Below are 230,686 nucleotides of genomic sequence, written 5' to 3'. Positions count from 1 at the left end.
ACCCACAAATTTCAGATGATAGTACAGTTGGAATGATCATTAGCTCATTTGATGCTGAACATGTTTATTATTCTGGGATTGCTTTTGCACTTTTATTTTTTAGTACAAAGATCATCCTGCATTTAATTGGTTCAATGTTAGATTTCTTAGCACATCTTCCGATTCTAAGATCTGTTAATCAATTTCTTGGCGGAGTATTTTGCTTTGTTGAAGCTTATTTAATTTTGTTTATCATCTTATTGGTTGCCGCACTTGTGCCGGTTGAACTTGTGCAAGCAGAGATACAACGCTCAATTGCAGCACAGTTTATTTTAAACCATACACCATTTTTGTCAGAATGGCTTAAGGATTTATGGGAAGGGAATACTATATAGATGGATCTGATCTTTCTAAAACATTTTGTTTTGGAGTTCAGGTCTTTTTTTGTTAATCCTCTTCGTTGATTTTCACTATGAACTATCGGTATGATAGAGAAGATGAAAGGATCGGGTGACAATGAATAAAAAAGAAGTTATTAAAATCCTCGAAATGATTTCGATTTATCTTGAAATAAAAGGTGAGAATTCCTTTAAAATATCTGCCTATCGCAAGGCAGCACAGGCACTTGAAGCCGATCAGAGAACATTAGATGAAATTGAAGAACCGGCAACATTGAATGGCATTGGAAAAGCGACTGCGGAAGTGATTATGGAGTTAAAAGGAACAGGAAAATCAAGTATGTATGAAGAATTAACTGAAGAGCTTCCTTCTGGTTTATTGGAGCTTTTGAACATCCAAGGACTAGGCGGGAAGAAAATTGGTAAGCTTTACCAAGAGCTTGAAGTCGTTGATGTCGAATCACTAAGACAAGCTTGTCTTGACAAAAAGGTTCAGCAATTAGCTGGCTTTGGTAAAAAGACGGAGGAGAAAATCCTTATTGCCCTTGAGGAAGCGACGGTTCGACCAGAACGATTAGCTCTGCCCCTCGTTTTGCCAGTCGCCGAACAAGTACAAGAAAGCTTGGCTTCAATGAAAGGGGTTATTCGCTATTCTTTAGCAGGTAGCCTTAGACGGTTAAGGGAAAGTGTGAAGGACCTAGATTTTATCATAGCGACTGATGATGTTAGCGAAGTGCGTGAACAGTTATTAGCACTTCCGATTGTAACAAAAGTCATAGCAAGTGGTGACACGAAGGTATCTGTTGAAGTGATGGCCGGTTTTCCGATCTCAATTGATTTCCGTTTAGTTACAGAAGAAGAATTTGCAACGACATTACATCATTTTACTGGCTCAAAGGATCATAATGTCAAAATGAGACAGCTTGCTAAAAAAAGAGGAGAAAAAATTAGTGAGTACGGTGTCGAAAATGTCGAAACAGGAGAAGTTAAGACGTTTACAACAGAAGACGAATTCTTTAATCATTTTGGTCTATCCTATATCCCACCAGAAGCAAGAGAGGATCAAGGAGAAGTCGAACTTGCGATGGAGGATGAAACCAATTATTATATTACAACGAATGATATCAAAGGTGATCTACATATGCATACGACTTGGAGCGATGGTGCCCATTCAATCAAGGAGATGGTTGAGGCTTCTAGAAGTATGGGATATGAGTATATAGCGATCACAGATCACTCAAAGTTTCTAAAAGTAGCAAATGGGTTATCTGTTGACCAACTTAAAGAACAACATCAATTAATTCGCGATTTAAACGAACAATACGACGATATTACGATTTTGACAGGGATTGAAATGGACATTTTACCGGATGGTACATTAGATTATGATGATGAACTTTTAGCTGAGGTTGATTTTGTCATTGCTTCAATTCATTCATCGTTTCAGCAGGATCAAGCGACGATTATGAGTCGTTTGAAAACAGCATTATTAAATCCACATGTTGATTTGATTGCTCATCCGACAGGAAGAATTCTAGGTCGACGAGAAGGGTACGATGTAGATGTCGAGCAATTAATTAATTTAGCGAAGGAGACGAATACCGCTCTAGAGCTGAATGCGAGTCCGTATCGCTTTGATTTAGCGGCACATTGGTTAAAGAAAGCTGAAGAGGCAGGGGTCATCCTTGCGATTAATACAGATGCTCATCGAAGAGAAACATTGACTGATATGCATTACGGAGCTGGTGTTGCTAGAAGTGCAATGCTAAAAGGGAGTTCTGTCATGAATACATGGCCGCTTGAGAAGATTGAAGCTTTTTTAAAGCGTCATAATTAGTATAGAACGCATAAAAAGGAGTACAGCATATGGAACGAGTACTACGTGTATTAGAATATGCGAAGGTGAAGGCACAAATTCGGGAGCACGTTTCATCTTCGCTTGGTAAACAGAGGCTTGAGGAATTGCACCCTTCAGTTGAATTAGAAGAGGTGCACCGTTGGCAAAAGGAAACCGCTGAAGGGGCGACGGTCTTACGATTAAAAGGACAGGTACCTTTAGGTGGAATTTTTGATGTAACCGCACATGCTAAGCGAGCGAAAATTGGTGGGGCCCTTTCGGCTTCTGAGCTTAATGAAGTAGCGAGTACCATCTATGGCGGACGTCGATTAAAGAAGTTCCTTGTTACGATGTTTGCAGAAGAAGAAATAGGTATTCCATTGCTTTTTGGGTATGCAGAACAAGTAGTGCCGTTAACTGATGTTGAACATGCGATTAAGCAATGTATTGATGATAATGGCCATGTGTTAGATTCGGCAAGTCCTGCACTTAGAACGATCAGGCAGCAAATTCGTAGTTATGAATCAGGTGTACGCTCTAAACTTGAAAGTATGACTAGGTCTACGAGTACGCAAAAGATGCTCTCAGATGCAATCATTACGATTAGAAACGATCGATTTGTTATTCCAGTTAAGCAGGAATACCGTGGCTCATTCGGTGGGATTGTGCACGATCAGTCTGCATCAGGTGCAACACTGTTTATTGAACCACAGGCAGTTGTTACACTTAATAATCAATTGCGTGAAGCGAAGGGCAAGGAAGAAAGGGAAGTCGAACGAATTTTAGCTGAGCTTTCTGAAGAAGTTGCACTCGTGGCAGATGAGATCTTACTAAATCTTTCAGTCTTGGCTAGCTTAGACTTTATCTTTGCAAAAGCTAGGTACGCAAAACAAATTAAGGCTACTGAACCGAAGTTAAATGAAAAAGGATATATGTATATCAAAAAAGCAAGACATCCGTTACTAGAAGATGATGAGGTTGTTCCGATTGATATTGAACTTGGTGGAAGCTACCGATCACTGATTATCACTGGTCCTAACACTGGTGGTAAAACAGTAACCTTAAAAACGGTAGGCTTGCTGACGCTTATGGCTCAATCTGGGCTCCATATTCCTGGTGAAGATGACTCTGAGCTCGCTGTATTTAAGCAGGTGTTTGCTGATATCGGTGATGAACAATCGATTGAGCAAAGCTTAAGTACATTTTCATCACATATGACTAACATTGTAGATATTCTAAGCAAAGTTGATTTTCAAAGTCTTGTTTTATTTGATGAATTAGGTGCTGGAACTGATCCGACAGAAGGGGCTGCACTAGCGATTTCTATTCTTGATGACGTCTATAATCGCGGAGCTTGTGTTGTGGCAACGACTCATTATAGCGAACTAAAAGGGTACGCATACAACAGAGAAGGAGCAATGAATGCAAGTGTCGAATTTAATGTTGAGACATTACGTCCAACTTACCGATTACTAATTGGTGTTCCTGGGAGAAGTAATGCCTTTGCGATTTCAAGAAGACTTGGATTAGATGAACGTATCATCGATAAGGCCAAGGAACAAATCGATAGTGAAACAAATCAAATTGAATCAATGATTGCTTCATTAGAAACAAGCCAAAAGTCTGCAGAAAGCGAGTGGAGCGAGGCTCAAGCGATTCGGAATGAAGCAGATCGCTTGCGAAGAGAACTAACAGAAGAACTCGAACGCTTTGAGGAGCGAAAAGAACAGTTATTGAAAGAGGCAGAAGAGAAAGCTGAGAAAGCCGTCCAGCAAGCGAAAGAGGAAGCTGAGATGATTATTGAGGAGTTAAGAGATCTTCAAAAAGAGGGTATCTCAGTAAAAGAACATCAAATTATTGATGCGAAAAAGCATCTTGATCTTGCCACACCTAGCTTAACGCCAAAGCAGAAAAAAGTTAAGAAAGTCGCTGCAAAAGCAATGCAAAATATTGAAGCTGGTGATGAGGTAAAGGTTCTAAGCTTTGGACAAAAAGGATTTGTCGTTGAGAAAATGAGTGATGAAGAATTCCAAGTTCAAATCGGTATTATGAAGATGAAGGTAAAAAAAGACGATCTCCAACTAATCGATAAACCAAAGCAAGTTGAAACGAAACCAATGGCAATGATTCGAGGAAATGACCATCATGTAAAGGCAGAGCTCGATTTGCGAGGAGAGCGTTATGAGGATGCGATGCGACTAGTGGAGAAGTATATTGATGATGCCTTGCTTGCTGGTTACCATCAAGTGTCGATTATCCACGGTAAAGGGAGCGGTGCACTTCGTAAAGGAGTCAAACAATTGCTGAAAAAGCACCCACAAGTGAAAAATGAACGCGATGGTGGCATGAATGAAGGTGGTTTAGGAAATACCGTCGTTGAATTAAAATAAGAAAGGAGAGGAATATGGACGCATTATTTGAATATGAGTGGATTCGGACGACTGCCTACTATAGTGTTTCACTTCTTGCACTCATTTTATTTCTCGCGATTTTCGAATTAGTAACGACCTACAATAACTGGCAAGAAATAAAGAATGGCAATATTGCCGTTTCCTTAGCAACGGGTGGGAAAATATTTGGAGTTGCTAATATATTTAGACATTCCATCGAACATTCTGATACACTACTTACAATGCTTGGATGGGGTGTTTTAGGATTCGTTTTACTTTTGTTTAGTTATTTTATCTTTGAATTTCTCACCCCAACTTTTAAAATTGATCAGGAAATCGCTAATGATAACCGGGCTGTAGGATTTATTGCGATGATCATTTCAGTTGGTTTATCATATGTTATCGGTGCTAGCATTATTGCTCGCTAGCAATAAGGAGAGCAAAAATAGTGGAGACATTAATGAAAATCCTATATGTCTGCTGTGGAGCATTCATATTAGCAGGTATTGTTTATATGTTCCTTTTGGTGTAATAGTAATATCACTAAAATAGGGGATAGTAAATATTGAGCAAGTTGTTCGCCAATATTTGTATGTGATGGTATACTTACGGTGTAATAACGTATTAGGAAAGAGGAGGTTTTTAATTATGGCAATTGTTAATGTGACTGATGCAACGTTTGCTTCTGAGACGAGTGAAGGTGTAGTTCTAGCGGATTTTTGGGCACCTTGGTGCGGACCTTGTAAAATGATTGCACCCGTTTTAGAAGAACTTGATTCAGAAATGGGCGATAAAGTAAAAATCACGAAATTAGATGTGGATGAAAACCAAGAAACTGCTAGCAAATACAGTGTAATGAGTATTCCGACACTTCTAGTTCTAAAAGATGGCGAAGTTGTGGATCAAGTAGTTGGTTTCCAACCAAAAGACGCTTTAGCTGAGCTTCTTAACAAGCATCTTTAATTCCTAAGAATCTGCCTTTTATGGGCAGATTTTTTTGTTGTGTTGCCATCTATTACTAAAGTTAATTTACTTGCATTCTTTTCACTTCTAGCGAACAATAGAAGGTGAGGTGAATCCGATGAATCAGTTAAAGGAAAAACTAGCGATTCTCCCTGATCAACCAGGTTGCTATTTAATGAAGGATCGTCAGGATACAGTTATTTATGTCGGAAAAGCAAAAGTGTTAAAAAATCGAGTTCGCTCTTATTTTACAGGATCTCATGATGCGAAAACGCAAAGACTTGTTGGCGAAATTGTTGACTTTGAATATATCGTAACATCTTCTAATATTGAGGCACTTATTCTCGAATTAAATTTAATTAAAAAATATGATCCGAAATATAATGTCATGCTAAAAGACGATAAATCATATCCTTACTTGAAAATTACGAACGAGGAACATCCTCGACTAATTATTACTAGACAGGTTAAAAAAGATGGTGGAAAGTATTTCGGGCCATATCCTAATGCAGGAGCAGCTTCAGAAACGAAGAAGCTATTAGATCGACTCTATCCACTAAGAAAATGTCGCACCCTTCCTGATAAGGTTTGTTTGTATTATCATATCGGACAATGTTTGGCCCCTTGTGTGAAAGATGTATCCAAGGAAGAAAATCAAATGCTTGTCAAAGAAATCGCTAAATTTCTACGCTCAGGACACTCTGAAGTGAAATCACAGCTGACAGATAAAATGATGAAAGCATCGGAGGATCTCGATTTTGAACGGGCGAAGGAAATAAGAGACACACTGGTTCATATGGAAGCAGTCATGGAAAAACAAAAAATGGCGATTAACGATCATATTGACCGTGATGTGTTTGGCTTTGCCTATGACAAAGGCTGGATGTGTGTTCAAGTCTTCTTTATCCGTCAAGGGAAGCTGATTGAACGAGATGTGTCAATCTTTCCATTTTATAAAGAGGCTCAGGAAGACTTAATGACATTCATTGGTCAGTTCTATATGAAGAAAGAACATATTAAGCCTGCTGAGTTGCTCATTCCCCCAGAGGTTGAGACTGAATTAGTTGAACAGCTTCTATCGGTTAAAGCTCATCATCCGATTCGGGGAAAGAAAAAAGAGCTTCTTGATCTTGCCAATCAAAATGCAGCTGTTGCATTAAAAGAAAAGTTCTCACTTATTGAACGGAATGAGGAAAGAACAATCAAAGCAATTGAGAGCCTTGGAGAAAAATTAGGTATTGCTACACCTTATCGAATTGAAGCCTTTGATAATTCAAACATTCAAGGGACAGATCCGGTTTCGGCAATGGTCACTTTTTTAGATGGCAAGCCGAGTCGAAAAGATTACCGTAAGTACAAAATCAAGACAGTTGTCGGTTCGGATGACTATGAATCGATGCGTGAGGTTGTTCGCAGACGCTATGTTCGTCTTTTAAAAGAATCGCTACCGCTGCCCGATTTGATTGTCATTGATGGGGGAAAGGGACAAATTAGTGCGGCACAGGAAATTGTCTCCGACGAATTAGGTTTATCCATTCCAGTTTGTGGTTTAGTAAAAGATGATAAACACCGTACGTCACAATTAATGATGGGTGATCCACCGGCATTAGTCCATTTAAAAAGAGATAGTCATGAATTCTATTTACTTCAACGAATCCAAGATGAGGTCCACCGTTTTGCGATTACGTTTCACCGTCAAACAAGAAGTAAGACCTTCTTCCAATCATCACTTGATGACATACCTGGTGTTGGGGAAAAGCGAAAACGGCAATTACTTAAACATTTCGGTTCAATAAAAAAAATGAGGGAAGCGTCAGTAGAAGATTTCAGAGAGCTTTCTATTCCCAAAAATGTAGCGGAAGAAATCGTAAAATCACTAAAACAGGAATAACGTCTATTGCCGTTAGTAGAACTCTTTGTTAAGATAAGAATTAATTGAATATGCCGCACTTCATCATGAAGTGATGGTAGAGGCGCGAAAACCAACAGTATACTCTTTGAGGTAGATGAGAAACCGACGACAAGAGTGGAAAGGGGAATTCGCCGAAGTGTTAAGACGTCTCATACGTCCTGATGCTGGACCTATGTTTAAGAAGCATAGGGCTGTCACATCCGTTACCCAAATGGATGTGGAGAACTATCTCACGAGAGAACAGGGAGCAGTGTGGTACCGGATTGGTATGACTAGCATCAGTGAGGGGTTTTCCTTGCTGATGCTTTTTTTGTTCTTTAGAGAGGTGAGAAAGAAAGGATGAAAATAGATGGGAAGATTAGTTCATAAGTATGGAGGGACATCGGTTGGCTCCGTTGAACGAATTAAGAATGTCGCAAATCGAATCGAGAAGGCTGCAGCTGAGGGGCACGAGCTAGTTATTGTTGTCTCAGCAATGGGAAAAGCAACAGATCACCTAGTAGATCTAGCTGGGCAAATTTCTGCTGAACCTAGCAAGAGAGAAATGGATATGCTGTTATCGACTGGTGAGCAGGTTACAATCGCCTTACTCACGATGGCACTCATGGAAAAGGGCATTGATGCGATCTCTTTAACTGGTTGGCAAGCGGGTATTCAAACCGAAGCTCACCATGGAAATGCAAAAATTACTTCAATTGTAAATGAGCGTATAGTAGAAGAGCTCTCTCTTGGAAAGATTGTGATCGTTGCTGGATTTCAAGGGATCAGTGAATCTGAAATTACCACATTAGGACGTGGAGGTTCAGATACAACAGCTGTTGCGTTAGCTGTTGCAATCGAAGCAGAGTGCTGTGAAATTTATACAGACGTAACGGGTGTATTCACTACTGACCCACGTTATGTTGCTAAGGCGAGAAAGTTAGACTCTATTTCTTATGATGAGATGTTAGAAATGGCTAATTTGGGTGCTGGTGTACTACATCCAAGATCGGTTGAATTTGCCAAGAATTATTCGATGCCACTCCTTGTTGCATCAAGTATGAGTGATGAAGCGGGAACAATGATTGGGGAGGAAGAGACAGTGGAAGAGAACTTGCTAGTAAGAGGAATTGCATTTGAGAATGATGTAACGAAGGTGACAGTAGAGGGTTTACCAAACAAATTAAACACGCTTGCAAAGTTATTTACAACACTGTCGAATAAGAAGGTTAATGTTGATATTATTATTCAACATCAATATACAGAAGACTTCATGAATGTATCTTTCTCAATCACCCAAAGCACACTAAAAGACACGTTAGCTGCTTTAACAGAAGTACAACAGGAGTTAGGCTTCAAGGATATTCACTTTGAGGAAGAACTAGCAAAGGTTTCAATTGTCGGTTCAGGTATGGTCTCAAATCCTGGTGTTGCTGCTCAAATGTTTGAAATATTAGCTGAATATGAGATTGCTGTTAAGATGGTTAGTACATCTGAAATCAAAGTATCAGCGGTTGTTGATGAAAGAAACATGGTTCTAGCGGTTGAAATGCTTCATAAAGCTTTTCAATTAGAATAGTATGTCATTTGTTAATGGAGAAAAGGCCACTGAATTAAGGTAAGGTAAAACCTACCTTGTTCAGTGGCCTCTTTCTTATCCTCGGTCAATCTCGACTTCGATAATAATGTTTCCTTTATGTGTAGAGTATGAAGCACCTGTACTTTTATCTTTCCATGTATCAAGCTGTTGAGCAAGAAAACCAGCTTCAAGCTGATAACAGCGTGAGTCAAGCTTGCCCATCCAAGGGCCTGATAACTTAAATGTATACTCATGTCTTTTTTCTTGAATAAGCTCTAGCATTCCCCAATTTGCTTTTTCAAAAAAAGTAATAAGTTCTTCAGTTGATTGTAATGGATACTTGCGAGCAAGGGACTTTCCAACCCAATAAAGCATGGGGTCATGCTCTTTTCCTAATACATCCCGTAATATATCATTCCTTATTAAATCATAGCCAAACCAATTATCTTCCATGTATGTATGCACCTCTCTCCTTGTTTATTATAAATAGAAACTGAAGAATTCTCTACCACTTCTAGCCTTGTAATTTTGAAAATGATATACTAAGTCTCGGACGCATTACGGAGGTTTACAAACGATGAAGTCAGGTTTAAATCAGTTTCTTTCACCATTTCGAGTCATAATAATTGCATATGTTATAGCGATGATTCTGTTCAGTATTTTACTTTATTTGCCGATTTCACATCTTCCAGGGACTGATGTCACGTATTCTAAGGCTCTTTTTACCTCGGTAAGTGCTGTTAGTGTAACCGGCTTAACAGTAGTAAATATACCAGACACTTTTAGTGATATTGGCATCTTTTTTCTTGCTTTAGCGATGCAGCTAGGCGGAATTGGTATTATGACAATGGGTACTTTTGTCTGGATGCTCTTTGGAAGAAAGATCAATCTTTCACAACGTATGCTTATTATGGTTGACCAAAATCAAAATAATTTCGCTGGACTAGTCAATTTAATGCGAGGTATTTTGTTTGTTGCTTTAATTATTGAGTTTATTGGAGCACTTATTTTAGGAACGTATTTTATGCGTTATTTTGATACCCCTCTAGAAGCGTATTATCAGGGGGCCTTCGCTTCGCTTAGTGCCTTTACGAACGCTGGTTTTGATGTGACAGGGCAATCATTAATACCATTTGCCAATGATTATTATGTACAACTAGTCGTGATTTTACTGATTTTTGCGGGAGCCATTGGCTTTCCAGTGCTTTTGGAATTAAGAGAATATATTTCTAGAAAAAATCCGAATTTCAAGTTCAGCTTATTTACGAAAATCACAACAACAACATACTTTGCTGTTTTTATCATTGGTGTGATTGGGATTTGGGCTTTAGAAACAGGGCATTATTATGTAGGGTTAGAATGGCATCAGCAGTTGTTTCACTCTCTCTTCAATTCCGCAACCGCAAGAAGTGGCGGTTTAGCTATAATGGATGTTTCTGAATTAAGTAAAGCCACCCTCTTATTTATGTCGGCATTAATGATAATTGGTGCAAGTCCCTCTAGTGTGGGTGGAGGGATTCGAACAACAACCATTGCGGTCATGTTTTTAACGATACGTAGTTTTGCACTAGGTAAGGAAGATGTTAAGGTATTTGGAAGGGAAATCCACCCAGAAGATCGACAAAAGGCATTTATTGTTCTATCTGTCTTCCTCGTACTGTTGTTCGTTGCTGTAACATTAATTTCTGCTTTCGAAGCTAAAAATGACCTTAGTTTAATTGCGATTATCTTTGAAACAGCATCAGCGTTTGGTACATGTGGTCTTTCGATGGGAATAACCCCGAGTCTATCATTCCCTAGTCAATGTGTCTTAATGATCCTAATGTTTATTGGTAGAGTCGGCCTGATTGCCTTCTTATTTTCAATTAGAAGAAGGGAAACAAAGAGTCATTTTAAGTATCCAACAGAACGAATTATCATTGGTTAAAAGGTTTTGCGTTTCCTTTTACTTCTCTTCATTTAGTAGAAGGAAACATGCAAATCCTTTTTTGTCTTTTACTACCTTTATTTACTTGCTTGTTTTGTGCGTATAAGCGTTAAAACTTGTATACGTTTTCTTGACCATTGTTCATGATGAGAGTACAATTAATCTGTCGGTTTTCTCACTAATTGTTTCATAAAGATGAAGATTTGGTGACAAATAGGATCGTTTAAAACCAAATTGAAATCATTTAGGAAGAGAAAGCAGCAGCTTGAAATTATGTATGTTGATAGGATAAAAATTGGGGGGAAAAGGTATGGCAAGTAATCGTGAGTATTTTAACCGTAAGTTACATTCATTACTCGGAGTCATTCCAATTGGAGTGTTTCTAATCCAGCATTTTGTTATTAATCATTTTGCAACAAGGGGAGCAAGTGCGTTTAATCAAGCAGCCCATTTTATGGAGAATTTGCCTTTCCGTTATGTTCTTGAAATTTTTGTTATTTTTATTCCAATCCTCTATCATGCTATTTATGGGTTGTACATTGCTTTCCAGGCAAGAAATAACACAGCTAGATATGGATTTTTCCGGAATTGGATGTTTCGAATCCAACGCTGGTCGGGTGTGTTTCTATTAATTTGGATTACTTGGCATGTTTGGGAAACTAGAATTGCAGCTGCATTTGGGGCAGAAGTGAACTTTGATATGATGGCGGACATTTTCAGTAATCCATTCATGATTGCTTTCTATATTGTTGGTGTTGTTGCAGCAACATTCCACTTTGCAAATGGACTTTGGTCGTTTGCGGTATCTTGGGGAATCACAGTAACTCCACGCTCTCAACAAATTGCAACATATGTGACAATCGGTATATTCTTCGCATTAACGTTTGTAGGAATTCGTGCGATTCTTGCATTTATCAATCCAGACTTAGCAAACATTTAATAGATAAGGAGAGGGTCAAGCATGGCTAAAGGTAGAGTTATTGTTGTCGGTGGTGGTTTAGCAGGTTTAATGGCCGCGATTAAGGCAGCTGAAAAAGGTGTATCTGTTGATCTTTTCTCATTAGTTCCAGTAAAACGTTCACACTCGGTCTGTGCACAAGGAGGAATTAATGGAGCCGTTAATACAAAAGGGGAAGGAGATTCTCCGTGGGAGCATTTTGATGACACTGTATATGGTGGCGATTTCCTAGCAAACCAACCACCTGTTAAAGCAATGACGGAAGCAGCTCCTGGTATTATTCATTTAATGGATCGAATGGGTGTTATGTTTAACCGTACACCTGAAGGTTTACTAGATTTTCGTCGCTTCGGTGGAACGCAGCATCATCGTACTGCATTTGCTGGTGCAACAACAGGTCAGCAGTTATTATATGCACTAGATGAGCAAGTACGTCGCCATGAAGTGAGTGGATTAGTTACGAAGTATGAAGGATGGGAATTTCTTTCAGCTGTTGTTGATGACGAAGGATCCTGTCGTGGAATTACTGCACAAGATTTAAGATCTTCTGAGATTCGTAGTTTTCCGGCTGATGCAGTCATTATGGCAACAGGTGGACCTGGTATCATATTTGGTAAGTCAACCAACTCAGTAATCAATACAGGTTATGCAGCGGCAAAGCTATACCAACAAGGTGTACATTATGCGAATGGTGAATTTATTCAAATCCATCCAACCGCAATCCCAGGGGATGATAAGCTTCGTCTAATGAGTGAGTCAGCTCGTGGAGAAGGTGGACGTGTATGGACTTACAAGGACGGAAAACCATGGTACTTCCTTGAAGAAAAGTATCCGGCCTATGGAAATCTCGTACCTCGTGATATTGCGACACGTGAAATCTTTGACGTCTGTGTTGAACAAAAGCTCGGAATTAATGGTGAGAACATGGTCTATCTTGATCTATCTCATAAGGATCCAAAAGAGCTTGATATTAAATTAGGTGGAATCATTGAAATCTATGAAAAGTTCATGGGTGATGATCCACGTAAAGTACCGATGAAGATCTTCCCTGCTGTTCACTATTCAATGGGTGGAATGTGGATTGATTATGATCAAATGACAAATATCCCTGGATTATTCGCTGCTGGTGAATGTGACTACTCTCAGCACGGTGGAAATCGCTTAGGAGCAAACTCTCTACTCTCAGCAATTTACGGAGGGATGGTTGCAGGACCTAAGGCGGTTGAGTATATGAATGGCTTAGAAAAATCAGCCGAGTCTATGTCTTCATCATTATTTGAAAATGAAGTTAAGAAAGAGCAACAAGCATTTGATGATATCATGAAGATGGATGGAAAAGAAAATGCATATGTTCTTCACAAAGAGCTTGGAGAATGGATGACAGATAACGTTACTGTTGTTCGATACAATGACAAGCTTCTGAAGACAGATGAGAAGATCCAAGAATTAATGGAACGTTACAAAAATATCAATATCAATGATACAGCTAAATGGAGTAACCAAGGGGCATCATTTACACGTCAGCTTGATGGAATGTTAAGCCTAGCTCGTGTTATTACGCTTGGAGCTTATAACCGTAATGAAAGTCGTGGGGCTCATTATAAGCCGGACTTCCCTGAGCGTAACGATGAAGACTTCCTAAAAACAACGAAGGCAACCTATAATGCAGCGACTAATAGCCCTGAATTTACGTATGAAGAGGTTGATACATCGTTAATTAAACCTCGTAAGCGAGATTATTCTCAAAAAAAGCAAGGAGCTGTTAAATCATGAGTGGAAAAACAATAAAGTTTAAAGTAACGAGACAGGACGACCAAAACAGTGCTCCATATATTGAAGAGTTCGAGGTTCCTTATCGTCAAAATATGAATGTTATTTCGGCATTAATGGAGTTTCGTCGTAACCCAGTTAATACAAAAGGGGAGCAAACAACACCGGTTGCTTGGGATATGAACTGTCTTGAGGAAGTATGTGGTGCTTGTTCAATGGTAATTAACGGGAAGCCTCGTCAATCCTGTACTGCATTAGTTGATCAACTGACTCAACCAATTCACTTAGAACCGATGAAGACATTCCCTGTTGTACGTGACTTAATGGTTGATCGTAGTAGAATGTTTGATTCATTGAAAAAAGTAAAAGCATGGATCCCTATCGATGGAACGTACGATTTAGGACCAGGACCACGTATGGCGGAAACGAAGCGTCAGTGGGCATATGAATTGTCTAAATGTATGACATGTGGAGTTTGTCTTGAGGCATGTCCAAATGTAAACAGTAAATCTGATTTTATTGGTCCTGCACCTCTTTCTCAAGTCCGACTATTTAATGCACATCCAACGGGTGAAATGAATAAAGAAGAGCGTTTGGAGACAATTATGGGCGATGGTGGCCTAGCCAACTGTGGAAACTCACAAAACTGTGTTCAGTCTTGTCCAAAAGGTATTCCATTGACTACTTCTATCGCAGCATTAAATCGTTCAACGACGTTACAATCATTCAAAAACTTCTTTGGTGCATAAGAGAAAGAGCCTTCCTTTTACAGGAAGGCTCTTTTGTCTGAAGAAGAAAGAAGCGGTTCTTGAGAAGACCGCTTCTTCCCATGACTAAAACACACTGAGCAAAGTAATTTGCGTGTTTATATTTCAAGTTCTCCTAGTCGAATTAGTTCGATTACTGCTTGAGACCGCCCCTTGACCCCAAGCTTTTGCATCGTATTCGAGATGTGATTTCTGACTGTTTTCTCACTTATAAAAAGTTCTTGTGCGATATCTCTTGTTGTCTTGTCTTGAACAAGTAATTCGAAGACTTCGCGTTCTCTTTTTGTAAGTAAGGGTTTAGGTCCGAATTCTGCTCCTTTCAATGAGTTCACTCCTTCTTGCTCGGGCTGAGAGCGATGTGGGGACTCAGTCCCACGTATTGAAGGGTTTTAGTCTCGATAGTATATGTCTGTATCTGATTTGATGTGTTATTTCTTTTTAACTTTGCAGTAGAACATTTTTCAGTGTTGCGAATTAGTTGAAAATCTAAAAGGATGTGCTATACTAATTAGTAAAGATGGTATTGCCCACAAACTTATGTGTTGTGGCAATCCAAAAGTCCTAACATTAAATCAAACTAACAACGGTTCTGATAACATACATAATGGTTACACTTATTTTACGTGTTACTGACATGATCAGGCATGAGTAAGGCAGTGTATATGAGAAATAAAGGGTAAGTGTATCCTTTTATGCATCATGTGCGATACCTACTTATGGTTGGTTTTTTTTATCTTATTAAAATAAAGTTAATCGTTTTCATAATGTTTGGAAGAGAACCTGGAAAAGTGCATATACTGTTAGGGACAAAAGGATATCATATTATAATTAGAAAGAGGTCGATTTATCATGGCAGAAAAAACATTTAAAATTACAGCAGAAACAGGAATTCACGCAAGACCAGCAACACAGTTAGTTAACAAGGCAGGACAATTTTCTTCTGATATTACATTAGAATATAAAGGTAAATCAGTTAACCTAAAATCAATTATGGGCGTTATGTCTCTTGGCGTTGGTCAAGGAGCAGAAGTGACAATTAAAGCAGAAGGTTCTGATGCTGATGAAGCATTACAAGCATTAGAAGGTGTAATCAAGGAAGGGTTAGGAGAATAAGAATGCATGACAAATTAACTGGTATCGCAGCATCAGCTGGTGTTGCGATTGCCAAAGCTTTTTTACATGAGGAACCAGATTTAACGATTGAACGAAAAGAAATTAGCAATATTGAAGCTGAGGTAAATCGTTTTGAAGCTGCTTTAACTCAAGCGAAGCAAGAGCTTAGTGAGATTAAAGACAAGACAGAAAAGGACCTAGGTCCAGACAAAGCAGAGATCTTCGCTGCCCATATTCTTGTTTTGAGTGATCCAGAGCTAATAGATTCTGTTAAAGAGAAAATTCAAAACGATAATCAAAATGCTGAATTTGCAATGCAAGAAGTTTCAACGATGTTCGTTACGATGTTTGAAAACATGGATAATGAGTATATGAAAGAACGTGCAGCTGATATTCGAGATGTCTCAAAGCGCGTACTAGGTATCCTGCTAGGAGTTAAGGTACAATCCTTAGCAACAATTTCTGAAGAAACGATTATTATTGCTGAAGATTTAACGCCTTCTGATACGGCTCAATTAAACCCTGAATTTATTAAGGGATTTGCAACCAATATTGGTGGACGTACGTCACATTCCGCAATCATGTCTAGATCATTAGAAATTCCAGCAGTTGTTGGTGCCAAAACAGTAACGACTAAAATATCAACAGGAACAACTGTGATTGTTGATGGTTTAGACGGAAATATTATTGTTGATCCAACAGAAGAAGAAATTCAATTCTACACTGATAAGCGTAAAAGATATCAGGAGCAAAAGGAACAGTGGGCTAAATTAGTCAATGATTCAACTGTGACTAAGGATGGAGTGCATGTAGAGCTTGCTGCGAATATTGGTACTCCAAAAGATGTAGAGGGTGTGCTGAATAACGGGGGAGAAGCTGTTGGCTTATACCGTACCGAGTTCCTTTATATGGACCGTACTGAGCTTCCAACCGAAGAAGAGCAATTCACTGCATACAAGGAAGTTGTTGAACGAATGGAAGGAAAGCCTGTCGTTATCAGAACGTTAGATATCGGTGGTGACAAAGAACTTTCTTACTTAGATCTTCCTAAAGAGATGAACCCATTCTTAGGATTCCGTGCAATTCGCTTATGTCTAGAGGAAAAAGAAATCTTTAAAACACAGCTGCGTGCTTTGTTGCGTGCAAGTGCTTTTGGGAACTTAAAAATTATGTTTCCAATGATTGCGACGTTAGAAGAGTTACGTGCGGCGAAATCGATGCTCAATGAAGAAAAGGACAAGTTAGTTGCTGATGGAGTAGATGTATCTGATCAGATTGAAGTTGGTATGATGGTAGAAATTCCTTCAACAGCAGTAGCTGCAGATCTATTTGCTAAAGAAGTTGATTTCTTCAGTATTGGAACAAATGATTTAATCCAATATACGATGGCTGCTGACCGTATGAATGAACGCGTGTCATATCTGTACCAGCCTTATCATCCAGCAATCCTTCGCCTTGTTAAAATGGTGATTGATGCAGCTCATAAGGAAGGGAAATGGGCTGGAATGTGCGGTGAAATGGCCGGAGACGAAATCGCCATTCCATTGCTTCTAGGCTTAGGATTAGATGAATTCAGCATGAGTGCAACATCAATCCTACCTGCAAGAAGTCAGTTACTTACTCTTTCTAAGGAAGAACTAAGTGCGTTCTCCAATGAAATGCTTACATTAGATACAGCTGATGAAGTAGAGAAAAAGGTAAGAGCGTATTTAGATATGTAACAAGAAAATTGTTAGACGAAACACCTTTGAGATGGTCATCTCAAAGGTGTTTTTATTTAAACTAGTGCCTGTTTGTTAACTTTTTTATACCTAGCAGTAAAACTAAAATGAACAGGATTAAATTATAGAACTAATTCTTAAATCTGACTATTACCAATATGATGGATTGACCTCATATTATTTGTGGAGTATTATCAATCACCGAAGTCCTGGGACTCAAGCATCTTTAGTTAAAATCTTTGAGGTGTTTTATACTTGTACTCAAAAAAGAGGGCTTAGAAAGTAAGTCAATTCTCATTTATCCTCTAATTGAGCGGACGGGATGGGTGGGCCGACTCCTGCAGGAAAAAAGGGCAAAATGGAAATCCACCGGCGAAGCCGGTTAGTTCCATGCCCTCCGGCGGGTGCTGCCCCCCATCCCGGTAGCGGAGTCGAAGCAACTTGTCACGTGTATTCTCACTCTTACAAATAAGCTTATTGACTAATCTTAGTTATATAGACATTGTGCTAGGCTGAAACACTCATTTGATAAAGGGTGTTTTTTCACGTTTTCAATTATACTTGCATTTTTATAAGAAAAAAGCGACAATAATAGGAACAGCTTCTATGGAGCTGCAATAGGAGGTGTGCAACGTGGACCGTCGCCAAATAGAGCAGATCGAGCGTTCATTACGTAGAGTGTCGGAAATGGTCAAGCAGAAGGGTCGCGAAATCCTCACGCAATTTCCAATCACTCCACCACAATTTATGGCATTACAATGGTTAAATGAATATGGTGATATGACAATTGGTGAATTATCCCAAAAAATGTATCTCGCTTGTAGTACAACAACGGATCTAGTAGACCGGATGGAAAAAAATGAACTTGTTGAACGAGTTAAAGATAAAAATGATAGACGAGTTGTTCGTATCCATCTTTTAACTAAGGGACGAACAATTATCGAAGAAGTAATTAACAAGCGACAAGATTATTTAGAGAATGTGTTAACCAATTTTTCGCAAGATGAAGTCACTTTCTTAGAGAAGAGCTTACACGTCTTGCATGAGGAAATGAAAACATCACGAGTGAATCAGTAAGTTCATAGTTAAATAGAAATTGAGGGAATGTTGTTGGATAGACCTATTGGAGTTATTGATTCGGGTGTTGGCGGTCTAACTGTAGCCAAAGAAATCATGAGGCAATTACCTAAAGAGGAAATTGTCTATATTGGTGATTCAGCACGCTGTCCATACGGCCCAAGAACGGTAGAAGAGGTTCGGACGTATACCTGGGAGATGATTTTTCGTCTCCTAGAAGAAGATATGAAAATGTTGGTGATTGCTTGTAACACAGCAGCGGCTGTTGTGTTGGAAGAGGTAAAGAGGGAGTTAACCATTCCTGTTGTAGGCGTCGTACACCCTGGTGCAATTAGTGCGTTGAAGGTGACAAAGCGAGATCACGTAGCAGTCATTGGGACAACTGGCACCATTCGAAGTCAGGCCTATGAGAAGGCACTGAAATCAATCAATAGTGAAATTAAAGTAGATAGCTTAGCTTGTCCCCCGTTTGTTCCGTTAGTCGAACAAGGGATCTTTTTTGGTGAAGAAGCCGAGAAAATTGTAAATGAGACATTAAAGCCCTTAGATCATCGAAACTTCGATACATTGATATTAGGGTGTACGCATTACCCATTACTACGTGAGGTAATTAGTAAGAGTGTCGGAGAAGATATCAATCTCATTTCTTCTGGTGACGAAACTGCTAGAGAGGTTAGTAGTCTTCTTTATCATAAGAATCTCCTTTTTACTGAAGACCGCAATCCAAGACACAGCTTTTTTACAACAGGTAGTGCTGAAAGATTTAAAAGGCTTGCAGATCAGTGGTTAGAGGTCAATGTTGAAAGAGTGGAATCAATCACATTGGGCCAAGGTATAAAATAGTGAAAACCATTAGAGTGATATGCTCTAGTGGTTTTTTTATTTGAAAACGGACTTTCTTGATTGAATCATTAACGTCGGGTGAAAGAGATTGGAGTTAGGGGAGGTAAGAAAAACTAAGGCCTCCCCCGTACACCGGAGCTTGGCAATAATAGAGGAAGGCTAAGATGAGATTTCTTACATTGTGTAGCCGGGGGAGGCCAAGTTTTTCTAAAAAACTTGGTCTATTCTTTTTGGGGGGCTCGTATATATAGAGTACAAACTATCTTAGGAGGGAAAACAATGCGAAAAGTAATACGAAGAGGGGTTCCCATTCTTGCATTAACTGTGATGACAATGACGGCTTGTTCGTTTGGTTCGAATGAAGCGACGAATGAGATGGATACACCACCTACAAGCTATGTAGAAGATGGTGAGGAGCTAGTATTTGATGAGGAACCGTCTGAAGAAGAGCCGGCGGATGGAAACGAAGAAGGTGAAGAAGGTAGTGAGGATGGAGAAGCAGCAGTGGAGAATGTGGCGAGAGAATTATATTTGATTGATGCAAACGGTATGGTTGTCCCGCAAACGATAGAACTTCCGAAAACAGAGAGTGTGCTTCGTCAATCTTTAGAGTATTTAGTAGATGGTGGGCCTATTTCTGAGATGCTACCGAATGGATTTAAAGCAGTCATTCCTGCTGGGACGATTGTTGATGTTAATTTAAAGGATGGCGTAGCAATTGCTGATTTCTCTAGTGAGTTTAAGGACTATGATCCAAATATGGAAATGCAAATCCTGCAATCAATTACATGGACATTGACACAGTTTGAAAACGTCGAAAAAGTCCAAATTAAAGTAAATGGTTATGATCAAGCAATGATGCCGGTGAATGGAACGCCTATTGGGGAAGGTGTTAGTCGTGAGGATGGCATCAATATTGAGTCAGGAAATGTAACAGATGTGGTTAATAGTAAAGGGGTCACCCTTTACTTCCTTGCCCAAAATGGGGACAACACTTACTATGTCCCAGTGACAAGACGAGTTAGTCTTAAGGAGGAATCACTTGCTGCAGCTGTTAATGAGCTGATCAAGGGACCTTCACTACAAACTGAGTTATTAACTGATTTCCGTCAAGGGGTCGCACTGCTTGACGAACCGAAGTATGATAATGGGGTTGTGACAGTAAACTTTAATGAATCGGTGTTAAGTCAGTTGCAATCAACAGCGGTATCCTCTGAAGTGCTAAACATGCTAGCGCTAACATTAACTGAACAAGAAGGTGTCGAGCAAGTGGCGATACAAGTTAATGGTGAGGCAAATGTTTTAACAGAAACGGGACAACCCGCAGAGCCTGTTTCAAGACCTGAGCTGGTGAACACAGGAAGCTACTAATTGGCAGCTATTGGACGTAGACTATAAATTTATTTATAATAAAAAATATCAAAAAAAGGAGAAGCTATTTGCTTCTCCTTTTTAATCATTACCTGATTAGGTAGCAGGAGGTGTCAGTATGAGGCAAGATGGTCGTCTCCAAACAGATCTCCGTGATGTAACGATTGTGCCAAATTTCGTTAAGCATCCCGAGGGTTCTGTTCTCATTTCAATGGGTGAAACAAAAGTCATCTGTACAGCTAGTATTGAAGATAGAGTACCACCATTTCTTCGTGGGCAAGGAAAAGGATGGATCACAGCTGAATATGCGATGCTGCCGCGTGCAACAGAGAAGCGGACGATTAGAGAATCTTCTAAAGGAAAGGTCGCAGGTCGGACGATGGAAATCCAACGCTTAATTGGACGCTCCTTACGTTCAATACTTGACCTTTCAAAATTAGGAGAGCGAACGGTTTGGATTGATTGTGATGTGATTCAAGCTGACGGCGGAACAAGAACAGCCTCAATTACAGGTGCATTTGTCGCTCTTGCTTTGGCGATGGACAAGGCTGTCTCAGAAAAGAAAATCAAAGCATGGCCAATTAAGGATTATTTGGCTGCGATTTCAGTAGGGATTGATCAACAGCATGGGCCGATTCTTGATTTAAGTTATGTAGAGGATGCTGCGGCTGAGGTTGATATGAATGTTGTCATGACTGGTTCAAGGCAATTTGTTGAGCTTCAAGGGACTGGTGAGGAAGCAACCTATACTAGGGAACAGTTACATTCGTTACTCGATTTAGCCGAAAAAGGAATTGAATCGTTAATTTCGACACAAAAAGAAATACTAGGTGAGATTAATGGACGAATGAAAGCACAAAAATAAGGAGGGTACTATGGAACAGGAAGTGATTATTGCAACCTTAAATGAAGGGAAAGTCAAAGAGTTTAAGCAGCTATTTGGCAGTAAGAATTGGTCAGTTAAGTCTTTAAGAGATTTCCCCGAGGTTGAAGAGGTAGTTGAAGATGGACAAACTTTTGCTGAAAATGCTAAAAAGAAGGCAGAGGCTCTTTCAAATAGATTAGGTAAAATGGTTATTGCTGATGATTCTGGTTTAATTGTTGATGCACTAGATGGTCGTCCAGGTATTTATTCTGCTAGATACGCTGGGGAAGAAAAAGATGACAAGGCTAATATTGATAAAGTTCTCAACGAATTAGCAGACCTACCTAGTGAAGATCGAACAGCTCGTTTCTTTTGTGCAATGGCTGTAGCACGGCCAAACGAGGAAACCTTGATTTATGAAGGTACGTGTGAAGGAAGAATTACAATGGAAGTCATTGGTGAAAACGGATTCGGTTATGACCCGATCTTTTTTATTCCAGAGCTTCAAAAAACGATGGCAGAGCTTTCTCCAGTGCAAAAAAATGAACGTAGTCATCGAGCGAAAGCAATTCAGTTGGTGTTTACTCATGAGCATGAGTGGAGCTAACGCGGAAGGAGGAAACCTTAGTGAAGGCATTGATTATTAGTGATAGTCACGGCTGGCAACGAGAATTAAAGGAAATTGTCGATCGATATAGGACGGAAGTTGATATTATTATTCATTGTGGTGACTCTGAGTTAGATCGAGATAATGAGGCTTTGACCGGGGTAAAAGTTGTGAAGGGTAATTGCGATTTTGGTGATGACTTTGAAGAGGAAATCATTGAGACAGTTGAAGCAACTTCGATTTATGTGACTCACGGCCACTTGTACAATGTAAAAATGACAACTGTTCCTTTAACCTACCGAGCAGAGGAGAAACAAGCTGACATCGCCTGCTTTGGTCATTCTCATATTGCAACGACCTTTGAGCAAAACGGGATTATCTATATTAACCCTGGTAGCATTAAACTACCAATGGGTAAACGTATCCGTACATATTGTATATGCGAAAGAACAGATGATAAGACAACTGTTACCTTCTTTGAAAAAGATGGTGTACGAGTTGAGGATATGATTTATGAGTTTACGGTATAGATAAAGAAGATAGAGTAGCATGCTGAAAAAGGTACAGTAACCACCTTTTTCAGTTGTCTCCTCTTAATACGGTGATTAATTATAATAACTTAATAAAAAAATCATTTATTGAGTTGACATTTGTACTTAATTTAGTTATATTAATAAATGTCGTCACAAGATGTTAGTGAATGAACACAGTCAGAAATAGTTAATTATGCGGGTGTAGTTTAGTGGTAAAACCTCAGCCTTCCAAGCTGATGTCGTGAGTTCGATTCTCATCACCCGCTCCATGTCCCAGTAGCTCAGCAGGATAGAGCAACGGCCTTCTAAGCCGTCGGTCGGGAGTTCGAATCTCTCCTGGGACGCCATACTAAATTACATACTTAAATCTGTAAATAACGTTTCTCGTTGACTTAAGTCACGAGGGGCGTTTTTTTGTTGAGTAAATAGTGCACTTCAACTGCTAATGAGCAATCATAGCAGTTGAAGTGCACTAAGAGTGGCTGGTGAAGAAATTGATTCAAGAAGGTGTAGAGATATGTCCTTGAATCGAGGCATGTTCAAGAACACGATCGACATATTCGAATTCATTTTTCATTAGGTCATCTGCTTGATAGAATAATACACTCCAGCCCTGTTTCTTTAATGCTTTGCTGATTCTTTTCTCGTCTATTCCTTTTTTCTTTTCGATTAACGCTAATTTAAAAGGAACAAGTGCGATGTTTGCCTTAATGTTACTAATCCAATAGTGAGGGGTTGGATAGTACATTTTGGCCCGTAGCTCTGTGTAGAGATATTTTTCAGCATCTGAATAACAGGCCTGCCACAATTCTTCAACTAAAACCAATGATGCTTTTTTCGTTTTTCGTACGCGAATAAATGGAAACCTTTTTGAGAGTTTAACCCAGTTTTTGGATTTCTTTAACATGTATAATCACCCGTTTCTAGGATGCCCTATAAAATAGCCACATATGCCTAAAATAGACAGAAGTGGATTTTAAGTTTTCCAGACTAGTTCTATCAATAGTGTAAGCGTATACAAAATAAACAACTATCAAAATAGTCAAATTATTTTCGCAAAAGTGGTTGACCATCACTCTGAATGAGCGTATGATAAACCTCAAACAACTACTATATAAAAAACAAATGTCCTCTCTGAGTAGAGCTTTTTTTCAAAGGACAATACAAGTAAATAGAGAAGCATTGAAATAGGGGAGCGGGTATGATGAGAAGTGATATGATTAAAAAGGGGATCGATCGAGCCCCCCATCGTAGCTTGTTACGGGCTGCTGGCGTCAAAGAAGATGAGATGGATAAACCATTTATCGGTGTCTGTAATTCATATATAGACATTATTCCGGGACATATGCATCTTAATAAATTTGCCGAAGTAGCAAAACAAGCAATACGAGAAGCGGGAGGCATTCCATTCGAGTTCAATACAATTGGTGTTGATGATGGAATTGCGATGGGGCATATTGGAATGAGATATTCACTTCCAAGTCGAGAGATCATTTGCGATGCAGCAGAAACTGTCATAAATGCCCACTGGTTTGATGGTGTCTTTTTTATTCCAAACTGTGATAAAATTACACCAGGAATGTTGATGGCAGCTGTAAGGACAAATGTTCCTTCAGTATTCGTATCAGGTGGACCGATGGAGGCTGGACGAACGAAAGATGGAAAGAGTCTATCGCTTGTATCAGTTTTTGAAGGAGTAGGCGCATTTACGTCAGGTAATATGACAAGAGAAGAGTTACTTGAGATTGAACAAAGTGCTTGTCCGACCTGCGGATCCTGTTCTGGAATGTTCACAGCTAACTCAATGAATTCCCTTATGGAGATGCTTGGATTGGCACTACCTGGAAACGGGACATTAGTAGCCACATCTGAAAAACGTCATCAACTCATTAAAGATGCAGCTAAGCATTTAATGAATCTAATAGAAAAAGATATTAAACCAAGAGATATTGTTACAAAGGAAACGATTGATGATGCCTTTGCACTTGATATGGCTATGGGTGGATCGACAAATACCGTTCTTCACACACTGGCAATCGCAAATGAGGCAGAAATTGAGTATGATTTGAATCGTATTAATGAAGTAGCAGAACGAGTTCCTTATTTAAGTAAGATTAGTCCTGCTTCGGATTACTCAATGGATGATGTCCACCAAGCAGGTGGAGTAAGTGCGATAATCAAGGAGCTTTGCTCTATTGAAGGAGCTATTCATCCTGAAAGAATCACAATCACAGGTAAGAGCCTCTACGAAAACGTAAAACATGCTGAAATTACGAATGATGATGTTATTCGTAGAAAAGATAATCCATATAGTCCTGTAGGAGGTCTTTCAATTCTATTTGGTAATCTTGCCCCAGATGGAGCAGTTATTAAAGTAGGGGGAGTTGATCCTTCAATTACAGTGTTTGAAGGTGAGGCAATTGTCTTCGAATCACAGGATGAAGCTCAAAAGGAAATCAATGCAGGAACAGTAAAAGCAGGTCATGTTGTGGTCATTCGCTATGAAGGCCCTAAAGGTGGACCTGGGATGCCAGAAATGCTAGCACCTACTTCAGCTATTGCTGGAAGAGGACTTGGGAAAGAGGTTGCACTTATTACAGACGGGCGCTTCTCAGGTGCATCTCGTGGGATTTCAATTGGTCATATCTCTCCAGAAGCTGCCGAGGGTGGTCCAATTGCATTCGTTGAGAATGGTGATAAGATTCGTATTGATTTACCAAATCGTACAATTAAATTACTTGTTTCAGATGAAGAGTTGGCTGAGAGAAAGATTGGTTGGGTAGAACCTGAGCCTAAAGTGAAAAAAGGATATTTAGCTAGATATTCTAAGCTTGTTACTTCCGCTAATACAGGCGGAATCATGAAAATCTAATAGATAAGAGCGTAGAAGAGGATAAGTAGTTAATAGAGGACTTCCACAGAGAGCCGTTTTTGCTGAGATGCGGTGTTGTCCCTATTAATGAAACTCACCTCTGAGCATTAGCCTGAACGGATTCCCAACTAAGGCTGATCGAGTGTTTCACAGCACTCGTTACCAAAACGTGATAAGTGAAAACTTATCCATAAGATTGAGCATGTCTGCTCAATGAATAAGGGTGGTACCGTGGAAAGAATCTTTTCACCCCTTCAGCCGCAAAATAACATGTTGGCTTTATGTGGGGTGGAAAGGTTTTTTTATGATTAAATTCAGAATGTTACGAACTAGTATTAAATAAGTTAGGGAGGCTGAGGAGATGAGTACAAGAATGAAAGATACTGAACAAAAGCAAGAAGTAACTAAGCAAAATCAAGAAATGTCTGGTTCGAGTATGTTAATTGAAGCTCTTAGACAAGAGGGTGTTGATGTAATATTCGGTTACCCTGGTGGTGCAATCCTTCCAACTTATGATGAGATATATAAAACAGGAATTCATCATGTCCTTGCAAGACACGAACAGGGTGCGATTCATGCAGCAGAGGGATATGCCAGAGTTTCTGGTAAACCGGGTGTCTGTATTGTGACATCAGGTCCGGGGGCAACCAATGTAGTAACAGGGATTGCAGATGCTATGATCGACTCTCTCCCGCTAGTTGTTATCACAGGTCAGGTCGCTTCGAACTTAATTGGAACTGATGCTTTCCAAGAGGCTGATATGATTGGAATTACGATGCCAATTACTAAACACAACTATCAAGTTCGATCTGTAGATGAGTTTCCGAGAATTATTAAAGAAGCATTTCATATTGCAACAACAGGTCGACCAGGACCGGTCCTGATTGATTTACCGAAGGATATTTCACTTATGACAGGAACCTTTGATTATGAAAAAGAAATTAATCTTCCTGGTTACCAACCAACTGTTGTTCCTAACAGATTACAAATTCGTAAAGTGTTAGATGCGGTTAAGGATGCGAAACAACCTGTTATTCTTGCAGGGGCTGGGGTGTTACATGGGAAAGCTTCTAGTGAGCTGTTAACCTTTGTAGAGAAAAATAAGATTCCAGTTGTTAACACATTACTAGGTCTTGGTGGTTTTCCTGGTGATCATGAGCTGTTCTTAGGAATGGGCGGGATGCATGGCACATATACAGCCAATATTGCTATTCATGAGTCAGATCTTTTAATTAGTATTGGTGCTAGATTTGATGACCGTTTAACAGGGAATCTAGCTCACTTTGCACCTAATGCTCGTGTCGCCCATATCGATATTGACCCAGCTGAGATCGGTAAGAATATCGAAACGGAGATTCCGGTTGTTGGTGATTCAAAGCAAGCCTTAGAGATGTTAATCGAAGAAGGCGGCGAACGAGGTGATACTGCTGAGTGGCGTGAAAAGCTTGCAGCATTGAAGCAGGAGTACCCTCTTTGGTACGTAGAAGATGGTGAAACAATTAAGCCACAGCAATTAATTGAGCTTGTTCATGAAGTGACAAATGGTGAAGCAATTGTCACAACTGATGTAGGACAGCATCAAATGTGGTCTGCCCAATTTTACCGCTTTAATAAACCGAATCGTTGGGTTACTTCTGGAGGATTGGGCACGATGGGCTTTGGTTTCCCAGCGGCGATTGGAGCACAGTTTGCAGAACCGAAAACTCCTGTTGTTGCTGTAATTGGTGATGCAGGGTTCCAAATGACTGCACAGGAATTATCAATCCTACAGGAACTAAACCTTCCAGTGAAAATTGTTATTGTCAACAATGCGTCATTAGGTATGGTAAGACAATGGCAGCAATTGTTCCATGGTGAGCGTTATTCTAACTCACTTTTCCCGATCCAGCCAAACTTTGTTAAATTGGCGGAAGCTTATGATATTAAAGGGATGAGAGTTGATCAGCTTTCAGACTTAAAATCAGCTTTAGAAGAAATGATTGCATACCCAGGACCTGTACTCATGGATGTTAGAGTAGCAAAAGAAGAAAATGTGTATCCGATGATTTCTCCAGGAAAAGGCCAGCATCAAATGGAGGGGATTAAGCCATGAAACGTACGATAACAGCACTTGTTAATAATTCTTCTGGTGTCTTAAATCGAATTACAGGTTTGTTTGCAAGACGCCATTATAATATTGAAAGTATTACAGTTGGTATGACGGAAAACCCCGCGATTTCAAGAATGACTTTTGTTGTTGCGGTTGATAGTATGCAAAATGTTGAGCAGGTGATTAAGCAATTAAACAAACAAGTCGATGTGCTAAAGGTTAAAGACATTACCGATGAATCGATTGTTGCTCGCGAGCTTGCTTTAATAAAAATTCTTGTTACACCACAACAACGTGGGGAAGTAGTAGCACTTGTAAACACATTCCGTGCATCAACAATTGATGTTGGTCGCGAGAGTTTAACGATTCAAATTACTGGAGATCACCAAAAGGTTGAGGCGTTAATTGATCTTCTTCGTCCTTACGGCATAAAGGAACTCGCCCGTACAGGAATTACAGCCTTTAATCGTAGCACAAAAAAATCAGCGATCGATCCACATCGACTTACCCTGATTAACTAATAATTGTTGAATAATGATATTCAAATATAAAAACTAACAAAACACAGAGGAGAGATTGATTATGGCAAAGGTTTATTACAATTCAGACGTAAATGAAGGAATTTTGAAGGATAAAAAGGTTGCCGTTATTGGTTATGGTTCACAAGGGCATGCTCATTCACTTAATATGCGTGAGAGTGGTCAAGATGTAATTATTGGTCTTCGTCCAGGTAAGTCTTGGGATAAAGCCGTAAATGACGGATTTGATGTCTATTCAGTTCGTGAAGCAGCAGCGAAAGCAGATCTAATCATGATCCTTCTTCCAGATGAGCTTCAACCGACTGTTTACAAAAATGAAATTGAGCCTGAGTTAACTGAAGGAAAAATCTTAGCATTTGCTCACGGTTTCAACATCCATTTTAATCAAATTGTTCCACCTGCAAATGTTGATGTATTCTTAGCAGCACCAAAAGGGCCAGGTCACTTAGTTCGTCGTGTATTCCAAGAAGGTGGCGGTGTACCAGGACTAATTGCTGTATACCAAGACGCTACAGGGAATGCAAAAGATATTGCTCTAGCTTATGCTAAGCAAATTGGATCTGCACGTGCAGGAGTATTAGAAACAACATTCCAAGAAGAGACAGAAACAGATTTGTTCGGTGAGCAAGCAGTTCTGTGTGGTGGTGCATCTGCACTAGTTAAAGCAGGATTTGAAACACTAGTTGAAGCAGGTTACCAACCAGAGGTCGCTTACTTTGAATGTTTACATGAATTAAAATTAATCGTTGATTTAATGTACGAAGGTGGACTTGAAACAATGCGTTATTCAATCTCTGATACAGCACAGTGGGGAGATTATGTAGCTGGTCCACAAATTGTTACAGAGGATACGAAGAAAGCAATGAAAAAGGTTCTTACAGATATTCAAACAGGTAAATTTGCAAAAGGTTGGATTTTAGAAAACCAAGCAAATCGTCCAGAATTCACTGCTATCACAAGAGCTGAAAGCCAACACCCAATCGAAGTAGTTGGTCGCCAATTACGCGAAATGATGCCATTTGTAAAAGCAAAGTCTAACATCTAAGGAGTGGGCGGTAGTGCGAAAAATTAATGTTTTCGATACGACGCTTCGTGACGGAGAACAATCTGCCGGGGTTAACTTAAACTTTCAAGAAAAAGTAGAAATTGCTAAACAACTTGAAAGACTTGGAGTAGATATTATAGAGGCTGGCTTTCCAGCCTCCTCACAAGGTGATTTTGCTTCTGTTCAAGCGATTGCACGTACTGTAAAGGGGAGCTCTGTTACAGGACTTGCGAGATCAATTGAACGTGATATTGATACAGCTTGGGAAGCTCTTAAAGATAGTGCTGAGCCAAGGATTCATACGTTTATTGCAACCTCACCGATTCATATGCAGTATAAGTTGCGTATGACTCCTGAGCAGGTCATCGAGCATGCTGTAGCCTCGGTGAAATTTGCAGCAGCTAAATTTCCACATGTTCAGTGGTCTGCAGAGGATGCGAGTCGAACAGAATTGCCATTTCTAGCTAAAATTATTCGTGCTGTAATTGATGCTGGAGCAACGGTCATTAATTTACCTGACACTGTTGGTTATACAACACCTTATGAAATTGGCGAAATGTTTCAATACGTTACGAAAAATGTTCAGAATATTGACAAAGCAATCCTTTCTACTCATAACCATGATGATCTTGGGATGGCAGTAGCTAACTCTCTTGCGGCAATCCAAAACGGTGCTGGTCAAGTTGAGTGTACCCTTAATGGAATTGGAGAACGAGCTGGAAATGCTTCATTAGAAGAAATTGCAGTAGCTCTTCAAATACGTCAAGACCATTACCAAGCAAAAACGGGATTAACCTTGAATGAGATTAAGAGAACGAGTGCTCTTGTAAGTAAGTTAACAGGCATGGTCGTTCCTAATAATAAAGCAGTTGTTGGAGCAAATGCATTTGCCCACGAATCTGGCATACATCAGGATGGGGTTCTGAAAAACAAAGAAACCTATGAAATTATTACACCAGAACTTGTTGGTGTTTCGTCTAACCGGATGGTACTAGGGAAGCATTCTGGTCGCCATATGTTTAAAGAAAAGCTGACAGAACTCGGGTTTACAGGTACAGATGAACAATTACAAACGATCTTCGTTGCATTTAAGGAGCTTGCAGATAAGAAAAAAGATATTACTGAGGATGATTTATTTTCTCTTATGACAGAGGCTTCTGTTGGTGTCGCTGTACCTCACTATGAGTTAGAAACGCTTCAGGTAAATTACGGCACAACCAATATTCCAACAGCCACAATTACGATGAAGAATCCTAATGGTGAAACGATTCAAGAGGCGGCAACTGGCTCTGGTAGTGTTGAAGCAATTTACAATACGTTAGAGAGAGTCATCGATGCACCAATTATCTTAACTGATTATCGAATTCAATCTGTATCAGGTGGCCGAGATGCGCTTGCAGAGGTGTATGTCACCGTTAAATATGAGGAGCTTGAAACATCGGGTCGTGGAACAGCGAACGATGTGCTCGAGGCATCTGCAAAAGCTTATATAAATGCAGTGAATCGAACGATTGATCGAAAAAATTATCAAGAGCAACAATTAAATGTAATAAATAACGTGTAAGGGAGGAATAACGATGAAAAAGCGTATTGCCATTCTTCCTGGTGACGGAATTGGTCCTGAAGTCTGTGAGGCTGCAACTCGTGTGTTAAAGGAAATTGAGGCTTTATATCAGCATGAATTCGAATTAATTTATGGCGATATCGGCGGAATATCCATTGATAAAAACGGCACCCCTCTTCCTCAGGAAACTCTATCAGCCTGTCGTCAGAGTGATGCAGTTCTTCTTGGAGCTGTTGGCGGACCGAAATGGGATCAACTTCCTGGGGATCAACGACCTGAAAAAGGATTACTTGGGTTAAGAAAAGAACTACAGTTATTTGCCAATCTACGTCCAGTCACAATTTATGATGCTTTAGCAGATTCTTCCCCACTAAAGGATGAAATCATTCAAGGTGTTGAATTGTTAATTGTACGTGAATTAACAGGTGGTCTTTATTTTGGTGAACCTCGTGAACGAAAGATAGTTGATGGCGAAGAGATTGCTATCGATACATTACAATATTCTCGTTTTGAAATCGAGCGTATTGTCAGAAAGGCGTTTCAATTAGCAGGTGAACGTCGTGGCCATTTGACATCAGTCGATAAGGCAAATGTACTTGAATCAAGCCGCTTGTGGCGTGAGGTTGTTGAAGAAGTTGCAAAGGATTTTCCTAATGTAGACTATTCACATATGTTAGTTGATAATGCAGCGATGCAACTAGTTCGAAATCCTAGACAATTTGACGTCATCGTTACGGAGAATATGTTTGGAGATATCCTTAGTGATGAAGCCTCAATGATTACAGGTTCTTTAGGAATGCTTCCTTCGTCTAGTTTAAGTGAGGATGGCCCTGGTCTATTTGAACCGATCCACGGATCTGCACCAGATATTGCAGGAAAAGGCTTAGCCAATCCGTTAGCTACTCTTTCATCTGTTGCAATGATGCTGGCGTATTCATTTGACCTGTATGATGAAGCAACCTCTCTCCAAGATGCGATTAACGAGGTCTTGAATAAAGGCTACCGTACGGCTGATTTAACGAATGACTCTAATACTCTATCAACGATACAAATGACTGATAAAGTAATCGAAGCATTACAAAATAATAAACAAAATGCTAGTTAAAAAGTAGAAAGGTGTCTCGAAAAGGTTATCCTTTTTCGAGCACCTTTCCTTCTAACTTAAACTAAAAAAAGAAAAAGGGGGAATCATAAGTGGCTAAAACGATCATTGAAAAGATCTGGGAAAAGCACGAGGTTATGGCGGAAGAGGGGAAGCCAAGTCTACTCTATATTGATCTTCATTTAGTACACGAAGTAACATCCCCACAAGCCTTTGATGGACTTCGTCTAGCAAATCGGAAAGTCCGTAGACCTGATTTGACATTTGCAACAATGGATCATAATGTTCCGACAGTGGATCGCTACAATATTACCGATCAAATTTCACGTGTTCAAATTGAAACGCTAGCAAAGAACTGTAAGGAGTTTGGTGTTGAATTAGCAGACTTAGAGCATCCTGAGAATGGTATTGTTCATGTTATCGGTCCTGAGCTTGGTTTAACACAGCCTGGAAAAACAATTGTTTGTGGAGACAGTCACACGTCAACTCACGGGGCGTTTGGTGCATTAGCTTTTGGTATAGGGACTAGTGAGGTAGAGCATGTACTAGCAACGCAAACATTATGGCAATCAAAACCACAAACACTTGAGATCCGAGTAACTGGGGAATTGAACCCTTTACTTTCTGCCAAAGATATTATCTTAGCGATCATAGGTAAATTCGGTGTGAACGTTGGAAACGGATCTGTTGTTGAATTCACAGGTGAGGCGATTCGTGGATTGACGATGGAAGAAAGAATGACCATTTGTAATATGTCAATTGAAGCAGGTGCAAAAGCAGGACTAATCAGCCCTGATCAAGTGACGTTTGATTACTTGGAAGGTCGTGCTAATGTTCCAAAAGGGGAAGCATATGCATCCATTGTAGAGGAATGGAAGGCACTTGCTAGTGACCAAGGTGCAAGCTATGACCGTGTTGTAACAATTGACGCATCTGAAATTGAGCCGATGGTTACTTGGGGAACTAATCCATCGCAAGGGATTGGTGTTTCTCAAACTGTACCATATCCTGAAGATGGAGAAAACGAAACAGATAAACGTGCGATTAAGCAAGCTCTTGAATATATGAATCTAGAATCTGGCACACCAATCAAAGACATCGAGATTCAACATGTGTTTATTGGATCCTGTACAAATTCTAGACTTAGCGATCTGAGAGCAGCCGCGAAAATTATAGAAGGAAAACAAGTGGCAAGCCATGTAAGTGCAATCGTTGTACCTGGTTCCCAAAAGGTAAAGAAAATGGCTGAAGCAGAAGGTTTAGATAAAATTTTCGAGGAAGCTGGTTTCGAATGGCGTCATTCTGGTTGCAGTGCCTGCTTAGGAATGAATCCTGATATTGTGCCTGAAGGTGATCGATGTGCATCGACGTCCAATCGGAATTTTGAGGGACGTCAAGGTAAGGGAGCAAGAACACATCTTGTTAGTCCTGAAATGGCGGCTGCTGCAGCGATAGCTGGACATTTTGTTGACATACGTGAGTGGAAGAAAGAGAAAGTAGTTAACTAAGGAGGGAAAAGGATGGAACCAATTGTTAATCATACAGGAATTGTCGCAACAATGGACCGCGTGAATGTGGATACAGATCAAATCATTCCAAAACAATTTTTGAAAAGGGTTGAACGAACAGGTTTTGGTCAGTTTTTATTTTTCGACTGGCGTTTCCTTGCAAATGGGGAGCCTGATCCTAACTTTGAACTAAATCAACCTCATACAAAAGGAGCAAGTATTCTAGTAGCGGGTCATAACTTCGGTTGTGGTTCATCACGTGAGCATGCACCTTGGGCTCTATCTGATTTCGGTTTTCGTGTTATCATTGCACCGAGCTTTGCCGATATTTTTTATAATAACTGTGTGAAAAACGGTATGCTTCCAATTAGTTTAGAAGAAGAAAAGGTTTCTCTACTTCTTCAAAAGGGTGCCAACTCACAATTAGAATTATCAGTTAACCTAAAAGAGCAAAAAGTTTCAGGAGAGGGATTCGAAGCTAGTTTCGCTATTGACCCTTATTGGAAAGAAATGCTTCTAAATGGCTGGGATGAAATTGGACTTACCCTTAATTACGATGCGGAAATAACTGCATATGAAGCAAAAAGATAAGAATGTAGCAAATAGGTGTCCATAGGTGTTTCACCTTTATGGACCCTTTTTAACATAAATAATGTAAACGTTTTAACAAAAATGCATGTAAATATCCCTGATGGATTTGTTATCTTAAGTTGAAACTGATAAACTTAATGGAATATGATGAGGTGATCCATCAAAACTCATAAAGAGTGGAGCGGTTCCATCGTGGATAAGCGAATACATAAGAAGGATAAAAATATTATACTATACCCAGGCCTTGTGAAGCGACTAATTGAAAAAGGCATGGATGCACTAAAAGTCAAGGACGGGGAGGCTGCTTATCAATTTTTCTTACATGCCGAGGAGCATGAACCAGAGCATCCACAAGTGCTCTTTGGTAAAATGTTAAGCCTAGTTGAGCTTGGTAGACTTGAAGAAGCTGTTGGTTATACAAATGATCTACTTCGTGAGGGAATTGGCGACTACTATGATAACTTGCAAGTACATATTTCTTTACTCGTCCAGTTAGGTAAATACCAAGAAGTTGTTGATATTTTAGATGCGGTACTGTCGGAAAATCGTTTTCCGGCCCAATACGCAGAGTCGTTCTATCAACTTCTTCATTTCAGTAGACAAATGGTAGGCGATCAAGAATGGCCGGGACAAATCGAGCCAGAGACGATCCCGTTACAGGAAGATATAGTACATATGTTAGAATCAACATCCGTAGAATTGCAGTCGACTGCGTTAACCCTATTGAAGGATTCTTCCCATCCTGAAGCCATTACATTACTTATTCAATATGTTGAAGGGAAAAACCGTGATTATGCGTTGCAGAGTTTAGCTCTTCAAGCGCTACACGACAAGGACTGTAGTCAGGAAATACATATTAAAAAGGGTAGTTATGAAGGAATGGTTCGCCCTTCTGAGATTGATAATGAACGACACGAGTCATTTGGAAGACGAATTGAAGAAGCATTAGAAGCGAGATTGGAACAGGAAGATCCTCTTCTATTTGAAATGGCGAAGCATCTTTCCTGGTCACATATGCTCTCAATCTATCCATTTCTACCTGAACCGGCTGATGAAGAATTTTGGTCATCTGTTTTCTATTGCTGTGCTGCGGAAAGAATGGGGATTGACAATCCTATTGAGACTGAGACAAACCTCGTTCAGCAGAATCATATTTATGAAAAATGTAATGAGGTTAAGGAAATCGAAGCGATTGTCTATCAACGTCAAGGTAGAAATTCAACTGATAAATAGTATTATTTGAATTGGTCGCACGTTATGGTATACTAGAGTGGTTGTCAATGATCATAGAAGAAATCTATTGTTCGGAAACGAAGAAGATGTATATAGTTGGAGGGAACGAAATGACTGCAAAATGGGAAAAATTAGAAGGAAATGAAGGAGTCCTAACAGTTGAAGTAGAAGCTGAAAAGGTTAACGAGGCTCTTGACCAAGCATTTAAAAAGGTTGTTAAGAAAGTAAACGTACCAGGATTCCGTAAAGGAAAGGTACCACGTTCAATGTTCGAAAAGCAATTTGGTGTAGAATCGCTATATCAAGACGCACTTGATATTTTGCTACCTGAAGCTTATGCTGCTGCTATTAATGAGACAGAGATTGAGCCAGTTGATCGCCCTGACATTGATATTGAAACAATGGAAAAGGGAAGCAATCTTATCTTCACTGCGAAAGTAGTTGTAAAGCCTGAAGTACAATTAGGTGAATACAAAGGTCTAGAAGTTGAAGAAACAGATACAACTGTAACAGACGAAGATGTAGATGCTGAACTTAAAACACTTCAAGAACGTCAAGCAGAGCTTGTTGTACTTGAAGAAGGCTCAATTGAAATTGGCGATACAGCTGTGTTTGATTTTGAAGGATTCGTTGATGGGGAAGCATTTGAAGGTGGACAAGCTGATAACTATTCACTAGAAATCGGTTCTGGTCAATTCATCCCTGGTTTTGAAGAGCAATTAGTTGGTCTTAAAGCAGGAGAAGAAAAAGACGTAGAAGTTACTTTCCCTGAAGAGTATCATGCAGAGAATTTAGCAGGAAAAGCTGCTACATTCAAAGTGAAAGTACACGATATTAAGCGTAAAGAGCTACCTGTACTAGATGATGAGTTTGCTAAGGACGTTAATGAAGAAGTTGAAACTCTTGATGAGTTAAAAGCTTCATTAAAAGAAAAGCTTCAAAAGGATAAGGAACACCAAGCTGAACATCAAGTTCGCGATACACTTGTTGAAAAAGCTAGTGAAAATGCAACGATCGATCTTCCAGAAGCAATGGTAAATACAGAAGTGGATCGTATGCTTCAAGAATTTGAGCAACGTCTTCAAGCTCAAGGTATGAATCTTGATATGTATTTCCAATTCTCTGGTCAAGATGAAGAAGCAATGAGAGAGCAGTTCAAAACAGACGGCGAGAAGCGTGTTCGTGTAAACCTAACACTAGAAGCTATTGCTAACGCTGAGAACTTAGAAGCATCTGATGAAGATGTTGATAAGGAAATTGAAAAGATGGCTGAAATGTATCAACGTCCTGTTGATGAAATCAAGAATATCTTTGCAGCACAAGGTGGACTTGATGGAATTAAAGGTGACTTGAAAATTCAAAAAGCTGTTGAATTCCTTGTAGAAAACAGCAAAAAAGCGTAATAAAACAAGTTTGATTTGAATAATCTATTTAAACAAGGCGCGAACGTGTTCGTGCCTTGTTTTTCAATCATTTCACTTATGAACGTATCGGTCGTGATGTATGAGGTGCGTCATATTTGTGAAAGCTATAAGAAAGAAATGGACACAACCTAACTGATCATCTCGTTTAAAGACGTAATTTTCAAAAGAAAAAGGGTTTTTCTATACGAATATTGAATGTATAATCAATCCATACATAATATGAAATAAATAAATGGTTCCTCCGTGTACATATGAAAGAGGAATAATAATGATTAGGATATAATAAGGAGGCTTAGTGAATTTGTTGGGCTTCTTGTTTTGCAATAAGTGTTTTGTTTAGTGCAGAGCAGGGGTATTGTGTTACAATGTGCAAACATAAGGTGATTACTTAGGGCGTCGTGTCCATTTTTTAGATAAGCCTTCATTAAGACAAAGAATGCTTGAGGATGGTACAATATTTACTGAGGGGTGATTACATGTTTAAGTTTAATGAGGAAAAGGGACAGTTGAAATGTTCTTTCTGTGGAAAAACACAAGACCAAGTCCGGAAGCTTGTTGCTGGTCCTGGTGTTTATATATGTGATGAGTGTATCGAGTTATGTACGGAGATTGTAGAAGAGGAATTAGGAACGGAAGAAGAAGTTGAGTTTCAAGAGGTTCCTAAGCCTAACGAGATTCGTCAAATTCTAAACGATTACGTAATTGGACAGGATCGTGCGAAGAAATCACTTTCTGTTGCCGTTTATAATCATTATAAGCGTATCAATTCAATGAATCGTTCAGATGAGGTTGAGCTTGCAAAGAGTAATATTTGTATGATTGGACCAACTGGTAGCGGGAAGACATTACTAGCTCAAACCTTAGCTAGAATTCTTAATGTACCATTTGCGATTGCTGATGCAACATCGTTAACAGAAGCTGGGTATGTTGGGGAAGATGTTGAGAACATCTTGTTAAAATTAATCCAAGCAGCAGATTATGATGTTGAGAAGGCTGAAAAAGGAATTATCTATATTGATGAGATTGATAAGGTTGCACGTAAATCAGAGAATCCATCAATTACACGTGACGTTTCAGGTGAAGGCGTGCAGCAAGCCTTGCTTAAGATTCTGGAAGGTACAACAGCAAGTGTCCCTCCTCAAGGTGGTCGTAAGCACCCACATCAAGAGTTCATTCAAATTGATACAACAAATGTCCTATTCATTTGTGGTGGTGCTTTTGATGGAGTAGAGCAAATCATTAAACGTCGTCTAGGTAAAAAAGTCATTGGTTTCGGATCAGATGTGAAGCAAGATGATTTAAAGCCAGGTGAATACTTAGCAAAAGTTCTACCTGAAGATTTATTACGTTTTGGTTTAATTCCTGAATTTATCGGACGTTTACCGGTAATTTCAAGTTTAGAACCATTAGATGTTGATACTCTTGTGGAAATTCTAACAAAGCCAAAAAATGCTCTAGTTAAGCAATATAAGAAATTATTAGAGCTTGACGATGTCGAACTTGAATTTACTGAACAAGCTCTCCGCGAAATTGCAAAAGAAGCGATCGAGCGAAAAACAGGTGCACGTGGGTTGCGTTCAATCATCGAGACACTTATGCTTGATGTGATGTTCGATTTACCTTCACGTGAGGATATTGTAAAATGCATTATTCACGATAAGTGCGTAACTGAAAATGCAGATCCTACCTTATTAACAGACGATGGAAAAGAAATTACTCTGTCTAAATCTGAACCAAAAGAGAGTGCATAATATGAGAAGATGTCCAGGGGTAATGACCTTTAGGACATCTTCTTTTCTTATATCCAATCATTCACAGAAGTTTCTTTGATTAGTGTTGTTTTTCCCGGTCATACTAAAATAAACAACGATACTTCTGGGAGGTTTCTTATGAATTGGACAGGAATTGCTTTGGTGATTCAATTGTTTTTTGGTATCATCATTGGCGTGTATTTTTGGAATTTATTAAAAAGCCAACGTAATCAAAAGGTTTCTATTGACCGGGAATCACGGAAAGAGATGGAGCAACTACGTAAAATGCGCTCAGTGTCTTTAAGTGAACCATTGGCAGAGAAAGTACGTCCTGTGACATTTGACGACATCGTTGGCCAAGAAGAAGGAATTCGCTCTTTAAGAGCTGCACTATGTGGTCCAAATCCTCAACATGTGATCATTTATGGACCACCTGGTGTTGGTAAGACAGCGGCTGCTCGTCTTGTTTTAGAAGAAGCGAAGAAAAATGCTCAGTCTCCGTTTTCACAAGAGGCAGTGTTTGTTGAATTAGATGGGACTACTGCACGCTTTGATGAGCGCGGAATTGCAGACCCACTCATTGGTTCTGTCCATGACCCAATCTACCAAGGGGCAGGAGCGATGGGACAAGCGGGTATACCTCAACCAAAGCATGGTGCAGTAACGAAAGCACACGGTGGGGTATTATTTATTGATGAAATTGGTGAGTTGCATTCAATTCAGTTGAATAAATTACTTAAGGTATTAGAAGATCGCAAAGTATTTTTGGAAAGTGCTTATTATAGTGAAGAGAATCAACAAATACCAAGACATATTCATGAGATCTTTCAAAAGGGTTTACCTGCAGATTTTAGAATGATTGGTGCAACAACAAGAAATCCTGATGAATTACCACCGGCGATTCGCTCACGTTGTCTCGAAGTATATTTTCGTGCATTAAAACCAGCAGAAATCATTTCAATTGCGAAAAAAGCCGCAGAAAAAATTAACTTTTCAACAGAAGAGGGAGCCTTAGAAAGAATTTCTCGTTATGCAACAAATGGTCGTGAGGCGGTTAATATTATTCAGATCTCTGCGGGGATTGCGAATGCTGATGGAAGAAACGAACTGACTATTGCGGATATTGAATGGGTCCTGCATGCAAGTCAATTAGCTCCTAGACCAGAAAGAGCGATTCATGATGATTCAACGATTGGTCTTGTTAATGGACTAGCTGTGTATGGTCCCAATTTAGGTGCCCTACTTGAAATTGAAGTAAATGTTCTAGAAAACGAAGGAAAGGGTACAGTAAATGTAACTGGGATTGCAGAGGAGGAGAGTACCGGAAACCAGGCACGTTCAATTAGAAGAAAAAGTATGGCGAAAGGTTCAGTTGAGAATGTCGTTACTGTTCTTCGGCGTATGGGAATTCCAACTCAAGACTTTGATATTCATGTCAACTTTCCTGGTGGAGGACCAGTTGATGGTCCATCTGCAGGTATAGCGATCGCAACAGGGATCTATTCGGCAATCCGGAAAGAAAAAGTAAAGAATACGGTTGCGATGACAGGTGAGCTAGGGATTCATGGTAAGGTAAAACCGATTGGTGGAGTTGTTGCGAAAGTTGAAGCGGCTAAGCTTGCTGGAGCAAAAGTTGTCATTATTCCAAAAGAGAATGAGCAAGCAATATTACAAAAGGTGACAGGAGTTGAAGTCATTTCTGTCGAACATTTAGATGAGGTTCTTGAGCTTGCGATTGAGCAAGAGCAGGAAGAGGAAGAGACGATTCCTGCTAGCAGTGAATTTAATCCAACGATTGCACCTGTGTAAGATTAGACAAAGGATTAGTGATAAGATAGAATTGAACAAGATCAAATCCAATAATAATCACCAACTCAACTGCCACTTGGTCTCAAACGATTAAAGGTGATTTAGTATGGGTTTGGAAATAGGATAGATGGAGGTGTTTGCGGATGGTCGAAAATAAACGACAAATTCCGCTTCTACCGTTACGCGGTTTACTCGTTTTCCCGTCAATGGTGTTGCATTTGGATGTAGGAAGACAAAAGTCCGTTCAAGCGATAGAAAAGGTCATGGAAGAGGACCAACAAATTTTATTAGCAACTCAGAAGGAAATTTCAATCGATGATCCGACAGAGGAAGAAATATATCGTGTAGGAACACTTGCAAAAGTGAAAAATCTTCTTAAATTACCGAATGGAACTGTTCGAATCCATGTAGAAGGTCTGAAGCGGGCACGCATTGAGAAATACTTAGAAATGGATGAGTATTTATATGTAGAAGCGGTTATTGAAGATGAAGAAGATGTATCGCCAACAACTGAGTTACAAGCTTTAATGAGAAATCTATTAACGATGTTTGAGCAGTATACGAAGGTTTCAAAAAAGGTTTCTGCTGAAACAGTAACGATCGTTAAGGATATTCAAGACCCAAGTAGATTTGCAGATGTTATTTCAGCAAATTTACCTCTAAAGTTAGCTCAAAAGCAAACATTACTTGAACTTACTTCGGTGGAAGACCGTTTGCTTCAGTTAATTGAGATCCTCAATAATGAACAAGAGGTCCTCGGTCTTGAGAAGAAGATTGGGCAGCGTGTTAAGAAATCAATGGAAAAAACACAGAAGGAATACTACCTGCGTGAACAATTAAAAGCAATCCAAAAAGAGCTTGGTGACAAAGAAGGGCGTTCTGGAGAGGTCTCAACACTTCGTGAAAAAATTGAAGAGTTGGACATGCCTGAAAATATTAAAGAAAAAGCCTTAAAGGAATTAGACCGTTTTGAGAAAATGCCAGCGAACTCCGCTGAAAGTTCGGTGTTAAGAACATACTTAGATTGGCTCATCCAATTACCATGGACGTTTGAAACTGAGGACCAATTAGATGTTATTCGTGCCGAAGAAATCTTAAATGAAGATCATCACGGACTAGAGAAGGTCAAAGAACGGGTATTAGAGTACTTAGCTGTTCAACAATTAACTCGTGAATTAAAAGGACCCATTCTCTGCTTAGCGGGCCCTCCGGGTGTTGGGAAAACATCGCTTGCGAAATCAATTGCTCGTTCATTGAATCGTAAATTCGTCCGCATTTCATTAGGTGGAGTTCGTGATGAAGCAGAAATTCGCGGACATCGCCGTACGTATGTAGGGGCAATGCCAGGAAGAGTCATCCAAGGAATGAAAAAGGCAGGTTCAATTAACCCTGTATTCCTTCTTGATGAAATCGACAAAATGGCTAATGATTTCAGAGGTGATCCATCTGCTGCTCTTCTCGAAGTGTTGGATCCTGAACAAAATAATACGTTTAGTGATCACTATATTGAAGAAGCGTACGATTTATCAAAGGTCATGTTTGTCACGACAGCGAATAATATTGGGACAATTCCAGGACCACTGCTAGATCGTATGGAAATTATCTCTATAGCCGGGTACACAGAAGTAGAGAAGATAGAAATTGCGAAGGATTACTTACTTCCTAAGCAGATGAAAGACCATGGTTTAACTAAAGGAATGCTTCAAGTTAAGGATGAAGCGATTCAAAAGGTCGTTCGCTATTATACGAGAGAAGCCGGGGTACGTAGTTTAGAAAGACAAATGGCGACGTTATGCCGGAAAACAGCTAAACGCATTGTCTCTCAAGAAAAGAAGCGTGTCGTTTTAACTGCAAAGACAGTAGAAGACCTTCTAGGAAAGCCAAGATTCCGCTACGGGATGGCAGAGGAAGAGGATCAGGTAGGGGCAGTAACAGGACTTGCTTATACTTCGGCTGGTGGAGATACTCTCTCTATTGAAGTTTCTGTTGCACCTGGTAAAGGGAAGCTGACACTTACAGGGCAACTCGGTGATGTCATGAAAGAATCAGCTCAGGCTGCATTCAGTTATATTCGCTCTCGTTCTGGGGATCTCAATATTGATCCAAACTTTAACGAGAAGAATGACATTCATATTCATGTTCCTGAAGGAGCCACGCCAAAGGATGGACCGTCTGCGGGCATTACAATGGCAACTGCCCTTGTTTCGGCGTTAACTGGTCGAAAAGTTAAGAAAGAAGTAGGAATGACAGGCGAGATGACTTTGAGAGGGCGCGTACTTCCTATCGGAGGTTTAAAAGAAAAATCAATGAGTGCTCATAGAGCTGGACTTCGAACAATCATTATTCCAAAAGACAATGAAAAGGATTTAGAGGATGTACCAGACTCTGTTAGAAGTGACTTGACCTACATTCTTGTTTCCCATTTAGATGAAGTTCTTGAGCATGCGTTAGGAGAAATGGAATGAAAGTAACAAAGGTTGACTTGGCCCATGTGGCTGTAAAGAGGGAACAATACCCTAAAACAAGATATCCAGAGATCGCCTTATCGGGTCGTTCAAATGTAGGGAAATCATCGTTTATTAATAAGATGATTAACCGCAAAGGATTAGCACGTACATCACAACGTCCCGGCAAAACGCAAACATTAAACTTCTACGAAATAAATGAGCAACTTTATTTCGTAGATGTTCCTGGTTATGGGTTCGCTCGTGCTCCTAAACCAGAAAGAGAAGCATGGGGAAGAATGATCGAAAATTATCTAGAGGATCGAGAAGTATTAAAGGCTGTCGTTCAGCTAGTCGATCTTAGACATGCCCCTTCTGCGGACGATAAGATGATGTATAAGTGGCTCAAGCACTTTGAGATCCCAGTTATTTTAGTCGCTACGAAGTGTGATAAAATCCCAAAAGGGAAGTGGCAAAAGCATCTTAAAATCATTGAAAAAGACTTAGAAAAGGTAGAGTCAGATCCGCTTCTATTATTCTCTTCCGAAACGGCTCAAGGAAAAGAGCAAGTATGGAAGACGATTCAATATTATATTCAAAATAAAAAAGAGACTGTGACAACTGAGTTTGAAACGACTGAAAATCCAGAATAAAGATTGATTGATAGTGGGTTTCGGACACGGCTCAAGTCTATAGTAAAAACGTCTTTGAGAATTGATTCTCAAAGACGTTTTTAATTTAGGCATTCGTTTCTAAGCGATTGTCTTCTTATTTAATACAGAAAATTATTTTTTCTTCACCAATAGATAGAAACCAATAACAATTAAAATAACAGGCCAAAGCGAGCTTGCAAATGAAAAGATATCTTGTAATGACAAAAAGGCAACTAATGAAAGACATATAAAAATGAGTCCAGGGACCAGTCCGTCCTTTTTTGTTTTTAAATAAGATAATAAAAAGGAAACGCCGATAATAAGACAGTAAGCTCCCCAATGAGAGGGCCACCAGTGAAACTGATCTACACTATGGAAATGAATGGCTAAACCAGTTAGTAATGCTCCAGGGAATAGAAAGGAATATTCCTTTCCACGATATGCCTGTATTAGAAAAGCGATTCCGAACACTAGTAATAATGTTGGCCATGTTAAGTAGCGATTAAGCATTGGGAAAGAAAATTGCTGAAGAAGATAGTAGCAGCCCACCCCGAGTAAAAGGCTCCCTAAAAACAATCTTTGTTGCATCCTATCACTCCTATGTATATCAAGTTATTCTCATACATTGCCAACCATTGGTTAGAATATAGATAGCAGGAAGCAAACCATTTGCTATCCAATATTAGAAACATTATCATCATAGCATAGGCTTCATCATCTGTTCACAAATTTTTTTTGAGCTTTAGATTAGACATGTTATAATGTAGACGTGTTATTATAATATAGTCTGTTACTTACAAACGTGAAATGACAAATATAGATAAAAAATGATGTTATTTGTATGGAAAAGATTTAGGGGGTGAACGTCAGGATGCATATTCTTGTTGTTGGGTTCAATTATAAAACGGCTCCTGTCGAAATGAGAGAGAAGTTCGCATTTCAAGAATCAGAGCTTCCAGAGGCGTTGTCTCAATTACGGAAAATGAAAAGCATTTTAGAATGTACGATTGTTTCGACATGTAACCGTACGGAAGTCTATGTTGTGGCAGACCAATTGCATACAGGTCGCCATTACACAAAGACATTTTTAGCAGATTGGTTTGATTTATCGAAGGAAGCATTTCTTCCTTATTTAGATATCCGTGAAAATGAACATGCTATTGAGCATCTATTTCGTGTGTCCTGTGGACTCGACTCAATGATCTTGGGTGAAACTCAAATCTTGGGTCAAGTGAAAACAAGTTTCCTATTAGCACAGGAACAACAAGCGACTGGTACAATTTTTAACCAGTTATTTAAGCAAGCAATCACATTAGGAAAGAGAGCACATACTGAGACGGAGATCGGCGAGCATGCCGTTTCAGTTAGTTATGCAGCTGTAGAGCTTGGAAAGAATATTTTTGGCAATTTCGCTGGGAAGCATGTCGTTATTTTAGGTGCAGGGAAAATGAGTGAGCTTACTGCGAAACATTTGCATGCAAATGGTGCGAATAAGATTACAGTCATTAATCGTACGGAAGCGAAAGCGGCAGAGCTTGCTCAACAATTTCTAGGTCAAGCTAGACCATTCGAACAATTACAACAGACATTAGCAGAAGCGGATATTTTGATTAGCTCGACTGGTGCAAGACAATTTGTTGTAACGAAAGAAATGCTTGCAGGTTCTTTAAAGAAACGTAAAGGCAATCCATTGTTTATGGTTGATATTGCGGTTCCACGTGATTTAGATCCGGCTCTTGCAGACTTTGACGATGTCTATCTCTATGATATTGATGATTTACAAAATATCGTTGAAGCCAACTTGGCTGAGCGCCGACAAGAAGCAGAGAAGATTGAATTAATGGTTGAAGTGGAAATTGAAGAGTTCAAACAATGGTTAAATACACTTGGTGTTGTCCCTTTAATTACAGCATTAAGAACAAAAGCATTGGGTGTTCAGGCTGAAACGATGGAAAGTATAGAACGTAAGATGCCTAACTTAACTGAACGGGAAAAGAAGGTATTAAACAAGCATACAAAAAGTATCGTGAACCAGCTTTTACGTGACCCAATTACAAGAGTCAAGGAATTAGCCGGAGAAGAGGATGCTGAGCAAGCATTAGCATTGTTCACTAAAATCTTTGCTTTGGAAAATGAACTTGCCTTACACGAAGAAGATGAAAGAATAGTAGAAGCGGAGAAGCAATGGGAGTCAAACAAGCAAGAATATGTATCTGTAGCAAGACAACGTAAAGCTGTTGTCCGTTCTTAAGAAAGAAGGACTTAACATGAATTGGATTTATCCTATTACGATTGTGCTATATAGCTTTAGTGTATTTGGGTACTTTATTGATTTCTTACAAAACAACCGGAAGGTCAATCGGATTGCCTTCTGGTTGCTTTCTATTGTCTGGGTCCTTCAAACGGTTTTCTTTATTTTTCGTGCACTCGAACTAAATCGGGTTCCGTTACTGACGCCCTTTGAAGGTTTATTTTTTTACGCTTGGATTATTGTAACGATATCTTTGGCGATCAACTGGTATTTCAGAGTAGATTTTCTTGTTTTCTTTACGAATGTCATTGGCTTTAGTATGATGACATTTAGTCTATTCACACCGGATGGTGATGTACCAAAATCGTTATCCAATTTATTAGCTTCAGAACTCCTCGTTATTCATATTTCGATGATCTTATTATCCTATGCAGCTTTTACTGTTGCCTTTGCTTGTCAGCTCTTATATGTTCTACAGCATCAAATGCTTAAAAAGAAGATATGGGGCAAGCGTTTAGGACGCTTCGGGGCATTATCGAAATTAGATGGCATTTCATTCATAGCTGTCATCATCGCATGGCCACTATTATTAATTGGACTTATTCTAGGTTTTGTCTGGGCCTATAGTCAACTAGGAGAAATTATTCTTCTTGATACAAAAGTAATTAGTTCTTTGTTAGTACTTGCCGTATATGGTGTTTATTTATATCAACGTGTGGTCAAATTGATAAGAGGATATAATATGGCATTATTAGCGATTGCTGGATTTTTAATTTTATTAATTAATTACTTTTTATCGGGACAATATTCAACGTTTCATATATGGTACTAACATAAAGGAAATTGGAGGAACAGCATGCGAAAAATAGTCATTGGTTCTAGAAAAAGCAACCTAGCATTAACTCAGACCGACTGGGTGATTGATCAATTATCAAAATTGAATCTCCCTTATGAATTTGAAGTAAAGAAAATTGTTACTAAAGGTGACAGAATTCTCGATGTGACCTTGTCCAAAGTTGGTGGAAAAGGATTATTCGTTAAAGAGATTGAACAGGCACTTGAGGATAAGGAAATTGATTTAGCCGTACATAGCATGAAAGATGTTCCGTCAGTATTACAAGATAAATTTACTTTAGCTGCAATTACTGAACGTGAAGATCCACGTGATGCTTTTATTTCTAATAATGACATCCCACTTGCTGATCTTCCTGCTGGATCGATTGTAGGAACAAGTAGTTTACGACGTTCCGCTCAAATTCTAGCTGCACGCCCAGATCTTGAGGTCAAGTGGATTCGAGGGAATGTTGAAACAAGACTTCGTAAGCTGAAGGAAGAAAATTTCGATGCGATTATTTTGGCTGTTGCAGGTATAAAGCGTTTAGGCTTCCCAGACGATCTTATTACAGAATATTTAGACCCAGAATTATGTGTCCCAGCTGTAGGACAGGGGGCTCTTGGGCTTGAATGTCGTGCGGATGATCAGGATTTAATTAATCTACTTAAGCATATTCAAGATGACCATACTGCACGTACGGTTACTGCTGAACGTACCTTCTTGCATAAGATGGAAGGCGGATGCCAAGTTCCTATTGCAGGCTATGCGGTAACAGAAGGCGATCAAATCTCTTTGACAGCGTTAGTTGGATCACCAGATGGCAAGGTACTAATAAAGGAAACAATCGTAGGAGTAGATCCAGTCGAGGTCGGGTTGGCAGCGGCACAGAAATTATTAGAGCAAGGGGCTAAGGAAATTCTTGATAAAGTAAAGAAAGAACTTGATCAAGGATGAGCAAAGGCCCTTTAGCTGGTCAAACGATTCTCGTGACACGAGCAAAGGAGCAAGCACAAAGTTTATCAACTCTGATAAGGAAGTATGGCGGAACACCACTAGAGGTTCCGCTTATTGCCTTTAAACGCCCTTCTAATTTAGAGCATATTGAACAAGTGAAATCAGAACTATCGAAATATCAATGGCTGATTTTTACAAGTGCTAACGGAGTTCGCTTCTTTTTCGAGAATAACCGACCATTTAATAATCGTAGTAGATCAGGAGTGAAAATTGCTGTTGTAGGCAAAAAGACAGAGCAGATGCTTCAACAATTTGAAATCACTGCAGATTTAATACCTGCTGATTATGTAGCTGAAGGGCTAGTTGCTGCCCTTTCAGGGAAAGTTAAAAAAGGTGATCATATCGTTGTTGCAAGAGGTAATCTTGGCAGACCCCTCCTCATTGATGAGCTACGTCAATTAGGTACCTATGTTGAGGATCTAACCGTTTATGAGACGTATTGGCCCAAAGTGAATAGTACATTTAGCGATATCATTAGGCAGAAGCCATCCTATATTACGTTTACAAGCTCATCTACGATTAAGCATTTTGTCAAAGCTCTTGAACAAGTAAATGTTGATATTGCTACGATTGAAAGTAAGATTGTTTGTATTGGTCCTGTTGCAAGAAAAACAGCGATTGAAGCCGGTTTGAAGGTTGAAATAATGCCATCGACATACACAATTGAAGAAATGATTCATGCTATAATCGCTCATTCTAAGGAGGATATATTCTAATGAATACCACATTTACTCGTCACCGTCGTTTAAGAAGAAATGCAGGCATTCGAAATATGGTAAAAGAAACTCGCTTACATAAAACAGATTTGATTTATCCACTTTTTGCTGTTGAAGGATCAAATATAAAAAATGAAATACCATCAATGCCAAATGTTTTTCAGTGGTCGTTAGATTTAATTGACAAGGAAGTGCAGGAGGCGGTTGACTTAGGAATTACTGCAATTATTGTTTTTGGTGTTCCTCATCCGAGTACAAAGGATGACCAAGGATCAACGGCTTATCATAATCATGGAATTGTACAGCAAGCCATTCGACAAATCAAAAGAAACCACCCTGAGTTAATTGTTATTGCCGATACATGTTTGTGCCAGTTCACTGATCATGGGCACTGTGGTGTGATTGAGGATGGACAAATTCTCAATGATCCATCTCTGAAGCTGCTAGCAAAAACTGCCGTTTCACAAGCAGAGGCAGGTGCAGATATTATCGCTCCTTCAAATATGATGGATGGGTTTGTTTCTGCGATTCGAGCAGGCCTTGATGAGGCTGGCTATGAGGATATACCAATCATGTCCTATGCCGTTAAATACTCTTCTGCTTTCTATGGTCCATTCCGTGATGCAGCAAACAGCTCACCAAAATTCGGTGACCGAAAAACATACCAAATGGATCCTGCTAATCGTTTAGAAGCGTTAAGAGAAGCTCAATCGGATATTGAAGAAGGGGCAGATATGTTGATGGTGAAACCAGCCCTATCTTATTTAGATATTATTAGAGAAGTGAAGGACTTTTCTGGTGCCCCAGTTGTTGCTTACAATGTGAGTGGGGAATACTCGATGGTGAAGGCCGCAAGTCAGCAAGGCTGGATCAACGAGGAAGAGATTGTTCTTGAGCAACTGACGAGTATGAAGAGAGCTGGAGCTGACTTAATTTTAACGTATCATGCAAAAGACGTAGCGAAATGGCTACAGTCATAGGAGGGAGCAAATCGTGACAAATTTCGAACGTTCGAAAGAAGCATTCCAAGAAGCGAAGCCGTTGATGCCAGGTGGAGTTAATAGTCCTGTACGTGCCTTTAAATCGGTGAAGATGGATCCTATATTTATGGACCGTGGAGAAGGTGTCCATATTTTCGATATTGATGGAAATGAATATATTGATTATGTCTTGTCATGGGGACCTCTCATTTTAGGACATGCAGATCCACAGGTTGTTAACGCGTTAAAAGAAACCGCTGAAAAAGGGACCAGCTTTGGTGCTCCTAATCTGCTTGAAACGAAACTAGCAAAATTAGTCATTGACAGGGTCCCATCGATCGAAGTTGTTCGAATGGTTAACTCAGGAACTGAAGCAACGATGAGTGCTCTCCGACTAGCTAGAGGCTATACAGGAAGAAGTAAGATTTTGAAGTTTGAAGGTTGCTATCATGGTCATGGTGATTCTTTACTAATCAAAGCAGGTTCAGGTGTAGCGACATTAGGCCTGCCAGATAGTCCTGGAGTTCCAGAATCAATCGCTCAGAACACACTGACGGTTCCTTATAATGATATCGAGAGTGTTCGTCTTGCTTTCGAAAAATTCGGTGATGACCTTGCAGGGGTAATTGTTGAGCCAGTTGCTGGAAATATGGGAGTCGTTCCTCCTGAACCAGGTTTTCTAGAGGAATTAAGAAAAATTACTGAGGATTATGGAACATTACTTATCTTTGATGAAGTCATGACAGGATTCCGTGTAGGCTATCATTGTGCTCAAGGAACCTTTGGAGTGACACCAGACTTAACCTGTTTAGGAAAAGTCATCGGTGGTGGCTTACCAGTTGGTGCGTATGGTGGGAAACGCGAAATTATGGAGCAAATTGCACCAAGTGGACCAATCTATCAAGCAGGAACTCTTTCTGGTAATCCTCTTGCAATGTCTGCTGGGTATGAAACGTTGTCTCAGCTAACACCAGCCGACTATGATCGTTTTGAGCTACTAGCAGAACGTCTAGCTTCTGGTCTATCTGAGGCTGCTAAGAAGTATGGAATTCCTCACCATATCAATCGTGCTGGATCAATGGTCGGGTTTTTCTTTACAGGTGAGAAAGTAACCAATTTCGAAAAAGCATCAACATCCAATTTAGAGTATTTCACAGAGTACTTCCATGAGATGATTAAACAAGGTATTTCTCTACCGCCTTCTCAATATGAAGGAATGTTTTTATCGACTAAACATACAGAGGCCGATATTGATCGAACAATTGAGGCTGCTACTCATGCTTTTTCTACACTTAAATAAGAGAAATGAGGTTCTAATCGGTCATAAGCCGGTTAGGACTTTTTTGATTTGAGTTATTTTTGCTAGATAAACGCAATAATTATCCTAATCGTAAACAAATTGTCTCACTAAATTTCCCTTACCAAGCATAATCACTAGGAACTTGTCATAGAGTGGTATTGTACTGACTAGGAACGTTACAGAAGAGTAGATATGACTATGATGAGGAGGAATGAAAGTGTCACAAGAACATCCATCAAAGCTATCATTTTCAATTGAGGAATCGGTTTGGTTAAATAAAGGTCAAGAAGTAGAAGAAATCGTAGGGATGTCCCTTGAACCTGAAATTGTCATTGAGGAAAAAGACCTCCATGTCTATATTAGAGGTGGATTGCGATTATTAGGAGAGTATCGTTCAGCTAAGGTTGACGATTCTGTTGATGTCGGGCATTCCCTTGAACAGCAAGTATCTTTCAGGTCTGCGGGAGATGTGACTGTTTCGCCAAATGGCATTGGTGAAATTAAACATTTTTTTCCAATTGATGTTACCATTCCAAGTAGTCGAATTCAAAATCTAGATGATGTCTACGTTCAGGTTGAATCGTTTGATTATGATTTACCTGAGAAAAGTTGCATTCAATTAACTGCTGATATTGGTATTAGCGGAATGACATACCAACAGGAAGAAGAAGTGAAACCACGTGTGGATTTGGAAGAAGCTGTCCCGACAGCATTTACCTATGAAGCAAAAAGAGAAGCTGAAAGCGAAACGACTAGCCCAATTAATCCAAATAATGAACCAGTGAATGAAGCGGAGGGAGAACCTATTCCAAAAGATACGACACCATCGTTTGCTCCATCGCCTGTTTCTCGTTTTGAACGCAAGGAACAACCAAAAGAGGAACTTTATACACCATCAGCAGCACTAGCGGAAGAGCCTGCTGAGGAATCACCTTCTGCATCATTAGCACCAGAAGTAGAAGAAGTAAAGGAAGTTGAAGAACTAGAAGAGCTAGAGCCTGTAAACTATGAAGAAGACCTAGAAGAATTAGACGAGATAGACGAAATAGAAGAGCAAGAACCATTTGCTGCTGTTCGTCAAACAGAAACAAAAATTAACCTTGCTCCATTGAAGGAATTAGCTACTGTTTCTAATGAGCAAACAGAAGAGACTAAAGCTGGCAATGAGTCAGAACCCGTTACTCCTAGAGAAGAAAATGCCCTTTATTTAACGAAGATGCTATCAAAAGGTGAAGAGCGTTTCTCAAAGTGGAGAATGTGCATTATTCAAGAGAACGAAACGTTAGATATAATTGCAGAGCGATATGAAATTAGCACAAGTCAATTAATGCGTACAAATCGTCTTCAAGGCGAACAGGTTGAAGAAGGTCAAATTCTATACATTCCTGTTTCAGTCGAATCCTTATAAAGGAGTTATCGTATGGAATTGTTGGATTGTCTTAAGGAGCACTATCAGTGGGAAAATGTGAAGTTTGTTAATGAAACACTCATTGAAACAGAGAGTGGACACAAACGGCTGCACTATTGGTCTGATAAAATCCTTCTTGATTGGCATATTAAATGGCGTGATCACTGCAGTGACACGCCCTATGTCCTTATTGATCGAATGATCAGAAGCGGGGAGCAAAAGGCTGCGATTGAGTGGAAGGATGGTTGGATTACTGTTCATGATGACATTGAACAACCCTACCCAATTAGAGGACAAGAGGCAAATGTTGTGAAGGTCATTACGTCAATGATTGACTATGGACTCGAGGAACATAAGGATATTGAACCTATCCAATTGAAGGGACCAATATATCAAGAGCTGTATAAGTCTATGCCCTATTTCTTACCAGAGCAGAAAGCCTTTCTATCTTCGGTCCTAAGAGAAGCAGATGTTCGTATGAAAAAGGCCGTTTCCTTGAGTAATTTGACTGAAGGGACGTTACCACTTCTCGATCCGATTACGTCTGTTACCCACTTTAAAAAGGTATTTAATGTTATATTTTTATATGGAACGGTTCGCGAACCTGAAAGAGGATATTATTCTTTCTCGCTCTTTTTAAAAGAATGGCTTGATACATCTGGAAAAGAATCAGTTGAAACCTTCCTTCAGCAATTGTTTGAAGATCCAAGAATGACAAAAGATCAGATTCTTTTGTTGCTATCAGAATGTCTGAAACCTTTTGAGCTTGACTCGTTAGTAAATCTGATGAAGCAGAAGCCAACAGATGTTGAGATCCAGCGTGGAATTGACCTTGTTAAAGAGGATTGGGAAAAATCAAAACAACTTGTGCAAATCATAAGTGTAACCATTGATAAAAAGAAGGTGTTAGCTTCATGATCCAAGTGCAACCTGCATCAAGTTATGAGTCGATTTTATTTTATTATGACCTATATCCAACCGAGGTTGAAGATTTAGGGAAAATTAAGAAGGTAACAACAAATAGGGGTGTCTTTGCATTAAAGGAATCCACTGTCCCTCCCCAGCAAGCTGATGAATTTGTACATTCTATTCGCAAATTAACAAAGCTTGGTTATAAACAGATGGTTCCTGTTCTGCCGACAAAGTACGGAGAATATACGGTTACGACAGGAACTCATACGTATTATGTGATGCCGTGGATTGAAGAAATTGAATACACAGCAAGGGAACCGAAGGAAGATAAGCTGGCTTCTCAGTTAGGTGTTATTCATCGGCTCTCTGTTAAGACACAACCATTTATTAAGGATAATATCGATGATTCCTATCAACAGCTGTTGCGTCGCTGGGAAATGAGAAGGCTTGAATTAAATCGCTTTGCTGATCAAGCTGAACAAAAAGTATATATGTCACCCTTTGAATTAACATTTATTACACATGCTCACATGCTTGATCAAATGGCTCAGTCAGCCAAAGTTCATTTAGAGAAATGGTATGAGCTTTGTTTAGAGAAAGAGAAATATCGCACGGTACTTTGCCATGGCAGAATACAACGTACACATGCTATGTTTACACCAGAAAATGAACCTTTACTCTTGAACTTTGAAAGAGCAGCGATTGATACACCGGCCCGAGATCTTGCTAGCTTCTGTCGGTATAGCTTTCCTAAAGTGTATTGGTCCGAGGATGATGTACTAAGATGGTTTATGAGATATGAAAGTCATCTCCCATTGTTAGAGGAAGAAAAGCATTTGACCTGTGCATACTTAAATTTCCCAGAACCGATTGCTTATGCAGTTGAAGCATATGCGAATGGTCAAGGAGAGATGAGAGAGCTTGAGCATGTTCAGCGATTGGAAAAACGCTTAACTTCGATGAGGAGAGTTCAACGTCTAACACAGAAGCTAATGGCTAGTACCGTTGAAGCAGAACAACAATAACGTCCTCTTTAGTTATAAGAGACGTTATTTTCTTTATAGGTGGCCACTGGAAAGGGATGTTTCACCCTTTTTACAGTGGCTTTTTTCGAATCTGTTAAAATGGAATATAGAGTGTCCTCACTTTGACACATTTTTATATAAGACGTAATTTTAATGAACCATAAAAGACAATCATTAAAGTCAATAGAATGACATCAAATGTCGTTGGAAGCAACAATGTACGTATTAATTGAAAGCAAATTAATGGTAGAAGGATCTGGCTGAACAACAATTTTATTTTCATCCATAAACTTGGTTTATAGTAAGGGTGATAGTGTTGGAATCGACGTTTCATATTGTACCTCACTTTCACTTTCTTAGCTCTTACTACTACTGTATGTTTATGAATGGAAGAGAGTGCAAGTGTGTAAGCGATGTTTCTGTTTGGAAAATTAAAATTTGGGCGAAGCTAATATTGACGAATACAAACGATTCAACTAAAATAAAAGTCACATATACACGAACGCACTGATTAGGAAGAGTAAATTCGGAACCTTCAAGAGAGAGAAATCAATAGCTGAGAGATTTCTTAAGATGTACGAATTGAATGTCGCCTATGAGCAGCCTTGCTGAACATCAGTAAGCTTGGCCGGACACTGACCGTTATCAGTTTGAGGTGTGCAGTATGAGTCTATACTGCAAACAAAGGTGGTACCGCGAAAAGCAACTCTCTTCGTCCTTTGGATGGAGGGGTTTTTTTTATGTCTAGATTTAGGAGGATGAAAATGGAAAAGAAAGAAATGCCAACGAAGTACAATCCGCAAGAAACAGAAGCTAAATGGTATTCCTACTGGCTAGAAGGTAAATTTTTCGAGGCGGGAGATGAAACGAAACAACCTTATTCAATCGTCATCCCCCCACCAAATGTCACAGGGAAACTACATTTAGGACATGCATGGGATACAACATTGCAGGATATCCTTGCCCGCGTTAAAAGAATGCAAGGGTACGACACATTATGGTTACCGGGAATGGATCATGCTGGCATTGCAACACAGGCCAAGGTAGAGGCAAAGCTTAAGGAACAAGGTCAAAGCCGTTATGACTTAGGAAGAGAAGCGTTTATTGAAAAGTCTTGGGAATGGAAAGAAGAATATGCTTCGTTCATCCGCAATCAGTGGTCTAAAATGGGGTTATCCCTAGATTATTCTCGTGAGCGTTTTACATTAGATGAAGGTCTATCGAAGGCAGTACGCGAAGTGTTTGTGAATCTTTATGAAAAAGGATTAATCTACCGCGGTGAGTATATCATTAACTGGGATCCGCAAACGAAAACAGCCCTTTCTGATATTGAGGTTATCTACCAAGATGTACAAGGTGCCTTTTATCATATGAATTATCCACTTACTGATGGTAGTGGTCAAATAGAAGTTGCAACAACTAGACCTGAAACAATGCTTGGTGATACGGCTGTTGCTGTCCACCCAGAAGACGAACGCTATAAACATTTGATTGGAAAAACAGTAACATTGCCGATTACTGGCCGTGAGATTCCAATTGTTGCAGATGATTATGTAGATATGGAATTTGGTTCTGGTGCAGTGAAAATCACTCCGGCCCATGACCCGAATGATTTTGAAATCGGAAATCGCCATAATCTTGAGCGGGTTTTAGTAATGAATGAAGACGGAACAATGAACAGTAATGCTAGTAAATACCAGGGATTAGACCGTTTTACATGTCGTAAAGAAATCGTTAAAGATCTTCAAGAAGAAGGCATTTTGTTTAAAATTGAAGATCATATGCACTCTGTTGGTCATTCTGAACGAAGTGGGGCAGTTGTAGAGCCATATTTGTCAACACAATGGTTTGTGAAAATGCAGCCATTAGCAGATCAAGCGATTGAATTACAAAAATCCGATGACAAGGTCAACTTCGTACCGGATCGATTTGAAAAGACCTATTTAAGATGGATGGAAAATATTCGTGACTGGTGTATATCTCGTCAGCTATGGTGGGGGCATAGAATTCCTGCTTGGTACCATAATGAAACAGGCGAAGTCTACGTTGGTCATGAAGCTCCAAATGATATTGAAAATTGGAAACAGGATGAAGATGTATTAGATACGTGGTTTAGTTCAGCCCTTTGGCCATTTTCAACAATGGGTTGGCCTGAGACAGATTCTAAGGATTTTGAACGTTTTTATTCAACTAATGTCTTGGTTACTGGCTATGATATCATTTTCTTCTGGGTTTCAAGAATGATCTTCCAAGGACTTGAATTTACTGGTGAGAAACCGTTTGATGATGTTTTAATTCATGGCTTGGTTCGTGATTCCGAAGGCAGAAAGATGAGTAAATCATTGGGTAATGGTGTTGATCCAATGGATGTTATCGACAAATACGGGGCAGATTCACTACGATTCTTCTTATCAACAGGCAGTTCCCCGGGAAATGACCTGCGTTTTTATTGGGAAAAGGTCGAATCTACGTGGAACTTCGGTAATAAGATTTGGAATGCCTCACGATTCGCTTTAATGAATATGGATGGTCTGAAGTACGAAGAAATTGATTTTAGTGGGGAAAAGTCGATTGCTGATAAATGGATTCTAACAAGACTTCAGCAGACAATTGCTGATGTAACACGCCTTATTGATGCATATGAATTTGGTGAAGTTGGTAGAGTTCTTTATAACTTTATTTGGGACGATTTCTGTGACTGGTATATTGAAATGGCAAAATTACCGCTAAATGGTGAAGACGAAAACGCTAAGAAAACGACACGTTCCGTCTTAGCACATGTGTTGGATCAGACAATGCGACTTTTACATCCAATGATGCCGTTTATTACCGAGGAAATATGGCAGCATTTGCCACATGAGGGCGAATCAATTACGATTGCAGCATGGCCGGTAAGAGATACAGGTCTAATTTTTGATGAAGCTGTCGAAGATATGGAAATGATCAAAGAGATTATCCGATCTGTCCGCAACACAAGAGCAGAGTTAAATGTTCCAATGAGTAGAAAGATCGAATTATTGATCAGTGCTAATAATGAAACAACACTTAATCAATTAAGACGCGGACAAAGTTATATTGAAAAGTTCTGTAACCCTGAAACATTAGTAATTGAAACAGGCATAACAGCTCCTGAGAAATCAATGTCCCAAGTCTTAACAGGGGTAGAATTATTCCTGCCGCTCGCTGGACTGCTTGATCTAGATGCCGAAATTGCTCGTTTAAATAAAGAATTAGAAAAACTCAATAAAGAAGTTGAACGAGTTGAGAAAAAGTTAGGCAATGAAGGTTTTGTTGCGAAGGCACCAGAGAAAGTGATTGAGGAAGAAAAGGCAAAGCAAGCTGATTATAAGGCTAAGCGTGATACTGTACAGGCGAGAATTGCTGAATTAAAAGCCTAAATGACAAAATAAAGACGACACCAAGATATCACTTAGGCTGTCATAAAAGGTAAGGTATAGCCTTTTTATGACAGCCTTTTAATATAGAAAAAGCAGGGGAGGAATAGAATTAATGAAAACAAGTTCAGAAACAATTGATTGGATTCATAGTTTATTACCATTTGGAATAAAGCCAGGCTTAAAAAGAATGGAATGGATGCTTGATAAACTTGATCATCCTGAAAAAAGGTTGAAAACGATACATGTCGGTGGAACAAATGGCAAAGGATCAACCGTTAGCTTTTTAAGACATGCTCTTGAAGAAGCTGGATATTGTATTGGGACATTTACCTCTCCTTATATTGAAACATTTGAAGAACGTATTTCTGTCAATGGAGTACCAATTGAAGAAGAGGCTCTTGTCAATTGTGCAAATAGGATTCGCCCACTCGTGGAGGAATTAGCTGAAAGTGATTTAGGAAGTCCAACTGAGTTCGAAGTAATCACGACAATTGGCTTTCTTTACTTTGCGACAATCGCCAAAGTAGATCTTGTTATTGTTGAGGTCGGTCTTGGTGGTAGACTTGACTCTACAAATGTGATTACACCACTTATATCTGTTATTACATCGATTGGCTTTGACCATATGCATATTCTAGGCAATTCCTTGGAAGAGATCACCTCTGAAAAAGCTGGCATTATTAAAGAAAACTGTCCGATTGTTTCTGGCGTTTCACAAGCAGAAGGACGTGCAATTATTCGTGAAAAGGCGAAGCAAACCTCAAGTCCATACTATCAGTTAGGAGAGGACTTCACTCAATTACTAATGGAGAGTTCTGAGGAAAAGCAGGTGTTTGAATATCAATCAAAAGAAAACAGAGTCATTACACTTACTATGCAAGGTCCTCATCAGCGCGAAAACGCGTCTGTCGCTATAGCTGTTCTTGATCTTCTAAAGAACATGGGATTCACCATTGGGGAAAGAGAGCTCATTCGCGGTTTGCAAAAAACAACATGGCTAGGTCGGTTTGAGAAAATATCGAATCATCCATTAATCGTATTAGATGGTGCTCATAACAAAGAAGGACTTGCTTCACTAGCGAATACATTAAAGCAACATTACCCGAATAGAAAATACCGATTTTTATTAGCTGCAACTAAAGAAAAAGATATGGAAATTTTGTTAGAGCCCTTTTCTGAAATGGACGCTCATTTTACATTTACTAGCTTTGACTTTTTTAGAGCAGCCGAAGCAACCACATTATATAACCAGTCACCGGTTGCTTTGAATCAGAAGGGGTATCATCAAAACTGGGAGACTGCCTTTGATGAAGAGATGAAGATGTTAGATAATCGGACAATGTTAATTGTTTGTGGATCTCTCTATTTTGTTTCCACAGTTAGAAAAAAATGGTATAGTAAAAAAGACATGAATCAAATGTAACTATATAAAAAAGAGGTGGACAGATTGTCAGCACAAAAGAATAAATGGATATGGTCAGGCTGGTTAGTTGTGTTCACTCTTTTTTTGTTTGCACTTGGACAAGTGGAGGTTTTTTCTGCATTTATATCTTTAGAAGTGCTATCATTCCTACTTTTAGTTATAGTAACTGCAATGTTTCCAATCTATTATCGCAATCATAATCTAACATTATTTCAATGGTTAGCCATTGCTATATTCATCGTATTTGGTTTTGGAGTTGAGGTTGTAACGACTCAAATTGGTGTAGTAGCTGCATTAATTGCATCAGGATTAAATCGCTCAACCCTTTATCGTATTCCAATCAACTCTTTAATTTTTTTTATAACATCTAGTACTTCAGCACTAGCCTTCTATATTGTCGGAGGTCAAACGGGTGAGTCGTTTTCTTTCTTACTACATGGGCATGCAATTTTGCTGTATGCACTAACGTTTCATTTCGTGAATCATCTTCTTATTTTTACTGTGAAAAGATATGTGTTCATCATTCAAAATCAAAATGTAGTCAAAGGATTGAAGCGTGAGCTGATTATTGGCTGTGTCCTTCTACCAACGGCGTTGATCCTTGTCGTTTTATTTTGGGAGATTGGAATCCTAGCCGTTGTCTTTACAGGAATTGTGTTTTTTGTATCATCTTTTTTTCTTAGAGCTTACACACGTACGGAACGAATGAACGATCTGTTGAAGGAAGTGACAAACGTTGGTTATGAACTCAATTCTAGTATGACAGAGCAAGAGTTGATGAATAGGGTTTGTAAACGACTGGAGCTATTTTTGGAATGGGATCAACTATATTTATATCGAGTAGGCGAGGAGAAGTTATCGCTAAGCTATATGCACCAAAAAGGTGAGGAAGCTGTGCCTTTGACATTAAAATATGGTGATGCCTTTAGTAAGCTGGTCATCAAAAGCGAAAAAATAGAAATGGCAGATATGCGTCAACAATGGTTATCACTAGGTGCGAATCTACCGAATCATCTTGAAACAATAATATCTGTTCCATTAAAGTCTCAGCAAACGGTGAAAGGGGTTTTAACCATTGCTTCATCAAAGCAAAAAGCCTTTCTCCAACAGCAAGTGATGGTGGTGGAAATTATCGCCAATATGCTGTCGATCGCCCTTTCAAATGTAAAGCAATTAGAGAAAAGTCGTAAGCAAAGCTATCATTGTCCACTTACAGGTTTATATAATTATAGATATTTTGAAAAAGTCCTTCATGAAACACTTGAGAAAAAAGATCAGATTGCTTCACTTATTTTGTTAGATCTGGATCATTTCAAGAGAATTAACGATACATATGGTCATCAAAGCGGCAATGAAGTGCTGATTGAAGTCGCGAACCGGTTAGTCGGAACGGTTAGACAAGGGGTGACTGTTGCCAGGTATGGCGGGGAGGAATTTGTCTTACTGCTTCCTAATACAACAGTCGATGAGGCTTATCAAGTAGGGCTAAGAATTCAAGCTGTTCTAAAGGAATCCCCCTTTTTTGTTAGACAAGATCTATCGTCGCATGTCACTGCTAGAATTAATGTGACAGCGAGTATTGGAGTGGCAAGCTCTGAAACTGCGGAAGAGGATGAGAAGAGTGATGCGGTAACTCTAATTCGTAAAGCGGATCGTGCGATGTATAACGGAGCGAAACAGAAGGGCCGTGACCGGGTGGCGACTTATTATTCTGTTAAGGAAGCTGAATCTATAATTGAAGAGCTAATTTAAATATAAATATAATAAAAAGCCTCGGATTATTGAGGCTTTTTATATTTATTCGACCACTTCACGATTTAACAGTTTTGGTTTATCGATTGAAGTAATGATTGGTTCATTTGCTTGTAAGTCTGAGTAAATCTTGTCGATTTTTTCATTATATATGACTTGAAGACGTGAATTTTGTTTTGTCTGGGCTGTCCTGTTATGGTAATAATACCAATCATTTCTATTGCCATATCGAACAGAATTAGGAAAAGAGCTAGTGTCTGACATTCCTCTTACTCCATTTAGCACAATTCTTCGTGCTGATATTCCTCCAATAATTTTAATGTTAGATCCTACCCCGAACATTTCAAATGCATCATCAGAATAGAAATAACCTTTAATTTCACTTGGATCATCTTGATATACACTATTATTACGGATTGTTATTGTTCCTTTTGAGAAAACAATTAACGAACCAATTTCTTTTTCCCCTTTAGGAAGCCCTGCTAACCTTGAATGTTCTACGAGGGTATTACTCCATCTTTCAACCTTTGTACTTTCATCAATGACTTTACCTCCTACATTAATAATGGCGTCCACTTCGGCGTCTGCTCCTTTGATGATTAAATCACCTGTTACATAGATATTTCCGAATAATTGTATTTTTGCGTAATTACTTGGGTCATAACTTGATGAGTTGTTTCCAATCGTCAAGTCTCCATCAACAAATAATCCGTTTAGGAAGGTTGCCTTGCTTGTTTCCCTCGAATTTGAACTTGTCAGCTTTAAATCACCATTTACAAAAAGGTTCCCAAATGTATTGGTTCCAGTCAAAGTTAAGCCACGAATTTCTGTACCGTACCATCCATATCCATAACCGATAAACACTCGTCTGTTAGGATAATGTAACCCAGAGGTAGTAACATTATGACTTCCCGATAAATATGTTACTCCGGGATCATTATAAGCATATTCATTATTTTTCTTTTGCTCTAAAATGTTATGGGTTTTTCGTGTTGGTTGTCGTGCAACGATCTGTGGAGCTATGGTAAAGGCATCTTGTAATGAGTTAGTTTTTTTTGTATAAGTAGATGAGAATGAGTTACGTCTTATATGATTCGCATATGTTGGAGTTGAATTAAATGAGTAAACATTTCCACCCAAAACGACATTACCTATTTGAGAAGGCTTAGTTCCACGGATACTTGGATAAAGTGAATCGATCCATTGCTCACTGCCGCTAAAAAAAGCGTAACCCCGATCCGTTGTTATTAAATCTCCATCTACTTTTACATCTCCATAAATATCCACACCACCGTGCAAAAACATGTTTCCTTCACCTGGTATTTGGGAGCAAGAAGAATCATTACTTTTACATAGGATATGTGCCCCTAACGCATAATTTAACGCATCCGGCACAGATTGAGATCCAACCTCCATAGTTGTCTTAAGTTCTCTTTCTCGCCCATCAACTATACCTCTACTCAATAAAGTGATTTTCTTTCGTAATTCATTCTCAGTTCCGTCTGCGTTTGTGACTGGTTCAATCGCTGAGAGGCACGCGGAATAGTCTCCTGTTTCGCCACTGTTTTCAAGCTTACTACTCGTACATGTATAGTTGTTTAGTGTTTCATTTAATTTTGTAATAAATTGCTCTCTTGGTATTCCGGAGGTACCAATCATTTCCTCTAGCTTCGTTTGTATTTCTTGGCTTAAATGGTCTAACCCTTTTTCCGTAACTTCCTCAACTTGGACAACATCTTCTCTAATTTCTGTTCGTAGGAAGCCGCCCATTGTCATTGAGAGTAATAATGTCGCAAGTAATCCAAAAATGAGTGTAATAACGAGTGTTAAAAGGAGTGAATAACCTCGCTCATTAAGATATTTCATTATTCACCCTCCTTATCAGTAATGATCTGAACTTCCGTCGTTAATTCGAGTTCCCTATTATTTACTGTTGATTTTAATACTAATGTGATTTGATAATGCCCCTGTTTTATTTCTTTAATTTGTGATTCGGGTTCAAGTAGGATGTCATCACTACTTGGCTCGAGGGTTGCTGATTCAAGTAGAACCTTTCCATCTGCCAAGCCGAGTTGGTGATTTGTGCTGCTTCCCGTCTTCCGTACTACTAAATAGGAGTGTGAGGGATTTGCAGGGTCTTGAAGTTGTTTGGATTGGATTTCACTTGTCTTAAGTAAATACAATTCATTGAGTAGCTGAACCATCAAGTAATCAGCTTCATCCCTAATTTCGGCTTCAACCTTAACTCTCTCAGCCGTTTTTAGTCCATTAGTTAACATGCTCGCTGCTAGAATTGTTATGAGGGTGATTAATACTAACGTTACTAATATCTCAATAAGTGTAATCCCTCTTTGTGATTGTAGGTTTTTAATCATAGATGACATAGCCCTCTACTTTACTAGATATTGGTGTCTCTGGAAGAGTGACTGTTACATGAACATTAATTAAATGATTTGTTTTCTCGGAAGTTGATTGACTTGCTGTAATTGAAACTGCGTAAACACGATCATTAACAAGTGGTTGATAGAAAGACTCACATGTTTCATTTGTACAAGAGCTATGATTATATGCTTTTGTTCCTAGGACGTATGAAGGTGAAGGAGAGAGATTAGGTGACTCAATATATGAAAATGGATCAGATTTAAGTCTTGCTAGAGTGAGTTTTGCGAGATTTACGGCGACTAATGTGTCGTTATTACGGACGGCGACTTGATTTGTATAGGTGAATATCGTTAAAAAACTTAGTAGTACAATGGATAATAATACTAATGAGACCAGAATTTCCACTAATGTAAAACCTTTTTGATCTTTATGAAATTTCGCTCTACGCAAAGAAATTCTCTCCTAACATTTCCCTAAATAAGGAACTAGTTCTAATGGGTTACAAATTAGTCTTTTCTTTTAATCTATTGTCATTTATTATACACTATATAAGGAAAAAGACGCATCGTTTATCGTGCAATTGAGAATATAAAAATGAGGTAGTTAAAATGATCTATATTTTTCCATTTGTAGGAGCTTTAGTTTTGTACTTTATATTGCCTCTCTTACCTGTTGCGTTAACGAAGAAGGCCAGGTATATCGTTATCCTGAACACACTACTATTGACTTTACTGTATTTAGCTTTAGTCAACCTAGGTTCAACATGGGTAGCGATTTTTGCTGTTTGTACTCTCTTACCTTTAACAGCTTATTTGTTTTTTACTAGAGTCATCCTAGTGCAGGAAAATCAAACTGATGATGTAGGATTTTCACAGATCGAAAGGCATGAGACTGTAAAAGATGAGAAGATCGAAAATGAAGTTGAAGTGAATTACATTGATGAAGTGGAAGTGGAGGCTGAACACCACGACATAGAATTGGAGGAGTTGGAAGAAGAAACATTTCTTCAAGAAGAAGTGAATCTCGATCTTACTAGTGAAATTCCTGTTCTGGATCATTTAGCTGAGATTCCTAAAGAAGATATAACTGAAGAATTAGTTGAAGATGAGATCAATGAAGTATCCAACTCCTTCGAGGAAGACTCCGAATCTGAAGATGAATTTGACTTTCTGCTAAGAAAGAGAGAAGTACCTAAGAAGAGAGAGGTTGTTGATTTAACTGATGGTGGTGATTCTGAAGATGAACAACTGTTTGAAAATCGCGAACAATTATTTGCTGAGGTCGAAGATGAAGGGATCTTATTAAAGGAAGAACAAGAAGGTATTCCACTCTCGATTGATGTTCCAACAATTGCGAAAAATGTTGTCGAAACAGAAGAAAAAAGTGAAGAAAATGTCATTAATCCAAATCAAGTTACATTTGAAGAAATCGATGATTTAGTAAATGATGAGACAGTTGATGCAACTGAAGAAGAGACAGAAGTGCTTGAAGAATTAAAGAATGAAGAAACTGATTCTGATGTACGTGTTGAAACAAGACCAAATGAAGCACCCGAGAAGCTAGAGGATACAGCAACAGCAGATGAGACAGATATTGATAAGAGCTCTTTATCTAATGGAACGGAAGCTGAAGGAAAGCGAATGGATTCGGGCATATTGTCACTTGTGCTAAAGGAATTAACTTGGATTAAAAAGCAGAACGGTGAAGAATTGTATGAGCAAACTCTTCTAGGGAATCTTCAAAATAAATTACATCCGCGTGATTACTACCTATTTGCATCATTGCTTCGTGATTTATACATTAGTCAGCAGGATTATGTAAAACTGAAGAATCTTATGCTCGATTTGAGAGAACGCTATGTACATCAACCTGTGTTGCTTGAAGAGATCAATTATTATTTAAACCAAATTCAATAACGTTTTGAGTGAAACGTTGAAGGAGTAGAGAAGATGAAGAAAAGTGTGGAGATTATCGGACTACCATTAATTAGTATTCAGGACGGGCAAACAGTTGGTACGGTTAAGACGTTAATTATCAATCCAGAAAATAAGACTGTTGACTTTTTAACAGTTCAAAATGAGAATTGGCAAGTGACGATGAAGGCTGTTCCGTTCAAAAAAATTATTGGTGTAGGTGACTATGCTGTAACAATCGAACATGAGAACAATATTATTGATTTAACTGAAATTCCTATTGCTAATACACTAGTAAATCGAAATATCAAAATGATTGGTAATAAAGTGATGACTCGAAAAGGTGAGTTATTAGAAGAGGTCGTCGAATTTTATGTGGATGACGAAAATGGCAGGTTAGCAGCTATTGAATTGAATAATCGCGAAGATGCGATATTGTCGTTTGAAAATGTGGTGACGATTGGTAAAGAGATGTTAATTGTTCATGAAGATAGTTTGAATCAATTTACGAAGAGTCTGGGACAAACAACAGATCTTTCGAGTAGAGAAGTAGCTGTACCGGAGATGGAAGATAGCGTTGAACATGATGAAGTAATCCAAAAACAAATTGAGCTATTAAAAGGGAAAATAGTAACTGACAATATCCATGGTGTAGATGGTGAATTATTAGTAAGTGAAGGAGACGTCTTAACTGAAGAAGTTATTAAGGCGGTTCAATCTAACAGTCAAGCAGCATTCATCCAACTATCAATGAGCGTTGAGTAATAATAAGGGGCTGTTCAAATGAGTGTTCAACAACAAACTAAATTAAATTATGGTAAGACACTCATCTTGTTAGGGAGCAGTCTGTTCGGTGTTCTACTTTTCACAATGGTGGCATCCTTCATTCTTCAGCTTATAGTAGGTGAGGAAACGTTCCAAGAGAACACCATTATTGCATCAACAAGTATAGCTGGACTTACTACAGAGTCGGCACGAGCTGTTCTTGAAGAAGAGGTTGAGCTATGGCGGCAAGGTACAACCGTGACGTTGGAATATGCGGAACATGAGGTTATCTTGTCACATCAAGCCATTGACTTTAACATCGTGGAAAGTGTTTCACTAGCAGAAGATGCAGCAACAAAGGGGTTAATTGCAAAGATCAATGAGTCTTATTTCTTAGAAGCGGTAGAAGCACTACCTGTTCAATTAGAGACGATTGATACTAGGCAATTAATAGCTGATATCACCGAGCAAGTGGCCCATTTACAACTTAAGAATCTATCATTTAATTTAAAAGAATACAAAATTCATTCAGCCCTAGCCCCAGAAACAGTGGCAACGGCGACAATTGAAACAGATATATTTGAGGGAATACATCAAATTGTTACAGTGCTTGATGGTTATTCGATAGAAGGTGAGCAATCATTTTCAATGAATCGTGTTCTTACAGAAATGGGAATGACAGAACAAAATGATACTGCACGTTCCATTGTCGCATCCGTATTATATGAAGCGGTTCTTCAAACCGATTTTGATGTTATTGAACGATCGATTGGAAATGAAAAGCCTGAGTATACCAAAGTCGGTTTCGACGTTCTTGTAGATGAAGACGATGATTTTGTTTTTGTTAATACTACTCTTAATACCTATACATTGAACTTCGAGCTAGAAGCTAATCGCTTAGTCATAATGATTAAAGGACCTCCTTTAGAACATACTTACGAAACCGAACTAGAAAATGAGAAAACAATCCATCCGAGGACAATACTGCAATACTCAGCCAAAGTACAAAAGGGATCAAGTAGAACAGTAGTTGAAGGAAGCGATGGCTACTTCGTTAGTGTCTATCGAAAGAAAATAGACAGAAATGGATCATTGATTGAACGCGAATTAGTGACAGAAGATTTCTATCGTCCCATTCATCGCGTTGTTGAAAGAAGCTTACTCGATCAAGAGGTCAGCGGATCCTCTCCAGGGCTGACTAATACAAACGAGCAAAGTGATGATCAAAGCGAAGAAAGTTTAGAGAGTGAAGAGAGCCAAGACATTGATCAAGATTCAGACTTAGAAACGATTGTCGAAAATGATGAAACAGAACCTGTCAAGGGAGAAGAAGAGGTGAATGAAGATGGCCAAGACTAGGAAGCGATTAGGTGATTTGTTAGTCGAATCTGGATTAATCTCGGAAAAGCAACTGAAGCAAACATTGGCTGAGAAGTCAGCTAATCAAAAGCTTGGTGATGCCATTCTTCAACAAGGCTTTATCACAGATCAGCAATTGATTGAAGTTCTTGAGTTTCAGCTTGGAATTCCGCATGTCAGTTTATACAGATATCCGATTGATCCGCAAGTGACTAAGATGATACCAAAGGAAATGGCAACGAGAAACCTCATTATGCCGCTGAAAAAGGAAGGCGATAAGCTCCTTGTTGCGATGGCAGATCCAATGGATTACTATGCAATTGATGAGTTGCGCCTATCAACAGGTTTCCAAATTGATGTAGCCATTGCCACAAAGGACGATATCATTCGAACAACCCATAAATATTATGATACAGATGATGATGCAGTCGATGAGCTGTTGGATGATTTAGGTGTTATTAATGAAAAGGAACAAGATGAAGTAACAAATGAAGAGGCACCCATTGTCAAGCTTGTTAATCAGCTATTGTTACGTGCTGTTCAGCAACGAGCAAGTGATATTCATATCGATACTCAAGAAACGAGAGTACTCATTCGCTACCGCGTTGATGGGCTTTTGAAAACAGAACGAATATTGCCAAAGCATATGCAAAATATTCTCATTGCGAGAATTAAAATTATGGCTAATTTAGATATTACTGAAAGTCGTGTTCCCCAGGATGGCAGGATTAAAGTAAGCCTTGAATTCCATCCCGTTGATCTACGTGTCTCAACTCTTCCAACGGTCTATGGTGAAAAGGTTGTTATGCGTATATTAGACCTTGGAGCTTCTATTAACGATATTGATAAATTAGGATTTAATAAGATTCATATAAAGCGGTTTAACGAAATGATTGAGAAACCAACAGGCATCGTTTTAATTACAGGTCCAACTGGATCTGGGAAATCCTCGACGCTATATGCGAGTTTAAACCGACTTAACGCTGAGGAAGTAAATATTATTACTGTTGAGGACCCGGTCGAGTACCAGCTTGAAGGAATTAATCAAATTCAAGTGAATGCCAAGGTAGGAATGACTTTTGCAGCAGGACTTCGTGCCATTCTTAGACAAGACCCGGACATTGTAATGGTCGGAGAGATTCGTGATGCTGAGACTGCAGAAATTGCCGTTCGAGCTTCATTAACAGGTCATTTAGTCTTAAGTACGGTTCATACGAACGACTCAATTAGTACTGTAACAAGACTTATTGATATGGGGCTTGAGCCGTTTCTAGTGGCTTCATCATTAAGTGGAGTAGTCGCACAACGTTTAGTTCGTCGCATCTGTCGGGATTGCAAAGCAGAAGTCGAAGCAACAGAACGTGAGAAAATGATCTTTGCCAAACGTGGGATGAAGGTAACGACCGTGTTTCGAGGGAAAGGTTGTCCGATTTGCAATATGACTGGCTATAAGGGAAGACTCGCAATCCATGAAATTCTCGTTATTGATGAAACAATTAAGAAAATGATCATGAATAACCGGAGTTCAAGTGAGATTAAGGAGTATGCAATTAAAGCGGGCACGATTTTTTTAATTGATGATGGATTATTAAAAGTGAAACAAGGATTGTCAACAACTGAAGAAATATTACGTGTCGTGACCAGTGATTAAAGGACGGAGGTATGTCATAGATGAAGGAACGAATTGATCATTTACTTCGTGCTGCATTTCAGCTTAATGCCTCTGATATTCATCTTACAGTTGGTGTCCCCCCCATTTTTCGGATAAATGGTGATTTGAAACGATACGGTAAAGATAAGTTACTCCCCGAGGATACTGAAGGAATGGCGATGGCATTGTTAAATGATAGTCAAAAAGCAAAGCTTGAGTCAAATGGTGAGGTTGACTTTTCTTATGGGATTGCTCAAGTGTCTCGATTTCGAATAAATGCCTTCTACCAGCGATCATGTTTGAGTCTTGCAATTCGTGTCATTCCAACGGTGATTCCAACATTAGAATCTCTGCAGATGCCTGCGATTTTAGAGAAGATTGCAGGGCTGCCACAAGGACTCGTACTAGTTACAGGACCAACTGGTAGCGGGAAGTCAACGACATTAGCAGCTCTTATTCATTATATGAATGAACATATGAGTCGCCATATTATTACGCTTGAAGATCCGATTGAATATTTGCATAAGCATCAAAAATGTATTATTGATCAACGTGAAATTGGATTTGATACGAATAATTTTGTTAATGGTCTTAGAGCGTCATTAAGGCAAGATCCAGACGTCATTTTGGTTGGAGAAATGCGAGACCTTGAAACAATTTCAACGGCGATTACGGCAGCGGAGACAGGCCATCTTGTTTTAGGGACATTGCACACAACAAGTGGTCCTTCAACAATTGATCGAATCATTGATGTATTTCCACCCATTCAACAGGCCCAGATCCGTATCCAGCTGGCAAGTGTCTTAAAGGCAGTTGTTTCGCAGCGTTTGTTTGTAACGACAGATCGTAAAGGTCGATGTGCTGCGACAGAAGTATTGATTAATAATTCGGCTGTTGCGAATTTAATTCGTAATGAAAAGATCTATCAGATTCAAAATGTCATGCAAACGAGTAAGTCGGTCGGGATGCATACATTAGATATGTCAATCAAGACATTGGTCGAGCAGCAGAAGATCTCCGCAGAAATCGCTGAACCTTATTTACAAAAGGAGAGTAACTAATGCCACAATTCAAATATGCTGGTCGAGACCTCTCCGGAAAAGTAAAAAAAGGAACGGTTGTTAGTCAATCCAAGCGAGAAGCAGCTATTAAACTCAAAGAACGCCATATTGCTGTCCAAGAGCTAGAAGAGGTAAAGGCAACAGGATTAAATAAAGAGATTTCATTTGGAAATCCTGTCAGACTACAAGACTTTGCGATTTATTTACGCCAGTTTTCTACACTATTAAAAGCTGGTGTGTCGATCGTTGAATCAACCAATATCCTTTCAAAACAAACGAGTAGTAAAGCACTACGTAAAGCGTTAGAAGTGATTGAAGAAGAGCTTCGATCAGGACTTCCTTTTTCTGAAGCTGCTATTAAACATAAAAGAATCTTTCCTCCGATTGTGATTAATATGATCAAAGCAGGGGAATTGAGCGGGACAATGGATGAAGCATTAGACCGTTTAGCGATTCATTTTGAGAAGCAGCATAAAACGAAACAAAAAGTCATTTCCGCACTCGCCTATCCAGTCGTTGTAGGAATTATTGCAATCGGTGTTGTAATTTTTTTGCTAACAACGGTTGTTCCTACATTCGCGAACATGCTTTCAAGTTTAGGTGGAGAGTTACCAGCGATTACTCTATTTGTCTTAAACTCTAGTGACTTTTTACAATCTTATTGGTGGGTTTTACTGGTTATTGTACTTATATTTATCATTGCTCTACAGATGATTAAGCAGAATAAAAAGAGTCGCTACTATTTAGATCTTGTACTTCTTAAGATGCCGATATTTGGAAAATTGCTACAGCTTGCAGCATTGGCAAGAATGACGCGAACACTTAGTTCCCTTTTTTCAAGCTCTGTCCCTATTTTACAAGCGATAAAAATAGTTGAGAAAGTTGTTGGTAATGAAGTAATTGCCGCAATTATGAAACAATCGCGTCATGCTCTTGAAAATGGTGAAAGGTTAACCGAGCCAATGCGAAAGTCGTGGGTATTTCCACCCCTTGTCGTTCAAATGATTTCAATTGGGGAAGAAACCGGTTCACTTGATCTAATGCTTGAAAAGGTCGCCGATTTTTATGAACAAGAAGTCGAGAACATTACTGACCGCCTAAAATCGTTAATTGAGCCATTAATGATCGTTTTATTAGCCGGAGTTGTCGGCGTTATTGTCATTGCGATTATGGTGCCAATGTTTCAAATTTATGGGGAAATTTAACTGTAAAACTAGTATGTTTTTTTGTCGGATAGTAGTATAATAGGTAAAAGGTTAGGTATGAAAGCAGTATTCATTTAGTTATTTATGAGTAAGTGACTACGTCTTTGATCATGAGGTTAACATCGCTATTTAACCAAAAAAAACGAAAAGTGAGGAATGTATGGATGTTTAAAAAATTGAAAGTAATGAAGAACGAACGTGGTTTAACACTTATTGAACTTTTAGTCGTTATTGTTATTATTGGGATTATTGCGGCGATTGCGGTTGTTTCTATTGGGAATATTATGGAGAATTCAAGACGAGATGCTCACGTGGCTAATGCTCAGCAGATTGCTAATGCAGCGAAATTATATTTTGCTACAGAAAATGACCCTGATAACGCAGTTACTTTAACTGTCTTACAAGAGAATGATTACTTAGGAGTAATTAGTGATCCTTCAACTGATAATGCATATACAGGTGATGCTGTGACTGTTAATTTGGTCGATGGAGAATACCGAGTTACATTGATGAACTATATTACTGGTTCTACTGAAGATGCTTCACAATTAGTTAGAGGGGATGTAACTCTACCTGGAGAAGTAGCTGAAGAAGGAGAAGAAAACACAGACTGATCCTGAAACTAGTAGTAGAGCTAATAAAATTATTTACAAACATAGAGGATGATACTCTCACCAGTATCATCCTCTTTCAAAAAGGATGGGTAACATGGACATGATTTACATTGTTATAGTATTTATCTTCGGCCTCATCTTCGGCTCTTTCTTTAATGTTGTCGGTCTTCGTATTCCTAAAGGTGAATCGATTGTGGCACCACCGTCTCATTGCACGTCTTGTGGTCATCAGTTAAAGGCTTTTGAACTCATTCCTGTTTTTTCTTATTTGTTTTTACGTGGTCGTTGTCGAAAGTGTAAGACATCGGTTTCTTTGATATACCCTGCAATTGAACTTGCAACGGCATCTCTTTTTACGATCTCATTTTTAGCAGTGGGCTGGTCAAAGGAATTGCCATTACTTTTGTTATTTTGTTCCTTGCTTATGATTATTCTTGTTTCTGATTTGGCTTATATGATTATTTCCGATAAGGTATTGCTCTTTTTTGGAGGATGCTTCCTTATCTACCGATTAGTATTTCCAGCTGTTCCATGGTGGGAGTCTTACGTTGGAGCATTGGTAGGGTTCGGGGTGTTGTTCCTTATCGCTGTTGTCAGTAAAGGGGGCATGGGTGGAGGCGATATTAAGTTGTTTGCTGTTCTTGGCTTTGTCCTTGGCTGGCAGCTTACCTTGTTAACGCTCTTTTTTGCTTCGTTTGTTGGAGCGGTTTTTGGGATTATTGCCATTGCCTTAAAAAAGGCAAAGCGTGGACAACCGATTCCATTCGGACCTTTTATCGTGGTCGGGGCCTTAGTTAGCCTGTTCGTTGGTGAAGATTTAATTACTTGGTATTGGCATCAGTTGTAGAAGGAGGAGAACACATGTTTAAATTTAAAAAATCAAAGTCAGTCAGCCTGATCATCAAAGATCATGTGATTCGCTATGCGATGATGAATCATAATGATATTACTGATCCACTCTCCTCTGGTGAGAAGTATTTGCCAACTGGAGTGATTCGAGATGGAAAAATTATTGATCGTGACCGTCTAGTTATGATTTTAGAGGAATGTGTCGACGAATGGGGCTTGCGGAGGAAGGACGTTCATTTTATTGTTCCGGATGCTCATGTATTCTTTCGGGAGCTTTCAATACCAACCTCTATAAAAAAGGAGGAAATAAAAGGGTATTTGTTCATGGAGCTTGGTAATAGCATTCCACTACCGTTTGCAAATCCTTTCTTTGATTATGTGACGTTAGATAATGTTGATAATGGTAAGAAAATATTGCTCTTTGCTGCCCCAGAACCAATCATTCAAGAATACGTAAGTGTACTGGAGGAAGCGAAAATCAATCCTGTTTCAATTGAAATTAATGCTCTTGCAATGTACCGGCTGTTATTTACACTTGACCGGGTTGATCCGAAAGAACATCTCATGTTTATCGAATTTGATGTCGATGCAGTTGGTGTTAGTATTTTTCACCAGCATAAACCTAAATACGTGCATCATCTTGTTAATGCAGGACACGTCGAGCAATTTGAAATTGAAGAAAGTCAGGAAATGGTTCAGCTCCACTTTACTGGGGATGAAATGATTTTATATAGTGATTTACAAGATACCATTGGAGAAATTGAACGGATACTGAATTTCTATAAATATTCGCTTCATAAAGGTGAGGCCGAAGTTTCTCATCTAGTTTTAACAGGTGATCACCCTTACATCAAGCATATCTACAATCAGATGAATGAGAGCTTACCAATTAAACTCGAGAGTGCTACTGATCTGTTTAATGAAGCGGGTTTCTCAATTGCTCCTCGTTATTTAACGACAATGGGATTAGCTTTAAAAGAGGTGCCGAAATGATTGTTGAAATAAATTTACTACCTAAGAGAAAAGAGAGAAGTCTCACATCACTTATTGTCATTCTTGTGATTCTTGCTATTATAATTATTTCTTCAATTATCTTTTTCTTTCATTACAATTCATTAAAAACTGAACTTCAGACAACACAGGAAACAATACAAGTGACCGAGCAGTTACGCGGAATTCAAGAACAGAAGCTACAGGAAACCCCAGAGGCATCGACAATAGATGTTATCGAGAGCCAAATTAACTGGATTCAGAAACAGAAAATGTCAAGTGCTGATCTTCTCTCTCGATTTGTAGAAAAGCTGCCAGAGCGTGGTTATTTCATGAATTATACTTTTGTTGATGAAGGAACTGTTCAAATTTCAATTCAATTTGATACTCCTGCTGAAGTGTCAGCCTATTTGTTTGAGCTAACAGATAGCACGTTCATTGAAGAAGCGAATCTGCTTTCGATCACAGCTGAAGAGATGGAAGAGGTAGAAGATTCAGAGGAAGAGATCCTTCCTCGCTATCTAGCGGATTTCACTGTGAAACTGAATGTAGCAGAATTGCTGAAAGAGGAGGGAGATGAGTAATGGTTGAATTACAGCCAGGGGTCAAGCGATTATTAATCGCTTTTATAACATTATTACTCATTGCGATACCGTTTTTCCTCTATTATACGTACGTGAAGCCGTTAAAGCTTGAGTTGGATAGGTCAACACAACAGCTTGAAACAGAGGAACAGCTCTTAGCATCCGTTGAGTCTGAACTAGCTAAACGAGAAACTCAAATTACAACGTTAAATTCAACTGGTCTTCAAAAACAGGTACCTGTTGCACCTCTTCTGGATCAGTTCTTATTAGATTTAGAAAGGTCGGAAATTCTTTCTGAAAGTCTTATTTTAAATTATCAATTTTCAATGAGTTCATTTGAAGGTCTCGAATCAGATGAAGCCGCTACATTGGAAGAAGAAATGGATACTAGAATGGAAGAACAACAAACAGATGTAACTGATTCTGATGCGGTTAATGAGGGAGAGGTGCCAACTCCAGAAGGTATCGAAAAGATTACTTCCCAAATGACTGTTGTTTCGCCTAGCTATGATGAGATGATGGTGTTTCTAAAGGAGATTGAGAAGCTTCAACGAATTACTACTGTTAATCAATTGACATTTTCAGGGAACCAGGAAGTACGTTTGCTTGATCAGACAGTTGATGACCTTCAATATACAATCGAAGTTTCTACTTATTATTTGCCTGGACTTTCTGAATTGCAGGAGGATTTACCGACACATGATCATGAAGATCCTAGTAATAAATCTAATCCATTGTACTATGGAGTAAAAGAAGACCAATAAGTGTGCAATCCATGAGAGTTGTTATATGGTATCGATTCGATTCCTTTATAACAACTTTTTTTATTTTTTTGTTCTATCAATCGGATTGGTTTAATAGAATGAACTATATCATTCGTTAATTGGTAGAAAGGGGTGCATAAACAAATGGAACAAAAGAAGCAGTCAATCTCTGTCAAGTTAAATGGAAAAGAGCAATCGATCCGTGAAAGTACAGAAGTCGCAGCAACCACCGAACCACAGGATGAAAAACAAGTTCATCATCTGCCCCCGCAAAATGTGATTGATTTTACTGAAGAGCATGACATTCGAAGACGTAATGGACAACCTTATTGGGATGATGGAAATCGGGAAAACAGTCCAAAGCTTCCGTTTAAACGAAAAAAGAAACCACAGTCGAGTCCCAAGGGGCCCTTTCCATTTATGCTTGTCGCAGCATTAGTATCAGCAGTCATTGTTGGAATTAGTCTCGGTCTAGTCATGCTTAATGTTTTCACTAACAATGAACAAGTTGAAGGCAATGAAACAACGACAGGTGCTGTGCCAAGCTTTTCTGAAAATACTTCAGGCCTACCAACACTAACACTTGAGGTTGTTCAAGGTGCTGCATTTACTGAGCGTGAACAAGGAATAGATACTGTCGCTAAGCTTCATGAGAAAAATCTAGCCGCTGTCTTAACCGAGGAAACCGACCCTATCTACATGTTTATTGGAGTCGCAGGGGACAGGGCACAAGCAACAAAATTAAGTGGTTTATACGAAGGCTACGGTCAAGAAACGTATCTTAAATCATACCGAGTTGATGGTCAAGCAGTTCAGGGCCAAAGTGAAGAAATGAAGCAATGGTTTACTGAAGCAATCTCGATCTATCAAGAAACAATCCAACTTTCCATTGACGGCTTAAATGGTGGGGGCATGATTACGGAAGATCGTATGAAGCAACTGGATGAAAAATTAAATTCTTTGCAGGAGAGCCGTAATCAAGCCTTTTCACAACTCTCTAAAGAAGCTCAAACTCACGCACTCGCGATCGGGGATAAGCTCGTCCTCGCAAAAGATGGTCTGAAGAAAGCTCTTTCATCTTCGGAGGAGAAAGACCTTTGGAATGCGCAACAGTCTTTACTTGAAGTTCTAGTAAAGTATGAGCTGTTAATTAAATCATTGTAAGTGTCAAGTTACTAAAGAGGCTAGGAAGGGAAAAAGTGATTTAACACTAGAAAGTCCGAACAAATAGTTGGCGGACGTAAACCGCTACTGAAATACTTCGCTTTCCGAGGGAAACCGGTGAGCTTCCTCGTCTATGACTGTGGGGGCTCACCTTTGGCTTTTTGATGAGGCCATTGAAAAAGGGCTCTTTTTAGCAGAAGATATGACGAAGTAGTGGAATTTCCACCAGTTGAAGGGTACCTCCTTAGACTGAGTACGGTTTGAGAACTCTTTACGGACATATGATCTCTTAAACCTCAATAATTCCCCTTCCTTTCCATGTTTACGGACATTTAATCCTTTATTTCATATAAATCTTAAAGAAATGCCCCTTATAATAGTGAATAACGGATCATATGTCCGTTACATCACGAATTCTCGTTTTTCTCATTGTTTAGCGGAACCAATGTCCGTAAGCAAGTTCTAGGATCTAAACCACGTCCTTTTCCTGTCTGTTAGGTATGTAAAAGTAGGCAGCATCACTTATATTCCGGCCTTCTTTAACAGGAATTATTTGATGTATAGTAATTATACTAATTTCAAAAATAAGGAAAAATTAAATTGTGGATAAAAGAAAAATTTGGTATTCTTAACTTATCCTTGTACAATAGAATAAAACTATTGACGAGGTGTCCCTTCATGAAATCTTTCATTTTAGCTTCAAGTTCCCCGAGGCGAAAAGAACTCCTAGAACAAGCAAAGTACACTTTTACAATTGAATCAAGTCAAAAGGAAGAACGTGTCGACGAAGGCTTGAAACCGGAGGAAGTTGTTCAGCGTTTAGCTGTTCAGAAGGCTGAAGATATTTGGAGTCGTTCACAGGACGCGGTCGTTTTAGGTGCAGATACGATTGTTTACCATCGTGGCATGATTTTAGGAAAGCCTAATACGGTTGATGAAGCCAGATCGATGCTAGAACAACTCTCTGGTCAAACACATACTGTTTACACAGGTGTCTCGATCTGTTCATTAGAGCAGAGCTTGCATTTTTATGCAGAAACGGAGGTTAGCTTTTATTCCCTTAGCGAAGAGGACATTTCTATGTATATCAGAAGTGGTGAGCCCTTTGACAAAGCTGGAGCATATGGAATCCAGGGATTAGGGGCTTATCTCGTTCATTCGATACATGGTGATTATTATACCGTAATGGGTTTGCCTTTAGCGAAAACGATAAGAGCACTTAAGCAATTGAATATTTCCCCTAACATTTAAAGCTAGTTCACACATGAAATCCCCATTATCCGTGCATAGTAGAAAGGAGAATTTCCTTTGCCCCAACAATCACTCCTCTTTAGTGATGTCCCTGTTCATGAAAGGCCTCGTGAACGAATGCTGAAATCAGGTGCACGTGCCCTTTCTAATCAAGAGCTTTTAGCCATATTATTGCGAAGTGGAACGAAGAATGAATCGGTTCTCCAGTTATCTCAGCGAGTCTTATCGACCTTCGACGGACTTGTCCTGTTAAAGGATGCTGTAATTGAAGAATTATGCTCGATTAATGGAATCGGTGAAGTCAAAGCGATTGAGCTCTCGGCAGCAATTGAGCTTGGGCGAAGAATTCATTGTATGAAGACAGAGGAACGCTATGTAATCAGATCACCCGAGGACGTATCTAATTATGTAATGGAGGACATGCGCTTTCTAACTCAGGAACATTTTGATTGCTTATATTTAAATACCAAGAACCAGGTGATTCATCGTCAAACGATTTTCATAGGTAGCTTAAATGCGAGTATTGTTCATCCGAGGGAAGTATTTAAGGAAGCATTTAGGCGGTCTGCTGCTTCTTTAATTTGCTTGCATAATCACCCTTCAGGTGACCCGACACCGAGCAGGGAGGATATTGAAGTAACCAAACGACTTCATGAATCAGGCAAGGTGCTAGGAATTGATGTACTCGATCATATTATTATTGGCGACCAGAAGTTCGTTAGTTTAAAGGAGCAAGGATACGTCTAACCTAGGATGGACATTATCCTTGATTTTTAATGATATTGATAGCATAGGAGCACTAAGAGTGGTAACATAGTATTGTTGCCCAATTATCTTTATGTAATATTACTGAACTTGGGGAACTTAGGCTATTTTTTTAATGGATAATTCGATATAATGATGCTTATGACTTTCGAATTGTAGTGAAGGGAGATACATAGATGTTTGGTGGGTTTTCAAAAGATATAGGAATTGATTTAGGTACGGCAAATACACTTGTGTACGTTAAGAATAAGGGGATTGTCGTACGGGAACCATCTGTTGTTGCTCTTCGGACTGATACAGGTTCTATTGAAGCGGTCGGAAATGATGCAAAGAATATGATTGGTCGTACACCTGGTAATATCGTTGCAGTAAGACCAATGAAAGACGGTGTTATTGCAGATTTTGATACAACAGCTACAATGTTAAAGTATTTTATACGACAGGCGTTAAGAAATCGTTCTGTTTTTGCACGTAAACCATCTGTGATGGTCTGTGTACCGTCTGGGATTACAGCTGTTGAAAAACGAGCGGTTGAAGATGCAACGAAACAAGCTGGAGCAAAAGAGGCTTACACGCTAGAGGAGCCATTTGCGGCTGCTATTGGTGCAGACCTTCCCGTTTGGGAGCCAACTGGTAGCATGGTTGTCGATATTGGTGGTGGTACAACTGAGGTTGCGATTATTTCTCTTGGTGGTATTGTTACAAGCCAATCGATACGTGTCGCTGGTGATGAGATGGATGAAGCCATTATCCAATATGTGAAAAAGACGTATAATTTAATGATTGGTGAACGGACGTCTGAATCATTAAAGGTTGAGATCGGTTCAGCAGGTGCTCCTGATGGTGTTGCCGACATGGACATTCGTGGTCGTGACTTACTTACAGGTCTACCAAAGACGATCACTGTATCGGCAGAGGAGATCGCTGGGGCTCTATCTGATACTGTTCAGACGATCATTGAAGCAGTTAAGAATACCCTTGAGCAATCGCCGCCAGAACTCGCAGCAGATATCATGGATAGAGGAATTGTCTTAACCGGTGGTGGAGCATTACTACGAAATTTAGATCGCGTATTAAGTGATGAGACGAATATGCCAGTTGTTGTGGCTGAAAACCCTCTCGATTGTGTAGCGATTGGTACTGGTCGTGCATTAGAAAATTTACATTTATTTAGATCGAAAAATGGTATTACATCACGTTCTGATAGAAAATGGTAAGTAGGTGTCAGCTATGCCCTCCTTCTTTTCAAATAAAAAATTAATTCTTCTTTTGGTTAGCATCATTATTTTAGTCGGCTTAATCGGCTATTCAATGTCTGACCGTGAAAGAGTCTCGGGTCCCGAGCAAATGATCCGAGATTCTGTTGCTTGGGTGCAAACCATTTTCATGAAACCCGCATACGCTGTAGCGGGTTTCTTTGAAAATGTTAAAGATATGAGCCAAGTCTATGAAGAAAACAAGCTATTAAAAGCTAGACTTGAGGAGTATGCACAAATTTCAATTGAAAGAAATAATCTTCGAACAGAAAACGATAAACTAAGAGGTATGCTCGATTTAAATGAAAGTCTTGATGATTATGTAATCCGTTCAGCAGTAGTTATTCATCGAAGTCCAGATCGTTGGACAGAATATATTGGTCTGAATAAAGGCTCAGAGCATGGTGTTAAGCCAAATATGGCTGTAGTAGATTCAAAGGGTGGTTTTATCGGGAAAGTGAGTCAAGTAAGTGAATTCTCTTCAAGGGTTCAACTACTTTCTGATAATGATCGGACAAATCGTGTATCGGTCGAAGTCTCAATTGATCAACCGGTTTCTGGTATAATTGAAGGATACGAAGAAGATACTGGTCTAATTAAAATGAGAATCTTTGACATTGATGCTGATGTGAAAGAAACACAAATGGTAACAACGTCAGGGAAAAGTACTTTTTATCCAAGTGGGTTGTTAATTGGTGAAATTGTCAGAGTGGAACCGGATGAATACGGCTTAACTCAAAATGCTTTTATCGAGCCAACAGCTGATTTTCACGGGTTAGACTATGTCTATATTGTTGAAAGAACGAGTACAACGCTTGATCCTGATCTAATTGAGGAGGACGAGTGACGTGAGTCGAATTTATATTCCGGGACTGGTGTTCTTCTTTTTTGTGATGGAAGGGACGCTTTTTCAATTGCTTGTCCCAAATGACAAAGGTGATATAGTTGAATTTGTCCCACGGTTTTTAATTGTACTCGTTATTTTAGTAGGCATTCATTTTGGCAGAGCGTCTAGTCTTCTATATGGACTTATCTTTGGATTGATGTATGACATTGTTTATACTCAACTTCTAGGTGTGTATTTATTTGGTCTTGGGTTAATCGGTTATTTTCTCGTATTTCCATATAAACGTGTTCAAGATTCACTGTTGGCACAACTAGGTTTAATTGTTGTTGCGATTGTCTTTTTTGAATATTACCAATACGGTCTTTTTCTGTTAATTGGGGGAACTGATTTAGCTCCTGCTTTGTTTGCACAGAGCCGTTTGCTCCCAAGTGTTGTTTTGAATAGTGTGTTTGCTATTCTTCTATTCTATCCTTTTTACAAAATAACAGAACATGTTAAGAAGCAGGCTAGCCTTCGTGAAAGATAAGATTTTATTTGTAAATCCTTAGAAAAAAGAGGGTTTTACCTGCTTTTTGTTGAATAAATGTACTAGCCCATCTTTCCGTTAGAACGATTGAGCGAGAGTGAAATGGGAGCAACGAAGGTGAGTGAGGCAGAGGTGAACACACTAATGGTTCAAAAAAAGCAAAACGTTACAATAAAAGGAACAAAAGAGGGACTTATTTTCTTATTAGATGATACTTGTTCCTATCAGAGTTTAATTGATGAATTAATAGAAAAGCTATCTTCTAAACATTATCAGCAAGCAGATGGACCTGATGTATTAGTTAAAGTGGAAAGTGGTTTTCGTTATTTGCAGCCTGAACACAAACAGGAAATCGAGCAAATTATTACAGAAGACCGTAATTTAGCGATTGATCATTTTAATTGCAAGGTCATAACAAAGCTAGAATCAGAGCAGTTACGAAGGAAATCTCAAACCGTTACATTAACTCGGATGGTCCGCTCTGGACAAGTCCTCGAAGTAACGGGAGACCTGCTGCTGATTGGCGATGTTAATCCTGGTGGGACAGTGGTTGCTACTGGTAATATCTATATTATGGGTGCCCTTCGCGGGATTGCACATGCAGGAGCTAATGGAGATGAAAAGGCAATCATTTCAGCTGCTTTAATGGCCCCATCACAGCTGAAGATTGCAGAAGCTATGAAGCAATTTGAAAGAGACGGGGAAGAGGAACCTATTATGGCAAGTGCATTTTTAGATGAGCGTATCTCGTTACAAATTGGCCGAGTTCAACAACTTGTACATACACATCAACATTTAAATAAAAATGAAGAACAAATAAACTAAGGCAATAGAAAGGGGTCTTGAACGTGGGAGAAGCAATCGTCATTACAAGTGGAAAAGGTGGCGTTGGTAAAACAACGACATCTGCCAATATTGGTACTTCACTTGCACTTTCTGGAAAAAAAGTCTGTTTAGTAGATACTGACATCGGTCTGCGTAATCTTGATGTTGTCATGGGTTTAGAGAATCGCATCATTTACGATCTTGTAGATGTTATTGATGGTCGTTGCAAACTGAAACAAGCATTAATTAAGGATAAGCGTTTTGATTGTTTATTTTTATTACCGGCTGCACAAACAAAGGACAAGACTTCGGTTGAACCAGCTCAGATGAAGGTGATCATTGATGAATTAAAACAGGAGTATGACTATGTCATTATTGATTGTCCAGCAGGTATTGAGCAAGGATTTAAAAATGCGATAGCTGGAGCAGATCGTGCTATTGTTGTGACGACACCAGAACTTTCAGCTGTCCGTGACGCTGATCGGATTATTGGATTACTAGAGCAAGAAAAGCAAATTGAACCTCCTAGATTAATAGTTAATCGCATTCGTGGTCATATGATGAAAAACGGTGAAATGTTAGATGTTGATGAAATTGCTAATGTATTATCAATTGATTTGATTGGAATTGTCATTGATGATGAAGAGGTCATTAAGCATTCGAATAAAGGTGAGCCGATTGCATTGTATACGACAAGCAAAGCTTCGATTGCTTACCGTAACATTGCACGCCGTATTCTTGGTGAAACGGTTCCACTTATGTCGCTTGATGAAGACAAAGGAATGTTTGCAAAGATTAAGCAATTTTTCAGCGTTAGATAAAATAAGAAGGGCTCCATTTGGGGCCCTTCTTATTTTATGAGGAAACAATTAACGTAGGTTCTTGCAAAATGCCTTGAATTGCCTGACGAAAATCATGGATAGCGAACGGTTTATGTAAATAATGAACCTCGCATGTATCTGAACGAACTTGTTCCTGGCGTCCTGTTGTCATAACTAGCACAGGTACTGTCGTTAGTTTACTTTGCTCTAATTCCTGGACAAAAGGAAGAATTGGAGTGTCATATAATTGGTCGCTAATTATTATCAGTGAGAATTCTTGCTGTACTAAAGACATTCCTTGAAGAAATAATTGTCCGCTTGTAAAGCTAGTAACATTGATTCCAAGTTCATTAAGGTGATAGTCCATTAAAGTCACGTGACTTGGCTCATCTTCAATTAAAGCAACGGATCGTGAATACATAGGAACCCCCATTTAGTTTGTAATCTACTTATTTATATATGGATTTATTAATTTCATATTAAATTTGTATGAAGAATTATGCAAGTCTTTTCTCTGATTTTGGAATTTCTATTCCATTAAAAAGTCATTTTCAGTCATAATTTCAGATAATACTTGGTTATTTGGATTACATGAAGGTGAGGGGCTTTTGCCTTAGCATTCTTAACTATTTGACCATTAGATGACCTATCTCGATGAAAGCATTCAACGATGTTAGTGGCTATGTTATGATTTTAGAAAAGAATGCTTGATTGAGAGGGAGGAACACTAGAATGACATTGGAAGAACAACTAAATGAAGCGACACAAACGATTCGTTGCATGATCTTAACGGTGTCTGATTGTGAGTCGTATGGTCAGGACAAAAGTGGTGCATTAATTCGAACAATGCTCGAGGAAAAGGGACATTGTGTAACAGAGTATCAAACAATTGATTACGATTATACGCAGATTCAACATTGGATTAAAATTGCGGCCATTCGAGCAGATATCGACGCTATCCTAATTGCTGGTGGTACGGGTATTGGATTGAATGATACAACACATGAAGCGGTAAGAGATAGCTTAGATAAAGAGATGCCGGGTTTTGGTGAGATCTTTCGTCATTTAAGCTTTACAGAAGATGTTGGAACGGCCGCAATTTTAAGTAGAGCAACCGCAGGAGTTCGGGATGGAAAGGTCATCTTCTCAATGCCAGGAGCACCAGGTGCGGTTAAGCTTGCTATGGATCGTATTATTATTCCTGAGATTAGCCAAGTCGTTCGAGAAATTCTAAAAGATAAAGTAAGAGTTACAAGCTGATAAGAAGAGATCAAAAAAAGGGTGATTCAATGGTCGTAATTAACCATTGAATCACCCTTTTTAGTTAGCGATGATCCTGATATAAGTCTTGTTTGGTGATGTCTTGAAGCTGCCTTCTCTCTGCTTCGCTCAAATGTTCTGTTAGGATCGCTTGAACATTATCTCTTACTTGTCCAGCTTTACTAGCACCGGCTAGGACAGAGGCAACGACTTCAGAAGAAAGGCAGTAGTGAAGGGCAATGGAGTTGTTTGAACGAGTGTGGTTATCTAGTGAATGCCTAACGGCTGCAAGTTCTTCAGCTGAGTATGTTAGATAGCTACTTGTTGGTGCTAGAGGCTTATCCGTTAATAGACCTTTTGCCAGTGCACCACGAACAACAACACTTATTTGTTTTTGCTCAAACAAGGGAAATAGTTCTTCAGGTCTTCTGTCCAATAGACTGTATTGCATCATGACACTTACAATGGATGATCGCTCGATGTACTCTCGGATGACATTTGGACGAATCGATGACAGTCCGTAGTAACGAATGAGACCTTCTTGTTTTAACTCTTCAAACGCCTCGATGGTTTCATCAATTGGATCATCAATCGTTCCCCCATGAAGTTGATAAAGGTCTATATAGTCGGTTTGTAATCGCTGTAAGCTATCTTTTACTGCCTGTTTAATATGGGATTTAGACGGATCCCATGACCATCCTTCTTTTCCTTTTTCAAATCGATTTCCGGCTTTCGTTGCAAGGATAATATCTTTTCTCTTATTTTTTATCACTTCACCAATAATCTCTTCATTTAAACCTTGATCGTATAAATCAGCAGTATCCAAATAATTTACGCCAAGCTCAAGAGCAGTTTCAATTGTTTGTCTAGCCGTTGAGCGGTCTTGACCGATATTCATACAACCTAGCCCAAGTTCACTGACATAGAGATCAGAATGACCTAGTTTACGTTTATTCATATATAATGCCTCCGATCTTTTACTAGAGTTCTATTCTATTATGGCATAACAAGAGGGGACAAGTCATATAGTTAAGTAATAATCGGGTAAAAGGATGGGGTGCGAATGTCTAAAAGATTAAGCAAGGTTAGGAAGGAACTAGACTCAAGAAGAAGGACAATTGAATACAACGTTAAGCAGCGGGAGAAAACTGTACCTATGCTTATGAATCGGCAGGAGGACTCAAGAGAGGAACCAGACTTTTATATTCCGCAAGATACTAATAGAAAAACACCGACTCCAACAAAAGGAAAAGATTTATTTGTTTTTCGTTTAATGATGGCAATCTGTCTCTTTTTAATGCTTGCGATTTTATTTCAATCAACAACACCTCAAGCAGAAAAGGCGAAACAGTTTGTTCAACAATCTTTCGAATATGAATTTGAGTTTGCAGCCATCTCAAATTGGTACGAAAAACAATTTGGACGTCCACTAGCCCTTGTCCCAATTGAACAGGATCTGGCTCAAGGCGATCCAAATGAAGATATCGAAATGATCTATGCCCTCCCAGCAATAGGAACGATAAGTGAGCCGTTCACTGAAAACGGGCAAGGGATTATGATTGAAACAGGGATGCATGCAGAAATTGAATCTGTTAAGAGTGGCTCGGTTAAGTCGGTTGGACAAGAATCAGAGCAAGGACTAGGCAAAACGGTCGTTGTCGAACATTACGATGGTACTGAGGCGATCTATGGCATGCTTGACCAAATTGAAGTGAATATTTACGACAACATTAGAGCTGGAACAATCATTGGCACCGTTCAAACCAACGAAGAAGCTCAAAAAGGAATTTTCTATTTCGCACTGAAAAATGGTGAACAATACATTGATCCAAGCGAAGTTATCTCATTTAATTAACATGAATAATCTTTTTTCAAAGATTAAAATTAATCCTTTATTTTGGCTAGTTGTTGGTATAGGTGTCATGACTGGTTATTTTAAAGAGGTGTTAATGGTATTTACGATCGTATTCATTCATGAAATGGGTCATGCGTTTGCCGCAAATTTTTTTAATTGGAGAATTAACAAAATAGAGCTGTTGCCGTTCGGTGGGGTTGCTGAAGTAGATGATACAGGGAATCGACCATTTCATGAAGAGGTAATCGTGATTTTGGCTGGTCCATTTCAACATCTATGGATGATGTTGCTTTCCTATCTAATGATGAATTTTTCGTTTTGGTCATTGTATGATCACCAATTGTTTATTTGGCATAACTTAATGATTTTAGGATTTAATCTTATTCCCGTTCTCCCCTTAGATGGGGGAAGGCTTTTGCAGATGTGGTTTACGTATCGCTATCCTTATGTTCAAGCATTGACGATTGGTCGCTATGCTTCTTGTATCGGATTAATCAGTTTGGTCGTTCTAAGTTTCATTTATCTCCCATTTCATCTGAATTTATGGATTGTTCTTTCTTTTTTAATCATTTCAAATTATTTGGAATGGAAACAAAGACATTATAAGTTTATGAGATTTTTGATGGCACGAAGATCAATGGAGATGAATGTACCTTATTTGAAAGAATCACTGTTGCCTGTGAGAGATTCGCTTACTTTAAAAGAAGTTATGAAAAAGTGTCGGAGAGGGTACAGGCACTCGTTTAAAATCTTTCATACAAAGCAGGCAACGACATCAATGGTTGAAGAAAAAGAATTGCTTGAACTATTGTTCACAAAAAATGATCTAAAGGCCCCGCTTTCACGTTTTGGATTTACTGATTCTCGGAACCACAGATAGAGGTTTTTGATCCACTAAAACGTTCCTTTTAGCAAGGAGACTGCGATGGCTTCACTCGTTGCAGGCTTCAATGATAAATCCTCTGATAGCAGGTTTCAGACTTTGCAACGGTAGCACTTATTACTTAAAGGCTACTCAAGATAGGTGAAAATCAGAGACTGCTGATAAAGTCCTTTTTAGCAGTTTCAAGGAAGTAGCAATGGCTCCACACGTTGCACGCCTGCTATGAGAAACCCACTCATAGCAGGGCTTAAGACACCGCAACGGTTACGCTCATTGCTTAAAGGCCGCTGAAAAAAGTGAAAATCATACCTTTTTCAGCGGCCTTGAAAACGAGACCTTTTTCAGTAGCCTCAGGCATTTTACCCCTGGATCATGGTACAATATGAGTAAGAAAAGGGTGTAAAGGGGCTATCCGAGTGAAGCAGATTATATTTAATTTAGCCACAAGAGAAAGAAGAGCAGCAATTATTGAAGATGGAAGAGTTGCTGAGCTTATGATTGAGAGAACGCTAGATCAGCGGATTGTAAGCAATGTCTATCGTGGCCGCGTAGTCACGGTATTACCCGGGATGCAAGCCGCTTTTGTTGATATAGGAAGAGAGAAAAATGGATTTTTGTACCGAGATGATTTGCTCTCATTTCATCTTTCTTTAGAAGACGAAGAGAAGAAAAAGAAACGTAGCATATCAGAATTTGTCCAACAAGGAGAAGAAGTTCTTGTCCAGGTGACAAAGGAAGGGTTTGGTACGAAAGGTCCGAGGTTAAGTGGGGTCATATCATTTCCTGGACAGTTTTTAGTATATATGCCTGAAGGTGGATATGTAGGAGTGTCTAGAAGATTCTCCTCCCCTGATGCACGAGAGCACTGGCGCTCGATTGGAGAGACTTTAAGAGAAGGACAGGAAGGACTGATTATTCGGACATCCTGTGAGGGTCATCAAGAAGAGGAAGTTGAAAAGGAATTAACTTTTTTACGATCCTACTGGAAGAAACTCTACAAAGAAGAACATGAAAAGGTCGCACCAGCTCTCGTATACCAGAGCACCGGGCTCGTTGAACGGGTTGTGCGAGATGTGGTTAATGAGGGTGTAAGTGAGATCGTTGTTGACCATTTTCAAGAGTACCAATTATTGAAGGACCTTTTGAATCCTTATCCTAATGTTCAAGAGAAGCTTTCCTTTTATCGAGAAAAGGAAAATATCTTTTCGAGCTACCAAATTGATAAGGAGCTAGAACGTGCACTTAGGCAGCAGGTATGGCTGAAGAATGGTGCTTATTTGATGATTGATCAGACAGAAGCGTTAACCGTGATCGATGTGAATACAGGTAAATTCACAGGCAAGAACGATTTACATGATACGATTCGTCATACAAATAGTGAGGCAGCAAAAGAAATCGCTAGACAGCTAAGGCTCAGAGATATTTCTGGTATTATCGTGATCGATTTCATTGATATGAAAAGAGAAGAGGACCGTGAATATATTCTAACCTTGTTTGAACGTGAATTAAAAAAAGATCGTACAAAAACAAATCTAGTTGGGTTAACGGGGCTAGGTCTAGTTGAAATGACTAGAAAGAAAATCAGACAGAATCTTCAAGATAGCTTATCCAAACCATGCCCGACCTGTCACGGGAAAGGTGTCGTTCTCTCAGACGAAGCACAGGCCTTTCAATTAGAAAGACAGCTATGGGAGTATAAAGGAACGATTGAAGAAGCCGTTGTTGTCGAAATCCCTTCGGTTGTTTCAACTGTTTTTGCCGGGCAGAAAGGTGAGCACTTAAAAAGACTTGAACAAGCATTGGGATTTCGCATTCTGATCTATCCGAATAAACGCTTACTAGAAGGACCAGTAATCCGTTATATTGGTGATATGGAAGAAGCGTCAAGACAGCTTGAACGATTAAAATCTAATTGACATCATTCGTGCTCATATGGTACAATTTCGTTTGTTAGTTATTTGGTCGCACCCAAACAACTACAACCGCACAGAATAGGTTCTAAAACGGCTTAGGCCTACCTAGGATGGCGAGTCTGAGTATATGAGGAGGTGCAAGTATGTACGCAATTATTGAAACTGGTGGTAAACAAATCAAGGTTCAAGAAGGCCAAGAAATCTACATCGAAAAATTAGACGCAGAAGCTGGTGAAACAGTTAGCTTCGATAACGTTTTATTCGTAGGTGGCGATGATGTTAAAGTTGGTGCTCCATTTGTAGAGGGCGCTACGGTTTCGGCTAAAGTTGAAAAACACGGTCGTCAAAAGAAAATCATCGTTTGGAAGATGAAGGCTAAGAAGAACTACCGTCGTAAGCAAGGTCATCGTCAGCCTTACACAAAAGTGGTAATCGAAAAGATTAACGCGTAAGTAACCGATGATTACGGTAAAGATTCTCCGAAATAATAACAATGATATTGACTCTTTTACGATGAGTGGACATGCAGACTCTGGTCCGTATGGTCATGACCTCGTTTGTGCTGGTGCTTCGGCAGTATCCATTGGAACTGTGAATGCGATTGCCACATTATGTGGTACAGAGCTTAACGTCGAGATGGAAGAGGATGGTGGTTTTCTCCGCTGTTGTGTACCAACAGGTTTAAACAGCACAACATTTGAGAAAGTCCAGCTTCTTCTTGAAGGGATGCTAGTGTCTCTTTTATCGATAGCTGAGGAATACAGTCAATTTATCGAAATTAATGATAAACACGGGAGGTGAATTCCATGTTAAAAATGAATCTTCAATTTTTCGCATCGAAAAAAGGGGTAGGTAGTACAAAGAACGGACGTGACTCACAGTCTAAGCGTTTAGGCGCTAAGCGTGCTGACGGTCAAGCTGTTTCTGGTGGTTCAATCCTTGTACGCCAACGCGGTACACGCGTATATCCTGGTGTGAACGTAGGTAAAGGTGGCGACGATACTCTATTTGCAAAAGTAGATGGCGTTGTTAAATACGAGCGCGTTGGTCGTGATCGTAAGCAAGTGAGCGTCTATCCAGTCGCTCAATAATGCAAATGAAAACTCTCTATCAGGTATTCTGATGGAGAGTTTTTTTGTGTTATACTCTAACTAATATAGTTCGTGTAGCTGAATAAAGAAGAGGTGAAGAGAATGAAAGCATTTGTAAATGGGACTGTGTTAATAGGCACAGGTGAAATAATTGAAAATGGAACTGTGCTTATCAATGAAGGAAAGATTGTTCAGGTTGGTACAAACCTTGCTATTCCTGAACAAGCAGAGATTATCGATGTCGCAGGGAAATATGTGACGCCCGGTTTGATTGATGTACATACTCACTTAGGTGTATTTTCTGAAGGGTTAGGTGAAGCTGGACATGATTTTAATGAAACGACCAGTGCTACCACACCATATGTTCGTGCGATAGATGGAATCAATCCATTTGATCGAGGGTTCGAGGATGCTAGAATGGCTGGTGTCACAACGGTTCAGATTATGCCTGGGAGTGCGAATGTAATCGGTGGTGAAATGTCGATTGTGAAAACGCAAGGAACCATTGTTGACGAGATGATTGTTAGGTCACCATCAGGGATGAAAGCGGCATTTGGGGAAAACCCAAAACGTGTTCATGGTGGGAAAGGAAAGTTACCGATTACAAGAATGGGTGTTGCTGCTTTATTTCGTCAGCAATTTATGAAAGCACAGGATTATATGAAGAAAGTAGATGCTGGTGAGATTAAGGACCGTGACCTAGGTATGGAACAGCTTGTGAAAGTCCTCCGTAAAGAGATTCCACTACGTGCCCATGCCCATCGTGCTGATGATATTGTCACGCTCCTTCGGTTAATCAAAGAATTTGATCTTGATGCGACAATTGAACATTGTACGGAAGGTCATTTGATCACTTCCTATATAGCAAGTCATAATATTCGGGTGTCAGTTGGACCGACAATGACATCAAGAACGAAGCAAGAGCTTAATAACAAAGGCTTCCATACGTTAATTGAATTAGAGAAAGCAGGTGTTCCCTTCTCGATCACAACCGATCATCCTGTTGTGACAATTGATCATTTAATTACGTCTGCTGTAACAGCTGTCAAATACGGACTATCTGAAGAAACTGCGTTGAAATCAATAACAATACGAGCAGCTGAGCATTTAGGCATTGAGAATCAAGTAGGTTCACTAGAAGAAAACAAGGATGCTGATCTTGTCATTTGGAATGCTCATCCCCTATCTGGCCAAGCGATTGTTGAAAAGACGTTTATTAACGGGGAATGTGTGCATAATTAGAATGAAGCTTACTTGCCATTGGCAGGTAAGCTTTTTTGAAGCGTGGATTCGGACAGAAGGAGAGTATCAAAAGTGAATGAGCAATATGTAAATAAGCTCGAGAAGATGAAAGAGAATATTTGCCTGGCCACAGGTCGTGAGCAGAGACGGCTAATAACAGAACTCGTCTTGTTCATTGAACGAGAAAGGCATGATTCAAAAAGACGTAATTGAAAATAGTAGTTGCATATATAAGTATATGCTTATACAATAAAAAGCAGGAGGGAGGAAAGCAAATGAGCGAGGTTATCTCTACATTAGAACTAGACATTGCATCAAAAATACTAAAACTTCTCGGTGATAAGACAAGACTGTCGATGATGTCGATGATGTCAGAGGATGAATGTTGTGTCTGCGAATTTGTCGAACTGTTTCAAATGAGTCAGCCTTCTGTTAGTCAGCACTTACGTAAGCTTAGAGATGTTGGCTTAGTTGTTGAGGAAAGAAAAGGCCAGTGGATTTTCTATAGGGTCAACAAGCAACACGAGGCCTATACGATGGTTGATGAACTACTAAAGCATGTACCAAGTCAAAAAAATAAATTAATAGAATTAGAAAAACGTGGATTACGTGTTTGTTGTGAGTAATCGTCGAGGGGGAAGGTAGAATGACTATTTTAGCCATTCTAATATTCCTGTTTACACTTGTTTTAGTCATCTGGCAGCCTAGAAATCTATCAATAGGCTGGTCTGCATCTATTGGTGCAGTCTTAGCTCTTTTAGTTGGTGTCGTTGATTTTAATGATGTTGTGACAGTAACAGGAATTGTTTGGAATGCAACATTAACATTTGTTGCTATTATTATCATTTCTTTAATATTAGATGAAATTGGTTTCTTTGAATGGTCCGCACTACATATGGCCAGATTTGCAAAAGGCAATGGCTTGAAAATGTTTTTATATGTCTCTGTTCTTGGAGCAATTGTTGCCGCATTATTTGCAAATGACGGGGCAGCCCTCATTTTAACACCAATCGTTCTTGCGATGGTTCGAGCGTTACGCTTTAAAGAAGCAATGGTTTTGCCGTTTATTATGGCAAGTGGATTTATCGCTGATACGACATCATTACCATTACTCGTTAGTAACCTAGTTAATATTGTCTCAGCAGATTTTTTCGGAATCGGATTTGTTGAATATGCAACAAGAATGATCGTTCCTAATTTCTTTGCATTAGGGGCAAGTATTTTAGTGCTTTATCTCTATTTCCGTAAAGACATCCCAAAAGACTATGATGTCACTCAATTAAAGAAACCAGTTGAGGTCATTAAAGACCAACGACTTTTTAAACTTTCATGGTTGATTTTAGCTGTTTTATTAATTGGCTATTTTATTAGTGAATTTGTAGAAGTACCTGTATCCTTTATTGCTATGCCTATCGCTCTTATTTTCTATTTGGTCTTTCGTTCAATTAGTGCCAAGCACCCCAAACTTAGCTCAGCCGGCATTATCAAGGGTGCACCATGGGCGATTGTTGTTTTTTCAATTGGGATGTATGTCGTTGTCTATGGCCTACGTAATGTTGGATTAACAGATGTATTGGCTTCTCTGATTCAATTAACAACCGAGCAAGGATTATTTGTTGGGACAATGTCAATGGGATTTATCGCAGCAATTCTCTCTTCAATCATGAATAATATGCCAACAGTCATGATCAATGCTCTTGCTATAGCTGAGACCAATACGACTGGAGTGATGAGAGAGGCTCTTATTTATGCCAATATTATCGGCTCAGATTTAGGTCCAAAAATTACACCAATTGGTTCATTAGCAACACTGCTATGGCTCCATGTTCTTTCTCAAAAAGGAATGAAGATTTCTTGGGGTTATTACTTTAAAGTAGGGATCATCCTAACTGTTCCGACACTGTTCATTACACTAGTTGGTTTATATCTCTGGTTTATCGTTATCTTATAAAATTCAAACTCAATTAAAAGGAGCCATACTCAATGTCAAAACCTATTATTTATTTTTTATGTACAGGAAATTCTTGCAGAAGCCAAATGGCTGAAGGTTGGGGAAAAACATATTTAAGTGACAAATATGACGTTTATTCTGCAGGGATTGAAGCACATGGAGTTAATCCAAACGCTGTTCGAGCAATGGCTGAAGTAGATGTAGATATTTCTAACCAAACATCAGATACAATTGACCAAGAGATTTTGAAGAAAGCGGATTTCGTTGTGACGCTTTGTGGTCATGCTAATGATGTATGTCCAGCAACTCCACCAAACAAAGAACGTGATCACTGGGGCTTTGATGACCCAGCAAAGGCAGAAGGTACGGAAGAGGAAAAATGGGCATTCTTCCAACGAGTTCGTGATGAAATTGGTGAACGAATCAAAACGTTTGCTGAAACAGGTAAATAAAAAATGAAAAGTCGAGGAAACTCGGCTTTTTATAATAGGAAGTGAGTGAATAGGATGGCTAAATTACGAATCTATGATCCAGCAATGTGTTGCACGACAGGTGTATGCGGTCCATCAGTTGATCCAGAGCTAACAAGAGTTGCCAGTGCAATCTTTTTATTAGAAAAAAACGGCGTCGATATTAAACGCTTTAATTTAACATCTGAGCCAGAAGCATTTGTTGAAAATAGTCTGATCCAAGGGCTTTTAAATGAAAAAGGAATGGACGGATTACCGGCAGTTCTTGTTGATGATGAAATCAGGCTTGTCGGGAGATACCCATCAGTAGAGGAATTTGCAACATGGACAGATATGTCGATAGAACAACTTTCCAAAGATAAAAGTACAAAAAAGGGGATTGAATTGCTGTGAGTTATCCTCGTTTCCAACCAATAACAGATAGTCAGACACCTTATCTCTTTTTTACTGGAAAAGGAGGCGTTGGAAAAACGTCCACAGCCTGTGCAACTGCTGTTGCCCTTGCGGATCAAGGTAAAAAAGTATTAATTGTTAGTACGGATCCTGCTTCAAATCTTCAGGATGTCTTTGAAGAAGATATCGAATTTCAAACAACCAAACTGTCAACAGTGGATAATGTGTATGCTATTAATCTTGATCCAGAAGAAGCTGCACGTGCCTACCGTGAAAAAGTTATTGGGCCATATCGTGATAAGCTTCCAGCCACAGTCGTTGCACAGATGGAAGAACAATTGTCTGGAGCATGTACAGTTGAGCTTGCAGCATTTGATGAATTTGCTTCAATCTTAACAGACAAAACTCGAACGAGTGAATATGATCATATTATTTTTGATACAGCACCAACTGGTCACACGTTAAGACTACTACAGCTGCCATCTGCTTGGTCAAGCTTCCTAGAAGATAGTACACACGGAGCTTCTTGTTTAGGACCATTATCTGGACTGGCAGAGAAAAAATCTTTATACACAGAAGCGGTCAAAGCACTGGCAAATTCAGAGTTAACAACACTTATTTTAGTAGCTAGACCAGAGGAATCCGCACTTAAAGAGGCAAATCGAGCGGCGAAAGAGTTAATGGATGTCGGTCTAACAAATCAGAAATTGCTGATAAACGGCAAACTGCAACAATTTGTAAAAGAAGATACGGTATCAACTACTTTTTTTCAACGTCAGGAAAAAGCTTTGAAGGAGATTCAAGTAGATTCGAAGAGACCTACGTATGAATTGCCATTTGTCTCATATCCACTTACTGGTGTCAACTCATTACGAGCATTATTCAAAGACGACCTAATTACTGAAACGATTACTTCTAATACAGAAGTAAATGCTGAGAATCTCTCGGAGCTCATTGAGCAAGTAAGTAAGAAAAAAAGTGGCGTTGTATTAACAATGGGCAAAGGTGGGGTCGGCAAGACAACCGTTGCAGCAGCCATTGCTGTCGGCTTAGTTGAAAAAGGCTATCAAGTCCACTTAACTACGACAGACCCAGCGGCACATGTTGTTGTTGAATCGGAACAGTCGCTAACGATAAGCCGGATTGATCCAAAGGTTGAAGTTGAACGTTATAAGCAAGAAGTTCTTCAACAAGCAAAAGATACAGTTGATGAAGATGGGCTTGCATTTCTCGAAGAAGATTTAAATTCTCCTTGCACAGAGGAAATTGCTGTCTTTCGAGCATTCGCAGCTGTTGTTGATCAAGCAGAGGATTCCTTTGTGATTATCGATACAGCTCCAACAGGACATACGCTGCTGCTCTTAGATGCCGCTGAATCTTATCACAAGGAATTAGAACGTTCAACGGGAGAAATTCCAGAGTCCGTTAACAAGTTATTGCCGCGTTTACGAAATGGAAACGAAACAGATGTCATCATCGTAACCCTGCCTGAGGCAACACCTGTTTATGAAGCGATACGTTTGGAAGAGGATTTAAAAAGGGCAAGTATTTATCCGAGCTGGTGGGTGATTAACCAAAGCTTTGCAAAAACAAATACAATTGATCCGATATTAAAAGCTCGTGCAGCAACAGAAATGAGATGGATGAACATCGTGTCTGAACGTGCCGCCAGAATGTCTGTTATTCCATGGAAGTCTGATTTAATCATTGGGTATGAAAAAGTAAAAGCAATGATTGATTAGACATGCAGACTGACTCAACAATAACGCTTGTTGACTGGGTTAGTTTATTTTATATCAGATTAACAAGTTCAAGATAGTTTCAGAAGAGAAATCCTATACTTTGTATCCATAATAAGAAGGTGAGGGATATACATGAGTCATTTACCCGTTGCTATTATTGGAGGAGGTCCAGTCGGTCTTGCGGCTGCTGCTCACTTAATTGAAAGAAACATTCCATTTGTCTTACTTGAAGCCGGAAATGAAGTTGGAGCGTCTATTCGACAATGGGGTCATATTCATTTGTTTTCTCCATGGAAATTTAATGTTAATAAGGCAGCAAAGCAATTGCTTGAAATGGATGGTTGGCTTCATCCAAATGATGAAGACTTTCATACCGGAGATGAGCTAGTAGACATTTACCTCAAGCCTCTTGCGAATCATCGACAACTAAAGCCGTTCATTCATTACAATAGTAGAGTGAAGGCTGTCGGACGAAAAGGAATCGATAAGTTAAAAACAAAAGGCCGCGATCAAGTTCCCTTTACAATTCGATATGAACAAGAGCAAAGAATTAAGACAATTGAAGCGAAAGCAGTGATTGATGCAACAGGCACATGGCAAAATCCTAATCCGGTTGGGTCTGGGGGAATCATGGCTGAAGGTGAAGAACGATTTAGTAATAAGATCACTTATGGTATTCCTGCTGTCCTATCAAAGCAACGTTCGACATACGCTGGTAAATCAGTTCTCGTTGTAGGAAGTGGACATTCAGCAATTAATTCAATTATTGAGTTATCGGAATTGCAAAAACAAGAACCAACGACAAAAATCACGTGGGCGTTGCGCAAGCAAACAGTAGAGGAAGCATTCGGTGGAGGTGAGGCTGATGCTCTCCCAGCTCGAGGTGCATTAGGTTTAAAAATAAAGGAACTTGTAAGTGCTAGAATGATTGAAGTCGTTACTCCATTTTATATAGAAGAAATAAGCGGGAAAGACACACTAGTCGTAAAAGGGCAGCTAGGAGAAGAGTACAAAGAGTTAACAGGAATCGATCAAATCATAACAAATACAGGAGCAAGACCAGACTTTGATTTCCTAAAGGAAGTTAGAATCAGTTATGATTCAGCTGTTGAGAGTGTTCCGGCACTTGCTCCATTAATTGATCCAAACCTCCATAGTTGTGGTACTGTCCGACCACATGGTGAGAAGGAACTACGTCAGCCAGAGGAGAATCTTTATATTGTTGGTATGAAGAGCTATGGCAGGGCCCCTACATTTTTACTGGCAACTGGGTATGAGCAAGTTAGATCTGTTGTAGCTAAACTGGTAGGCGATCTTGATGCAGCCGAGCGAGTTGAACTTGATCTCCCAAAGACAGGTGTATGTACAACTAATAGACCTCAAACAAAAAAAGCAATTCCGTTAACAGTGACAGCTAAACCAACTTCGTGCTGTTAAATATGAAAGGGCCTACTATAGATCATTATAGTAGGCCTTATCTACTTTGGTCAGACATGCTTTAAATCATTACTTCATATTAGGAATGTCTATCTAATACATTAATTACCTCTATGTAAAAGAGTAATTGTGTAAGAGTGTGGAAAATAGAGTTATATAGAGAAAATGAAAGACAAATTAAGATGATACACGCTTACATAACGTTTTAAAAAAAGAGCAGATGATGGTAAGATACACTTTGTGAATAACGGACCCCGACTTTTGTGAGAGTCAAAAGTCGAACAAAAAAAATCTAGGAAAGAGGTGCACGATTGAACATTCAATCAATTAAACAGGAATGGTTTGGCAACGTCAAAGGTGACGTACTTGCTGGCCTAGTTGTCGCACTCGCATTAATTCCAGAAGCAATTGCCTTCTCGATTATTGCTGGTGTTGATCCAATGGTTGGGCTATATGCCTCCTTTTGTATCGCTGTAGTTATTGCCTTTGTTGGTGGACGACCAGGGATGATTTCTGCTGCCACTGGAGCGATGGCATTAGTCATGGTTACATTAGTTGCCGATCATGGATTGCAGTACTTACTTGCTGCAACTATTTTAACAGGAGTTTTACAGATAATATTTGGAGTTTTTAAGCTGGCAAGACTGATGAAGTTTGTTCCAAGGTCAGTTATGGTAGGTTTCGTTAACGCATTGGCGATTCTTATTTTTATGGCTCAATTGGAGCAATTTGAGGGTGCAACGTGGTTAATGTATGCACTTGTTGCCGCTACTCTAGTTATTATCTATGGCTTACCACGTATTACAAAGGCTGTACCATCGGCTTTAGCTGCGATCGTATTAATTACAGCTGTTGCTATTTTTGCAGGCTTTAATGTCTCGACAGTTGGTGATATGGGTGCTCTAACTCAGGAATTACCGCTGTTTTTGATTCCGAATATTCCTTTTACATTTGAAACGTTAATGATTATTCTTCCGTATTCACTTGCTTTAGCTATTGTTGGTTTACTAGAGTCATTATTAACGGCAAATATCGTTGATGATATGACAGATACAGAAAGTGATAAGAATAAAGAAAGTCGTGGTCAAGGTATCGCGAACATTGTTGCAGGCTTTTTCGGTGGAATGGCTGGCTGTGCAATGATTGGGCAATCAGTTATTAATGTTAAATCAGGAGGAAGCGGACGTCTTTCAGCTTTAGTTGCAGGTGTCTTTTTGATGTTCTTAATCCTGGTGCTTGGAGGAATTGTCGTTCAAATACCAATGGCAGCATTAGTTGGTGTGATGTTCATGGTCGCATTTAGTACGTTTGATTGGAGTTCACTAAGAAATATTCACAAACTACCACGTACAGATGCACTTGTTATGGTTGTTACCGTTGCTACGGTTGTCATTACCCATAACCTTGCTATTGGTGTCTTCGCTGGTGTCTTATTAAGTATGATTTTCTTTGCAGCAAAGATATCGAAGGTTGATGTCCAAAAGACAACACAATCGAAAAAGACAACCTACAAAGTTACTGGACAAATCTTCTTTGCTTCTGTTACTGATTTTGTTAACCAGTTTGATTTTAAACAGGAGAGCGGATCAGTAGAAATTGATTTAACAAATGCCCATTTATGGGATGACTCTGCAATTGGTGCACTAGATAAAATTGAAGGTAAATTTGAACAGAATCATGTTCATGTTCAATTTGTCGGGCTAAATTCAGAGAGTGAAAAATTAAAATCAAAAATAGGTGGTCTTTCTAAGGCTTCAGGACATTAATACAAATGAATTAGAAGGTGCTGCTAAACAATCTATGTTTAGCAGCACCTTTTTTCTTATTATAAATAAAATGTAAAAAGAGGATTCACTTTTCTAATGTAAGCGATTACAATAAACAAAAGGGGGTACTATTATGTTTAAACATATTTTGTTAGCGGCTGACGGTTCTGACCACTCCTTGCGATCTGCAGAAAAAGCCATTGAATTAGCAAAATCGAATGAAAGCACACTAGACGTTGTTTATGTTGTTAGTGGTTCTACCTCAAAAGCTGATGTTCTTGCTTATAATAGTAAATTTGAGGTTGAACAAAAAAGAAAGGAAAAATTAGCTCCGATCGTTAAACGTCTGAAGCAGGAAAATATCAACTTTACCATTCATATTATCCACGGCGAACCCGGCCCTGCCATTGTTAAGTTCGCAAATGATAGAGAGTATGACTGCGTTGTTGTAGGAAGTCGTGGATTAAATAAACTTCAAACGTTCGTACTAGGAAGTGTAAGTCATAAAATTGCAAAAAGGGTAGAGAAGCCTGTACTGATTGTAAAATAGTAATTGTTGATGATCATTTTAATATAAACCCTAGGGAGATTGGATACTTAATTGCCAATCTCTTTTTAATGTATTGATTATTAAGGTTGTGTTTTGAAAGTTAAACAAATAAAGAAAAAAACCTAGATACTATATATTTCCTATTTAATTTTGATGAAGCCCGTCACTAAAAGGAAATCATGACAAATAAGGAACAAAATTTGCCAAAAAGTGAGCAGTTTCTACTTACATTTACAAAACCTTTACAAACTAGTCATACGCACTTAATATTGTCCCACTATACTAGCAATTGTGAGAGGGAAACACCTTCTACATATACTTGGTTAAAGAGAAAAGGGAGGACAATGGAGTGAAAAAACTTTTATTGTTATTAGTAATGGCAACTCTTATGGCATTCGTAGCTGCATGTGGTACTGATGAAGAAGCACCTGAGGAAAATACAGGGGCTGAAACAGAAGAGACTGAGACAGAAGAAGCTGAAACAGAAGAAACAGCTTTAGAAGGTGAAGTTAATATTGATGGTTCAGGTACTGTGTATCCTTTAATGTCAGCTTTAGCTGAAGAATATCAAACAAGTGTGCAAGAAGGAGTAGTTGTTCCTGTGAGTCGTGCAGGTACGAGTGCTGGTTTCCAAAAGTTCTTAGTTGATGGTGGAACAGATTTCAATAATGCTTCACGCCAAATTAAAGAAGAAGAACAAGCAATCGCTGATGACCTTGGAATCGAAGTAAAAGAGTTCAAAGTAGCATTAGATGGATTAACATTTGTTATTCACCCTGAAAATGATTGGGCTACAGAATTAACAGATGAGCAATTAATTAGTATTTTCAAGCATGATGGTGGAGTAACTAAGTGGTCTGATTTAGATCCGAGTTTCCCAGATGAAGAGATTAAGCCAATGGGTCCTAACGAAAACCATGGTACGTACGAATTTTTCTATGAGAAAATTCTAGAAAAAGAAGATCTAGTTGATTCAGTTAATCTTCAACAAGAATATTCGAATCTTGTTAATTTAGTAGCAGAAGATGTGAATGGAATTGCATTCTTTGGTTTTGGTTACTACGTAAACAACCAAGATAAGCTTAAGGCTGTTAACGTTGATTTTGGTGAAGGCCCAGTTGAGCCATCATTAGAGACAATCGGTGAAGATGCTGCATATGCACCATTTACGCGTCCTGTATTCACATATTTAAATGTTAATAGTGCTAAAGAAAGACCTGAAGTATTAGACTATGCTCTTTATGTAGTAAACAATGTAAATGAGTTTGCTGGTGAAACTGGATTTGCTCCACTTCCAGAAGAAGAGCTTCAATCGTATGTTGAATTCCTTGAAGGATTAAAATAAGTTAATAGTTACTGTAGGAGATGGGAGTAGCTCGCTACTTCTCATCTCCTCCTATGCTTTATTATTTCATTTGCTTTGCTTTAAATAGGTTTATAGGGATGAAAGGGGAAATCCTAAAAATGGATGCAAAGATAAGTAAGACCGTTGATGTACAAGGGATGATACAGAACAAAAAGAATTCTAGGAACATTAGATCCATTATAGAAAAGCTAATACCGAAATTATTATTACTAATTGCATCAATTTCAATTCTAACAACACTAGGTATACTATTTACACTTTTAAGTGAAACGATTGAATTCTTTAGACGAGTACCATTTTTAGACTTCTTTACTGGAACAGAATTAAAGCCATTAAGTCAAGAGCCGTTATTTGGGGTACTACCACTCTTAACAGGTACGATTCTTTCATCATTTATTGCGATGATTGTAGCCGTTCCAATTGGTTTAATGACAGCGGTATTTCTGAGTGAGTATGCTTCTGACAAGGCAAGAAGAGTGTTGAAGCCCCTACTTGAAGTACTTGCTGGAATACCGACAATTGTTTATGGTTTTTTCGCTTTTACATTTGTTACTCCAATTCTAAGGTCTTTCATTCCTGGTTTGGAAGCAACAAATATTCTTAGTCCTGGTATTGTTATGGGTATCATGATTATACCAATGGTAGCATCTTTATCTGAAGATGCGATGAGTTCAGTTCCTAACTCAATGAGAGAAGGAGCCTTAGCACTTGGAGCAACGAAATTAGAAGTCACAGGTCGTGTAATTATTCCTGCAGCATTATCTGGAATTATTGCATCATTTGTACTCGGTATTTCTCGTGCAATTGGTGAAACAATGATCGTAACCATTGCAAGTGGAAGCTCTAAGAACTTTACATTCGACATTACTCAATCTATGCAGACAATGACTGCCTATATTGTTGAAGTCACTGGTGGAGACGCTCCAGCCGGTTCGACTATATATTATAGTTTGTACGCCGTCGCTATGACACTTTTTGTTTTTACATTTCTAATGAACTTATTTGCACGATATATCTCTCGTAAATTCAGGGAGGAGTATTAAAAATGAAGTATATTAATCCACTTGAAGTTCAAAAAAAGATGAACTCACGAATTTTGACGAATAACTTAGCTAAGATTTTGTTCTTTCTCGCAACTACTTTCGGCTTAGTTGTTCTAGTTGTATTAATTGCCAGAGTCGTTTCACAAAGTATGGGCTGGATTGATTTAAATTTCATTACAGGTAAACTCTCAACGAATGCAGACAAAGCTGGAATTATGGGAGCGATACTTGGAACGTTATGGCTGATGTTAATTGTTGCACCTGTTACGATGTTTCTTGGTGTTGGTACAGCAATTTACTTAGAGTCTTATGCAAAAAAAGGCAAGATACATTCCTTTATCCAAACGAATATTGCCAATCTAGCGGGTGTACCTTCGATTGTTTTTGGTATTTTAGGGTTAACCGTTTTTGTAAGAGCGATGGATTTAGGTGGGGTTATTTTAGCTGGTGGATTAACGATGTCACTATTAGTCCTTCCAATTGTTGTTGTGGCCAGTCAAGAAGCGATACGATCGGTGCCTAGTTTCTTGAGTGAAGCATCATACGGTATGGGGGCAACAAAATGGCAAACAATTAAAAACATCGTATTACCTGCTGCATTACCGGGAATCTTAACAGGAGTTATTTTATCACTTTCAAGAGCAATTGGAGAAACTGCTCCGCTTGTCGTAATCGGAATTCCAGCATTGTTAATTCCGTTCCCTGGCGGTATTTTAGATCGATTTACTATATTACCAATGCAGATTTATTACTGGACAATTGACTCAGCTTTAGTAGCTGAATATGCTAATTTAGCTGCTGCAACAATTGTTGTCTTGCTTCTAGTATTATTCATTATGAATTCGATCGCTATTATTATTAGAAATAAATTTCAAAGAAGATACTAATTTTTGGGGGTTAGTAATTATGGGACTCGTTTCAACAACTGAAAAGCAATTAGATAATCGTATTAAGAGTAAGTCACCTGAAAATGAAATGAAAGACCAACGAATTGTGTATGATACTAAGTCATTAAACCTTTGGTATGGCGGTGATCAAGCACTTAAAAATATTAATCTTTCTATTTATGAGAAGGAAGTAACTGCGATTATAGGACCCTCTGGATGTGGGAAGTCCACATATATTAAAACCTTAAACCGAATGGTTGAACTAATTCCGACTGTTCGTATTTCTGGAGATATCGTTTATCGTGGTAAGAGCATTCTTGATAAATCATTTAAAGTAGAAGATCTTCGTACAAGAGTAGGTATGGTGTTTCAAAAGCCAAATCCATTTCCAAAATCAATCTATGACAATATTGCTTACGGACCTAGAATTCATGGGATTAAAAATAAAAAAATCCTAGATGAGATTGTAGAAATGAGCTTACGTGGTGCCTATATCTGGGAAGAAGTTAAGGACCGTCTTAGTGAAAATGCGTATGGCTTATCTGGTGGTCAGCAACAACGCCTTTGCATTGCACGCTGTTTAGCAATTGAACCTGATGTTATTTTAATGGATGAACCTACATCAGCTCTTGATCCGAAATCAACATTAAAAGTTGAGGAGCTTATTCAAGAGCTAAGAAAAGAGTACTCAATTACGATTGTTACTCATAATATGCAACAAGCAGCACGTATTTCTAATAAAACAGCCTTCTTCTTAAATGGAGAAGTTGTTGAATATGATGAAACGGATACTATTTTTTCTAATCCATCTGACAAACGGACAGAGGATTACATCACTGGACGTTTTGGTTAATAAGGAGTTTGATTTGATATGACAGTTCGGCTTAGTTTTGACTCACAACTTAATACAGTGAAGCAGCGGATACTAGAAATGGGTAGACAAGTAGAAGGTGTGCTTCTTACTGTAATAGATTCTTGGAATTCAACCAATACCGCGATGATGGAAAAAGTCATTACTGAAGATTACAAAATCAACCAGTTAGAACTGCATATGCACGATCAAGTAACGTTAATTATTTCTAAACAACAACCAGTTGCAACGGATCTAAGAAAATTGATTGTTGCCTTAAAAATTTCAAGTGATTTAGAGCGAGTTGCCGATTTAGCAGTTGATATGGCAAAGCAGGCGAAAAGGATGAATTCGAATGCACATTTAACCTATCAAGATCATATTGTTACAATGTTTGGAATGGCCCAAGTGATGGTCAATCAAGCCTTGGAAGCATATGAAAAAACGGATCTTCTAATGGCCCAAAAGATTGCAACAATGGATGATAAAGTCGATCATTTATATGGTGAATTTATCCGTGAACTGTTTTCAAATAAGGACTTAAATATGGAAGTTGATCAAGTGACTCAGCTCGCCTTTATTGGTCGCTACATTGAGCGTATTGCTGATTACGCAACGAATATTGCTGAATGGGTTGTTTATGAAGTGAACGGCAAGCATTTTGATTTGAACTAAGATACCGAGCCGCAAACCAATTGCCCTAAAGCCTACTATGAGATTCCTACATAGTAGGCTTTAAACATTTATTTATACTTAAGACAACGAGTCCAAGGTTTTCAGTATGATCCTTATCTTTTATAGTAATTTTTATTTATGCTTGGTTAAATCTTGTTTTCTAGATTATACTTAACAATGAAAAACGTTTAAGGAGGTTGTTTTTTTGTCACAAACATTATTGAATATTTTTTATCAGTCTCACACTGGTTCGTGGGCGATTACGATTTTGCTTTTTGTCATTAGTTATTTTTTACTTAAGGCTGGCAAGAACAAGGCGTCGAAAATTGTACATATGATCCTACGCTTATTTTATGTCATTATGATTGTTTCTGGTATTGGTACGTTGATTGGGTATAGTTTTACGCCTGTGTATGTAGTCAAAGGTATCATTGCCCTAGTTCTTATCTATGCTATGGAAATGATCCTCGTTCGTACGAAAAAAGGAACACTTGGGCAGCAAGCCATGACTTATTGGATTTTATTTGCAATCACGTTAATTGTCGTTGTCCTTATTGGTTTTGGTGTTATAACCTTCTAAAAATGGGAGCTATCGGGTTAACCGTATAGCTCTCTTTTTCTTGTTTATCATGGTAAACTAGACCCAAAAGGTAAGAGAGAGGGATACGATGGATTGGCTAATAAAAACATTTGATGACTTATCTACGAATGAATTATATGAGGTGTTGAAGCTTAGGGTTGATGTCTTCGTCGTTGAACAGGACTGTCCCTATCATGAGTTGGACGGGAAGGATCAGGCTGCGTACCATTTGCTCGGATATGAGGGGGACAAGCTCGTTGCTTACAGCCGTGTCTTCCCAGCGGGAGTAGTAGGGGATCATGCTTCGATTGGACGTGTCATTGTGCATCAAGGAGCTCGGAAAAAGGGGTATGGTCAACTCCTAATGAAAGAAGCCATTAGTTTTGCTGAGAAACGATTAAACATTGATACGATATTGATCCACGCACAGTGCTATTTAGAACAGTTCTATGAATCATTTGGATTCAATAAGGTTTCAGATCCTTATGATTTAGACGGTATTTTGCATATTGATATGATCCGTTTAAAAGGGGAGGAAGATGTCAATTGAGCAAGCAAGTGGTTTACGCAACTCATTTGCGTGATGTGGCAAACTCAAGCAGACTTCAAAGGGCTTATGAGATTCAAAAAGAAGAGAATAAACCAGCTTTTTATTTATTGCCCTCTTTCTCTTGGCTAAAACAAGCCCGCCAAAAACAACCGGGTCTGCTCATTAGTACCTTCGATGATCTGGCAACTTATATTTTAGATAAAGCAGAATTGAATTATCTTTCTATTTCGGAACAAGAGCGTTCTCTGTTCTTTCAACAGTTTATTAGAGAGGCACACAAGGCTCTTGCTAATGACGAGATTGATATAGCTAAGGCGAATGGCTATGCTGACACTTATGGACAAATTAAACGACTTGGCTTATCGATTGAGGACCTACCGGTATCTTTACATTCTCTATCTTCTTTATTTAGTCAATATGAAGAAAAGGTAGTAGACGAAAGGCGATTGTTAGATCCTGAGAACAGAATTTTAGCAGCAATTAATCATTTAACTAATCACTCAAATGATAGTAATCTTTCTATCATTATGGTAGATGGTTTTTTTGATTTCAGTCCCTTGCAAGCTCTTCTCATTGAGGCTTTGAAGAAGGCGAATGTCAAGATAGAAATCTTTCTACCGCATCATGAACGATTCGATATTACTGCTCGCACCGTTAGTGAACTAAAGGAGATTGGCTTTGTTGAGCAACTAGGTACCCCTCATACCCATTTGCAGGCTTCTGAGCTGAAATTAATCTCAGCAACGACAATGGAGGAACAGTGGAAAGGGATTATGGAAGAGATTCATTTAAGTCAGGAAGCTTACGAGGAGATTGGGATTTTATTAGTAGATGAACGCACCGCATTAGCTGAGCTTGAACGTTATACGACGATGTATCACATTCCAGTAAATATAGCTCAAAAACGACCGGTGGCTTCGACTGCGATATACTCGTTTTTACTCTCAATCATTAAAGGTAATGATCGGTCAAAAACAAAATGGGAACAGTTGCCCTTAGTTGAGCAAATTCTCAAGCTATATCATATTAGTGGACTAACATTTGCGAAACAAAAGCAATTATTCCTACAAAGTCGAGAGTGGCTTGATCAAGAGCATGAGTCGCTATTTAGAATGATTACTGAGCTGCGTTTACCGAAGCAGGCTTCCTTTGTCGAGTATTTATCAAGATTAGCGAAAATAATGAATGAGTTACCTTTACTTGCTTATTGGGAAAAACAATTCAGTAACGATCAACCGGCTTCGACTCTTAAAGGAATGGTAGATGAATACAAAGCTTTTGAACTGATTAGAGAGCGGATCGAGTCCTATCAAGCGTTGCTTGTTGAAAAAAGACTTGAACATCTGCTTATTACTCCAGATTTGTTTATTGAATGGCTACGAGAGCAAGGTGATTCATTAACGCTTTTCAGTAAAAGAGCAGTGAAGAAAGGTGTCTCGATTCATAGCTTTCGTGATATCAGCTTATTTAAAGGAAAGAAACTTTTTGTCGTTGGAATGAATGAGGGTGCCTTTCCTGCCCCTCATCATTTGAGTGGGTACGTTCAAGAGAGAGATTTAGTCCAGCTACCAGTTCGTTTTAGTGCACCGACTCAACTACATTTTCAAGAGAAACAGCTCGCACATTTTGAGCAATTGTTCTATGTGTCGGAAGTTATTCTCTTTACCTATGTTAAGGGTGTTGACACGAACCATCCGTATTTACCTTCGCCCATTTTAACCGAGTTGGATCTAGTTGAAGAGGAGTGGTCTTGGAAAAAGCGTCTCTCAAACGGATTTAGCTTTAGTGAACAAAATCATTTGGAGAAGCTAGCGTATTTCCTTGGAGAGGGTTTTCAATCAGAAGGCATACCTCAATCGCTACAGGTCATAAAAGACCGTCAACGGCGAATAGAGGGAGCGGAGGAGCATTTGTCGGTAGCCCATCAAGAAAAGCAACGGAAGCAGGTTGTTTCAGTAACCGAGCTAGAAAGCTATGCACGTTGTCCGTTTCGTTACGCAATGGAACGAGCATTAGAAGTTAATGAACCGAATCAAGAGCAGGAGTCAGTGTCTCCGCTTGAAATTGGTCAAGTAATCCACTCACTTATTGAAGAACTCTATCATGAATTTAACTTAATTGGCCGACCGTTTGGATCAGTAGAGAAGTCGGTGCTTGAACAGGTTCCTTCTAGGCTATTAGCAATGTTTGAACAAAAGTGGGACTATGTCGAAAGTCAGAGCCCGGAAATTTCTAAATTTGATTTGCTGTTAATGAAACAACAATGGCAAAGGAGACTTGAGCAGTGGTGGCAAGCAGAGAAGAAGCATTTTTGGGACAATGAAGAACTCGCAACTATGGAGATTATGGCCTTTGAAAAACCTGTACGATTAGAACTGGAAATCTCGGACGAAGAATCGTTAATTTTAGTTGGGAAGGTTGATCGTGTTGATCGACAAGGGAATCGTTTTGTTATTTACGATTATAAAACGGGATTTGCTCAAATCAAGATGGAAGAGGTTAAGTCTGGATTAAAGCTACAATTGCCTCTATATGCTTATGCTATTCGTGAGGAGTTAGAGCGATTGGAGAATCAAACAATGATTGCAGATGGTGCTTCATATATCTCATTAAAAAAAGAGCCAGCGAAAAGAGCGGGTAATGGAATATGGCGTTCGGAGCATGTAGGGAAAGACTCTAAGTACCAAGTATCATCTCGGTGCCGCAATCAAGAAGATGAGCTAGGAACAAATGAGTTTCTTGAAAAATATGAGCTTGTTGAACGAATCAAAGAGCTTTGGCAAGGGTTGCAATCTGCTTATCATGTTGCTCCTGAAGAATGCTCTAATTTCTGTCAGTATCACTCAATCTGTCGAGCAACCGCTGAGCAAAGAAATTTATAAAGGGAAGGGGGGAATGAACGTGGATTTTAATCAGCCACAGCAACAAGCCATTACAAGTGACAAGAAGCTTATCCTAGTTTCTGCAGGTGCTGGTTCCGGAAAAACAAGAGTTTTAACTGAACGTTTTATTCATTTATGTGAGCTACATTTTGTAGATAAGGAACATCCAGCTGGTGCAACAGTTGAGGAAATGGTTGCCATAACGTTTACTGAAAAGGCAGCTCGTGAGATGAAGGATCGGATCCGTAAGCGAATTATTGAGAAGGTGGAAGAAGCGGGTAGTGAACAAGAACGTTTCTATTGGATCCAGCAAAAAGAATCAATGGAACGGGCACTCATTTCAACCTTTCATAGCTTCTGTCAACGATTGCTATCACAACACGCTCTGAAAGCCGACTTGCCTCCAAGAACAAGAATTATTGATCAAGTAGAAGCCAAATCAAAGAAGAAAGAATTGATCAATGCCATTCTTGAGGAGAGAGCATTTAATTTACATGCAGTTTCCTTTCTACAGATGATGAGTAAAAATCAGTTAATTGAAACAATTGAACAAGTTCATGATGATGTAAGAGAGTTTGTTGTAGGAGAGGATGCCATCACATCACTTGAGGCAAAGAGGATGCTTGAGAAGCAATGTGAAGGTAAAAGAGAGGAACAACGTAAAGCAACAGCCAACTTCCACAAAGAGGCTTTGCGATGTATACACAATTTCCCACCTTTAAGTGAAGTAACTGCTGCTCAAAAAAAACATCTTGAACGAATTTCTGCGGCATTTCAAAACCTGGAGCTACAAGATGATACTGCAACGTACATGGAGCTACTACATGATGTAATGCCCTCAAAGACGAGCAAGGCATGGCAGGAAAAAGCCCCTGCATTATTTGAATTATTTGAGGAGTACTGGAAGCCGTTAAAAGAAAAATGGAAACAGATCGGTGGGACCCCTGTTATTGATAGTGAAGTGCAGACGTATACTGAAAGCTTTATTATCTTGTTAAAAGAATTCTATAGCCGGTATTCATTAGAGAAGAAGAAAGCTGGTTTGCTAGACTTTACAGATCTGCAGCAAAAAGCAGTTACACTTCTTGCAGATCCAGTCATTAAAAATGCCTGTCAACAACAGTTTCGTCATATCATGGTTGATGAATTTCAAGACACAAACCGCTTACAATTAGAAATGCTAGAGAGAATGGAACCTGCTTATCAATTTATTGTTGGTGATCAAAAACAATCCATCTATCGCTTCAGAGGGGCGAATGTCCGTTTAATGAACGAGCGTGAGGAACTAGCCACACGTCTTTCTGATGCAGAGGTTATTCATATGAATACAAACTATAGAACAACAGCTCCAGTGATTCATGCAGTTAATGATTTGTTTGAGAAGATTATGGCCAGCGAGCGAAAGGAATCCTATGAAACGGTCTATGCACCGTTAGATCCCGCTCGTAGTGGTCAAACGGATAACGAACAAAGAGTGGAATTACTCGTTTTGCCAAAAGATGAAGAGCGAGAAGAAACCCAATACGATATTCTGACAAACCGGATGCTCGAAATGATGACAGAGAAATCACCCTCCGTTTTCAATGGAGATTGGAGATCACCTAAATGGGGAGATATGGTGGTGCTAATCCCAACGCGAACCAATCTATTGTTACTGGAGCGTTCCCTCCTAAAAAAGAATATTCCATACGTGATTAGTGGAGGGATAGGTTTTTATGGTCGTCAAGAAATCATTGATTTTATCACGTTGCTCCGTTGGTTAAACCGGCCATTCGAAGAACTTTATTTATTAGCTGTGCTCAGAAGTCCCTTGTGTGGGTTAACACTTGATGATTTTTATACACTGAAGGAATCTATTCAGGAAAATCAGTCGCTATTTGAACTGGTTTATGAGCATGAGAACAGTATAGAGTTACCTAATCAAATCAAGGAAGCCTGCGTGCTTATTCAGTCATGGCTAAATCGCTGGACACCTTTTGTCCTTCACCAATCAATTGAGCATAAATTATATGAATTGTTTATCGAAACAGGACTGAGAGCTTCTTTACTGTTGCAATCAAATGGCTTACAAAAAGTAAAGAATGTCGAAAAATTAATCGAGTTGATTACAGCTAGTCACGAAACAGACTTGGAAACAATTGTTGCTGAATTAGAGGAACGAATTGTTCTAAGTGAAAAAGAAGGTGACTCAGAGGTTGAAAGAGTGAATGGTGATGTTGTTCAAATTATGACTGTGCATGCATCAAAAGGTTTAGAATTTCCTATTGTGTTCTTGCCTCAGATTGAGCGTCAAACACGTGCTGATCAGGGGAGTGTTCGTTTTCATCCTACATATGGACTAGTTCTCCAGTTAAAACAGGACGAGTTGGAGTTAGATCAAAAGGAAACGGTTTACGAGTCTCCTGGCTTTGCTCTAGTGAAGGATGTTTCAGATGCAGAAGCCCGCGAAGAATCAAAACGTTTATTCTATGTAGCAATGACAAGAGCGCGTGATTATTTATATATGATAGGTGAGGAATCTACTTCTGCGAATACGTGGCTTCAGATGACAGAGCAGGCACTAGAAGAAGGTGATCTCTCAAAGCGGATGCTTATTTCAGAAATAACCGAACAGAAAGAACCATTGATTCAAGAAGCACCAAAATTAAAGGAAATAGAGCAATTGAAACCAGAGCCAGTCACGATTCCTTTTACTGTTTCAGAAATCGTTTCTTTTATTCACGACCCAGTCGATTATTATTATCGATTTGTCATTGGGGTTCCCTATTCAATTAAAGAAAAAAGCAAGACCATAATTAACGTAGCGAACGAAGGAAATAAGATAGACCCATCGATTCTTGGGACTCTCGTTCACCGAGCTTGTGAGCTAAGAGATTTGGGTCTGTCGATCGAAAATGCGATTGAAGAAACATTAGAAGAAGCAGACATTCAGAGCCTCACTAGCTATAAGGAAGAAATGTTGCTTTTAATGAAAAACTATACTGACGTTCAAAGAAAGGCTTTAGGTAGACCTGTTGCCAATGAATGGTCATTTGTTACAATGCTTGAAGGGGCAGAAATCATTGGGGAAATTGATAAGGTAGTTGAGAAGGATGGACAATTACATATCATAGATTTTAAAACCAATCGGATTCATGACTCTGGTGCTGAGTTAGTTGACCATTATAAAGCACAGCTCTATCTCTATAAACTGGCCTATGAGCAGGAAACAGGACAACTGATTACCTCGATTTCTCTATATGTTTTGAGAGATCTAGAACATCCTTTGCATACGATCACAATTACTGAAAAGGATGAACAGAGGATCTTAGATGCTTTTAGACAATTAGTCAAACTGCGTCAATCCAATAATGGGAAAGAGGCCTATATATCAGCCAGATCAAAGGAATAAAAGACAAAACAAAACTGAGTAGTTCTTAAAGATCTACTCAGTTTTATTTTAAACGATTCTTTTACGAATGGATGCGGATAAGAAATCAATTAACGTAACGACAACAATGATAACTAACAAGATCATCCCCATTTGCTCCCAGTTTCGATTCATTTGAGCAAATTGAATCATTGTACCGATACCACCAGCTCCAACAATACCTAAGATTGTTGATGCACGAACATCAATTTCAAATCTGAAAATAGCGTATGAGAGGAATTCCGGTATAATCTGTGGAATAATCCCATGAAACAAAATTTGTATTTTGTTGGCTCCACTTGCTTCCATTGCTTCGATAAATTTCATATCCATTGATTCAAGTACTTCAGAATAAAGCTTACCTAACATCCCCGTTGAACCAATTGCAATTGCCAGTACCCCAGCAAAAGGATTTGGCCCAACTGCAACAACAAACATAATGGCTAAGATTAAATCAGGGAATGCTCGAATTCCGCTAAGAATCCATTTTCCGATTGTTGTAACTACATTGCTTTTCACCATATTCTGTGCCGCAAGAAAACCTAAAGGAACGGCGATAATTGCTGCCATAAGTGATCCTGCAAAGGCAATATAGAGTGTTTCAACCATTGCCTCTCCAACTTTTCCTATTGAAGACCAATCAGGACTAAACAGCTTAGGAATAACACGATGAAAGTTACTAATCATTCTTTCATAGGCCCTAACCCAATCAACGTCAATACTGACAAACGTCCAAATATAAATTACTAAGAGAACGGCTAGAAAGATCCATTTCTTGATAATGCTAAAAGGTGAACGCTTTTCTTTTGGAGGTAATACGAGACTCATTAGACGATCGCCTCCCTAATCTTTGTTGAAATGTATTCAATGATGACTACAACAGCAAAGATAACGATAATGATCATCATTGCGTTAGGATAGTTGTAGAACTTCAATTGTTGACTTAGAACGAGACCAATACCACCGGCACCAACTAGTCCAAGAACGACAGAGGCACGAATATTTATTTCAAATACATATAGCACAAATGAAGTGAATTGTGGAAGCACTTGTGGAATAAGAGCAAATGAAATTTTTTGAAATACGTTTGCACCAGAAGCACTCATTGCCTCCATTTGATCCATATCGACTGATTCAATCGTTTCACTAATCAGCTTAGCAAGAATACCTAGTGAAAAGATAACTAATGCGATAATACCCGGAAACACACCGATACCGAACAATCCGACAAAAATTACAGCTAAAACAAGATCAGGGATCGTTCTTAAAATGTTTAAGAAAGTTCGAACAGTGGTATATAATACTTTGTTACGTGTCACATTTTGAGCGGCTAATAAGCTTAACGGAATACATATGATTGTCGAAATAGTCGTTGCAATGATTGCCATCTGCAGCGTTTCTGCTAATGGTCCTGTTGGATTAAGAATAGGGCCTATTATCTCAAAATTTGGTGGAAAAAATTTCACAAATACTTGTGCCATATTTGGAATACCTTCAGCTAGTTCTCCAATCGTTGCATCGGTTTTAATCGTACTAAGCAAGAAAAACCCTAAAACAATAGCAAAAATAGCTGTCAGTTTTGCTTTCGTTTTTGCTGGTAGGATTGCTGGGGCTTGAGTGGCTAATTTCTTACCATTTGTCACTCTGCATCCCCCTTACTACGTAAATCATCTTCACGTATCGTGCGGCCATAAATTTCTTCAAATGTTTGTTCTGATACTTCTGAGACAGGTCCGTCAAACACAACTTCTCCTGCTCTCATCCCGATAATTCGGTCTGCATACTCCATAGCCATATCGATAAAATGAAGATTGACAATTGTTGTAATGTTATCTTCTTGATTAATTTTCTTTAGGTATTTCATAACTTGATGAGAAGTAGGGGGATCAAGAGATGCTACCGGCTCATCAGCAAGTATATATTTAGGCTGTTGTGTCAGAACACGGGCAATACTAACACGTTGTTGTTGACCACCACTTAGCTCGTCTGCTCTGTTATACAGCTTTTCTTCAATATTGACACGCTTTAGACTTTCATAAGCTAAAGCAAGATCTTCCTTTTTAAATAAATTAAAGATTGATCGCAACGTTCCTGTATAGCCAAGTCTTCCAGCTAATACGTTTTTGATGACATTTGAGCGCCTAACAAGGTTATAATTTTGGAAAATCATTCCGATTTTTGTACGAAGCTTTCTTAAATCATTCCCTTTAAATTTCAGGATATCTTGTCCATCTACTAGTAGTTCACCTTCAGTAGGTGTAACAAGACGATTAATACTACGAATAAAGGTAGACTTACCGGCACCAGATAACCCAACGATAACAATAAATTCACCTTCATTAATTTTCACATTTACATTTTTTAGCCCTTTTGTTCCATTTGGATACTCTAGGGAGACATTTTTGAATTCAATCACTTGAAAACCTCCTACATTCGGTGTCGAACAAAAAAGGGGAGCTATGACTCCCCTTTAAGTTACAAACTTATAAAGTTGATCAATTGTTGTTTTAGAATGAGATAGAATCCTTGAACTTAGCATACGTATCTTTAACTATTTGATACTCGTCATCTGAAGCCTCAGTAATTCCATCCCAGCTATAAACCTCGTTCATAATTTTAATCATTTCTTCATCGTCATTAAACGAAAGAAAAGCCTCTTTGATTTGTGTAACTAATTCGTCATCAAGTTCAGCAGTTACAGAGATTGTATCATTTGGTATATCTTTAGTTGTGCCTATAACTTTTGTTTTTTCCATAATGTCTGGATATTCTTCTACTAATTGAGTACGCACATCATCGAAAGTTGTTGCAACATCTGCATCTCCTTCATAGACAGCGACAGCAGCCGTATCATGGCCACCTACTTGCATACCTTGTGCAAAGAATTCGTTTTGAAGTGCTTCAGGAGAAGCAATATCAAATTGATCCATTAACTCTGATGCTGGGAATAAGAAACCAGAAGTTGATGTTGCATCAGCAAAAGCCCAAACCTTGCCTTCTAGGTCTTCTAAAGATTCAATTCCAGAGTCTGCACTTACAATGTATTGAGCTTTGTATGTCCCACTACCATGACGTACTGATTTTAGAATAACTTCAGCATCGTATTGTTCGTTTGCTAGGACATAACCAAATGCTGGAATAAAGCCGACTTGAACTTCGTTAGCACCCATTGCTTCAATTAGAGCATTATAATCAGTCATTACACGGCCTTCAACTTCAAGACCTAACTCTTCACCAAGACGATTAGCTAGTGGTTCGACAGTATCAGCAATTGTATCTGAATCCTGTGATGGTACAAACCCCATAATAAGCTTATCAACCGACTCTCCAGCGGCTTCATCTTCAGCTGGTGCTTCTGTATCTTCCTCAGCAGGTGTTTCAGTAGCAGGTGTTTCTTCATCTTCAGCACCACAAGCTGCTAGTGCAAAAGCAAGAACAAGAACTAAAAGCAATGATAAAAACTTTTTCAAACCGTTCAACCCCTCTTTGTTATGTAGTATTTTGTCGTACATTGTGATTATGCATTATTGTTGATCCTAAATCAACAGACATCTGACAACCTTCACAATATATTAAAATTACATTAATCTTCTTTACAATTCAACACGTTTGATATATTTTCCGACATCTTTCTTTTCATGTAGAATGTTTTTTTTTATGTTAATATATAGAAATTAGGCTTGTATAATTGGAAGGAGAATGGAAATGAGCAATGAGATAGAGCTTGTTATTTTTGATTTAGATGGAACATTATATGAAGGAACAGATCATTTTGACTACTATGCTGAGCAACTTAAACAGCATGTCGACTCTAGTCTGAAGGAAAAGTTCACTAGTGACTATGAACGTATGAAAACGGGAAATCACCCGGTTACAATCGGGAAGGCTTATGATTCAAAAAGAGATTTAGTTTTAACAATTGATCCAATGACTATAATGGTTTCAGCTGCAAGTGACTGGGATGGGAACTTGCTCTCACAAGACGAAGTAGCAGAATATTATTCAGATGTGCTTCAATTTGATTTTGAAGAGATGATTGCAATTGGAGATGGATGGTGGCTTCCGTTTGTAACGGCCAAGCATTTTGGTGTAGAGGATTGTTATCCAAGCTACTTGGCTACAAAGGAATATATGGTAACAGATCAATTTACATTAGAGAAACTAGAAGGATTACGAGAGAACTTAATTGAATTAAAGAAAGAGAAAAACATTGTGCTAATGACCAATAGCGATAGTGAGGATGTTGGTCGTCTTTTAAAGGAATTAGCATTAGACGGTGTATTTGATCATATTATTACATCGGCTAAAAAACCTTCTCGAACGACACCGATTTTTGAAGAACTACTTAAACTGTATGAAATTAAACCAGAACAAGCTCTATCAGTTGGTGATAATTTTATAAATGAAATTGCTCCAGCCCTTTTACTAGGAATGCAAGCGAAGTATATTACTCCTCATTCCTTTACGGTGGAGCATAAAAATCTAGAAGTCATTCCTTCTGTTACTGCTATGTTTATCAACTAACATATAACGCTTAAACGCATCTTTGTTTCAAGTTTTGACTAGTGATTAGGAATGATGAACTAAGGATGTGAAGGAAGCAATGGATCAATCAGAAATTGAAAAAAATAAACTTCGAAAGAGTGAACAAGAATATCGTTCACTCTTTCGTTATCATTCCGATGCTATTTTTGTTTTCGAGGGGTCTGGTCAATGCCTGCGAGTCAACCCTTCGGCAGTAAAAATAACTGGATACTCTGAAGAACAATTACGAGAAATGGAGCTTCTAGAGCTTTTTTATCCTAAGGACCATGATCGAGTTAAGTGGTATATGGCAGAAGCATTAAAAGGTCATTCTCTCACGTTTGAAGTCGAGATTAAGTCGCAGCTACAGCATAGTAAGCTGATCGTCCAATTTACGCTTGCTCCAATTGAAGTGGACCAAAAGGCTAATGGAGTGATGGGTATCGTTCGAGAGCTGGCCGCGAATAGTCAGACAAATCTCATTAACATGTCAGATATAGATGAATTAACAGGATTACCTAATCGCCGTTTTTTCATGCGGTGGTTAGAGCGAATGATCCTATTGTCAAAAGAGAACGATGAAAGAGGCGCCATATTATTTATTGACTTAGATCGGTTCAAGCAAGCCAATGATTCGCTCGGTCGTACGGTTGGTGATCAAACTCTAAAAGAGATTAGCAGACGTCTAGTCTCTTTAATAAATGGACACGATCTTGTTGCTAGAGTTGGAGGCAATGAATTCATAGTTGGAATGACGAATGTGTCTAGCGACAGCCAGGTGAGCTCAATGGCTGAGAAATGCCTCTCCAAAATTAAATCCCCTTTTCTAATTGATGGTTATGAATTTATGATTACTGGTTGTATTGGTATCTCCCTTTTTCCATCACATGCGAATAATGCAGAAACCCTCGTCAAAACGGCTAACCTAGCATTAGATAGAGCCAAGGGTAGAGGGAGCAATGCGGTTGAATATTACAAAAGTAATATGATTCATTATTTTCATGAGCATTTCCAAGTTGAAAATGATTTGCGTCGAGCAATTAAAAATGGTGAATTTTCTCTTGCTTTTCAACCACAGTTATCGCTAATAACAAATCAAATTTGCGGGGAAGAGGTACTTGTCAGATGGCATCATCCAGACAATGGCACGATTCCACCGGACAAATTCATTATGATTGCAGAAGAAACAGGCTTAATTGTTGATATTGGGGAATGGGTCTTGCGTGAAGCTTGTATTCAAAAAAAGCAGTGGATCGAAAAAGGTCTGCCGACAACCCCAATTTCTGTTAATTTATCGTTACGTCAATTTCTGCAACATAATATTGTAGAAGTCATTTCTTCAATTCTTGAAGAAACACAGCTTCATCCTTCTTTATTGAAAATAGAGGTAACTGAAAGTGTTTCTATTAATGTTACGCGTACTCTTGAAGTTCTTAAACAACTGATTTCCATAGGAGTTAAAATTAGCCTAGATGACTTTGGCACTGGTTATAGTTCTCTTCAATACATAAGTCAATTTCCTGTTCATGAGCTCAAAATTGACCAATCTTTTGTGAAAAATATTGGAAATAGGCAAAATAGTGAAGGAATTATTTCCCTCATCATTAGGCTTGCTCATGTTATGGATCTAACCGTTATTGCTGAAGGTGTAGAGACTGACGAACAGCGTACCTACCTTGAAAATCAAGGCTGTGATAAGGTACAAGGCTTTCTTTATTCTAAACCATTAATAAGTACAGAATATGAGCAATTCCTTAAACAAATTAATATTCAATAAAACTATTTCAGAATTACTACTAAGAATCTGCATTTTTTGACGAAAAATGTGCTATTATGAAAAAAAAGCTCCGTTTGTCGTTTGCAAATTAAGTAAACTCAGCGGTTATTTCATACATCGAGGTGATAATCTTGGTTAATTCAGAGTATTTAGATGTCTTTTTGGACGAAAGTCAAGAGCATCTACAAGCCGTTAACGACAATTTACTAAAATTGGAGCAAGCCCCTGGAGACTTGTCTATTGTTGGAGAAATTTTCCGTTCTGCTCATACGTTAAAAGGCATGGCTGCAACAATGGGATTTGAGGATCTTGCTCATTTAACTCATAATATGGAAAATGTACTTGATTTAATTCGTAATTCAAAGCTAGAAGCAACATCAACTGTATTGGATGTTGTATTCTCTGCCGTAGATGATCTAGAAGCAATGGTAAATCATATAGCTGAGGGTGGAGACGGGAAACGAGATGTTTCAACTGTTGTTAAACAATTAGAACAGATTGAAAAAGGCGAATCTCCTGTTACAACAGATCAAATTACCGAGAGTAGTGAGTCTGCTCCTCCAGTTCAGGTTCTTTCTAACGAGAGTTATGATGAATATGAACGGACGATACTTGACCAATCGGCTGAACAAGGTTTTGAAGCATTTCAGATTGAAGTGACATTAGACGAACGTGCAATGTTAAAAGCTGCTCGTGTGTTCATGGTCTTCGATGTTGTTGAACAAGTTGGTGAAGTGATTAAATCAACTCCTCCTGCAGAAGAACTTGAAGAAGAAAAGTTTGATCAAAGCTTTTTAATTACAATTGTTTCAAAGACTAGCGGCGAAGAAATCCAGCAGCGAATCCTTAAAGTGTCTGAGGTTACAAATGTTGATGTAAAGAAACTGGATTTAATGAATATTTCAGCACCATCAAAGGAACAGAATGAGGAGAACAATTCTTCATCTGAAGAAGCCAATATCGCAACTTCAAATTCAAAGCAACCAGTTGCCTCTAAAAAACAAGAAGAAGGAAATACTCCCGCGAAAAAGGCAGAAGGTAATAAAACAATTCGTGTAAACATTGAAAGACTAGATGTGTTAATGAATTTATTTGAAGAGCTTGTTATTGACAGAGGACGTCTTGAACAGATTGCTAGTGAGCTTCGTAATAATGAGCTAAATGAAACAGTTGAACGTATGTCTAGAATTTCAGGAGATTTACAGGAAATTATTTTAAATATGAGAATGATGCCTGTTGAGCAGGTATTCAATCGCTTCCCTCGAATGGTTCGTAGTCTTTCCAAAGATCTAAAGAAGCAAGTGAATTTACAAATTATTGGTGCTGAAACGGAGCTTGATCGTACGATTATCGATGAGATCGGTGATCCACTTGTGCATCTTCTGCGTAATTCAATTGATCACGGCATTGAAACACCTGCTGTTCGTGTGGCAAATGGTAAGCCAGAGGAAGGTACTGTTGTTCTAAAAGCATACCATTCTGGTAATAATGTTTTCATTGAAATTGAAGATGATGGTGCTGGAATTGACCGTGAGAAAGTACTGAATAAAGCATTGTCAAATGGTGTTGTAACTGAGGAAGATGCCGAGAAGATGACAGATCAGCAAGTATTTGGATTACTATTCTCATCTGGATTTAGTACAGCTGAGAAGATCACTGATGTTTCTGGTAGAGGTGTTGGTTTAGACGTTGTCAGAAATACATTTGAATCTTTAGGTGGCGTCGTTACAGTTAACTCTGTCTTAGGAAAAGGATCGGTTTTCTCAATTCAGTTACCTTTAACATTGTCAATTATTGATGTCATGCTTGTTGAAGTGAGAGATGAAAAATACGCGATTCCATTATCGTCAATTGTTGAGACCGCAATTATTAGCAAGAGTGATATTTACAGTGCTCACGGACAAAAAGTCATTGATTTTAGAGGGAAGGTTGTACCTCTTGTTTATTTAAAAGAAGTATTCCAAGTACCTGGTGATGTTATTGATGAAGAGCTTTTCTCACTTGTTATTGTGCATAAGGGAGACAAGGTTGCTGGATTAGTGGTTGATTCCTTAATTGGACAGCATGATATTGTTCTTAAGTCACTTGGAAACTATTTGAAGGATATTTTCGCTATTTCTGGAGCGACTATCCTCGGTAATGGTCAAGTTGCTCTTATTGTTGATACAAATGCACTCATTAAGTAATTCATTTAGAAGGGAGGCCTCTTACATTGTCAAATGAAGCAGCTGTTAAATCAGATCTGAAATTAATTGTTTTTCAATTGGAAAATGAAGAGTATGCAATTGAAGTAGATTATATCCAATCAATTGAGAGAATGCAGCCGGTGACTAGAATTCCACGTACATTTCCTTTCGTTACTGGAGTTATGAACTTACGCGGGGTTATTACACCTATTTTGAACCTTCGTACACGTTTTGGTTTAGAAGAGAAAGAGTATGACGATTCAACTCGTATACTCGTTGTTTCAAAAGATGGCCTTGAAATGGGATTCATTGTCGATGGGGCAAACGATGTAATTGATGTTCCGGTCGAGAAAATTGAACCAAGTCCAGAAGTGGTTGGTGGAGTAGAAACGGATTATTTACGTGGAGTAGTAAAATTGGAAAAAAGACTTTTTACTTTATTAAATTTAGAAAAAGTCATTCAGGTATCTGAAATTTAATTTATAGAATAATGAGGTGATTGATATGGCATCTGTTCTAATTGTTGACGACGCGGCATTTATGCGAATGATGATTAAAGATATACTATCAAAAAATGGGTTTGAAATTGCTGGTGAAGCTGCTAACGGTGCAGAAGCAATCGAAAAGTTTAAGGAAGTAAGTCCAGATCTAGTAACAATGGATATTACTATGCCTGAAATGGATGGAATCCAAGCATTAAAGGAAATTAGAAAGATTGACAGTGGAGCTAAGGTTATTATGTGCTCAGCGATGGGACAACAATCAATGGTTATTGATGCAATCCAGTCAGGTGCAAAGGACTTTATCGTAAAACCTTTCCAAGCTGATCGTGTACTAGAAGCAATTAAAAAAGTATTAGGTTAATGTTTTAACTTAACTTTGAATAACATCAATGAGGTATCCTTGTCAATTATTTGACAGGATGCCTTTTTTTGTCCAACTTAAAAGACATATAGAAGAATGAACAACCGATCTTTATTAACAAAATCAAACTATATAAGAGTTAAATTGTCATGAAATGGGTATAGATTTAAGAAGTGTACCCAGTAACAGTTGAAATGCTAGAGGAAGGCGAGATGCGAGAATTCTGGAGTTCTATTGTTGGCAGGAAGCTATTTGATAGTCTCGAAGCAGTTCAAGATTAGATAGCGGGGCACGACGATGATAACTGGAAAAAAGTAGAGATTATAGGGTTCAAACGGCTCTGTTAAATGAGAGGCGGTGTAATCATAGTGGAATTTCCGGAATTACTCGGAGCGGGCCTTGTTCTACTACTTTTATTTGTAACGGGTTTTCTTGGTGCAAAGTACAAAATTCCAGAAGTGATTATTTATATATTGTTAGGGATCGTTCTAGCAGGATTGTTGTCTGAGTCTCACTTATTACATTTTGCTAGTGAAGTTGGTATTGTTCTTTTGTTTTTCATGCTTGGTATGGAATTTCCGATTAAGGATTTAGTGAATGTCGCCAAACGAGTAACTCCGGCTGGTTCTATCGATGTATTACTAAACTTTGGCGTATCAACGGCTATTTGTTTAGTGATGGGTGTTGATGTGATTCCTTCCTTCATTGTTGGTGGAGTTGTTTATGCAACAAGCTCCTCGATTACAGCTAAATTGCTGGAAAGCTCGAAGCGAATGGAAAACCCCGAATCAGAATTCATTTTAGGATTATTAATCTTTGAAGATCTAGTTGCACCAGTACTAGTGGCTATTCTAGTAGGGGTGACAACAGGAGATCAATTGACATTTGGTTCAATGTTATTATTACTTGGAAAAATAGTTGGATTAACGATCAGTGCTCTTCTTATCGGTCGTTTTCTGTTTGGCAAGTTAGGTATTTTCTTTGATCGTCATATGAATAAGGATGTTTTTATTGTCTTTGTGATTGGACTTGCTTTAGCCTATGGAGGATTCGCTCTATATCTTGACTTATCAGAAGTACTTGGTGCTTTTCTAGCAGGAATTATGATTGCCGAGGTGCGTCGAACTCACCAGCTCGAAGGTCTTATTATTCCGATTCGTGATTTAACACTTCCATTATTTTTTGTCTATTTTGGAACGACAATCTCGTTTGATGAAGGGGTACCAATGATTGGTCTGTTAGTTGCAGTCTTTATCTGGTCAATTATTGCAAAACTAATTGTCGGTATATATGGAGGAAGATTATTTGGTCTTTCTAAGCAGGTTGCTCTCAGAGCAGGGCTTTCGTTAACACAGCGGGGAGAGTTCTCAATTATTTTTGCTGCACTTGCTACGAGCACTGTTAGAGCATTTAGTAGTGTCTTCATTTTAATCTCGGCGATAACGGGCATTATTCTCTTTCAATTTGCCCCTCGACTAACAAAGATGATTTACAGAAGTAAAAAAGCAAGTCAAGCTAAGAAAATGTCATAGACACAATAAGTCGACCTCATGATGGTCGGCTTATTGTCGTGAAACAGGATGTAATATAGTCGTGAACTTGATTTTTTAAATGGGTGTTAAGGATACGCATGCTTCCACTATAACCTCGACAATGGTAAAAATACTCTGTAAATAACCCATCATTCTTCTGCTTTTCTACTTTCATTTGATGGCGAAACATATACTGTTTGATTTCCGACATTTCCTTGCTAATTCGATCAAGTGTCGCACGTGTTAATTCTAAATATGGATCTTGTAGGCGAAGTGAAGCTTTTTCTAGTTGGATCCAGTCAGTTTCGAGTGCTTTTCTTGAAATGGTTAGCAAAATAAATAAACGAATCATACGCTGTTCTTCGGATGTTAGCTTCAACATCATCCACCTCCAAAAGGGAACTTATGTTCTTATTATAGCCTTGGTAGTGATGAAATACAATTATTTATTAATGATTTTTTGTAACTGAAAGGGAATTGTGATAGGGAGAAAGAAAACAATATGTAGACAATCTACATAAATCCTCGCTACTTATTGTTCCGTTTAGATTACTAATGGTATAATATTCGAGTTGTAGAAATGAAATCTACTGAAATTTTCTATTTTGGTTGAAAGAAGAATGGCAGGTGAGTGATTTGAGTTTACTGGAAAAGGACCAGCAAGAAGTACAAAAGCTAGATGAACGTATTCATGTTGTTGGAATTGGTGCCTCTGCCGGAAGTCTTGAAGCATTAGAACATTTATTTGAACATGTTTCAACAGATTCTGGGATGGCTTATGTTGTGGTTCAACATTTATCACCAAAATTTAAGAGCTATATGGATGAACTGCTTGCCAAAAAAACAAAGCTTTCAATACAGCATATAGAAAACGGAACAAAGCTTTCCGCTAATCAAATATATTTAGCTAGGCCGAGAACATTAATTGAACTTGATGGAGAATATTTTAAGGTTAAAGAACTAAAGGAACAAAAATCACTGACATATCCTATTGATCATTTCTTCACCTCACTTGCAAAGGAAAGAAGAGAGAAGAGCATTGCAGTGGTCTTGTCAGGAAAAGGAAATGATGGTTCATTAGGGATTGTTAATGTCTATGAATCTGGTGGCACTGTCATTGCACAGCAAGCTTCCAGTGCTAAATTTGATGAGATGCCTGTCCATGCAATTGAGACAGGGAAGGTTGACTATGTTGATACTCCCAAAAATATGTCTAGTATTTTTGAAAAAGTAAGTCAAGTACAAAAAGAGCAGTTGCACTTTTCAAATGAAGAGGCAACAGATCAAGTCATTGAGCAGATTTGCTCATTTATTCAACGGAAAAGTGGAATAAACTTCACTTCATATAAACGGGCAACAATATTAAGACGAATCGAAAAGCGGATTCAGGTTAACCAATTCCCTTTTTATCGTTTAGAAGATTACAAAGAATATTTAATAGACCATCCAGAAGAAATTGTCAGCCTTCAAAAAGATTTACTTATTAATGTAACAGAATTCTTTCGAGACCAAGCTGCTTTTGAAGTAATTGCAACCCAGGTCATTCCGGCATTAATTAATCAAAAGATTGAACAACGCGAACATGACTTACGAGTTTGGATTGCTGGTTGTTCAACTGGCGAAGAAGCCTATTCAATTGCAATATTAATTCGAGAGTATTTAGACAAAGTGAATGAACATTTTAATGTCAAAATCTTTGCAACAGATTTAGACCGTGATGCGATCGCGACTGCAAGCACCGGAAGCTACGGGGATCAAGCGATTGTAGGAGTTTCTGAAGAAAGAATCATGCGTTTTTTTGATTATGATGGAGCGACCTATCATGTCAAAAAAGAAATTAGGCAGATGATTATTTTCGCTCCCCATAATATTGCAAAGGATTCACCATTTGTTAATGTAGACTTAGTCACATGTAGAAATATGTTAATTTATTTTCAAACCGATTTGCAGCAAAAAGTATTATCAATGTTTCATTTTGCTTTAAGAAAAGATGGATTTATGTTTTTAGGGCCAAGTGAAACAATTGGTAAACTAACAGATTTATTTGAACCCGTGCACCACAAGTGGAAAATTTTCAGATATATTGATTCAACAAAGAGAGATTACAGTAATATGCTACGAGTACAAAAAACAACGAGAACAGAAAAACAAGTGGGAGCGAAGAGTTTTGTCCCATATCAAGAAGCAAATCCTTCGCAAAAACCATTAACTCCGATCTATGAAACAATTCTCGATCAGTTTGCTTCGGCAAGCCTAGTCGTAAATCATGAAAATGAGATCGTATTAACAGGAGGAAATGTCCAAAAGTATGCGAAGCTTCCTATTGGGAATGTCACTTTCAATGTGTTGAAGCTAGTTCCGGTTAACCTATCTATTGCAATTGGCACAGCTTTAAAAAAGGTACGAATAGAGGAAGAAGATGAAGTTAGTTTCGATCATATTCAACTTTCTCCAGATGAAGAAAGTGAATATGTCAGTTTAACCGTCAAACCTTTAACAATAGGAAATGATAAATCAGCTTCGCTATGCGTTATTTTAATCAATGAAGAAAAGCCAGATAGCACGATACAAGCAATCACTGAAGTAAGACAGTATGACCATGATCAGAACATTCACCAGCACATCGTTGATCTGGAGAATGAACTTGCCTATACGAAAGAAACATTACAGACAATGATTGAAGAGCTTGAAACTTCTAATGAGGAATATCAATCAACAAATGAAGAATTGATCGCAGCAAACGAAGAATTACAAAGCTCTAACGAAGAGCTGCAATCAGTTAATGAGGAATTGGTGAACGTAAACGTCGAGCACCAGAACAAAATCAAAGAGCTTACTGATCTGAACAATGATATTGATAACCTATTAATAAGTACAACGATTGCTACAGTCTTTTTAGATGAGCACCTTAATATTAAACGCTTTACACCTGAAGTTACAAAACTAATCAATTTGATAGAGGTTGACATTGGTAGACCTCTTGCTCATTTGTCACATAATCTCGTATACAATCAATTAATACAAGACGCAGAAAATGTGTTAAGTACACACCATAAAAAGGAAAAAACTGTTCAGAGTCAGGATGGTAGATGGTACCGACTTCGCTTGCATCCTTACCGGACAAAGGAAAACTTCATCCGCGGGGTAGTCATTACATTTTTGGATATTACTGAAATGAAAGAATTGAATGAAACGATGAAAATTCAATCATTTGCACTCGAGCAAAGTCCTGCAAGTATTATGATTGTCGATCAAAATGGGATTGTTGATTATGTAAATGAAACGTATGAAAAGAATATGGGACTTAGTCGATTAGATTTAAAAGGGACATCGATCTTTGATATCTATCGAAATGAGCAGACCAAAATTAGTCTTGATGAAAGCTGGAAAGCGACAAAGCAAGGACAAAGATGGGACGGGACTAGCTTATATGTGACTCGAAGTGGTGAGGAACGTTGGGAAGATGTCACATTCATGCCGATTTTGAATGAATCATATCAGATCCAGCAATTCCTGCGTGTCGCAGAGGATATTACGGATAAGCGGAACGCAGAGAATTTATTACGAAAATCAGAAATGCTCTCAGCACTAGGTGAAATGGCAGCGGGAATAGCTCACGAAATTCGTAATCCACTGACGGCTTTAAAAGGATTTTTACAATTAATGCAGGCAGATAGTGCGAGTAATCAACAATATTTAGGAATCATGTCTAATGAATTTAATCGGATTGAATTGATTATTAATGAATTACTTGTTCTTGCAAGACCGCACGCAGTAACATTTGAAGCTGGTAGTGTGACAACGATTTTGAAAGACGTTATTATGCTTCTTGAAACCCAAGCTATTATGAATAATATTCAACTTATTCATTCATTTGAATTAGAATTACCAGATATTGAATGCTGCGATAAAGAACTTAAGCAAGTGTTCATTAATATTGTACGAAATGCGATTGAGGCTATGCCAGATGGAGGAAATATTTATATTTCGGCTGGATTGGTAAATGAGAAAGTCGAATTGACCTTCCGCGATGAAGGAAAGGGAATCCCGAAAGATCGTCTGGAGAAGATTGGTGAACCTTTTTACACAACAAAGGAAAAGGGAACCGGACTCGGAATGATGGTTAGCTATCGTATTGTACAAAGTCATCAAGGGGTAATGAAGTTTGATAGTGAACTTGGGGAAGGAACCACTGTGACAATCCAGCTACCAATTAAGCAGTAGGTTAAGATAGATGGAATTACTAGTTCAACATGCCACAATCAAAGGAGTGTCCAAAAAGGGTAAAATCATACCTTTCGGACACTCCTTTTTATCTTTCTTCGGGTACAACTGCAAGCAGGTAATGAATGATTGCACGAATATTTGTAAGTTCATTTGTGACTAGGTCGAGATAGTCACTTTTCCCTATTTCAATTAATTCTGGACGAAGAACACTTAACAAATCTAAAACCGTTTCGATTTTAGTCGGTATATCAGCTAAGGAGCCGGAGTATTCACTAAGTGACAAACGATTTAGATCACTTACATTAACATTAAGCAACGGCAGTAAATCTTTCCGCATCTGGTTTTCATAATCATGAAAGTCTGCGGAGTGGAGTTGTTCACGTAGCTTATGAAGAATATGGGTTGCTTGTCGATACTCAGTTTCCTTTTCAATACATACAATCTTACCGATGCCATCATCCCATTGGGCGTAGATTTGAAATAAGGTTAATGGATTATGAAACGTGCGTAAATTACATTCAAAAGATTGCATAGCCGTTTTGGAAAGAAGCTGATTCATGACTTTCTTCTTACTACCAGTATCAACGAGAGAAAGGAAATTAAGTACCGAGGCAAATAGGCTAGAAGCATGCTCTGAATGCGAGAGGATATCTAACTGCTGATTTACTTCAAAATAAGGTACTGGCATTCCTGACTTTACATCCATGACTTTCACTCCTTCCTGTTTAATTAGATAGTTGTAATGGCACTTCCTCAAACCAAGCTCTTATTTCTTGTAACGAATGAATAAAATGGACATTGGGCATATTTTCGAAAATAGAGAGCATTGGTCCTAGCCGACTACCGATAATAATATCTGGCCGCTCTTTTAAGCTATTTATTTTGTTTACATACTCCTCCAATTGTGGAAGTTGAGTTGAAAGTGATACAGAGATACCAACAACATGAGGTTTGAAATTCTGAATAGAATAAAGGGCATATTCAAGTGGTAGATTAGGACCTAAGAAACGAACGTCCCAGCCATTTTCTTGAAACAGGGCATTAACCATCTTAATTCCTAAGAAATGCTCTTCACCCTCCACACAAAAAAACATCGCTCTTTTATCGTGATTATTTGTATTAATATGATTAAACGCATAACGACTCAAAATAAAGTCACAGACGCCAGTTGCGATATGTTCATCTGCAACAGTAATTATGTTTTCCTCCCACATGTCTCCAATCGAGTACATCGCCTTCGATAGAAGATGTTCATAGATATAATAACTATTCATACCTTGATTGATATGCTCTTGAACAATTTGCCAGCTTGAGTGAATGTCCCCTTGCAAAAAGGCATGTGCGAGTCTTTTGCTGCTCTCTTCCATTAGGTCAATCTCCTCTCGCGAATAAGTAATAAACGTATTATACATGATAAATAATAGAATGGCGAAATCAATTAATGCTAGAAAAATAGTGTTAAAAACTAAGATGAAATGATCTCATAAACGATCATTTTAAGCTGAATTAGGTACAAACAAGTAACTATACCCTTATGTTGTTCTAGTTAAACGTAAAAAGTAAAAATTAATAGATTTTTTTGAGAAGGAGTTTACAGCGTTTATGCTGAAATAGGAGAGGGTATATAGTCTGTAAGTTAAAGTAGGGAGGTAAAGTACTATGGAAAATCAATTCGCATTGGATAAAAAGGTGATGAAGCAATTACAATTGATTGGAACATTACAGAGACGTTCCAAAAAGACCGTTCATTCTCTCTACGCACAGGCAATTCTAGAGTATTCTCTTTATCATTATAATAAAAACCAACTAGAAGGGTTGATTGATCAAGCCCTCGAAAAAAGAGATAAGGAAGCCTTTTTAACGCATTCTACAAAATATAATGAGTTACTTTACGCACATCGAGAAGGTAAAACAATTCGAGAAGACGGTTTTGAAGTATACCTACCATTTGAATAGTTAAATGAAGTCTAAAAAGGATAGCCTTTTTAGACTTTTTTTCTTGTAAAGGTAGGTAAACCGTTAATCATATTCATGCATAGGTGAAAATACAATATATACAAAGGAAGCTAAGGAAAACGGGCTGCTAAGAATGAGCTCTTTAGAAGCAGTGGCTTCACATGTCTCACGCCTGCTATGAAAAACCAGATCGTGTTCAGGATCTAAAGACATTCCATTGGAGGCACAACTAGAGTGAACAACAGTGACTTTCCTTATCCAACAAATGAGAACTGGCAGAACCTAGTCAATCAAACATTGAGTAAGCAGGAACAAGAAACGGAAATTGAAGATGGAATTAGAATGAAGCTTATGTATCGCAGGGATAGTGAAGATGATTCAATGATCCCATTAACAGAGCCTGGAAGGTACCCTTACGTCAGGGGAACAACCTCTCATTTGAAGCCTTGTTTAATTAGCCAGGAACTCGTAGGACAAGATCCAAGGATGGTAAATGCTAAAGCAAGACTTGGCTTTCTTAGTGGACTCGATGTCTACCATATTTGTTTAGATGAAAGTATAAAAGGAGTTAACCAGGCCAAGAAAAACGAAGGGGTTATCCTTAAAAATGTCAATGATATTGAAACATTACTTAGAGGTATTGACTTCACTAAGCATAGAATTCATCTCGATACAGGGGTTGTGAGCCTGCCAATTCTTGCTGCTCTTAAACTTTTGATTGATGAGGGAGACATTAACTCTTTTAAAGGAATTATTGGTGCCGATCCGCTCCATCAATTTGTTAATAATGGTTTGCTATCTTATGCAAACGAAGATATCTATCTTTACATGGCACAAGCGGTTCAATGGACAAAAAGGTATATGCCTTCGATCAAACCAATTCTAGTCCAGACACATTTCTATCATAATCATGGAGCTTGTCCTTCATCAGAAATAGCGATTGCCCTGTCGACTGGACTTGAGTACGTAAGACAGACGATGCAGCATGGAGTAGCGGCAATCGAAGCTAGTACGGGAATTGCCTTTTCATATTCAATTGGTGACCAGTTTTTTACCGAAATAAGTAAAATCAGAGCATTTCGGGTTCTCTGGGCAGCGATTATGAGGGAAATACAAGCAGGTGAAAAAGCCGAAAAGGCATTTATTCATGCGAAAACATCAGAATTAACAAGAAACAAAACCGATCCTTCTATGAATATTGTTACAGGAGCAACCAGAGCTTTTGCTAGTTTGTTAGCAGGCGTGAATAGTCTACATGTAAGTCCACATACCGACGAGGAACCAACTTCTTTTGCTGAACGAATTGCCCGTAATACGACACTTATCCTTCGAGATGAAGCATCGTTAAGTTTTCCACTTGATAGTATCGGAGGAGCTTGGTATGTCGAACAGTTGACAGAGGAACTAGCAAAGAAAGCGTGGGAGAAATTTCAGAAGATTGAAGCCGCTGGCGGAATGGATCAGGCCATTAAAGAAGGTGTGATTGATAGGTGGCTTACTGGAGTTAATTTACTCAAGCCGTCACTATCAACAAAAAAGAAAAAACAAAAGAAGCATCAGAATGACAAGGTTGATTTATTAATCAAGGAACTTCAAAGACAACTCATTAACAAGGCGTCATTTGTCGAGCTCCATCGTTTTTTGAGTGAGAGAACATCTTCTCCTACTAGTTAAGATGCTATTAATAAGGAGGAAAGATGCTATGGACATAGACTTTTCTAAAATGGAATTTTCTGACCTACAACTAAGCACCCCCCCCTCCAACGAAGCAGAAGCGACGGAGAGGTTTTTTTTTACCGAAAAAGATGTAAAGGAATTAACACACTTAGACTATGTATCGGGAATTCCTCCTTTTCTGCGAGGACCTTATCCAGCGATGTACAAAGCAAGACCATGGACAATAAGGCAGTATTCTGGTTTTTCAACGGCAGAGGAGAGTAATGCATTTTATAAAAAAAATGTCGCAGCAGGACAAAAAGGCTTATCCGTTGCCTTTGATTTAGCAACACATCGTGGATATGACTCAGATCATCCGGATGTAGCAAGTGATGTGGGTAAAGCAGGCGTTGCTATTGATACGGTTGAAGATATGATTCGTTTGTTTCATGGTATTCCTTTAGATCATATGTCTGTATCAATGACGATGAACGGGGCGATTTTGCCAATTATGGCTTTTTATATTGTAGCTGCCGAGGAGCAAGGGGTTTCATTAAAGAAGTTATCTGGAACCATTCAAAATGATATTTTAAAAGAGTATCTAGTTAGGAATACGTATATCTATCCACCTAAGGCTGCATTGAAAATTACATCGGACATACTAAAATATAATTCAGAACAAATTCCTAAGTTTCATAATGTCAGTATATCAGGATATCATATGCAGGAGGCTGGAGCGACGCCTGATCTTGAACTTGCTTATACGCTTTGTAATGGAATTGAATATATCAAAACAGGTCTTGAAGCAGGACTGACGATTGATGAGTTTGCCCCTAGATTATCTTTCTTTTGGGGAATAGGAATGAATCATTTTGAGGAAGTTGCCAAATTACGTGCTGCACGTTTGCTTTGGGCAACATTAATTAAACCCTTTCAGCCGAAAAATGAAACGTCAATGTCTTTGAGAGCCCATTCTCAAACGTCTGGGTGGAGTTTAACTGCTCAGGACCCTTATAATAATCTAATTCGTACGACAATTGAAGCAATTGCTGCAGTGTTAGGACATACGCAATCCCTTCATACCAATGCCTTCGATGAAGCATTAGCTCTCCCTAGTGAATATTCGGCACGACTAGCTAGAGAAACGCAATTGTATGTACAAAAGGAGACAGGTCTTACGAATGTCGTTGATCCTTTAGGAGGATCTTATTATCTTGAGAATTTAACAGCCAAACTTGTAGAGGATGCCTTAGAGCATATTCGTCAAATTGAACAGGTAGGTGGGATGATTCATGCAATTCAACAAGGAATTCCACAAAAGCGGATTGAGGAAGCTTCAGCGAGAAGACAGGCTCGAATTGATTCAAAGCAGGAGACAATCATTGGTGTAACTAACTACCAGCTTGAAAAGGAAATGGAGGTTGACCTGCGTTCTATTTCTGAGGAAGTGCGTAAGCGTCAAATTGCTAGCTTGAACATCGTCAAGAAAAAACGTAACCAAACTGATGTCGAGCATTATTTAAAGGCACTAACTGAATGTGCACAGACTGGCAAGGGGAATTTGCTTGAAATTGCAATCGAAGCCGCTCGTGCCCGTGCGACATTAGGAGAAATCTCGATGGCATATGAGAAGGTTGTTGGAAGGTTTAAGGAGCCGATTACGTATGTAAAGGGAGTGTATAAAGAAGAATTTCAGAGTATGAACGAAGTAGAGAAAATGAAACGTGGAATGGATCAGTTCACTAGGAAGTTGAAAAGAACGCCGTCTATTCTTTTGGCAAAGATGGGGCAGGATGGTCATGACCGAGGTATAAAGGTTCTTGGATCTGCTTTTAATGATTTAGGATTTGACGTTCATATGAGCTCGTTGTTCCAGACACCAAAAGAGATTGCCAACCAAGCTGTGCAAAAGCAAGTTGATATTGTTGGTTTTAGTTCATTAGCTGGAGGACATAAACAATTAACATCACAACTTATGGAAGAAATTCAAAAGATCAAAGAAAATCAACTAATCGTTATTGTTGGTGGAATTATTCCAACGGAGGATATCCCATTTTTAACTGATTTGGGGGTAGCGGCGGTTTTTGGTCCTGGTACGGTTATTCCGGAGGCGGCAAAAGAAATTATGAAAATCCTTTTGGAAAATCATCGATTAGAAAAAGAAACATCGAACAAAGGATAGCAAGGAAAGAGGAAAAACAAGGTAAATGAAAGGTCTATCCCTTTATCTATTCGTTTCAAAATAATAGTAGTATAATTTTTTTCAATAAAGTCTCCCACACTATCTCATTTTCGTATACAATTAAAAGAGTACTTTTATTGTGAAATTATTTCGGAGGTTGATGAAATGAGTGATTGTCAGAGTTGTAGTCAATTTCCTGAACTACAAACGAGTGGATATGTTCTTTTCTATTGTAAAGAGGAACGTCTACGAACAAAGCTAAAGACCAGTGGGTTAAACTTTATAGAGGAAGGAAGCATTTTTAAGCTTCGGTATGCCACGTATGAAGAACTAGACATTCTTCTTGACCATTTAGGTAGAAATATTACTTTATTTGAACAGGAACAAGTTTTTTGTAGTTATATAAGTAATGAATTAGTAAATGATCGTTTTCCGAATATGGTAGCCTTTCCTAAGTTCTATCAACGTTTAACGAATCGTGAGTATGTGACGATTATCAATCAACGGCTATTTACCCAGCATATGCAGCCGATCTTTAATTTAAGAGAAAATAGGGCGTATGGATATGAATTTTTATTAAGACCAGTATCCGAACAGCATGCTTTTTTTCCTGGAGAGCTATTTGCCTTTTCTCAAAAAGCTGGACTTCAGTCTAATTTGGACAGTCAAGCAAGAATCGCTTCAATTGAAGTGAGTTCGAAGCTTCTCTCAAAAGGAATTAAACGATTTATTAACTTCCTACCGTCGTCCATCTATGATCCTACTCATTGTTTAAAGAGTACGTTTAAAGTGGTAGAATCGCATGACGTCGATCCTAATGATCTAGTATTTGAAGTAGTTGAAACAGAAAAGATTGATGATATTAATCATCTCAAAAAGATCTTTCAAACCTATCAAGCTGCTGGAATGAAAGTAGCTCTTGACGATTTGGGTTCGGGTTATTCAACATTGGAAGTGTTAAAAGAATTGAAGCCTAATTTCGCAAAAATCGATCGAGAGTTAATTGATCATTGTGACCAAAGTAGTGAAAAACAACAAAGGATACGAGAAATTGTTGAAGTGGCAGATGCGTTTGGTATGACGCTTTTAGCGGAGGGAATTGAAAGGAAGGAAGAGGTGGATTTTTGTAAAGATATTAATATTCCACTTGTTCAAGGGTATTATTTTGGGAAACCGGATGCTAAGCCGCTAGCAGAACATTCGTTACTAGTTAATTAAAGAAAAAGAAGACTGAGTTAAAAGTATCTCAACCGAAAGAAAACCCGAACAAATCTAGATAGTGTGGCGAACACCGCTCCTGAAATATACTTCGCTTTCCGCGGGAAGCCGGTGAGCATCCTCGTGCTTCGCGAGGTCACTGAAAGTGTTCATTTTTCAGGTAGTGAAAAGTTTGATATCGTCAAACTTTCAACCTGTCGACCAGGTCTTGCGAAGCGAGACGGGCGACAGGTTTTTGGTATTTAAAAAAAGCGGTCGTAAAAAGTCGCTCCGAACAAGCCTAACTCAAACGACGAGGATGAAACTCTATCCTCTTGTCAAAAGGTAGTAGGTGCAGCTGAGGTAACCACGCAGTTTCTTGTTCTAATAGCTGTCAAAGAAATATTGAATCTAATGAAAGAAACTATATAGGTTACGAAAAATCCTCTAGTGCAGGTCTTTTCGGCATGTAAGTTCAGAAACATAGACCTAAAAAACGAAAAAGTGAAAAAATAAAGAAGGAGACAGGAAAAGATCATCCATAATATGGGTCATCTTTTCCTGTCTCCTATTTTCACTCCAAACACCAACTCAAAAAGTGACGTTTATTAGTGGCCTCCTTCACTGTGTGGGATCTCATCCTTCACATTTGCAGAGGCCACTGAAAAAGTCCATTTGAGCAGATTCAAGGGAGTAGCAATGGCTAGACACGTTGTACGGCTGCTATGAGAAACCCAATCATAGCAGGGCTTAAGAGAATGCAACGGTTCGGCTCATTGCTTAAAGGCCACTGAAAACCATTTGGTTTTCAGTGGCCTTTTTTTACTTTGCTTGAGGTTGATACATATTCTTAAGTGGAATTGTATAAATTCTAGATTGATTTGCTTTTGGATCAAAGTGTGCAAGTAGCAGACTTGCTTCATCTTCGTAACCATTTTCAGTCAACTTGAATGATATCTTCTCAATCATTGTATGCTTGTGTAGGTCCTTTTCTTTCAAATTCAATTCAGCGAAATCCTCAGAGACGAGCTCTGGATTTTCGGCAATGAGTGATAAATACATAGCCTGCTCTTGTTTACCTAAGGAGAAAGGCCACCACGTTTTACGTGGTTTCAGCTTTTGATTATCAAAAAAGTCAATCATCATAATACCTTCAATTGTAGAAAGAGAAGTTCTGGTTCCGTTTGATTTTAAAAATTGATGTAGCCTAGTAAATAAGTCTTCAAGTTGATGACCTATTCTTGACCAGCCTTGCTGATCCCAATAATCACCAAATAATTGAAAGAAATCAAATGCTGAGTCGAACTCATACTTGACGAGATATTCAACTGTACGATTCATACGATGATCATTCCAATATTTCTCCAATACATCTTCGACTCTTTTCATACGAATAATCTCATCAAAGGTAAGGACATTATTTTCAAGAATCTCGTATGGAGAGTGATCCATATAGACATAGTCATGATCAGAGGCACGTAGACGTAGGCCTGTCCCACGAAGCATCTTTAAAAAGCCAAGTTGCATTTCCTCAGGTCTCAAGGCAAATACGTCATTGAATGTTTTTCGGAAAGATTGGTAATCTTCTTCCGGCAAACCAGCAATCAAGTCTAAATGTTGATCAATTTTTCCGCCCTCTTTAACCATCGTAACAGTTCGTGTTAATTTCTCGAAATTCTGGCGTCTTTGGACAAGTTCATTTGTTGCATCATTTGTTGATTGAACGCCAATCTCAAATCGAAAGATCCCCTTTGGAGCATGATCATTCAAATATTGCAGAACCTCTGGCCGCATAATGTCAGCCGTAATCTCAAATTGAAACACACATTGTTGATGATTCTCAATTAAGAATTTAAATATCTCAAGAGCGTAATCACGTTTAATATTAAATGTTCGATCAACGAATTTAATTAGCTTTGCTCCGCTCTCAATTAGATAGAGAAGATCTGCTTTTACTTGCTCAATATTAATGTAGCGTACCCCAACTTCTATTGATGAAAGACAGAACTGACAACTGTAAGGGCAACCACGACTTGTTTCAAAATAGGTTACTCGTTTTGATAAACCATCAATATCCTCTGGAAAACGGTAAGGAGAAATAAGCTCATCTAGCTTTAGCTTTGGACGTGGGGCAGTAATAATAATTTCGTCCTCTTTACGATAAGCAAGTCCAAACACCATATGGTATTTTTGAGTTGTTGAAATCTCTTCAAGCAAATGTTTAAAGGTTTCTTCACCTTCACCGATGACGATGAAATCAACATTTGGTAACTGCTCAAGCCATTCTCTTGAGTCATATGAAACCTCAGGGCCACCGATCACAATTTTAGTTTTAGGTAGAACTTTTTTAAGCATGTTAATTACTTTAGTTGTTTCTTCGATATTCCAAATATAACAGCTGAAACCAATCACATCGGGTTTGCGCTCATATAGGTCGGAAACGATATTCATGACTGGATCCTTAATTGTATATTCAACCATTTCAACTGGAAATTCCGGTTCAGCGTAAGCTTTCAAACAGCGAAGGGCAAGACAGGTGTGAATGTATTTAGCATTTAGCGTCGTAACGACGGTTTTCATTACATAATCCCTCAATTCTATTCATTTGTACCGAATGATCATACCATAGATAGAAGAACAAGAAAAATAGTAGAAAAAAGGAAGAGTCTCTCAATAGTGATTAGCGGGATATTTTTTTAGGAGGGCTATTAACTATTATATTAAAACTGAAACCAAAGATCTGTGGAGCTGACCGTTCGACTTTAGATTGAAAAAACATAAAAAAGGTAAAAGAAAAGGCCACTGAAGTAGGCATAAACCAGACCTTTTCAGTGACCTTTGTTAGGTTATTCTTTCTTTTCGTAGTTATCTGGTGAGTCAGCAACGATTGGCTGACTTGTATCAATATGACCAAAAAATTGTGGTCTTACCTCACCGTCAATAAGAAGCTGTGTTTTTGGGTAGCCGAATTGCTCCATGATTAGGGCAACTTGCTGGAGTAGCATTTCTTCTGTACCAGATCCTACTTGAGCTTCTAGTATATTTTCAGAAAATGAGACATGTGCGGTGCCATCAATAATCTCAACACTTTGAATTGTCGTGTCTTCTGGAACAAGTGATACTAATCCTTCTTCCGTTGGCCCTGCAATCCATAGTTCTAACGCTTCTTGCAATGGTTGTTCTGCGTCAGATTCAACAGAACGTTCAACGAAATACATATCCATTACTTGATCATCAGAGAAAAATAAATGTATTGTTTGTGACTCAGGCTCTTCAACAGCAGATCCTTCTGTATTCAACTCTTCTTCTGAGGACTCTTCGGCAGGCACTTCATTTTCATTTCCTTCAACTTCGCTTTGCTCTGATGTTACATCCTCAGTATCATTTCCACTTATAAGTGGTTCTTCTTGCTCGACTTGACTCTCACCTTGACCACACGCCGTGAGGAAAAGTAAGAATAGAGTTAATAGAGAGATAGATAGTCGTTTTTTCATAGTGATTCCTCCTCCTTCTTATAAATTCTACATGAAAACCATAGAAAGTCATAGAGTAATTTTTAAGATGAGAGAGCACTCTCTTCCTTCTTTGATTGAACAAAGGCCATCTGACGCCATTTTCCGCCTTTCCACCTCATTAGCATGAGGAATCCTCGCAACCATTCATCAGCAATCATCCCCATCCAGATCCCAACAAGTCCCCATTCAAGGTAAATACCAAAGAAATAGGCAACTGGGATACTTATTCCCCACATTGACAGGACTGCGAGATAGACAGGGTATTTTACATCGCCCGCTGCTCGTAGGCAATTAATGACGACGAGATTAAAGGAACGACCTGGCTCTAAAATGATATTTAATAAAATAAGCAGGCTTCCTAATGCAACAATTTCCTTGTCATCAGTAAAAATATGCAAAATGGGATTGCTGACTAGATAAAAAATACCTGATAGAAGAATAGAAACGACAATAGCCATTTTTAAACTTCGAATGCATCTTTTATAGGCTGCTTCAATTTGCTGTGCTCCAATTTGATAGCCTACGATAATTTGTGTGCCCTGTCCGATTGCAATCCCAAAAAGAAGGGCAAACATAATAATGTTTTGTGCATAGACCTTGGTCGTTAATGCCTCAGCACCAATTTTAAGTATGAAATAGGTGATAATAAGTTGTGAACCATTATAGAAAAGTTGTTCACCAGCAGAAGGGATTCCTATTTTTAACAAATCACGTAATTGTCTTTTGGGAAACCGCTTAAACAAAAATGAAAATGGCAGATTGTTTTTAATCCTTTTGTGTAGAATAAAACAAATCACAAGTAGACCAATGATTCGACTTACTACTGTAGAAATGGCAACACCTGTCACTCCTAAAACAGGAAAGCCCAAAGCACCAAAAATAAATAAATAGTTTCCAAGTATATTTAATATATTCATCCCAATGGTGATGTACATGACATCTTTTGTAAACTGATAGCTTCTTAATATCGCACCGATGGTCATAAAAACAGATTGGAGAAAAGAGAATCCACCAACAATCATCAAATACATACTGGCTTGAGGAAGAAGAGCTTCAGGTAATCCCATTGCGAGTAATACTTTTGGTCCAGCGAAAATAAGAAAGATTCCTAATAGGATTCCTAAAACGAGATTTGCGGCAATTGATACAACGGCCACCTTGCCAGATTCTATTTCTTGATCTGCCCCTAGAAATTGAGCAACGAGAACGCTAGTACCGGTCGCGATAAAACCAAACATGACGATAACAAACATTAAGATTTGATTAGCTACGCCAACAGCTGCTACGGCATCATCGGAGTACTGACTGAGCATTAATGTATCAGCATTCCCCATGATCATATGCAACATGATTTCTATAAATATTGGCCAAGTTAAGGCAAAGAGAGAAAGATTTCTAATGTTTTTTTTTGTAGAGGACATATCTACACCCCAATTCTTTGAAATACTATGAAATTATACTTCAGAAAGGATCTCTTGTGTGTAGAAATCTCTTTAACAAAATATAGGGATTGTTCAATTAAGTTAAGATTCCTATGGATGAAAATGGTATAATACTCGTATAATTTACTTAAGGAGGGGAGAGTCTAAATGTTAAAAAGTCGTTGGTTTAGAATATTACTCGGGCTTATTATGGTTTTTCTAGTTATTTACCTAGGTACTCTCATTGATTGGGTATTCATGCCTATTGTTGTTTTTGTGCAGACCTTATTTGCACCGATCATTTTAGCGGGAGTATTATTTTATTTATTACGTCCTTTTGTTAATTTATTATCAAGATGGATTCCAAGAGGCTTATCGATTCTAATTCTCTATTTAGGAGCGATTGCCCTAATTACAATTCTTATCTTTTTGATCGGTCCTGAGCTTCAAAAGCAATTTAACAGTCTGGTTCGTAACATGCCTTATTTTATAAGAGAAATTCAATCGATGTTTTTAGAGTTGCAAGAAAATGAATACATATCAAGATTCCAACAAGGAGAAACGTTTTCAATTGAACGGATCACGACCGATTTTGCTGAATACTTGAATGAAATTGCCTCAACAATTGGTTCAAATATTGCGAGTTTCTTAGGTTTTATTGCGAATGTGATCATTATCTTAGTAATTATACCTTTCATTCTTTTTTACATGCTAAAAGAAGGGGAAAAAGCACCGAAACAAGTGTTACGATTGCTACCGAATAAGCAAAGACATGAAGGAGAACGTATCTTAAAAGATATGGACAATGCACTTAGTTCATATATACAAGGACAAATCATTGTAAGTGTTTGTGTCGGTATATTAATGTATATCGCGTATCGAATTATAGGGATCGAATATGCACTTGTGCTTGCTCTAGTGGCTATGTTTACAAATGTTATTCCATTTGTCGGTCCGTGGATTGGAACATTCCCAGGGTTAATTGTCGGATTACTTGACTCGCCGCTAATGGCCTTATTCGTCATTATTGCCGTTCTGATCGTTCAACAGATTGAAAGTAACTTAATTTCACCACAGGTGATGGGACGGAAACTAGATATACATCCTTTAACAATTATTTTGTTATTGTTAGTTGCAGGGCAATTTGCAGGGGTGCTGGGATTATTATTAGCTGTTCCTACATATGCAGTAGGAAAAGTCATTGTTTCTCATTCCTATAGACTATGGGGGTTACGTAGCAAACCAGTTGATTGACATGAACCGAATAAGTTTGTATGTTAATTTAGAAAGAGGTGAACGATTTGACTTTTGAACAAGATGGTATTAAGCAAGTTGAAGTGGACGAATTAAAGGCATTGTTGGAGAAGAAATCGGACATTGTTTTTATCGATGTACGTGAACTTGATGAATATGATCAAGGTCATATTCCTGGTATCCCTTTGATTCCGATGAATACAATTCCGCAGTTTGCAAATGAAATGGATAAAGAACAAACATATCTTTTTATTTGTCGAAGTGGAGGACGCAGTCAAAATGTTTCTTTATATATGAAGGAACAAGGTTTCCAACATGTAATGAACTATTCTGGTGGTATGCTTGCTTGGACGGGGGATGTGCAGACAGGACCCGAATGGATTGTCAAGGATAGCAAAGAATTGAAGCAAAAATAATGAATAAGAGGATGTTTGCAAATGGTCAACGACCGTCCCGCAAACATCCTCTTCTTTTTTAAAGATGATCTGTTTTCTTAGAGTAGGTGTGCTTCCCGTGACGAGCGTTGTCTAAAGCTTGCTCATTTTTTTGATGGTTTAAAGCATTATTATCCTTTTTCTTCTTGTTGTTATCACCAGTGCGAGACATACAATCACCTCTTTCATTTAAGTCTTATTTTAGAGTATCCTTTTTCATCAAATCCTATAAATGTTTAGAAAAACAGCTTGTGGGAATAGATAAGTAAGTATTAAATGAAGGGGAGATAATCATGAAAATGAAAAAGACGTTAGTATTTGTCGCAAGTGCAGCAGGAACAACGACTTTATTATTACGAAATGAAGAGCTCCGTCAATCGCTTCGCAACAAATATAGACAGGTAAGAAGTTATTTGAGCCATACACCTGTAAAGGATAAAGTGGAAAAGAAATCGATAGGACATTCTAGACCATATGATTATGCAGATAATAAAATGGTTAGTGAAGGTGCCTTAACGAGTGTTGAATATTATAACAAAGCACAACAAGAGAGTCGCTAATGCGACTCTTTTGTTGTGCTTTGAGTTTTTATATGGAAAATGGAAATGCTATAATAAGGAAAAAGATTAGTGATGAGGTGTTTAAATGATTTTAATAACAAATGAATCAATAGGTGGCGTTCCTTCGTTACATGTAGTAAAGGGAGGAAGTGAGGATAAGGAGCTTTCAACGATTTTCTTTTTTCACGGCTATACAAGTGCAAAGGAACATAATCTACATATTGCTTACTTGTTGGCAGAAAAAGGATTCCGCGTCATCCTACCAGATGCTCTACACCACGGGGAAAGACAAAATGATCAGAATGACCGTGATCTGAAATTCTGGGAAATTGTAATTAATTCAATTAAAGAACTTGAAGGTATGAAAGAAGAGTTAAAAAGAAGAGGACTTATTGATGATCAAATTGGTGTTATCGGTACATCGATGGGAGCCATAACGATGTACGGTGCCCTAGCGACATACGATTGGATTAAAACAGCCGTGTCCTTTATGGGAACAGCGTATTACCAAGCATTTATGAATGCTCAGCTTTCGATTGTTGAAAATAGGGGATTAGATGTCGAGTCAATGAAGAACCATGTTCTTAGTCAAATTAAACCATTTGATTTATCGGAACAATTTGACAAGCTCGATGGAAGACCGCTCCTGATATGGCATGGAAAAGAGGATCAGGTTGTACCATATCCATTTTCGGAGAAGTTATATCAAGAACTCGAAAGCAGATATCAAGATCATCCACAGCACTTGAAATTCCTGTCAGAGGAGCGAACTGCTCACAAAGTCTCAAGAAAAGCTGTTCTATCGTCAATAGAGTGGTTTGAACGTCATTTATCCAACGATGAGGTTTCCTAAATGGAGTTAAGAAAAGAAGCTGAAAAAGTAATTATTAATATTGCTGGTGCATTTATTATTGCAGCAGCATTGAACTTTTTTCTAATACCAGCTAATGTATTTGCTAGTGGATTTACAGGGATATCACAATTACTAGCTACAGTCTTACCGATTTCAACAGGGATTATCTTATTGCTACTGAATATTCCAGTCACGATTCTTGGCTGGATGAAAATCGGGAAAAGCTTTACTATTTACAGTTTTTTAAATGTTGTCCTAACAACATTCTTTCTAGAGGCTCTTCCAGTTTGGCAATTCTCTCCTGATATTTTGTTGAATGCGGTTTTTGGTGGTGTGCTACTTGCCGTTGGTGCTGGACTAACCTTGAAATGGGGGGCTTCTTCAGGTGGACTTGATATTGTTGCACTAGTGCTTTCGAGATTTAGTGATCGTCCAGTTGGAATATATTTCTTCGCACTTAACAGTATAATTGTGATAACATCAGGATGGTTATTTGATCCTGAGAAGGCACTTTACACACTTGTCACCTTGTATGTTTCCTCACGCGTCATTGATGCGATTTATACGCGACATGTGAAGTTAACCGCAATGATTGTCACGAAACAATCGGAATTACTCATAAAGGCCATTTACGAGCGTATAACAAGGGGTGTTACACGAATCCCGGCTAAAGGTGGATATTCAGCAGACGATAAGGAAATTTTGATGATCGTTATCACACGTTATGAATTATATGAGCTAAAGCAGATAATAAAGGAAATTGATCCTGAGGCATTTACAAATATCATTGAAACGGCAGGGATTTTTGGGTTATTTCGCAAAGAATGAAAGGGTGAACCTAATTGAAAAAACAGTATTTGTTTATAATACTAGCTCTGCTCATGCTATTATCGGCATGTGGTAAAAGTGTAAATGCACCTGTTATAGAAGAAGTGGATGAGGAGGAAAATGAATTGAAAGACTGGGGCTTTGAGGTAACGACAGAACAGGACGAGTCAGCTTTACATGTGAAAATGACCGTAACCAATAATCTTGAAGAAAAGCAGTCCATTGATTTCTCTTCAGGACAAAAGTATGAAGTAGTGTTGCGTTCAAATGGAGAAGAAGTATATCGTTATTCGGATGGTAAAATGTTCACAATGGCGATTATCACTGAAGGCTTCGAGCCAGGTGAATCTAAAACGTACGAACAATTGATTCCTCTTGATGGTACTTTGGCAGGGGAGTACGAACTTACGGCTGAGCTTGTTGTTGCTGCAGTGAATGGTGAGAGTGTTGCTGATAGTATTTTCAAACAAGTGACGATGGTTGAAGTGAAATAATGTAACAAAAGAGGTGTAACGAAAAGTAATTCGTTACACCTCTTCTTATTTAGCTATTAACATTTGTGCTTCTTTTTGAATTGCTTTTTTCAGTAAATGATACGGTTCTTCAGTTGTAGGTGGTAGTTGTTGTGGTCTCTCATTATGATTATTTTCGTGACGGTCTCCATACCAAAAGGAGTGAAAAGGTTCTTCTAGCTTCTTCATAAAAGTTCCCCCTATGAAAGTTTAATCAAATCAATAATTTCATCATCTGACAGCTCAGTGATACGCTGTTCACCAGCAGCTAAAATATGATCGGCTAAGGCTTGCTTTTGCTGAAGCATTCGGTCAATTCGTTCTTCAAGTGTTCCAACTGTAACTAATTTATGAACAGTGACATCCTTTGTTTGACCAATTCGATAGGCACGGTCTGTTGCTTGATTTTCAACGGCCGGATTCCACCAACGATCATAGTGGATGACATTAGAAGCAGCTGTTAAGTTCAAGCCGACCCCACCAGCTTTTAATGAAAGGATAAAGAACTGGACCTTTTCATTTTTCTGGAAGGTTTGTATAGCTTCTTGTCTTTTAATTCGCGTTAAACTACCATGTAAGAATGGAACTTCCTGATCATAACGCTCAGCAATATGAGCCGCCATTAAGTAACCCATTTCTTTGTATTGAGAAAAGATTAGCACCTTCTGGCCATTACGATGCATTTGATCGGTTAATGACATTAACTCATCCCATTTTCCCGATTCGTGTTCGGCAATCGAACGTTCTTTTAGAAAATGAGCAGGATGATTACAAATTTGTTTGAGTTTAGTTAAGCTCCGCAAAATAAGAGCACGTCTTTCCAATGCAGTAACCTCATCCAATTTAGCAATCATATCTTCTACAACGGCTTGATACAGGGCGGCTTGTTCAACACTAAGGTGTACGCGATGAATCGCTTCGTTTTTACTTGGTAGTCCAAGATCAAGCGACTGATCTGATTTTTTTCTTCTTAAAATGAGTGGTCGAATTAACTTTTGTAATTTCTTAAGCTGTTCCTCGTTTCGATCACGTTCAATTGGCTTCATAAAGCGTGACTGGAAATCTCGGTAGGAACCTAGATATGTCGGATTGAGAACATCTAGAAGTGACCAAAGCTCACGTAATCGATTTTCGATTGGGGTTCCGGTAAGGGCAACCCGATGGATCGCTTTGATTTGTTTGATCACACGACGTTGTTTTGTCTCAATGTTTTTAATATGCTGTGCTTCATCTAGAATAAGACCGTTCCAGCGTACTTGTTGAAATAATTCCTCATCACGAACTGAAAGTTGATAGGATGTAATGACTAGGTCCCAATCTTTAAGGGAATCTAACATGTCTTCATCAAGTCTAATATGGCCGTGATGAACAAACACACGTAATGTTGGAGCAAACTGCTCACATTCTTCCACCCAATTATAAATTAATGAAGTAGGACAGATTAGTAAAAAAGGTGCTTGATCACTATTTTCTCTTTGCTGTTGTTCAATTACATACAGCATATAAACAATCGTTTGTACAGATTTTCCTAGCCCCATATCATCTGCAAGACAACCTCCAAAACCAGCCCGTCTTAAATGGGCTAACCATGAAACACCTTCATGCTGATAGGTTCTTAGTTCTCCAGAAAAGCGACTTGGAATTGGTATTGTTGAAGGATTTGTTGAGTAGAGTTCTTTAAGTGTGCTTGTTAGTTGATCTCCCCAAGTTACACCAATGTCAATTTGTCCAATAACCTCTAATTCGTCCTCTTGATCCATTCTCCATGTCTCTAAATAGGAGGTTTTTCCTTCAATATTATCTAGGTATGTTCTAAGCTGTTCGGCGAGCGAACGGTCCCACGATATCCATTCACCATTTACATATAAGAAGGGCTTTTGATTCTCCACATATTTTGCAAAATCTGCCTGAGTAATTTTTTGATCACCTAGTGCAACTTCATAAGTAAATGATGCAACACTTTGCCAATCTAATAGAGGTTCACTAGCTGTTAATCCCGCTTGCTCCTCTTCAATTTGCATTGTCACTCGAGGCTTTTTCTGTTCATTCATCCACTTAGGCACAATTAAACGAAAACCAATTTGTTTTAACGTTTGATCCTCATTTGTAAATAATTCATAGGCTTCCTCAACGTCTAGCATGATGACTGGTGCAGATAGACTTAGTGAGGACAGAAGAGGCAATTGTTCTTTAGCTTTTGCTAAGTCAATCTTTAATTGTGCAATTGGATTTTCGTGCCAAGGGTGTTCACCCTGCTGGAGCTGATCCATTTCAACCATTAATGATGGTCGTTTTCGGTCAACCATACAAAGCGAAATTTTCCATTTGCCGTCCTTTGTGGTTGGTTCCTTTAAGGCAAGTCCAGATAAGAAAGGTTTCACCTCAAGTACACCAATTTGTTTTTGAAAATCCTCTGTTGCAAGTGTTGAGTGGATAATCCCGTCTTCTTCAAGTTTTTTGACTTGTTTCTGTAGTCCTGGCTCGAGTGATTGCTGCCAAGTTAAGTAAGCAGGTCTGATGGAAGAACGTTTTAAAAGCTTACGAATGGTCAAGTCAGCAATACTGTTGACAATTCCTTGAAACTGGTGTTGTGTCATTTCCTTCTCTTGACTGTTAATATAAGCGGTATTTGGACGAATGGCACGACCGGAGCGAGGAATTGATGAGAACCAAGCTGTATAGGGAAAGGAATCAAGCTGCCAATTACCTAACTCTGTTGGTGAGAAATGCCCCTCTGCGATCATTTCATTAATGAAATCAATTAGGTCTAACCATTTTACAAAGTCTGGTGCGAGTGTGATTGCACGATCTTCTCTAATGCTATCAAAAAATGCTAATTGCTCGATAAGTGATTCTACTGAAAATATAATGCCCTCAATGGGGAAAGAATAGAGTTCCATCGTAGATTCGGCTTGATAGATCGTTGTCTGTCCAGCCAAGGAAGCATATTGTCTTGCTTTGATTGGAACATCAATGATTGCCTTATCTTCATCTACAAAAGTTCCATAAAAGGAGATAGGGTCATTTCGAAATAACAACAGTTTTAATTCAAAAGGTGAATATAAAAACGGATATTGAAAACTCACAATCTGATCAAAACGTGAAGTAGGTGGCTGTTCTCCCCATATGAAGAAGGAATCATTTAGCCACCCACCATGTACGATGACGTTAGAGGTCAATTTGTTTCAGCTCCTCTACGAACGCTCGATACGTTCGATACTGTTTCTTTAGTTTAGTAAGGAAGTATTTAAACCGCTCTTCCTCCTCAGGCCCTACATATAGTAGCTGCAGGTTTTTAATGTAGGAAGCAGCCTGTTGGTAGTGAACCCTTGATTTTTTTTCAACTAAACGAACGACCATTTGATGGAAGATCGGGCGAGCTAATAACGGTTGTTCTTTACTAATTGCATCTAATAGCTCTACCTTTTCATTGCGCATTCTTAGAGGCTCTAGCTCATGTTTCAAAAAATACTCCTTGGCTAGGTCGAATTTTTTATAGCGTAGCAGCCATTTTTCATAGGTTTTGGCTGCTTCTAACTGATGAAGACGTTTTTCAAGTTCAGGGAGTAACTGCTCGACAAGAGCATGCTCCTGTTCTTTCTGTAAATGACGACATAATTGTAGAAATCGTTGATCATTTGGGGATAACAGCCATCTATTCCAAATAGATTCTTGTTGATCGGAATTAGATGAATAAGCAGTTTGTAATTCATCCCATATCGGTTGCAGTGAACCGAATTGACCATGATTTCGTTTTGGGAATAACTTCTTAAACCATTGATCAAGTGTTCTCCATCGTGAGCGTTTTTTCAGTAAAGCGAAGTGAGGATGGAGTTCTTGTTCAGTGAAGGTACTTGGTTGATTCGTCAATAAGGTTAGGGCAGTCATTTCTTTACCAACAACAATTGAAATATAAGAATAAATCACTGCTAGAGATCGCGAACATGCTTTTTGATCTATTGCAGTAAGTTCATCATAAATATATTCAATTTGTGCAATCTCCATTTTCTTTGTATGTTGGAACAATATTTCAGGCCAAGGTGATTCCTCGACATGAGCATATTCGATCGTTAGACGAATCAGTGCCTTTAAAAAGGCTTGATCATCATATGGCGCTACTTCGAGTAAATCGTCGTTAAGAGCTTCAAATAAGTATAAAAAGCGACGTTCAAATTCATGATAAGACTTTTTTTCAAAAGAAAGCCGGAACACGCCATCGATATAGCCGAGTAAGGGACGCCAAGCTGACGTCGCTGCTCGAACGGAGATTCTCTTCTTCGCATCGTTTGTTATAAGCTCAAGTGACCTATTTGTTACGTAACGAGAAGAGATAATTTGTTTATATGTATATAATACGTCTTGTTCCATTTCAATATATAAAGAGTTTGCCATCGTCCATTCACCTCTTTGTTGGAAAAGAATCCATTCTTCCATTGTATCGTTTCTAAGTGAAGAAGGGAAGGGCAGGCGGATAATAGATAAAGTTTTAAAGAAGCGTGGAAAGAACGATGAGAGCACAAATGCTACTTAAAACAACAATAATTAGATTTGCTCCAAGCAATGCGACAATAAGTGCGGTTGCCGCTCCAATGATACCAAACCAGATATTTTCGTTGACAGTCAACACACCTGGAAAGATTAAGGCTCCCAGTGCAGCGTAAGGGACATTACGTAGAATTGATTGAAGCCAGGAAGGAATTTTTTCGACATCCATAAAGACGAGTGGAAGCATTCTTGGTATGTATGTGACAATTGCCATTCCAGCTATAACGAGTAAGATATTCATGCTTGCAAATCCTTTCTATTTCTTGAAATTAGCTCATAACCGCTCGACGCTAGAAGAGTTGCCAATATAATCGACCATCCACTAGGTAAAAAGAAACTAAAGAAGCTATTGAGCAGTGCAGCACTAAGAGCTAAATAAATGACTTTACGATGTTTTTGTAAGGAAGGTACGAGTAAAGCAATGAACATAGCATATAGGGCAATTCCCATGCTTTGTTGAAGGGCAGAAGGTAATAAGGCTCCTACGAGAAAGCCAATTCCTGAATTCACAACCCAGCTTGCGTATGCAATGACGGATACACCAAATATAAAACCAGTTTTTAATGTGCCCTCTTGTGTTGTTGTCACAGCAAACACTTCATCTGTCATTCCAAATGAATAAATGGCCTTAATGATAGGATGTTCTTCCTCAACTTGATTCTGGACTGAGGCACTCATCAAAAGATGGCGTATATTAACAATGAAGGTTGTAAAAATGATTTCAAGTGCACCAGTACCAAGAGCTATAAGAGTCAAAGCCATATATTGTGCGGCACCTGCATAGACGAAAATGCTCATTGCCATTGTTTCAACAAAGGATAGGCCTGTACTTTTTGCTAGGAAACCAAATGTAAGAGCTGCAGGTAAATAACCAAGTGCAATGGAAGCTCCGGTGATCAAGCCTCGTGTAAAAGGTTTTTTTTGTTCTAGTAATGCTGTTGTTGCCATTAAAATTGACTTCCTTTCAATTCGTAACGAATAAGATATGTATCATGATTGTAAGGGAGATAAAAAAGAAGGACAAGACTAATTTGTAATGAAATGGGAAGATAAAGAGGTGGGCGGTCCCGAAAAAATGCAAGCACCGTTTGTGCTTGCTTTTTTCATCCTTGATTAGGATTAAAGAAGTTGTTCGACTTGTTCACGTCTTGATAATAACTTTTCTAATTTCTTTTTATGGGTATCAACTAAATAATCATTTGATTCAATTAATGCTTCATGTAGTTCCATAAGCACATAATCAATTTCAAGGTTCATCATGTTAAAAATGGTTTTAGGCTCCAATGCCTTTCCGTCATCTTTGTACTGAATCATCGACCCGTTTTTATTCATCATAACCTTTTCACTCCCATCAATTTCGATCATGGACTCAATATCGCCTGATTGGTAAGAGGTGATGTAAAGAGGACCCTCAGTAGAACGTTTGACAATTCCAGTGCCTTTTTGATGTTGAATAAGCTTTTCCAAAGCGCTTGCTAATACTTCATCATAAATATGGAGAGAGCTAGCTGAAAGGGTAAGAAAATCAGTATTTCTTAGAAAGGGAAGTTCATGTACCGATTCATCCAATTCAACCATGAGATAAATCGTCTTGGCATCATAGCGCCAATAAAGGGAATAGTGCTGACCCATCATTCTTTTAATAAACTGATGTAGCACAGGCTTGGATAACTCAATATAAACATCTGTAAACTCCACATCAATAAACGAATTCCTCATGATATGCACACTCCTTTTAACGGCTTCGCACTCAAATGAGTTAGGTTGCTTTATCATATGTGGGAACCCGAAAAAAAAGAAGCAAAACGCCTAGTTTGGGACAATTTGGGCTGAAAAAATAATATGATGAATACTGGTAAATGGCTGAACAAGCTTAAGCTAGAAATAGATAGGTGGCTGAAAAAAGTCTCTTCGAACATGCTCCCGGGATGGGGGGCACAAACCCGCCGGAGGGCGTTGAACTAACCGGCTGTGCGGGTGGTGGATTTCAACCTGCCCCTTTCCTGAAGCCACTGCAAAAGGTTTCATTAGTGAACTCGCAAAGCATTGAGAGAAACAGTTGTTTTGTCTTAACTTCTGCTATAACTAGAACGTGTGGAGACGTTCTTTCTACTCGGAATTTATAAAAGGGACGTGGTTTAGATCCTAGACTTGCTTACGGACATTGGTTCCGCTAAACAATGAGAAAAACGAGAATTCGTGTAGTAACGGACATATGATCCGTTATTCGCTCTTATAAGTGGCATTTCTTTACGATTTATATGAAATAACGGATCATATGTCCGTAAACATGGTAAAGAAGGGGAATTATTGAGGTTTAAGGGATCATATGTCCGTAAGAGTTCTCAAACCGTACTTAGTATAACGAAGTACCCTTCAACTTGTTAAATAAAATATAATATAACTATTCTCTTGATTTGAAACTACCGGGTGTCACTGCAATTTTTGTAGTTATTTTGAAGGAATCATGAAAAAGAGAAAAACAAATAAGAGACAGGAAAAGATGATCCATATTATGGGTCTTTTCCTGTCTCTTATTCTTCCTTCCAAACAACGACTCACGTGATATTTAGGTATATGAATTACTAATTTACTAAGTAGATAAAAGAGGAAATAAACTGTGCCTGAAATAGTTTACAAAAACGATAAGCAATTTGTGTCTCTAAAGGAAAAGAAAATAGTTTCCCATTCCAGCTCTGAAAAAGCGGACGGGATGGGAGAGGGCCGACTCCTGCAGGAAATAAGGGCAATATGGAAATCCACCGGCGAAGCCGGTTAGTTCCATGCCCTCCGGCGGGTGCTGCCCCCCATCCCGGTAGCGTGATCGGAGCGACTTATCATGACAATTGTATTTTGACTTTCTTCTTTGTTAAAACATAGATCCATATCGTTTAGAACTCACACTAGTTAATCCTTTAACGCTTTACGTGTGGCTTTTTCCAATGCCATATCGCCAGTTGTAACTGTATCAATTCGATTTGATTTAGATGTTTGTTTAAGACGGCTGTTTATGATCTCTTCATTTTTCTTGTTAGGAGTCATGATTAGGTCACTTCCTTCATTTTTTTATAGCATGACCGAATCCGTTGTATGTATTCTTATTTCAATGAAAGGGCTTCTTCAAGATAAACGGCAATTCCATCCTCTTCATTTGATAGCGTGATCGCATTTGCGAGTGATTTTAATTGATCAATCCCATTTGCCATTGCGACACCTTGTCCAGCATACTCAATCATTTCGAAGTCATTGTCTTCATCCCCAAAGGCGATAATACGTTCTTTTGGAATATTGTAATAGTCGGCAACTTTTTTCAGACCTACAGCCTTATTCATCCCAGCTCTAACAATTTCAATGATATTCCAAGGAGCACCCCATACACGCTGGTCAATCACTTCTGCATGAGCTTCCTTGAGAAGATCACGTAGTTCTGCCACATGATGATCTTGTGGGTGAATGAGAATACTTGTAGGATCTTCTTTAAGTATATGCAGTAAATTGCCATGCTCCACAGGGTTTTGTCCTGCAAGCAAGGTCTTAACCATGACTTCATCAAATGTTCGTAGATAGAAATCATCGATCACTTCCACCATAATATTACTAACATTAAATGCTTCACATGTTTCAATAACCGTTTTCGCTGTAGCGAGGTCTAGTGGTGAATGATATGTACCGAAAGACTGATCTAACGGATGATGAACAAAAGCACCATTAAAATTAACGATTGCTGTGTCCAACTCCAGCTCCTTGTAGTAATCGACGCTTGCTCTGTAAGGTCGACCTGTCGAGATCATCACAAGATGTCCCTCGTTTCTTGCCTTTTGAATGGTTAACTTTGTTTTATCAGAAATTGTTTTATTATCAGTGAGTAGTGTCCCGTCAAGATCAAGGGCAATTAAATGCTGTTTCTTCATCCAATCTTCCTTTCGTATTGTGACTATTGAAGAGCATGTACAAAAAGTACCTAAAAAACGTAAATTGTCTAGATTCGTTCAAATAATTTCTTTGTGAGATATGATATGATACTAGCATGGACATAATTAGTTAGTATCTATCCACAAAGGAGGAAATAAAGTGGAGCAACTTAATGAAAACTTTGGCTTTCGTGCATTATGGACACCGGAGTTATTGCTTGGTTTAATTGTTGTTGCTGTGGTTTACTTTTTACTTATAACAAAATGGCGGAATCGCTTTAGTGGTTCTACACCTGTTAAAAATAGACAAAAGATCTACTTTCTCTTTGGACTTCTCGCCCTTTACTTAGGATGGGGAAGTCCGCTATATATCGCTGGTCACTTGATGATTAGCTTCCATATGCTGCAGATGGTTTTCGCATACTTTGTAGCAACACCTCTTATTTTGCTGGGCTTACCAGCATGGTTTTTACAAGCGATCGTTAATAAATATGAAAATCGATTACTTGGGAACATATTTAAATTTGTTTGGAGTCCAATCGTAGCACTCTTTTTATTTAATGGGCTTTTTTCATTTTACCATCTTCCTTTTATGTTTGACACCTTAATGCAAGCAACGGTGTTGCATAGCTTGTACGAATACTTGTTATTAGCTGCGTCATTGTTAATGTGGTGGCATATGATTGCGCCTCTTCCTAATCTTTCACCGTTGTCAGATTTAAAGAGAATCGGTTATATTTTTGCGAATGGGCTATTAATTACTCCAGCATGTGCATTAATTATTTTTGCAGGTTCAGCGATGTATAGTACCTACACCGATCCTGCAATATGGGCAACGGTAATGTCTTATTGTTTGCCGAGTGGTGTTGATGTTCCGATGACCCTCTTTTCTGGTCCAAGTTCTTTTGCCTTTTTAGATGCGAGAATGGATCAGCAACTAGCCGGAGTTATGATGAAGGTTATGCAAGAACTTGTATATGGTATCGCGATTGGCTATGTGTTTAAACAATGGTTAAAGAAAGAAAAGCAACAAGATGGCCCATTGACAATTAGTGATATTCCAACTGTTAGACCATAGAAAAGATAAGGATGATTTTATGAGAAAAATAGTAGCAACATTATTGCTCATTCTCGTGTTAAGTGGCTGTGGATGGGTGTATGAGCTTGGAAATGGTAAGTCGTCAGAATTTGATATTTCAAGTGCTGATATTCAGGTCGCTCCATTTGAATTTACTAACGAAGCTGGCGAAGGTTATGGAACAGAGCAGCTTGAAGGTCAGTATTGGCTTGCAAACATGATCTTCACTTCATGTCCAACGGTTTGCCCAACGATGACGCCAAATATGCAAAGACTACAAACAGCCATGCTTAACGACGAGATACCAGTAACATTTGTTTCTTTTACCGTTGATCCAGAAACGGACTCACCTGAAGTATTGCAGTCATATGGAACCAATGTAGGTGCTGACTTGAATTCTTGGCATTTTTTATCAGGTTATAATTCCGATGAAATATCTGAATTTGCGAAGGAAAGCTTTGCGACCGTTGTTCAAGACCCAGGTGAAGAAGATATTATTCATCCAACAAGCTTCTTTTTAGTTGATCCTAGTGGTAAGGTTGTTAGAAAATATAATGGTCTTCAAGCTAACCAAGAAGACATTATTGCAGATTTAAAAGCAACAATTGAGTAAGCATGCAATTTAGTTGACGATATACTGATTAGAAGATTAAACTAATTGCTATTGTAAGATTTAAGAAATGAGGTGGTAATATGCGACGATCAACACAATTATGGGTATTTGCTATCCTTTCTCTTCTATTATTAGCTGGGTGTGGTTCTTCAACACAAGGAGAAGCTCCAGAAGGGGACTTAGTCGTAGTTAATGAGCAAGGTGAAGAGGTAACACTCACTAACAAGGAACGTGCAACGATTTTATTTCATTTTACAGAGGTAGGCTGAGGACTTTGTCAGAAGCAACTAGTTCAGTTGCAAGAGAACTTGGATTTATTTGATGATCTTGATGCAGATATTTATGCAATTAGTGTGGACACGCCTGAAAATTCTAAAGCCTTAAAGGATGCAGGAGGATTTAATCTAACCTTTTTAACAGATGAGACATATGAAGTGCTCGAACATGTTGAAATGAGAAATGATGATCTCTCGTATAGAGGAGTCAGTATTTTGGATAAAGATGGCAGGTATATCTACAGCCAACAAAATGATTTATGGGGCGAGCAAATAGAGGCAACCTCTAACTTAATCCATGAACAATTTGAAGAAATGAATAAATAATACAGAATGCTGCAAATGGTCTAACGAGACCTTTTTGTAGCATTTTTTTTATTTCGGAGCGATGTCCTTACGCCATCCTACGTTGTGGGGGGGTTAAGTTAGTTCAAATACTTTTGCCCCGGGCTCATTTAATCTAAAGTCCATTTTTTAAGAAGATGACAGACACAGAAAAAGTGAGCTAGAAATATAATGTTCTGAAATTTTAAAATGGGCAGAAATAAAATAAAAATACAGTTGAATTAATTTTTATACATAGATATAATGGGTAGCAAGACTAAAAAAGAGATAAAATGGATTAGGGAGAGGTTGCAATGAGAGTTGGTATTGTTGGTGCTACAGGCTATGGTGGTGCAGAGTTATTAAGGCTACTTAACCTGCATCCACATATCAAGGATATTGTTCTTTATTCTTCATCAAAAGAAGGAATGAATATACATGAATCGTATCCACATCTTGCATCGATTTACGAGCAAGAATTAAGAACCCTTGATATAGGCAATGTGAAAAATGAAGTCGATGTGATCTTTTTAGCGACACCTCCTGGGGTTTCTGCTGGAGTGTCAGAGCAATTGATCGGGGCAGGTTGCCAGGTCGTTGATCTATCAGGAGATCTACGACTAACAGATCCTACTGTTTATACAAAATGGTATAAAAGAGAAGCGGCCTCTGAATCTGTTCTAACACAGGCAGTATATGGTCTAACAGAGTGGAATCGTGAAAAGATCCGTTCAGCCAAATTAGTAGCAAACCCTGGTTGTTATCCGACAGCAACATTACTCGGGCTAGCCCCACTTGTAAAGAAGCAGTTAATTGATGTCGATTCAATCATTATTGATGCAAAGTCAGGAACATCAGGAGCTGGACGATCTGCTTCGATGATGACTCATTATAGTGAAATGAATGAAAATTTTAAAATTTATCAGATTAACCAGCATAAACATGTACCAGAAATCGAACAAATTCTAAACGGATGGAACAACAATGTTACGACTGTCACCTTCCAACCACATCTTGTTCCAATGGTTCGTGGAATTATGTCAACGATGTATATGAAAGCAAGTAAGAAAACATCTGAGCAAGAACTAAGAGCCCTTTATCAGCAAGTATACGCAGATGAACCATTTGTGAGGATACGACCAATGGGGCAATTCCCTTCTACGAAAGAAGTGTACGGAAGTAATTATTGTGATATCGGTATTACCTATGATGAACGAACAGAACGAATAACCGTTGTCTCAGTTATTGATAATGTAGTAAAAGGTGCAGCAGGTCAGGCAATTCAAAATTTCAATGTAATGAATGGATATGAAGAGGGAACAGGTTTAGCTATTGTTCCGATGTATCCTTAATAGGAAGGTGGTTCATCATGAAAGGAATCGTTGCTAATACAGTTACAGAACTTGAAAATGGCAGCATTGTTACACCAAAAGGGTTCTCAGCCGTTGGGATACATACGGGTGTGAAACGAAAACGATATGATTTAGGAGCAATTTTCTGTGAGGTACCTGCAACAACAGCAGCTGTGTATACGTGCAACAGAATACAGGCTGCACCTATCAAAGTGACGAAAGAAAGCATTGCCGAAGAAGGGAAGCTTCAAGCAATTGTCGTGAATAGCGGAAATGCTAATGCTTGTACGGGAAAACGAGGGATTGAGGATGCATATTTAATGCGAAGGGAAAGTGCGATGCATTTTAATATTCCTGAGCATTATACAGCTGTTACTTCGACAGGTGTCATTGGAGAATACATGCCGATGGATAAGATAACAGCAGGTATTTTGAACTTACAACCTGAATCAACAGAGGAAGCGGCAGTGGCCTTTAATCAAGCGATCTTAACTACAGATACAATTAACAAGAGAGTATGCTACCAAACAAAAGTAAATGGAAAAACCATTTCAATAGGTGGGGTGGCAAAAGGGTCTGGAATGATTAACCCTAATATGGCAACAATGCTTTCATTTGTGACTACAGATGCATTAATTGAATCAGAGGTTCTTCAACAAGCATTATCGGATATAACGAACAAGACATTTAACCGCATCACAGTGGATGGAGATACTTCAACGAATGATATGGTCGTTGTAATGGCTTCTGGATTAGCAGAGAATGATTACTTGACTCCGACACATCCAGACTGGGATGACTTCTATCAAGCACTTCAGCAAACATGTGAGTCACTTGCTAAACAAATTGCTAGAGATGGTGAAGGGGCAACCAAGCTAATTGAGGTCGAAGTAACTGGAGCTCTGTCAAACGAGGACGCTGGAAAAATCGCCAAAAAAGTAGTGGGTTCTGATTTAGTCAAAACAGCAATTTATGGGACCGATGCAAATTGGGGGCGTATTATTTGTGCAGTTGGTTACAGTGGCTGTGAAATAGATCCAGAGACGATTAATATTGCCATTGGGCCTATTCAAACACTTATTAATAGTCAACCTGTGACATTTTCTGAAGAACAAGCCAAAGCCTATATGGAAGAGAATGATACGATTAAAATTAAGGTCGACTTGCATATAGGAGAAGGCAAAGGAAAGGCTTGGGGTTGTGATCTATCCTATGACTATGTCCGAATCAATGCCGGTTACCGATCATAAAAGCTTTTACTGGGGAGTTGACATAAATTGAGAGAGATTGTTGTCATTAAGTGTGGCGGGAGTACAATTTCAGAGCTTTCAAATGAATTTTTCCAAAGTGTTGTCAATATGCAACAAGCCGGAAAAAGGCCTATTATTGTTCATGGTGGTGGCCCGGCGATTAATGAAATGCTCCAAAAATTAGATATTAAATCCGAGTTTGTAGATGGTCTTCGTAAAACAACATCAGAAGTATTAGAAACAGCTGAGATGGTGCTTTGTGGAAAAGTAAACAAACAGGTTGTCACAAGTATACAACGAGCAGGTGGCTTAGCAGTAGGCCTTTCTGGTTGTGATGGGAAATTAATAGAAGTGAGGGCGGTTAATGAGGGAATGCTTGGTTTTGTTGGAGAACCAATCATGATTAACACAACTCTATTAAACTCACTTATGGATCAACAACTGATCCCTGTTATAGCTCCTATAGGAATCAATGAAAGTGGAACACATTACAATGTGAATGCAGACAGTGCAGCTGGAGCTGTTGCCAAAGAGCTAGAAGCTGAACAGCTTGTTTTTGTCACTGATGTTGATGGAATATTGAAAGATGGCAAGTGTCTAGACCAAGTAACCGCAACTGAAATCGAAAATTATATTTCAGACGGTACCATTTATGGCGGAATGATTCCAAAGGTTAGAGCGGCTTTATCAACGCTAACGGATACACTTCAATCAGTTATGATTATGAATGGTAAAGCTACGACAGTTGGAAAAGACGGTTCAGTTAAAGGAACGGTAATAGTGAAGTCAAAGGTGAAGGCACATGTTTAATCATAAGGAGGACTAATAATGAGTGCACTTTTTCCAACATACGCAAAATGGGAAATCCAAGCAGAAAAAGGAAGCGGAGCCGTTTTAACTGATGTCGATGGAAAAGAATATTTAGACTTTGTTGCAGGAATTGCTGTGTGTAACTTAGGACATTGTCATCCAAAGGTGTTGGCTTCTGTTGAGAAGCAATTAGAAAAGTTATGGCATGTATCTAATCTTTTCCAGCTCGAGGGACAAGAAAAGGTTGCGCAAATGCTGGTTGATCACAGTGTTGGAGATTATGTTTTCTTCTCAAATAGCGGTGCCGAAGCAAACGAGGCTGCGATTAAATTGGCTCGAAAAGCAACAGGTAAGCATCATATAGTTACATTAAATCAATCATTTCACGGTAGAACGCTCGGAACGATGGCGGCAACAGGGCAGGAGAAAATTCATGCTGGGTTTGGTCCCCTTTTACAGGAATTTACGTATATTGACCTTAACGACATTCATGCATTAGAAGAGGCAGTGACAAATGAGACTGCAGCTGTAATGGTTGAGGTTGTACAGGGTGAGGGTGGCGTGTGTCTTATGGATCAGGAGTTTGCTGACGCTCTAAAGAAAATCTGTGAAGCATACGGTTGTCTTCTCATTATAGATGAGGTACAAACTGGAATCGGGAGAACAGGAACAGCTTTTGCTTATGAGCAATGGGGATTATCACCAGACATTTTCACTCTAGCTAAGGGCCTTGGCAACGGATTCCCTGTTGGAGCGATGGTTGGTAAAGCATCACTTAAAGATGCCTTTGGACCAGGAAGTCATGGGTCAACCTTTGGAGGGAATCCTTTAGCAATGGCAGCAGCTGAAGCTGTACTAACAGAAGTTTTTGCAGCAGACATGTTGAAAGCAGTTAGCGCAAAAGGTGATTGGTTTATGAAGAAGCTTGAACAGCATCTAGCATCGTTATCGATTGTGAAAGAGGTTCGTGGAATTGGATTAATGATCGGTATTGCGTGTGAGATCGAGGTTGCTCCAATGATTAAAGCATGTAGAGAGGGTGGTCTCCTTGTTTTACCTGCTGGACCGAACGTTATTCGGATCCTTCCACCATTAGTCGTGACAGAGCAACAAATAGAAAGTGCATTGGCGATTTTAGTAGAGGTTCTAACAAAGACAGATAACAAACAACAAATTCACGCTTAAATATAAAGCTAGATATATGGTGTCCTAAAAATGGTGCATAACGAGCGATTAGGGCACTTGATTTTGAAAGTGGATGTATAAAAATTAGTAATTGAGTATAAGTATTCGTTTGTGGGGTGGGGAAATGAAAGGATTTATCGTGTTAGAGAGTGGGGAAATGTTTGAAGGTATCATTCATAGTAATCAGACAGAGGTACATGGAGAAATTGTATTTTTCACTGGAATGACGGGGTACCAAGAGGTTTTATCAGATCCATCTTTTAAAGGCCAGATGGTTGTGTTTACGTATCCGTTAATTGGCAATTACGGTATTAATGAATCTGATTTTGAAAGTGTGATTCCACAGGTCGATGCACTGATTGTAAGTGAGTTATCTAGTGAGGGCTACCACTATGAATCAGGGTCTTCTCTACTTTCTTATTGTGAAGGGCACGGTGTCCCAGTCGTTAGTGGGGTAGATACTAGAGCCATTGTGAAACGCATTCGTGAGCACGGTGATATGCGGGCGATTATCACAACAGATCCATCGACTCTGTCATTTGATAAGTATACCTCTCTTGATCAAATCGATGTTGTGCCAACAGTATCATGTGATGAGCCGCAAACCTTTGGTACAGGAGATCATCATATTGTCTTAGTTGATTTTGGTTATAAAAAGTCAATAGTTGATTCATTAGTGAAAAATGGTTGTAAGGTGACTTTGGTTCCATATCAAACAACTGAACAAGAAATAAAACAATTAAACCCTGACGGTGTCCTTTATTCAAATGGACCTGGAAATCCCAAGCAACTAGAATCTCTTCTACCAACAATTAAGAAAGTAGCTGAACAATTTCCAACGATGGGAATTTGTTTAGGACATCAACTACTTGCACTTGCATTTGGGGGAGATACGGAGAAATTAACGTTTGGTCACCGAGGGGCGAATCAGCCAGTTATTGATATGGAGACAAAGCAAGTGTATATGACATCACAAAACCATAGTTATGTTGTCAAAGAAGAATCATTAGCGGGTACTGGATTTGAAGCTCGTTATATGAATATTAATGATCAATCAATTGAAGGTCTTATTCATACAAAGCATCCTATTTTCACTGTACAATTTCATCCTGAAGCACATCCAGGTCCTTCCGATAGTGACCAACTCTTTCAAGTTTTTATAGAAATGCTTCAACATAAGGGGAGAGAGAACGTATATGCCTAAATATTCACATCTAAAAAAAGTATTAGTTATCGGGTCAGGACCAATTGTCATTGGGCAGGCGGCAGAATTTGATTATGCAGGAACACAAGCATGCTTAGCCTTAAGAGAAGAAGGAATTGAAGTCGTTCTTATTAACAATAACCCGGCAACGGTTATGACAGATGAGTCATGTGCAGATCGAGTTTATTTTGAACCATTAACCATCGAAAGTGTTGAGGCTATCTTACAGAAAGAAAAGCCAGACGGGATTTTAGCCACTCTAGGTGGCCAAACCGGCTTAAATTTAGCGATGGACCTTCACGATCATGGATTACTTGGGAAATATCAAGTCGAGCTTCTAGGTACACCAATAGAATCAATTAGAAAAGGTGAAGACCGTGAAGCTTTTCGTGCCTTAATGCATGAATTAGGAGAGCCTGTCCCAGATAGTGATATTGTCACTACAGCTCAAGCAGCGATTGACTTTGCAAATAAGGTTGATTATCCAATTATTGTTCGTCCTGCTTATACATTAGGTGGAGCTGGTGGAGGAATTGCAGCGAATGAGGATGAATTAAAACGGATTATTAAAGCAGGTCTTTCACTTAGTCCAATTAGTCAATGTTTAATCGAGAAAAGCATCGCCGGCTTTAAAGAGATTGAGTATGAAGTTATGCGTGATGGCAATGACACATGTATTACGATTTGTAATATGGAAAATATTGATCCTGTAGGTATACACACAGGAGACTCAATTGTTGTTGCACCTTCACAAACATTAACAGATGTCGAATATCAAATGCTTCGTTCTGTTTCAGTTAAAATCATCCGTGCATTGGGAATTGTTGGAGGATGCAATATTCAATTTGCACTAGATCCAAACAGTAAGCAATATTACCTTATTGAGGTGAATCCTAGAGTTAGTCGTTCCTCTGCACTAGCGTCTAAGGCAACTGGCTATCCAATTGCACGTATGGCTGCAAAAGTTAGTTTAGGCTATAACCTACATGAATTAATTAATCCTGTCACAGGACATACGTATGCCAGTTTTGAACCAGCTCTTGATTATATCGTTGTTAAATTCCCACGATGGCCATTTGACAAGTTTGTCCATGCAGAACGTAAGCTTGGTACACAAATGAAAGCAACTGGTGAAGTGATGGCAATTGAACGTAATTTAGAGGCAGCGATTCAAAAAGCCGTACGTTCATTAGAATTGAAAACAGATGGATTAACCCTGCCGACCGTAAGTAAAAAGACAACCGAGCAATTATGGGATCTAGTTATCAATCCTGATGACCGCCGCTTCTTTGTTCTATTAGAGCTACTTAGAAGAGGAGTCAGCTTAAAAGAAATTCATGAGCAAACACTAGTTAATGAATTTTTCCTAAAATCATTTGCCCGTTTGGTTGAATTAGAAAAGGAAATTCAAGCTATTTCTTTTATAGATATTGATGTTGAATTTTTGAAGAAAATCAAAAAAACAGGCTTCTCTGATCAATGGTTAGCAAGTGTCTGGAATATTGAGGAAAAAGTTGTAAGGCAAAAAAGAAAAGAGCTATCACTGTTTCCTTCTTATAAGATGGTTGATACTTGTGCTGGTGAATTTCAAGCATCAACGGCCTATTTCTACTCGAGCTGGTCTGGAGAGTCAGATGTAGACACGGCATCGGATAAGAAAAAAATTCTATTACTCGGTTCTGGTCCTATTCGAATTGGCCAAGGGATTGAATTTGATTACTGTTCTGTTCAAGGAATTAAGAGTCTTCATCAGCTTGGCTACGAGGCAATTATGATGAATAATAACCCCGAAACAGTTAGCACTGATTATGCAACAGCTGATCGACTTTATTTTGAACCACTTACAGTTGAAGATGTTCTTCATGTCATTGAACTTGAGCAGGTAGAGGGTGTAATTGTCCAACTTGGTGGTCAAACAGCGATCTCGCTTGTTGAAGGACTTGAGCAAGCCGGCGTAAAGCTATATGGAACTAATCTAGATACGATTGACCAGCTTGAAGATCGTGGCAGATTTTATTCGTTTATGCAGGAGGTCAATGTTCCTCATATTCCTGGTGTTACTGCGGAAAATGGGGAAGATGCTCTTAACCAAGCAAATGAGATTGGCTATCCAGTCTTGATTCGACCTTCTTATGTCATCGGTGGGCAAGGGATGATGCTCTTTCAATCTAAACAAGAATTTGTTGACTATTTAGCTGATGAAGAGCAGGTTATTTCCTATCCATTATTAATTGATGCATATTACCAAGGCACGGAATTAGAAATTGATGCACTAACAGACGGCAAGAATATTTGTATTGGAGGAATGTTTGAACATGTGGAACGTGCGGGTGTTCATTCAGGTGATAGTATTGCAGTAACACCTCCTTACAGTATTACAGATGAAGTGAAAGAGCTTGTCTATACTTACACGAAACGAATTGCACAAGGAATGGACTTTAAAGGGATCTTTAATATTCAGTTTGTTCACTTTCAAGAAAAATTATATGTGATTGAAATTAATCCGCGTGCTTCAAGAACGGTGCCAATTCTTAGTAAGATTTCAAAGCAGCCATTAATTGATTACACTGTAAGGTTACTTCTTGGTGAGACGCTAGAATCACTTCATTTGGCTGAAGGATATTTACCGGATCCAGGATTCTATACGGTTAAAGCACCTGTTTTCTCTTACCAAAAGTTAGCTGGTCTAGACCCATTACTTGAGGCAGAAATGAAATCAACAGGTGAATTAATGAGTATGAGTGATAATCTTGATGAAGCATTTCTTAAAGCGTTCGTTTGGTCACAATCGAAACCGAAATTCTTCACACAAAAGGGATCCATTTTCATTGATATTGCCCAAGAGCATCAAGAAGAGTTCAGTAAATACAAAGGAAAGTTAGAACAGTACGGGTTTGATTTAGTAGAGAATTCATTTGATGATTGGGTTCAGTCCAATGAAGCGATTGCCTTGATTAGTCTACCGAAGCTTGGGACGAAGGAAGGTACAGTGAAGCGTCAAGAAGCTCTCAAACAGAGATGTGCTGTGATTTCGGAATTGACAACACTTGAGATGATGCTTCGTGCAATGAATGTGAAGAAACAGCAGTATCATGCGATCCAAGATTGGTGGGTCAAAGAAAAAGAATTCATTAACTAAGGATGTGACTTATATGAAAGCAATTACTGCTGCAAATATTAAAGCATTATATGGAAGAGACTTTTTAACATTGCTCGACTATTCTCCAAGCGATGTCGAAGCCTTACTTGAATATGCACTTACGATTAAAAATGATCAAAAGGCTTATTCTGACGTATTAAAAGGCCAATCACTAGGTATGATCTTTGAAAATGCATCTACTCGTACTCGTGTCTCATTTGAAGTCGGAATGACACAATTGGGAGGGCATGCCCTCTTCTTAAGTCCTCGTGATATGCAGATAGGACGCGGGGAACCTGTGAAAGATACGGCTAATGTTCTTTCGCGCTATGTTGATGCAATAATGATTCGGACGAATTCACATGAGCTTGTTGAAGAATTAGCTGAACACGCAAAGGTTCCAGTCATAAATGCATTAACAGATGCGTACCACCCATGTCAGGCTGTAGCTGATGCATTAACCATTTATGAACATAAACAGAATCTACAAGGTCTCAAGCTTGCCTATATTGGTGACGGAAATAATGTCTCACATTCACTATTAGCTATCGGTGCTAAGCTAGGCATGGATGTAACGATTGCAACACCAACAGGGTATGAAGTCGACCAAACGATTTTTAAGAGAGCAGAGGAAGCTGCAAAGGACACTGGATCAACACTTAAACAAACGAATGACCCAAGAGAAGCTGTTAAGGATGCTGATGTCATTTATACTGATGTATGGGCAAGTATGGGATATGAGCAGGAGCAGTCTGAACGCTTGAGTCAATTTGCTGAGTATCAAGTTAATTCTGAATTGACTAGTTTAGCAAAAGATGATTTCATTTTCTTACATTGTCTTCCTGCCCATCGTGGGGAAGAGGTTTCTGAAGAAATAATTGATGGTCATCACTCGGTTATATACGATCAAGCTGAAAATCGTCTTCATGCTCAAAAAGCAATCTTGGTTGCATTAATGACGAAATAATTCAGTCTCATGAATCCTTTGCTAATGGGTAATCTAAAAGCGAAGGAGGGATTGACATGGGACAAAGTCGACAATTTGAACCAGGACAAAAAGCTCCAAACAATGGTATTTATGTTGAAATTGGAGAAACTGGCGATATGGTTCAAAATCCAAAATCATTAAAGATGAGTGCGGGAGATACGTTTCCGGATACTCAAAACCATAATCGGAAATGGGCACCGAAACAAAAGCCAAGAGCGGGATTATAGACTAAACAAAGAGGTGCTAATGATCATTGATCATTAGCACCTCTTTTTCATGTTCATTATAAATGTACTTCCATTTTCATAATTTAGTGCATACCGTATTAAAGATAAGATAGAACATTGAATGATGGGAGAGACGTAACAATGAAACGTGCACGGTTTTTCGGCATAGATGAACGATTGAGCGTCATTTACCTTCCAGAACGTCCAAATGGTTTTGCGGTGTTTCTTCTAAGTGATCACGGTACGGTAGTAGAAGAGGATACAAACAATTGGGAGCAGCATCCTGAAAAGAATCAATTTATGGAAGATTTACTTCAACGTGGATATACAATTATGATCCCACCGGTTGGAGACGTACATTGGGGTAACTTCGATGCTTATGATAGCTTAATTCAAATGTATTATTCAGTGATAAAACAAGAAATTCTAAACCCGAAAATTCATCTATTTGCAGAAGGAGCGGGTGCATTACTAGCCTTGAGATGGATGGAACAAAATAAGAAGATCACTCGCTCTTGTTATTTGGTCAACCCTTGTTTATCTCTAGTTGCTCATTATGAGCAAGAACAGGAGAGTAAATTATATTTTAAACGATTCGTCAAAGAGTTAGCGGAGGTTTATAGAAAGGAAGAAGTATGTATAAATGAAAATTGGATTGAATCCATTACACCAAAGCCATTAGAAAAGGAGATTCCGCCTTTATCCATTCACTGTGATATGCAAGAAAAGCGTTTTCCGCTGTCTCTTCATAGTCGACCATTTCAGCAATATTTAGCAGATCAGAATATGTTGATTAATCTACGTATTCATGGGAATGGAAAATCATTCTACAAAGCTGCCCAATCAGCATTTCCTTTTTTTCAAAAGCATGAAATTGTTCTCTAAATCCTCTCGAAAGTCATAAGAGGGGGTTTAATACATAAAGTGAGATATGGAGGAGATGTGTATGAAAAGGGCTCTTGTTACTGGTGGTTTAGGGTTTATTGGCTTTCATTTATGCGAACGATTACTCTCAGAAGGAATCGAAGTCATTGTGATTGATAAGATCGAGAGTGATGGAAGAGAAAAGGAACAAGAGGAGAAATGGTTACAAATAGGTAGAAATGCGTTGCTCACTGTTCACGATTCTAAAATTGAGGACGTCGATTTGGAGGAACTTGTTAAAGATGTTGATGTAGTCTATCATTTAGCTGCATCAACAAAATCAGACAGTAAACTAAAGCTGGCAGAAGCCATTGAGAATAATGTCCATATAACAAAAAAAGTCGTTGAACAATGTTCTAAACAGACAAAAATTATTTATGTTTCTTCAGTAGAAGTGTACGGAGAACGCCCAGGGAAAATAAGTGAAACGACACCAACGAATCCTACATCAGCATATGGGATTACAAAGCTAGCTGGTGAAAACATTGTAATAAAGACATGCAACGAAAAAAAGCTACCTTACATCATTCTCCGACTTCCAACCGTGTATGGCCCTTGGCAACGTCCTGATATGACAATTCAACAAATTTTAGAGGGGAACAATAATCCAGTAAAAGATCGATCAACTGTAGATCTACTCTTTGTTGATGATTGTGTTGAGGGCTTAGTGCTCGCTGGTCAATCAACTGAAAAAGATGACATCATTCACCTCGCTTCAGGGAACGAAAACGAGTGGTATAATGCTGTGAAATTATTAGATTGTCAGCATTTTTTCTTAAAGGCAGAGTATATACAGGCTCACCTTACTTCAGACAAAGCATTTAACAAATTACAATTCCAAGCGCGAACCTCGATTGAAGATGGTCTTGCCAAGCAACGGGAACATATGAAACAATGGCAGAAGCAGCAGGAATTAGAGTAGAAAGGAACACGTCATGAAATCAGTCGTAGGTTTACTTATCTTTGCTCTCGTTACGATCTTTTCATTTTTTTTAGTGAGAGGTCTTAATGTCAATGAGGGGAATTAGCGTAATTATTGCTCTTATTTGTGGAGCTATTGCAGAGATCCTCTATCGACGAAGCAGAGGCTAATAGGATGTAGAAAAGGGGGGACCTTTTTTACATCCTATTTTTCTAATTGTTCTCAACCAAGTGAGCACGATCAATCGCTTGTGGGGGCCTTTCAAACCAACGATTATTAATCATTAATTCGAGACCGTCCTCCGCGTATAGACCGATCTTCGCCATTTTATTTAAATATTTGGTTGATAAATCTCGTCGCATGCTGAGGGCAACTGAGCCTCCCATATTACCTAGAGAAATCGCATTTAATGCTGTTGAATTAAACAGCATAAGCTTATCGGAAAACACATAAGTTGTTGAATCTGTGACTTCAGTATCCCATGTCATTGGAGAAGGAAGGGAGCTTTCTTCAAATAAAAGCTTCAATGTCTCTAAAATATTTCCAGCTAAATCAATTCCTCTCAAGAAGTACTCTTTTACTTTCTTATCTTGGGCGATTTGGGAAAAACCAATTAATAATGCTCGGCCATAGATGTTGTTTTGATAGTTCATAAAAATATGAGAAATTTCTTCTGCTGTTAATGTACGCCTTTCCCCAAACCATCCTCGTAGAAAGCTTTCTTTTTCAACAAAACTGACAGATTGAGGGCTGGATAAATAGGGTGGTCGAACGAAAACCCCTTTTGAAAGCATTATATTTTTGGCTTCATCTTCAATTTCTGTTGCTTCTTGCAAACATTTTAAAAATAGTTCTCGGATATCTTCTCTTGCTGTAAAGGAAAATGACATCCCATGTGCAGCAATCCCCGCTTTACCCATATTTCTAATAAAGTAGAGCATGAATGTATCTGAAAATAACCTGGGTGCATCAAGATTTACATCCTTTTCTGAAAAACCAACTGGTACAGGGAAATTCTCTTGTTTGAAAAAGGATTCTAGTTTATCTAGATGCTCCATCGATATTTTTAGTACTTTGTCGATTAAAGGTTTGATTTCTGAGTCTTCTACTTTTTTAGAGAAGTATTTTAACATTGGTATTGTACTGCTTTCTTGCATGTAGTTTGACCACAATGTACCAATTTCTGCTGCTGTTAATTTTATATTATGTTCTTTCATTGTTGCCCCCTTAGTTGTTTACTAAGAGTATATTTTACTTTTCTTTACATTTTTATGTGTGATCGGTTTTTACTCAACTAAAATACCTAACCGGAAAAATCGCTCTGAACACGCTACCGGGATGGGGGGCACGCTTTCCGCAGGCGGGCGTGGAACTAACCGGCTACGCCGGTGGATTTCCACCTGCCCTTTCTTCCTGCAGGAGTCGGCCCGCCCATCCCGTCCGCTGTGATGAAAGGTAAGATGGAATTTCTCTGCTCTTAACGTAAATGTATCAAGAGAATATTAAAACTTTTTGGAGAGGATTGGGACGCTTGTACAGGACAATACAATAAAGATTCAGGATTATATGTGTTTCCTAAAGGTTACTTAGTCACAAAAAACTGACAAAATCATGCGGACAAAATTGCAACACGTAGTTGAAGTACTGTTTTAGTGTGGAGAATTGCAAGGTCCGTCCTTTACGAGATGAGGGCATATAACATTAAAGAAAGAAAAGAATCATGATACACTTAAAACGCCTTTGAGAACTTCTCAAAGACGTTTCTACTGAGCTATTGGTATAGGGGTATGCACCAATTCCTGCTTTATTCTTCTTTAATAAACGAATTTTCATAGAAGGAAATATCAGGATATTTCTCCATTGCGGTTCTCATTTGAAATTCATTTTCAAAGAGAACAACGATTCGACCATCGCGATCTGTGACGAGGTTTCGTTGTGCTTTTTTGAAGGCTTCCATTGCTTGCTGAGGTCCACTTGCCCAACGAGCAAATGAAAATGGAAGTCGTTCCAATTGAATGTCAACGTGATATTCATTTTTCAGACGGTATTCTAATACTTCAAATTGGAGAACACCAACGACGCCAACAATCTGCTGTTCGGAGAAACGATTGTATGTCTTAAACAGTTGGATCGCACCTTCCTCCGTTAATTGATGGAGGCCTTTTTCGAATGATTTATGCTTTAGTGCCTCTTTAACTGAAATTGCACTAAAAAATTCGGGAGAGAAATGTGGCATTTCATCAAATTGGAATCCTTCTCCCTCAACCAATGTATCACCAATTCTCAAGTTACCTGGATCAAACAAACCAATAATATCTCCAGCATATGCCTCATCCACGATGCTTCGGCTTTGGGCTAGAAATTGTGTTGGTTGTGCAAGTTTAAGATTTTTTCCGATTCGAACATGCTTAACAGTCATGCCGCGTTCAAATTTCCCTGAAGTAATCCGCAAAAAGGCAATACGATCACGGTGTGCAGGATTCATATTTGCTTGTATTTTAAAGATGAAGCCAGAAAAATCTTCATTCTCCATAGGGTCTATAATCCCCTTTGTACTTTCACGTGGGGCAGGATATGGTGATAATTTAAGAAAATGCTCTAAAAAGGTTTGAACACCGAAGCTAGAAATTGCACTTCCGAAGAAAATTGGTGTAAGTTCTCCTTTCTTAACAAGATCTAAATCAAAGTCATCTCCAGCAACATCAAGTAATTCTAGTTCTTCACGAAACTGAGACACTAATCCCTCGTCTCCAATTGCTTCATCCAATTTAGGATCATCCGGTCCAGTTAACTGGATCACATCAATGTCTTTCGGATTTTCCGGATTATATAGCTCTAGCTTCTTGTTAAGTCTGTCGTAGACTCCAGAAAATGATTGGCCCATTCCGATTGGCCAGCCCATTGGATATGATTTAATTCCTAGTAACTCTTCTAGTTCTTCCATTAGTTCAAAGGGGTCTCTCCCTTGGCGATCTAATTTGTTCATAAAGGTGAAGATCGGTATGTTACGCATTTTACAAACTTTAAACAGTTTCTTTGTTTGGGCTTCTACGCCTTTGGCCGCATCAATAAGCATTGTCGCAGAGTCTGCTGCAGTTAGGGTTCGGTACGTATCTTCACTGAAATCTTCATGTCCTGGTGTATCCAATATATTGACATGATATCCATCATATTGAAACTCAAGGACAGAGCTTGTAACTGAAATTCCACGTTGTTTCTCAATTTCCATCCAGTCACTCATCGCGTGTTTTGTATTTTTCTTACCTTTTACAGTTCCTGCCTCTCTAATTGCTCCACCAAAAAGTAAGAGCTTTTCAGTTAAAGTAGTTTTCCCGGCATCTGGGTGGGAGATGATTGCAAATGTACGGCGTGTTTCCACGGCTTTTTTATAGGTCATAAAATATTCCTCGATTCTACTCCAAATAGTCTTGTATTATTATAACAGTGTTATGGATTTGTTTCATCTTTATTCGAATAAGATTACAATCATATGACAACTAGGCATATTGTAGTGTATAAAAGAGGAAGTGAGCATAACTTTAACGAATAAGAGTTTATACTTTTAAAAAAACGAAACCTTTGTTTTATTTTAGGAGAGTGTCAACATGAAGCTTCACCATTTTTTCTATAGTATCTTAATCATTGTCATGCTAATTTCAGGTTGCTCACCATCGCTAGAGTCAGGAACTTCCCCTAAAATTGGTCTTTTGTTAGAGGGGACGATAGATGACCAGGGCTGGAACAGTAAAGGGTATCAAGGATTATTAAACATTCATGCCAATTTGAATGTCGAAGTAGCTTTTAAGGAAGATATTGATACGGAAGTTAAGGTAGAAAAAGCAGTAACTGAGTTTAATGAAGCTGGAATTACATTAATTTTTGGTCATGGTCGTTTTTTCGCAGAGCCTTTTACTAATTTAGGGAAAGTGTATGAAGACGTGCATTTTGTAAGCTTCAACGGACATGTTGAGGGAAATAATGTTACCAGCTTGCATTTTGATGGGTATGCTATGGGCTTTTTTGCAGGAATGCTTGCATCAACAATGTCTGGTTCGGAAAAAGTAGGTATCATTGCTGCGTTTCCATGGCAATCCGAAGTTGAAGGTTATTATGAGGGTGCGTCATTGAATCCGGAAACTGATGTGACGATTAACTATGTAGAAGACTGGACAAATGCTGAGAAAGCAGTAACCTTTTTTGATGACATGATAGGAAAAGGGGTTGATGTCGTCTATCCTGCCGGAGATGGGTATCATGTTCAAGTGATAGAAAAGGCAAAAGAAGCAGGTATTTTTGCAATCGGATACGTTGGAGATCAGGTTGACCTTGGAGAAGCGACGGTCCTAACGAGTACAGTCCAAGAAGTTGACAAGCTTTATGAGAAGATTGCAGAACAATACAGTAAAGGTGAGCTGAAAGAAGGGAATTTTGTGTATGATTTCCAAGACGGTGTTATCTCACTTGGCAATTTTGGAAGTGAAGTTCCCACTAAGGTCAGAACTCAACTTGCCGAACATATTCGTGAATATATTCAAACAGGTGATTTACCGACAAGTCCTATTATGTAACTCACTTGCTTTCATTACCGTAATCATAGTATCGTAATAGAGAAAAGTACATAAAGAGGTGGAAAAAACGTGGGAAATCAAGAAATGAATATGAAGTTTATGCAAATCGCAATGAAATATTTACCTGAGGGTAAGAAGATGTTAGATGAAAAGGGAATTGAGTTGAATATGGAAGACCTTCAACCAATGCTCGAATTATTTATGAATGTAATGGCAGAGGCTTACGAACTTGGTAAGCAGGATGCAACGAAATAATGTAAATGTAATAGAAGGCTCCACTGGTTAACCGGTAGAGCTTTTGTTTTTTTACAAAGGAGTAGATAATATGGTGGAGAAAAATGAAAAACTACAAGCTTTTGCGATGGAGATGAAACAAGGCTACACTTTTGTTAAAGAAGGTAAGAATGAGGAAGCAATCAAAAAGCTTAGACCATTCGTCGAATTGATGAGAACGAGTGGGGCTCCAAATATTCGCCTTTTTGTTAGTTATAGCATTGCTCAAATTCGCACAGGTGATATTGAAGGTTTTTTACAAACATATGCAGAAATAAAAGAAATGGAACCAAAAAATCCAGATGAGCAGTCATTGAAAAATCAAATTGATGGATTTTTTACAGATTTAATGGACGAACTACAAAAAAATGTAGAAGAGTAATCGTATTCTAGGAATACACAATATTCTTATTAAAAAGAGAACGCAAACGTTAGTCGTTAGCGTTCTCTTTTTTTGAAGTACTTGAGGAATCTTCTTTTTTTTGTTGGGAGAAAAGTCCTTGCACATAGCCCATTAGTGGAGCCAGAGATTGAACCAGGGCAAAAATCGATTCCATTTGGTTAGGGGGTTGCGTTTCTGTTGGCTGTTGCTCTGGACCTTTCTCATCTTCCTTTTCTGGCTCTGCACCCTTATTTTCTTCCTCTTCCTTACGGTCTAATGACTCAGGAGGGGGAACGGGTCGACCAAACATCAAATCTGTAAAGAAATCTGTTTTGGGTTGCTCTCGATCAGCCATAATCAATCCTCCTTTTCTTCCTCATAAATAGTGTATGGGTTGGACTGATCTCCTGTGTAAAGACGAAGGCCTAATTCTATATACATATAGACATAATTGATGACATAAGTTAAAATTAGTACTAGGTACTAATAATAACCCAAAAAATCGTGTTGAATGTTGCGAAAGGGGAATGGATAGATGACAAGGGCAGGTATATTAGGTATTGGAAGTTATATTCCAGACCAAGTTGTAACGAACATAGATCTTGAGAAAAAAGTAGATACAAGTGATGAATGGATCCGAACAAGAACAGGAATTGAAGAACGAAGATTCGCAGGAGACGATGTTGATAGTTCACATATGGCATATGCAGCAGCGAAGGCAGCGTTAGACCATGCAGAGATTGCTGCAGAGGAACTTGACTTGATCCTGGTAGCAACGGTAACGCCAGATATGCCGTTTCCAACGGTGTCTACATTGATTCAAGAAAAGCTAGGAGCGAAAAAAGCAGCTGCTATGGATATAAGTGCAGCATGTGCAGGATTTATTTATGGCCTTGTGACAGGACAACAGTTTATCGAAACAGGTGCATATAAAAATATCCTTGTTATTGGTGTGGAGAAATTATCTAAAATCACAGATTTTAGTGATCGAAATACAGCTGTCCTTTTTGGGGACGGTGCAGGTGCAGCTGTTTTGGGACCTGTTTCTTCTGATCGTGGAATTCTTTCGTTTGAACTTGGGGCAGATGGAGCTGGGGCAATGCATATTAACCAGCAAGGACGCTTTCTAGAGATGAATGGTAGAGAAGTATTTAAATTTGCTGTTCGACAAATGGGAGAATCTTCAGTAAAGGTTCTAGAAAAAGCTGGACTGACTAAGGAAGATTGTGATTTCCTTGTACCACACCAAGCAAATATACGAATAATGGAAGCGGCCCGCGAACGCTTAGATTTACCTAAAGAAAAGATGGCCAAAACGGTTCAAAAATACGGAAATACCTCTTCGGCCTCTATCCCGATGGCATTAGTCGATGAGTGGAGAGATGGAAAGATCAAAGATGGTGACGTTGTCGTATTAGTTGGTTTTGGTGCTGGTCTAACGTGGGGCTCGATTGCGATTAGATGGGGTAGGTAAATTAATTTTCTAACTAAGCAAAGGAGAGAGAATTGATGGAAAAAAGACGTGTTGTTATTACAGGTATGGGGACGGTAACCCCTTTAGGATTAGATGTTGCAACAACTTGGAAGAATGCAATCGAAGGGAAATCAGGTATTGGTCTACTTACTCGTGTGAATCCAGATGATTTTCCAATTAGTGTTGCAGCAGAAGTGAATGATTTTGATCCTGCGTTATTTATGGACAAAAAAGAAGCACGTAAAATGGATCGATTTACCCAGTTTGCAGTTGCATCTGCAATGATGGCTTTAAAAGATGCAAATTTAGAAATTACTGAAGATATTGCTCCTAGAGTAGGTGTATGGATCGGTTCTGGAATTGGTGGTATGGAAACATATGAACAGAATTTCCGCCAATTTATTGAAAAGGGCTATCGTCGTGTAAGTCCATTTTTTGTTCCAATGCTGATCCCAGATATGGCTTCTGGACAAGTATCGATTATGACAGGAGCAAAAGGGATTAACTCGTGTTCTGTAACGGCTTGTGCATCCGGTACGAATTCAATTGGAGATGCGTTCAAAGTTATTCAGCGTGGGGATGCAGACGTCATGATTACTGGTGGTGCCGAGGCACCAATTACAAATATGTCTGTTGCTGGTTTCTGTGCTGCCAAAGCAGTGTCAACAAATGATGATCCTAATACAGCCTCAAGACCGTTCGATGCTAATCGAGATGGTTTTGTGATGGGGGAAGGTGCCGGTATTCTAATTTTAGAAAGTTTAGACTCTGCACTTAAACGTGGGGCTCATATTTACGCTGAAATTAGTGGATACGGTGCAACAGGAGATGCTTATCATGTAACAGCACCGGCTCCTGAAGGTGAAGGTGGGGCTCGAGCTATGCGACAGGCTATTACTGATGCAGGACTAGAGCCTTCTGATATTGATTATTTGAATGCACATGGTACTAGTACGCCTTACAATGATAAGTTTGAAACAATGGCTGCAAAGACGGTATTCGGTGATCACGCTTATAAAATGGCAGTTAGTTCAACAAAATCAATGACAGGTCACTTACTTGGAGCAGCTGGTGCTGTTGAAGCGATTCTTTCCGTCAAAGCAATAGTCGATGGAATGATCCCTCCGACAATTAATTATTCTACTCCAGATCCAGAATGTGATTTGGATTATGTTCCGAACGAAGCACGTAAACAAAAGGTTCGAGCTGTTCTTAGTAACTCTTTAGGTTTCGGTGGACATAATGCCACACTAGTTTTTAAAGAATATATAAATTAATGACGAAGAGTGCCAAAAGGGTCACCGACCTTAATTGGCACTCTTTACTCGTTTAAAAACTTTCTAAGTTCACTTTTATTTTTAGCCAAGTCCAATTCAAGTACTGCACCAGCATGCTGATAATTCTTGTTTTCAAAGCCGTTATTAATTGGAATCGTCATCGTGTCTATCTCGTCAATCTTTTGAAAAACTAAATCTCGTCCAATACTCAAAAACTTAGTTGGCGGTATATTTGTCTCTACATGTGGTCTAATTGCCCCAATGATACTAGGGATTTTGGTGAGCCCAGAAAAAGACAGAACTTCATCTTTTAGAAGAGTTAGCACTTGTTGTTGTCTTCTTACCCTTCCAAAGTCGCTTTCAGCATCTTTTCGAAAACGGACATACTTAAGTACCTCTTCTCCATTCAGACGTTGAGTACCACTTTGGAAGCGAATGGAATTATGAGGATCGACCATTGCTTTTTCAATAGGAACCTCTAGTCCATCTGGAACAACAGAATCAATCATATTGATAAAACCTTCAAAGTTGATAATTGCATAATAATCAATTGCAATATCAAGATTCTTTTCAATCGTTTGTTGAAGTAATGGTTCCCCACCAAAAGCAAAAGCAGCGTTTATTTTATTTTTAGAATGACCTGGAATAGTTACATAACTATCTCGCATAATTGAAGCAATCTTTGCGGTCTTATTACAAGGATTGTACTTGGCCACCATGATCGTATCGGTCCTTGAAGGTTCGTCATTTCGAGCATCAATCCCGATTAATAAGACGTTAAGGGGCTCTGTATTCTCGAGTGTCCACTTTTTCTTTTTCTCCTTTTTAGGAGGTGGCTTGGGTGGATCGTTAACCTCTGGAAGTACAATTAAATCTTCTGATTGAATACTCAGTGGTGGATCAGATTGTTCTGTTTTATATTCTTGAAAAACAATATGACTAATAAGAAATAGACATGCACAGGAGAACACGAATAAGAAACCAATTCTCTTCATGGAAGACCTCCATTTAATGCTTTTAACAGTTAGTATGAGGTAAATCAACGGGTAAGTATGCAGAAGTCAACGCAAAAAAAAACGATAAAAAGCAAAATGCTTATTATCGTTTTTGGCTACCTTAGAGAACGAAGCCAGGTAATTGCTTCGGCCTTTGTTGTAAGATGATGATCTAGTTGTAAGCAAAAAGCATCTAGAAGAATGTCCTTAAACACTGGACCTGGAGAGTATCTTTCTTGAATTAGGTCTTGTCCGGTAAGAAAAGGTATTTCTTTAGTTCGCTTCTGCACGTAAGAAGCTATCTTGACGTTATTAGTAATGAGTGCGTAGAACATAAGAGATTCTTTGCTAAATGCTTGCAGTTGTCGATGGATCATACCTGTTCGTTCTTCGAGTTTTATTACTTGAAGCTTCTCAATTTCTGTTAATAGCTGTTGATCAGTTGCTGTTAATGCATAGTCGCTCACATGCTCGTTGCGAAAATCACTTGAATAAATAAAAGCGATTAAGTAAAGAAAAGGGTCGGTTATATCGTTAGCCTGAAGCCGTTTAAATCGATTCATTGCTTCAGAAGAAATCGTTTTGTTGAAAAGGGCTTCCCATATTTGAAATTGGTCGAGTAAAGCAAAGCCACTTATTAAAAAGCCTTCGCTTGATAATAGTTGTAGTTCACGTAAAATCCTTTTAGGACTTAGCTTTTTGACGAATTTAGCAGCGTCAACTGCTAATTGAAAAGTGTGTTTCGTGAACTGGAAATCAAATCGAAGAGAGAAACGAACAGCACGAAATATTCGAGTGGGGTCTTCAACAAAACTAAGGGAATGAAGAACTCTAATTTTCCTTTTCTTTAAATCAAGCTGGCCTTGATAATAGTCGAGCAACAAACCAAACGATCCCTTGTTTAATTTTATTGCTAAAGCATTTATCGTGAAATCCCGTCTACTGATATCTTCACGAATATTAGAAGGTCTAATGGTTGGCAATTTTGCTGGGCTTTCGTAATATTCGGTACGACATGTAACGATGTCGATTTTTTCACCATTTAATGAAGTCCATGTTGCTGTTCCAAACTCGTTATGTGATTTTACTGAACCACCTAATTGACTTGCTATAGCTTCCGCAAAGGAAATTCCATTTCCTTCAATAACTAAGTCGATGTCCTCATTCGAACGATTGAGTAATACATCCCTAACAATTCCACCAATTAAATACAAATTGATCTTTTCTTGATCGGCAATTTCACCTATTTGGAGAAGAAGTCTAAAAATCCGATCAGGTAATTGAATTTGTAATTTTGTTGCGAGTGATTGACTATTCTCCTCTATTGAGATTCCATCATACATTCCTCGTTCTTGCCATTGCTCAATTACATCCGTCCGAGATACAATCCCGGTGAGCTGTTCATTCGCCATGATCGGTATACGACCAATACCATGTTTCAGCATCGTTGATTGGATCATGTCTATTGTTGAGCTGTCACTTAATGTTATTGGAGGGCTAGACATATATGCACTTACTGGGGCCTGTCCCAAGTGATGATGAATGGCTCTATCGACATCACGGCGTGAAATGACGCCAACCAAAAGAGAATTCTGATCAATAACTGGAAATCCATTATGGCCATATTGAAACATTTGCTCAAGAACCGTCTCAATTGTTTCGTTTTCTAGAACAGTTTTCACAGGAGAGGACATCATTTCCAAGGCTGTTACAATCGGCTTAGAAAATTGATTAAGCAAATTAAGATCCATTCCAGACTTGATAAGAAATGTTGCAATGATGAAATCCTCAGAAGTTGTTTGTGTCGATGTGAACCTTCTCGTCTTAGTATAGAGAGCAAGACCAAATAAGGTTGCCTCAAAGGGACTAATGGAAAAGGCTTGTTCAATTAAGTATTCAACGAGAATTGAAATTGTTGCTCCACGTTTTTTGATCATTTTAGTTCCGATTTGAATAATTTCATCATTTGGATGATGGTCATAAATCGTAAGTGCAATATCGTTAGGTACCTTTTCTTCTGGGATACCGGTTTGGTTAAGTGAAGCTACATCAACTAATACTAATGATCGTACGTTAGACCATTGAATGCTATCATATGAAGAAAAGGTTAGCTGATCTCTATAGCTCGCTATAAATGATTTGACGTTGGTTTGCTGTTGTTCTGTAAGTACGACTATTGCTCTTGGATACAGCTTCTTTGCTGCGACCAGACTAGCTAAACCATCAAAATTTAAGTTCATGTGGGAAACAATAACTTCCATGAACCAATCCTCTTTTCTGTATCGATTTCTATTCTCTCAAGCATATAGTTAAGAGGAAATGAGGTCAACATTGCTCTTCAATCATTACTCCTTTGCCAAGCTGAGGTTGTGGCTCATAGACGTCAAATTTTTCTGAATGACTTGGTTTGATTTTAGATAATGTGTAATACTCCTTAAGAATTAGTTTTTTAAACCGGCTAATGAGGTTTGCGGCAGTATCTTCTGAACTTGAGAGATAGCTAACGAATTGAGTCGGATCTAGTTTTAATAACTGGTTTTCGGTTGTTGTTATTCCAATGTCTTTGAAATCAAATCTGTATTCCTCAAATAAATCTCTAATCCTTTTCACATGCTGTGTTCCTGCTATTTGATCAAAATCCCTTAGTGTAGTAACAGCTTGATTGTATTTAATAATTAATTGATTTGTTTGGGTAAGTAGCGTTTCATTTTTATTAAGTAATGCCATTGCTTGATTAAGATCTTTCTCCTGATGATAAAATCGTCGGAATTCCTGTTTTAACTCTTCAACTGATTGATAATAAAGCTGATAGGAAAGTAGGTGATTTTCTGTTGGATGTTGAGTTTGGTTCGTAGCTCCTTGTATACGTTCAATTGGTTCAATAGGTCTCGTCGTGCTATTAATGACCTGGTCCACATAGTTTGAACGAATACGTTCGATCCGTCTCTGAGAAGATTTCATCAGTCCCACTCCTTTCGAGTCTATTTCTTATATGTAATACTAAATACATATTCCCTTTTTACGAAAAGAAAACCTTTATTTAATCATTTATAACAATTAATTAGAGAGGATTAATAATAATGATCATAAAATTGACAGTAAAACAGGTTGAACAATTCAGAAATCTACGTTTAGAAGGATTAAAAGAAACTCCCAATGCGTTTGCTGCAAGTGTAGAGGAAGAAGAACAACAACCGCTCGCTTTTTTTGAGGCGAAGCTACGTAAATCAGATTTCTATGGTGTCCTTGAAAATAATACACTGTTAGGAATGATTAGTTTAACGCGTTCTTCTATGAAAAAAATGTCTCATAAAGCATCATTAGGTGGTTTTTATGTTGGTAGGAGTGCACGAGGGCAAGGAATCGGAAAACAATTACTTATATATGCATTAGAAAAAGCAAGGGAACAAGGGATAGAGCTGGTCCATTTGGTCGTTTCTGTAAAGAACCCTAAGGCAAAAAAGTTATATCAATCGTTAGGATTTGAAGTATTTGCGTATGAAAAAAAGGCACTTAAAATAGGGATAGATTACATCGATGAAGAATATATGTTGAAAGAACTTTAAACAGTCACATTATTATTTAGGTCGTAGGAGGGTCAAATGAATAAAATAGCTGTCATTTCTGATATTCATGGAAATATTCCCGCATTAGAAGCCGTACTTTATGATATTAATGAACTGGGTATAGATGAGATCATATGTCTAGGAGATTTAGTTGGAAAAGGACCTGATTCGAGTAAGGTAGTAGATATAATTAAGCAATCCTGTCAAAGCGTTATCATGGGTAATTGGGATGACTTTATTACAAGTCCATCTGAATATAAAACGATACAATGGCATCAGGCTCAGTTGTCTGATAAGCAAAATGAATACTTGAGATCTCTTCCATTTTCTACAGAGTTTTGGATGAGTGGGAAATTCATTAGACTTTTTCATGCATCACCTAGAAGTGCTTATGAACGAGTTCAGCCTTGGGATTCATATGATAAGAGAGTAAGTCTATTTGAAAATAGTGATCAGACGGAGAATATTGAGGGGACTAGACGACCTGATATTGTTGGCTACGGGGATATACACAATGCTTTTATCCAACATCTTGAAGGTAAGACCTTATTCAACGTCGGGAGCGTTGGTAATCCACTGGACTTGACTCAAGCTTCTTATGTCATTTTAGAAGGAGAGTATCTCTCTAAGCAGGAAGAGACATTTTCAATTCAATTCAGAAGGGTTCCTTATAATATTAAATTAGCTATTGAACGAGCGAAAGAAGCCATGATGCCAGAGCTTGAGGACTATATTCAAGAGTTGACAACGGCTAAGTATAGAGGACTAAAAAATAATTAAAAAAATCATTTGGAAAAAAATCAGGCTGGGACATAACTAAAGTGTCTAACTGCTAGACCGAACACAGCAGTCACGTAGCGAAGTATACTGCAGAAGCGGCTCATGCCCGCCAACTATTATTGTTCGGAATTTCTGTTAGTTATATCACTTTTGTCCCCGCCTCATTTACTCAATTTTCTCGTAACGGCCAACGCGAATTTGCTTGTACACCTCATCTTTAATTTCTTGTAGTGTCTTAGGGTGAATCAATTTGAAAATACTGATTTTGTTATATTCTGTTTCATCGATCTTTCCTTGTTGTAACAAAAGGTCTAATGAGGGTAAGCGAAAATCGTTAGTTGGTAGATAGGCAAGTAGTAATTTTTCTTTATCTGATTTAATAAAAACATTGATGCCACTCAGTTGCTGAAATAAATGATTTTGATAGTCAAATTCGATGATCAAATCCTTTTTATGTGCATTTTTGATCGTAGGAAAAATACTTGGTAACGAATAGAAAAAAACCATTTGTTCAAAGGAATAATTTAATTCGAGTATATCAATATTTAATTTGTGCATTAATTTCTTATTCGTCTGGCGAATTTCTAATAAATAGAAAAAGCGACTCGTTGCTAAAATTGTTACCGAAAATAATAGAACGGTAATAATTATAATAAATTCACTCATGATTTTCTGACTCCTTATAGAAGACAACTTGGTTCTTTCCTTGTGCTTTAGCTTCGTAGAGGGCTTTGTCTGCTGCATCAATCAGCTGATTTGTTGATTTTTCCTTTAATATCGCAGTCGAAGCAACTCCAACACTTACTGTTAACTTTCCAAGGGGTTGATTTTCCCCATAAGGAAATGTGGTTTTTTCAACATTACAACGAATTCGCTCAGCGATGATTTTGGCATCGAAATTATTTGTGTGGGGAAGCAGAACAATAAATTCTTCACCACCGAAACGGAATGAATAATCTCCCTCTCTAGTTGATTGTTGGATTACTTGTGCTAACAATACCAATACGTCGTTACCGAGTAAGTGACCATTTGTGTCATTAAAATGCTTAAATGAATCAATATCCAAAAGAACGATTGATAAAAGCTCATCATCGGTTACCGGGAAACATTCTTGTATAATTGACTGGAAAGCACGTTGGTTGAGTAAACCAGTTAAACCATCCTTCAAAGCCATGTCGTGAATTTGTGTATACATTCGAGATTGTTGGATGGCAATAGCAGCTTGGTTTGCAAGTGGAACAACGCTGTCGATTTGTTCAGCCGTAATCTGTTTTTTATTTACAGGGTTATCTATTAGCAATATTCCGACCTTTCCTCCCCGATGAATTAATGGAAAAGCAACAAATTCCTCGATATTAAAGGTCTTAGAAAATAAAGCTTGGGCTGGATCGGATAGATTGATTTTTTTAATATGTTGCGGCTTGGCAGTTTCCAACGTCTGATACAAAAAATTGTCTGGATGTAACGCTATCTCAAGTCCCTGAACTCGTTCATTTAATTTTGGATCAAGTGTTTTTTCTTCACCTTGAATCTTAATTAAATCAACAAGTCTATGTTTGTTTTTCGTAATATTTTCCCATGTCTCATAGCCTTCCTCTGCAGACATTGGACCAACACCCATAATTCCTTGTAGCTTCGTCTTGGAGTCGTTCACTAATAAAATAATTGCTCTATTAAAGCCTAGTCCATGTCCTGCTGTAACTGAGGTTACAATGATTTGTAGGATTTTTTTTAGTTCATATGTTTGTTGCATAGAGGTACTAACTTCTCTGAACACGTTCAGTTGCTTAGAATTCTTAATAAGCATTTTCTTCCATAATTCTCTTTTAATTATTGCCGGTTGAAGGAGATGTAAGAAATACCCTACGAAAAAACCGTACAAGATATAACCTAGAATGAGAAAGAAATTTAATTCAGCTGTGTGAATAAATAGGATTGAACTTGCAAGAAAAGCAGAAATCACACCACCGTATACATTGAAGCAGAAAGCAGCTAATGTGATAAATAAATAAAGAATTACATGAGCATCGTAACCCAAAAAGAATCCCTGGAACTCAAATAATAATAGACTTGAAGCAATAAGTAAGTATTTATTAAACGTAATACTCCCTTTAAAACGAAGATAGTTAAGAAGAATTGCAATGAGAAAAGTAATGGTTAGTAATAATAAGTATGGAGTAATCATGAGCATAATCTCCTATTTATGAGTGCCTAAAATTAAATGCGTAATACTATTTTACCATGAATGGAATGAAAGTTGCTTGCTTTCATTCAGTTTTTTACTGCAAGTCAAACATAAATAGATTAAAATTAACTTGATTATATTTTCATTTATGATTTTAATATAATTGGATGTACCATGGGCTCGTCAGGAGCAAATAGCTATCATATAAGGTATAATAGTCTAAAAAGCAGAAGAAGCTTGTATTAAGGAAAGGTGGAAACAATAATGAATGAACGAGACTATAGAGTTTTGTTATATTACAAATATGTAGCTGTCGAGGATGCTGAGCAGTTTGCGAAGGATCACTTGGAGTTTTGTAAGGAGCTTGAATTAAAGGGGCGTATCTTGGTTGCAGATGAAGGAATGAATGGTACTGTTTCTGGCCTTAAAGAACAAACTGATAAGTATAAAGAAGCTCTTCATAGTGACCCGCGTTTTAGTGATATGATCTTTAAGGAAGATGAAGCTGATGGACATGCTTTCAAGAAAATGCATGTCAGATATCGTAAAGAGCTTGTAACGCTAAGACTAGAGAACGATATTGATCCACTAGAGCTAACAGGAAATTATCTTAGCCCAAAAGAATTCTTTGAGCAGATGCAATCACCAGACACCGTTATCATTGATGCAAGGAATGATTACGAATATGATCTTGGACATTTTCAAGGTGCAGTGAAACCTGATATTAATTCTTTTCGTGAATTACCTGAATGGATCCGCCAAAATAAAGAACAATTCGAAAATAAAAAGATACTGACCTATTGTACAGGTGGGGTAAGATGTGAGAAGTTTTCTGGTTGGCTGCTAGAAGAAGGTTTTGAGGATGTTGGGCAATTACATGGAGGAATCGTAACATATGGTAAGGATCCCGAAGTAAAAGGTAAGCTATGGAATGGACAATGCTATGTGTTTGATGAACGAATTAGTGTACCGATTAACCAGGAAGAGCATATTATTGTTGGGAAGGATCACTTTTCAGGTGAGCCATGTGAGCGTTATGTCAATTGTGCAAATCCAGAATGTAATAAAAAGATCCTAGCATCAGAGGAAAATGAACATTTCTTCTTGCGTAGTTGTTCAGATGAGTGCCGTGTTCATCCACGCAATCGTTATATTGTAGAACATGAATTGACAGAAGAAGAGGTAAAAGAAAGAATGGATAAAATAGAAGATCATATTAGAGTGAGGCATGGATAAAAGATTTTCTTTTATCCTTTTTTATTTTTAAGTTCCGTAGGTAGCATCTATTTACATAGAAGGACAAAGCAGTTGATTTTTTTAATTTACAATTAATGTTAGAATCGATATGTGAAATGGAAAATTTTAAAAAAGGAATGAAGTAAATGAAGTCAATTGCGGTTTATTGTGGATCTAGTGAAGGAAATAATCCTATTTATATGAATGAAGCAAGGCGGCTCGGTGAGACTTTGGTAAATCATGGGATTGACCTGATTTATGGAGGTGCTAGTGTTGGTTGTATGGGGGCAGTTGCTGATGCAGTTTTAGAAGGTGGAGGTAGAGTGATTGGTGTCATTCCTGAAAAACTATCGAACGTTGAAATCGCACATCAAAAATTAACTGAGCTTCACGTTGTGACGACAATGCATGAGCGAAAAGCAATGATGATGGAGCTAGCAGACGGGTTTATTGCCTTACCTGGAGGGGCAGGAACATTAGAGGAATGGTTTGAGGTCTTCACTTGGGCACAATTAGGTTATCATAGTAAGCCTTGTGCCTTTCACAATGTTAATCAGTATTATAACCCAATGATTTCTTTGTTTGATCACATGATTAAAGAAGGTTTCGTAAAAAAGGAATTCAAAGATTTAATATTAATGGAAGAAAATGCAGAACAGTTACTGACTAAAATGAAAGAAACGAAAACAAAATTCTAGTCTAGGATTCAATCACTGGAGGAGAATATATGAATATAAACAAGATGAAAAAAGCAATATATGCCTTAGTACATATTGTTGTCCCGTGCAGTTTCTTGGTTGTATCTATTGCCTGGGTTCATTTCATTTCAAATAAACCCCTTCTAGAGAATGTTTCTGATCATCTAGGGATATTAGCCATTTGGTATATTGGCTTCAGTGTTTTTTGGTATTTTAATTATGATTTCATCGACAGTCAAGTAGAAAAAATCATCAATGAGAAAGAAGGCAGAAATTAAAAATACTATAAAAGCCATTTCTATTAATTAGATACATTGGTTGTGTCGAAAAGAGCTGAAAATGGTATGATTAAAATATGCATTGAGTGCAATCATATAATAAAGGGTGATAATAAATGGCTGAACATAAAACTACAGAGGTTAGGGTCGGAAAATTGTTATACTGGTTTGGACTTATTGTGTTTGGTGGAATGTATTTGACAGCAATCATAGATGGTCATCACTATGCTGAAAAAGGATATTTGATGAGTTACCTTTTCTTTATCACTGGCTGTGCCATTATCTACTATGCAATAGTCTTTCTTTTTGATCAGAAAAAGTTAAAAAAAGAGTAACAAGAAATGACGAGAAGAGGGAATCGTTTTCCACTCGTCTTAGATAGGTAAAAAGATTCTGGGACAAAAGTGATTTAAGTAAAAAAATTCGAACATGATAGTTGGCGGATGTAAACCGCTACTGAAATATACTTCGCTTTCCGCGGGAAGCCGGTGAGCCTCCTCGGCTACGCCTGTGGGGTCTCACCTTTGGCTTTTGTGTCCCGCAGGAGTCTACGTATATTTCAACCGCTACGTGATCTGCTTTGTTTGGAAGTTCAGTTAGACATTTTAGTTATGTCCCAAGCTTTTTTTATTTTGTTGCCTTCGAAAGTGGCGGTGCTTTTATTAAAAGACCCAAGATGATAACAAAAGCAAAACAAGAAATACTAACAACCCCTAGATAGTTTAAAGCGATCTTACTATTTTCAATTTGGAAAAGAAACTCTAAAATCGTTGTTCGAACTGTAGGAATCAAAATGGAGATAACAAATAGGGCAATGGCTGTTACTCCACCGAGTAAGCCTAATCTGTAAAAGATTGTTCCTAGTAGAAAGCCAATTGATAAAAAGAACAGATTAATAACAACGTCGACAAACAAGTAGTTATACCAAGTAGATGTAAGCGAGGTTGCTTCGGCTGCTGATAGAATGACGAAATTATTGATAGTACCGAGCTCAATTAAGTGATTAAAAGCCCATGTAATAAAAAATTGGATTAAAGACATGAAAATCACTAAGACTAAAGAAAAGGAGATTGAGCTAATAACGAAGCCTAATCTGGTCGATCCCATTTTAATGGAATAAGGGAAAGTATCCTTTGTTAGTAGGAAGCCAGATATTCCACAGAACACATAAACCGCCATACTAGGAGAAATAACAATACTGCCACTATTAAATGACATTGCCATGAAATAGAGTACAAGAGAGCTAGCAATAAAAATGGACCAGAAGACGGTAGTGGCAAACCGGAAATCCAACATGAAAAAGTAAAAATTAGCACGAAGATCCTTATACATTGGTTTTTCTCTCCTTTTCCCCAGTTAAATAAACCATTAATTCCTGAATATCACATCGTTCTGCATCTAGTCCAATCGCCTTTGCTTGATCTACACTTAACCCCTCTTGAAATAAAATCACTGTTTTTTGCCCGATAATCTCCTTTTCATAAAGGATTTTCTTACCTTTAGAAAACTGTTCGACAAGTTCTTTCTGACCATTGATTTTCAAGCTTAGATCTTTCACTTCTTCGGTCGTTTTATGAAGAAGCAGAGTAGCATCCTTGATTAGAATGATTTCCTCAAATAATTCACTTACTTCATCAATTAAGTGTGTAGAGAGTATGAAAGTTCTTGGATAGTTTTCATATTCCTCCAATAGCAAATCATAGAATTTATATCTGTGAGAAGCATCAAGACCAATATAAGGTTCATCTAAAATGGTGATATTTGCACGGCTTGCAAGTCCAATCGTTATCCCAAGGGCTGATTCCATTCCTTTTGATAAGCCTTTTACGTTCCACTTTTTATTTAAATTAAAAATTTCGAGCAACGAATAGGCTGTTTCATTAGACCAATTAGGATAATAAAATGAGGCTATTTTAAGGGCATCTTTAATCTTTAGTCGCTGTTTGAAATTTCCGCTCTCATTAATAAAACAAATTTCATTTAGGATTGATCTGTTATTAAAGGGAGTCTTTCCATTAATTAAAATTTTTCCATTTGTAGGAAGGATGTGACCAGCAAGTAATTGCATCATTGTCGTTTTCCCAGCACCATTTCGCCCAAGTAAACCATATATTTTGTTAGGTGTAAGGGTTAGATTTAACTCCTTTAATACTGTTTTGGATCCATATGTTTTAGTTAATTGTTGAAATTCAATCATTCCTGATCCTCCTTAGAAATAAGTGCAAGTAATGTCTCCCTAGGTAAGCCAATTTTCGTTGCTTCTTTTTTTAGTGGGATAATGAATTTCTCATAAAAATCATCTTTTCGTTTCTGTAAAATTATCTCTCGAGCCCCATCTGCAACAAACATCCCAATCCCTCGCTTTTTGTAAATGATTTCTTGCTCGACTAGCTGGTTAATCCCCTTTCCTGCTGTGGCTGGATTAATTTGGTAGTACTTCGCGAATTCATTTGTAGAAGGAATTCGATCTCCTTCCTTAATTGACCCATCAAGGATACTTGCTTCGACTTTCTCAGCAATTTGCTGAAAAATGGGTTTATCTTCATGCAGTTCAAGATCCAATCTGTTCACCTATCTTCATTGGTTAGTTACTTATGTAATTAACCATAATACCAATTGAATTATTAGTCAAGGGAAATTACAAAAAATAGAAAAAAAGGTTTGGAATGGATTCCACTTAAGTGAGATGATAAAATAATAATAAGTCTATAATGATTAATCATGATTGAGGGTGGGAACGTCCATGAGTAGACAAAGCAAGGAAGGTAAAAGGGGTTGGATAATCGAACTCTTACTGAATATTCCGGAGTTGGTGCTTATTCCTATTCGGTTTATAGTAAGGGGATTTATGTCAATATTGAAAAATGGAACATAAAAAGGGTGTCTCATCAGGTTTTTTAACCTTTTGAGGCACCCTTAAGCTATTATTTTAGTGAGCTCTTATCGAAAATGGTTTCTAAAAACCCGACTGGTAAACTCAGTTTCTCGTTATTTATAGTCAATGGGATGATATGATCTTGTTCATCTTTTGCCTTAATATCAGAAACCTCCTGATGAATGGTTTCCATCTTCTTATCAAGTGCAGTCGCTGATTCAGCCGCTTCCTTTAATTCTTTAATAAGTCTTTCTGGAACTTCCTTGTTGTACTTATAGAAAATCTTATGTTCAAGACTTGCCCAAAAATCCATAGCAATTGTCCTAATTTGGATTTCCACATAGACATGATCTTCTCGATCAGACATAAAGACAGGGATTTGCACAAGAAGATGTAGGCTTCGATATCCGTTAGGTTTAGGGTGTGAAATGTAATCTTTGATCTCTACGACATGGAGATCCTTCTGACGATGAAGCATATCACTAATCTTGTAAATATCAGAAAGAAAGGAGCAGGTAATTCTGACTCCTGCAATATCTCTAATATTCTCTTTAATCCCACTAAGAGTAAGAGGATATTTTTTTCGATAGACTTTATTAAGAATACTTTCCGGAGTTTTTAACCGTGAGGATACATGTTCAATGGGACTATACTCATGAATATACTCAAATTCCTGTTTTAGTATATCAATTTTTGTATCAATTTCATCAAGGGCGAATTTATATGCCATCATGAAACGAGTGACTTCATCTTTAAATATTTTTAATTGTTTTAGGTCGAAATTTGCAGTGTCCATTGAGAATTCTCTCCAATTCATTGTAACTATTTTTGAATCGTCTTCATTTAATTTATATCAAATTTAAGAATAAAATCAATATAATCAAAGAGAATTAGTTTTATTTACACAAGTAAATGAAGTTATTGAATGCTTAGAGAGAAACGAGATTGACATTTATCTAATAGTACGTAAAATAGTTCACATGTAAACGATTAATAAAGGGAAGTGCTAATTTGAACCCAGAAAAAAAAGTCGAAACAATATTATCATCAATACGGGAAGTGAATCGCGTTATATTTCAACAAGTATGGAAAGAGGAAAATGATCTTAATCTACCAGCTGCTCAGAGCTTTGTGCTTCGCATGATAGCTAAAAACCCTGATATCGCATTAACGGAACTGGCTGAGATGATACAGGTTGGGAAAAGTGCGATGAGTGGAATTGTAGATCGCCTTGTTCAGGCAGAGCTGATTGAGCGAAAACGCTCAGAGAGTGACCGCCGCACATTAAAAATTAAAGTAACTCAAAAAGGTGAAGAGCAGGCGAAAGAGATTCATAAATTTTATATTAAAAAGATGGAAGGGCTAATGACCATCTCTGAAGAAGAGGTTACCCAACTACTAGCTTTGCACCAAACGATTATCACAAAGCTTCAAGACGGAAATAAAAGTAGTTAAAATCGACTGAAATACGAATAAGCAAATGAGTGAAGTTCTATATAAGTAGTTGAAAGGGGTGTCTGAAAAGGTCTGGTTTTGACTTTTTCGGACACCCCATCTTTCTTTTAAATTGATTTACTTAGCAAAAATATGATTACCGATTCTTACTGTTTGAGTACGTGAAGTAATCCATTTGTTTGTTGCTGTTTTTGGGTTATAGAAATAAATTGAGCCTGAACCCTGTCCGCGAAATGCGAGAGCTTCGTCAACTGCTCGTCTTGACGATGCATCAGCAGCACGGTTGATTCGTCCATTTTGTACAGGTGAAAAGGCATAATGTCCAGTTGAAGTTACTTGTTCGATCACGCTTCTGATTGAGTTAGGGAAATCCTTATGGGCTACACGATTTAAGACAACCGTGGCAACCGCAACTTTACCTGCATATGGTTCACCTTCAGCTTCTGCACGGACAAGACGTGCTAATAGATCTTTGTCAGCAGCTGAGACCGAGGATGATGGTATGGTTAGTCGTTCTCCAATCATTAAGAGATTTGTTGTTTTATGATTTGCTTGTTTAATTTGATTAACCGAAACGCCATATGCTTGTCCCAATTTATAAAATGTATCTCCAGAAACTACTGTATGTGCAGTTTGTGCTGATGTTTCTTCTGCACCAATAAATAAGAAAGTAGCTGCAAAAAATGTCATGATTAGTTTTTTCATTTGTTATTCCCTCCTTGGAAAATCTACTCTACAAACCTATCAAATAAGTTTGCTAGTTTCCTTAACTAACATTTTCCAAGAGATTCTTTTAGAAGTAGGAAGTGAGGAGGCAGTTAGGTTTAAGCTGCTTCTTTACAGTTGTGTAACGAAAAATTTAGTGTTAAGGAATCGGAAAAATGACAGGAGGTAACATGGTGGAGCGCAAGAAAGTTGTAACAACCAGAGATAATCTTCAATATTGTAGTGAAAATGAAATATGATTGTAATGAAAATTCGTTATAATAGATTGATAACTGTTTAGGAGGGGAGAGTTTGGGAGAAGTCAAAAAACGAGTCAACTATATTATCCTATTTCTTTTATGTAGCTTGCTAGTGTTTCCTCGTGTTAGCCTTGCTGAAAATGAAGAAACGCTTCCCCTTCATAGTGAAGCAGCCGTTGTTATGGATCGTGAGAGTGGACGAACCTTATATAATAAAAATATGGATCAACAGATGTATCCTGCAAGTATAACGAAAATTGTTACAGCGATTGTTGCAATTGAACAAGCGAACCTAGACGATATTGTCACTGTGACTAAGGAAGCAACGGAGGTTATCGGTACAAGGGTATATCTTCTAGAAAATGAACAAGTTAGCTTATTAAAGCTGATTCAAGGCCTGCTAATTAATTCAGGTAATGATGCGGGCACCGCAATTGCTATCCATCTTGCAGGAAGTGAAGAGGAATTTGCAAAAGAAATGAATCGTTTCGTTAAGGATATCATTGGCACTCATGAAACAAACTTCACCAATCCGCATGGTTTATTTGACGAAAATCACGTGACAACAGCATATGACATGGCCAAGATTACAAGGTATGCGATGGAAAATCCTTTATTCAGAGAAATTGTAGGTACAAAAGAATTAGAGTGGATTGGTGAAGGGTGGGAGACGACATTATATAACCATCATCGTTTACTACTTTCTAATGAGTATGTCACCGGAGTAAAGAATGGTTATGTCGATCAGTCTGGACATACACTTGTAACAACAGCCAAAAGAGATGGGATGGAATTAATTGTCGTCACATTAAAGGCTCCTTCAGCCTCATTTGCTTATCATGATACTGAAGCACTGATGGAACTCGGATTCAATGATTATGAAACTGGGTTTGTTTATGAGGGAGAACGATTTAAGACAGAGGGTGGACAAGAATTTGAACTTCTAGAAGATATACGTTTTGTTAAGGCGAAGGAAGAAACAATCTCATTGCTAGTAAATAATTCTGGTTTGTTAAGAATTAATAATGAAAGGAATGAAAGAATACACACTGAGATTCTTGATCTCGTTCCAAAAGCAATAGAAACTACCGCTGCATCTATTGAAGTACCTCCTTTAGCAGAAGAGGTGGAAGGGAGCAACAATCAATCTTTCTTCTTAACAGACTGGTTTTCGCAATTATTTGATCATTTTAAATGAAGAGGCTGGGACAAAAGTGATTTAACTAATAGAAAATCCGAACAATGGTGGTTGGCGGACGTAAACCGCTCCTGAAATATACTTCGCTTTCCGCGGGAAGCCGCTGAGCCTCCACGGCTTTGCCTGTGGGGTCTCACCTTTGGCTTTTTTTCCCGCAGGAGTCTACGTATATTTCATCCGCTACTTGATTGCTTTGTCCGGTATTTCAGTTAGGCACTTTAGTTATTTCCCAGCCTCATAGTAGTATCTACATAATATTAGTTCATCGTATTTCAAAATTACATTTTCTTCAGACATATTTCCTCGACTCTATGCCCGACCCCTTTTTTCAAGATTAAATCCGCTCGATGCTTTGTTGGACGAATGTTTTTTTCGAGATTGACTGCATTGATTGTCTCCCAAATCTGCTTAGCGAATGTCACAGCTTCTTCATCAGAAAGGTGACGATATCTGTGAAAAAATGAATTGGGGTGCTGGAAAGCTGTATTTCTCAATAATTTAAATCTTTCTATATACCATGATTGGATATTCACTTCTTCAGCATCAACATAAATAGAGAAATCAAAGAAATCAGACACAAATAATTGTGGAGTTGAACGGTTCTTTTTATTTACTTGAAGAACATTAATCCCCTCTACAATAACGACATCAGGATTTTCAATCTTTTGAATTTTATCCAATATATTATAACTTAAATGTGAATAGAGCGGGGCTTCTACAATTGACTGCCCAGATTTTAATTCACCTAAAAAAGCAATCAGACGTTCAATATCATAGCTCTCAGGAAACCCTTTGCGTTTCATCAAACCACGAGCTTCTAGTGTCTCATTTGGATATAGAAATCCATCTGTTGTGACTAGTTCGACTTTGGGTTTAGTTGGCCATTTTTCAATTAATGCTTTGATAAGTCTAGCTGTGGTACTCTTCCCTACTGAAACGCTTCCAGCAATTCCGATAATAAAGGGGGCTTTCTTCGTTTCCTTTTGCAAAAAGGTATTTAATTTCTGGTGCAAGGACAGAGAATGGGCCATATTCATATACAAGAGCTGTGATAATGGTAAATAAATATCGGTTACTTCTTCAGCTGATATGGTTTCATCAATACTACCAAGCCTCTCACGTTCACTGGCATTTAGAATTTCATTTGTTGTATCTGTTAGTTTGGCCCATTCAGTCCTTGTAAATTGGGTGTACGATGACAAGGGAGCCGACTTATGTAACGTAGTCATGATAGTCTCCTTTATAAGAAAAAAGTAAGGTTCCTAATTTTCATAATGAGTTTCTGATAGTATAGTACCATGTCTGCGATTGAAAGTGTGTTTTTTTCACTTGCGCACTATTGTTATAATAGAATTTTAGTTGAATGATGAATAAAAAGGGGGAAGCATATTGACAAAGGTCATTATCGCTGAGAAACCTTCTGTAGCGAAAAATATTGCAGAGGCACTTCAAGTTAAACAGAGACAAGAAGGATATTTTGAAGGACAGGGTTATTTAATTACATGGGCATTTGGCCATTTATTACAATTATATGATGCAAAGGATTATGACGAGAAAATGGCAAAGTGGAAAATGGAAAACTTTCCTTTTGTACCAGAGACGTTTAAATATAAGGTGAAGACAGACCCAAAAAATCGTGAGAAAGCTGACTATGGTGCAAAAAAGCAGTTAGCTATTATTAAACAATTAATTAAACGATCAGATGTTGATGCAATCATTTCAGCTTGTGATTATGACCGAGAAGGACAAATTATCGGGGACACAATTATTCAACATATCCCTGTAAGAAAAAATGTATTTAGGTTGCTATTAAATGAATGGACACCTGACGAGGTCAGAAGAGGATTAAATCAGCTTCAGCCAAATGAAGCATTAAAACCACTTCAAGACGCAGGGATTAGTAGGCAATGGGCTGATTGGGTCATTGGTATTAATTTAACGTCTGTAGCAACGTTAAAATATCAAAAAGGTTCCGGTAAAGCATTAAATATCGGAAGGGTGCTTTTACCTACTTTGAAAATTATCTATGATCGTGATAAGGAGATTGCAACATTTAAGCCAGAGGATTATTTTACTTTAACAGCGTTATTTCAGACAAATACAGGACAGCAATTTGAAGGTTCCTATGTTGAGGAATCAGAGAAGTTTAAGGAACGTTTGCCCTTGGAGCTCATAGTCAAAGAGATTGAAGGAAAGTCAGCCACTGTTATTGATAAAAAGGTTGAGAGAAAAAAAGAGTATCCGCCACTTCTTTTTAATTTATCCAATTTGCAAGGATATATGACTAGTAAGTATCAGGGGTGGACGTCAGATAAAGTATTAAAAGTAGCTCAATCATTATATGAGAAAAAGTTTATTACGTATCCTAGAACATCAAGTGTTGTTTTAGATGAGAGCTTAACTGATAAAGCAGCTAAAGTTCTTGCAGTTATTAAAAAGGGTCTTCCATATGAAAGTGATATTCGTTTTGCTAAGTTAAAACGGGTATTTAATGGCTCGAAAGTTGAAAGTCATAGTGCAATTATGCCGACATATTTAATTCCAAAAAAATTGACTAGGGATGAGGAACTTGTCTATCAAGCAATTAAAAATCGCTTTATTGTTCAGTTTATGCCTGTTGCCGAATATGAAGAAACAAAACTAAAAATAGTTGTAAATCAAGCAGAGTTACGTGGGCATTTCTTTACAAAAGGAAAGGTTCAACTAATTGAGGGGTGGAAGAAGGTCGAGAAAATAGAATCAAAAGATATAACCTTACCTGCTATTCAACTCCATGAACATGTGAAGATAGATGAGCTAACTATCAAAAATCATCAGACAAAACCTCCTAAGCCTCATACTGAAAAAACCTTACTCAGAGTGATGGAAACTTGCGGAAGGAAAAGCAAGGAAGAGAAGAGCGAGGAAATGATGGAGACGATTTTGGCTGGTTATAGTATCGGAACTCCAGCAACTAGGGCAGAAACGATTAAGAAATTAAAAGACGTCGGTTATATTACCGCACAGTCAAAAAATCTTGTTTGTACCGAACTTGGAGTAAGACTAGTCGAAACTTTACCAATTCAAGAATTGTTTGATCTTGAATTTACAGGTAGACTCGAAAAGACATTAGCAGATATTGAAAAAAGAAAGGTTTCAAAAGAAGAATTTCTCTCTTTTATTTTCGGTTTTACAAATGAAGTCATTAATCGTATGAAGCAAGAGAATTCAATTATTATTAATGAAGTGACCAGTAAACGAGCGAAATCTGCGATTATTGGTTCATGCCCAATTTGTAAGAATGCAATTATTGAAGGGAAAAAGGGCTTCGGCTGTAGTAATTGGAAGAACGGTTGTACGTTTGTCATTTGGAAAAATGACAAATATTTAGCTTCAATGAAAAAAAAGCCGACACAGACGATGGTAAAGACACTTTTGAAAAACGGGGAAGTAAAGGTAAAAGGATTAACTAGTAAAAATGGCAATAAGTTTGATGCAAAGTTAACCTACAACAAAAACCCCAATAATGATTATTTTAGTTGGAACATGACATTTTAAATAAAATAAACGGCGAAAAATAACAGCAACCTTTGTTCTGCTGTTATTTTTCATTTAATAGAGATGAAATAAAATCTCCAACGGGCACATCTCGTACTTGATCAACAATTCGATCAAGTTCAGATTTTTGTTGTACCCTTAGGGAACCTTCTAGAAGTACCTGAATGGTTTTGTCTTTATCAACCAAAATAGATTGAACTTCTAATGCATTTGTGAGCAGTGCGGCAATAACTGCAAGTGTATTTGGGGTGATATGGGATTTTCTCTTATTTTCAGATTTAGACGGTGGCCGATAAGGTGGTGGAGGAGGTGCTTGCTGCTGATAATGCTGCTGTGTGTTCATATTATAGGGGTTATGATGAGGTGGCCTATTTTGATACATTCAAACCCCTCCCTCTAAAACAGTTTATTGATCAAATAGTAATAGTGGACTTGCTGGTGCCCCGTTGTCATCCTCGTTTCTAGTCCATAACCCTGTTGTGAAACTAATGAATAGTAAAATAGAAACAATTAGTAAAATTCCGCTCTGGAGATTGTCACTCATTTCCTCACCTACTCCTACCTTCATGTTTTTATATATTATTCGAGTTAGCTTGGTTTCGTTCTTATCTCTCCATTATCTTTTTACACGCTACAAATACATACAGATAGTTAGACTTTCATACAATTCTATAGTCTTGGTTCAATCTTGTTGTTTCGTTACATATAGTAATAGTAACAGTAAGAAGGAGGTCAATTAATGGGAGTTGTGAGAACAGATAAGTGGCTCTACGCTTATTTGCTTAAGAGCTTAGAATTACCGACAGTACAAGAGCGAATGGTTTGGCAACAACAGACCATCGTCGACCCACTATCTGATATTTTCCAGACAACAGATGTAGCAGGACTGCATTACCACCTTTTACAGATCGGATTATTTCACCCTACTCAGAATTTATCTGATGAAATAGATCTTTGGAAGGAAGTTCACCCTTGGTCGATTATTCAAAATCAATTAAACCATTTAAAGCAAAAATGGAATGGACCGGATGTAAAGGTGTATGTTCTACCAATTAATCGTGAATCTTCCGTAGAAATAGAAAAGCTAGGTGGTAAAACAGGGATTTCTCTATCTAATGCAATCATACTTTTTATTAGTCCGACATTAACAGAAGATGATCTACGTGCACTACTGACACATGAATACCATCATATTTGTCGATTATCAGAGACGAACCAAACAGAAGAGTCAATGACATTTCTAGAATCAATGGTAATGGAAGGACTCGCGGAATTGGCTGTAAGGGAAGAAATTGGACCACATGCTTGTGCAATATGGACAAAGTATCATGATGAAAATTGGAACCCCGATTGGTTTGAAAGGTGGATTAAGGCGAATCTCTTCGTCGTAGGAAGAAATAACTATCATTATTTGTTGTATGGAGATAAAAAAACGGGTATTCCAATTTGGTTAGGCTACTACACAGGTTACAAAATTGTTGAGTCTGCTACCTTAAGTAGTGATAGTGCAAAAAAAATGTTAACCGAAAATGCAGAGGTTCTATTACACAGATCGAAGTTTTCGAATGAAGGAGAGATAGGTAGAAAAACATTAAGTAAACCCGAAAGGAGGGAATAACATGGTCCGTTTGTTCTTCTTAATCCTGGGCTTCGCACTTGCTGTCACTGGTGGAGTGACACTTGTTGCCTTCTTAAACTTGTTGACAGCTGGTTATGGATTTTCAATGTATATGTCTTTTGTTGTCAAGCGGGTTGAGTTCTATTTATTCTTAATTGGTATTATAATTATTCTAGTCTCAATAACATTCGAAATAACTTGGCGAAAGAAGCGAAAAAAAAATAGAACGGAATGAATTATCTGTCTGTGGAATAAATTGGTTTGCCTCTGCCTATACTGTGGATACAATACGAATTACAGTTAGGGGGGCTATCTATGGTCCATATCCGTGATGTATGGGTCAATTGGTTTGAAGGCGAAGAAAATGGCTACAATGTATGCGATTTTCATGAATGGCGTAGTGATGATCGAATTGAAGTGTTAGATCAGGCCATCTTAATCTTCGTCAGTGAAAAACTATTTGATTATATTGAAAATGATTTATCAGATTTGCCCAATGACGTTTTAGAGCATGTACACAACCAAAGTTACTTAAGAAAGAACATGTCAAGGATTCAGCTAGATTACTGTTTTATTGCAACAGATGGTGAACGAATTATTGCTGTTGATACGATGGGATATAAAACCCCTATTAGAAAAAGTCGTTTGACACCGAGACAAGAGCAAATTGTGTACGATCAGTTAAAACAAAATATGTTTGTGCAATTTCAGCTTGAGACAAGAATTGAAAAGGAATATCATATTCTCTCACCCCATCCTGATGAATTAAGGGGATTGACTAGAAAGGAACGTCAATTAAAACAATTATTGTATATGGCTCTAGATCAATTATTTTCTTCAGGTACTGATGCAGAAGTCAGGTATTGGTATACAGAGTGGGCCCCAACTGACTATGTTCGGATACAGATGTTAGATCGGGATGAGGCTTGGGAACAATTGTATATAGAAATACGTGATGGTTGGTCAGAAAAACATCTTAATCTTTGTGAAGCTTTAGTAAAAGGACAAGCCTTCTTTGAGAAGTTATGGGAATTAGAGCAAGGAGAAAGTGTTAAATAAAATAATAGCCTATGATCAATCAATAAATGTTCATTTTTTCAAGTTTACTTTGAATATAAACTCTCCTATAATAATGGAAAGGTCCTATTTAAGGAGGGATACATATGGATAATTTCGCTTACACAGTTATGCAAATAATGACAGTCGTTATTTTAGTTGGAACACTAGGTCTTTCTTTTCTAGTTGGTAAAGTGTTGAAGAAAAATGGTGGCTACTAAGTAAATAAGCTTTTAAAGAGGCTGGGACAAAAGTGATTTAACTAAGAGAATATTCGAATAATATAGTTGGCGTACGTAAACCGCTCCTGAAATATACTTCGCTTTCCGCGGGAAGCCGGTGAGCCTCCTCGTCTTCGACTGTGGGGTCTCACCCTTGGCTTTATGATCCCGCAGGAGTCTACGTATATTTCATCCGCTATGTGATTGCTTTGTTCGGTATTTCAGTTAGACACTTTAGTTATGTCCCAGTCTTTTTTTTGCATATAGTGTAGTAACCATTATATGTTGCTTCAACTCCCTCTCGTCCGCTTTGTTAGATTAAAGGTTACTCAATTACTTTGTTAGTTAATTTTCTTTGAGAAGAGTAGTAAACTCAATCCGTAAATAATTCAAAAAGACTTTTGAGAATCATTTCTCAAAAGTCTCAGACGGTAGACAAAACGACTTTGAGAAAATGACTCTCAAAGTCGTTTTTACGTAATTCCGTCTATTTTCAGTTGGTGGCACTGGAGGATGGGTGTTCCACGCCCGCCGGAGGGTGCGTGCCCCATTCCGGTAGCGGATTCGAAGGATTTATCATGGCCATCTATTCAACTACAAAAAAGCCTGTCGACTGTCTCGTTTTTGCGAGACTTTGTCGACAGGCTGAGGCTTTTGAGAATTATTTCTCAAAAGCCTTTTTTCTAAGGTTTAAAAAAGCTAGGGTATTACTAGTGTTTAACTGGAATTCTGAACAATCGATACTTAGCGAAGTAAGTTTCAAGAGCTTTTCTCAAGACCTATGATTGTTCGGCTTTTCATAAAGTTAAAACCTATTTGTCTGTGATTTTTTTTGTTATTTTCTTTTTCTACCAAGACCCATTGCTCGCTCGGCTTTTTGAACCATTTTAGACGCTACTTCGTTTGCTTTTGAAGCTCCATGGTCTAGGATGTCATCAAGCTCAGTAGACTCTAATAGTTGATAGTAGCGCTCTTGAATGGGTTTAAGTGTGGCAACAACAACACTCGCAAGATCTGACTTGAAATCACCGTACCCTTTTCCAACATATTTCTGCTCAATTTCTTCAATTGATTCACCAGAGCATAGAGAATAAATTGAAAGTAGGTTTGATACAGCAGGTTTCTCTTCACGATTAAAACGGATGGTCCCTTCTGTATCTGTAACAGCACTTTTCATTTTCTTGATAATTGTCGCTTCATCATCAAGCATTGAAATATAGCTTTTTGGATTTGGATTTGATTTACTCATTTTTTTATGAGGATCATTTAGAGACATAATTCGTGCTCCGACTTTTGGGATTCGAACTTCTGGAATGGTGAAGATATCATTATATTTCTTGTTAAAACGCTCAGCAAGATCCCTTGTCAGTTCAAGATGTTGTTTTTGATCTTCACCAACAGGAACAATATCCGTTTTATATAAGAGGATATCTGCCGCCATTAGTGGTGGATATGTTAATAAGGCCGAAGAGACTGCTTCTTTTCCATCAGACTTATCTTTGAATTGAGTCATACGTTCTAGTTCACCTATGTAGGAAATACATTGCATAATCCATGCTAATTGAGAATGTCCTGGTACCTCTGATTGAATAAATAGAGTGGCCTTTTCATGATTAATTCCAACAGCTAAATACAAAGCAGCTAGACTTCGAATATTCTCACGTAGCTTTAGTCGATCTTGCGGTACTGTAATGGCATGTTGATCGACAATACAGAAATAACAGTTATACTCATCCTGCATATCTACAAAATGCTTCATTGCCCCTAAATAATTTCCAAGTGTTAACGTTCCGCTTGGTTGAATTCCTGAAAATACTGTTTTCATCTTGTCCATCCTTTCATTCTAACACTAAAAAGATCATATCAAATCTTTCCCCAAAAACCTAGAGATAGTCTTATTGTTACAAAATACGAATGTTCTTCACAAAACAGTGAACACTAAGAGAATATGACAATTTAGGCTGAAAAGGGGTTGTTCGTTTATGAGTATAACGATATTTTCTGCGTCAATAGGAAATGGTCATAACGAAGCTTCTCATGCACTAAAAGAACAATTTGAGCTTCAAGGTGAAACGGTTGATGTTGTAGATACCTTTCAATGCATTCATCCGCTTTTGCATAAACTTTTTTTGGATAGTTATCTTCATATTCTGAAACGCACTCCTAATTTGTGGGGGAAGATGTATAAATATGGAGCTGATTATTCGTGGTTTTTATTAATGGATTATCTTGGGGCTTGTTTTTGTGAAAAATTACAAACAATTTTAACAGAGCAGCGAACAACAATTATGGTGTCAACGCATCCCTTTGTCACTGCTTTTTTATCAAAATTAAAAACGAAGAAGAATTTACAACTTCCTCTTTATACAATCATTACTGATTTAGGACTACATCCAGCGTATTTCAGGTCTGAGGTTAATGGTTACTTTACGGCATCACCTTATTTTAGTGAATTTGCAGAAGAATACAATATTCCTAGTGAACAATTCTTCTGTACAGGAATACCAATTAAGCAAGTACCAGATGTCTCTTTACCAAGACGTTCGTTACGGGTCAAGCTTGCTTTAAAACCAGAGAAAAAAACCTTACTAATTACAGGTGGAGGATTGGGAATAGGGAAGTTTGTTGAGATTGTGCAGTCACTTGAGGAGATAGATGAGGAAATTCAAATTCTCTGCTTGACTGGTAGAAATGAAGGAATGGAAAAGAAGCTCAGGAAAATGTGTAGCAAACATACTCTTCATATTATTCCATTCACTAAGCAATTTACTGAATATTTACGGGCAAGTGATGTCATTCTTTCGAAGGCGGGAGGATTGACAATGTCTGAGGCGTTAGCATGTGAAACACCGATCTTAATATATCAACCTGTTCCAGGGCATGAAGAAGAAAATGCACAGTTTTTAATCGAGACAGGAACAGCTGTCAAAGCAGAGACACTCCCCCATGTAAATCGTCTTTTGTATCAGCTATTTAATGACGAGCATTATTATAATTATTTCATTCATAATGCCAAAAAAATCAAAAAACCGAATGCTGCCAGAAGAATAGCCGAGCTTATCAAAGATTTGGAAGCAACTACAGAGCAATCATATGACCCCCAATCGCTTGCGTGAGGGGGTGTTTCTTATTCAGACTCTTTTTGCTTTTTTCGTTCTAATTGACGCACGACCCAAAATAATAGATTTAGTCCAAGTAGTAAGTACAAAATCCAAACAAGGTCAAAAGAAAACTGGTAATCTAGCACTAATAAGATTGCTAATATAGCAATTGAGAGAAGTTGAAATAGTTGAATTTTGGTCATTAGTATTCCTTCCTTTTGCATGTTTTTGTTCATATGGACATACGTTACATTATAGCACTGAACATGGAAAGAGGAGTGAACAATGAAAAGAAGAAATCAGGCCTTTTATCGAAGTGTTCTCATTATTTTATTATGTGGTGTTGGATTCATGTATAGTCAATCTGAAACGGTCTATCAACGACTTGAGGAATCGGTTGCGGCGACTGTTCAGTCAGGAGTCCAAGTTGGACAGGTAGCAGTTCCTTTTTCGCTAAATACCCTTTCAGGGGAAGAAATTTCATTAGAAGATTATGCAGGAAAGAATGTTGTTCTACATTTCTTTGCAACTTGGTGTTCTCCTTGCCAAGATGAAATGCCGTTGATTGTTGAGATGGAAAAACGCTTAAAGCAAGAAGGAAGGGAGCTTGTCGTTGTTAATTTGACTAGCCAAGAACAAAGCAAGTCAGATATTCGTCCATTCCTTCAGTACTTTAAAGCTACTTTCGATCCTCTCTTAGATGAGAAAGGCGAGGTCATGAAAGCCTACCAAGTGATCGGTATCCCTACAACATTAGTCATTAATGAAGAGGGGATCATCGTCGAAAGAATTAATGGTGGTCTTTCAAAGGATATGATGGAAGAATTGATTTTCACAAATTAAACAATCATTCTTATTGGATGAAAATAAGATATGAAGATATAAAATAAATAAAAATTAAGATTATGGATGGAACGCCATAACGGAATGATCTGTTTGTTTTTTTACGCACCAACGAATAAAGGGTAATAACCGACAATATTCCAACTGCAGCTGCAGTAATTTGATGAACCGATGATACAGCAGAAAGGATTGGTCCACTTTGATAAAAAATATCGGTTGCACCTAAAATAAGCAAATTGAATAAATTACTTCCAAGGATTGATCCAATCGCTAAGTTGTGATTTCGCAACTGGAGTGCAACGAGAACGGCAATAGCCTCGGGTAGCGATGTTGTTAGTGCAATTAGAAAACTACCGACGAAACTAGCTCCGAGCCCCGTAACAACTGCGATTTGATCACCTGCAATGGTAAGTAGGGTGCCAGCCCCCATGATTATCAGAGCCGCAATAATAAAACCAATCGTTGCTTTTTTTAATGAAATCCCTGAAAAGTTGTAATCTTCCCCTGTAGTTGAAGCATCGGCAGGAGCCTGATCTGGAGTTGGTTGAGATCGCTTTGAGATTAACCACATTCCAAGAGCGTATGTAACCAGAATGATCCAAACATCTAATCCGACTCCTAAAAAAGAAATGGGGATTTGCAAAGATAATGCTAAAAGGGATACAACCGCCAATAGTAATCCTAAACTAGCCGTGTATAAATGAGAATGGGCTGCAGCTTGAAAGATTTGCTGCTTCCTAAAGTAAAGATCAAAACTTGCAAGTATCAAAAGATTAAACATATTACTACCAAAAACATTTCCAACAGCGAGATCCGGACTATCCAATACAATAGCAGATATGCTTGTTGTGACCTCAGGTAAGGAAGTTGCCCCCGCAAGAAAAATTGTTCCTACAAGCATTCCTCCTAGTGATGATTTCTCTCCAATTGTATCAGCATAGGTTGATAATTTAATTGAAGCGAAAACAGTAATAATGGCTGCAAGTATAAACCAAACAAAGATCATTGTTATTCCTCCTCTATTTTTATATTTTGACATAAAAAAGACCTTTTTATGAAAGTCCTGATAAGACTCTCATAAAAAGGTCTTGCGTACTTAAGTAGGTGGCTTAAGTTTAATGAACCGAGTGGCTTTTCCACCGTCATGACGACTCATTAACCGAATGAACGGTCGCTACTCCCCTTTTTAGGATGGGTATAAATGCAACTTTATCATGACTGAATTTCTCAAGTCAAGCAAGAGAAAACGAACGAACGTTATGTTCAGTTCGTTTTCTCAATCGAGTGGCCTTCATGATAGGTAGTTTGTTTCGCATCAAGCTTAAGGTCAAGAAGTGTAAGAAGATGTCTTGCTCGTTCATCAGTGATCGTGCGGTAATGATGTTCTCCACCTGGTTCTTCGTCTGCTTCATCTGCAAGTGCGACAACATATTGTAAGGGATCTAACTCGAGCTGTCCTTCAGGTAGAAAGGAATCTGTATGAAAAAGAACAGCAAGAGCGATTTCCTTTGCGATTTTAGGGTGCTCTCCAAGTCGGATAAGAAGTTTGTGGGCTCTTTCCGACCCTTTAATTGCGTGGATGTCGTTTTGCTTATATAATTCATAATCCCATTTACCGTCTCGGTACCAAGTGTAATGTCCAATATCATGAAGGAAGGCCGCTTTTGTTGCCTTGTCTGGATCAACATGATACTCGTTTGCTAAGCGATAAGCATGATAGGCACAAGCAATGGCATGTGCCATTCCCGATCGTTTCACATATTTCTGAGTAATAGGGTGGTCAAACAACTGTGTTAATGTCACATGTCTCATAACCGTTCCTCCTTCAATTGAAATAAAAAAGTGTATTTTTTCTATTATATAGATATGTCAGCATTTTGACAAATGTATATGATTAAAATTGAATGAAAAACTAATATTATATGTTATAATTAATTGATATTTGTTTTTGAAAGGGGATTATTAATGGCAACTACGCATACTTTTTCAAAAAATGAAGAGATAGCAAACGCAATAACACATGGTCTTGGTGTCTTGGTTAGTATTGCTGCTCTCGTCTTGTTGATTGTATTCTCATCACTGTATGGTTCTGCCATCCATATTGTTAGTTTCACCATTTATGGTGTTACAATGCTCCTGTTATATTTTTCTTCAACAATGGTTCACGCGTTACCTAAAGGGAAAATTAAAGATCTTTTTGAAATATTTGATCACGCCTCGATCTATTTGTTTATTGCTGGGACATATACACCATTACTGTTTATTGTCGTTCAAGGTGGATTAGGGTGGACTTTGTTTGGTGTAATATGGGGACTAGCCACTATTGGAATTGTTTTCAAAGTGTTTTTTGTGAAAAAGTTCCTTTTTTTATCAACTATATTTTATATAGCAATGGGTTGGCTTGCTATTATACCTATTAAGACAATTACGGAAACTCTTCCATTCACAGGAACCCTGCTTTTAGTACTTGGAGGGATTTGTTATACATTAGGAACTGTTTTCTATGTATGGCGAGGGTTTAAATACCATCATGCCATTTGGCATTTATTTGTTTTAGCGGGAACGGTTCTACATTTCTTTATGATTATTTTCTATGTTCTTCCAATTTCCTGAAAAAAATGAGTAATCTCTTAGGTCACTGAAAAGGGTAGTTTTTTTACCTTAACCAGTGACCTTTTTTCATATTGATATAAACTTTCTTCAGATGGTTTATGGTGGGAAAGATAGAGAAAATTTCAATTTTTTATGAAAAGGGTGACAAAAAAAGTCGATTGACGTTATACTTTGTTGGGAGGTTAATCATATGTATGTTACTTTAAAGGAATTAGCTGATTATTTAGATTTACCTTATATCTATATTGAGCAACAAGTAAAGAAAGGTAATATTAAAACGATGAATGACGGAAATCAACTGTTAGTGAACCAAGACCACTTTGCTTGGCATAAAGAGCAAATTGAAAAGAAGAAAAAGCAGCTTTTAACAGATGAAGAACCACTTCCCGAAGATTGGGATGCTAAAGACGAGGACTAGTACATACAATATGTCATAAGAACAACAATTACAGATAGAAATGAGTGAGGATAATGAGGGGAAAATTGGTAAGTGTTTTGCTTTGTGTTATTTTAGGTCTTCTCACTCCTTATTATGTACAGGCTGATGAAGATACAATAGCACTGGCAAGGGATCATTTTCATAAAGAAATCACTAAAAAAGCACTAACGATTCCTGAACAATTAGTAAGGTTTATATATGATTCTGGGTATAGCTTCGATTATCCTGAAGATGGTGTAAGGGGGGTGTATGTGACAGGTAACTCTGCTGGGGGACAGCGGTTTGAAACACTTCTTGAATTATTAAACTCAACAGAACTTAATGCAATGGTGATCGATATTAAGGATGACCATGGTTATTTAACGTATAGACCAGAAAAGGATTCTCCTTATTATGGAATATCCAAAAATTTCATTGGGGATACAACAGAATTAATGAAAACACTCGAGGCAAATGAAATTTACCCTATAGCAAGAGTCGTTGTTTTTAAAGATACTGAATTAGCAAATAAAAGACCGGAGCTTTCGTTTACTGAGAATGGAAAGGTTTGGAAAAACGGACGTGGAGAATCTTTTGTAAATCCATTTTTGAAGGAAGTATGGGATTATAACATTGAGATAGCAAAGATGGCAGCGGAAATGGGATTTAAAGAAATTCAATTTGACTATGTTCGTTTTCCGGAAGGTTTTGAAAGAAGAGATGACACTCTTTCCTACGATACTGGGGAGTATAGTGGACAAGAGAATAATGTGCAGAAACGTGTAGCTGCTGTGACGGATTTCGTAGCTTATGCAAAAGAGCAGTTGAGCTCATATGATGTCGATGTATCAGTAGATATATTTGGTTATTCAGCTACCATTACAGAAGCCCCAGGCATTGGACAGAACTTTTCAAAAATTGCTTCCAATGTTGATGTAATTTCTTCTATGATTTATCCAAGTCACTGGACTCCTTACTTTGGTCTAGATAAACCAGATCTATATCCTTATGAACTGACTAAGGCTTATGCAAAAGTAGAAAACCAAGTGTTGCAGCAACTTGAAAATCGTCCGACTTCGAGACCTTGGATCCAAGATTTCACAGCAAGTTGGTTAGGCTCAGGTAATTATCTTGAATATGGTGTAAAGGAAGTTGAGGCACAAATTAGAGCATTAAATGAAGAAAATATTCATGAATTTTTACTTTGGAATGCAACAAATCGTTACACGCCTGGAGTTAATTATAAGCCATAAAACGATTTGAAAGGTCTCAATTAGTCAAACGATTGACTTATTGAGACCTTTTTAATATTTGTGCGATCAAGTGGAAATCTATGTCTCGATTGCATAAGCTACTGTAAGGGACAATCATCGCAGTATTTCCAACTATTTCATCAAATACTCGAGTTTATAGAATTGGGTAAGAAGAATATACTAAAGGAAACGAGTGGCTGGAGGTCATATTGTGAATTGGTATGAAAAGTTAAATCAATATTTTCCTATAGAAGAAATGAAATCAAAAGAGCATATGGAATTGTTACTAAAAGAAAAAGCAGATATTTACCATAAGGATGAAGGACCGAATCATGTTATGATGTTTGTAGAAACAAATGATTTCGTCTTTGTCGATTATCTTTTTGTCTCAACAAAAGCAAGAGGTCAAGGTTTAGGGAAAAAATTACTCAACACCTTAAAAGAAAAAAATAAGCCAATTATTCTTGAGGTTGAACCAATTGATTATAAAGATACTGACTCAACAAAAAGACAGCGTTTTTATAACCGAGAAGGGTTTAAGCATGCACAGTCTGTCGGGTACCGCAGAAGGTCTTTGGCAACGAATGAAATAAATGAGTTGGAAATTCTCTACTGGTCCCCAACGAATGAATCTGAGAGAAGTATTTTCGAAAAGATGAAGCACACGTATGAAAATATCCATACGTATAAAGACAAAGAGCTATATGGTGCCTCCTATGAAGATGTCGATCAGGTCTTAACGTATGAAGAAGAGAAGGAAGACCAGGCTACATTGTAGTTTATGATTAGACTAAAGTGAGGATGAATCTAAATGAAAAAGCGAGACTTGAAGAAGAAAAAGAAGCGAGAGATGTTAAAGGATTTTCTAAAAAAGAATATTAAGGAATGGAAAGTTGGAAACAAGCGAAATCCAATGCCACAAACACGAAAAACAATTGCATAATTGATTTGAATAAAAAAGGTGTTTAGATATTTTCTATCTAAACACCTTTTTCTGTGACAATCCGTTGACAATAATAATTATTAAATAAAATAAATTTTAAAAAACTTAATAAACATATTTGTTTAGAAAAGATTTTTAGGTATAATGGGTTTAGAGAGTTTCTAGTAGGGTATATATGCTGTGAAACCCTTAACGAAAGTTCTTTATGTTTCACACGTATTGATGGTTGTTAAGAAGCTATACAAAAGTTAAACACTTATGTATAATGAGATTATTAATACGAAGAACAGCATAGTTTCGCATAGATCTCAAATCTCAAATTAGAAGGAGAGGTCCACAAAAATGGTCACATTATTGACATCACCTAGTTGTACATCTTGCAGAAAAGCGAAAGCTTGGTTAGAAGAACATAACATTCCTTTTGAAGAAAGAAATATTTTTGCATCGCCTTTATCAGTTGAAGAGGTAAAGGAAATCGTGCGTATGACTGAGGACGGAACGGATGAAATCATTTCTACCCGCTCAAAAGTCTTCCAGGAACTGAATGTTGAGTTAGAGACATTACCTTTGCAAACATTATTTCAGATTATTAGTGATAATCCAGGACTACTGCGTCGTCCCATTATTTTCGATGAGAAACGCTTACAAGTAGGATATAACGATGCGGAAATTCGTCGCTTTCTACCTCGAAAAGTCCGTACATTTCATTTACAAGAAGCTCAGCGCTTAGTAAATTAATAAAACAAGGGTGTTCAAATGATCTATGATCGTTGAACACCCCTCTTTTTTTTCTTATGTGTGTTGTTGTTTCCTTACTTTGTAGGCACCTGCTAAAATAACACCGACAATGACAACCGATTGGAAGAGCGTTGCAAACATTGGATGATTAATAAATAATGGGGCTAGCATGTCTTCATGTGTGATCATACGACTAGCTGTAAAAGCTAATATTCCGGCACCTATATAAACAATAATAGGGAACCGGTCAAATGCTTTCAATATCATTTGACTTCCCCAAATAATAATTGGTACCGAAAAAATCAAACCAATCATGACAAGCAAATGATCTCCGTGAGCAGCACCTGCAACGGCGATAACATTATCAAAACCCATAACAAGATCTGCAATGATAATTGCTTTAATGGCTGACCAGAGACTTGTGCCGCCTTCAATTTCTTGATCGTCCCCTTGGTCTGTGAGCAAGCTATAAGCTATGTAAATGAGCAGGGCACCACCGGTAGCGAGAAGAAAAGGGATTTCAAGAAGCTGGACTGCAACAACGGTCAGGGACATCCTTGTGATCAATGCAAGGCCAATCCCAAGAATAATTGCTCGATTACGAATTGCATCAGGGAGATTTCGACATGCTAACGCGACGACAATCGCATTGTCCCCTCCCAAAATAATGTCGATACCAATGATTGTCAGAAGGGAAATCAAGAATTCACTATCCATTGTATGCATCATCCTTTAACTTTTACGATATTATTTTCATAATAGATATTGACACCACATATAATGATCAGTAATGTGATAGTACAATTTTGAAGCTTGTCTCTTTAAATCGTATGGCTCGATCTTTGAAAATATGTCTGATAAACTAAATATACTTGTAAGACTTATCTTAATGGCATTTACAAGTATTGTCAGAAAAATATCAGAAAAATTGATTTTTTAGATTTCCATTTTCACCGGATTTATCATAGAATAGATACAAGAGGTCAAGCTCAATTGTATTTTGATCTTTCATTCCATCATTGATATGATTAATGCATGGGAGTTAGTTTAGCTTGAATAGTAACTCGACACTAGGAGGGAGAGCGAATTATGGATATTGAACGCGTCAATGAAACGACCTTAAAATTTTTTATTACGTATAATGATATTGAGGATCGAGGTTTTGATCGAGACGAAATTTGGTACAATCGTGAGCGTGGAGAAGAGCTCTTCTTCGAAATGATGAACGAAGCTAACGATAATGATGATTTTGAAATGGATGGCCCATTATGGATACAAGTTCACGCACTAGATAAAGGTTTAGAAATAGTTGTGACACGTGGTAAAGTTTCTGATGGACATGTGAAGCTTGAAATCCCAGTTTCACAAGATAAGGATAGTGATGAACAAACGGTTCTAGATTTAATTGCAGAAGAAGAGGAAAGCCTATCAATAGAAGACGAACAACTTGAAATTGTGATCGGCTTCAGAGATTTCGAAGATGTAATTTCATTGAGTCATAATGTGTATGTTGATGATATATATAATGAGCTTTATCATTTTGAAGGGACTTACTATCTACACGTATTGTTTAATGATGAAGGCTACAATGAAGATGAACAAGATGATATTCTAAGCCAAATGTTAGAATATGGTTTTGAATCGGACATCTCAATTTACCGTATGAAAGAATACGGAAAAGAAATAGTGAAGGAAAATGCACTTCCAGTTATTAGATCAGCATTTTCAAAGTAATGAATAGTTGAGAACGAGTTGATAAATCATCAACTCGTTTTTTCTTAAATAAAATTCAGCTAAAGCAGGAGTGTCTAATGAAAACTCGTTTAAATATTCTTGTTTTTGTATCGATTATTTTTGCCTTTCTATACATGACTAGAACTTTTTGGGAAGGGTGGATTGTAGGGGCTTTTTCTGTTGCTTTCACGTTATCTGTTCTGTTTATTGCGATAGTCATTTTCTTTGAAAATAGACATCCAACAAAAACGTTGACATGGTTACTAGTATTAGCGGCATTTCCGCTATTTGGTTTTTTCTTTTATTTACTTTTTGGTCAGAATCACAAAAAAAACCGTACGTTTTCTAAGAAAGCGATTGAAGATGAAGAAGCATTCAGACATATTGAAGGGCAGCGGCAATTAAATGAAGATCAAATGTCAAAGATGGGTGAACATCAGCAACTTCTTTTTCGATTAGCTCATCGTCTTGGGAAAAATCCAGTATCATTTGCTAGCGATACAAGAGTGTTAACAGATGGTAAAGAAACCTTTGCTCATATTCTTAAAGCACTTAACTTGGCTACCCATCATATACATATGGAATACTATATCGTAAGACATGACGAAATTGGACATGAAATTAAAGAAATTTTAGTTAAGAAGGCGTTAGAAGGAGTCGAAGTTAGATTTCTTTATGATGCTGTAGGCAGCTGGCAGCTTTCTAAAGGATATTTAAAAGAATTGAAGGAAGCAGGAGTGGAGGTCGCGGCTTTTTCACCAGTGAAATTACCCTTTCTAAATCATAAGATGAACTATCGTAATCACCGAAAGATTATCGTAATTGATGGTGTGGTTGGTTATGTCGGTGGTTTAAACATAGGGGATGAATATCTTGGTCGCAATACTTACTTTGGTTTATGGCGAGATACACATCTTTATGTAAGGGGTGAAGCTGTAAGGACGCTTCAACTCATTTTTCTTCAAGATTGGTATTATGTAACAGGGAAAACGATTCTGAACCCGAGTTATCTATCTCCAGTTTTGACTTCGCAACATGCTGATGGTGGAGTTCAGATGATAGCAAGTGGACCAGATTCAAGATGGGAAGTTAATAAAAAGCTATTCTTTTCGATGATTACTTCAGCCAAAAAATCAATTTGGATTGCAAGTCCATATTTTATTCCAGATGATGATATTCTGAGTGCAATCAAAATTGCCGCACTTAGTGGCATTGATGTTCGTATTATTGTGCCGAATCGTCCTGACAAAAGGATTGTTTTTCATGCTTCACGATCATACTTTCCAGAACTATTAGATGCAGGTGTTTCTGTCTATGAATACCATCGTGGGTTTATGCATAGTAAGGTGATCATTGTTGATCATGAAATTGCTTCAATTGGAACATCAAATATGGATATGCGTAGCTTTCACTTGAACTTTGAAGTGAATGCCTATCTCTACCGCACTCGCAGTGTTAACACATTAGTGAGTGACTTTATTTATGATATTGAGCACTCGAACAAGCTAAACTATGAAACATTTAACAAACGGTCCTTTTTTCATAAAATAATTGAATCTACTTCTAGATTGTTGTCACCAATGCTGTAATTGAAAATAATTTTAATTTTTTGTAAAGATATGATTAATATGCAGGAAATATACCCAACCTTCCGAATAGTACATAGGAAATCAAACTGGGAGGTGGGTTATGTTTAATGCAAAGCTCAAAAGTGGCACAATTATATCTCTAGTAGATGAATGGCCAGTTGAAGAATTAAAAGAGCTTCGTAACAAGAGTGGATTTTATTGTCCAGCTTGTCAATTACAGGTTATGTTAAAAGTCGGTCAGAAAAAACAGTGGCATTTTTCACATTATTCTAATGAAAAATGTGAATACTTGCCTGAAGCGGAAACAATGTATCACTTAAAAGGCAAAAAGCATTTGTACGATTGGCTAAAGAAACAACAAATCGAAGTGAAAATGGAATTGTATCTCCCCTTAATTAGACAGCGACCTGATCTGATCTTCCGCTACAAACAAAACCTCTACGCGATTGAATTTCAATGCTCTCCAATTGAACCACACCTAATCGAAAAAAGAACAAACGGGTATCTTCAGCAAGGTATTTTCCCAATATGGATACTGGGAGGGAACCGGTTAAAACGAAACGGAACTAGGACGTTCACGTTGAAATCCTTTGAATGGTTTGCTACAAAAACACTTGCAACTAATAAGTATCGCCTTTCCTACTATTGCCCAGAGCAAGAGAAGATTAGTCATTTACACCAAATCACCCCGTTTTCATCAAAGAAGGTCATTGCTGCTTATGAAGAAACCTCCCTGCACCAAACTTCAATTGAACATTTTCTTTATTCCGTAAAAGAACCCCCCTTAAATGAATGGCTCACAATTAAAAAGCATTGGCGCTATCATCATCCAACCCCTTATCCCTCACAGACTGAACGTTTTTATCGTCAGTTTTTATATCGACATCAAATTCCTCCAACTCTCTTTCCAATTGAAGCAGGTTGGGCAACCAATTATCATTTTTTAATTGAATCCTCGGCCTATCTTTGGCAAACCTTTCTCCTCCTTGAATGTCTACAATTCCAACCACTTCATAAACCATTTTCAAGCAGACTAGCTGTTCTTTGTTTACAAGCCTTTATAAGAAAAGGTATATTTCCTCATCGTCAAGTACAAAATCATTTAGACTGGACTTTAGCAATTGATGGTTTTTTTGGCTGGCTTGTCCAAGTTAACTACTTGAAGTGTATAAGCAAGGACCAAGATACTTATTGTCGACTTAGAGATGTCGTCATTCCAAAAAACTCTGAGTCAGCGATCTTACTAGATCAAAAGTTTGCACATCAATTGATTAAAATGGAATCATCATGTTAGATTAGTTGAGAAGGAATATGAGCATTAAAGAAGAATATAATTAAATGTATGTATTTGGAGGTGTAGCATTTGGCTAATAAGTTAAAAACCCGTAAGGACATCCCGGTTGAGCAGACATGGGATTTGGAAGCTATCTTTTCTACTGATGAAGAGTGGGAGAAAGAATTTAAGGAAATCCAGGTGCAATTACCTTATTTGCAAGCTTGTAAAGGGACGCTAGCCGATTCGGCAACAACTCTTTTAGTTGCACTGGAAAAGCAAAATGAAATTACAGAGAAATTAGGACGTGTCTATACGTACGCCCATATGCGTTATGATCAGGATACGACGAATTCGTATTATCAGGGTCTCAATGATCGTGCGGCGAGCTTAGCTTCACAGGTTGGTCAGGTGGCTTCATTTATGGTACCTGAATTGTTAGCGATTGAGGAATCAAGAATTGAAGAGTTCCTTAGCAAGAATGAACGATTAAATGTGTACAAACAAATGTTTGCTGAACTTAATGAAGAAAGAGCACATGTATTATCTGAAGCAGAGGAAGCGATTTTAGCACAAGCGAGTGAAGTGACAAGCAGCCCTAGTACAACTTTTGGTATGTTAAATAATGCAGACTTATCTTTTCCGACGATTAAAGATGAGAATGGTGAAGAGATTGAGGTCACTCATGGCCGTTATATTCGTTTTTTAGAGAGCAGCGACCAAAGAGTTCGTAGAGATGCGTTTAAAGCAGTGTATGATACTTATGGTACGTACAAAAATACATTCGCATCAACCTTGAATGGTCAAGTGAAACGAAATTTATTCTATGCGAATGTAAGAAAGTATCAATCGGCTCGTGAGGCTGCACTTAGTAAGAACCACATTCCGGAAGTTGTTTATGATCAACTTGTTCAAACAGTTAATAATCGTTTGGATTTATTACATCGCTATGTAAAGCTTCGGAAGAAAGTTCTAGGTCTAGATGAGCTACATATGTATGATCTCTATACTCCATTAGTCAAAGATGTTGATATGAAGATTCCATATGAAAAAGCTCAGGAGCTTGTGTTAAAGGGAGTGGCTCCACTTGGTGAAGAGTATGTTGCTATCATTAAAGAAGGGTTTTCTAAACGTTGGGTAGATGTTGAGGAAAATGTTGGAAAACGTAGTGGTGCTTATTCTTCTGGTGCATATGGAACAATGCCTTATATTCTTATGAATTGGCAAGATAATGTTAATAATTTATTTACATTAGCTCATGAGTTTGGTCATAGTTTGCATAGTTATTATACAAGATTACATCAACCATACATTTATGGTGATTACACAATCTTTGTGGCAGAAGTGGCATCAACATTAAATGAAGCCCTTCTAAATGATTACATGGTTAAGGTCACAGAAGACCCTAAAGAAAAGCTCTATTTACTTAATCATTTCCTTGAGGGCTTTAGAGGTACTGTATTCCGCCAAACGATGTTTGCTGAGTTTGAACAGTTGATTCACGAGAAGGCTGCTTCAGGTGAAGCATTAACACCGGAGTTACTCTCAAAAACCTATTATGATTTAAATGTGAAGTACTTTGGTGATGACATTACTATCGACGAAGAAATTGGACTTGAATGGGCACGTATCCCACATTTTTATTACAATTTCTACGTCTATCAATATGCAACAGGCTATAGTGCAGCAGCTGCGTTATCAAAACAAATTCTTGAACAAGGTGATTCAGCTGTTACTAAGTATCTAGAATTCCTAAAAGCAGGAAGCTCTGACTATCCAATTGAAGTCTTGAAGCATGCCGGAGTTGATATGACTTCTTCTAAGCCAATTGAGGAGGCACTAGCTGTATTTGAAGCTACCCTAGTTGAGATGGAGAAGTTATTAGAAGAATAGTTCTTATTAAAAGAGTCTCAACCGCAGCTTGGTCGAGACTTCTTTTTTCTGTATTAAAAACCTTTGAACTTCTTTTGTGTTGAGAGAGGAGAGAGGGTAAAGAAAATAGAGGCAAATAATAAAGGTGCTGAGATTAAAATCGGGAATACTTGCATAATCGAAAGTAGAAAAAAGTAAAAGCTAGCTAATATGAAAAAAATTCCGATACCGACTCTAAATTTTCTCACTATTCACAACTCCTTTGAAGAAGATTACATTTCAGACGAATTACCTTTATTTCATTCTATGTATATATGTGTTGGAGTATAAGAAAATGTGATAAAAAAAAGACCAGTTGAAAGGATTAGGTAGTTGAAAAATGTCACTCTATTTTTCAGCTACCTAAGAGCATTCAATGGTCTTTTATTTTAAGTGAGTGTTCGCCAAAACACTCCATATTTTACGGGAACCGCTTCGACCTTTTGCTGAAGCATAAGGGCTTTTAATTTTTTTGCGGCATCCTCCTCAGATAAATCGAAAACTACAGCGACTTCCTTTGTAGAGACAAAGTCATATCTTCTTAAAAATTCCTCTATAGTAATGGCTGGACAAGGTTCTGGTTTAAAACCAAGTAAATTTTCAAGAATGTCCTCATATACATGGAAAGCATAATTTCCGGTTACTTTGATCCCATCATCTTCATCATTAACATTAAAGAAAACAAAAGTAGGAACAACATCTACTTCCATTTCATTTGTTGTATGAATATCATTCTTTAATGCTTTTGCTGCATTAGGGGAAGATAGATCATTTTTGAACTCTTGAATATCTAGTCCTGCACTCTTGGCACATTCAAGTAATACGGTTTGCTCGGTAATGTTCTCTTTGTTCAGGAATAACGCTTCTCTCATTTTTCTAAGAAAACGTGTACCAGCTTGTGGTCCTTGCAGTTCGGCGGCTTTAATCGCGATTGAGGCCAAATAGGGAGACTGTATTTTGGTTTCTAACCAAATATCACCATCACAGGACATCCCAGAGGATTCAGCAATTCGTTCCCAAACTGCTGCAATCTTTTGTTTCGCCGTTGAAAGGCCCTTCGCTGTTTTCATGCAAGAATTCCAAGCCTCTAGTCGACCAGCAACTAGGATACGAAGTTTGAAATAATTTCCATACTTAACTTGTAATTTCTTCAGTATTGGTTCAAATGCCCAGCATTCCGCACAAAGTGGATCAATGAACGTATAAAGTTCAATTGGTTTATGGCGCTTAATCATTGATTGCTCATCAGGATGTAGACCACAAACGCCAAGCTGCTGATTACAAGATGTAGTTGAATCCTTTTGGTTCAATGGTCATTCTCCTTTCTTATGGATGGTTCACCATGTGATGGGCAGTCATTGTTAGTCGGTGTAACATATATTCACGAATCGTCTCTTCAATATTAATCTCATCCATAGCCTTCTCCATACACGCTAACCATCTTTCTGCTTGGATTGGAGTAATAATGAATGGCATATGTCGAGCTCGTAACATTGGATGTCCATGTTCTTCTGTATATAAGGATGGACCACCAAGAAACTGAGTTAGAAATTGTTTTTGTTTTCGAGCAGTTTCACCCAAATCATTTGGAAACAAAGGTGAAAGATCAGGGTCTTTTGAAACATTCGCATAAAATGAGTCGACTAAGCGAGACAAAACGTCCTCGCCACCTAGTAGCTCATATGGTGATAAATCTTGAGTCATGTTAATTCTCCTTTTGAAAGGAAGTTGTTGTTTAAACAATCATTCTTATATCATATTCTAGCAATATGACCTAGGAACATCAAATTTGACGATTTATTTTGACAAAAAAAAGGATGGCACAAAGATCGAACGACCTTAGTGACACCTGATTATAATCATTATTTACGTTGTTAAATAGGTATTATATACCTTTGGAACATAGGCTTGGGTTTCTTTAAATGGAGGGATTCCTCCGTGTTTATCTACATTCCCCGGACCTGCATTATAAGCTGCGAGAGCAAGTTGAATATTGCCATCATAACGATCAAGCATCTGTCTGAGGTATTTTGCTCCACCATTAATGTTTTGTTCTGGGTCAAGACTATTATGAACATTTAGCATACGAGCTGTTGCTGGCATTAGCTGCATAAGACCAGTCGCACCTGCATGACTTTTTGCTTGTGGATTGAAGTTGGATTCATGTTTTATAACTGAGTAAATTAGCTTTGGATCAAGATTGTATTTTTTTGCTGCACTTTCAATTAATGGTTGAAATTGAGTTTCACGCTCAGACAAAGTGCTGACTTTCAGCTCTGCTTTTGCCACAGGTGTTTGGCTAATAGGTGCTGCTTGAAAGGAGGCTTGATTTAGAAAAAGACCAGAATATCCTGAAAGACTAGGATTAGTAGGACTTGGATTTATATCTAGCTTGTCCATTTGTTCTTGTAAAAACGATGAGAACATTGATTGGAATATGTTTTGCTGCTTATTGATGTTCGATCTCATCTGCAATGCATGAATATTATTGACTTGCAGGAATGAAAGGTCCATACCATCCACCTCGTTATTATTCTATAAGAAAAATTAATGATTACTCCCATCATACCAGACCAGACTCAAGTCAACAATTGGTAGATTTCTCTATTGGTTCAATTCTAGTTTTCGTCTGAAAAAGCGACGAACTTTGTTTTCGGTAGCTATGAGTGATAGACCGTTTTCTCTTAGCATATCAGTTAGTGTTTGAAGTGCATGCTGTTCATCTTTTCCTTCAAATTCAATTTCATAATCTGACTGATCAAAGTACTCGCTTCTATCAAAACATAGTAATCCACTATTATAGTTTATTTCAATCCTATGGGTTGTTAATGTCCCGACATACCGTAATTCATTGATCGGAATTTGTAAAGAATTTAATTGGTCTTGGACGGCTCCTACTGGTATGATATGTTTTTTCTTTGCTGTTAACCATTCGTCGACCGTCAATGTTTGGTGCGTCTCAAGTTTCCCGATAGTGTGGGGTTGTTTTAAGGTAAGAGTGTATTGTCCATCTTTTTCACGAATTCGAAGTCCAGCACCCTTTTCTTTTAATGAAAAGTTGTTACTCTCAAAATAATGATTATGCTGACATATCGCATCCTTTTGGTTTAATCCAAATGCTTGTAATAAAGTGAGATATCCGTTTTTATCTACCATTGACTTTACTTCAATTTCAACTTCTTGACTCATCACATCACGTCCTCTTTTCGTTTATTGAAATAGTATGGCATAGTCGTTTTTAAACCTCAATGCCATAGGTACGTATCTACTTGAAATTATGGTACACTACTAATGGAATGAAATGATAGGTTTATTAGTGTGGAGGTTATAATGAAAAAGCTATATGTCACTCAAATTAAAGATGGTAATCCTTATATTGCCGAAATAGCAGAAACTCTAGATTTGCAAATAACAGAGCAATTGAAGGCTGGAGACAGAATGCTCGTTGACTCGGATCATCTTCATTTTATCTACATTCTTGAAGATGAAACTGAATTTTATTATGTTATGTTGTCGCAAGAAACTTGGCCACAATTAAAGAAATTCCGAGAAGAAGAAGCTGAATTTGTGTTGTTGTTAGCGAACGATTACAAGCTAACATTGACAAATTTGCGTGAAGAATTGAATTATCTCGTTGATAACATCGAAGGTAATGGAAATTATGGTGAAAAGATGGAGAAAGCTGTACAGGAATTATTTTTGTCGTAAATACATAAAGAAAAACCACGGATGGTGATTTGATGAGCAATTGGACAATTTTTTTGACTCCTTACAAGCAAGCAATTGAAGAGTTGAAAATTAAATTAAAGGGAATCCGCCAACAATATCAACAAACTTCAAAACATACGCCAATAGAGTTTGTAACAGCTAGAGTTAAGCCTGTTTCAAGTATTCTAGATAAAGCCAAACGTAAGAATATTCCTCTTGATCGACTTGAGGAAGAAATGCAAGATTTGGCTGGTGTAAGAATTGTCACTCAGTTTGTGGAAGATATTGAGAAGGTTGTCTCGCTCATTCGATCCAGACAGGATTTCGAGATTATAGAGGAACGTGACTATATTATCGAAAAGAAGCCTAGTGGATACCGTTCTTACCATCTCGTGTTGTGTTATCCAGTACAAACCATTAATGGAGAAAAGAAAGTTCTAGTTGAGATGCAGATCCGAACCCTTTCTATGAATTTTTGGGCTACAATCGAACATTCTCTAAATTATAAATATAGTGGGGAAATACCTGAAGATATCAAAATGAGGCTACAACGAGCAGCCGAAGCAGCATTTAGACTGGATGAAGAGATGTCGCTTATACGTGATGAAGTTAGAGATGCACAAGAAATCATTACGACTAAACAAGAGCTTGGTGGATAGCTATAAAGTGAGGAGGCAGGGGAAATGAAATTTACCGTAACTTCAAGAGGTGATGACATTTCAAATAGCTTGAAAAATCGAATTAACCAATACTTATCCGATTTTGGTCTAAAAGAGGATGCTTCTGAACCGGAACTTGTCATCACTGTTGGTGGTGACGGCACACTTTTACAGGCTTTTCATGACTATTCTGAGCGACTAGATGAAACTGCATTTGTAGGAATACATACGGGACATCTTGGTTTTTATGCGGATTGGATTCCTGAGGAAGTAGAAAAATTGGTTACTCACATTGCGAAGACACCGTATCATATTGTCGAATATCCTTTACTAGAAGTGATAATAAAAGCGAAAGACAAAGTAGAAAGACATCTCGCTTTGAACGAATGCACAATCAAAAGCATAGGTGGTTCTTTAGTAAGTAACGTTGATATTAAAGGAGACACATTCGAAATTTTTCGAGGGGATGGCCTTTGTATATCGACGCCTTCTGGAAGTACAGCATACAACAAGGCATTAGGTGGGGCGATCCTACACCCATCACTTCCAACCATTCAGATTTCAGAAATGGCTTCAATAAACAACCGAGTCTATCGAACAATCGGGTCACCACTTGTCTTACCACAACATCATACATGTTTATTAAAGCCACTTAATGATGTCGATATTCAAGTGACCGTTGATCACTATACGTTGGAGCATCGACGTATAACTTCCCTTCAATGTAGAGTGGCTGATGAAAAAATCCGATTTGCTCGTTTTAGACCATTTCCTTTTTGGAAACGAGTTAAGGAATCGTTCATCCGTGAATAAGTATGTAGCGAAACTTTCCTGGCAAGTTGGCTTGAGTGACGATGGGAAATTACTTAGAGAATTTTTACGTCAAACTTGCCAGATTTCTAAGCGTGGATTAGCTGACATAAAATTTAATGGGGGATTAATTCTTGTTAACGAAAAGGAAGTAACTGTTCGCTCAGTCATTTCAAAAGGTGATCTGGTCAGTCTTTATTTACCTACTGAGAAAGTCAGTGACACTTTACTCGCTGAACATATCAAGTTGGATATTTTGTACGAAGATGATCACTTCCTAGTAATTAATAAAAAGGCCGGAATGCCTACAATTCCTTCACGACTGTACACAGAAGGAACACTGGCCAATGCCGTAATAGGTTACTTCAATGAACAACAAATCTTAAGTACTTTTCATGCAGTGAATCGACTGGATAAGGACACATCTGGACTATTAGTCATTGCAAAACACCGCTTTGCCCATGATCAGTTATCAAAATGTCAGCAGGATGATAAGCTACATCGATACTACAAAGCAATTGTCCATGGTAAGCTAGTAAACAAAGAAGGAATCATTAATGCACCAATCGGACGGAATCCTGAAAGTATTATCACTAGAAAGATAAGAGAAGATGGAAAAAGGGCCATTACCTATTATGAGACAGAAGATGTTTTTGACGAATATAGCTTAGTTGCCATTAAGCTAGAGACTGGCAGAACACATCAGATTCGAGTGCATTTCTCATCAATTGATCATCCTCTTTTGGGGGATGATTTATACGGTGGAAGTAAGCTCATAATGAAACGTCAAGCTCTTCATTGTTACAAGGTAGAATTCACTCATCCTTTTCATCAACGCCAAGTGATTGTCGAAGCAGATTTGCCGGAGGATATGCTTCTCGTATTAGAGCAAGCAAGAGTAGAAGAATGAATACGGGTCTCAATAGGATCAACTCCTTATTGAGACCCGTTATTTATTGTCGCTTCTTTGTTTCAATGGTATATTCGTTAAGTAAAAGTTAATCAAAGGATTTGAATTTTTCTTGAACAAATGGTTGAAGGGAGTCAACATGAATAGTCGTTATCTCTGGGTAACGAAATGCACTTAGTGCACCACCGAAAATGCACCCAGTGTCTATATTTACACTTCGATTAATAAATCGAGGCTTACGGACGGGGGTGTGACCATATACAATCCATTCTTTCCCTTCATGTTTTTGAGCCCAGTCCCTTCTTATGGGGGTTCCATCTGGATTATTTTCCCCAGTAATGTCTCCATAAAGAACAAAGGTCTTCACCCGTTTGTTAACAGTACCGATATCTTCAGATCGAATGCCAGCATGTGCAATCACTAGTTGACGGTTATCGAGAACTTGGTATAAGGGAGATTTATCGACAAGAGTCAGGAATTGTTCTCTAATTCGATTGTATTCTTTTTTTGAAAGCTCCTTTAGTTCAGCGACGGTAGTTTCAAGGCCATGGGTGATTTGAACTTTTCTTCCTTGGAAATACCTGTATAATTTATCGCAATGGTTACCTGGAACATAGTAAGCCTGTCCAGCCTCGACTAATTGCGAAACGAGTTGGATAACAGCAACTGAGTTTGGCCCTCGATCTGTAAGATCACCAACAAATGCTAGCTTTCGATCTTGTTCATCTCTATGGACAAAATGGTTGTTCTTTTGGTATCCTAGTTTTTCTAAAAGTAGGAGAAGCTCTTCGTAACAACCGTGGATATCACCGATAATATCTATTTTCATATTATTCCTCCTAAAATTGAAGCTTTCAGTTGAGATAAGATAGTAATGAAACTTGATTTATCGAGGCTTTATGATACATAAAAAATAAGGAGGGACGTCCTCATTGCTATCACCAATTACAAATCCAGTTCTTATATTCGCTATTGCGATGGTTATTTTTCTCATTGCACCACTTATTATGAGAAGATTACGGATTCCGGGAATTATAGGACTCATTTTTGCAGGCGTTATCGTAGGACCAAATGGATTAGGGATTCTTGATCGCGATCCAACCATTGTGTTATTAGGTACGGTTGGATTACTGTATATTATTTTCATTGCTGGATTAGAAATTGATTTAGATGGTTTTAAGAAATATCGCGGTCGAAGCTTAACATTTGGCTTGCTATCGTTCAATCTTCCTTTTCTACTAGGAATAGGAGCCACATATTTTTATGGTTACCCTTTAGCTGCTGCGATATTACTGGGGTCGTTACTTGGTTCTCATACATTACTAGCATACCCGATTGCAAGTCGATTAGGAATTTCAAAAAATAAGGCTGTAACAACGTCCGTTGGGGGAAGTATCATGACTGATACTTTGGCGCTCCTAGTATTAGCAGTTGTAGCTGGTTCCACTCAAGGAGCCATATCTGTTGATTTTTGGTTCACCCTCATCCTTTCAATGGCGATCTATGTTGCAGCGATTTTTCTCATTGTACCGATTGTAACTAAATTTTTCTTTCGCACACTAAGCAGCGAAGGGGCTCTTGAATATGTATTCGTGATGGCTGTTCTATTCGTTTCTGCTTACTTTGCTACAGTAGCTGGTTTAGAACCAATTATTGGTGCCTTTTTAGCTGGCTTAGCATTGAATCGTTTTATTTTTGAACAAAGTCCTTTAATGAATCGAATTAAATTTATAGGGAATGCCTTATTTATTCCTTTCTTCCTACTTTCAGTGGGGATGTTAATGGATTTAAGAGTATTGATCTCGGAACCATCAGCCTGGATTACAGCATCTCTTGTCATTATTCTTGTTATTATCGGTAAGTATGTTGCTGCTTGGATCACAGGTAAGATATATAAATATACAAAAGAAGAAGTGAACCTTATTTTCGGGTTGACACTTCCTCAAGCTGCAGCAACCCTTGCAGCAACACTAGTAGGCTTTGATCTTGGACTATTTGATCAAGCAACTGTAAATGCTGTTATTGTTATGATTTTAGTCACATGTATGATTGGTCCATACCTTGTTGAGAAGAATGCTAGATCGATTGTTCTTCAAGAAGAGCAAATGCCGTATGAGCCATCTAGTGCACCACTTAGAGTCATGGTGCCTATTGCCAATCCAGATACAATGGAATCATTAATGGATTTAGCCTTTATTATTAGAGGGCAGTCAAGTGAGTCACTATATACCTTATCTGTAGCCCAGGGAGCGGTTGAAGATTCTTCGTCGAAAATTGTTGAAGCTGAAAAATTACTTGGTCATGCAGTGACGTATGCTGCTGGAGCAGAGGTTCCAATTCATATGTTAACGCGTGTTGATCCTAATATTACTACAGGAATGATTCGAGCAATGGAAGAAACAAGAATCACAACTGCTGTCATAGGCTGGAACGGGAAGCTTTCGACACCGCAAAAGATATTTGGTGGGATATTGGATCAATTACTTGAGCGAACATCGCAAATGGTTCTAGTATCAAAGTTAGGTCATCCTTTAAACACAACAAAACGAATTGTAATTATTATTCCTGCTGGATTTGATCATAAATTGGGTTTCTATGAACCAATTAGAGTAGCTAAAAAAATGGCCAATCAGCTTGGGGCAACTATTTCTGTCTATGTCATTAAAGATGAGACATTGGTCTATAAAAAAGGATTCCAAAAAGTGAAACCAGATGCTCAGGTGACTTTAACTAAACTAGAAAATTGGAATGAATGGCATCAGAAACATATGCCGCTTTTGAAAGTGGATGATGTTGTTCTTGTCTTTAGTGCGAGAAGAGGAACAGTTGCTTGGCACCCGCAACTAGAGAGACTTCCGAGGGTCTTAGCCAATGCCAATCCTAAGAGCTTTATCATGATGTATCCACAAGAAGAGCAAAAGGTTGATTTACGAGGAACAAGAGGGATGGAAGTACCAAAAACATTTCTATCAAATAAATCCTATGATTAAACTTAGTAAGATGTCCATATCTTCTCGGCGAAAGCTTAGAAATATGGGCATTTTTCTATCCTAGGGGCGAAGGTTCTTTAGTATTGTTTTTTGTGATTTGTGGGATGATAAGTGCAAACTCATTGGAAGGAAGGGGTCATCATGGATATTTTTGTTACTTGTCCTAAGTGCACAAACCAACATCAGATAACTGCTGTACTTACTGCTCAATCAAATCAAAATGTGATCTACACATGTCCTACATGTCAGTATGAGCAAAAGAATATCGAAACAAAGAAGGGTTGAAGAAAAAAAAGTTGAACATTAGAGAGAGAGATTTGTGCTATAATAATTAGTACTTGGTATTAAGAACAACTAACAATGGAGGGGAAGAAATGATTCAATTATCTCTAGAAAATCGTACATATGTCGTCATGGGAGTAGCAAATAAACGCAGTATTGCATGGGGGATAGCTCAGTCACTAGCAAATGCAGGTGCAAAGCTAATTTTTACATACGCAGGGGAACGATTAGAAAAAAATGTTCGCAGCTTAATGGAAACCCTTGATCGAGACGACCATATTATTTTACCTTGTGATGTGACAGATGATGCAGAAATCGAGAAGACGTTTGCTCAAATTAAGGAAGAAGTTGGTACGATTCACGGAATCGCTCATTGTATTGCCTTTGCTAATAAGGAAGAGCTTGAAGGTGAGTATTTGAATACAACTCGTGAAGGATTCCTATTAGCACAAAATATTAGTGCTTATTCATTAACTGCGGTTACAAAGGCTGCACGACCACTTATGGCTGAAGGTGGTAGTATTGTTACACTAACATATTTGGGTGGAGAAAGAGTCGTTCGTAATTATAATGTTATGGGAGTTGCCAAGGCGTCTCTAGATGCTAGTGTGAAATATTTAGCAAATGATTTAGGGAAAGAAAACATCCGTGTTAATGCGATCTCAGCTGGTCCAATTCGAACATTGGCAGCAAAAGGAATCGGTGGCTTTAATGATGTTCTTAAGGAGATTGAAGAACGTGCCCCTCTTCGTCGAACAACAACCCAAGAGGAAGTCGGAGATACGGCTCTCTTTTTGATGAGTGACCTATCTAGAGGAATTACGGGTGAAATGATTCACGTAGATAGCGGTTATAATATTTTATCATTATAAGTAAAAGGTGTCCTAAGATTAACAGTAATCTTAGGACACCTTTTTGAATTATGTTACCAGATGTGGCGGAGCGGATAGGCCAGCCATGGTCGAATATGGACAGGGCGGGATTGATAGTGAGTATGTTGTTGTACTGGCTCTCTTTTGTAAAAGAGTGTGACAACATGGCCCTCCGGAATTACTGTTTGATTATTGTTACTGAGGAAGTGTGAGGATTCAATAATTTCTTGCTTTTCTTTTAAATAAATTTTCATTGTTTTCACAGAATCTCCGTTACTCTCATCGGAGTGAATTTCTTTTTCATATTGTTTTACCGCATCTTGAAATAATTCGAATGCTTCTTTTAAATGCTGTTTCGTTTCATTTTCCATTTTGACACCCCTAACTAGAAATGATTTGTAAAGTATATGAGGCTTATCCATATTTAGTCATGTTAATTATTTCAAAGATGACTCATACTATTAGTCCTCGTCTCGTATAGTGATTATATAAATCATTTAAAGGGAAGGAGAGCTTGCGACATGACAAAACGTGCATTCCCATTATTGTATATCTACCAGCCAAAGGAAATCGAGGTTGAGGCAGAAAACCAGTTATTTGTTTATCATAAGTGGAAAAATGAAGAGGAATCTGTTGAGGAACAGGTGGAGGAATTACTGGGATCCAATGAACAGGAATATGAAGTGAATTTAGCCAAGATCCAAGAAGGAATATTGATGGAAGACCAACTCCAGTTGCTGCAACAGAATCAAGGGAATAAGCTTGATTTGAAAGTAGCTGATGCGGTTTATACAGGAACGGTAAGTGTCGAAGGAAACTTAGTATTTTGCCAAACAGAAGCTAACCCTGAACAACGATTGGAATTTAATCTTGATCAAGTAGAATCGGTGAAAATGTCGGAGAATTAACATGTATTTGTTTAAGAGGCTGGGACAAAAGTGATTTAACTAATAGAAAATTCGAACAATGGTAGTTAGCGGACATAAACTGCTCCTGAAATATACTTCGCTTTCCGCGGGAAGCCGGTGAGACTCCTCGTGCTTCTGCACTGCGGGGCCTCACCTTTGGCTTTATCATGAGGCCACTAAAAAAGGTGTGATTTCCACCTTTTTTAGTGGCCTTTAAGCAATGAGCGAAACCGTTGCATTGTCTTAAGCCTTGCTATGAGTGGGTTTCTCATAGCAGACGTGCAACGAGTGGAGCCATTGCTTCTTCCTCGAATCTGCTCAAAGGGACTTTTTCAGTGGTCTCTTTATCATCCCGCGGGAGTCTACGTATATTTCATCCGCTACATGATTGCTTGCTCGGTTTTTAAGTTAGACACTTTAGTTATGTCCCAGCCTCTTTAAGAATATGAGAATAGTAATAGTGCGTGTATATTTAAGGTCTTTCACCCCATTCATGAAAGAACTGCTGAAGGAATTCTTCAAGAAAGTGATGCCTTTTTTCAGCACGTTTTTTTCCTTCTTTTGTGTTCATTAAATCCTTTAGTCTAAGTAGTTTTTCATAAAAATGACCAACCGCACTAGAAGGGATTTTACGATATTCATCGACCGTCATCGTATCACGGTGGGCGAATTCTGGGTTATACATTTGGTGACCTTTGTTTCCAGCATACATAAATGTTCGGGCAACTCCGATGGCACCTAAGGCATCAAGTCTATCTGCATCTTGAACAATTTGAGCTTCCAATGATTCAACTGGCTTTTGACCTCCACCTTTAAATGAGATCGTCTTAATAATAGTGAGGATATGCTGACGATCGGACTCATCTATATCCATCTTTTGTAGCCAGTTTGTCACCTGCTGAATCCCTTCAATTTCATCTGCAACGACCTTATCGTCGATTAAATCATGAAGTAGAGAGGCTAATGTAACAATTAGCATGCTCCCCCCCTCGATTGCTGCAATTTCTTGGGCTTGTCTTGTCACACGTCTAATATGTTCCCAATCATGGCCAGAAGATTCATGCTTAAGTTGCACCATCACCCATGCTTCTGTATCTGAAATGATTTTATTATTCATGGCATTTATCCTCTCACAGTTGATTTAGTCGATGCTGCTAACCGATTTAACTCTCGAGCGAAACGTGAGCGAATAGCCTTTTTGCCTTTTCGTCTAGAAGGGATAGAGATCGCTAATGTGTCAATCGCCCTTGTCATTGCGACATACATCAATCTCCGTTCTTCCTCAAGAGGTTTGTCATTGCCCTCACGCCATGCATCAAGTGCATAATCATGAGGAAGGCCACCTTCAACTGCACCAACAATATAAACATGGTTATACTCAAGACCTTTGGAGCGATGAATAGTTAAAAGCTGAATCGCTTCGTCAGTTGTTTTTTGAGTTCGGTGTTCATCATATTTTGCGATCATATGATTAATATAATCTAAAAAACCAACAATCGTTTCATGAAGGTTAGCAACGACCTTTAAGTCCCGAACATCATCTGAACCACGTTCCATCTTGTTTCCTTCGTTGCCTTGCTTCTTTACATAATCAGCAAAGCCCATTTCCTGTTCAATAAAGTTAATTGCGTCTAGAGGAGATTGTTTTATTAACTCTTTGAACTTTCCAGGTAAGGACTGAAGTTTTTTTAGCTGAAAAGGCTGCAGTCCCTGAATAAGAGGAAGGGCTTCAACAAGTGTACAATCATTAATAATGCTAAGAGCTTTCACCTCTTGGACAACCTGTTGCTTTAAGAAAAGTGCCCCAATTAATTCTTTAATTGCTTCAGTATCATCAGGATTGATTGATAACTTCATATAGGACAACACTTTGCGGACTGCTTTGCGACGATAAAAGGATTCACCATCAATTTCGAGTTGAAATGGTAGAGTTGATTCAATTAATCGCTCAACTAAAGCACGGGCAGATGTGTTTGTTCTAAACAGAATAGCGAAATCTGAAGGCTTGCTTCCTTTTTCAATTTTTTGTTTCATATCTGTAACAATCATCGTTGCTTCTTCTTCTTCATCGTATGGAAAAAAAAGAAAAGGAACGTTGGTGGTCGATCGCTGTGCAACCAATTCTTTTTGGAATCTTGTTCGATTTGTCGCAATGACGTTATTGGCAACCGAGACAATTTCATGATTTGAACGGTAATTCTGGTCCAAAATAACTGTCTTTGCATTCGGATAGGCACGATTGAAATTCAGGATATACGTTGGATCACTTCCACGGAACGCGTAGATTGACTGGTCATCATCTCCAACAACGCAAATATTCTTAGATTTGGTCAGCATCGTTAACAGCTCATATTGAACTTTGTTTGTATCTTGAAATTCGTCTACAGAAACATAGGAGAACCGTTTTTGGTATCGTTGTAGTATCTGAGGTTGTTCAAGAAAGAGGTCATATACACCTAAAAGCATGTCATCAAAGTCAAACATTCCTTTTGATTTTCTCATCTCTTCATAGCGTTTGTATAAGTATGATACCTTTTCTTCCCATGGACTAGTTGCTTCGACCTGTTCTGGTGAAAGAAGATGATTTTTCCACCAGCTTATTTGTGTCAAGGCTTGATCAAAAGCAAACTCTTTTTCATCAAGGGTTATTTCTCGGCCGGCTTCTTTAATCATGGCTTGTCTTTGCCAGTCCATCTTTAAGAGGGATGAAGGTGCCCAGGTTTGTGGATCATGATGGAGTAAAATTTTATAGAATATACTATGGAAGGTCCCGATCATCAATTGCCGGAGAATGGAAGCATCAATTCCAGGGTATATTGCCATACGTTCTTTCATTTCTTTTGCAGCCTTTGCAGTAAACGTAACGAGAATGAACTCTTTAGGTGCATAGTGAAGCTCAGTGAGCATATATGCAGTTCTCGTTGTAAGTACTCTTGTTTTTCCGCTACCCGCACCAGCTAATATGAGTAGAGGCCCTTCAGTAGTCGTAACGGCGGACCACTGTGCATCATCAAGCAAGATTCCACTGTCTGCTAATGTTTGACGATAGCCTGTCCATGAATGGGTTGAGGAGTGAGTCTTGTTAAAGGTTGGTAATGCACGTGCATTTTCTGGCTCTTTCCAATGGCCTTCATGTTCAGACTGACTATCAGTAATTGTTTTCTTTACAGGTAGGTTAAACCCATTTATGTTGTTTATTTCAATTTCTGCTTCATTTAGTTTGTTCGATAATTTCGTTTCCATTACCTTAGCAGTGTGTATACATTCTTCTGTCGCTCTCGTATGAATAAATGTTGGTGGCTCGCAAATGCTTATTTGAAACCGCATTGGGCTTTGGCAATGTATACATGTGACTTGTTGACGAATACTAGCATTATACAATTGTTGCCACTTTTCTCTTTCGAAGGTGGATAAACTAATTACGTTTTCTTGATAGTATGCTACTTGCATGAAATCAGTTCTCCTCTCGTTCAGCCATCACATCTATCGTAGCAAATTTAGACGTAAGTGTGGATTCTTTTTTTTGAAAGTTTAAAGGTAAATAAAATTAATTGACATAAAAGGAGGGAAAATGGATGCTATCATTTTTTCTTTTAGGTTGTCTCGTTACAGGAATTGCAATGACTCTTTTCTTGATGGGGTTCTTCATTGAAGGACAGTTTCTGTTTGGACCGTTCATCGCATTTATCATTGGGTTGAATTATATAGTAATTGCCTACGGACAGATAAGGAAGAGCAGAGTACCGGATGAACAAAGCGGGAATTAACTGATCACTAATGTTATTTTCCAACTTCTTGTAACAAGGGGAGCGTTATGAAAAAGAGAGTCGGACAATGTGAGTTATGTGAACGACAGGATGTAGAGCTTACGATTCATCATTTAACCCCAAAGGAGGAAGGTGGAACGTTCCTCCCGACAGTCCAACTATGTATTCCTTGCCACAAACAAATTCATGCTCTTTACACGAATAAGGAAATTTGTGAGCGATTAACCTCTATTGAGAGACTGAGGGATGATGAAGAATTAAAACGTTTTATTAAATGGATAAGAAAACAACCTTCAACAAGTTTAATCAGAATAAAGAAGTCTAATGAAAGAAAGCGAAAATCAAAACGATGATTTTCGCTTTTCATATGAGTAAGAAGAATTAGTTCGTGGATCTTTAAGTGATGACGTACAGAATGGACATTTCGTCGCTTTAAAAGCAATAGTATTACAACAATGCGGACATTTCTTTGTCTTCATTTCGAGTAATGGGTCTTCATCTGGTCTTCGTATGCGATTAATTTGGCGGACAACTAAAAATAAAACGAAAGCAACGATTATAAAATGAACAGCGTGGTTTAAGAATATTCCGTAATTTAACATAGGGACTCCAGCCTCTTCAGCTTCAGCAAAAGTATTAAAACGCCTATCAGAGAGGTTTAAATACAAATTAGAAAAATCAACTTGTCCAAATAGCAGACTAAATGGCGGCATAATTACGTCATCAACAAGTGATTCAATGATTTTGGCAAATGTCGTTCCGATAATCACTCCGATACTCAAGTCAACGACATTTCCTCGCACAGCAAATTCCCTAAACTCTCTTAAGATTCTCATAAGAACACCTCTATAAAAAAGAATTCACTGTAACCATATGCTTGTCATAATGAATTATGAACAAATGAAAAAGCCAAGAGGATGATCCTCTTGGCTTTTCATGACTGGGCTAGCTGGATTCGAACCAACGCATAACAGAGTCAAAGTCTGTTGCCTTACCACTTGGCGATAGCCCATCGATTAATACTTTCCTGCCCGACAATAAATAGTATAGACGTTTTGAAAAAACAATATACACAAAAAAGGAAATCAATTTATATTGTAGAATGTATTTTATATATATAAGGAAAGAGGTGAAGTTGTTGCAAGATATTGAACGGTTTAGTTTATCTTTAATTGATGAAGCGATAAGTAGTAAAGCCACAGATATTCACTTCCTGTCTGAAAGTAAGCAATGTCTTATTTTTTATCGCCTCCATGGTCGATTTGAAAAATGGAAAGAACTGAAACTGAGTATTGGCGAAAGACTGATTAGCCATTTAAAGTATCGTTCAGGCATGGATATTGGTGAAAAGCGTAAGCCACAAAGCTCCGCAATGCAGCATCGTAAACAATCCTCAATCTATTCTCTTCGACTCTCAACATTACCTAATAGAGATAAGGAAAGCCTAGTAATTCGAATTCTCCCACACACAACCCCCTATTCAATCACTTCTCTATCTATTCTTCCCAAAATGAAATCGGTCCTGGACGATGTTTGTTCTTTCACAAGTGGCTTATGTCTTTTTTCGGGTCCTACCGGTTCAGGAAAATCGACAACAATGTATGCACTAATCGAACAAATCACCCAGCTGGAATGTAAGTCTATTATTACAATTGAAGATCCTGTAGAACGTCCCCTAACTAATGTTGTTCAGGCAGAGATCAATCTCAAAGCTGGACTGACGTATGAGACGGTTCTTAGAGCAAGCCTTAGGCACGATCCAGATGTAATACTAATTGGAGAGATCCGAGATGAGATAACAGCGTCCCTTGCCATTCGAGCTTCACTTACAGGGCATTTAGTTCTGGCAACTGTTCATGCAAATACTTGTTACTCGGCAATAATGAGAATGATGAACCTGGGTGTAGATCCGAAAGATTTAGCTGAGTGTTGTAGATTGGTCTCAACTCAGCAGTTAGTAACAACCTATTGTTGGTTCTGTGATGGAGAATGTAGTATTACCTGCAAAAAGTACCGTGATAAGGCAAGAGGGGCCTTATTTAGTGTGTTAAGGGGCAAACAACTAACTAATGCAATAGAGAAGCAGGAAGGGGATAAAAGTGAATTGATAAAACAAGCAAAAAAGGCTTGGGCCCTCGGCTTTCTTAGTGAAAAAGAGCTATGGAGGTTTCTAAATGGTTAGATTTCATTTGAGAAGTGATACTATGAAAAGGATCCCGAATGTTTTGAAAAGAATAGGACGATTGTTGGAACAGGGTTACCCTTTAGACATTTCCCTCATCTTCATTAAACAGTATGTCCCTAAACAAATAGAGCACAGCTTGGATGTTGTTTTGGCACATCTCAAGGAAGGTTATACGATTCACGAGAGTTTCTCTCTTATAAAAGTACCAAAAAGCACGCTTCTTTTTCTGTATTTTTATGAAAAACAAGGCGATATTTCTCAAGGTTTCATTCAAGCGGGAACCTATTTAGAGCAACAAATGAAATTTAAACATCAGTTTCTAAAATTAATTAGTTACCCACTAATTTTAATAAGCTTTTGTTTGTTTCTACTTGGGTTCATGTATCAGTTTGTCCTTCCGAATTTCAAATCTTATTTCCTAACCACTCAATCCTCTTCGATATACTCAGAGCTTTTGCTACAAGGGGTATACTATCTCCCTTATACTCTCCCACTCATTTTCATTTCCTTACTTGTGGTCTTTGGTTTTTACTATATTAAATTAAAAGCAAAATCGGCTTACGATTTAGCTTTACACTTTATATCCGTTCCTATCTTAGGTATGTTCCTTCAGACGCTTATTACTTATTTCTTCTCATTACAGTTAGGTAGACTTTTGTGTGCGGGGATGTCTATTAAGCAATCCTTACAGCAGTTTGAGCAGCAGAATTATTATTCATTATTTCAATTAGAAGGGATAAACTTAATGAATGGTCTTCGCGAAGGATATACGTTACCTGATTTAATAAGAGTGTCACCTTTATATTTGAAGGAACTAGGATTTGTCTTAGAAAATGGATCGAAAACAGGGTATTTAGCTACAGATTTAATTCAGTACAGTGAGATTCTTTATTTGGAATTAGAATACTTAATTCAAAAGTACTTGAAAAGAATCCAACCAGTTGCATTTTTAGTTGTAGGTGGATTTGTTTTTTTATTATTTTTATTAACGCTCATGCCTATTTATGAAATGATGAATAATGTTTAGGAAGTAGGAAAGCTTACTAGTCTTTCTCTTCATTTGGAGGGGGGAGAGAGGCTAGCTTATGTTTTTTCGGAAAAACTCTTGCATTTATATTTTGTTTTGTGTTATATTAAAAAACGTCGCTGAACGAGTTGTTTTCGACAAAGAAAAAAGCTGTTGACATCGACATTGAGATTTGTTATGATATTAAAGTCGCTGTTGAACAGGCGGCGAACGAGTTCTTTGAAAACTGAACAAAAGCCAAGCGAAATAGAGATTTTACTGTTGATTTCAACAGTAATGATATCTCGTCAATTTAGACTTTTTTAAAAAGTCAGCAACAAGTATTGAGCTATTTAAACTCAAACCAATTTTATGGAGAGTTTGATCCTGGCTCAGGACGAACGCTGGCGGCGTGCCTAATACATGCAAGTCGAGCGGACTAATGGGAGCTTGCTCCCAGAGGTTAGCGGCGAACGGGTGAGTAACACGTGGGCAACCTGCCCTGTAGACTGGGATAACATCGAGAAATCGGTGCTAATACCGGATAATAATAGGAACTGCATAGTTCTCATTTAAAAGATGGCTCCGGCTATCACTACAGGATGGGCCCGCGACGCATTAGCTAGTTGGTAAGGTAACGGCTTACCAAGGCGACGATGCGTAGCCGACCTGAGAGGGTGATCGGCCACACTGGGAC

General features: G+C 38.3%; 220 protein-coding genes, 3 tRNA genes, 1 rRNA gene, 1 pseudogene, 1 riboswitch and 3 other annotated features (1 of these 229 cut by a window edge). Of the genes and pseudogenes, 165 read left to right on the top strand and 60 right to left on the bottom strand.

The genetic code is table 11. The features are described from left to right. The 7 genes from J7W16_RS01115 to J7W16_RS01085 all read left to right on the top strand — a co-directional run. Positions 1–374, top strand: partial view of a CvpA family protein gene (locus J7W16_RS01115; protein WP_210595087.1) — the 3' portion only. The gene continues 166 nt to the left of window position 1, outside the view; 374 of the gene's 540 nt are visible here — the last part of the coding sequence; its start codon lies beyond the left edge, outside the window; it ends in the stop codon at positions 372–374. A 121-nt stretch (positions 375–495) separates the two neighbouring features. Then, positions 496–2,214 (top strand): DNA polymerase/3'-5' exonuclease PolX, encoded by a 1,719-nt coding sequence (gene polX / locus J7W16_RS01110; protein ID WP_210595086.1) that lies wholly within the window; start codon positions 496–498, stop codon positions 2,212–2,214. Positions 2,215–2,243: 29 nt separating this feature from the next. Continuing rightward, positions 2,244–4,604 carry an endonuclease MutS2 gene (locus J7W16_RS01105; RefSeq protein ID WP_210595085.1) on the top strand — a complete coding sequence of 787 codons (2,361 nt, stop codon included), beginning with the start codon at positions 2,244–2,246 and terminating at the stop codon, positions 4,602–4,604. A gap of 14 nt (positions 4,605–4,618) precedes the next feature. After that, entirely contained in the window at positions 4,619–5,032 is a 414-nt protein-coding gene (locus J7W16_RS01100; protein WP_210595084.1) for a DUF350 domain-containing protein, read from the top strand. Positions 5,033–5,252: 220 nt separating this feature from the next. After that, a complete protein-coding gene (gene trxA, locus J7W16_RS01095) occupies positions 5,253–5,567 on the top strand; it encodes a thioredoxin (protein ID WP_210595083.1) in 315 nt (104 codons plus the stop codon). Positions 5,568–5,685: 118 nt separating this feature from the next. Next, positions 5,686–7,458 (top strand): excinuclease ABC subunit UvrC, encoded by a 1,773-nt coding sequence (uvrC, locus tag J7W16_RS01090; protein WP_210595082.1) that lies wholly within the window; start codon positions 5,686–5,688, stop codon positions 7,456–7,458. A 69-nt stretch (positions 7,459–7,527) separates the two neighbouring features. Then, positions 7,528–7,715, top strand: a riboswitch (Lysine riboswitch). 113 nt (positions 7,716–7,828) lie between these two features. Further along, on the top strand, positions 7,829–9,037 hold the full coding sequence (locus tag J7W16_RS01085) for an aspartate kinase (RefSeq protein ID WP_210595081.1): 1,209 nt from the start codon (positions 7,829–7,831) through the stop codon (positions 9,035–9,037). 75 nt (positions 9,038–9,112) lie between these two features. Here the strand turns inward: J7W16_RS01085 and J7W16_RS01080 are convergent, their stop codons facing one another. Next, a complete protein-coding gene (locus J7W16_RS01080) occupies positions 9,113–9,490 on the bottom strand; it encodes a YslB family protein (RefSeq protein ID WP_210595080.1) in 378 nt (125 codons plus the stop codon). Positions 9,491–9,614: 124 nt separating this feature from the next. On the opposite strand from J7W16_RS01080, the gene J7W16_RS01075 reads away from it, so the two are divergent. The 4 genes from J7W16_RS01075 (at position 9,615) to sdhB (ending at position 14,441) form a co-directional block, all read left to right on the top strand. Continuing rightward, positions 9,615–10,964 (top strand): TrkH family potassium uptake protein, encoded by a 1,350-nt coding sequence (locus tag J7W16_RS01075; RefSeq protein ID WP_210595079.1) that lies wholly within the window; start codon positions 9,615–9,617, stop codon positions 10,962–10,964. 310 nt (positions 10,965–11,274) lie between these two features. Then, positions 11,275–11,904: a succinate dehydrogenase cytochrome b558 subunit gene (locus J7W16_RS01070; protein ID WP_210595078.1), complete on the top strand. Its 630-nt coding sequence runs from the start codon at positions 11,275–11,277 to the stop codon at positions 11,902–11,904. A 21-nt stretch (positions 11,905–11,925) separates the two neighbouring features. Continuing rightward, positions 11,926–13,695: a succinate dehydrogenase flavoprotein subunit gene (gene sdhA / locus J7W16_RS01065; protein ID WP_210595077.1), complete on the top strand. Its 1,770-nt coding sequence runs from the start codon at positions 11,926–11,928 to the stop codon at positions 13,693–13,695. Beyond that, positions 13,692–14,441 carry a succinate dehydrogenase iron-sulfur subunit gene (gene sdhB, locus J7W16_RS01060; protein WP_246879787.1) on the top strand — a complete coding sequence of 250 codons (750 nt, stop codon included), beginning with the start codon at positions 13,692–13,694 and terminating at the stop codon, positions 14,439–14,441. Before sdhA ends, sdhB begins: the two co-directional genes overlap by 4 nt. Before the next feature lie 116 nt (positions 14,442–14,557). Here sdhB and J7W16_RS01055 read toward each other — a convergent pair whose 3' ends face one another. Then, entirely contained in the window at positions 14,558–14,782 is a 225-nt protein-coding gene (locus J7W16_RS01055) for a helix-turn-helix domain-containing protein (protein WP_210595076.1), read from the bottom strand. 526 nt (positions 14,783–15,308) lie between these two features. Here J7W16_RS01055 and J7W16_RS01050 point away from each other — a divergent pair. The 10 genes from J7W16_RS01050 (at position 15,309) to J7W16_RS01005 (ending at position 22,936) form a co-directional block, all read left to right on the top strand. Continuing rightward, positions 15,309–15,572 carry a phosphocarrier protein HPr gene (locus J7W16_RS01050; RefSeq protein WP_210595075.1) on the top strand — a complete coding sequence of 88 codons (264 nt, stop codon included), beginning with the start codon at positions 15,309–15,311 and terminating at the stop codon, positions 15,570–15,572. 2 nt (positions 15,573–15,574) lie between these two features. Beyond that, positions 15,575–17,293: a phosphoenolpyruvate--protein phosphotransferase gene (ptsP, locus tag J7W16_RS01045; RefSeq protein ID WP_210595074.1), complete on the top strand. Its 1,719-nt coding sequence runs from the start codon at positions 15,575–15,577 to the stop codon at positions 17,291–17,293. 687 nt (positions 17,294–17,980) lie between these two features. Further along, a complete protein-coding gene (locus tag J7W16_RS01040; protein ID WP_246879827.1) occupies positions 17,981–18,370 on the top strand; it encodes a MarR family winged helix-turn-helix transcriptional regulator in 390 nt (129 codons plus the stop codon). A 33-nt stretch (positions 18,371–18,403) separates the two neighbouring features. Further along, positions 18,404–19,213, top strand: coding sequence for a glutamate racemase (gene racE / locus J7W16_RS01035; RefSeq protein WP_283245999.1), 810 nt, complete (start codon positions 18,404–18,406; stop codon positions 19,211–19,213). 279 nt (positions 19,214–19,492) lie between these two features. Further along, positions 19,493–20,584 (top strand): GerMN domain-containing protein, encoded by a 1,092-nt coding sequence (locus J7W16_RS01030; RefSeq protein ID WP_210595071.1) that lies wholly within the window; start codon positions 19,493–19,495, stop codon positions 20,582–20,584. A gap of 118 nt (positions 20,585–20,702) precedes the next feature. Beyond that, positions 20,703–21,449, top strand: a complete 747-nt coding sequence (gene rph, locus J7W16_RS01025) for a ribonuclease PH (protein WP_210595070.1) — start codon at positions 20,703–20,705, stop codon at positions 21,447–21,449. Between the two features lie 10 nt (positions 21,450–21,459). After that, a complete protein-coding gene (locus tag J7W16_RS01020) occupies positions 21,460–22,056 on the top strand; it encodes an XTP/dITP diphosphatase (protein WP_210595069.1) in 597 nt (198 codons plus the stop codon). Positions 22,057–22,076: 20 nt separating this feature from the next. Continuing rightward, positions 22,077–22,586: a metallophosphoesterase family protein gene (locus tag J7W16_RS01015; RefSeq protein ID WP_210595068.1), complete on the top strand. Its 510-nt coding sequence runs from the start codon at positions 22,077–22,079 to the stop codon at positions 22,584–22,586. 198 nt (positions 22,587–22,784) lie between these two features. Continuing rightward, a tRNA-Gly gene (locus tag J7W16_RS01010) sits at positions 22,785–22,858 on the top strand. A 1-nt stretch (position 22,859) separates the two neighbouring features. Then, positions 22,860–22,936 (top strand) — tRNA-Arg (locus J7W16_RS01005). A gap of 152 nt (positions 22,937–23,088) precedes the next feature. Here J7W16_RS01005 and J7W16_RS01000 read toward each other — a convergent pair. After that, complete coding sequence (locus J7W16_RS01000) at positions 23,089–23,496, bottom strand: hypothetical protein (protein ID WP_210595067.1); 408 nt, start codon at positions 23,494–23,496, stop codon at positions 23,089–23,091. A gap of 297 nt (positions 23,497–23,793) precedes the next feature. On the opposite strand from J7W16_RS01000, the gene ilvD reads away from it, so the two are divergent. The 14 genes from ilvD (at position 23,794) to yihA (ending at position 43,213) form a co-directional block, all read left to right on the top strand. After that, complete coding sequence (gene ilvD / locus J7W16_RS00995; RefSeq protein WP_210595891.1) at positions 23,794–25,461, top strand: dihydroxy-acid dehydratase; 1,668 nt, start codon at positions 23,794–23,796, stop codon at positions 25,459–25,461. A 3-nt stretch (positions 25,462–25,464) separates the two neighbouring features. Further along, positions 25,465–25,718 (top strand) — a binding site (T-box leader). Between the two features lie 104 nt (positions 25,719–25,822). Next, positions 25,823–27,553, top strand: coding sequence for an acetolactate synthase large subunit (gene ilvB / locus J7W16_RS00990; RefSeq protein WP_210595066.1), 1,731 nt, complete (start codon positions 25,823–25,825; stop codon positions 27,551–27,553). Further along, entirely contained in the window at positions 27,550–28,071 is a 522-nt protein-coding gene (gene ilvN / locus J7W16_RS00985) for an acetolactate synthase small subunit (RefSeq protein WP_210595065.1), read from the top strand. Before ilvB ends, ilvN begins: the two co-directional genes overlap by 4 nt. Positions 28,072–28,132: 61 nt before the next feature. After that, positions 28,133–29,134, top strand: coding sequence for a ketol-acid reductoisomerase (gene ilvC, locus J7W16_RS00980; protein ID WP_210595064.1), 1,002 nt, complete (start codon positions 28,133–28,135; stop codon positions 29,132–29,134). Between the two features lie 13 nt (positions 29,135–29,147). Continuing rightward, on the top strand, positions 29,148–30,698 hold the full coding sequence (locus J7W16_RS00975; RefSeq protein ID WP_210595063.1) for a 2-isopropylmalate synthase: 1,551 nt from the start codon (positions 29,148–29,150) through the stop codon (positions 30,696–30,698). 13 nt (positions 30,699–30,711) lie between these two features. Then, positions 30,712–31,803, top strand: coding sequence for a 3-isopropylmalate dehydrogenase (gene leuB / locus J7W16_RS00970; protein WP_210595062.1), 1,092 nt, complete (start codon positions 30,712–30,714; stop codon positions 31,801–31,803). A gap of 89 nt (positions 31,804–31,892) precedes the next feature. Continuing rightward, a complete protein-coding gene (leuC, locus tag J7W16_RS00965; protein WP_210595061.1) occupies positions 31,893–33,308 on the top strand; it encodes a 3-isopropylmalate dehydratase large subunit in 1,416 nt (471 codons plus the stop codon). Between the two features lie 12 nt (positions 33,309–33,320). Further along, positions 33,321–33,899 (top strand): 3-isopropylmalate dehydratase small subunit, encoded by a 579-nt coding sequence (gene leuD / locus J7W16_RS00960; protein WP_210595060.1) that lies wholly within the window; start codon positions 33,321–33,323, stop codon positions 33,897–33,899. A gap of 192 nt (positions 33,900–34,091) precedes the next feature. After that, entirely contained in the window at positions 34,092–35,132 is a 1,041-nt protein-coding gene (locus J7W16_RS00955; protein WP_210595059.1) for a tetratricopeptide repeat protein, read from the top strand. A 110-nt stretch (positions 35,133–35,242) separates the two neighbouring features. Then, entirely contained in the window at positions 35,243–36,535 is a 1,293-nt protein-coding gene (gene tig, locus J7W16_RS00950; RefSeq protein WP_210595058.1) for a trigger factor, read from the top strand. A gap of 497 nt (positions 36,536–37,032) precedes the next feature. Next, entirely contained in the window at positions 37,033–38,307 is a 1,275-nt protein-coding gene (gene clpX / locus J7W16_RS00945) for an ATP-dependent protease ATP-binding subunit ClpX (protein ID WP_210595057.1), read from the top strand. Positions 38,308–38,445: 138 nt separating this feature from the next. Then, positions 38,446–40,116 carry an ATP-dependent protease LonB gene (lonB, locus tag J7W16_RS00940; RefSeq protein ID WP_210595056.1) on the top strand — a complete coding sequence of 557 codons (1,671 nt, stop codon included), beginning with the start codon at positions 38,446–38,448 and terminating at the stop codon, positions 40,114–40,116. 143 nt (positions 40,117–40,259) lie between these two features. Then, entirely contained in the window at positions 40,260–42,581 is a 2,322-nt protein-coding gene (gene lon / locus J7W16_RS00935) for an endopeptidase La (RefSeq protein ID WP_210595055.1), read from the top strand. Continuing rightward, positions 42,578–43,213 (top strand): ribosome biogenesis GTP-binding protein YihA/YsxC, encoded by a 636-nt coding sequence (gene yihA, locus J7W16_RS00930; protein ID WP_210595054.1) that lies wholly within the window; start codon positions 42,578–42,580, stop codon positions 43,211–43,213. The genes lon and yihA overlap by 4 nt, the downstream gene beginning before the upstream one ends. 132 nt (positions 43,214–43,345) lie before the next feature. Here the strand turns inward: yihA and J7W16_RS00925 are convergent, their stop codons facing one another. Then, positions 43,346–43,801 (bottom strand): LiaI-LiaF-like domain-containing protein, encoded by a 456-nt coding sequence (locus J7W16_RS00925; protein WP_210595053.1) that lies wholly within the window; start codon positions 43,799–43,801, stop codon positions 43,346–43,348. Positions 43,802–44,084: 283 nt separating this feature from the next. On the opposite strand from J7W16_RS00925, the gene hemA reads away from it, so the two are divergent. The 9 genes from hemA to ysxE all read left to right on the top strand — a co-directional run bounded on the left by hemA (position 44,085) and on the right by ysxE (position 53,654). Beyond that, positions 44,085–45,464: a glutamyl-tRNA reductase gene (hemA, locus tag J7W16_RS00920; RefSeq protein ID WP_210595052.1), complete on the top strand. Its 1,380-nt coding sequence runs from the start codon at positions 44,085–44,087 to the stop codon at positions 45,462–45,464. A 16-nt stretch (positions 45,465–45,480) separates the two neighbouring features. Then, complete coding sequence (locus J7W16_RS00915; protein WP_210595051.1) at positions 45,481–46,296, top strand: cytochrome C assembly family protein; 816 nt, start codon at positions 45,481–45,483, stop codon at positions 46,294–46,296. 24 nt (positions 46,297–46,320) lie between these two features. Next, positions 46,321–47,253: a hydroxymethylbilane synthase gene (gene hemC / locus J7W16_RS00910; protein WP_210595050.1), complete on the top strand. Its 933-nt coding sequence runs from the start codon at positions 46,321–46,323 to the stop codon at positions 47,251–47,253. Beyond that, positions 47,250–48,029 carry a uroporphyrinogen-III synthase gene (locus J7W16_RS00905; RefSeq protein ID WP_210595049.1) on the top strand — a complete coding sequence of 260 codons (780 nt, stop codon included), beginning with the start codon at positions 47,250–47,252 and terminating at the stop codon, positions 48,027–48,029. Before hemC ends, J7W16_RS00905 begins: the two co-directional genes overlap by 4 nt. Continuing rightward, positions 48,029–49,009: a porphobilinogen synthase gene (gene hemB / locus J7W16_RS00900; RefSeq protein WP_210595048.1), complete on the top strand. Its 981-nt coding sequence runs from the start codon at positions 48,029–48,031 to the stop codon at positions 49,007–49,009. Before J7W16_RS00905 ends, hemB begins: the two co-directional genes overlap by 1 nt. Before the next feature lie 13 nt (positions 49,010–49,022). Beyond that, positions 49,023–50,309, top strand: a complete 1,287-nt coding sequence (gene hemL, locus J7W16_RS00895) for a glutamate-1-semialdehyde 2,1-aminomutase (protein ID WP_210595047.1) — start codon at positions 49,023–49,025, stop codon at positions 50,307–50,309. A 217-nt stretch (positions 50,310–50,526) separates the two neighbouring features. Next, on the top strand, positions 50,527–51,717 hold the full coding sequence (gene spoVID / locus J7W16_RS00890) for a stage VI sporulation protein D (protein ID WP_210595046.1): 1,191 nt from the start codon (positions 50,527–50,529) through the stop codon (positions 51,715–51,717). A gap of 12 nt (positions 51,718–51,729) precedes the next feature. Then, a complete protein-coding gene (locus J7W16_RS00885; protein ID WP_210595045.1) occupies positions 51,730–52,635 on the top strand; it encodes a hypothetical protein in 906 nt (301 codons plus the stop codon). Then, entirely contained in the window at positions 52,632–53,654 is a 1,023-nt protein-coding gene (gene ysxE / locus J7W16_RS00880) for a spore coat protein YsxE (protein ID WP_210595044.1), read from the top strand. Before J7W16_RS00885 ends, ysxE begins: the two co-directional genes overlap by 4 nt. A 133-nt stretch (positions 53,655–53,787) precedes the next feature. Here the strand turns inward: ysxE and J7W16_RS00875 are convergent, their stop codons facing one another. Further along, a complete protein-coding gene (locus tag J7W16_RS00875) occupies positions 53,788–53,988 on the bottom strand; it encodes a hypothetical protein (protein WP_210595923.1) in 201 nt (66 codons plus the stop codon). Positions 53,989–54,152: 164 nt separating this feature from the next. Beyond that, positions 54,153–54,377 (top strand) — a binding site (T-box leader). A 41-nt stretch (positions 54,378–54,418) separates the two neighbouring features. On the opposite strand from J7W16_RS00875, the gene J7W16_RS00870 reads away from it, so the two are divergent. From J7W16_RS00870 to J7W16_RS00860, 3 genes are all read left to right on the top strand, one after another. Then, positions 54,419–57,052: a valine--tRNA ligase gene (locus tag J7W16_RS00870; RefSeq protein ID WP_472924495.1), complete on the top strand. Its 2,634-nt coding sequence runs from the start codon at positions 54,419–54,421 to the stop codon at positions 57,050–57,052. A gap of 112 nt (positions 57,053–57,164) precedes the next feature. Next, positions 57,165–58,475: a bifunctional folylpolyglutamate synthase/dihydrofolate synthase gene (locus J7W16_RS00865; protein WP_210595043.1), complete on the top strand. Its 1,311-nt coding sequence runs from the start codon at positions 57,165–57,167 to the stop codon at positions 58,473–58,475. Between the two features lie 24 nt (positions 58,476–58,499). After that, positions 58,500–60,227, top strand: coding sequence for a sensor domain-containing diguanylate cyclase (locus J7W16_RS00860; RefSeq protein WP_210595042.1), 1,728 nt, complete (start codon positions 58,500–58,502; stop codon positions 60,225–60,227). Between the two features lie 45 nt (positions 60,228–60,272). Here J7W16_RS00860 and J7W16_RS00855 read toward each other — a convergent pair whose 3' ends face one another. Genes J7W16_RS00855 through J7W16_RS00845 form a run of 3 tightly spaced genes read right to left on the bottom strand, consistent with a single transcriptional unit; the run spans position 60,273 to position 63,059 of the window. Continuing rightward, positions 60,273–62,093: a hypothetical protein gene (locus tag J7W16_RS00855; protein WP_210595041.1), complete on the bottom strand. Its 1,821-nt coding sequence runs from the start codon at positions 62,091–62,093 to the stop codon at positions 60,273–60,275. Further along, positions 62,093–62,602 carry a PulJ/GspJ family protein gene (locus tag J7W16_RS00850; protein WP_210595040.1) on the bottom strand — a complete coding sequence of 170 codons (510 nt, stop codon included), beginning with the start codon at positions 62,600–62,602 and terminating at the stop codon, positions 62,093–62,095. Before J7W16_RS00850 ends, J7W16_RS00855 begins: the two co-directional genes overlap by 1 nt. Then, positions 62,595–63,059, bottom strand: coding sequence for a prepilin-type N-terminal cleavage/methylation domain-containing protein (locus tag J7W16_RS00845; RefSeq protein ID WP_210595039.1), 465 nt, complete (start codon positions 63,057–63,059; stop codon positions 62,595–62,597). The genes J7W16_RS00850 and J7W16_RS00845 overlap by 8 nt, the downstream gene beginning before the upstream one ends. Positions 63,060–63,217: 158 nt before the next feature. On the opposite strand from J7W16_RS00845, the gene J7W16_RS00840 reads away from it, so the two are divergent. The 19 genes from J7W16_RS00840 to minD all read left to right on the top strand — a co-directional run bounded on the left by J7W16_RS00840 (position 63,218) and on the right by minD (position 81,819). Next, on the top strand, positions 63,218–64,525 hold the full coding sequence (locus tag J7W16_RS00840; RefSeq protein WP_210595038.1) for a hypothetical protein: 1,308 nt from the start codon (positions 63,218–63,220) through the stop codon (positions 64,523–64,525). 33 nt (positions 64,526–64,558) lie between these two features. Then, positions 64,559–65,287 (top strand): PRC-barrel domain-containing protein, encoded by a 729-nt coding sequence (locus J7W16_RS00835; RefSeq protein ID WP_210595037.1) that lies wholly within the window; start codon positions 64,559–64,561, stop codon positions 65,285–65,287. A gap of 18 nt (positions 65,288–65,305) precedes the next feature. Continuing rightward, positions 65,306–66,646, top strand: coding sequence for a G5 domain-containing protein (locus tag J7W16_RS00830; RefSeq protein WP_210595036.1), 1,341 nt, complete (start codon positions 65,306–65,308; stop codon positions 66,644–66,646). Continuing rightward, entirely contained in the window at positions 66,633–68,297 is a 1,665-nt protein-coding gene (locus J7W16_RS00825) for a GspE/PulE family protein (protein WP_419095799.1), read from the top strand. The genes J7W16_RS00830 and J7W16_RS00825 overlap by 14 nt, the downstream gene beginning before the upstream one ends. A 20-nt stretch (positions 68,298–68,317) precedes the next feature. Beyond that, the gene (locus J7W16_RS00820; protein WP_210595034.1) at positions 68,318–69,358 is read left to right on the top strand and encodes a type IV pilus twitching motility protein PilT; all 1,041 of its coding nucleotides are present in this window, start codon (positions 68,318–68,320) and stop codon (positions 69,356–69,358) included. Beyond that, positions 69,358–70,563 carry a type II secretion system F family protein gene (locus J7W16_RS00815; RefSeq protein ID WP_210595033.1) on the top strand — a complete coding sequence of 402 codons (1,206 nt, stop codon included), beginning with the start codon at positions 69,358–69,360 and terminating at the stop codon, positions 70,561–70,563. Before J7W16_RS00820 ends, J7W16_RS00815 begins: the two co-directional genes overlap by 1 nt. Positions 70,564–70,727: 164 nt before the next feature. After that, positions 70,728–71,177: a prepilin-type N-terminal cleavage/methylation domain-containing protein gene (locus tag J7W16_RS00810; RefSeq protein ID WP_210595032.1), complete on the top strand. Its 450-nt coding sequence runs from the start codon at positions 70,728–70,730 to the stop codon at positions 71,175–71,177. A 94-nt stretch (positions 71,178–71,271) separates the two neighbouring features. Then, positions 71,272–72,024 (top strand): prepilin peptidase, encoded by a 753-nt coding sequence (locus J7W16_RS00805; RefSeq protein ID WP_210595031.1) that lies wholly within the window; start codon positions 71,272–71,274, stop codon positions 72,022–72,024. A gap of 14 nt (positions 72,025–72,038) precedes the next feature. Further along, on the top strand, positions 72,039–73,019 hold the full coding sequence (pilM, locus tag J7W16_RS00800; protein WP_210595030.1) for a type IV pilus biogenesis protein PilM: 981 nt from the start codon (positions 72,039–72,041) through the stop codon (positions 73,017–73,019). Next, positions 73,016–73,600: a PilN domain-containing protein gene (locus tag J7W16_RS00795; RefSeq protein ID WP_210595029.1), complete on the top strand. Its 585-nt coding sequence runs from the start codon at positions 73,016–73,018 to the stop codon at positions 73,598–73,600. The genes pilM and J7W16_RS00795 overlap by 4 nt, the downstream gene beginning before the upstream one ends. Next, the gene (locus tag J7W16_RS00790) at positions 73,600–74,364 is read left to right on the top strand and encodes a hypothetical protein (protein WP_210595028.1); all 765 of its coding nucleotides are present in this window, start codon (positions 73,600–73,602) and stop codon (positions 74,362–74,364) included. Before J7W16_RS00795 ends, J7W16_RS00790 begins: the two co-directional genes overlap by 1 nt. A 144-nt stretch (positions 74,365–74,508) precedes the next feature. Continuing rightward, entirely contained in the window at positions 74,509–75,528 is a 1,020-nt protein-coding gene (locus J7W16_RS00785) for a hypothetical protein (RefSeq protein WP_210595027.1), read from the top strand. 678 nt (positions 75,529–76,206) lie between these two features. Further along, complete coding sequence (locus J7W16_RS00780) at positions 76,207–76,779, top strand: Maf family protein (protein WP_210595026.1); 573 nt, start codon at positions 76,207–76,209, stop codon at positions 76,777–76,779. Between the two features lie 57 nt (positions 76,780–76,836). After that, entirely contained in the window at positions 76,837–77,526 is a 690-nt protein-coding gene (gene radC, locus J7W16_RS00775; protein WP_283245998.1) for a RadC family protein, read from the top strand. Between the two features lie 194 nt (positions 77,527–77,720). Next, the gene (locus J7W16_RS00770; protein ID WP_210595025.1) at positions 77,721–78,761 is read left to right on the top strand and encodes a rod shape-determining protein; all 1,041 of its coding nucleotides are present in this window, start codon (positions 77,721–77,723) and stop codon (positions 78,759–78,761) included. 13 nt (positions 78,762–78,774) lie between these two features. Continuing rightward, entirely contained in the window at positions 78,775–79,647 is an 873-nt protein-coding gene (gene mreC, locus J7W16_RS00765) for a rod shape-determining protein MreC (protein WP_210595024.1), read from the top strand. 1 nt (position 79,648) lies between these two features. After that, positions 79,649–80,173 (top strand): rod shape-determining protein MreD, encoded by a 525-nt coding sequence (mreD, locus tag J7W16_RS00760; RefSeq protein WP_210595023.1) that lies wholly within the window; start codon positions 79,649–79,651, stop codon positions 80,171–80,173. 117 nt (positions 80,174–80,290) lie between these two features. Further along, positions 80,291–80,998, top strand: coding sequence for a septum site-determining protein MinC (gene minC, locus J7W16_RS00755; protein ID WP_346726886.1), 708 nt, complete (start codon positions 80,291–80,293; stop codon positions 80,996–80,998). Between the two features lie 23 nt (positions 80,999–81,021). Next, on the top strand, positions 81,022–81,819 hold the full coding sequence (gene minD, locus J7W16_RS00750; RefSeq protein WP_210595022.1) for a septum site-determining protein MinD: 798 nt from the start codon (positions 81,022–81,024) through the stop codon (positions 81,817–81,819). Positions 81,820–81,853: 34 nt separating this feature from the next. Here minD and J7W16_RS00745 read toward each other — a convergent pair whose 3' ends face one another. Continuing rightward, complete coding sequence (locus J7W16_RS00745) at positions 81,854–82,240, bottom strand: response regulator (protein WP_210595021.1); 387 nt, start codon at positions 82,238–82,240, stop codon at positions 81,854–81,856. Between the two features lie 311 nt (positions 82,241–82,551). Between J7W16_RS00745 and J7W16_RS00740 the strand changes: the two genes are divergently transcribed. Continuing rightward, on the top strand, positions 82,552–83,079 hold the full coding sequence (locus J7W16_RS00740; RefSeq protein ID WP_210595020.1) for a MogA/MoaB family molybdenum cofactor biosynthesis protein: 528 nt from the start codon (positions 82,552–82,554) through the stop codon (positions 83,077–83,079). Positions 83,080–83,143: 64 nt separating this feature from the next. Here J7W16_RS00740 and J7W16_RS00735 read toward each other — a convergent pair whose 3' ends face one another. Further along, complete coding sequence (locus tag J7W16_RS00735; protein ID WP_210595019.1) at positions 83,144–84,037, bottom strand: aldo/keto reductase; 894 nt, start codon at positions 84,035–84,037, stop codon at positions 83,144–83,146. A gap of 105 nt (positions 84,038–84,142) precedes the next feature. On the opposite strand from J7W16_RS00735, the gene J7W16_RS00730 reads away from it, so the two are divergent. From J7W16_RS00730 to J7W16_RS00610, 25 genes are all read left to right on the top strand, one after another. After that, complete coding sequence (locus tag J7W16_RS00730; RefSeq protein WP_210595018.1) at positions 84,143–84,934, top strand: M23 family metallopeptidase; 792 nt, start codon at positions 84,143–84,145, stop codon at positions 84,932–84,934. After that, positions 84,903–85,814 (top strand): M50 family metallopeptidase, encoded by a 912-nt coding sequence (locus J7W16_RS00725; RefSeq protein ID WP_246879784.1) that lies wholly within the window; start codon positions 84,903–84,905, stop codon positions 85,812–85,814. The genes J7W16_RS00730 and J7W16_RS00725 overlap by 32 nt, the downstream gene beginning before the upstream one ends. 419 nt (positions 85,815–86,233) lie before the next feature. After that, entirely contained in the window at positions 86,234–87,733 is a 1,500-nt protein-coding gene (locus tag J7W16_RS00720; RefSeq protein ID WP_210595017.1) for an Rne/Rng family ribonuclease, read from the top strand. Between the two features lie 54 nt (positions 87,734–87,787). Continuing rightward, positions 87,788–87,861 (top strand) — a sequence feature (ribosomal protein L21 leader region). Between the two features lie 12 nt (positions 87,862–87,873). After that, the gene (gene rplU / locus J7W16_RS00715; RefSeq protein WP_210595016.1) at positions 87,874–88,182 is read left to right on the top strand and encodes a 50S ribosomal protein L21; all 309 of its coding nucleotides are present in this window, start codon (positions 87,874–87,876) and stop codon (positions 88,180–88,182) included. 7 nt (positions 88,183–88,189) lie between these two features. After that, the gene (locus J7W16_RS00710; protein ID WP_210595015.1) at positions 88,190–88,531 is read left to right on the top strand and encodes a ribosomal-processing cysteine protease Prp; all 342 of its coding nucleotides are present in this window, start codon (positions 88,190–88,192) and stop codon (positions 88,529–88,531) included. 5 nt (positions 88,532–88,536) lie between these two features. Next, positions 88,537–88,821, top strand: a complete 285-nt coding sequence (gene rpmA, locus J7W16_RS00705; protein WP_210595014.1) for a 50S ribosomal protein L27 — start codon at positions 88,537–88,539, stop codon at positions 88,819–88,821. Between the two features lie 102 nt (positions 88,822–88,923). Then, entirely contained in the window at positions 88,924–90,063 is a 1,140-nt protein-coding gene (locus J7W16_RS00700) for an amidohydrolase (RefSeq protein WP_210595013.1), read from the top strand. A 72-nt stretch (positions 90,064–90,135) separates the two neighbouring features. Beyond that, positions 90,136–90,276 carry a hypothetical protein gene (locus tag J7W16_RS00695; protein WP_210595012.1) on the top strand — a complete coding sequence of 47 codons (141 nt, stop codon included), beginning with the start codon at positions 90,136–90,138 and terminating at the stop codon, positions 90,274–90,276. 62 nt (positions 90,277–90,338) lie between these two features. Then, positions 90,339–90,689 (top strand): ArsR/SmtB family transcription factor, encoded by a 351-nt coding sequence (locus tag J7W16_RS00690; RefSeq protein ID WP_210595011.1) that lies wholly within the window; start codon positions 90,339–90,341, stop codon positions 90,687–90,689. A gap of 20 nt (positions 90,690–90,709) precedes the next feature. Beyond that, complete coding sequence (locus tag J7W16_RS00685; protein ID WP_210595010.1) at positions 90,710–92,014, top strand: arsenic transporter; 1,305 nt, start codon at positions 90,710–90,712, stop codon at positions 92,012–92,014. A 32-nt stretch (positions 92,015–92,046) separates the two neighbouring features. After that, complete coding sequence (gene arsC / locus J7W16_RS00680) at positions 92,047–92,466, top strand: arsenate reductase (thioredoxin) (protein WP_210595009.1); 420 nt, start codon at positions 92,047–92,049, stop codon at positions 92,464–92,466. A 54-nt stretch (positions 92,467–92,520) separates the two neighbouring features. After that, positions 92,521–92,877 (top strand): arsenite efflux transporter metallochaperone ArsD, encoded by a 357-nt coding sequence (arsD, locus tag J7W16_RS00675; RefSeq protein WP_210595008.1) that lies wholly within the window; start codon positions 92,521–92,523, stop codon positions 92,875–92,877. Beyond that, positions 92,874–94,619, top strand: coding sequence for an arsenical pump-driving ATPase (gene arsA / locus J7W16_RS00670; RefSeq protein ID WP_346726885.1), 1,746 nt, complete (start codon positions 92,874–92,876; stop codon positions 94,617–94,619). The genes arsD and arsA overlap by 4 nt, the downstream gene beginning before the upstream one ends. Positions 94,620–94,751: 132 nt before the next feature. Beyond that, positions 94,752–96,056, top strand: a complete 1,305-nt coding sequence (locus tag J7W16_RS00665; protein ID WP_210595007.1) for an FAD-dependent oxidoreductase — start codon at positions 94,752–94,754, stop codon at positions 96,054–96,056. A gap of 311 nt (positions 96,057–96,367) precedes the next feature. Further along, a complete protein-coding gene (locus tag J7W16_RS00660; protein WP_210595006.1) occupies positions 96,368–97,822 on the top strand; it encodes a SulP family inorganic anion transporter in 1,455 nt (484 codons plus the stop codon). Positions 97,823–97,955: 133 nt separating this feature from the next. Continuing rightward, the gene (locus J7W16_RS00655; RefSeq protein ID WP_210595005.1) at positions 97,956–98,372 is read left to right on the top strand and encodes a universal stress protein; all 417 of its coding nucleotides are present in this window, start codon (positions 97,956–97,958) and stop codon (positions 98,370–98,372) included. A gap of 349 nt (positions 98,373–98,721) precedes the next feature. Beyond that, positions 98,722–99,717: a PstS family phosphate ABC transporter substrate-binding protein gene (locus J7W16_RS00650; RefSeq protein WP_210595004.1), complete on the top strand. Its 996-nt coding sequence runs from the start codon at positions 98,722–98,724 to the stop codon at positions 99,715–99,717. 119 nt (positions 99,718–99,836) lie between these two features. Beyond that, positions 99,837–100,781 (top strand): phosphate ABC transporter permease subunit PstC, encoded by a 945-nt coding sequence (gene pstC, locus J7W16_RS00645; RefSeq protein WP_210595003.1) that lies wholly within the window; start codon positions 99,837–99,839, stop codon positions 100,779–100,781. A 2-nt stretch (positions 100,782–100,783) separates the two neighbouring features. Continuing rightward, on the top strand, positions 100,784–101,668 hold the full coding sequence (pstA, locus tag J7W16_RS00640; RefSeq protein ID WP_210595002.1) for a phosphate ABC transporter permease PstA: 885 nt from the start codon (positions 100,784–100,786) through the stop codon (positions 101,666–101,668). A gap of 88 nt (positions 101,669–101,756) precedes the next feature. Beyond that, complete coding sequence (gene pstB, locus J7W16_RS00635) at positions 101,757–102,521, top strand: phosphate ABC transporter ATP-binding protein PstB (RefSeq protein ID WP_419095803.1); 765 nt, start codon at positions 101,757–101,759, stop codon at positions 102,519–102,521. 18 nt (positions 102,522–102,539) lie between these two features. Beyond that, a complete protein-coding gene (gene phoU, locus J7W16_RS00630; RefSeq protein ID WP_210595000.1) occupies positions 102,540–103,193 on the top strand; it encodes a phosphate signaling complex protein PhoU in 654 nt (217 codons plus the stop codon). A gap of 205 nt (positions 103,194–103,398) precedes the next feature. Beyond that, positions 103,399–103,773, top strand: a complete 375-nt coding sequence (locus J7W16_RS00625; protein WP_210594999.1) for a DUF1516 family protein — start codon at positions 103,399–103,401, stop codon at positions 103,771–103,773. 88 nt (positions 103,774–103,861) lie between these two features. After that, positions 103,862–104,323, top strand: coding sequence for a GNAT family N-acetyltransferase (locus tag J7W16_RS00620; protein ID WP_210594998.1), 462 nt, complete (start codon positions 103,862–103,864; stop codon positions 104,321–104,323). Continuing rightward, a complete protein-coding gene (locus J7W16_RS00615; RefSeq protein WP_210594997.1) occupies positions 104,320–107,205 on the top strand; it encodes a PD-(D/E)XK nuclease family protein in 2,886 nt (961 codons plus the stop codon). Before J7W16_RS00620 ends, J7W16_RS00615 begins: the two co-directional genes overlap by 4 nt. Before the next feature lie 19 nt (positions 107,206–107,224). After that, positions 107,225–110,596, top strand: a complete 3,372-nt coding sequence (locus tag J7W16_RS00610; RefSeq protein ID WP_210594996.1) for a UvrD-helicase domain-containing protein — start codon at positions 107,225–107,227, stop codon at positions 110,594–110,596. Between the two features lie 48 nt (positions 110,597–110,644). On the opposite strand, the gene phnE (J7W16_RS00605) is transcribed toward J7W16_RS00610, so the two are convergent. From phnE (J7W16_RS00605) to J7W16_RS00590, 4 genes are all read right to left on the bottom strand, one after another. Further along, a complete protein-coding gene (phnE, locus tag J7W16_RS00605) occupies positions 110,645–111,442 on the bottom strand; it encodes a phosphonate ABC transporter, permease protein PhnE (RefSeq protein ID WP_210594995.1) in 798 nt (265 codons plus the stop codon). Next, positions 111,442–112,257, bottom strand: coding sequence for a phosphonate ABC transporter, permease protein PhnE (gene phnE / locus J7W16_RS00600; protein WP_210594994.1), 816 nt, complete (start codon positions 112,255–112,257; stop codon positions 111,442–111,444). The genes phnE (J7W16_RS00605) and phnE (J7W16_RS00600) overlap by 1 nt, the downstream gene beginning before the upstream one ends. Next, the gene (gene phnC, locus J7W16_RS00595) at positions 112,254–113,030 is read right to left on the bottom strand and encodes a phosphonate ABC transporter ATP-binding protein (protein WP_210594993.1); all 777 of its coding nucleotides are present in this window, start codon (positions 113,028–113,030) and stop codon (positions 112,254–112,256) included. The genes phnE (J7W16_RS00600) and phnC overlap by 4 nt, the downstream gene beginning before the upstream one ends. 91 nt (positions 113,031–113,121) lie before the next feature. Next, on the bottom strand, positions 113,122–114,084 hold the full coding sequence (locus tag J7W16_RS00590; protein ID WP_210594992.1) for a phosphate/phosphite/phosphonate ABC transporter substrate-binding protein: 963 nt from the start codon (positions 114,082–114,084) through the stop codon (positions 113,122–113,124). Between the two features lie 235 nt (positions 114,085–114,319). On the opposite strand from J7W16_RS00590, the gene J7W16_RS00585 reads away from it, so the two are divergent. The 6 genes from J7W16_RS00585 to J7W16_RS00560 all read left to right on the top strand — a co-directional run bounded on the left by J7W16_RS00585 (position 114,320) and on the right by J7W16_RS00560 (position 121,497). Then, positions 114,320–115,138: an HAD family hydrolase gene (locus J7W16_RS00585; protein ID WP_210594991.1), complete on the top strand. Its 819-nt coding sequence runs from the start codon at positions 114,320–114,322 to the stop codon at positions 115,136–115,138. Positions 115,139–115,217: 79 nt separating this feature from the next. Further along, the gene (locus J7W16_RS00580) at positions 115,218–116,915 is read left to right on the top strand and encodes a sensor domain-containing protein (protein ID WP_210594990.1); all 1,698 of its coding nucleotides are present in this window, start codon (positions 115,218–115,220) and stop codon (positions 116,913–116,915) included. Positions 116,916–117,046: 131 nt separating this feature from the next. Beyond that, a complete protein-coding gene (locus J7W16_RS00575; protein WP_210594989.1) occupies positions 117,047–119,101 on the top strand; it encodes a chemotaxis protein CheA in 2,055 nt (684 codons plus the stop codon). A 26-nt stretch (positions 119,102–119,127) separates the two neighbouring features. Then, positions 119,128–119,580, top strand: a complete 453-nt coding sequence (locus J7W16_RS00570) for a chemotaxis protein CheW (protein ID WP_210594988.1) — start codon at positions 119,128–119,130, stop codon at positions 119,578–119,580. 25 nt (positions 119,581–119,605) lie between these two features. Further along, positions 119,606–119,965: a response regulator gene (locus J7W16_RS00565; RefSeq protein WP_210594987.1), complete on the top strand. Its 360-nt coding sequence runs from the start codon at positions 119,606–119,608 to the stop codon at positions 119,963–119,965. Between the two features lie 368 nt (positions 119,966–120,333). Then, positions 120,334–121,497 carry a cation:proton antiporter gene (locus J7W16_RS00560; protein WP_210594986.1) on the top strand — a complete coding sequence of 388 codons (1,164 nt, stop codon included), beginning with the start codon at positions 120,334–120,336 and terminating at the stop codon, positions 121,495–121,497. A gap of 16 nt (positions 121,498–121,513) precedes the next feature. On the opposite strand, the gene J7W16_RS00555 is transcribed toward J7W16_RS00560, so the two are convergent. Beyond that, positions 121,514–121,879, bottom strand: coding sequence for a YhjD family protein (locus J7W16_RS00555; protein WP_210594985.1), 366 nt, complete (start codon positions 121,877–121,879; stop codon positions 121,514–121,516). A 254-nt stretch (positions 121,880–122,133) separates the two neighbouring features. On the opposite strand from J7W16_RS00555, the gene J7W16_RS00550 reads away from it, so the two are divergent. Next, on the top strand, positions 122,134–125,721 hold the full coding sequence (locus J7W16_RS00550) for a CheR family methyltransferase (RefSeq protein WP_210594984.1): 3,588 nt from the start codon (positions 122,134–122,136) through the stop codon (positions 125,719–125,721). Between the two features lie 88 nt (positions 125,722–125,809). On the opposite strand, the gene J7W16_RS00545 is transcribed toward J7W16_RS00550, so the two are convergent. Further along, complete coding sequence (locus J7W16_RS00545) at positions 125,810–126,430, bottom strand: hypothetical protein (RefSeq protein WP_210594983.1); 621 nt, start codon at positions 126,428–126,430, stop codon at positions 125,810–125,812. Between the two features lie 19 nt (positions 126,431–126,449). Further along, positions 126,450–127,091, bottom strand: coding sequence for a cobalamin B12-binding domain-containing protein (locus J7W16_RS00540; RefSeq protein WP_210594982.1), 642 nt, complete (start codon positions 127,089–127,091; stop codon positions 126,450–126,452). Positions 127,092–127,383: 292 nt separating this feature from the next. On the opposite strand from J7W16_RS00540, the gene J7W16_RS00535 reads away from it, so the two are divergent. From J7W16_RS00535 to J7W16_RS00520, 4 genes are all read left to right on the top strand, one after another. After that, a complete protein-coding gene (locus J7W16_RS00535) occupies positions 127,384–127,680 on the top strand; it encodes an IDEAL domain-containing protein (RefSeq protein WP_210594981.1) in 297 nt (98 codons plus the stop codon). A 234-nt stretch (positions 127,681–127,914) separates the two neighbouring features. Further along, on the top strand, positions 127,915–129,354 hold the full coding sequence (locus J7W16_RS00530; protein ID WP_210594980.1) for a methylmalonyl-CoA mutase family protein: 1,440 nt from the start codon (positions 127,915–127,917) through the stop codon (positions 129,352–129,354). A gap of 28 nt (positions 129,355–129,382) precedes the next feature. Further along, complete coding sequence (gene scpA, locus J7W16_RS00525; protein ID WP_246879781.1) at positions 129,383–131,518, top strand: methylmalonyl-CoA mutase; 2,136 nt, start codon at positions 129,383–129,385, stop codon at positions 131,516–131,518. Positions 131,519–131,683: 165 nt separating this feature from the next. Further along, entirely contained in the window at positions 131,684–132,736 is a 1,053-nt protein-coding gene (locus tag J7W16_RS00520; protein WP_210594978.1) for an EAL domain-containing protein, read from the top strand. 801 nt (positions 132,737–133,537) lie between these two features. Here the strand turns inward: J7W16_RS00520 and J7W16_RS00515 are convergent. The 3 genes from J7W16_RS00515 to J7W16_RS00505 form a co-directional block, all read right to left on the bottom strand. Next, a complete protein-coding gene (locus J7W16_RS00515; protein ID WP_210594977.1) occupies positions 133,538–135,295 on the bottom strand; it encodes a B12-binding domain-containing radical SAM protein in 1,758 nt (585 codons plus the stop codon). Positions 135,296–135,561: 266 nt separating this feature from the next. Beyond that, positions 135,562–136,209 carry a GerMN domain-containing protein gene (locus tag J7W16_RS00510; RefSeq protein WP_210594976.1) on the bottom strand — a complete coding sequence of 216 codons (648 nt, stop codon included), beginning with the start codon at positions 136,207–136,209 and terminating at the stop codon, positions 135,562–135,564. Positions 136,210–136,271: 62 nt separating this feature from the next. Next, positions 136,272–137,651, bottom strand: a complete 1,380-nt coding sequence (locus tag J7W16_RS00505) for an MATE family efflux transporter (RefSeq protein WP_210594975.1) — start codon at positions 137,649–137,651, stop codon at positions 136,272–136,274. A gap of 168 nt (positions 137,652–137,819) precedes the next feature. Here J7W16_RS00505 and J7W16_RS00500 point away from each other — a divergent pair, with 168 nt between their 5' ends. Continuing rightward, on the top strand, positions 137,820–138,905 hold the full coding sequence (locus J7W16_RS00500) for an AI-2E family transporter (RefSeq protein ID WP_210594974.1): 1,086 nt from the start codon (positions 137,820–137,822) through the stop codon (positions 138,903–138,905). Between the two features lie 38 nt (positions 138,906–138,943). Next, positions 138,944–139,321: a rhodanese-like domain-containing protein gene (locus J7W16_RS00495; protein ID WP_346726884.1), complete on the top strand. Its 378-nt coding sequence runs from the start codon at positions 138,944–138,946 to the stop codon at positions 139,319–139,321. Between the two features lie 58 nt (positions 139,322–139,379). Here J7W16_RS00495 and J7W16_RS00490 read toward each other — a convergent pair whose 3' ends face one another. Further along, positions 139,380–139,511, bottom strand: a complete 132-nt coding sequence (locus J7W16_RS00490) for a DUF3941 domain-containing protein (RefSeq protein WP_210594972.1) — start codon at positions 139,509–139,511, stop codon at positions 139,380–139,382. Positions 139,512–139,632: 121 nt separating this feature from the next. On the opposite strand from J7W16_RS00490, the gene J7W16_RS00485 reads away from it, so the two are divergent. The 4 genes from J7W16_RS00485 to J7W16_RS00470 all read left to right on the top strand — a co-directional run bounded on the left by J7W16_RS00485 (position 139,633) and on the right by J7W16_RS00470 (position 142,074). Further along, entirely contained in the window at positions 139,633–139,899 is a 267-nt protein-coding gene (locus J7W16_RS00485) for a hypothetical protein (RefSeq protein ID WP_210594971.1), read from the top strand. An 85-nt stretch (positions 139,900–139,984) separates the two neighbouring features. Further along, complete coding sequence (gene yjfP, locus J7W16_RS00480) at positions 139,985–140,752, top strand: esterase (RefSeq protein WP_210594970.1); 768 nt, start codon at positions 139,985–139,987, stop codon at positions 140,750–140,752. Continuing rightward, positions 140,753–141,580, top strand: coding sequence for a YitT family protein (locus tag J7W16_RS00475; protein ID WP_210594969.1), 828 nt, complete (start codon positions 140,753–140,755; stop codon positions 141,578–141,580). Between the two features lie 14 nt (positions 141,581–141,594). Continuing rightward, positions 141,595–142,074 (top strand): BsuPI-related putative proteinase inhibitor, encoded by a 480-nt coding sequence (locus J7W16_RS00470; RefSeq protein WP_210594968.1) that lies wholly within the window; start codon positions 141,595–141,597, stop codon positions 142,072–142,074. Between the two features lie 45 nt (positions 142,075–142,119). Here the strand turns inward: J7W16_RS00470 and J7W16_RS00465 are convergent, their stop codons facing one another. The 8 genes from J7W16_RS00465 to J7W16_RS00435 all read right to left on the bottom strand — a co-directional run bounded on the left by J7W16_RS00465 (position 142,120) and on the right by J7W16_RS00435 (position 150,548). Further along, positions 142,120–142,281, bottom strand: coding sequence for a hypothetical protein (locus tag J7W16_RS00465; protein ID WP_210594967.1), 162 nt, complete (start codon positions 142,279–142,281; stop codon positions 142,120–142,122). A gap of 11 nt (positions 142,282–142,292) precedes the next feature. After that, positions 142,293–145,271, bottom strand: a complete 2,979-nt coding sequence (locus J7W16_RS00460) for a DEAD/DEAH box helicase (protein ID WP_210594966.1) — start codon at positions 145,269–145,271, stop codon at positions 142,293–142,295. Continuing rightward, on the bottom strand, positions 145,261–146,484 hold the full coding sequence (locus J7W16_RS00455) for a hypothetical protein (RefSeq protein WP_210594965.1): 1,224 nt from the start codon (positions 146,482–146,484) through the stop codon (positions 145,261–145,263). Before J7W16_RS00455 ends, J7W16_RS00460 begins: the two co-directional genes overlap by 11 nt. Before the next feature lie 94 nt (positions 146,485–146,578). Further along, on the bottom strand, positions 146,579–146,878 hold the full coding sequence (locus J7W16_RS00450) for an AzlD domain-containing protein (RefSeq protein WP_210594964.1): 300 nt from the start codon (positions 146,876–146,878) through the stop codon (positions 146,579–146,581). Then, the gene (locus J7W16_RS00445) at positions 146,875–147,585 is read right to left on the bottom strand and encodes an AzlC family ABC transporter permease (protein WP_210594963.1); all 711 of its coding nucleotides are present in this window, start codon (positions 147,583–147,585) and stop codon (positions 146,875–146,877) included. Before J7W16_RS00445 ends, J7W16_RS00450 begins: the two co-directional genes overlap by 4 nt. A gap of 171 nt (positions 147,586–147,756) precedes the next feature. Beyond that, positions 147,757–148,356, bottom strand: a complete 600-nt coding sequence (locus J7W16_RS00440; RefSeq protein ID WP_210594962.1) for a hypothetical protein — start codon at positions 148,354–148,356, stop codon at positions 147,757–147,759. Positions 148,357–149,544: 1,188 nt separating this feature from the next. Continuing rightward, positions 149,545–149,679: a hypothetical protein gene (locus J7W16_RS22065; protein ID WP_283245996.1), complete on the bottom strand. Its 135-nt coding sequence runs from the start codon at positions 149,677–149,679 to the stop codon at positions 149,545–149,547. A 56-nt stretch (positions 149,680–149,735) separates the two neighbouring features. Continuing rightward, entirely contained in the window at positions 149,736–150,548 is an 813-nt protein-coding gene (locus J7W16_RS00435; RefSeq protein WP_210594961.1) for a Cof-type HAD-IIB family hydrolase, read from the bottom strand. Positions 150,549–150,708: 160 nt separating this feature from the next. On the opposite strand from J7W16_RS00435, the gene ctaG reads away from it, so the two are divergent. From ctaG to J7W16_RS00365, 14 genes and pseudogenes are all read left to right on the top strand, one after another. Continuing rightward, entirely contained in the window at positions 150,709–151,626 is a 918-nt protein-coding gene (ctaG, locus tag J7W16_RS00430; RefSeq protein WP_210594960.1) for a cytochrome c oxidase assembly factor CtaG, read from the top strand. A gap of 19 nt (positions 151,627–151,645) precedes the next feature. After that, on the top strand, positions 151,646–152,239 hold the full coding sequence (locus J7W16_RS00425) for an SCO family protein (protein ID WP_210594959.1): 594 nt from the start codon (positions 151,646–151,648) through the stop codon (positions 152,237–152,239). An 80-nt stretch (positions 152,240–152,319) separates the two neighbouring features. Continuing rightward, positions 152,320–152,508 (top strand): hypothetical protein, encoded by a 189-nt coding sequence (locus J7W16_RS00420; protein ID WP_210594958.1) that lies wholly within the window; start codon positions 152,320–152,322, stop codon positions 152,506–152,508. 18 nt (positions 152,509–152,526) lie between these two features. Beyond that, positions 152,527–152,841, top strand: a pseudogene (locus J7W16_RS00415) (redoxin domain-containing protein); the annotation flags it as partial. A 311-nt stretch (positions 152,842–153,152) separates the two neighbouring features. After that, the gene (argC, locus tag J7W16_RS00410) at positions 153,153–154,190 is read left to right on the top strand and encodes an N-acetyl-gamma-glutamyl-phosphate reductase (RefSeq protein WP_210594956.1); all 1,038 of its coding nucleotides are present in this window, start codon (positions 153,153–153,155) and stop codon (positions 154,188–154,190) included. Between the two features lie 17 nt (positions 154,191–154,207). Continuing rightward, positions 154,208–155,440 carry a bifunctional ornithine acetyltransferase/N-acetylglutamate synthase gene (gene argJ, locus J7W16_RS00405; protein WP_210594955.1) on the top strand — a complete coding sequence of 411 codons (1,233 nt, stop codon included), beginning with the start codon at positions 154,208–154,210 and terminating at the stop codon, positions 155,438–155,440. A 27-nt stretch (positions 155,441–155,467) separates the two neighbouring features. Further along, the gene (gene argB / locus J7W16_RS00400; protein ID WP_210594954.1) at positions 155,468–156,250 is read left to right on the top strand and encodes an acetylglutamate kinase; all 783 of its coding nucleotides are present in this window, start codon (positions 155,468–155,470) and stop codon (positions 156,248–156,250) included. Positions 156,251–156,268: 18 nt separating this feature from the next. Further along, positions 156,269–157,435, top strand: coding sequence for an acetylornithine transaminase (locus J7W16_RS00395; protein ID WP_246879780.1), 1,167 nt, complete (start codon positions 156,269–156,271; stop codon positions 157,433–157,435). A gap of 124 nt (positions 157,436–157,559) precedes the next feature. Next, the gene (locus J7W16_RS00390; RefSeq protein ID WP_210594953.1) at positions 157,560–158,639 is read left to right on the top strand and encodes a carbamoyl phosphate synthase small subunit; all 1,080 of its coding nucleotides are present in this window, start codon (positions 157,560–157,562) and stop codon (positions 158,637–158,639) included. Continuing rightward, positions 158,632–161,778, top strand: a complete 3,147-nt coding sequence (locus J7W16_RS00385) for a carbamoyl phosphate synthase large subunit (RefSeq protein ID WP_210594952.1) — start codon at positions 158,632–158,634, stop codon at positions 161,776–161,778. Before J7W16_RS00390 ends, J7W16_RS00385 begins: the two co-directional genes overlap by 8 nt. Before the next feature lie 13 nt (positions 161,779–161,791). Further along, positions 161,792–162,745, top strand: coding sequence for an ornithine carbamoyltransferase (argF, locus tag J7W16_RS00380; RefSeq protein ID WP_210594951.1), 954 nt, complete (start codon positions 161,792–161,794; stop codon positions 162,743–162,745). Positions 162,746–162,801: 56 nt separating this feature from the next. Continuing rightward, entirely contained in the window at positions 162,802–162,993 is a 192-nt protein-coding gene (locus tag J7W16_RS00375; protein ID WP_210594950.1) for a YjzC family protein, read from the top strand. Between the two features lie 141 nt (positions 162,994–163,134). Further along, positions 163,135–163,878 carry an alpha/beta hydrolase gene (locus J7W16_RS00370; RefSeq protein WP_210594949.1) on the top strand — a complete coding sequence of 248 codons (744 nt, stop codon included), beginning with the start codon at positions 163,135–163,137 and terminating at the stop codon, positions 163,876–163,878. A gap of 61 nt (positions 163,879–163,939) precedes the next feature. Further along, the gene (locus J7W16_RS00365) at positions 163,940–164,839 is read left to right on the top strand and encodes an NAD-dependent epimerase/dehydratase family protein (RefSeq protein ID WP_210594948.1); all 900 of its coding nucleotides are present in this window, start codon (positions 163,940–163,942) and stop codon (positions 164,837–164,839) included. A gap of 212 nt (positions 164,840–165,051) precedes the next feature. Here J7W16_RS00365 and J7W16_RS00360 read toward each other — a convergent pair whose 3' ends face one another. Both J7W16_RS00360 and J7W16_RS00355 read right to left on the bottom strand, forming a co-directional pair. Further along, positions 165,052–166,056 (bottom strand): DUF3231 family protein, encoded by a 1,005-nt coding sequence (locus J7W16_RS00360; RefSeq protein ID WP_210594947.1) that lies wholly within the window; start codon positions 166,054–166,056, stop codon positions 165,052–165,054. Positions 166,057–166,643: 587 nt separating this feature from the next. Further along, positions 166,644–168,236 (bottom strand): peptide chain release factor 3, encoded by a 1,593-nt coding sequence (locus J7W16_RS00355; RefSeq protein WP_210594946.1) that lies wholly within the window; start codon positions 168,234–168,236, stop codon positions 166,644–166,646. 208 nt (positions 168,237–168,444) lie between these two features. On the opposite strand from J7W16_RS00355, the gene J7W16_RS00350 reads away from it, so the two are divergent. From J7W16_RS00350 to J7W16_RS00340, 3 genes are all read left to right on the top strand, one after another. After that, the gene (locus J7W16_RS00350) at positions 168,445–169,407 is read left to right on the top strand and encodes a BMP family ABC transporter substrate-binding protein (RefSeq protein ID WP_210594945.1); all 963 of its coding nucleotides are present in this window, start codon (positions 168,445–168,447) and stop codon (positions 169,405–169,407) included. A gap of 84 nt (positions 169,408–169,491) precedes the next feature. Further along, positions 169,492–169,662, top strand: a complete 171-nt coding sequence (locus J7W16_RS00345; protein WP_210595884.1) for a ComZ family protein — start codon at positions 169,492–169,494, stop codon at positions 169,660–169,662. A 70-nt stretch (positions 169,663–169,732) separates the two neighbouring features. After that, positions 169,733–170,062 carry a hypothetical protein gene (locus tag J7W16_RS00340; protein ID WP_210594944.1) on the top strand — a complete coding sequence of 110 codons (330 nt, stop codon included), beginning with the start codon at positions 169,733–169,735 and terminating at the stop codon, positions 170,060–170,062. Positions 170,063–170,111: 49 nt separating this feature from the next. On the opposite strand, the gene J7W16_RS00335 is transcribed toward J7W16_RS00340, so the two are convergent. Continuing rightward, positions 170,112–170,417, bottom strand: a complete 306-nt coding sequence (locus tag J7W16_RS00335) for a hypothetical protein (protein WP_210594943.1) — start codon at positions 170,415–170,417, stop codon at positions 170,112–170,114. 180 nt (positions 170,418–170,597) lie between these two features. On the opposite strand from J7W16_RS00335, the gene J7W16_RS00330 reads away from it, so the two are divergent. Both J7W16_RS00330 and fabF read left to right on the top strand, forming a co-directional pair. Further along, positions 170,598–171,536 carry a beta-ketoacyl-ACP synthase III gene (locus tag J7W16_RS00330; protein WP_210594942.1) on the top strand — a complete coding sequence of 313 codons (939 nt, stop codon included), beginning with the start codon at positions 170,598–170,600 and terminating at the stop codon, positions 171,534–171,536. A 35-nt stretch (positions 171,537–171,571) separates the two neighbouring features. After that, entirely contained in the window at positions 171,572–172,813 is a 1,242-nt protein-coding gene (fabF, locus tag J7W16_RS00325; protein WP_210594941.1) for a beta-ketoacyl-ACP synthase II, read from the top strand. 44 nt (positions 172,814–172,857) lie between these two features. On the opposite strand, the gene J7W16_RS00320 is transcribed toward fabF, so the two are convergent. The 3 genes from J7W16_RS00320 to J7W16_RS00310 all read right to left on the bottom strand — a co-directional run bounded on the left by J7W16_RS00320 (position 172,858) and on the right by J7W16_RS00310 (position 176,769). Further along, positions 172,858–173,808 carry an LCP family protein gene (locus J7W16_RS00320; protein ID WP_210594940.1) on the bottom strand — a complete coding sequence of 317 codons (951 nt, stop codon included), beginning with the start codon at positions 173,806–173,808 and terminating at the stop codon, positions 172,858–172,860. Between the two features lie 116 nt (positions 173,809–173,924). Further along, positions 173,925–176,069, bottom strand: coding sequence for a CBS domain-containing protein (locus J7W16_RS00315; RefSeq protein WP_210594939.1), 2,145 nt, complete (start codon positions 176,067–176,069; stop codon positions 173,925–173,927). Positions 176,070–176,133: 64 nt separating this feature from the next. Beyond that, positions 176,134–176,769 carry a hypothetical protein gene (locus J7W16_RS00310; RefSeq protein WP_210594938.1) on the bottom strand — a complete coding sequence of 212 codons (636 nt, stop codon included), beginning with the start codon at positions 176,767–176,769 and terminating at the stop codon, positions 176,134–176,136. Positions 176,770–176,888: 119 nt separating this feature from the next. Between J7W16_RS00310 and J7W16_RS00305 the strand changes: the two genes are divergently transcribed. Together J7W16_RS00305 and J7W16_RS00300 are read left to right on the top strand one after the other, a co-directional pair. Beyond that, on the top strand, positions 176,889–177,374 hold the full coding sequence (locus tag J7W16_RS00305) for a GNAT family N-acetyltransferase (protein ID WP_210594937.1): 486 nt from the start codon (positions 176,889–176,891) through the stop codon (positions 177,372–177,374). 36 nt (positions 177,375–177,410) lie between these two features. After that, positions 177,411–178,154, top strand: coding sequence for a metallophosphoesterase family protein (locus tag J7W16_RS00300; protein ID WP_210594936.1), 744 nt, complete (start codon positions 177,411–177,413; stop codon positions 178,152–178,154). Positions 178,155–178,319: 165 nt separating this feature from the next. On the opposite strand, the gene J7W16_RS00295 is transcribed toward J7W16_RS00300, so the two are convergent. Both J7W16_RS00295 and J7W16_RS00290 read right to left on the bottom strand, forming a co-directional pair. Next, on the bottom strand, positions 178,320–178,820 hold the full coding sequence (locus tag J7W16_RS00295) for a hypothetical protein (RefSeq protein ID WP_210594935.1): 501 nt from the start codon (positions 178,818–178,820) through the stop codon (positions 178,320–178,322). Beyond that, a complete protein-coding gene (locus J7W16_RS00290) occupies positions 178,813–180,339 on the bottom strand; it encodes a sensor domain-containing diguanylate cyclase (RefSeq protein ID WP_210594934.1) in 1,527 nt (508 codons plus the stop codon). Before J7W16_RS00290 ends, J7W16_RS00295 begins: the two co-directional genes overlap by 8 nt. A 264-nt stretch (positions 180,340–180,603) precedes the next feature. Between J7W16_RS00290 and trhO the strand changes: the two genes are divergently transcribed. The 4 genes from trhO (at position 180,604) to J7W16_RS00270 (ending at position 182,886) form a co-directional block, all read left to right on the top strand. Further along, positions 180,604–181,575, top strand: coding sequence for an oxygen-dependent tRNA uridine(34) hydroxylase TrhO (trhO, locus tag J7W16_RS00285; RefSeq protein ID WP_210594933.1), 972 nt, complete (start codon positions 180,604–180,606; stop codon positions 181,573–181,575). A 146-nt stretch (positions 181,576–181,721) separates the two neighbouring features. Further along, positions 181,722–182,273, top strand: coding sequence for an LOG family protein (locus J7W16_RS00280; RefSeq protein WP_210594932.1), 552 nt, complete (start codon positions 181,722–181,724; stop codon positions 182,271–182,273). 29 nt (positions 182,274–182,302) lie between these two features. Then, positions 182,303–182,551: a hypothetical protein gene (locus J7W16_RS00275; RefSeq protein WP_210594931.1), complete on the top strand. Its 249-nt coding sequence runs from the start codon at positions 182,303–182,305 to the stop codon at positions 182,549–182,551. Positions 182,552–182,667: 116 nt separating this feature from the next. Then, a complete protein-coding gene (locus J7W16_RS00270) occupies positions 182,668–182,886 on the top strand; it encodes a hypothetical protein (RefSeq protein ID WP_210594930.1) in 219 nt (72 codons plus the stop codon). 292 nt (positions 182,887–183,178) lie between these two features. Here the strand turns inward: J7W16_RS00270 and J7W16_RS00265 are convergent, their stop codons facing one another. From J7W16_RS00265 to J7W16_RS00250, 4 genes are all read right to left on the bottom strand, one after another. Next, on the bottom strand, positions 183,179–183,883 hold the full coding sequence (locus J7W16_RS00265) for a hypothetical protein (RefSeq protein ID WP_210594929.1): 705 nt from the start codon (positions 183,881–183,883) through the stop codon (positions 183,179–183,181). Continuing rightward, positions 183,876–184,748 (bottom strand): ABC transporter ATP-binding protein, encoded by an 873-nt coding sequence (locus J7W16_RS00260; RefSeq protein WP_210594928.1) that lies wholly within the window; start codon positions 184,746–184,748, stop codon positions 183,876–183,878. The genes J7W16_RS00265 and J7W16_RS00260 overlap by 8 nt, the downstream gene beginning before the upstream one ends. Then, positions 184,745–185,113, bottom strand: a complete 369-nt coding sequence (locus J7W16_RS00255) for a GntR family transcriptional regulator (protein WP_210594927.1) — start codon at positions 185,111–185,113, stop codon at positions 184,745–184,747. The genes J7W16_RS00260 and J7W16_RS00255 overlap by 4 nt, the downstream gene beginning before the upstream one ends. A gap of 362 nt (positions 185,114–185,475) precedes the next feature. Beyond that, positions 185,476–186,222, bottom strand: a complete 747-nt coding sequence (locus J7W16_RS00250; protein WP_210594926.1) for a GTP pyrophosphokinase — start codon at positions 186,220–186,222, stop codon at positions 185,476–185,478. A gap of 215 nt (positions 186,223–186,437) precedes the next feature. On the opposite strand from J7W16_RS00250, the gene J7W16_RS00245 reads away from it, so the two are divergent. Next, positions 186,438–186,881, top strand: coding sequence for a MarR family winged helix-turn-helix transcriptional regulator (locus J7W16_RS00245; RefSeq protein ID WP_210594925.1), 444 nt, complete (start codon positions 186,438–186,440; stop codon positions 186,879–186,881). A 117-nt stretch (positions 186,882–186,998) separates the two neighbouring features. Here the strand turns inward: J7W16_RS00245 and J7W16_RS00240 are convergent, their stop codons facing one another. Continuing rightward, positions 186,999–187,586 carry a cell wall hydrolase gene (locus tag J7W16_RS00240; RefSeq protein ID WP_210594924.1) on the bottom strand — a complete coding sequence of 196 codons (588 nt, stop codon included), beginning with the start codon at positions 187,584–187,586 and terminating at the stop codon, positions 186,999–187,001. Positions 187,587–187,898: 312 nt separating this feature from the next. Between J7W16_RS00240 and J7W16_RS00235 the strand changes: the two genes are divergently transcribed. Continuing rightward, positions 187,899–189,044, top strand: coding sequence for a D-alanyl-D-alanine carboxypeptidase family protein (locus J7W16_RS00235; RefSeq protein WP_246879779.1), 1,146 nt, complete (start codon positions 187,899–187,901; stop codon positions 189,042–189,044). Positions 189,045–189,322: 278 nt separating this feature from the next. Here J7W16_RS00235 and coaA read toward each other — a convergent pair whose 3' ends face one another. Continuing rightward, the gene (gene coaA / locus J7W16_RS00230) at positions 189,323–190,273 is read right to left on the bottom strand and encodes a type I pantothenate kinase (RefSeq protein ID WP_210594923.1); all 951 of its coding nucleotides are present in this window, start codon (positions 190,271–190,273) and stop codon (positions 189,323–189,325) included. A gap of 160 nt (positions 190,274–190,433) precedes the next feature. Here coaA and J7W16_RS00225 point away from each other — a divergent pair, with 160 nt between their 5' ends. Further along, a complete protein-coding gene (locus tag J7W16_RS00225) occupies positions 190,434–192,581 on the top strand; it encodes a type IA DNA topoisomerase (RefSeq protein ID WP_210594922.1) in 2,148 nt (715 codons plus the stop codon). Between the two features lie 43 nt (positions 192,582–192,624). On the opposite strand, the gene J7W16_RS00220 is transcribed toward J7W16_RS00225, so the two are convergent. Together J7W16_RS00220 and J7W16_RS00215 are read right to left on the bottom strand one after the other, a co-directional pair. Next, positions 192,625–192,963 (bottom strand): hypothetical protein, encoded by a 339-nt coding sequence (locus J7W16_RS00220; protein WP_210594921.1) that lies wholly within the window; start codon positions 192,961–192,963, stop codon positions 192,625–192,627. Between the two features lie 24 nt (positions 192,964–192,987). Further along, positions 192,988–193,125, bottom strand: a complete 138-nt coding sequence (locus J7W16_RS00215; RefSeq protein ID WP_210594920.1) for a hypothetical protein — start codon at positions 193,123–193,125, stop codon at positions 192,988–192,990. Between the two features lie 195 nt (positions 193,126–193,320). Here J7W16_RS00215 and J7W16_RS00210 point away from each other — a divergent pair, with 195 nt between their 5' ends. The 3 genes from J7W16_RS00210 (at position 193,321) to J7W16_RS00200 (ending at position 195,258) form a co-directional block, all read left to right on the top strand. Further along, positions 193,321–194,199 carry a DUF2268 domain-containing putative Zn-dependent protease gene (locus tag J7W16_RS00210; protein ID WP_210594919.1) on the top strand — a complete coding sequence of 293 codons (879 nt, stop codon included), beginning with the start codon at positions 193,321–193,323 and terminating at the stop codon, positions 194,197–194,199. Between the two features lies 1 nt (position 194,200). Next, positions 194,201–194,434, top strand: coding sequence for a YuzI family membrane protein (locus J7W16_RS00205; protein ID WP_210594918.1), 234 nt, complete (start codon positions 194,201–194,203; stop codon positions 194,432–194,434). Positions 194,435–194,514: 80 nt separating this feature from the next. Further along, positions 194,515–195,258: a YjbA family protein gene (locus J7W16_RS00200; protein WP_210594917.1), complete on the top strand. Its 744-nt coding sequence runs from the start codon at positions 194,515–194,517 to the stop codon at positions 195,256–195,258. 1,053 nt (positions 195,259–196,311) lie between these two features. Here J7W16_RS00200 and trpS read toward each other — a convergent pair. Further along, a complete protein-coding gene (trpS, locus tag J7W16_RS00195) occupies positions 196,312–197,301 on the bottom strand; it encodes a tryptophan--tRNA ligase (protein ID WP_210594916.1) in 990 nt (329 codons plus the stop codon). Between the two features lie 157 nt (positions 197,302–197,458). Here trpS and J7W16_RS00190 point away from each other — a divergent pair, with 157 nt between their 5' ends. Then, on the top strand, positions 197,459–198,592 hold the full coding sequence (locus tag J7W16_RS00190) for an MGDG synthase family glycosyltransferase (RefSeq protein WP_210594915.1): 1,134 nt from the start codon (positions 197,459–197,461) through the stop codon (positions 198,590–198,592). A gap of 11 nt (positions 198,593–198,603) precedes the next feature. Here J7W16_RS00190 and J7W16_RS00185 read toward each other — a convergent pair whose 3' ends face one another. Beyond that, positions 198,604–198,780 (bottom strand): hypothetical protein, encoded by a 177-nt coding sequence (locus J7W16_RS00185; protein WP_210594914.1) that lies wholly within the window; start codon positions 198,778–198,780, stop codon positions 198,604–198,606. An 82-nt stretch (positions 198,781–198,862) separates the two neighbouring features. On the opposite strand from J7W16_RS00185, the gene J7W16_RS00180 reads away from it, so the two are divergent. Then, positions 198,863–199,420 carry a redoxin domain-containing protein gene (locus J7W16_RS00180; RefSeq protein ID WP_210594913.1) on the top strand — a complete coding sequence of 186 codons (558 nt, stop codon included), beginning with the start codon at positions 198,863–198,865 and terminating at the stop codon, positions 199,418–199,420. Positions 199,421–199,430: 10 nt separating this feature from the next. Here J7W16_RS00180 and J7W16_RS00175 read toward each other — a convergent pair whose 3' ends face one another. Next, positions 199,431–200,426, bottom strand: a complete 996-nt coding sequence (locus J7W16_RS00175) for a sodium:calcium antiporter (RefSeq protein ID WP_210594912.1) — start codon at positions 200,424–200,426, stop codon at positions 199,431–199,433. Positions 200,427–200,683: 257 nt separating this feature from the next. After that, positions 200,684–201,232 carry an HD domain-containing protein gene (locus J7W16_RS00170; protein WP_210594911.1) on the bottom strand — a complete coding sequence of 183 codons (549 nt, stop codon included), beginning with the start codon at positions 201,230–201,232 and terminating at the stop codon, positions 200,684–200,686. Between the two features lie 153 nt (positions 201,233–201,385). Between J7W16_RS00170 and trhA the strand changes: the two genes are divergently transcribed. The 6 genes from trhA (at position 201,386) to spxA (ending at position 205,385) form a co-directional block, all read left to right on the top strand. After that, entirely contained in the window at positions 201,386–202,033 is a 648-nt protein-coding gene (trhA, locus tag J7W16_RS00165) for a PAQR family membrane homeostasis protein TrhA (protein ID WP_210594910.1), read from the top strand. Positions 202,034–202,223: 190 nt separating this feature from the next. Next, positions 202,224–202,451 (top strand): hypothetical protein, encoded by a 228-nt coding sequence (locus J7W16_RS00160; RefSeq protein WP_210594909.1) that lies wholly within the window; start codon positions 202,224–202,226, stop codon positions 202,449–202,451. 53 nt (positions 202,452–202,504) lie between these two features. Continuing rightward, complete coding sequence (locus J7W16_RS00155) at positions 202,505–203,704, top strand: putative glycoside hydrolase (RefSeq protein ID WP_210594908.1); 1,200 nt, start codon at positions 202,505–202,507, stop codon at positions 203,702–203,704. A gap of 211 nt (positions 203,705–203,915) precedes the next feature. Further along, positions 203,916–204,482 (top strand): GNAT family N-acetyltransferase, encoded by a 567-nt coding sequence (locus J7W16_RS00150; RefSeq protein ID WP_210594907.1) that lies wholly within the window; start codon positions 203,916–203,918, stop codon positions 204,480–204,482. A 33-nt stretch (positions 204,483–204,515) separates the two neighbouring features. Continuing rightward, positions 204,516–204,647 (top strand): hypothetical protein, encoded by a 132-nt coding sequence (locus J7W16_RS22060; RefSeq protein WP_283245995.1) that lies wholly within the window; start codon positions 204,516–204,518, stop codon positions 204,645–204,647. A gap of 342 nt (positions 204,648–204,989) precedes the next feature. Next, on the top strand, positions 204,990–205,385 hold the full coding sequence (gene spxA, locus J7W16_RS00145; RefSeq protein ID WP_210594906.1) for a transcriptional regulator SpxA: 396 nt from the start codon (positions 204,990–204,992) through the stop codon (positions 205,383–205,385). Positions 205,386–205,439: 54 nt separating this feature from the next. Here the strand turns inward: spxA and J7W16_RS00140 are convergent, their stop codons facing one another. Beyond that, complete coding sequence (locus J7W16_RS00140; RefSeq protein ID WP_210594905.1) at positions 205,440–206,102, bottom strand: TerC family protein; 663 nt, start codon at positions 206,100–206,102, stop codon at positions 205,440–205,442. Between the two features lie 372 nt (positions 206,103–206,474). Here J7W16_RS00140 and mecA point away from each other — a divergent pair, with 372 nt between their 5' ends. The 4 genes from mecA (at position 206,475) to pepF (ending at position 211,874) form a co-directional block, all read left to right on the top strand. Further along, positions 206,475–207,119, top strand: coding sequence for an adaptor protein MecA (gene mecA / locus J7W16_RS00135; protein WP_210594904.1), 645 nt, complete (start codon positions 206,475–206,477; stop codon positions 207,117–207,119). Between the two features lie 77 nt (positions 207,120–207,196). Next, on the top strand, positions 207,197–208,708 hold the full coding sequence (gene cls, locus J7W16_RS00130) for a cardiolipin synthase (RefSeq protein WP_210594903.1): 1,512 nt from the start codon (positions 207,197–207,199) through the stop codon (positions 208,706–208,708). A 100-nt stretch (positions 208,709–208,808) separates the two neighbouring features. Then, complete coding sequence (locus J7W16_RS00125) at positions 208,809–210,002, top strand: competence protein CoiA (RefSeq protein WP_210594902.1); 1,194 nt, start codon at positions 208,809–208,811, stop codon at positions 210,000–210,002. Positions 210,003–210,071: 69 nt separating this feature from the next. Then, the gene (pepF, locus tag J7W16_RS00120) at positions 210,072–211,874 is read left to right on the top strand and encodes an oligoendopeptidase F (RefSeq protein ID WP_210594901.1); all 1,803 of its coding nucleotides are present in this window, start codon (positions 210,072–210,074) and stop codon (positions 211,872–211,874) included. Positions 211,875–212,281: 407 nt separating this feature from the next. Here the strand turns inward: pepF and J7W16_RS00115 are convergent, their stop codons facing one another. From J7W16_RS00115 to J7W16_RS00100, 4 genes are all read right to left on the bottom strand, one after another. After that, positions 212,282–213,202: a ClpXP adapter SpxH family protein gene (locus tag J7W16_RS00115; RefSeq protein WP_246879778.1), complete on the bottom strand. Its 921-nt coding sequence runs from the start codon at positions 213,200–213,202 to the stop codon at positions 212,282–212,284. A 16-nt stretch (positions 213,203–213,218) separates the two neighbouring features. Next, positions 213,219–213,596 carry a globin domain-containing protein gene (locus J7W16_RS00110; protein ID WP_210594900.1) on the bottom strand — a complete coding sequence of 126 codons (378 nt, stop codon included), beginning with the start codon at positions 213,594–213,596 and terminating at the stop codon, positions 213,219–213,221. 162 nt (positions 213,597–213,758) lie between these two features. Then, a complete protein-coding gene (locus J7W16_RS22055) occupies positions 213,759–214,406 on the bottom strand; it encodes a lytic transglycosylase domain-containing protein (RefSeq protein ID WP_210594899.1) in 648 nt (215 codons plus the stop codon). Positions 214,407–214,496: 90 nt separating this feature from the next. After that, positions 214,497–215,081 (bottom strand): CYTH domain-containing protein, encoded by a 585-nt coding sequence (locus tag J7W16_RS00100; protein ID WP_210595881.1) that lies wholly within the window; start codon positions 215,079–215,081, stop codon positions 214,497–214,499. A 141-nt stretch (positions 215,082–215,222) separates the two neighbouring features. Here J7W16_RS00100 and J7W16_RS00095 point away from each other — a divergent pair, with 141 nt between their 5' ends. From J7W16_RS00095 to J7W16_RS00080, 4 genes are read left to right on the top strand one after another with little or no spacing between them, the layout of a single operon-like run. Continuing rightward, the gene (locus J7W16_RS00095; RefSeq protein WP_210594898.1) at positions 215,223–215,600 is read left to right on the top strand and encodes a UPF0738 family protein; all 378 of its coding nucleotides are present in this window, start codon (positions 215,223–215,225) and stop codon (positions 215,598–215,600) included. Between the two features lie 32 nt (positions 215,601–215,632). Further along, positions 215,633–216,259 (top strand): GTP diphosphokinase, encoded by a 627-nt coding sequence (gene yjbM, locus J7W16_RS00090; RefSeq protein ID WP_210594897.1) that lies wholly within the window; start codon positions 215,633–215,635, stop codon positions 216,257–216,259. Positions 216,260–216,283: 24 nt separating this feature from the next. Further along, positions 216,284–217,072, top strand: a complete 789-nt coding sequence (locus J7W16_RS00085; RefSeq protein ID WP_210594896.1) for an NAD kinase — start codon at positions 216,284–216,286, stop codon at positions 217,070–217,072. Continuing rightward, positions 217,065–217,979 carry an RluA family pseudouridine synthase gene (locus J7W16_RS00080; protein ID WP_346726883.1) on the top strand — a complete coding sequence of 305 codons (915 nt, stop codon included), beginning with the start codon at positions 217,065–217,067 and terminating at the stop codon, positions 217,977–217,979. The genes J7W16_RS00085 and J7W16_RS00080 overlap by 8 nt, the downstream gene beginning before the upstream one ends. 88 nt (positions 217,980–218,067) lie before the next feature. Here J7W16_RS00080 and prpE read toward each other — a convergent pair whose 3' ends face one another. After that, on the bottom strand, positions 218,068–218,808 hold the full coding sequence (prpE, locus tag J7W16_RS00075; RefSeq protein ID WP_210594894.1) for a bis(5'-nucleosyl)-tetraphosphatase PrpE: 741 nt from the start codon (positions 218,806–218,808) through the stop codon (positions 218,068–218,070). A 103-nt stretch (positions 218,809–218,911) separates the two neighbouring features. On the opposite strand from prpE, the gene J7W16_RS00070 reads away from it, so the two are divergent. The 3 genes from J7W16_RS00070 (at position 218,912) to fabI (ending at position 222,123) form a co-directional block, all read left to right on the top strand. Then, entirely contained in the window at positions 218,912–220,969 is a 2,058-nt protein-coding gene (locus tag J7W16_RS00070) for a cation:proton antiporter (RefSeq protein WP_346726882.1), read from the top strand. 141 nt (positions 220,970–221,110) lie between these two features. Then, the gene (locus J7W16_RS00065) at positions 221,111–221,254 is read left to right on the top strand and encodes a hypothetical protein (RefSeq protein WP_210594893.1); all 144 of its coding nucleotides are present in this window, start codon (positions 221,111–221,113) and stop codon (positions 221,252–221,254) included. Between the two features lie 92 nt (positions 221,255–221,346). Beyond that, positions 221,347–222,123, top strand: a complete 777-nt coding sequence (fabI, locus tag J7W16_RS00060) for an enoyl-ACP reductase FabI (protein ID WP_210595879.1) — start codon at positions 221,347–221,349, stop codon at positions 222,121–222,123. A 53-nt stretch (positions 222,124–222,176) separates the two neighbouring features. Here fabI and J7W16_RS00055 read toward each other — a convergent pair whose 3' ends face one another. After that, positions 222,177–222,494, bottom strand: coding sequence for a hypothetical protein (locus tag J7W16_RS00055; protein WP_210594892.1), 318 nt, complete (start codon positions 222,492–222,494; stop codon positions 222,177–222,179). Between the two features lie 150 nt (positions 222,495–222,644). Here J7W16_RS00055 and J7W16_RS00050 point away from each other — a divergent pair, with 150 nt between their 5' ends. Next, on the top strand, positions 222,645–223,031 hold the full coding sequence (locus J7W16_RS00050; RefSeq protein ID WP_210594891.1) for a hypothetical protein: 387 nt from the start codon (positions 222,645–222,647) through the stop codon (positions 223,029–223,031). Between the two features lie 472 nt (positions 223,032–223,503). On the opposite strand, the gene J7W16_RS00045 is transcribed toward J7W16_RS00050, so the two are convergent. Together J7W16_RS00045 and J7W16_RS00040 are read right to left on the bottom strand one after the other, a co-directional pair. Beyond that, on the bottom strand, positions 223,504–224,148 hold the full coding sequence (locus tag J7W16_RS00045; protein ID WP_210594890.1) for an HD domain-containing protein: 645 nt from the start codon (positions 224,146–224,148) through the stop codon (positions 223,504–223,506). Between the two features lie 5 nt (positions 224,149–224,153). Beyond that, positions 224,154–226,481: an ATP-dependent helicase gene (locus J7W16_RS00040; RefSeq protein ID WP_210594889.1), complete on the bottom strand. Its 2,328-nt coding sequence runs from the start codon at positions 226,479–226,481 to the stop codon at positions 224,154–224,156. 125 nt (positions 226,482–226,606) lie between these two features. Here J7W16_RS00040 and J7W16_RS00035 point away from each other — a divergent pair, with 125 nt between their 5' ends. Both J7W16_RS00035 and J7W16_RS00030 read left to right on the top strand, forming a co-directional pair. After that, a complete protein-coding gene (locus J7W16_RS00035; protein WP_210594888.1) occupies positions 226,607–226,798 on the top strand; it encodes a hypothetical protein in 192 nt (63 codons plus the stop codon). Between the two features lie 47 nt (positions 226,799–226,845). Next, a complete protein-coding gene (locus tag J7W16_RS00030) occupies positions 226,846–227,151 on the top strand; it encodes an HNH endonuclease (RefSeq protein ID WP_210594887.1) in 306 nt (101 codons plus the stop codon). Here J7W16_RS00030 and mscL read toward each other — a convergent pair. After that, positions 227,140–227,628, bottom strand: a complete 489-nt coding sequence (gene mscL / locus J7W16_RS00025) for a large conductance mechanosensitive channel protein MscL (RefSeq protein WP_210595878.1) — start codon at positions 227,626–227,628, stop codon at positions 227,140–227,142. The two genes, J7W16_RS00030 and mscL, sit on opposite strands and share 12 nt — an antisense overlap. Positions 227,629–227,738: 110 nt before the next feature. Next, positions 227,739–227,810, bottom strand: a tRNA-Gln gene (locus tag J7W16_RS00020). 126 nt (positions 227,811–227,936) lie between these two features. Here J7W16_RS00020 and comGA point away from each other — a divergent pair. The 3 genes from comGA to J7W16_RS00005 all read left to right on the top strand — a co-directional run. After that, on the top strand, positions 227,937–228,980 hold the full coding sequence (comGA, locus tag J7W16_RS00015) for a competence type IV pilus ATPase ComGA (RefSeq protein WP_210594886.1): 1,044 nt from the start codon (positions 227,937–227,939) through the stop codon (positions 228,978–228,980). Beyond that, entirely contained in the window at positions 228,973–230,010 is a 1,038-nt protein-coding gene (comGB, locus tag J7W16_RS00010) for a competence type IV pilus assembly protein ComGB (protein ID WP_210594885.1), read from the top strand. Before comGA ends, comGB begins: the two co-directional genes overlap by 8 nt. A 348-nt stretch (positions 230,011–230,358) precedes the next feature. After that, a 16S ribosomal RNA gene (locus J7W16_RS00005) occupies positions 230,359–230,686 on the top strand; the annotation flags it as partial.

Source organism: Halalkalibacter suaedae (assembly GCF_017939705.1).
GTDB lineage: Bacteria > Bacillota > Bacilli > Bacillales > Bacillaceae_D > Halalkalibacter > Halalkalibacter suaedae.
Note: the sequence above shows the minus strand (reverse complement) of the source record. Positions and strands in the feature narration are given on the sequence as shown.

Bases quoted from the DNA above. Each gene is read 5' to 3' on its own strand.
- lon (WP_210595055.1), top strand. From the start codon at position 40,260: ATGGTCGAAAATAAACGACAAATTCCGCTTCTACCGTTACGCGGTTTA.
- J7W16_RS00395 (WP_246879780.1), top strand. From the start codon at position 156,269: ATGAGTGCACTTTTTCCAACATACGCAAAATGGGAAATCCAAGCAGAA.
- argF (WP_210594951.1), top strand. From the start codon at position 161,792: ATGAAAGCAATTACTGCTGCAAATATTAAAGCATTATATGGAAGAGAC.
- J7W16_RS00280 (WP_210594932.1), top strand. From the start codon at position 181,722: ATGAAGTCAATTGCGGTTTATTGTGGATCTAGTGAAGGAAATAATCCT.
- J7W16_RS00360 (WP_210594947.1), bottom strand. From the start codon at position 166,056: ATGAAAGAACATAATATAAAATTAACAGCAGCAGAAATTGGTACATTG.
- J7W16_RS00700 (WP_210595013.1), top strand. From the start codon at position 88,924: ATGAAAGCATTTGTAAATGGGACTGTGTTAATAGGCACAGGTGAAATA.
- J7W16_RS00205 (WP_210594918.1), top strand. From the start codon at position 194,201: ATGGTCCGTTTGTTCTTCTTAATCCTGGGCTTCGCACTTGCTGTCACT.
- J7W16_RS00310 (WP_210594938.1), bottom strand. From the start codon at position 176,769: ATGAAATCTTCTCAGAGACGGATCGAACGTATTCGTTCAAACTATGTG.
- arsD (WP_210595008.1), top strand. From the start codon at position 92,521: ATGGCTAAATTACGAATCTATGATCCAGCAATGTGTTGCACGACAGGT.
- J7W16_RS00915 (WP_210595051.1), top strand. From the start codon at position 45,481: ATGAATTGGATTTATCCTATTACGATTGTGCTATATAGCTTTAGTGTA.
- tig (WP_210595058.1), top strand. From the start codon at position 35,243: ATGACTGCAAAATGGGAAAAATTAGAAGGAAATGAAGGAGTCCTAACA.
- J7W16_RS22060 (WP_283245995.1), top strand. From the start codon at position 204,516: ATGAAAAAGCGAGACTTGAAGAAGAAAAAGAAGCGAGAGATGTTAAAG.
- J7W16_RS00665 (WP_210595007.1), top strand. From the start codon at position 94,752: ATGAGTCATTTACCCGTTGCTATTATTGGAGGAGGTCCAGTCGGTCTT.
- phoU (WP_210595000.1), top strand. From the start codon at position 102,540: ATGACAGTTCGGCTTAGTTTTGACTCACAACTTAATACAGTGAAGCAG.
- polX (WP_210595086.1), top strand. From the start codon at position 496: ATGAATAAAAAAGAAGTTATTAAAATCCTCGAAATGATTTCGATTTAT.
- J7W16_RS00445 (WP_210594963.1), bottom strand. From the start codon at position 147,585: ATGGCAACAACAGCATTACTAGAACAAAAAAAACCTTTTACACGAGGC.
- J7W16_RS00540 (WP_210594982.1), bottom strand. From the start codon at position 127,091: ATGGAAGAGAGCAGCAAAAGACTCGCACATGCCTTTTTGCAAGGGGAC.
- J7W16_RS00850 (WP_210595040.1), bottom strand. From the start codon at position 62,602: ATGATTAAAAACCTACAATCACAAAGAGGGATTACACTTATTGAGATA.
- J7W16_RS00045 (WP_210594890.1), bottom strand. From the start codon at position 224,148: ATGAATAATAAAATCATTTCAGATACAGAAGCATGGGTGATGGTGCAA.
- J7W16_RS00185 (WP_210594914.1), bottom strand. From the start codon at position 198,780: ATGACCAAAATTCAACTATTTCAACTTCTCTCAATTGCTATATTAGCA.
- J7W16_RS00825 (WP_419095799.1), top strand. From the start codon at position 66,633: ATGGCCAAGACTAGGAAGCGATTAGGTGATTTGTTAGTCGAATCTGGA.
- sdhB (WP_246879787.1), top strand. From the start codon at position 13,692: ATGAGTGGAAAAACAATAAAGTTTAAAGTAACGAGACAGGACGACCAA.
- yihA (WP_210595054.1), top strand. From the start codon at position 42,578: ATGAAAGTAACAAAGGTTGACTTGGCCCATGTGGCTGTAAAGAGGGAA.
- J7W16_RS00710 (WP_210595015.1), top strand. From the start codon at position 88,190: ATGATTACGGTAAAGATTCTCCGAAATAATAACAATGATATTGACTCT.
- J7W16_RS00440 (WP_210594962.1), bottom strand. From the start codon at position 148,356: ATGAGGAATTCGTTTATTGATGTGGAGTTTACAGATGTTTATATTGAG.
- cls (WP_210594903.1), top strand. From the start codon at position 207,197: ATGAAAACTCGTTTAAATATTCTTGTTTTTGTATCGATTATTTTTGCC.
- ysxE (WP_210595044.1), top strand. From the start codon at position 52,632: ATGATCCAAGTGCAACCTGCATCAAGTTATGAGTCGATTTTATTTTAT.
- J7W16_RS00580 (WP_210594990.1), top strand. From the start codon at position 115,218: ATGGATCAATCAGAAATTGAAAAAAATAAACTTCGAAAGAGTGAACAA.
- J7W16_RS00730 (WP_210595018.1), top strand. From the start codon at position 84,143: ATGTCTAAAAGATTAAGCAAGGTTAGGAAGGAACTAGACTCAAGAAGA.
- ilvC (WP_210595064.1), top strand. From the start codon at position 28,133: ATGGCAAAGGTTTATTACAATTCAGACGTAAATGAAGGAATTTTGAAG.
- leuB (WP_210595062.1), top strand. From the start codon at position 30,712: ATGAAAAAGCGTATTGCCATTCTTCCTGGTGACGGAATTGGTCCTGAA.
- J7W16_RS00485 (WP_210594971.1), top strand. From the start codon at position 139,633: ATGAAAATGAAAAAGACGTTAGTATTTGTCGCAAGTGCAGCAGGAACA.
- J7W16_RS01030 (WP_210595071.1), top strand. From the start codon at position 19,493: ATGCGAAAAGTAATACGAAGAGGGGTTCCCATTCTTGCATTAACTGTG.
- J7W16_RS00535 (WP_210594981.1), top strand. From the start codon at position 127,384: ATGGAAAATCAATTCGCATTGGATAAAAAGGTGATGAAGCAATTACAA.
- J7W16_RS00885 (WP_210595045.1), top strand. From the start codon at position 51,730: ATGGAATTGTTGGATTGTCTTAAGGAGCACTATCAGTGGGAAAATGTG.
- J7W16_RS00515 (WP_210594977.1), bottom strand. From the start codon at position 135,295: ATGAAAACCGTCGTTACGACGCTAAATGCTAAATACATTCACACCTGT.
- J7W16_RS00465 (WP_210594967.1), bottom strand. From the start codon at position 142,281: ATGAAGAAGCTAGAAGAACCTTTTCACTCCTTTTGGTATGGAGACCGT.
- J7W16_RS00140 (WP_210594905.1), bottom strand. From the start codon at position 206,102: ATGGATAGTGAATTCTTGATTTCCCTTCTGACAATCATTGGTATCGAC.
- pstA (WP_210595002.1), top strand. From the start codon at position 100,784: ATGAAGTATATTAATCCACTTGAAGTTCAAAAAAAGATGAACTCACGA.
- J7W16_RS00170 (WP_210594911.1), bottom strand. From the start codon at position 201,232: ATGAGACATGTGACATTAACACAGTTGTTTGACCACCCTATTACTCAG.
- J7W16_RS00585 (WP_210594991.1), top strand. From the start codon at position 114,320: ATGAGCAATGAGATAGAGCTTGTTATTTTTGATTTAGATGGAACATTA.
- pstC (WP_210595003.1), top strand. From the start codon at position 99,837: ATGGATGCAAAGATAAGTAAGACCGTTGATGTACAAGGGATGATACAG.
- ilvN (WP_210595065.1), top strand. From the start codon at position 27,550: ATGAAACGTACGATAACAGCACTTGTTAATAATTCTTCTGGTGTCTTA.
- J7W16_RS00065 (WP_210594893.1), top strand. From the start codon at position 221,111: ATGGATATTTTTGTTACTTGTCCTAAGTGCACAAACCAACATCAGATA.
- J7W16_RS00295 (WP_210594935.1), bottom strand. From the start codon at position 178,820: ATGAGTGAATTTATTATAATTATTACCGTTCTATTATTTTCGGTAACA.
- leuD (WP_210595060.1), top strand. From the start codon at position 33,321: ATGGAACCAATTGTTAATCATACAGGAATTGTCGCAACAATGGACCGC.
- uvrC (WP_210595082.1), top strand. From the start codon at position 5,686: ATGAATCAGTTAAAGGAAAAACTAGCGATTCTCCCTGATCAACCAGGT.
- rplU (WP_210595016.1), top strand. From the start codon at position 87,874: ATGTACGCAATTATTGAAACTGGTGGTAAACAAATCAAGGTTCAAGAA.
- J7W16_RS00390 (WP_210594953.1), top strand. From the start codon at position 157,560: ATGAAAGGATTTATCGTGTTAGAGAGTGGGGAAATGTTTGAAGGTATC.
- J7W16_RS01080 (WP_210595080.1), bottom strand. From the start codon at position 9,490: ATGGAAGATAATTGGTTTGGCTATGATTTAATAAGGAATGATATATTA.
- J7W16_RS00500 (WP_210594974.1), top strand. From the start codon at position 137,820: ATGTTAAAAAGTCGTTGGTTTAGAATATTACTCGGGCTTATTATGGTT.
- J7W16_RS00340 (WP_210594944.1), top strand. From the start codon at position 169,733: ATGGTGGAGAAAAATGAAAAACTACAAGCTTTTGCGATGGAGATGAAA.
- J7W16_RS00365 (WP_210594948.1), top strand. From the start codon at position 163,940: ATGAAAAGGGCTCTTGTTACTGGTGGTTTAGGGTTTATTGGCTTTCAT.
- J7W16_RS00300 (WP_210594936.1), top strand. From the start codon at position 177,411: ATGAATAAAATAGCTGTCATTTCTGATATTCATGGAAATATTCCCGCA.
- J7W16_RS00220 (WP_210594921.1), bottom strand. From the start codon at position 192,963: ATGTATCAAAATAGGCCACCTCATCATAACCCCTATAATATGAACACA.
- hemC (WP_210595050.1), top strand. From the start codon at position 46,321: ATGCGAAAAATAGTCATTGGTTCTAGAAAAAGCAACCTAGCATTAACT.
- J7W16_RS01000 (WP_210595067.1), bottom strand. From the start codon at position 23,496: ATGTTAAAGAAATCCAAAAACTGGGTTAAACTCTCAAAAAGGTTTCCA.
- yjbM (WP_210594897.1), top strand. From the start codon at position 215,633: ATGAGCAATTGGACAATTTTTTTGACTCCTTACAAGCAAGCAATTGAA.
- scpA (WP_246879781.1), top strand. From the start codon at position 129,383: ATGGACATAGACTTTTCTAAAATGGAATTTTCTGACCTACAACTAAGC.
- J7W16_RS00035 (WP_210594888.1), top strand. From the start codon at position 226,607: ATGCTATCATTTTTTCTTTTAGGTTGTCTCGTTACAGGAATTGCAATG.
- J7W16_RS00455 (WP_210594965.1), bottom strand. From the start codon at position 146,484: ATGGCAAACTCTTTATATATTGAAATGGAACAAGACGTATTATATACA.
- J7W16_RS00740 (WP_210595020.1), top strand. From the start codon at position 82,552: ATGACATTGGAAGAACAACTAAATGAAGCGACACAAACGATTCGTTGC.
- J7W16_RS00545 (WP_210594983.1), bottom strand. From the start codon at position 126,430: ATGGATGTAAAGTCAGGAATGCCAGTACCTTATTTTGAAGTAAATCAG.
- J7W16_RS00370 (WP_210594949.1), top strand. From the start codon at position 163,135: ATGAAACGTGCACGGTTTTTCGGCATAGATGAACGATTGAGCGTCATT.
- sdhA (WP_210595077.1), top strand. From the start codon at position 11,926: ATGGCTAAAGGTAGAGTTATTGTTGTCGGTGGTGGTTTAGCAGGTTTA.
- J7W16_RS01070 (WP_210595078.1), top strand. From the start codon at position 11,275: ATGGCAAGTAATCGTGAGTATTTTAACCGTAAGTTACATTCATTACTC.
- comGB (WP_210594885.1), top strand. From the start codon at position 228,973: ATGGTTAGATTTCATTTGAGAAGTGATACTATGAAAAGGATCCCGAAT.
- rph (WP_210595070.1), top strand. From the start codon at position 20,703: ATGAGGCAAGATGGTCGTCTCCAAACAGATCTCCGTGATGTAACGATT.
- J7W16_RS00565 (WP_210594987.1), top strand. From the start codon at position 119,606: ATGGCATCTGTTCTAATTGTTGACGACGCGGCATTTATGCGAATGATG.
- hemA (WP_210595052.1), top strand. From the start codon at position 44,085: ATGCATATTCTTGTTGTTGGGTTCAATTATAAAACGGCTCCTGTCGAA.
- argJ (WP_210594955.1), top strand. From the start codon at position 154,208: ATGAAAGGAATCGTTGCTAATACAGTTACAGAACTTGAAAATGGCAGC.
- fabF (WP_210594941.1), top strand. From the start codon at position 171,572: ATGGAAAAAAGACGTGTTGTTATTACAGGTATGGGGACGGTAACCCCT.
- J7W16_RS00265 (WP_210594929.1), bottom strand. From the start codon at position 183,883: ATGTATAAGGATCTTCGTGCTAATTTTTACTTTTTCATGTTGGATTTC.
- J7W16_RS00250 (WP_210594926.1), bottom strand. From the start codon at position 186,222: ATGGACACTGCAAATTTCGACCTAAAACAATTAAAAATATTTAAAGAT.
- trpS (WP_210594916.1), bottom strand. From the start codon at position 197,301: ATGAAAACAGTATTTTCAGGAATTCAACCAAGCGGAACGTTAACACTT.
- J7W16_RS00425 (WP_210594959.1), top strand. From the start codon at position 151,646: ATGAGAAAAATAGTAGCAACATTATTGCTCATTCTCGTGTTAAGTGGC.
- J7W16_RS01075 (WP_210595079.1), top strand. From the start codon at position 9,615: ATGAAGTCAGGTTTAAATCAGTTTCTTTCACCATTTCGAGTCATAATA.
- J7W16_RS00520 (WP_210594978.1), top strand. From the start codon at position 131,684: ATGAGTGATTGTCAGAGTTGTAGTCAATTTCCTGAACTACAAACGAGT.
- J7W16_RS00655 (WP_210595005.1), top strand. From the start codon at position 97,956: ATGTTTAAACATATTTTGTTAGCGGCTGACGGTTCTGACCACTCCTTG.
- rpmA (WP_210595014.1), top strand. From the start codon at position 88,537: ATGTTAAAAATGAATCTTCAATTTTTCGCATCGAAAAAAGGGGTAGGT.
- J7W16_RS00810 (WP_210595032.1), top strand. From the start codon at position 70,728: ATGTTTAAAAAATTGAAAGTAATGAAGAACGAACGTGGTTTAACACTT.
- pilM (WP_210595030.1), top strand. From the start codon at position 72,039: ATGTTTAAATTTAAAAAATCAAAGTCAGTCAGCCTGATCATCAAAGAT.
- trhO (WP_210594933.1), top strand. From the start codon at position 180,604: ATGAATGAACGAGACTATAGAGTTTTGTTATATTACAAATATGTAGCT.
- J7W16_RS00815 (WP_210595033.1), top strand. From the start codon at position 69,358: ATGCCACAATTCAAATATGCTGGTCGAGACCTCTCCGGAAAAGTAAAA.
- J7W16_RS00685 (WP_210595010.1), top strand. From the start codon at position 90,710: ATGACTATTTTAGCCATTCTAATATTCCTGTTTACACTTGTTTTAGTC.
- J7W16_RS00270 (WP_210594930.1), top strand. From the start codon at position 182,668: ATGGCTGAACATAAAACTACAGAGGTTAGGGTCGGAAAATTGTTATAC.
- J7W16_RS00420 (WP_210594958.1), top strand. From the start codon at position 152,320: ATGCGACGATCAACACAATTATGGGTATTTGCTATCCTTTCTCTTCTA.
- J7W16_RS00320 (WP_210594940.1), bottom strand. From the start codon at position 173,808: ATGAAGAGAATTGGTTTCTTATTCGTGTTCTCCTGTGCATGTCTATTT.
- J7W16_RS00125 (WP_210594902.1), top strand. From the start codon at position 208,809: ATGTTTAATGCAAAGCTCAAAAGTGGCACAATTATATCTCTAGTAGAT.
- spxA (WP_210594906.1), top strand. From the start codon at position 204,990: ATGGTCACATTATTGACATCACCTAGTTGTACATCTTGCAGAAAAGCG.
- J7W16_RS00735 (WP_210595019.1), bottom strand. From the start codon at position 84,037: ATGAATAAACGTAAACTAGGTCATTCTGATCTCTATGTCAGTGAACTT.
- J7W16_RS00830 (WP_210595036.1), top strand. From the start codon at position 65,306: ATGAGTGTTCAACAACAAACTAAATTAAATTATGGTAAGACACTCATC.
- J7W16_RS00350 (WP_210594945.1), top strand. From the start codon at position 168,445: ATGAAGCTTCACCATTTTTTCTATAGTATCTTAATCATTGTCATGCTA.
- J7W16_RS01105 (WP_210595085.1), top strand. From the start codon at position 2,244: ATGGAACGAGTACTACGTGTATTAGAATATGCGAAGGTGAAGGCACAA.
- J7W16_RS00745 (WP_210595021.1), bottom strand. From the start codon at position 82,240: ATGTATTCACGATCCGTTGCTTTAATTGAAGATGAGCCAAGTCACGTG.
- ptsP (WP_210595074.1), top strand. From the start codon at position 15,575: ATGCATGACAAATTAACTGGTATCGCAGCATCAGCTGGTGTTGCGATT.
- J7W16_RS00095 (WP_210594898.1), top strand. From the start codon at position 215,223: ATGAAAAAGCTATATGTCACTCAAATTAAAGATGGTAATCCTTATATT.
- hemB (WP_210595048.1), top strand. From the start codon at position 48,029: ATGAATACCACATTTACTCGTCACCGTCGTTTAAGAAGAAATGCAGGC.
- mecA (WP_210594904.1), top strand. From the start codon at position 206,475: ATGGATATTGAACGCGTCAATGAAACGACCTTAAAATTTTTTATTACG.
- J7W16_RS00085 (WP_210594896.1), top strand. From the start codon at position 216,284: ATGAAATTTACCGTAACTTCAAGAGGTGATGACATTTCAAATAGCTTG.
- J7W16_RS00110 (WP_210594900.1), bottom strand. From the start codon at position 213,596: ATGACTCAAGATTTATCACCATATGAGCTACTAGGTGGCGAGGACGTT.
- trhA (WP_210594910.1), top strand. From the start codon at position 201,386: ATGGCAACTACGCATACTTTTTCAAAAAATGAAGAGATAGCAAACGCA.
- J7W16_RS00905 (WP_210595049.1), top strand. From the start codon at position 47,250: ATGAGCAAAGGCCCTTTAGCTGGTCAAACGATTCTCGTGACACGAGCA.
- J7W16_RS00200 (WP_210594917.1), top strand. From the start codon at position 194,515: ATGGTCCATATCCGTGATGTATGGGTCAATTGGTTTGAAGGCGAAGAA.
- J7W16_RS00355 (WP_210594946.1), bottom strand. From the start codon at position 168,236: ATGACCTATAAAAAAGCCGTGGAAACACGCCGTACATTTGCAATCATC.
- J7W16_RS00335 (WP_210594943.1), bottom strand. From the start codon at position 170,417: ATGGCTGATCGAGAGCAACCCAAAACAGATTTCTTTACAGATTTGATG.
- J7W16_RS00275 (WP_210594931.1), top strand. From the start codon at position 182,303: ATGAATATAAACAAGATGAAAAAAGCAATATATGCCTTAGTACATATT.
- J7W16_RS00290 (WP_210594934.1), bottom strand. From the start codon at position 180,339: ATGATTACTCCATACTTATTATTACTAACCATTACTTTTCTCATTGCA.
- J7W16_RS00260 (WP_210594928.1), bottom strand. From the start codon at position 184,748: ATGATTGAATTTCAACAATTAACTAAAACATATGGATCCAAAACAGTA.
- trxA (WP_210595083.1), top strand. From the start codon at position 5,253: ATGGCAATTGTTAATGTGACTGATGCAACGTTTGCTTCTGAGACGAGT.
- J7W16_RS01100 (WP_210595084.1), top strand. From the start codon at position 4,619: ATGGACGCATTATTTGAATATGAGTGGATTCGGACGACTGCCTACTAT.
- J7W16_RS00835 (WP_210595037.1), top strand. From the start codon at position 64,559: ATGAAGAAAAGTGTGGAGATTATCGGACTACCATTAATTAGTATTCAG.
- pstB (WP_419095803.1), top strand. From the start codon at position 101,757: ATGAAAGACCAACGAATTGTGTATGATACTAAGTCATTAAACCTTTGG.
- prpE (WP_210594894.1), bottom strand. From the start codon at position 218,808: ATGAAAATAGATATTATCGGTGATATCCACGGTTGTTACGAAGAGCTT.
- J7W16_RS00855 (WP_210595041.1), bottom strand. From the start codon at position 62,093: ATGAAATATCTTAATGAGCGAGGTTATTCACTCCTTTTAACACTCGTT.
- clpX (WP_210595057.1), top strand. From the start codon at position 37,033: ATGTTTAAGTTTAATGAGGAAAAGGGACAGTTGAAATGTTCTTTCTGT.
- J7W16_RS00315 (WP_210594939.1), bottom strand. From the start codon at position 176,069: ATGGAAGTTATTGTTTCCCACATGAACTTAAATTTTGATGGTTTAGCT.
- J7W16_RS00875 (WP_210595923.1), bottom strand. From the start codon at position 53,988: ATGAAACGTCGATTCCAACACTATCACCCTTACTATAAACCAAGTTTA.
- J7W16_RS00190 (WP_210594915.1), top strand. From the start codon at position 197,459: ATGAGTATAACGATATTTTCTGCGTCAATAGGAAATGGTCATAACGAA.
- J7W16_RS00840 (WP_210595038.1), top strand. From the start codon at position 63,218: ATGATCTATATTTTTCCATTTGTAGGAGCTTTAGTTTTGTACTTTATA.
- J7W16_RS00555 (WP_210594985.1), bottom strand. From the start codon at position 121,879: ATGTTGAAGCTAACATCCGAAGAACAGCGTATGATTCGTTTATTTATT.
- J7W16_RS00180 (WP_210594913.1), top strand. From the start codon at position 198,863: ATGAAAAGAAGAAATCAGGCCTTTTATCGAAGTGTTCTCATTATTTTA.
- J7W16_RS00780 (WP_210595026.1), top strand. From the start codon at position 76,207: ATGAAATCTTTCATTTTAGCTTCAAGTTCCCCGAGGCGAAAAGAACTC.
- J7W16_RS22055 (WP_210594899.1), bottom strand. From the start codon at position 214,406: ATGGACCTTTCATTCCTGCAAGTCAATAATATTCATGCATTGCAGATG.
- J7W16_RS00040 (WP_210594889.1), bottom strand. From the start codon at position 226,481: ATGCAAGTAGCATACTATCAAGAAAACGTAATTAGTTTATCCACCTTC.
- J7W16_RS22065 (WP_283245996.1), bottom strand. From the start codon at position 149,679: ATGACTCCTAACAAGAAAAATGAAGAGATCATAAACAGCCGTCTTAAA.
- J7W16_RS00475 (WP_210594969.1), top strand. From the start codon at position 140,753: ATGGAGTTAAGAAAAGAAGCTGAAAAAGTAATTATTAATATTGCTGGT.
- ilvD (WP_210595891.1), top strand. From the start codon at position 23,794: ATGAGAAGTGATATGATTAAAAAGGGGATCGATCGAGCCCCCCATCGT.
- J7W16_RS00620 (WP_210594998.1), top strand. From the start codon at position 103,862: ATGGATTGGCTAATAAAAACATTTGATGACTTATCTACGAATGAATTA.
- J7W16_RS01020 (WP_210595069.1), top strand. From the start codon at position 21,460: ATGGAACAGGAAGTGATTATTGCAACCTTAAATGAAGGGAAAGTCAAA.
- J7W16_RS00690 (WP_210595011.1), top strand. From the start codon at position 90,339: ATGAGCGAGGTTATCTCTACATTAGAACTAGACATTGCATCAAAAATA.
- J7W16_RS00795 (WP_210595029.1), top strand. From the start codon at position 73,016: ATGATTGTTGAAATAAATTTACTACCTAAGAGAAAAGAGAGAAGTCTC.
- J7W16_RS00505 (WP_210594975.1), bottom strand. From the start codon at position 137,651: ATGTCCTCTACAAAAAAAAACATTAGAAATCTTTCTCTCTTTGCCTTA.
- J7W16_RS00450 (WP_210594964.1), bottom strand. From the start codon at position 146,878: ATGAATATCTTACTCGTTATAGCTGGAATGGCAATTGTCACATACATA.
- J7W16_RS00330 (WP_210594942.1), top strand. From the start codon at position 170,598: ATGACAAGGGCAGGTATATTAGGTATTGGAAGTTATATTCCAGACCAA.
- J7W16_RS00870 (WP_472924495.1), top strand. From the start codon at position 54,419: ATGGAAAAGAAAGAAATGCCAACGAAGTACAATCCGCAAGAAACAGAA.
- J7W16_RS00790 (WP_210595028.1), top strand. From the start codon at position 73,600: ATGGTTGAATTACAGCCAGGGGTCAAGCGATTATTAATCGCTTTTATA.
- J7W16_RS01085 (WP_210595081.1), top strand. From the start codon at position 7,829: ATGGGAAGATTAGTTCATAAGTATGGAGGGACATCGGTTGGCTCCGTT.
- J7W16_RS00175 (WP_210594912.1), bottom strand. From the start codon at position 200,426: ATGATCTTTGTTTGGTTTATACTTGCAGCCATTATTACTGTTTTCGCT.
- J7W16_RS00100 (WP_210595881.1), bottom strand. From the start codon at position 215,081: ATGAGTCAAGAAGTTGAAATTGAAGTAAAGTCAATGGTAGATAAAAAC.
- ilvB (WP_210595066.1), top strand. From the start codon at position 25,823: ATGAGTACAAGAATGAAAGATACTGAACAAAAGCAAGAAGTAACTAAG.
- J7W16_RS00055 (WP_210594892.1), bottom strand. From the start codon at position 222,494: ATGGAAAATGAAACGAAACAGCATTTAAAAGAAGCATTCGAATTATTT.
- J7W16_RS01050 (WP_210595075.1), top strand. From the start codon at position 15,309: ATGGCAGAAAAAACATTTAAAATTACAGCAGAAACAGGAATTCACGCA.
- J7W16_RS00805 (WP_210595031.1), top strand. From the start codon at position 71,272: ATGGACATGATTTACATTGTTATAGTATTTATCTTCGGCCTCATCTTC.
- J7W16_RS00375 (WP_210594950.1), top strand. From the start codon at position 162,802: ATGGGACAAAGTCGACAATTTGAACCAGGACAAAAAGCTCCAAACAAT.
- J7W16_RS00155 (WP_210594908.1), top strand. From the start codon at position 202,505: ATGAGGGGAAAATTGGTAAGTGTTTTGCTTTGTGTTATTTTAGGTCTT.
- J7W16_RS00865 (WP_210595043.1), top strand. From the start codon at position 57,165: ATGAAAACAAGTTCAGAAACAATTGATTGGATTCATAGTTTATTACCA.
- J7W16_RS00210 (WP_210594919.1), top strand. From the start codon at position 193,321: ATGGGAGTTGTGAGAACAGATAAGTGGCTCTACGCTTATTTGCTTAAG.
- J7W16_RS00785 (WP_210595027.1), top strand. From the start codon at position 74,509: ATGGAACAAAAGAAGCAGTCAATCTCTGTCAAGTTAAATGGAAAAGAG.
- J7W16_RS00160 (WP_210594909.1), top strand. From the start codon at position 202,224: ATGTATGTTACTTTAAAGGAATTAGCTGATTATTTAGATTTACCTTAT.
- argC (WP_210594956.1), top strand. From the start codon at position 153,153: ATGAGAGTTGGTATTGTTGGTGCTACAGGCTATGGTGGTGCAGAGTTA.
- lonB (WP_210595056.1), top strand. From the start codon at position 38,446: ATGAATTGGACAGGAATTGCTTTGGTGATTCAATTGTTTTTTGGTATC.
- J7W16_RS01040 (WP_246879827.1), top strand. From the start codon at position 17,981: ATGGTCAAGCAGAAGGGTCGCGAAATCCTCACGCAATTTCCAATCACT.
- J7W16_RS00345 (WP_210595884.1), top strand. From the start codon at position 169,492: ATGAATATGAAGTTTATGCAAATCGCAATGAAATATTTACCTGAGGGT.
- mreC (WP_210595024.1), top strand. From the start codon at position 78,775: ATGCCCTCCTTCTTTTCAAATAAAAAATTAATTCTTCTTTTGGTTAGC.
- phnE (WP_210594995.1), bottom strand. From the start codon at position 111,442: ATGAGTCTCGTATTACCTCCAAAAGAAAAGCGTTCACCTTTTAGCATT.
- coaA (WP_210594923.1), bottom strand. From the start codon at position 190,273: ATGACTACGTTACATAAGTCGGCTCCCTTGTCATCGTACACCCAATTT.
- J7W16_RS00770 (WP_210595025.1), top strand. From the start codon at position 77,721: ATGTTTGGTGGGTTTTCAAAAGATATAGGAATTGATTTAGGTACGGCA.
- arsC (WP_210595009.1), top strand. From the start codon at position 92,047: ATGTCAAAACCTATTATTTATTTTTTATGTACAGGAAATTCTTGCAGA.
- J7W16_RS00490 (WP_210594972.1), bottom strand. From the start codon at position 139,511: ATGTCTCGCACTGGTGATAACAACAAGAAGAAAAAGGATAATAATGCT.
- J7W16_RS00510 (WP_210594976.1), bottom strand. From the start codon at position 136,209: ATGAAAAAACGACTATCTATCTCTCTATTAACTCTATTCTTACTTTTC.
- J7W16_RS00050 (WP_210594891.1), top strand. From the start codon at position 222,645: ATGACAAAACGTGCATTCCCATTATTGTATATCTACCAGCCAAAGGAA.
- J7W16_RS00240 (WP_210594924.1), bottom strand. From the start codon at position 187,586: ATGAAAAAACTAATCATGACATTTTTTGCAGCTACTTTCTTATTTATT.
- yjfP (WP_210594970.1), top strand. From the start codon at position 139,985: ATGATTTTAATAACAAATGAATCAATAGGTGGCGTTCCTTCGTTACAT.
- J7W16_RS00215 (WP_210594920.1), bottom strand. From the start codon at position 193,125: ATGAGTGACAATCTCCAGAGCGGAATTTTACTAATTGTTTCTATTTTA.
- J7W16_RS00820 (WP_210595034.1), top strand. From the start codon at position 68,318: ATGAAGGAACGAATTGATCATTTACTTCGTGCTGCATTTCAGCTTAAT.
- J7W16_RS00435 (WP_210594961.1), bottom strand. From the start codon at position 150,548: ATGAAGAAACAGCATTTAATTGCCCTTGATCTTGACGGGACACTACTC.
- J7W16_RS00925 (WP_210595053.1), bottom strand. From the start codon at position 43,801: ATGCAACAAAGATTGTTTTTAGGGAGCCTTTTACTCGGGGTGGGCTGC.
- J7W16_RS00305 (WP_210594937.1), top strand. From the start codon at position 176,889: ATGATCATAAAATTGACAGTAAAACAGGTTGAACAATTCAGAAATCTA.
- J7W16_RS00030 (WP_210594887.1), top strand. From the start codon at position 226,846: ATGAAAAAGAGAGTCGGACAATGTGAGTTATGTGAACGACAGGATGTA.
- J7W16_RS00385 (WP_210594952.1), top strand. From the start codon at position 158,632: ATGCCTAAATATTCACATCTAAAAAAAGTATTAGTTATCGGGTCAGGA.